We start from the raw sequence: 225,242 nt of genomic DNA, 5'->3' as shown, positions 1-225,242 counted from the left end.
ATCGACTTCAGCGTCGATTATTTGCGCTCTGGTTTGCCGCGGGACGCCTATGCACGCGCGCGGGTCTGGCGGTCCGGGCGTCGATTTGCCTCGGTTCATGTGGAAGCCTGGCAGGACAACAAGGACAAGCTGCTGGCGCAGGCAACCGGTCATTTTCTGATGGCCGCTCCGGACAGCGATTGAACATGCGCCCCCTGCATCGCGCAACCGCGGTCCAACCTGTGACCCACCGTCGGGTGCTGAAAATCGCGCTGCCCGTGGTTGTGTCAAATGCCACGGTGCCGTTGCTTGGGGTGGTGGACACCGGTGTTGTCGGGCAACTTGGCGAGGCGGCACCGCTTGGCGCGGTTGCCGTTGGCTCGATCATTCTGACGTCCCTCTATTGGGTGTTCGGATTTCTGAGAATGGGTACGGTTGGTCTGGCCAGCCAAGCCATCGGGCGCGGGAACCAGGACGAGGTCACGGCCATCCTCACCCGGAGCCTTCTGATCGGTTTCGGGGCCGGGCTTGCCATATTGCTTGTGCAGATCCCTCTGTTTTCTACGGCACTGTCACTTGCCCGACCTTCGCAGGAGGTTGGTGCGTTGGCAGAAGGCTATCTTGGAATTCGGGTCTGGTCCGCACCTGCAATGATTGCGATTTATGGGCTGTCGGGCTGGTTAATTGCGCAGGAACGCACCTATGCGTTTTTTGCCGTTCAGGTTGTCATGAACCTATTGAACATGCTTTTGGACATTTGGTTTGTCTGGGGACTGGGATGGGGTGTGAGCGGCGTGGCCTTTGCAACCTTTATCGCAGAATGGTCCGGTCTTGCTCTTGGGTTCTGGTTCTGTCGGCATGCATTTTCGACCTCGAGCTGGCGGGATTGGAACCGGGTGCTGGATCTGTCACGGCTGAAACATATGGCGTCAGTCAACCGGGACATTCTGATCCGGTCGTTGTTGCTGCAAGCGATTTTTACCTCATTCACGTTTCTGGCAGCGCGACAGGGAGATATCATTCTGGCGGCAAACCAGGTGTTGGCCCAGCTGATGTTTGTAACGGCCTATGGGATGGATGGGTTCGCATTTGCTGCGGAAACTCTGGTTGGACAGGCGATGGGCGCCCGGAAACGGGCAGAGCTTCGTCGAAGTGTCAAAATCACCGCGCTTTGGGGGGCGGTGGTTGTCGTCATCATGGCATTGGTTTTCTCGGCCCTTGGTCCGTGGATCATTGACAGAATGACGACGTCTGACGATGTCCGTGTCGCGGCGCGGATTTATCTGCCCTACATTGTGGCGGGGCCGCTTTTGGGCTGCGCCAGCTGGATACTGGACGGGATTTTTATTGGTGCGACCGCGGGTCGTGATATGCGCAACATGATGATCCTGAGCGCAGGCGTCTATCTGATTGCTGTGCTGACATTGATCCCGGTTTTCGGAAATCACGGTTTGTGGGCGGCGCTGCTGATTTCTTTTGTCGCCCGCGGGATCACGTTGGGGATGCGCTACCCGGCGCTTGAAGCGCGCGCCGGGCCGTAAACATTACAGCAGGTCTTCAAAAGCCTCGGTGGGGCGGCCAATGCGGGCTTTTTGCGCGGTAAAGGCGATGGGGCGTTCAATCAGGGCCGGATGTTGCGCCATCGCATTCAGAAGGGTTTCGTCATCCGAGCCCTCGCTCAACCCGAGCTCCTTGAATGCTGCGTCCTTGCTGCGCATCATTGAGATTGCCGAAACATCCAAGAGGGCGCGCACTTGGGTGAGTTCTTCCAGTGTCGGCGCGTCCTTTTGATAGAGCCGGACCACAAGCTCGGCTCCATTCTCTTCAAAAAACGCGAGGCCCGCACGGGATTTGGAGCATCGCGGGTTATGCCAGTAGGTGATCACAGCCAGTCTCCCTTTTTGCTGCCAACTGCATCAGAGACGCTGGCAAACCCATCCTTGACCAAAAGCGCGTCCAGCCCGGTTGCAATCTCGCCTGCAAGGCTCAGCCCGCCGTAAACCATCGCAGTGTAAAACTGCACTGCTGATGCCCCGGCGCAGATCTTGGCATAGGCCTGTTCGGCAGTGCTGATGCCACCAACCCCGATCAGGGGAACCGCACCGTCCAGGCGATCTGCAAGCTGGGCCAGAACCCGGGTGGATTTCTCAAAGAGCGGCGCACCGGACAACCCGCCGGCCTCATCGCCATGTGCGCTTTTCAAGCCATCGCGTGACAGGGTCGTATTGGTGGTAATCACCGCGTCGATCCCGGTTTCCAGGGCAACGGCAGCGATGTCATCCAGCTCAGCCAGAGTCAAATCTGGGGCGATCTTCAGGAACACCGGTACCCGACGGTCCAAACCGTCTCGAACCGTAATCACACCGTTTAACAATGCGCTCAGTGCGGCCTTACCCTGAAGATCCCGCAGCTTTTCTGTATTCGGCGACGAGACGTTTACAGTGGCAAAATCAAGATACGCGCCGCAGTGCTGCAAGACGGTTGCAAAATCCGCAGCGCGATCACTGCTGTCCTTGTTTGCACCCAGGTTCAGGCCAATCACCGCATCTTTGGGACGTTTGGCAAGGCGCGCACCAATGGCATGCATGCCTTCATTGTTAAAACCAAACCGGTTGATTGCGGCGCGGTCTTCGGTCAGGCGAAACAATCGTGGTTTCGGGTTGCCGGGCTGCGGGCGCGGCGTCGCCGCACCAACCTCGATAAATCCAAATCCAGCCCGGCTGAGCGGCGCAAGCGCCTCGGCGTTCTTGTCAAACCCGGCAGCCAGACCCACAGGATTGGGAAGATCCAGCCCGGCAAGCTTTGTGCGCAACCGTGCTGAACTCACTGGTCCGGGGGCAGGTGCCAGCCCGGACTTCAGAGCCTGAATGGAGAGCCCATGTGCAGCTTCGGGATCCATACGGTGCAGTGCCGCCAGCGCGAGTTTTTCAGAGAGTTTCATGGCGCGTCCTATGCTCCGCTCATCTCAGCCGGAAACTGATGCGCTCCGTCGATCAATGGCAGGGGTTTGCTCCACAGAATATCCGTCATGTGGAGCTCTCGATACAGATGGGGAAACAATGCGCCCCCGCGGGAAGGCTCCCATTTCAGGGCCTCTCCCAAGGTTTCGGCATTCAGCGCAAGAAGGAACAGGTTCGCTTCACCCGCAAAATGTTTGGCTGCAGTTTCAGCCGCTTGGGCGGCTGTGGAGAAATGGACAAAGCCATCTGCCAGATCAACCGGCGCGCCAAGGGTTTCCCCTGCGGCTTGGAAGGCCTCCCACTCATCTTGGCGGAAAATCTTGTAAATCAGCATGCGCGTCTGATGCACGTCCTGCCAGATCTGGTCAAGTGCTGCGATGTTCTTTGCTGTTTCTTGCACTGTCAGGGACCCTTTTTGTGCGGTTACGCAACGGCAGTCTTGCCAATTTCGCTCTGGTTTCGGTCATCTATGGGCGATTTTGACCAAACGGGCAGAATTCTCGCGGGAGCGCCTTGTCGTGAATTCCCCTTTGGACAAGGATCTATCGGATCTAGTCTCATCAACTAGATGCATACCAGAACAGGGAGTTCACATATGATGATGTCTCGTTTCCTGACCAGTGTCGCCGCGTTGGGGCTTACGTCCGGCATGGCTTCTGCTGAATTCAATTTGACGATTTTACACACCAACGACATTCACAGCCGCATCGAGTCGATCAACAAATACGATTCCACCTGTGGCGCTGATGATGAGGCCGAAGGCAAGTGTTTCGGTGGCGTGGCCCGTATTAAAACCATGATTGATACCAAGCGCGCTGAACTGGCGGATAAAAACCTGCTGGTGATGGATGCGGGCGATCCGTTTCAGGGGTCGTTGTTTTACACCACATACAAGGGCGCTGCAGAGGCAGAGTTCATGGAGGCTATCGGGTATGACGTGATGGCTGTGGGCAACCATGAATTTGATGACGGTCCGGAAGGCCTGTCCAAGTTCATTGATGCCGTGTCCTTCCCGGTGATTTCCGGAAACCTGGATCTGACGGCAGAAGACAGCCTGAACGGCAAGGTGGCCAATCACGTCGTTCTTGAGGTCGGTGGTGAGAAAATCGGCGTGATTTCTGTTCTTGCAACGGACACGGTCGACACCTCGTCGCCGGGCCCGAATGTGATCTTCCAGGATGAGATCGAGAGCCTGAAGGCAGATGTCGCCGCGCTGGAAGCTGAAGGTGTCAACAAGATCATTGCCTTGACCCATGTGGGCCTTGCCAAGGATCTTGAGATTGCGGCGAAAGTACCTGGGTTGGATCTTGTGGTGGGCGGGCATTCCCACACACTGTTGTCCAACACCAATGACCGTGCGGCGGGCGCTTATCCGATGATGGTGGGTGATGTTCCGGTGGTACAGGCCTATGCCTATTCCAAATATGTCGGGGAGCTGAGCGTTACGTTTGACGATGCGGGCAAGGTAACGGCAGCGGCAGGTGAGCCGATCCTGTTGGATGCATCCGTGACGCCGGATGCGGCCATTGCGGCCCGTGTTGCGGAAATGGGTGCGCCGATCGAAGAGGTGAAAGCCCGGGTGGTGGCGGAGACCTCCGCGCCGGTGGAAGGCGCCCGAGATTTCTGTCGAACCGGTGAGTGCGCGATGGGCAATCTGGTTGCAGATGCAATGCTGGACCGGGTCAAGGATCAGGGTATCCAGATTGCCATTCAGAACGGCGGTGGCCTGCGCGCGTCGATTGACGCGGGAGAGATCACCATGGGCGAGGTCCTGACGGTCCTGCCGTTTCAGAACACGCTGTCGACCTTTGAAGTGTCAGGCCAAACGGTGATCGATGCCCTTGAAAACGGTGTAAGCCAGGTGGAAGAGGTCAAAGGCCGTTTCCCCCAGGTTGCCGGGCTGAAGTTCACCTGGGATCCTTCTGTTGCAGCTGGCGAAGGGCGGATCTCTGACGTGCTGGTCCAGGAGGGTGATGCCTGGGTGCCGATCGACCCGGCCAAAATGTACGGTATGGTGTCCAACAACTATGTGCGTGGCGGTGGTGACGGCTACAAGATGTTCATAGATGCCGCCAAAGCCTATGACTTTGGGCCCGATCTGGCAGACGTCACAGCGGAATACCTGGCCAAAGTTGGGCCTTACGTTCCCTACACCGACGGGCGTATCACCAAGAAATAAGCAAACACTGGCTTGGAAAAGTCCCGTCGCAGCTCCCACTGCGGCGGGGCTTTTTCTTTTGGGTGTGATCTGGCACATTTGCCATATGGACCACCCGCTGATTGACCTCATAAACCAGAAAATTGCCGCCGCTGAGGCTGACGGTGCCTTTGACAACCTCGCCGGGGCCGGGAAACCTCTGCCTGAATGTGATGACCCGGAAAACCAGCTGGTCAACCGTCTGATCAGGGAAAGCGGAGGTGTGCCGGAGTTTGTGTCTCTGTCGCGGGAATTGGAGCGTTTGCGGGAAGAGCTACGTGAGACGGGCGACAGGTCCAAGCGCCAGGATATCCTCAAAGACATGTCGATGATGGAAGCGCGCATCGACCTCGCACGCAAAGCGCATCTTAGGTAGGGTATGTGTGGACGGTTTGCCCTTACGCTGCCAAGCGATGCCATGGCGCAGTTGTTTGCGGCACAACCGGCCAATAGTTTGCTAAACCTTCCCAATTATAACATCTGCCCTACAAACCAGATTGCCGTGGTCAGGGCCGTTGAACTGGGGCGCCAGCTTGTCTCCATGCGCTGGGGGTTTTTGCCCCATTGGTACAAAAGTGAAACAGATGGCCCCCTGCTGATCAATGCCCGCGCTGAAACGCTGGCTGATAAGCCTGCATTTGCCAAAGCCTGCCGAAGCAGGCGATGCCTCATTCCGGCTGATGGCTTTTACGAGTGGACAAAGGATAGCGCTGGCAACCGGTTGCCTTGGTATTTTCAAAGGGCAGACCGCGCGCCAATTGCATTTGGCGGGATCTGGCAACACTGGGGCGATGCCCAAAGCACCTGCGCCATTGTCACAACGGTTTCGAACCAGAGTATCCAGCATCTGCATCACCGAATGCCGCTGGTTCTAGAGGCTGAAGACTGGGCACTTTGGCTTGGGGAAAGCGGACAAGGAGCCGCGCGATTGATGCAGCCCGCAGCAGAAGATCTTCTACATTTTCAACGTGTTCACCCGAGGGTTAACTCCAACCGGGCGGACGGGCCAGAGCTTATTGAACCTTTTTACGAACCCGAGGGCGCAGACGGTTCAGCATTGCCGGACGAACTGACACCCGGAAATGGCGAAACGAATCCGCAAGGGAAGCTGTTCTGAGATGGCCGCGATTTTCGGGCCCTTCGTTGACAGGCCGCGTCTTCAGTTGTCCGGTTTCATTGGAGAGAAAACAGGCGCATTCGTGTTGGCATTTGCAGCTTCGGCAACACGTATCAACAGATTGATGAGCAGCGCTCGTTCATCGGCGTCTATTCCGGGCAACATCTTTTCCTGGCTTGCCAAGACCACGGGATGTGCCTCTTTTAACAAGTCAGTGCCTGCTTGGGACAGGTGGATTTCACGGGCCCGCCTGTCTGTTTCACTGATCGTGCGTGTCAGAAACCCCTTGAACTCCAACCGGTCCACCACCTTACCCAGGGTGGCCCGGTCATAGCCGATGTGTTTGGCAACAGAGGCCTGATCGACGCCGGGGTACGTTTCGACAGCCCATAGGACTGAGTATTGCACGGGTGTCAGGTCAATATCCGCGTCCGACATGGCAGTTGAAAACTCCGCCACGCAAATCTGGTTCAAGCGGCGTATCAGATGGGAGGGTAGTGCATACATCTCCAAAGCAGGAGAGCCCATGTATTCGTTTCCTGTTCCGTAAAGTGGCAGATTTTGCTTTGAGTTAACTTTTGGCGCACTTTACCGATACTTTTTATTTAAAACGTGAAGCAAGCGGGTTTTAAGGTTTTCTGTCAAAAGCGGCCGGTTTTTGCCATTTGCCCGGAAAAATTTTTTGGCCAATTCTGAAGTGATGCACATATTTGGCCGAGATTCTGGAACTGTATCGTTCTGGACCTGCAGAGAGCACGAGCCAACAGACGCGATGAGGAAAGCTGCTTCTGCAATCGGTGTTGATCCGGTAATGGCAGGGAGAACTGAGGAGGCTGACGCCCGATCTGCGGTTTTGTGGTTTCGCATAATCGGATATGGCAGCCCGCACTTAATTTTATAATTAAGAACAGCTGCTTGGTTGGGGGTATTCAATCTCCGAAGACGCGCTGGTCTGGTCTCCGAACAGGTGACTTAACGCTTTTTTTGCCAAGAACGATCGCCACCACTCAGCCCCCCATGTTTCTCCCTCTTGCGACCTATATCAGCCTTATTCCCCTTAAATGCCCTATCAGGCCGAAACCCGTGGCGTAGCGCAGCCGCATATCACCCAGCTCTTCTACCACACCTTCTGCCTATTCGGCTGGTAGTGGGGAGTGGCTGTCTTACATCAGATCCCGGAATTTACCCATAAAGCTCTGATCAATCTGATTCTTCCATTGCCATATGGCAGGGCCGGAAAACGGCATGCCGAACTTCTCTCCCATTGCAGATTTTCCGCCGAGGGAAATGAGCTTCAAATAGTCCTTTTGGGCTTTGTAAGGGCGCAGGGCCTCCCCGGTCAGCAGTGCGCGGATATTGCCAAACAACACAGGCGCCTGACGCACAGCATAGACACCGGCCTTGGGCCGAGGCGATGCGCTCAGATGGGCGCAGTCGCCGGTCGCAAAGATCTTCGGGTCCGAGGACTGCAGGCACGCGTTGACGTCAACAAACCCGTTCGTCAGCAAAAGACCGGTGTTCTGCAGCCAGTCATAGGGGCGGGCCCCGGCGGCACCGGTGGTGAATTCAGAGAGAATCTTTCGTCCGTCAGCCAATGTGATTGTGTCATCTGAGATCTGCGTGATGCTGGCGTTTTCAATCAGGGAAACACCAAGCGCCGACATCTGGTTCCGCACGATCTGCCCGGCCTTTGCGGGAATAGCGGTTAAGGCAGTGGAGCTGTCGATCAAGGTTGCACTGCCCAAGCGCCCCCGTTCCCTCAGGGCAAAGGCCATTGCAAGGATCAGCTCTGATCCTGCAACTCCGCCGCCAATCACTGCGATATGTGCCGGACCATTGCCGTTTCGAAAAGCGTCCCATTTGGCAGCAAAGGGTCCAAGGGGTTTGGCCGGAACGGCGTATTCAGCAAAGCCCGGCATCTGGGGCATATCCGAGGTGATACCCACATCAATGGAGGCCACGTCATAGGCAATGGGCGGCTGGCCGGGCACGTGAATGCGCTGATTTTCCCGGTCAATCCCCTCGGCACGGCCGATTATGATACGGGCTTGGGCGAAACGGGCCAGTTGCACAAGATCAATGTCGAGTGAGGCGCGATCATAGTGACCGGCAACAAACCCGGGCAACATACCGGAATAAGGTGCAGTTGCGCCCGGATTAATAACTGTCAGCCGGGCGCCCGGCAGCGGCTTCATACCCCATGATTTCAGCACCAGCGCATGTGCATGTCCCCCTCCGATCAAAACGACATCTTTGGTCTGTGGAACGGCAGGGGGGTGCATCATGTACTATGCCTCATAAATTTTGGCGGGATCAGCCCTCTTTTTCGTCAGAGACGGCGTGGGTGGCCCAGACTGTATCGCTGCCGGCCTTGGGCAGAGACTTGGGCGTTTCATGCCGGTGGATATGAACTTTCGCAATGAAATTTGCTGTGATGGGTGCCGTGATAAAGAGGAACAGAACAATCATGATTTCATGAACTGAGCCGTGATGTTCCACCACAATGGCATGCAGGATCGACGCGATCAGAACCCCGCCCATACCAAGGGTTGTTGCCTTAGTCGGGGCATGCAGGCGGGACATCGGATCATTCAGTTTCAGCAGCCCGAACGAGCCGACAAAGCCAAAAAGCCCACCAACGATAAGGAAAAAGCTGACTGCGAATTCAAGTAACGTTTCCATGGGGCTGACCTCACTCGATAATATTGCCGCGCAGGATAAACCGCGCATAGGCCACAGTGGACACAAAGCCCAGCATTGCGATGATCATGGCGGCCTCGAAATAGATCTCGGTTCCGTTGGCCAGCCCATAAAGAACCATCATAACGATGGCGTTTATGAACATGGTATCCAGCGCAAGGATGCGGTCGGCGACCAGATCGGCAAAGACAACCTTCCAAAGGTTCATCAACATTGCCGCAGCAAAACACGTAAATGCGAAGTAGATGGCAAATGTCATCATTCGAAAATCTCCTTCAGGCGCGCCTCATATCTGGATTTGATTTCGGCACAGACGGCCTCAGGGTCTTCGGCGTCCAAGCAATGAACCAGAAGCGCGTGCCCGTGGTCCGAAACATCGGCCGATACCGTACCGGGGGTCAGGGTGATGGTGCCCGCCAGTACGGTGATAGCCTCCGGGGTGCGCAGATCAAGCGGTACAGTCACCCAGGCAGGTTTGCGCTGTGCATTGGGTTTGAACAGTACGATCTTGGCCACCACAATATTGGCGAGGATAATGTCCCAGAAAACGACGCCGACATATCCCAGCACCTTGAGAGGCGCGCGCATTTTGGGCTGATCGGGCCAGTAGGCCGCCGTCACAAAGGGGATCAACCATCCCATAAGGAAGCCGAACACCAATGAGTTCAGCGACCAGCCGTTGACAAGCAGCAACCATGTCCCGGTCAACAGCAGGGTCAGAAGCGGATGCGGGAGGGCGCGGTGCAAGAGCTTCATTTCGTGTCCCCCAATACCGTTTGGATATATGTTTCAGGTGCAAACAGCTGCTGAGCCGTTGCATCAGCATAGCGTGTCATCGGGCCTGCAAAAACCGTAAGCAGAACCAGCCCGGTGACCAGTCCGAAGATCGCCACAAAGGGCAGGCTGGCCGGGCGTTCGGCAACGTTTTCCTCCCCTTCGGTCTCTTCCACGGTAGGAACTTCGGTGCTTGCGTCGTAGGACTTCCAGAAAATAATCGTCCCGGTCCGGGCAAGCCCCAGGATGGTCACCAGGGATCCGACCAGAATTACCGCCCAGATTGTCCAGACCATGTCATGGCCTCGGGCGGCGTCCATCACCAGAAGTTTGCCGAGGAAGCCGGAAATCGGCGGCATGCCGGCCAGTGCAATTGCGCCAACAAAGAACAAAGCCGCAATCAGACCGTTTTGCGCCATTGGTGCTTTGGGTGTAATCTCGGCTCCGCGCCGTTCAATCACCAGGTCGGCGACAAGAAACAGCAGGGCCGCGGCAAAGGTCGAATGCACCGTGTAATACAGCGCTGCCGCCGCTGCCTGTGGAGTAAACAGCGCAACCGCCGTCAGAAGTGTGCCCATCGAGGCAATAGCGCCAAAGGCGATCACCCGGCCCAGATCTCGCGCACCCAGCACACCGATTGCGCCGGCCGCCAGGGTGAACAATGCCGCAGGCAGCAGCCAGTCTCCACCAAGCCCCGCCGTGGCTTCCAGTTCCGGCCCAAAGATCAAGGTGTAAAAGCGGATGATTGCATAGGCACCGATCTTGGTCATGATCGCAAAGAGAGCAGCAACCGGCGCCGGAGCTTCGGCATAGGAAGCAGGCAACCAGAAATGCAGCGGCAAGAGTGCGGCTTTGATACAGAAGACCAACAAAAGCATGATCGCGCCAACCCGAATAAGCGCGGTGTTATCGGGTGAAATCTCGGCCACTTTAACAGCCAGATCCGCCATGTTCAGCGTGCCTGTCACAGCGTAGATGGTGCCTAGCGCAAAAAGAAACAGGCTCGACCCGATCAGGTTGTAGACCACATATTGCACGCCAGCGCGGAACCTTCGCGCGCCGCCTGCGTGGATGGTCAGCCCGTAAGAGGCGATCAGCAGGACCTCAAAGAAAACAAACAGATTGAAGGCATCACCGGTCAGGAATGCGCCCAGGATGCCCATCAGCTGAAACTGGAACAGAGCATGAAAGTTGCTGCCACGTGTGTCCCAGTCAGTTCCAACCGCATAAAGGTTCACAACCAGCGCCAGTATCGCGGTGAGGATACACATCATCGCCGAAAGCCGGTCGAGGACCAGAACGATGCCAAAAGGGGCTTGCCAGTTGCCCAGTTCGTAAACCTGAACGGTGCCATCCATCGCCTGAACTCCAAGGGCGAGGGTCACGATAACCACTGCCACGGATGTCGCGAGAGAGAATATCCGGGTCAGGTCAATATGGTGCCGGGTCACCATTGCAATCAGCGGAGCCACGATGGCCGGCATCAAAACGGGCGCAATCAACAGGTGGTTCATGCGTCTTCTCCTGCCTCAGAGGCATCGTCCATATTGATGTCGTCGGTTTTGGAGGACAGATATGCCCCCAACGCGACCATCACCACCACCGCTGTCATCCCGAAGGAGATCACAATTGCGGTCAGCACCAGGGCCTGAGGCAACGGATCGGTATAGGCGACCTCTTTGTATTTGTTCAGGATCGGCGGAGCGCCAACCATCAACCGGCCGGTTGCAAACAGGAAGACATTCACTGCGTAGGTCAACAATGAAAGTCCCAGGATCACCGGGAAGGTCCGGCGGCGCAGGATCAGGTAAATGCCCGCCGCCGTCAGCACGCCAACGGCGGATGCTACAAGGATTTCCATCGGTTAAACCTCACTCTCGATCTTGGGCTCGTCATCGCGAGCGGGGTTGATGTCCATTGCATGTTCGCTGGTCATGCCGGGTTGCCATGCAAATCGTGACAGGCTCTCCAGCGCCAGAAGCACCGCGCCAACCACGGCAAGGAAGACACCAAGGTCAAAGAGCGCGGCGGTCGCCCATTCGAATTCTTCCAGGGGTTCCCAATGAATGTATCCAAAGGCTGAGGTCAGGAACGGCAGCTCGTTGAACCAGGCTCCCATGCCGGTTGCGGCGGCAATCAGCACACCTGCGCCAATGATCCCGTGATAAAAGAACCGCTGGCGCTCGGCGGCCCAGCCAAAGCCCGAGGCCATGTACTGCATGATGATTGCAATTGCTGCGATCAACCCCGCAATAAACCCGCCGCCCGGCTGGTTGTGACCACGGAAGAAGATGTAGGCTGCAACCAACAAGGCCAGCGGCATCAGCACCCGTGTTGCCACCACCATCATCAACGGGTGTGGGTCGCCATCCTGCGGCAGGTCCGGCTTGCGGTTCAACAGATAGGCGCGCACCTTGCTGCCCAGGACTGCTTCGGTCAGGGCAAAGATCACCATGGCGGCAATTCCAAGCACTATGATCTCTCCAAAGGTGTCAAACCCGCGGAAGTCGACAAGGATGACGTTTACAACATTGGTTCCGCCACCGCCTTTATAGGAATTGGCGAGATGAAAGCCGGAAATCGTCTCAGCCGCGAAATCGCGTGTCATCAGCGCATAGATCAGGCCACCCACGCCCAGCCCTGCGACAGATGCAATTGCCCCATCGCGGATCTTGGTTGGAACGGGGATCTCATTTGGTGTTTCCTTCGGCAGGAAGTTCAAAGCCAACAACATCAGGATAATCGTAACCACCTCCACCGAGATCTGGGTCAGTGCGAGGTCCGGCGCCGAGAGGTAGTTGAATGACAAAGACACAACCAGCCCAACAACACCGATCAGAACCAGCGCCAGAAGGCGGTTATGGTGGTGATACAGGATAAACCCAGTGGCGACGATCAGCGCAAACCACCCCAGTATCGGCAGAGGACCAACAGGCTGAACCGTGCGTGTCGCGTCTGGCAATGTACCGGTTTGGAACGCGACAAAGCAAACTGCTGTGGTGAAGATGATCATCACCAATGCGTAGCGGGTCATCGACCCATTATGCATCCCGGCTGTGAAGCGATCCGACAAGAACGTCACGGCTGCGATCACGCGGTCAAAGATAACCTTGGCCTCCGGGCGGGGCAGGGCGTTCCAGATGGCTTCCAGCCTCTTATGTGACAGCAACAACAGGAGGCCGCCAACAACCGCCGCAATCGACATATAAAGCGCTGGCGTCACACCGTGCCAAAGCTTCAAATGAACATGCGGGTGCTGTTGCGTTACTGCGTCGGCAACAACCTGAACCAGCGGCTCTGCGATCTTGCCCGAAAACAGTCCAATAAGGACAACCAGCACAACCAGAAACGCAGGCGCGGCCCACATGCCAAAACCCGGATCATGCGGATGGCCAGGGTAGTCATCACGCTTCTCTCCCAGAAAGACGTGGCCGATATACCGGAAGCTATAAGCCGCAGAGAACAGCGCCGCCAGAACTGCAAGTCCCGGAATGACATAGTGGTTCCCGAGCCAAAGCGTATGGGAGGCTTCTTCCAGCATCATCTCCTTGGAGATAAACCCGTTCAACGGGGCGATACCGGCCATGGAAAGCGCCGCGACACATGCGATTGTAAAGGTCACAGGCATCAGATGTCGCAGCCCGCCCAGACGTTTGATGTCACGTGTATGAGCTTCGTGGTCGACAATTCCTGCGGACATAAACAAGGCGGCCTTGAACGTCGCATGGTTGATAATGTGGAAGATGGCCGCGATCGCAGCAGCTTTGGTGCCAAACCCCAGAAGCATCGTGATCAGCCCCAGATGGGAGACCGTCGAAAACGCCAACAGTGCTTTCAAGTCGTCCTTGAACAGGGCAATGACCGCGCCGATGACCATGGTCACCAGACCGGCAGTGGAGACGATATAGAACCATTCGGGCGTACCAGACAGAACCGGCCACATGCGCGCCATCAGGAAGATGCCCGCTTTTACCATCGTGGCAGAGTGCAGATAAGCCGACACCGGGGTTGGTGCCGCCATGGCGTGGGGCAGCCAGAAGTGGAATGGGAACTGGGCTGATTTGGTAAAACACCCCGCCAGGATCAGCAAAAGAGCCGGCAGGTATATGGGCGATGCCTGAATGGCGTCCTTGTTCTGCAAGATCACGGTCAGATCATAGGACCCCGCGATGTTGCCAAGGATCAGCATCCCCCCGATCATTGCAAGTCCGCCCATGCCAGTGACGGTCAGCGCCATCCGTGCGCCCTGGCGACCTTCGGGCAGGTGCTTCCAATAGCCGATCAACAGGAACGAGCTGAGCGACGTTAGCTCCCAGAAGATAAGCAAAAGCAATATGTTGTCAGAGGTAACGATGCCAACCATTGCGCCTTGGAACAGCAGCAAATAGGTGTAGAACTGGCCCATCGGGTCCTGCCGAGAAAGGTAGAACCGCGCATAAAGGATGATCAGCAAACCGATGCCAAGGATCATCCCGGCAAACATGAAGCCAAGCCCGTCCAGGAAGAAATTCGCGTTCAACCCCAATCCGGGAATCCAGTCGAATTTGGCAGTAATAACCTCACCCCGCAAAATGGCCGGGGCATGTAGCATCAATCCGATAAATGCCAATAGCGTGGTCAACCCGGCTGATGAGGCCGAGGCATTTCGTCCGGCGCGGATCAAGAGTGCGGGGAAGATCGCTCCCAAAAATGGAAGCGCCGCTATCAGAAACAGGGACACGTGGTACTTCTCCTGGTTGGGCGAGTGAAAAAGTCACAATTGACTAAGCTTTTTTTCGTTTTGGTTCCAGTCTTTCGGTTCCTGCACCGTCAATTAACTCCATGCGAAACTGTGACACACGCTAACACATGCTGTGCTGTTTTGAAGATACAGGAGGATATCGAAGGCTTAAAACCGGGCGATGACGCGAACTTGATTATTTGATGTCTCTTTTCCAATGTGGCTGTGCTGTTTTGTCGCTCAAGAGATGGTATTTTTCTCTGCAACTTCCATGGGTTTCGAAGGACGAGATGCAAAAAAATCACATAGATCAGCAAGGCGTATCGCCGCAGCGCCGCTTGGGCGGTTTGACGCGCCGCAAAGCTCTGTTCGGCGGAGGCGTTGTTGCGGTGGGGATTTTGGCCGGGCGCTGGCTGTATCTTACCCCTCCATCGCATGAACAACTCAGAATGAGTGTAGAACAGGCGCATGATCAGGCGTTGAGCGGCGCCCTGACGCTGGTTGACATCCGAACCCCACGTGAATGGCGCAGCACGGGCGTTCCTGAAGGCGCTCATCTGATTGATATGCGTGACAACGATTTCAATGAGCAATTGCAAAAGATTGTCGGCAGCCAAACCGATGCACCCATTGCTCTGATTTGCGCGCGTGGTGTTCGTTCGGCGCGCATGACGCTGCGTCTGAGCGAAGCAGGATTTACCAATATCATTGACGTGCCGGAAGGCATGCTTGGATCGAAGGCGGGACCAGGATGGATCAGATCAAATTTGCCGGTATTGAAGTGGAACGGTTAGGTTTAACGCTGTTGGGGGCGGCCTGCGCCGCGACGCTTTATGCGGGACCTGCCACGGCTGGCTGCGGCACCGCCGAGGCGGCCTGCCAGATTGACAGCGGTGACTATGAAATTGTCATGCCTGAGGGCGCGACTTCGTCTCATTCCGCTGTTGTGTTCTTGCATGGCTATGGCGGCACGGGAAATGGCGTGTTGAAGAACACGGGTATGGTCGATGCACTGCTCGAACGGGGCTATGCGGTGATTGCGCCAAATGGGTTGCGCCGGTCCAACAACCGAGGTCCGTCCTGGAATTTCTATCCGGGCTGGGAGGGGCGCGATGAGGTCGCGTATTTCCAGGACCTGCTGGACGATGCCCAGGCTCGGTTTGGTATTGATCCGAAGCAGACCATTATGGCGGGCTTCTCTGCTGGGGCTTTCATGGTCAACTATCTGGCGTGCCAAGAGCCCGAGATGTTTGCAGCCTATGCACCGGTGGCAGGCGGCTTCTGGCGTCCGCAGCCGGAAGCGTGCAAAGGTCCGATCCGATTGCACCATACACACGGGTGGAGCGACACAGTGGTCCCGCTTGAGGGACGGTATCTGCGCAACCGGACGCTGCAACAAGGCGATATTTACGCAGGTCTCGAATTGTGGCGCGATACCTTGGGCTGCGCCACCCATGCGCCGGGTCGAGCCTGGACGAAAGCGGGTAATTTTGTGCGACGCTGGGATTGCGGAGAAGAGGCCGAGATCACCTTTACGCTCCATCCAGGCGGTCACACGATCCCAAAAGGGTGGTCGGAGAGTGTTACCACCTGGTATGAAAAAGCAGAACCCAGCCAATAAGGCTGGGCTCTCTTTTTGACACTTGCAGTCGGGGTCTATTCCGCTGCGGTTGCCTGCGGCGGATTTTCCAGAAACTGGCGCATCTGGTTTCGATAGGCGCGCGCGGCCTGGGTAATCTGTGGTTCCTTGAAGTGATCATGGGTGCCCATCCAGCGGCCAATCCGTTCCCGAATAGGCATGCCCGACAGGGCCGACAGCGGAATGGCAAGAACCAGAGATAGGGCAATAGGCACCAACCAGATTGAAACCATGCCAGCCAGGATCCCGATCCACAGTGCGGTTCCGCTGATAGTTTCCAGCGCGTGGCAAATTGCGATGGTGCGCCAGGAGTATTGTCCACCTTCGCGCGCCTGCGGGGCCCAACCGCGTTGTATGCCCAGCAAGGTTCGGAACACTGCGATCATCTGTTGCACCATCAGGATCGGCGCATAAAGGATTGCAAGGATCACCTCTGACAGCACCGACAGTGCAAATTGGCCCGCACCGCCATATTCCGCAAAACGCTTGCCGCTGAGGGGCAGGGCGATCGCCGCCAGCAGTTTAGGGGCCAGAAGCATCGCATAGATCAACAAGATAACCAGCACATGCCGTGGCTCGCTCATATCCGGCCAAGACGGCATGGTTGGGTTCGCCTCAGAGAAATAGGTTAGGACCGAGGCCTCTTCGCCACGTCCGATAACCGCCCAGATCACCAAAAGTGCAAACCAGATCGGGGCCATCAAATACCCCACCGCGCCATGGAACAGGTGAAACCGGGAGATGGCCCGAAAGCCCCGCGCATTGAGCAGGTTGATATGCTGCAAGTTGCCCTGGCACCAGCGGCGGTCACGTTGAATGTGGTCAATCAGGGTCTGCGGGGTTTCCTCATAGGAACCCTTGATCCGGGGCAGAAACTGAACGCTCCATCCAGCCCGGCGCAACAGCCCGGCCTCGACAAAGTCGTGGCTCATGATCAGGCTTTCCTTGCCCGTCAGGCTGCGCAAAGAAGGCAGTCCAGCACAGGCTGCAAAGGCGCGGGTGCGGATAATGGCATTGTGGCCCCAATAATTGCCTTCATGACCAGCCCAACGCGCCAGACCTTCGGCCAACGCCAGACCGTATACAGTATTTGCGAACTGCTGCATGCGGCCGAAAACAGATTGCGCACCAATGAGTTGCGGGAAGCTTTGAATGAGGCCAGCGCCAGGATCACGGGCCAGTGCACCGGTCAACTGGGCAATTGCACGGCCGGTCATAAGACTGTCCGCGTCCAAAACCAGCATCGCATCATAGGCGCCGCCCCAGCGGCGGATCCAATCAGCAATATTTCCGACTTTACGTCCGACATTGTCGTCGCGGCGACGGTAATACAGCGGCATCGACGGGGGCAGCATGGCCTGAAGGGCCTCGACGCTGCGGCGTTCCTGATCGGCAATGACATCGTCTCGCGTATCAGAGAGGATAAACATCGCGTATTCGTGGCTGCCTCCCTGTGCGTTCAGCTCTTCCAGCATGGATTGCGCGTTGCCAAGGACATACCAAGGGATTTCGTTATAGACCGGAACCAGCAGAGCCACCTTTTGCGTCGGCACCGGGCCGCGCTTGCGGACAACAGTACGTCGGGCAAGGGAGTAAAGCCCCAAAAGAACGGTGGAGACCGAAAAGCTGATCCAGAAGAAGTTGAAGATGATCAACGTCAGCAAGATGCCTTCAAGGACGGTGACGCCACCATCTGCAAACCAACCCAGCATGACCCAGCCAAGCGCGGCTGTCATGATCATCGCAGGCGAAAAACTCAGGATGCGCCAGAGAGCCGCCTGTTGTTTGGGCTCAGCCTCGGGGGCTTGGTCATCCCGGAACGGAGCTGCAAAATCCTGTTCCGGCATGTCCAGCGGATGTTCGGGGGGCAGCAGACGATTTTGGGTCATATGGTCCACCTGTAAAGCCAAACCTCGGATGCCGGTTGGCTGTCCTTGCGCAGCTGCGCGCGCAGCTCCACATGCGTACGGCTGCCGGGATCAAAGGAGAAGGCAAGCCGGAGGCCGCCGGTTTCGGGATTGCGTTGCAGGATGCCTTCGGTTGTCTCTACATGTGGAGAAGAGATGTAGATATCAAAATCCTCCGGGTCGCCGTCCAACAGCGGATGGGCATCAAAATCGATCGTGAAGATCCGGCCCGGATCGCCAAAAATCTTGGCTCCGGAGGCGGTGTTCTTGACCGGTGCCAGTCCCATGTCGGGCTCATGACCCCAAGTGAGCCGATAGTTCAGATCAATCTGTTCGCCGACGGCATAGGGTGTTTGTGGCCGCCAATAGGCGACGATATTGTCATAGATCTCTTTGTCTGCCGGGATCTCGACCAGCGTGACCGCACCTTTGCCCCAGTTTTCCTTGGGCTCGACCCAGAGGGAGGGGCGGCTGTGGTAATGGGCTTCGAGATCCGCAAAATCGGACAGCTCGCGGGACCGTTGCATCAGGCCAAACCCTTGCGGGCCGTCGTCGACAAAGGAGGACACCTGCAAATGGATCGGGTTCGCCAGCGCCCGCCACAGGATCTCTCCGTTGCCGTTTTTGATCAGCAGCCCTTCGCTGTCATGAACAGCAGGGCGGAAGTCATCAAAGCGGGCGCGGTTCGTGTCATCATACAGGAACATGGATGTGAGCGGAGCCAGACCAACATGGGTCAGCTCTTCGCGCGCAAAAAGCACAGCATGGATATCCATGATGCAGTTTTCACCCGGCGTGATGTCAAAACGATAGGCACCTGACACAGAGGGGCTGTCCAGGAGCGCGTGTACAACCATGTTCTTTTGGTCCGCCTCCGGCGCTTCCAGCCAGAACTCGATGAACTCGGGGAACTCCTCGCCTTCGCTGTCGCCGGTTTTCAGGGCGAGCCCGCGTGCCGACAGGCCATAGGCGCACCAATCCGCAATCGCACGGAAGTAGCTGGCCCCCTGGAAAACGCAGAATTCTGTTTTCTTCAGATTTTGCTTGAAAGGCGCGCCAGGCTGTTCTGTGCGAAGTCGCAGACCCGAATACCCCAGGTGTCCGGTTGTGCTCAGATCTGGAGCAATCTCGCCCCGTTCAAACAGCGAAAGATCAAAAGGGACGGGGGCGGCAAAGCCGTCGACAACCTCATTGATCTGGATCGCACGTGGGAAATAGAGACCCGGCAAGAAGAAATCGACGTTATAACTGCGCTCTGTATCTGCCCAAAGCGCATCCTCAACCCGGAACCAGCGATTGCGGTATTCGTCATAGCTGATATCCAGCCAATCCTTGGGAACCATCGGACGCAGCTGATAGCTACGGGAGGCCAGATCACGGGCCCGTTCCGTGAGGCTTTCAAAAGAAAAGGGCGATGCAAGATGCGCCAAGGACGCATTTGGGAACGCCAAGGCAGATGTGCTGGCCAGCGCAGCAGAGAGGAAGGAGCGACGTGTCAGGCGGCTCATTTCTTTTGTCTCCACGGTTGGGATTTAAACCATGCGGCGCCATAGGCGCAGCCGATGATCAAAACAAAACCCAAAAGGTTTGCGAATGCGGTTGTGGTAATGGCGCGGTCAGTTTGGTCCAACGCAACGCCAATCAGACGGGCCAGCGCCATGGAGAAGACAAAGACCGCCAATGACTGCTGACCTACCTTGGTGATGACACCCAGGAAGAAGGACCAAACCCGCGCGCCCAGAGATTGACCACGCGCAATCAGGTTCTGGCCACCTTCGCCCGCAATGACCCATCCCAGATAGGCGAGGGACAGGAAATGGGCATATCTGAGCAAGCCGAAATCCGTTTTTTCGCGCCATTGCTCCGTCCAATCCCAGGTTGGGCGGATCAACGCTGCAACATCTGCATCGGCGGCTTTAACCCAGGTGAATACCTTCCACGATCCAAAGGGCATTGAAAGGACCACGAATGCCGCCGCTACCCAAATCAGCGCTTTTGACACCGGCGGCTTTGGCAGCCAGCCTTTCATGAAGGCAAAGCCCGTAAAAAACAGAAGCTGCCAGCCAAAAGGGTTGAAGAACCATTCACGCTCAGACCATGGTTCCGCAGGCAGGCTGACTCCGTTGGGGCCAAGACCGATGATATAGGGGTTTGCGCTCAGCCAGACCAAAACCGAAAAAGCGGCAACCGCCCAGAGACTGATTTTCTCAAGCCCGATCATCACCGGCATGAGCGCCAGAACGACCAGATACATTGGGAGAATGTCGAAATAGTTCGGCACATATGTCAGCGTGAAGAGACCAACCAGCTGTGTCGCCGGATCGCTGAAGAAACGACCAAGGTTCAACGAATTTATGTAGCTTTTCTCAAAGCCCCCAAAGGTGTCCAGCGCGGCCATGGCCATGGCGACAAAGAAGAACAGGCCGATATGCGCCCAAAACACCTGCCAGCAGCGAAATGCAACCCGCGCGGTCCCAAGCCACCAGCCTTTGCGCGCGAAGGATCCGCCAAAGGCAATGGCTGACGCCATGCCTGAGCAGAACACAAAGATCTCGGTCGCGTCTGAGAACCCAAAGCGCGCGGGAATCCACCCCGTCCAGCGGTTGTTTGGAATATGCGCAGCCAGGATGATGAACATCGCGATTCCCCGGTAGAAATCCAAACGCGGATCGCGCCGACGTTGTGTCGATTTCTGCGGGGCCATCTGGCTGTTGGCGGCATCCGGAACCGGATGCGCTATGGGCAGGGGCGTGATTGTTGCCATTATTTGAGTCTAATTCGTTACAAAAGGTACCGGTTATTCCGCCGGGACACTGTGATCAGTATTGGCACTCCGTGCGTCTGCAATCAGAGCACGGCGGGCCAGGGCATAGTTGTCTTCGCCACCGGCACGTTTGGCGCGGCGGTCATCCAGGATCGCTTCGACAGCGTCAAATGCGCCGGACCGCAAACCTGAATCGATTGTCATCCGTTCAAAAATATCTCGTTGTGCATGGCTTCCGCCGGCAAGCTGCATTGTGTCCCGCGCCGCACGCAGGTGGTTGAAAGCCTTGCCATAATCCGCCTCGCCAAAGGCTTCAAGGCCCAGAGAAGCCTCTCGGCCAGGTGTTGCCATACGTTCCTGGGCTTCAGTGGCGCGTTTTTGCCCATCTGCATGAATACGAGCGACCATCCGCTTGGTTTCTGCTTCCCGATCATGACCAGCCAACGCCAGAAGATAGTGGAGGTCCGCAAAGATCAGGCTGCCATCGTCAGTCCGGTTGGCGCAGAGCTCTGAAAGTTCTTCCCAGCGGTTGCCAACATTCACGCCTTCCAATTCGAGCCGCATCAGAAGCGAAGTTGCATTGGAGATGTCACGATAGTCGTCTGTTTTGTCTTTGCGGACTTCGGTATCGTAAAGGTTGATCGCCAGATCCACCTGGCCCAGGTCAAGATGCATCAGGGCCTTGTGCCACCAGACGTGGTAGCGGAAGTTGTTGCAATGGGCCCAGGCATCTTCGCGACCGGTCAACCATTCCAGACCCGTTTTGGCGTTACCGGTCATCTCGTGCACATGCGCGACCGAATGCAATCCCCATGCATCATCGGGAGCCATCCACAGGGCTTGACGCCCGGTGTTCTCGGCCTTTTCATAGGCGCCGGTTTCTTCGAGGGCGAAGGAATGGCACCCCAGCAGATAGCCACGTCCGGCGTGGTCCGGTGCATAGGCCGGCATCACCCGCTCAACAGAGGTGCGCATGCCATGATTGTCGCCCATGATAAATCGGATCCCGTGGCTGAGCTTCATGGCCAGCGTGTCACAGGGGTGAGAGTCCAAAATGGTTTCTACGATCTGGATGGATTGTGTCGGACGTCCGTTCACCCAGGCTTCCAGCGCATCCACGTATTTGCGTTCACGCGGCAGCGCCCCTTCGTAACAGGTCTTGGCGGCCTGCAAGGCATCAACGGCCATCTGGTTCAGCTCGGAGCGGCCCAGCATCAGGATGGCCAAGCCTTTCAGGGCATGACCCAGTGCAAATTCCGGAGTGCTGGTCAGAACTGCGCCAAGGTGGTCGGCGGTATTCGCCGCGTGGGCAAGCACACCCAGCTGTGCAGCATTCCAATCCTTCAGAGCCGCAGCGGAAGAAAGGCTGGTCTCTTGTCCGAAAATGTCTTGCGTCATGGGTTCGTTATCCTTGCGATCTAAAAACAGCATCTCTGTTGTAGTGAGAGTAATAGAAGGTCACCGACCGGGCGACGGCTGCTCGCGCTTTGGTGAAGGCCTGTGTACGTTTTCTGTAAATTCCCGCCGATAGGGCGGGTGAATGCGGCAAAATCCCGCGAAAATCGGATGCTTATGCAGCAAACCTTTCAATGGCCAGGCAGAACCCGGCCGTTTTTTGTAACACTTGGCAAAGAGTGCCTCATTCCTGCGGGTTTTCCGGAGGCAAAAAGCCGGAATCCTGTTGTAAAACCTCGGTCGTTTCTTGTCCGCAGTGCGGCGGCGCGTGTCGATAAGTGACCGGTGTGCGGGAAAACTTCAGGGGGTTTCCGATGAGGTCAACCGGTCCTGCCGCACTGTCCATGGTGATCCGCATTTCTCGTGCCGCAACCTGCTCGGAATTGAAAACTTGATCCAGCGTCTGCACGGGACCAGCTGGCACCTTCAGGTCCTCCAATCCGGCAATGACTTCATCTGTGGTTCGGGCTTTTACGGCCGGGATCAGAATTTCGTCCAGCGAGTCGCGGTTTTCAAGTCGCGCCGGGTTGGTGGCAAACAGGGGGTCCGATGAGAGTTCAGGCAGTCCGAGGAAGGCGGCACACCGCTCAAATTGACTGTCGTTGCCGACCGCCAAAATCACATGACCATCAGCGGTTTCATAAACGCCATAAGGTTTGATATTGGGATGCCCGTTCCCTCGTCTTTGCGGCAGGGTACCAGAGGTCAGATAGTTGACACCCTCGTTGATCAACCAGGCAATCTGGCTATCTACCAGCGCCAGTTCGACCCATTGGCCTTCTCCGGTCAGATCACGGTGCCGCAGTGCCGACAGAACGCCGACACAGGCGTACATGCCGCACATAACATCCGCGATTCCAACGCCCACTTTCATCGGGGCGCCATCGGGTTCACCGGTCACCGACATGATCCCGCCATAGCCTTGGGCCATCAGATCATAGCCGGGTTTGGATGCGTTGGGACCGGTCTGGCCGTACCCGGAAATCGAGCAGTATACGAGCTTCGGCAGATCATCTTTGAGGCTGTTGTAATCAAGCCCGTATTTGGCCAGACCACCGGGTTTGAAGTTCTCGATCAGGATGTCCGCTTCGGCTGCCAGCGCGCGGATTTCGGCCTGTCCTTCCGATGTTGCAATGTCGATCGCCACCGACCGTTTGTTACGGTTTGCGCACATGTAATACGCCGAGAGATCTGTCGGATTCCCGTCGGAATCCGTCACATAGGGAGGTCCCCATTGACGGGTGTCATCGCCGCCGGTCTTGGGGTTTTCGATCTTGATCACATCGGCGCCAAGGTCTCCAAGAAGCTGGGTGCAGGTGGGGCCTGCCAAGATGCGGGAAAGGTCCAGCACCTTCACCCCTTTCAAAGCACCATGGGGCAACATATCAGATCCTACCATCATATCCTCCGCGTTCGATAATAGCTGCAATCACCGTAAACTTATCAGAGGCTTGAGCGGCCGTCAGTGCGTCACGAAGTTCCGCGCGATTGGTTGCGGTAAAGCCGTTGCCTCCAAAGGCGCGGCCCATGGCGGCAAAGTCATGTTGTGCAAAGTCGACGCCGGTATTGGTCAGCTGCCTCTGGCGCTGTTTCAACTCGATTAGGGCAAGGGAGGCATCAACAAAGACCAGGAAGATCGGGGCAACTTCGAATTCAACAGCGGTTGCCAACTCGCCTGCAACCATCAGAAAGCCGGCGTCGCCCGAGAAACTGACAACGGGTCGGTCCGGCTGTGCCAGCTTGCGGCCGATGGCCATCGGCACCGCGCATCCCATCGTACAGAGGCCAGAAGACTGGATCAGCCCGCGGGGTTCATGGCAGGTCCACATCTGGCTGAGGAGAATGCGGTGTGCGCCGCTGTCAGCAGTGGCCAGTGTGGAGCTGGGCATCACTGCACGGGTTTCAGCGATGACTCCGGCCGGGCCCCAGCTTTCGTCCGTCGGAAAGGCGGCTGCCAGCCCTTCTTTTGCGGCGGTGAGGGCACCATTGGTCCATGTGTCATGGCCTGTGATCCCCTCCGACAGAGCTGCAAGACTCGGTGCAAGTGGCGCGACAATAGACAGGCCGGATTGGTGCATATAATGCGTGTTCGGCTCGGCTGCGATTTCCAAAACCTGTGTCTGGCCTACAGTCCAGGCATCTCTCCAGCCGGTGCGCATTTCAATCGGGTCATAGCCCAACGACAGAATCAGATCCGCGTCTTCGATGAGGGGCATCAGATGTTTGTCGGCTAGCGGGGAGAGGCCTGCTCCGCCAAGGCACAGGGGGTGGTCCTCATCAATAAGCCCTTTGGCTTTGTAGGTTGTGATAAAAGGAATGTTGTGGGTCTCGATAAAGGATTTCAGCGCCGGGCCTGCGGCTTCCTGCATGGCGTCAATGCCGATAATGGCCAGGGGGCGCTCTGCCTTTGAAAGCCAGGAACGCGCCTGCGCCAGTGTCTCTCCCGTGGCTGCGGTTGCCCCGGCAGGCGCTCGGCGGATGCCGCGTTCCCTGGCAGCCGTATTGGCAACGGTTATGGGCACATCCAGATGTACCGGTCCCTGGCGCGGCTCCATTGCGATCGACACGGCTTTGTCGGCGATCACTTCAGCCGCGTCCGCGTCGAGCCGGAAGGTGGCTTTGGTTATTGGGCGGAAGACGGACTGCTGATCCAGAACCTGATGGGTATAGGTCTGTTCTTCGGCGGCATCGACACAGCCTGTCAGCACCAGCATAGGCACCCGATCCTGATGTGCATTGGCAACCACATTGATCCCGTTCAGCGCCCCTGGTCCGAGAGTGGCCACCAAAATAGCAGGCGCGCCGTCCGCATGATGGACGGCTTCACCCATAAACCCCGCGCAGTTCTCATGCTTGGCCAGATGGAAGGTAATCCCAGCTTTTTCCAGCGCATCCACCAATGTGAGAACTTCGCCGCCGGGCATGCCAAAGGCATGACGGCACCCGGCATCATAAAGGCGGCGGGCAAGCACATCCGCCGCGCGTAGGGTCGTGGTCATCGGGTCTATCCTGACGTTAGATTTGTTGCGCCCAGATTGCGGTCTGGCGCGCATGGCGCAAGGGGTCTCACGTCAGTGTGAGAACCATTACATCCGTGTTAACGTATTGCTATTTCGGCGATTTCGTCAAATCTATTGGTGAGTTCTTCGGCAATTTCTTGCAAGCCTGCCCCGGCTGTTTGCACATAAGGTGCAAAAACGAAGTTGGGTGTTTTGTAAGACAGGGTTCCGCTGCCATCCGTGTTTTCGGTAACATAGAATCGGATCGGGGCCTCGATCATGGCTGCGGTGGACAGGTTCAACACCCGCACCGCATAGTCGTTGTTGAACACGCCCATGACGCGATTGCCGGGGATGGTGATTCCGCGCGCCGCCGCTGCTTTGGTTGGGCCTGCCTGGGTCACCACTATCAGCCCATTTGATTTGACCGCAGCGGCGAGGTCTTTGACCAGCTCAGCATAGGGTTTGTCCGTCGCGTGTACGGCCCAGCCCGTCTGCGCTGACAGGTCGTTGGCCTGTGCCGCGGCGGGCATAGTCAGGAGCAAGATCAGGACACGGGCAAAACGGGGGAGGCTATCAAACATGGGAAATCCTGTGCGTATACAATTTTCAGGCAAACCCTATTCCTTTTGGCCTGAAAGAGTTGTCACGTTCCCGTGCTTGGCAAATACCTGCGTCTACGACCAGCCTTTGCGGAAAAAATGTGGACTTGCGCCAAAGCGTCGTTTGAACTGGCGGGAGAAATGCGTCGCACTGTTGAACCCCGAAGCCAGCGCGATTTCGGTCACGGACATTGAGGTTTCGTTCATCAGCCCATAGGCGTGATGGAGGCGCATGTCGAAATAGACCTGCATGGGGCTTTGGTGCAGGTATCGCGTAAAAAGGCGCTCTAGCTGACGGCGGGAAATATCCAGCCGCTCGCAGATATCGTGGATGCTCAGCGGTGTTTCGATCGCCTCCTGCATCATTTGCAGGGCATTGAGAAGCCGTTGGTTGCGGCTGCCCACAGCAACAGCAAAATTGGACCGTTGTGGCTCACTGCCTCTGCGGGAGCGTAAGTGCAGGCACATGTCAGCACAGACGATGGCCAGCTGCTCTCCATGGCGTTCCTCGATCAGCGTCAGAATCATATCGGTGGCTGCATGGCCACCGCCGCAGGAGATGAGTTTTGGGGTGATTTCAAATATATTTGAAGACGGGGTCAGATCGGGGAATTCTTCAAGGAACGCAGGCTGATCTTCCCAGTGAAGAGTAAAGGTCCTGTCCGTCAGAACTCCGGCCTGTGCCAAGGCAAATGCCCCTGTGTTGATGCTGCCTAAGGGGCGCCCAAACCGCGCGGCTTTGCGAATCCAGTTCAGCGCTTTCTCACCCGCTGCTTGCTGCGGTTCTCCGCCGGCACTGACAAACGTCAGCGCCCCGTCGGGGCAGTTGTTCAAAGCCATGTCCGGGGTGACCAGCATTCCGTTGGAGCATCGAACCTGATCACCATTTTCGGTCAGGATGTACCAGCGGTAGAGTTCTTTGCCGGTCACCTGATTGGCCACGCGAAGCGGTTCAATTGCAGCGGCAACACCCAGCATCATGCTACGGGGGAGCACAAGAAAGTAGAAATCCTGGGGGGCGCCGTTGAACGAAATGTCGAAATGAGCGGATGAGGCCCGCGGTACAAAACTGTCTTGGGTCATGGCACCTCCTCTGCTGGTGCGGGGCAGTCGTGAACCGAGCGCCAAAAGAAAACGCCTCCGCTTGTAACAGTCCGCGCAATTATTAATGTAAAGTTTGCGACCTGCGCGTTTGGGATTGCGACCTAGCCAAGAGTGGTGGCGTTTGCGACATTTGTACAATTAAAATCAACCGCTCCCTCTTGCAGCAGTATTTGGCCGCCACTAAGACTCAAGTAACCACCGCGCGTTTATGATCGCGCTTACAAGTGAAATGAAGGCAGGTTCCAATGATTGATCCCCGCGAAACATACATGAATACCCTTGTGCCGATGGTCGTTGAGCAGACCAGCCGGGGCGAGCGGGCATACGACATCTTCTCGCGCCTGCTGAAAGAGCGCATTATCTTCCTGAATGGCCCGGTCCATGACGGTATGAGCTCGCTGATCGTGGCTCAGCTTCTGCACCTTGAGGCGGAAAACCCGTCCAAGGAGATATCCATGTACATCAACAGCCCTGGTGGTGTTGTGACGTCTGGCCTGTCGATCTATGACACGATGCAGTATATCAAGCCCAAGGTCTCGACCCTGGTGATTGGTCAAGCCGCGTCCATGGGGTCGCTTCTGTTGACCGCTGGCGAAGCCGGGATGCGTTTCTCGCTGCCCAATTCGCGCGTTATGGTGCACCAGCCTTCTGGCGGTTTCCAAGGTCAGGCAACTGATATCATGATTCACGCCGAAGAAACGCTGAAGCTGAAAAAACGCCTGAACGAGATTTATGTGAAGCATACAGGGCGCGAATACGAAGAGATCGTAAACGCTCTGGAGCGCGATAACTTTATGTCGCCGGACGAAGCGAAGGAATTTGGTTTGATCGACGAAATCGTCGAAAACCGCTCGAAAGGTGATGAAGAGGCGAGCGAATAACGCCCTTTGTCGCAATTGTGCGTGGCGATGCGCTGATGCACAGTTTTTATTCATTGTGGCCGTTTGGGACCTGTCCTAAGCTGCCCAAATGGCGAAGGTTCCCCCGACATACGGTCGGGGTGACATCATAGCCGAGCGTACTGAAAGGTAGAACATGGCAACGAACTCAGGCGGTGACAGCAAAAACACCCTCTACTGTAGCTTCTGCGGAAAGAGCCAGCACGAGGTGCGTAAGCTGATTGCAGGCCCAACAGTGTTCATCTGCGATGAATGCGTCGAGTTGTGCATGGATATCATCCGCGAAGAGACAAAAGCCTCGGGGTTGAAAGCCACCGATGGTGTGCCGACGCCTCAGGATATCTGCAACGTTCTGGACGATTATGTGATCGGACAGGCGACCGCGAAACGCGTTTTGTCCGTGGCGGTTCACAACCACTACAAACGTCTGAACCACGCCCAAAAGGCCGGTAACGATATTGAACTAGCCAAGTCCAATATTCTTCTGATTGGCCCAACAGGTTGCGGTAAGACACTTTTGGCGCAGACACTTGCGCGCATTCTGGATGTGCCCTTCACGATGGCGGATGCCACTACCCTGACCGAAGCCGGTTATGTGGGTGAAGACGTTGAGAACATCATTCTGAAGCTTCTGCAGGCGTCTGAATATAACGTAGAGCGTGCGCAGCGCGGCATTGTCTATATCGATGAGGTCGACAAGATCACGCGGAAGTCTGAAAACCCCTCGATCACCCGCGATGTGTCGGGGGAGGGTGTTCAGCAGGCGCTTTTGAAGCTGATGGAAGGCACCGTCGCATCGGTTCCGCCGCAGGGTGGCCGGAAGCATCCGCAGCAGGAATTCCTGCAGGTGGACACAACCAACATACTGTTCATCTGTGGTGGCGCATTTGCAGGCCTGGACAAGATCATCGCGCAGCGCGGAAAAGGCTCTGCGATGGGTTTTGGCGCAGATGTACGTGACAATGATGATCGCGGCGTAGGGGACCTTTTCAAGGAGCTGGAGCCGGAAGATCTGTTGAAATTCGGTCTGATCCCGGAATTCGTGGGGCGTCTGCCGGTGCTGGCCACTCTGGAAGATCTGGACGAAGACGCTCTGGTTACCATTCTTACCAAACCAAAGAACGCGCTGGTCAAACAGTATCAACGCCTCTTTGAACTGGAAGAAACCGAGCTGGACTTTACCGACGAAGCGCTCAAATCCATTGCCCGCAGAGCGATTGAGCGCAAGACCGGCGCCCGTGGCCTACGGTCTATCTTGGAAGACATCCTGCTGGATACCATGTTCGATCTGCCGGGTATGGAGAGCGTCGAAAAGGTTGTTGTGAACGAGGAAGCTGTGAATTCCGAGAAGCAGCCGCTGATGATCCACGCCGAAGGTGAAAAAGGCGAAGCCTCAGCGGGGTAAACCTGATCTTGAATTTGAATGTGCAAAGGCCGATGTTCAGTAACATCGGCCTTTTGTTTGTTTTGTGCCTTCTTTTCTGATTTTGCTTGGAGCCCTCATGACAGTTCAACGATTTGAATACAGCGACGGTATTGATCCCCTGGTGGGAGAACTGTGTTTGCCGATGGCGAAAGAAAAAGCAGCAGGGATCCTTGTTGCGCCTGCTTTTGGCGGCGTGGGAGAGGTGGAATTGGACACTGCAAGGGCTCTGGCCGATCTGGGGTATGTTGCCTTGGCCGTTGATTACTATGGCCATGGAAAACGTGCGCAGGGTCCCGAAGAAGCGCAGCAATGGATGGCAGAGTTGAACGCGGATCGCTCGGTTCTGATCCGTCGCATGCATGCGGCCCTGGAAGCAGTAAAAGCGCTGACGCAGGTGGACGAGAACCGGATCGGGGCCATGGGTTTCTGTCTGGGGGGCAAGGCAGTCTTGGATCTGGCCCGCAGCGGTGCGGATTTTCAAGCCGCGGTGTCAGTGCATGGGGTCTTTGACCGACCCGCAGGTGTCGAGGGGGAGATTAAGCCTGCTGTTCTGGTGCTGCACGGTTGGGATGATCCGCTTGCACCCCCGGCCGCAGTGACTGGCCTGGCTGAGGAGTTGACCACGTTCTGCGAAGACTGGCAGATCCTCGCCTTGGGTCACACGGGGCATGCTTTCACCAACCCAAAGGCCCAGAACGCGGCCGGCGGGATGATGTATAGCCCCCGCGCCACAAAGCGAAGCTGGCGCGCAATCACCTCGCATTTTGCGGATCATTTATCGGGCTGACAGCGGTGCCAGCCCTGCCTAAAGATTGCGTATCAGAACCAGAGATAAATGAAGGTAGTACAAGATGACGATCAAACGTATTTCGTCTGGCGGTGAATTCGAGGCCAAGATCGGATATTGCCGGGCCGTGGTTGCAGGTGGGTTCGTTCATGTGGCGGGCACCGTCGGGGCAGGGGACGATGTGGTGGCTCAGTGTAAATCCGCGCTTGAAACCATTGGGGCAGCTTTGGAAAAGGCGGGGGCGAGCTTTGCTGATGCGGTTCGTGTGAACTACTATTTGCCTGACGCGGCCGAATTCGAACCCTGTTGGCCGCTTCTGGCCGAAACTTTTGGCGACAACCCTCCGGCTGCGACTATGATTGAGTGCAATCTGATTGATCCCAAGTTCCGGATCGAGATTGAGCTAACCGCGCTTGCTCCGTCCGTGTAATGCGGTCCTGAGCTCGTATGGCGTGGGGATTGCCCGTTCGGACAGGACACCGGCATAGTTCAACTTTTCTTCACGCCATTCGTCATAAAGCCCGACCAGATGCTCCAGTGTTTTTTTGTCGTTCTCACGCAACTCTGCGATCATAAAGCGGGCATCATCTACCAGGTTGCACATGATCCCACGGATGGACTTGTTCAACAGGTCCTTGTCCAGATCCCCCTGGGCCATGCCAACGGCGAGGAACTCATAATAATTCAAGAGCTGCTGTAGCGCTTCTGCCCCTTCACGTGACTTGCCTTCGCGCGCACGGGCAGCCTTCCAGTCATCCAGGAAAATATCCTGATCGGTTGGGAAGGTCTCTTTACGCAGGCTGTTGGTTTTCTGGAAGTATTCAGACAGGCGACTTTGAAACAGGATGTTGATTGTATGCTGTTTCCGTTGCGCGGCCTCGGCCCGTTTGGCATTTCGGAAATAGGAGTAAACCGCAAACAGGATACCACCAACGGCAGTCAGGGCAGAGACTGCGATCCCATACAGGCTGACAAGGATGCGGAATTCACCGTCCGGCTGATCCGGGATCAGTTTCAACAGTGCTTTGAATTCATTGGTCAGCAAGAATGTGGCCAAACCTGCCGAGATCAGAATCAAAAATACAAGAAAGCCCAAGGCTCCCACGGCCAGAAGCCCAGCCATCAATCTATTCATCAGGGCTGTAATCTCTTGTTTAAAAACGTGCTTTTAAAAAGGGGCGGGTTTTACCCGTTGCCAAAACCTTCAAGGGTCATTGTCATCTCTCCTTGTGATCTGAAGGAACCATACAGCACTATGGGCAAAAACGGAAGTTTTCTGCTGTGTTCCCAGTCTGACGCCACGCTCTTAATATGGGATTAAGGCAGCGCACTGCAAGATTGCGCCGGATTATAGGTTAGGCGCGTTCTGCATCTGGACCTTACTGCGTTTTTAGGCCATATCAAGAACGGATTATGCGGAGGCACCCATGGGAATCCTGAACACACTTTTGCAAGCTGTCACCTGGTGGAATGGCGCCACTCTGAATACGGCGATCTATACCCGTCGCAACGGCACCAAAGTGGGTGAAGATGATCAGGGCAATGTGTTTTACCGCAATGCAGATGACAGTAAGCGTTGGGTGATCTTCAACGGTGAAGCCGAAGCCTCCCGCGTGAGCGCGGATTGGCATGGGTGGTTGCACTGGACATATAACGACGTACCAAGCGAGAAACCGCTGAAGCACAAGTCCTGGGAACAGCCGCATCAGGAAAACCTTACCGGTACGGCGCTGGCCTATGCCCCTGCAGGTTCGATTCGCGCTGGCGGTGAGCCCAAGGCGCGCAGCGACTATGACGCTTGGGTCCCGGAATAAGCCAAAGGCGCTCTCATCATGTCTCAGAACCCAACCGAAGTCGTCGTAGGCGGCGTTGTTTTGGCTGCCGCTCTTGGTTTTGCGATCTATGCAGGACAGGCGGCCGGTCTGTCGCGCGGTGGGTCTGATTACCCGCTGACGGCCTCTTTCCGATCAATCGAGGGGGTGAATGTCGGCACAGACGTGCGCCTCGCCGGTGTGAAGGTGGGAACCGTGAGCGCAGTCGGCCTGAACGCAGAGACTTTTCGCGCCGACACCACCATCAGCATTCGGGACGGGATCGAAATTCCCGATGACAGCGCAGCTGTTATTGCGTCCGAAGGGCTCTTGGGCGGGAATTTTGTTGAGATCGTTCCTGGCGGCTCCCCTTATGGATTTGCGCCCGGAGACGAGATCCTCGACACGCAGGGCTCTGTCAGTCTGATTTCGCTGCTGCTGAAATTTGTGTCGGGCGGAGACGAATCGTGATCTTGCGGGCCGCAACATGTGTGCTGACCCTGTGGGGCATGTCGCAAGCCGCCATGGCGCAGGGTGTTGTTGCAGCTGAGGGCGTAAGTGCCGTATTGCGCAGTCTCGACAAGGTGAACGGACGCGTGGAAGACGTGGAAGTCCCGGTGGGGGGCAGCGCCAAAACACAAGGTCTGATGGTCACGGTCAGTGATTGCCGCTATCCGGCGGACAACCCGACCGGGGAAGCCTATGCCTATCTGCGGATTCGAAATCCACAGGATGGGGTCGATTATTTCCAGGGTTGGATGATCGCTTCCAGCCCGGCGCTGAACGCACTGGACCACAACCGCTATGATGTCTGGGTTCTGCGCTGCAAGACGTCCTGAGCGCTTGGGAGAGGGCGTGCGGTGAAGTCAGCGTCAATCTCTAAAGCATCTTTCAGCAAGCTCTGATAGGCAGCGCGGGAAATTTCAGTCCCGCCAAGGGATGCCAGATGTGACGTTATGAATTGCGTATCACATAGGGTAAATCCACAGGCCTCAAGATGGGTCGTCAGATAGGCCAGCGCAACTTTGCTGGCATCGGTCCTGCGTGAAAACATACTTTCGCCAAAGAACGCTCCCCCCAGCGACACGCCATAGGTTCCGCCGACCAGCGTTTCCTGATCCCAGACCTCGATCGAATGGGCGTTTCCACGGTCATGGAGTTCGATATAGCGGTCACGGATCTCATCGTTGATCCAGGTTTGGGGTCGGTCCGCGCAACCATCAACCACAGCTGCAAAGTCCTGATTATACGTCAGCCGAAATGCGTCACGGCGAATGGTTTTGGCGAGGGAGCGGGACATGCGAAACTGATCCAGAGGCAGAATGCCACGCCGCTTTGGGTCGACCCAGAAGATTTCGGGGTCGTCGCGGTCGTCGGCCATCGGAAAAATCCCGATAGAATAGGCGTGCAGTAAAAGTTCTGCGGTCAGGTCCATAAAATGCCAAGTCCAATAAACAAAAAAAGGCGCGCCGGAGCGCGCCTCGCTTGAGCCCAAATCCTATCAGGCTTGCAGGTTTGTTTCCAGCCAACGTTCCAGCCAGTGGATATTGTACTCACCGGAATGAATGTCCGGCTCCTGCAGAAGCGCGTGGAACAGTGGCACAGTGGTGTCGATACCATCCACGATCAGCTCTCCCAGGGCGCGCTGAAGACGTGCCAGTGCTTCCTGACGGTCGCGACCATGCACGATCAGCTTGCCAATCAAACTGTCGTAGTAAGGCGGGATCGAATAGCCATCATAAAGCGCCGAATCCATCCGCACGCCCAGACCACCCGGCGCGTGGAACGCGGTGATTTTACCTGGGCAGGGGGCAAAGTTCGGCAAACGTTCGGCGTTGATGCGCACTTCGATCGAGTGGCCGTTGATCTCAAGCTCATCCTGAGTAAACGACAGCGGCAGACCTTCGGCCACGCGGATCTGTTCCCGAACAAGGTCGACACCAAAGATCGTTTCGGTCACAGGGTGTTCCACTTGAAGGCGGGTGTTCATCTCGATGAAATAGAACTCGCCATCCTCATAGAGGAATTCGATGGTGCCAGCGCCGGAATAGCCCATCTTTCCAATGGCATCCGCACAGATCTTGCCAATTCGGGCACGCTCTTCAGGGGCGATGCAGGGGCCGGGGGCCTCTTCGAAGACCTTCTGGTGGCGGCGCTGCAGCGAACAATCACGCTCCCCCAGATGTACGCCATTGCCCTGGCCATCGCCAAACACCTGAATCTCGATGTGACGCGGCTTCTGGAGGTATTTCTCCATATAGACCTCGTCATTGCCAAAGGCTGCTTTGGCCTCTGAACGTGCGGTGGAAAAGGCAACTTCCAGATCCGCTTCGGTTGCGGCCACTTTCATGCCGCGCCCGCCACCGCCGGCGGTGGCCTTGATGATCACCGGGTAGCCCATGTCAGCCGCGACCTGCTTGGCCTCGGCAACCGTGGCAACACCGCCGTCCGAACCGGGCACACAGGGGATGCCAAGCGCTTTTGCGGTATCTTTCGCCGTGATCTTATCGCCCATTTGCCGGATGTGCATGGCGGAGGGGCCGATGAATTTCAGCCCGTGATCTTCGACGATCTGTACGAAATTGGCGTTTTCGGACAGGAAGCCATACCCCGGATGGATCGCCTGCGCGCCAGTGATTTCACAGGCCGAGATGATCGCTGGGATCGACAGGTAGCTTTGCGCGCCCGAGGGCGGGCCAATGCAGACGGATTCGTCTGCCATACGGACATGCATCGCGTCCGAATCTGCGGTGGAATGCACAGCAACGGATTTGATGCCCATTTCCCGGCAGGCACGGATCACGCGCAGCGCGATCTCCCCCCGGTTGGCAATCAGGATTTTGTCAAACATGGGTCCGTCCTTACTCGACGATGACCAGCGGAGACCCGAATTCGACGGCTGCGCCATCTTCGACCAGGATGCGTTTCACAGTGCCGCCTTTGGGAGCCGGAATGTGGTTCATGGTTTTCATCGCTTCGACGATCAGCAGTGTGTCGCCTTCGCTGACCTTGTCGCCCACTTTGACGAAGGCCGGTGCACCGGGTTCTGCCTGCAGGTAAACAGTGCCCACCATAGGTGAGGTCACCGCGCCTGGATGGCTGGCCGGATCCTCGCTGGCCTCTGCGACGGCAGGCGCTGCTGCGGCCACTGGGGCAGGCGCAGGGGCTGCTGCCGGTACCTGCATCTGCACAGGAGCTGCAACTGCCGTCTGGCGAGAGACGCGCACGTTCAGGCTGTCATCTTCACCATAATCCCGTTTCACTTGCAGTTCAGTCAGATCGTTGTCCCGCAGCAGTTCAGCCAGTGCCTTGATGAATGCTACGTCTGCGTCATGATTTTTGTTTGTCATTTTGTCCTCAGCCGGTTCCGACAGGCCCGCCATGCGGGGCGGGTTGGAAATCAGGGCGCTTATAAGCGAAGCTTTGCCCTATGGAAAGCACCCTTGGTTTGAGCGATAAATGGCCGTTCAGTGGACGGATTGCAAGACGCCACGCATCAAAGTGGCATGCCTGACAATTTAGCCACCAGTTCTGGCAATTTGCGGGCGCCGAATTTGCTGAGCAGATGGGCCCGATGGGTTTCGATGGTACGATAGGAAAGATCCAGCGCCTTGCCGATTTCCTTGGCCGATAGACCTCGACATGTCAGGATCGCAACTTCGCGTTCTCGCGGGGTGAGGGATACAACCGGTCGATCCTGCGAGATATCAACAAACGACCAGACGCCGGTCTCAAAGGGATTTTCGGGCGAGGTTGACCTGCCGCGCACACGACACCAGAACAGATCGCCGTCGCTGCGCCGCATAATGCGTTCATCTGTATAGGTATCTTTGGGCGCGCCAAGCTGCTGCAACACAGTGCCAATCCGCTGGAAGTCTTCCTGACTTGGGTAGAGCTCAGCAATGGTGCAATCGATAAAGTCGTGCGGCGTGCCGCAGAAAGTTGTGGCAAACTGCCGGTTGCAGGCCCTGATCACCCGGTTTTCCAGGACCGCAAGGCCGACAGGCGCGTGGTCAAAAGCAAATTCTGTCATGCCGCGTATTTACCCCAGCGCGGCCAGATAAGAAAGCGCTTCGGTTCCTGCACAACGTCTCCTGCGAAACACCTTATGTAGTGGCTTCTTGACGCCCCATCAAAGTGTCGATCAACTGGCTCATGACTTCCGCACGGTTCGCGCATCCGGCTTTGCGGTAGATCGCATTTAACTGCGCTTTTATGGTGCCCTCCTTGCTACCGCGCATTTCCGCGATCTCAGCCGTGCTGAGCCCTTTGACAAGGAACGTGGCCACATCCCGCTCGGCGGGAGATAGTTCCCAAAGATCAAACTGCGCGTCGATTACCTCAAAGATGGCTGTTTGCGTGTTTGCCAAGGCGGTTTCCAACCGGGCCTTCTGCTGCGTCAGCCGTCGTAGGATACGTACCTCCAGAAAGATTGCAGCAATCAGACCAAAGGTCGCCATAAGCTCGATAATGGCATGGGGGCCTTCTTCGTCATCCAGCTCCGGCAAGAATAAATCGCCGATGATATCTCCCAGAAAGAAAATGGAACACAAGCTTTGGACCACAATCAGGGTTATAAGGATGGCGGGTCTTGCCGGATCAGACGTCATCAGCTCTGAGGGTCCTGTGAATTGGATAAGGGCAACTCTTTGTAGCCCGTGACCATGGATCCTGCCAGATCCACTTTGGTGCGGTGGCTCTCAAAAATGACCGCAATTACATGCAGCGCGACCGAGATTTCTGCCCAGGTTACAAGCGCTTCATGTAACTCCTCCGGCCAGGCAATACCCCAAAGCGCATCGGTGGTCATCAGATACCCTGTTGTGCCAATGGCCAGCAGCGTTGCGAACAGGTTGTAAATCATCAATACACCCAAAGGGGAATGGCCTGCATGCGGGGTGCGGCGGCCTGCCACCATGTCTTTGATCTGTTCACAAGCATGTCGCGCATCCGGAGGGAAGTTTGAAAACCGGGCGTGTTTGCTGCCGATAAAACCCCAGAGCAGGCGAAACAGCACAAGTGACATGATACAATAGCCGATCCAGTGGTGTAGGGCTGCGTCGGGGTCAACCAAAATCGCATTGGATAGAAACAGGCCCGCCAAGGACCAGTGAAAGATACGGACGAACACGTCCCAGACATAAAGGCTGTGCACGGGGGGCTCCTGTTGTCGGATACTACGGAAAAGGGTGGTGGGCGCCGCAAGGGCGCCCGCTGATTTGCAGGACCAACAATCAGTCTTCTTCTACCTTCATGATCTCAAGGTCAGCATTCATGTAGATTTCCAGCTTTTTGCCATCCTTGATGGCATAGGCTTCATACAACCCGTCTTCTTCTTCGATCTTGCGTACTTCATATCCTTTGGCGGTCAGGTCTTCGCGGATCTTTGTTTCCAGTTCCGCTGTGAGCGGCGCGCCTTCGGACGCCAATACGGCAAGGGGCAGGGCGATGGCGGTTGCCAGAACACAGGCGGCGGCACGGATCGGGGTAAAGGTCATGATATGTCACTCCATTCAGACGAGGGCGTTTTGAAGGTTACACGGGGCGAGCAGTTGCGCTCCGTGGCAATGACATCGCTGTTGGAGTTCAAATCGAAAATAGGCGGCGGGTTCTATAACCCACTGATTTGGCGGGTTTATAACTCTGGTTTATGGAGGCTGTGCCAAGGCTGGGCAAAAAAGGCCGCCCTTTGTCAGGGCGGCGGAAAAACCTCTTTTGAAAGGCCTGTGACAGACCGTCAGTTTGGCAGTTCAGATCGCTAGATATTCGGCTCTTAGGTCGTGATTTTCCAGCACTTCAGACGCGGTGCCGTCGAAAACGATGCCGCCGGTATCCAGAATGACCGCACGGTCCGCGAGTTCAAGCGCACGCACGGCGTTCTGCTCTACGATGATCGTGGTCATACCTTGCTCCTTAACGTGAATAAGCGTCTTCTCAATCTCATCCACGATGACGGGCGCAAGCCCTTCGTATGGCTCGTCCAAAAGCAAGACTTTGATATCACGGGCCAGAGCCCGGGCGATCGCAAGCATCTGCTGCTCCCCTCCAGAGAGCGTGACCCCCTCCTGCTTGCGACGCTCGCCCAGACGCGGGAAGAGATCATAGAGCCGTTCAATCGACCACCCGATGGGCGGCGCAATCTGCGCCAGCTGCAAGTTTTCTTCAACAGTAAGACCCGGAATGATACGCCGGTCTTCGGGCACAAGTCCCAGGCCTGCGGTGGCTGCCTCGTATGAGGTCATCAGGTGTAACGGTTTGTGATCAAGCCAAATCTCACCCTGTGTCACCATGGGGGATCCCGTACGTGCGATGGAGCGCAGGGTGGAGGTTTTCCCCGCCCCATTGCGGCCCAAAAGTGCCAGGATTTCGCCCTCATGAACATTAAAGTTGATGCCCTGAACGATATAGCTTTCGCCGTAGTAGGCATGCATATCCCAAACCGACAGAAAGGCCGGAGCGGTGGTGGCCTGATTGGCATTTTTGGAAAAGTCGGGTTTGACGTTCATCTGGTTATCCTTTCCTTACGCCGACTCACCCAGATACGCTTCGCGCACCTTGGGATTGCCGCGAATGTTTTCGGGATCGTCTTCGACCAGGGGCGTGCCCTGCGCCAGTACCGTAATCCGGTCGGCAAGGGAGAACACCACATGCATGTCATGCTCGATAATGGCGATGGTAATGTCGCGCTTGGATGCAATTTCTTTCAACAGGTCGATGGTGTTGTTTGTGTCCGCACGTGCCATGCCGGCGGTGGGTTCATCCAGCAGCAACAACCGCGGGTCCTGGCTGAGGCACATTCCGATCTCGAGCCGTCGTTTGTCGCCGCGTGACAGGGAAGCCGCATGCATATGGCATTTGTCGGCCATATTCATCTCTTCCAGCATATGTTCAGCGCGTTCGAGCACCTCTATTTGGTTTGCAACCATTGGCAAGGCATTCAAAGTGAAAGCACCATCGCGTTTGGCAAAACAGGGGATCATCATGTTTTCCAGAACCGTGAGATCTCCAAATATTTCAGGGGTTTGAAAGACGCGGCTGATGCCCATTTGGTTGATCTCAAACGGCGCGCGCCCCAGCACGGACTGCCCGTCGAACATCACTGACCCCGTATCTGGGATCAGCTTCCCCACCAGGCAGTTCAGAAGGGTGGATTTACCGGCCCCATTGGGGCCGATGATGGCATGAACCGTATTCTCTTTTACCGAGAGGTTCACATCCGAGAGCGCCTGCAAGCCGCCAAAGCGTTTGCCTACGTTTTTGACTTCAAGAATTCCCATCTGTCTGTCTCCTTATTCCGCAGGCTCGGTCTTGCCGGGTTTGGTTTCTGTTTTGGCGCCGCGGTTGCGGACCCAGAGCAGCAAACGTTGTCCGCCTTCGACCAAACCACCCGGCAGGTAGATGACCACCAGCATGAAGAGGATACCCAGGGTCAGGTGCCAGCCTTTGCCGATAAAGGGATGGACAATGAAGACCATGAAATCCTCAAGCCCGTCTGGCAGGAAGCTGAACCAGCTGTGCAGCACGTTGTCGTTGATTTTGGAGAAGATGTTCTCGAAGTATTTGATGAAACCGGCCCCCAGTACCGGACCGATCAGAGTCCCGGTGCCGCCAAGGATGGTCATCAGAACAACTTCACCCGAGGCGGTCCACTGCATCCGTTCGGCCCCTGCCAGCGGATCCACCGCCGACAGCAGACCACCAGCAAGACCAGCATACATGCCCGAGATCACAAAGGCCGCCAGCGTATAGGGGCGGGAATTCAGACCCGTATAGTTCATCCGTTGCTGGTTGGATTTCACCGCGCGCAGCATCATCCCAAACGGTGAGCGGAAGATACGGATAGCCAGGTAGAAACAGGCCAGCATGATCAGCGCACAGAGGTAGTAACCGGCGTTGAACTGGAACTCCCATGCGCCGACCTGGATCTTCTGCGTGGCCCGCATGCTCAGCCCAAAGAGATGGGGCAGATCCGGCAGGCCTTCGCGGTGGAACCATTGCGGGTCATTGGAATAGACCTGCAAGCCAGTTTCCCCGTTGGTCAGGTTGAACTTGGGGTTGGACAGAACCGAATAGGCCAGTGAGAAACACATCTGTGCAAAGGCCAAGGTCAGGATCGAGAAGTAGATGCCGGAGCGTCGCAGGCTGACAAAGCCGATCAGCAGTGCAAACAGGCCAGAGACCAGGATCGACAGGAAGATACCGGGGATGACATTGTAGCCCAGGAGCTTAAACATCCACACGCATGAGTAAGAGCCAATGCCAAGGAAGGCCGCGTGGCCAAATGACAGATAGCCAGTCAGACCGAAGAGAATATTGAAACCAATGGCAAAGATGCCAAAGATCACAAATTTCTGCATCAGGTCGGGATAGCCCGCATTGAACTGCGCCATCGCAGAGTCAGCTGGGAACGGGTTCAGAATGATCGGCGCAAAAAGTGCCAGGAGGGTCACGATGATCAATACGCCTGTGTCGCGTTTATCTAGTCCAAACATTATCTTAGTCCTCCATCACGCCTTTGAGACCCATCAGCCCGCGTGGACGCGTCAAAAGCACGACGATGGCAACGAGGTAGATAATGATCTGGTTGATGCCGGGCAGGGTGGTGGTGGCCCAAGTGGTGGAGGCAAAGCTCTCGAGAATACCCAAGAGGAACCCAGCAAGCACCGCACCGGGCAGGGATCCCATGCCTCCTACGACGACAACCACAAAGCTCAGTACCAGAAAATCCATACCCATGTGGTAGTTGGGCGGATTGATCGGGGTATACATGACACCGGCCAGGCCCGCGACTGCGGCCGCAATGCCAAACATGATGGTAAAGCGGCGGTCGATATTGATCCCCAACAAACCAACAGTCTCGCGGTCGGCCATGCCAGCACGGACAACCATTCCAAAGGTTGTGAACTGCAGGAAACTGAAGATCCCGCCGATGATGATCACCGAAAAGAAGAAATACACGATGCGCCAGACTGGATAGACGATGTCCATCCCAAGGAACGCGCCCACATTGGCAACACCGTTTAGCGCATCGGGTGCAGGGGTCTGGATCGGGTTTGCGCCATAGAAGTATTTCACCACTTCCTGCAGAACAATCGCCAGGCCAAAGGTCACCAGGATCTGATCGGCATGAGGGCGTTTGTAAAAGTATTTGATCAGCCCGCGCTCCATGATGAAGCCAACCGCGATCATGATCGGAATGGCAAACAGGATTGCCAGAGGCACCGACCAGTCGATGATCAGGCTCCCGGTCTCGGGTCCGAACCAGCTTTCGACATAAGGCGTCTTGACCTTCATCGGATTGCCCAGGAAATCCTTGCGGCTTGGGTCGATGGTTTCGAAGCTAAAGCCAAGAATACGTTGCAGGGTGACGGCTACGAATGCGCCAATCATGAACAATGCACCATGGGCAAAATTCACAACGCCAAGCGTGCCGAAGATAAGCGTAAGCCCGAGCGCAATCAGCGCATAGGCCGAGCCCTTGTCGAGCCCGTTTAAGATTTGCAGTAGGAATGCGTCCATCGTCCCTTCCCTTTTTGGTCAGAACGTATTTGCGGGAACAGAGGTACCTGCGCCGGGGAGTGGAGTCCGAACGCGATACGCAGTCTGAATGAGATGAGTTGGACGGGAGCAAAAGGGCGCTCCCGTCCGATCCGTGGCACGAGCCGTTATGCGCCCGGGTTACAGCTGCCCAGCGAGCCACCTGCAAACATCGGATGGTCGACGTCATAGGTAACCTGCGCCGCCGGAGTGACCTCGACCACTTCCAGCAGGTCAAATTCCGAGGTCGGGTTTTCCTTACCACGCACCACCAGAACGTCTTTGAAACACTGGTGATCTTCGGCGCGATAGAGCGTCTTTCCGTTGCCCAGACCGTCGAATTCGAACCCTTCAAGGGCTTCGGCAACCGCACATGGGTTGAACGAACCCGCACGCTGCACCGCATCTGCATAAAGCAGGGTCTGACAGTAGACCGTATGTGCAGCCTGACTTGGTGGGAAGCCGTATTTGGTACCGAAGGAGCGGACAAAGGCCTGGCTGCCTTCATCCTGCAGGGACCAGTGCCAGTTGGTGGAGCCGTGAATGCCTTTTACGTTTTCACCGGCACCTTTGGCCATCAGCCGGGAGTAAAGGGGAACGACGATTTCAAAGTTCTTACCGTTCACCTGCTTCTCGCGCAGGCCGAATTGAACCGCGTTGGTGAGCGAGTTCACCATATTGCCGCCATAGTGGTTCAGAACCAGAACGTCCGCACCCGAGTTCAGAACCGGCGCAATGTAGGACGAGAAATCTGTTGCCGCCAAAGGTGTTTTAACGGTGGTGACGGTTTCCCATCCCAATGCTTCGGTTGCCGCCTTGATCGACTCTTCCTGTGTCCATCCCCAGGTGTAGTCAGCGGTCAGATGGTAGGCGCGGCGGTTTTCGCCATACAGGCTTTTGAGAACCGGGGCCAATGCAGCGCCGGACATATACGCGTTGAAGAAATGACGGAAACCGTTGGCTTTTTTGTCTTTGCCAGTGGTGTCGTTTGAGTGGGTCAGTCCCGCCATGAAGATGACGCCCGCCTCCTGGCAGAGCCCCTGAACAGCGATAGCAACGCCCGACGACGAGCCGCCGGTGATCATCACCGCGCCGTCTTTTTCGATCATGGATTTGGCCGATGCACGGGCCGCGTCTGATTTGGTCTGGGTGTCACCGGTGACGTATTTGACTTCCTTGCCCAGAATGCCGGTACCTTTCAGGGCTTTGGAGCTGAAGGTGTTCATCATACCGCCGTCACCACCACCGTTGAGGTGTTCTACGGCCAGTTGATACGCGCGCAGTTCGTCAGCCCCTTCATCTGCATAGGGACCGGTCTGAGGCACATTGAAGCCCAAGGTGACGGTGCCGCCGGTGGGTTCATTGGTAAACGCCGCTGCGGATTGCGCTGTGAAAATCGTCGGCAACGCCAGTCCAGCGCTCGTCAATGCACCCGACTTCAGCACGCCGCGGCGCGATAGATTGGATTTATCCATATTTTCCTCCCATAAATCGGCCGACGCAGCTCCTCACTTCCGCGTTGGCCTGCACTTTTTGTGCAAATTTACTATGCGGGGGGCTTGTAAAATTGCGCAATAAAACCTTTGCCTGAAAGGATTATTATGTAAACAAATACACTGTGAACTTTCGCATACTGTAAATTAACTTATGCGGCGGTGCAGAAAGTGTTTGAAATTACTGATTTTGTCCGGGGGAGGGTCGATGCCACGACATATGTTAACGGGAAGTCGAATCCGTGAACGCCGTCTGGTGCTTGGTCTGCGCCAAGCGGATCTTGCCCGTCAAGTTGGTATTTCCGCGTCATATCTGAACTTGATTGAACACAATCGGCGCAGAATCGGCGGTAAACTTTTGGTGAAACTGGCCCGGGTTCTTGAGGTGGAACCGTCCATGCTGACCGAAGGCGCACAGGAAACCCTGTTGAGCGCGTTGCGGGAAGCTGGATCGGAGGGGGCTTCTCCGGTTGCGGAACTGGACCGGACCGAAGAATTTGCCAGTCGGTTCCCCGGTTGGGCCGAGGTCTTGGCGGCCTCACATCAAAGGATCAGTGCGCTGGAACGCACAATCGAAGTTCTTTCGGACCGTCTGACCCATGACCCCCAACTGGCCGCTTCGCTTCACGAAATGTTGTCCACGGCTGCGGCAATTCGGTCGACCGCCGGTATTCTTGCGGAAAATGACGATCTGGAACCGGAATGGCTGGACCGGTTTCACCAGAACTTGAACCAGGATGCCCAGCGTTTGGCGGACAGTAGTCGGACATTGGTGTCATTCCTGGATGAGGAAAACACGGTTGCGGATAAACAGGGTATGCCACAGGACGAAGTCGACCGGTTCCTGGCTGATCACTCCTATCACTTTCCGGCTCTGGAAGACGGTTCTGAAACGCCCGCAACCATGGTTGCGGCTGCGCAACAACTCAAGAGCCAGGCAGCCAGGATGATCGCGGAACGGCTGCTGGAACGATACGCTGAAAACTTGCAGCGCCTTCCTCTGCAGTCGCTTTTGGCCGCTATTGCCGAGGTCGGTGCGGATCCCGGAGCCTTGGCACGAAAATTTGATGTCCAATTGCAGAATGTTCTGCACCGGTTGGCTTTGATGTCCGAAGAACATCTCGGAAGCGAGGTCGGCTGCGTTATTTGTGATGCATCGGGGGCCGCATTGTTGCGCCGCCCGATCGGTAGTTTTTCCATACCACAATATGGCGCGGCATGCCCCTTGTGGCCTCTGTACCAAGCGTTAAGCCAGCCTCACATTCCGCTGCGCCGCGTCATTCAGCAGCAGGGACGCGGGGCGCAAAACTATTTATGTTATGCTTATGGATGGCATGCAGGTGCTGCAAATTTCGGGTCGGATCCAACCGTGCAGGCTGCTATGCTGATCTTTCCACTGACGGAAGACACAGAGCGTGCTATTCCTGTTGGTGTCAGCTGTCGCGTCTGTACGCGCGAGGGTTGCGAAGCGCGGCGTGAGCCGACAATCCTGAAGGATGGGTTTTGACAGTGACTTACAGGCCAGCTTATTGTGTTGGTTATCAAAAGCACCGTGACGGACACGTCTGGGAGGCGGTGCATGGGAGGAATTGCTGCTGATGAGCAGACATGTAGTGCTGATCGAGGATGAACCAAATATCACCGAGGCGATCCGCTTTCTTTTGCAGCGCGACGGCTGGACAGTCGAAGCGCATGCTGATGGGGCATCCGCCACGGATTTCATCCACAAATCCAATGCAAATATCGTGATCCTGGATTTGATGTTGCCAGGCAAAAGCGGTCTGGACATCGTACGTGAGCTGAGAGAGCTGGACGGGTTGGAAGATCTTCCTGTGCTGATGCTGACGGCACGTGGCCAGTTGAAAGACCGTGAAATGGCTGAAAAGGCCGGTGTGACGCGGTTTATGACCAAACCCTTTTCCAACGCAGAGGTTCTGACCGCTGTGCGTGATCTATGCGCTCAGGCCGAACAGCGATAATCGCCTCGGACGGGGCAGAGCGAAAAGGAGAGGTCAAAAGCTCCTTTGTTGATCGCCGTACCTATCGACGCCGACGGTTGATGGACCTGTCGCGGATGATGCCGGTTCTTGGCGCCTTGCTGTTTGCCTTACCCCTGATGTGGGCGCAGGGCGATGAAGCTGAACAAGCCTGGTCGATGTCCTCTGTGCTTGTTTATGTTTTTTCCGTTTGGATAGGATTGGTTCTTCTGTCCTTTTTCTTTGGCATGGCGGTGCGTCGCTGGGCCTACCATTGGATTGATGCGCCACATGAACCGACAAATGATCTTGAGGGGCACTGATGGGGTCCCTCAATACGCTGGTTCTGGTCTGTCTGGCCTATGTTGCGCTTCTCTTTTTTGTGGCATTTGTCGCAGATCATCTTGCGGCGCGCGGCAAAAGTGCCAGCTGGATGCGGTCTCCGCTGATTTATACGCTGTCGCTTTCGATCTATTGCACCGCCTGGACTTTTTATGGGGCCGTGGGAAATGCCGCGCGGTCGGGGCTGGAGTTCATAACCATCTATCTGGGGCCGACGCTTGTCATGATCGGCTGGTGGTGGGGGCTGCGCAAACTGGTTCGGATTGGGCGCAGTCAGAGGATCACATCCATCGCTGATCTATTATCGGCGCGCTATGGCAAGTCCCATACTTTGGCGATTGGCGTAACCATTCTCGCCGTGATCAGTGTGACACCCTATATTGCACTGCAACTGCAGTCGATTACGCTATCATTCGCAATCTTTGCTGACGTGGATCCCGACAGCAACTTCAGTGATACTAACACTGTTTTTGGCGTGGCGGCTGGTCTTGCGGCCTTTGCCATTCTGTTTGGTACCCGAAACCTGAATGCCAATGAACGTCACCATGGCGTCGTAACAGCCGTTGCGCTGGAGGCCATTGTCAAGCTGGTGGCTTTGCTGGCTGTTGGCATCTTTGTTGTCTGGGGTATCGGAGGCGGTGTAGGCCCGACGCTGGACAAGATCGATGCCTCTCCCATCGGGACATGGCGGATTGATGCCGGACGGTGGAGTACTTTGATTTTCCTCTCGGCTGCCGCATTTGTCTGCCTTCCCCGGATGTTTCAGGTCATCGTTGTGGAAAACGAGGACGAACGGCACCTGCGAACGGCCTCCTGGGCGTTTCCCCTGTACCTTATGCTGATCTCGCTGTTTGTCCTGCCGATTGCGGCCATCGGGCTGCAAATCATGCCGGAAAGCGCCAATCCTGACCTTTTTGTTCTGGCCATCCCGCTGAGCCTGGGACAGGAGGGGCTGGCCATGCTGTCCTTTCTGGGTGGGTTCTCATCCGCGACCTCCATGGTGATTGTCGCGGCGATGGCGCTTTCGACCATGGTGTCGAACCATATTGTAATGCCAATCTGGTTGCGGCACCAATCTCGCGGGGCTTCGGTCTCCGGGGATGTGCGCAACGTGGTTCTCTATTCGCGCCGACTATGTATCGGTGTGATTATGGTTCTGGGCTATCTCTATTACCGATTGACCGGCGGCGGAACCGCGCTTTCAACCATCGGTCTTGTGGCCTTTGCGGGCATTTCCCAAATCCTGCCCGCCCTGGTTGGTGGGCTATTCTGGCGCGGAGCGACCCGCAACGGCGCGCTTGCCGGGGTTGCCGTTGGCTTCACCATCTGGCTGTACTGCATGTTGTTGCCCGCTTTGGGGCAGGGATTGTTGAGCGACGGTGTCATGCAGAGCGGTCCCTGGGGCCAGCAGTGGCTGAGGCCTCATGCGATGTTCGGATTGGTTGGATTGGATCCCACTGTCCACGCGGTCTTTTGGTCGCTGAGCTTTAACACACTCGTGTTCTGCGCAGTGTCCCTTGTCGGGTTCCCAAGCCCCCTTGAACGGTTACAAGGGGCGCAATTCGTTCACGTCTTTGAGCATTCTGCGGGTCCGCGCGGGTGGAGCGGTTCGTTTGCCCAGTCCGAAGACCTCATGGTGATGTCTCAACGTATTCTCGGCGCACGAGAAGCGCAGGCTTTTTTTGACAGAGAACGCATACGCCAGGGAGGCCGGGCGGGATTGCCTGAACCCACCCCCGGTTTTCTTGAACGGCTGGAACGTGAGCTGAGCGGGTCAATCGGTGCGGCGGCGTCTCATGCGATGATTGGTCAGATCGTTGGAGGATCCTCCGTCTCTGTCGAGGATCTAATGGCTGTGGCGGATGAGACAGCACAGATGTTGGAATATTCCAGCCAGTTGGAAATTCAATCCGCCAAACTGGAAGATACGGCGCGCAAGCTGCGGGAATCGAACGAGAAGCTCACCCAGATCTCAGCCCAGAAGGACTCGTTTCTGAGCCAGGTGAGCCATGAGCTGCGGACTCCGATGACGTCGATCCGAGCGTTTTCCGAAATTTTGCGCGATGCCGACAACATGGAGGAGCCGGATAAGAAACGATATGCCGGGATCATCCATGACGAGGCACGTCGTTTGACGCGGTTGCTTGACGATCTTTTGGATTTGAGTGTTCTGGAAAACGGTCAGGTCTCTTTGAACCATGAAACCGGTAACCTGTCTGCAGTTTTGGATCGTGCTGTCTCCACCGCGCTGACGGGGGCGGAACACCCGCTAAACGTTATTCGCGATGCAGGGCTTGAATCCGTTAGGGTTGTGTCCGACCTGGATCGGCTCGCGCAGGTCTTCATTAACTTGATTGCCAACGCTCAGAAGTATTGTGATGCCGAAAAGCCGAGATTGATCATCCGTGTTCAACAATTTGGCACTGGTGTTTACGTGGATTTTGTCGATAACGGCAGCGGCATTCCCGTCGAGCATCAGCAGACGATTTTTGAAAAATTTTCGAGGGTTAGCCCAGAAAAAGCGGGTGGCGCCGGGCTTGGACTGGCTATCTGTCGTGAAATTATGGAGCGTCTTGGCGGCGATATTGTCTACTTGCGCGACAAAGGTGGTGCGGCATTTCGGGTTTCTCTGCCGATTGCGGTGGAAAACCCGGATTAGCTGTGTCGTGTAAAGACCTTGGTAACCACATCGCTTTAGACAATATGGAAAAGGGGCACGAACGGGTGCAGGCTGATCTCTATGGCTGATAAACACAACGCAGATCCTTCTGGCGACTTGATGAACGTTCTCGCCAAGAAGCTCGCAGCGACGAAAGAGGGGACAAAGACGCTTGGCAGCTCTTTGACCTTGAAGGCGCTGCGCCGTTCTCTTGCGCGGGCGGCGGCTGACCTGTGTGAATTGCCGCTTGGGGTGATTGCGGCTCGCCAAGCCAACTCTACTCCCGAAGACCTTGTTGGGCATCTCTCTGACAGGGATTTGCTGATCGTTCTTGATGGTCCAAACGGGCGGATCGGTGCTGCCTCTCTGGATGCGGCTCTGGTGACCGCATTGATTCAGCAGCAAACAATGGGGCAGGTTCTGGGCCTTGGTTCTGAAGGGCGCAATTACACCCCAACAGATGCCGCAATGATGGCTGAATTTCTTGAGCGGACCTTTGAAAAGGTCACGTCCCTGCTGGAAGGTGAAGGTGACAGAAAGACCTTTGCCGGTTATTCCTTTGGTGCGCAAATCGACGATGTTCGTAACCTTATCCTTGGGCTTGAGGGGGACGATTACCGCGTGATCCGGGTCACAGCCGATCTGGCAGGTGGCATGATGCAGGGCGAGCTGGTTCTTGTTTTGCCAGAACCCAAGGTCAAGGACGATTCTGGCGACCAATCCGTTGGACGTTCTCTTGGCGCCAATGTGAGCTCTATGCGGGCTGAGTTGAGCGCGGTTCTGTGCAAGGTCAAAGTTCCGCTGAGCCAATTTGCGTCATTAAAGGTGGGAGACAGCATCCCGCTTGATCATGCGTTCCTTTATGAAACAGATCTCTTGGCGATCAACGGGCAAGCGGTCGCACAGGGGCGTCTTGGCCAAATGAACGGAGCGCGGGCTGTGCGCCTGAATGCGCCTGGGCACAAGTCCGAGATCAACGCGTCCGATGCTGCTGGGTTCGGTTCTGTTGTCGGCCCTGCTCAGGATGAGATGGGGCCGCCGACGCTCGACCTCGAGATCGCAGCTGATGGTCTGCAGGATCCGGGTGATCTTGGTGGACTTGGCGGCGATCTCGGTGGGGATCTGGGCGGTTTCGACGGCGGTGGCGACCTTGGCGACCTCGGTGGAGATTTGCCGCCGCTCGGCGATTTCGGCGGTGATTTAGGAGGCGACCTGGGGGGCGATCTTGGCGACCTTCCACCTCTCGGGGGCGATATCGGAGATTTTGACCCTGACGAGGCTGCAGCCGAGATTTCTGAGCTTGCCGGTCTTCAAGATAACAACTGATCCAGAACTTCAGCTGGTCGATACCAGAAATTTCAATCTTTCGGGCGGTGTTCTAAGGGCGTCTCTAAAACAGAAAAACGCGCAGTCGTGTTTGTGACCGCGCGTCGAAGTCCGATATCGGGAAAAACGGACGCCGTGCGTCCGGGCGGAGCAGAGGTTACAGCGCCGCTTCCAGTCGCGGACGCAACGTTGACAAATCATACCCGGCTTGGGCCGCTGTTGTCAGAACCGTGTCGACTCCTAGATCTGCGGCTTGCCCCAGAGCCCATATGACCGAACACCGGGTGCCTGACGCGCAATAGGCCAGTACAGGACCGGGGTTGTTCTCATACATCTGTCGTTGAACCGACACATTTTCCGGTGTCATGGTCTGATGCGTCAGTGGCAGCACCTCAAACTTCAGTCCGGCCGCTTCTGCAGCCGCGCGAAGCGCCGCAGCCTGATGGCTGGGGGGAACCTCTTCGTCTGGGCGGTTGCAGATGACGGTTTTGAACCCGGCCTCTACGATTGCGGGAATATCTTCGACCGCAATCTGCGGCGAGACCGAATAGCGGGGTGTAAGCATACGTGCATCCATGGGATACTCTTTAAGCCTTTGCTGTGGTTCGGTCCAGCCGGATTGACAGCCTTGGCGCCAGGATCATGCCACACAACATCGCGATGAAGAATGTCAGCCCACTTGTCCCCTGGTAGCTGAGCGAGGCGATCGCTGGACCCGGACAGAGGCCGGCCAAACCCCAGCCGGCTCCAAACAGCACGGAACCCAGGATCAGCTTCCGGTCAAGCTCCGCCCGCGGTGGGGCAGGGAATGCACCACCTGAAATCGGCGCGCGCCCAGAGGTCATACGCCAGGCAATGGCCATCGGGATCAAAGCCCCGCCCATGACAAAGATAAGGGTTGGATCCCAGGCTAGGGACAGGTCGAGAAATCCCTGAACCTTGGCTGGGTTGGTCATGCCTGACAGAAACAGGCCAGCGCCGAATAGCCCGCCGGACAGTGCGGCAATCAAAAAGCGGATCATGAGAAGGCTCCAAAGATATGGCGCATGACAGCAACGGTCAGTGCGCCAGCGCCGATGTAGACGCAGGTTGCCGCAATGCCGCGCAGAGAGAAGCGCGAGATGCCACATACGCCGTGTCCGGATGTGCAGCCGTTTGCGGTTCTTGTCCCGATTCCGACCAGTAGACCGGCACACAGCAAAAGAAGGGTGTTTTGGGTCACTGTTGTCTCAATGTGAATATGAGCGACGCGAACCATCAAAAGGGGCACGCCCGCCAAAGCCAGAATAAAAACAGCACGTTCCAGAAGAAGCTGACGGTCACCTTCACGGTTGATCAGCCCGCCCAGAATGCCGCTTGCCCCCATGATGCGACCGTTCCCCAACAGCAGCACCGCGCCGCCCAATCCAATGAGCCCGCCTCCCAGCAGACCCCATATCCAATCCTGTTGCATGTTACTGGCTCCTGTATGTGTTCGGCGCGTCAGAGCTTGTTCACGGGCACTTTGAGGTAAACGGATCCGTCGTCCTCGGGCTCGGGCATATGGCCTGCGCGCATGTTGACCTGAAGCGACGGTAGGATCAGCCGGGGCATCCCCAGCGTTGCATCGCGGCTGTCGCGCATTTCGACGAATTCTTCGATGCTTCTTCCTGCGCCGATATGGATGTTCAATTCTTTCTGCTCAGCCACGGTTGTTTCCCAGGCATAATCATCCCGTCCGGGCGCCAAATAATCGTGCCCGACAAAAATCCGGGTCTCATCCGGGAGGGAGAGGATCTTTTGAATGGATTTGAACAATGTCTCAGAGCTGCCACCGGGGAAGTCGCAGCGTGCGGTTCCGAAATCGGGCATGAACAGCGTGTCGCCGACAAAGGCGGCATTGCCGATAACATAAGTCATACAGGCCGGCGTGTGCCCCGGCGTGTGTAAAACATCGCCGGTCAGGTTTCCGACGGTAAAAGTATCACCTTCGTCAAACAGCTTGTCGAACTGGCTGCCGTCGCGCTGGAAGGCCGTGCCTTCGTTGAAGATCTTACCGAATGTATCCTGCACCGTTGTGATATTGCGACCGATGCCAATTTTTCCGCCCAGCTGATCTTGTAGATAGGGGGCTGCGGAGAGGTGATCCGCATGGACATGACTTTCAAGGATCCAATCTACAGAGAGATTTTGAACGCGAATCCAATCGACGATTTTATCTGCGGAGGCTGTGCTGGTCCGCCCTGCAGCCGGATCATAATCCAGGACCGAGTCGATGACAGCGCAGCGCAGTGTGTCCGGATCGCTGACAACATATGAGATTGTGTTTGTTGCTTTGTCAAAAAAAGCCTGAACAGATGGCCGCATAGTGTTCCCCAGAAGTTGGGCCTTAACATATTGAAAGCTGAATGCGTTTCAAGCCCGTTGCCTATACTTTGACATTTTAATCGAAAAAAATCTGCAAAACGAGCAACCAAGGGTTGTGTTGCGGGTATTTGCGTATGATTTAATCGAACCGTACCGACTGAAAACCTGCAAACAAATTGATAACTTTGAATTTTGAATTTGTAGGGTATGATGAAGCTACATGAGTGTAGGGAGGACACATCATGACCACAAGCGAACTACTGACTTATGCCGCAGAGTTGGAAAAGCAGATACTGTCTGCATCCGATACAAGCCGCCTGAGTTTACAGCCTAAGTTACGTGCTGTGATACGCGACATACGTCAAAGCGGGGCCGAAATCCCGTCGCGCCTGCGTCGTCTGGATGTTCTGCTCGAAGAGCAGGCCGCCGAACAAATGTTCGACAATATGCCGATCTGATACAGGCCATTTGGACGAACCTGGTTCGCCCATCCTCCTAACGTGACCTTCCACCAAAGGTCAGGACAGGAACAGGCCAACCATCACAAGGATCAGACCTAACACTGACAGCAGCAATGCACCCAGATTGTAAGGAATGACTTTCTGAACTTCAGCGCGAAGCTCTTCGTCGCTGAGGTTCTTTTTTTTCGCCAGGGCAACTTTTGCGATGCACCACAAAAGACCCAGAAGGCCCGTCAGAGACACGCCAGCGCCAATCCATACAAGATATTCCATGCGTTTGGTTCCTTTAAAAACGTCTCTGGTGGTTGCGGTGCGCGGCAGTGGCATAAGCGGTCTTTGGCAAAAGTGCAACGGGCTCGGAGCGGGTATGGCATTTGCGCGTTGCGAATAGGATGCGGGCAGCTTCCAGTCTTGCGGCAGGCGGTTGAGCCTTGTATCCAGTGCAAAACCGTTTCTTACAGCACATGCATCGAGCAGGATGCGCATGGAGCCAAAATGGATATCACCGAAGACGAAAAAATCGAAAACTACCGTGTTACTGCGGGCGAGCTGCGCCAGTTCATAGAGCAGTTTGAGCGTCTGGACGAGGAAAAGAAGTCTATTGCCGAACAGCAAAAAGAGGTGATGGCAGAAGCGAAGGCCCGCGGTTACGACACCAAGGTCATGCGCAAAGTGATTGCTCTGCGAAAGCGTGACAAGGACGATATCGCCGAAGAAGAAGCCGTTCTTGAGATGTATAAAGAAGCTTTGGGAATGGCCTAAAAGGCCGTTTCTCGCCGCGTTCTTTGACGGATGGAATGACGTGGAAAAGACTGTTTGCGGGGTGAGCAAACAGTCTTTTTTCGTTTCTGGAGTGAGGTGCCCAAATATCTGGCATCTAGTTTTGTTGCATAAAAACAAATGGGTGGGTGGGGAACCTAGCCGGTTTGGTGGAAAATATTGTTCACTCCAAAATTTTACCAGTTGATAAAAAAATGAAACCTGTCACTCTTTATTCAAAGATAAAGAGACAGGGAGACACCCAATGGCACAGCGCCATCAGGCATCGGGTATCCAGGCGGGCCGTTTGCCCGCAGAGGATATCGCCACGAATTTCGAGGACCTGCATGCACCCTTTGACGCACATGAAGCGGCAGTGGCAGCGGATCGTTGTTACTTCTGCTATGATGCACCATGTATGCAGGCTTGTCCGACATCCATCGACATCCCCCAGTTCATTCGCGAAATCCAAGGGGGGCATCCAACGGCCGCAGCCAAGACCATTTTGGAGCAAAACATCCTGGGTGGAATGTGCGCAAGGGTTTGCCCGACCGAGACGCTTTGCGAAGAGGTCTGCGTGCGGGAAACTGCCGAAGGGAAACCCGTCGAAATTGGCCGCCTGCAACGGTATGCAACCGATGCGCTGATGGTAAAGGGCGCGCAGCCCTTTACCCGTGCTGCGGTCACCGGCAAGAAAGTCGCGGTTGTGGGAGCAGGTCCCGCGGGCCTATCTGCAGCACACCGTTTGGCGATGCTGGGCCATGATGTGGTTCTGTTCGAAGCCAAACCCAAAGCAGGCGGTTTGAACGAATTCGGCATCGCGGCCTATAAATCCACCAATGATTTTGCGGCGCGCGAAGTTGAGTGGCTGCTGCAGCTCGGTGGCATCACTGTGGAATATGGAAAAACGCTGGGCAGTGAACTGTCTTTGGACGGTCTGACCTCGGATTACGACGCGGTGTTCCTGTCCATTGGTCTTGGCGGTGTGAATGCGCTACGGGCAGAAGGTGAGGATAAAGACGGCGTGCGCGATGCGGTGGATTTCATTGCAGAGCTGCGTCAGGCCGACGATCTGACGGAGCTGCCAGTGGGCCGCAATGTCTTGGTGATTGGCGGTGGCATGACGGCGGTGGATGCTGCTGTGCAGTCCAAGCTGTTGGGCGCAGAAAACGTCACCATTGCCTATCGTCGCGGACGAGATGCGATGGGGGCCAGCCGCTTTGAACAGGACCTGGCCGCCTCCAAAGGTGTGAAGCTGATGTTCAACGTGATGCCAAAGGCCATTCACGGAAACGGTGCCGCCCAGGAAATCGAGCTGGAATATACAGAGATCGTGGAGGGCCGGGTCTCAGGTACAGGTGAAACGCTACGCCTGACGGCGGACCAAGTCTTTAAGGCAATTGGTCAAACGCTTGAAGGGCAGCCAGAGACGCTGGATCTGGAAGGCGGGAAGATCAAGGTCGACGCGACGGGACGGACCTCCAAGGCCGGGGTTTGGGCCGGGGGCGACTGCGCCTCGGGGGGCGAAGACCTGACCGTAACCGCCGTGGCCGAAGGCCGCGACGCCGCAATGGATATTCACGCGAGCCTCATGGGCTGAGCCAGCCGGGCCATTCGTTATGGTCCAGGCAAGCATGAAAAGGAGCTTCTAAATGGCTGACCTTACATCAAACTTTCTGGGTATTAAGTCTCCCAACCCGTTCTGGCTGGCGTCCGCGCCGCCGACCGACAAGGAATACAACGTCCGCCGTGCGTTCGAGGCTGGCTGGGGAGGCGTAGTCTGGAAGACCCTCGGAGCCGAGGGCCCGCCGGTTGTCAATGTAAATGGCCCGCGCTACGGCGCGATCTGGGGCGCAGATCGTCGCCTGCTTGGTCTGAACAATATTGAGCTGATCACGGACCGCCCGTTAGAGGTCAATCTTGAAGAGATGACCCGTGTCAAAAAGGACTATCCAGACCGGGCGTTGATCGCTTCGATCATGGTGCCTTGCGAGGAAGAGGCGTGGAAGAAAATCCTGCCCCGTGTTGCTGAAACCAACGCCGACGGGATTGAGCTGAACTTTGGCTGCCCGCATGGGATGGCGGAACGTGGAATGGGCTCTGCTGTGGGGCAGGTGCCGGAATACATTCAGATGGTCACCGAATGGTGCAAGAAATACTATGATCGTCCGGTCATCGTGAAGCTGACGCCAAACATCACCGATATCCGCTATCCGGCGCGGGCTGCGAATGCAGGCAATGCGGATGCGGTTAGCCTGATCAACACCATTAACTCGATCACCTCAGTCAATCTTGACATGATGGCGCCGGAGCCCACCATCGGTGGCAAGGGGACCCATGGTGGGTATTGCGGCCCGGCGGTGAAGCCGATTGCGATGAACATGGTGGCTGAGATTTCACGTGATCCTGAAACCGCCGGTCTGCCGATTTCCGCAATCGGCGGTGTTACCACCTGGCGCGATGCTGCAGAATTCATTGCTCTCGGGGCGGGCAATGTACAGGTTTGTACGGCTGCGATGACCTTTGGTTTTGATGTGGTCAAGGAAATGATCACGGGCCTGTCTGAATGGATGGACGAGAAAGGCTATTCCTCCATCGATGATTTTAAAGGCATGGCCAGCCCAAATGTCACCGACTGGCAATATCTTGACCTGAACTATGTGACCAAGGCCAAGATCAGCGAAGCAGACTGCATTAAATGTGGCCGGTGCTATGCTGCCTGCGAAGACACATCCCACCAGGCGATTGCCATGTCCGAAGACCGTGTTTTCTCGGTCAAGGATGAGGAATGCGTGGCGTGTAATCTGTGTGTGAATGTCTGCCCGGTTGAAGGCTGTATTACCATGGAAGAGGTGCCCGTCGGGGAAGTGGACCAGCGGACCGGCAAGGTTGTCAGCGGCGAATACGGGAATTGGACCACACATCCGAACAATCCGATGGCTGCGGCTGAGTAGGACACAGAAGGGGCGCTGTTGCGCCCCTCCGATCACCAGGCAGCTTTATAGGGATACACGAAAGGGGTCACCCGACCGGGGTCAGAAGACGCTCATACAGGGTTTTCAAAAAATCAGGTGCAGCGTCAAACGGATCTTCTTCTCCCATAAGGGTGCGAACCTGAACATCAAAGTCAGCGTAATGCTGCGTCAGAGACCAGATAGAGAAAAGCAGATGTTTGGAATGCGTGCGGTTCAGTTTGCCCTCGTCCATCCAACGATCAATCACAACCGATTTTTCGTCCACAAGCGCTTTCAAATCGGTCGAAAGCGTTTCCAGCATGCGGGGGGCACCTTGGACAATCTCATTGGCAAACAGGCGGCTTTCGCGCGGAAAATCGCGGCTCATCTCCAGCTTGCGCGCAACATAGGCCTGAATCTCTGCAATCGGTTCGCCGTCAGGGTCCAGCGTGCGCAACGGATCCAGCCAAGTGTCCAGGAGGTCCGAAAGAACGGCTTTGAAGATCGCCTCCTTGGTCGGATAATAGTAAAGCAGGTTCGGCTTGCTCAGCCCGGCAGCTTTGGCAATTTGGTCAACGGTGGATCCTCGAAATCCGTTTTGGGAAAATACGTCCAAAGCCGCGTCAAGGATGGCCGCACGGTTTCGTTTCTGGATCCGGGTGGTGTTCTGGCTGGTGGCCATTTTGGGCAATCCGCTCCTGCTGTCTCGCGCTTTGGACAAGCGCTGTTTTTTTCGTCAGTCACCGGGCCTGGCTGATGTTGGTTTGGGCAAAATGCAGGCATAATCTTGACTAAGGGTTACTCCGTGATAGCGTGAGTTTGACCATGTGGTCAAATAACGGTTTGTTTTGCCGCACCACTACCCCAGCCCGACGCATGAATTTCGGGCATAATCATAATAACGACCCCGGCCACCAAAGTGTCACCGCAAGAGGCCCAGACAATTTGGGGTGCGAGACAGGAAGGAAGCTAAGAATGACCGCGCCAGGAGAAAATTTCAAGATCAATGGCGACAGGCTGTGGGACAGTCTGATGGAGATGGCCCAGATCGGCCCCGGCGTTGCAGGCGGCAATAACCGTCAGACGCTGACCGATGAAGATGCTGAAGGGCGGGCTCTATTCCGGAAATGGTGCGAAGACGCGGGCTGTACCATGGGTGTGGATACAATGGGCAATATGTTTGCCACACGCCCGGGATCGGACCCGGAGGCATTACCGGTCTATGTTGGGTCGCACCTGGATACACAACCAACGGGCGGGAAATACGATGGTGTGCTGGGCGTCTTGGGCGGGCTGGAGCTGATCCGGTCGCTGAATGACCTGAACGTCAAAACGAAGCACCCGATTGTGGTCACCAACTGGACCAATGAAGAGGGCACGCGATTTGCACCTGCCATGCTGGCGTCAGGGGTATTCATCGGCACGCATTCTCAGGAATGGGCCTATGACCGTGAGGATAGCGAAGGAAAGAAATTCGGGGATGAACTGGCCCGGATCGGCTGGAAAGGTGACGAAGAGGTTGGCGCACGCAAGATGCATGCCTTCTTTGAACTTCATATCGAACAGGGCCCCATTCTGGAAGCCGAGGGCAAGGACATCGGCGTTGTCACCCATGGCCAGGGGCTGTGGTGGCTGGAATGCACCGTTACAGGCAAGGATGCCCACACAGGGTCCACCCCAATGAATATGCGTGTCAACGCGGGTCTTGGCATGGCACGGATGACAGAAGCCGCGCACCAGATTGCCATGGCACATCAACCCCATGCGGTTGGTGCGGTGGGACATTGCGATGTCTTCCCGAACTCTCGCAACGTTATTCCGGGCAAGGTTGTCTTTACCGTTGATTTCCGCTCTCCGGATCTGGGCAAGCTGACCTCCATGCGCGACCAGTATGAGGCGAAGGCAAGGGAAATTGCGGATGAGCTGGGTCTTGGGCTGACCATCGAACCCTCGGGGCATTTTGATCCGGTGACGTTTGACGAAGGCTGTGTCACGGCCGTGCGCAATGCAGCGCAACGGTTGGGGCTGAGCCATATGGATCTGGTGTCTGGGGCTGGACATGACGCCTGCTGGATTAACCAGGTTGCGCCGACAGCGATGGTTATGTGCCCGTGTGTGGACGGGCTTTCGCACAATGAAGCGGAAGAGATTACCAAGGACTGGGCTGCAGCGGGCGCCAATGTGTTGTTGCATGCTGTTGCCGAGACGGCAGAGATCCTTGGCTGAATTGGCTAAAACGGGGGCGCTGCCCCCGTACCCCCGAAGTATTTCTGAAAAGATGAAAGCCCGGGTGTTTCAAAAAACGCGTGTCAGAAAACTGGCAGCGACAGGGAGATAGAGATGACAACTGTTATCAAGAACGGCACCGTTGTAACCGCCGATCTGTCCTATAAGGCAGATGTGCTGATCGAAGGCGGCGTGATCATCGAAATTGGCGAAAACCTCAAAGGCGACGAGGTGCTGGATGCCACGGGCTGTTATGTGATGCCGGGCGGGATTGATCCGCACACCCATTTGGAAATGCCTTTTATGGGCACCTATTCCTCGGATGATTTCGAAAGCGGAACCCGTGCTGGTCTGGCGGGGGGAACCACTATGGTGGTGGATTTTGCACTTCCCAATCCAGGTGAAAGCCTGCTGGACGCGCTCAAGCGTTGGGACAATAAATCCACACGCGCGAATTGTGACTATTCGTTCCACATGGCGGTGACCTGGTGGGGAGAGCAGGTCTTTGAGGATATGAAGACCGTTGTCGAACAACGCGGTATCAACACCTTCAAGCATTTCATGGCCTATAAAGGCGCATTGATGGTGAATGATGATGAGATGTATGCCTCGTTCCAGCGGTTGGCGGAGCTGGGTGGTATTGCGATGGTGCATGCCGAGAACGGGGATGTTGTGGCGGAACTGTCGGCCAAATTACTGGCAGAGGGCAATGTAGGCCCCGAAGCCCATGCCTATTCCCGCCCGCCGCAGGTGGAAGGCGAGGCAACCAATCGTGCGATCATGATTGCCGATATGGCAGGCGTGCCGCTTTATGTGGTCCATACCTCCTGTGAAGAGGCGCATGAGGCCATTCGCAGGGCTCGCATGCAGGGCAAACGGGTGTGGGGGGAGCCGCTGATCCAGCACCTGACGCTGGATGACAGTGAATATATGAACGCGGATTGGGACCATGCCGCACGTCGGGTGATGTCGCCCCCGTTCCGCAATAAGCAGCACCAGGATAGCCTTTGGGCGGGCCTTCAATCGGGCTCTCTTTCTGTTGTGGCAACGGATCACTGTGCCTTTACCACGGAACAGAAACGATATGGGGTTGGGGATTTCACCAAGATTCCAAACGGGACTGGCGGATTGGAAGATCGCATGCCGATGCTGTGGACCCATGGGGTGGGCACCGGCCGTCTGACGCCAAATGAATTTGTTGCAGTTACATCCACCAATATCGCCAAGATCCTGAACTGTTATCCCAAAAAAGGTGCGGTCTTGGTCGGGGCAGATGCGGATCTGGTGGTTTGGGATCCGGAAAAGTCGAAGACCATCTCGGCGGGCAGTCAGCAATCGGCTATTGATTACAACGTTTTTGAAGGGCATGAGGTCAAAGGCCTGCCGCGGTTTACACTGACACGCGGCCAGGTGGCCGTTGCCGACGGCGAAATCAAAACCCAGGAAGGCCATGGCAAATTTGTCGAACGCGCGCCAAACACAACTGTGAACAAGGCGCTGTCAACCTGGAAAGAGCTCACAGCGCCGCGCCGGGTTGAGCGCAGCGGAATTCCGGCGACTGGGGTATGAGGGACGTGTTGAGCCAAGCCGAAATCGAGGGTTTTGCAGACGCAAACATCGCCGCTGCTGAACCTGTTGTGCAAGCCCGGGATCTGAACCTAGTGTTCGGATCCGGTGACAGTTCTGTTCATGCGCTAAAGGACGTGAACCTGACGATCAACAAAGGAGATTTTGTCTCGTTCATTGGACCGTCAGGCTGTGGGAAAACCACATTCCTGCGCTGTATCGCAGCACTGGAGCAGCCCACGGGGGGCACGCTGACTGTGAATGGCATGACGCCGGATGAGGCACGCCAGGCGCGTGCTTATGGCTATGTCTTCCAGCACGCGGGGCTTTACCCCTGGCGTACGATTGCCAAGAATACCAAACTCCCGCTTGAGATCATGGGCTATGACAGGGCCGAACAGGAGCGCCGTGTTGCTGAGGTTCTGAAGCTGGTTGAGCTGGACCAGTTTGGGAAAAAGTTCCCCTGGCAGCTGTCCGGCGGCATGCAGCAGCGGGCGTCGATTGCGCGCGCGCTTGCCTTTGATGCGGATATCCTGTTGATGGATGAACCCTTTGGGGCGCTGGATGAAATTGTCCGCGACCATCTGAATGAGCAGCTTTTGCAGCTGTGGGCGCGGACCGATAAGACCATTGGCTTTGTCACCCACTCGATCCCCGAGGCGGTGTATCTGTCGACCAAGATCGTGGTCATGTCGCCCCGACCGGGCCGCATTCACGAGATCATCGACAGCCCGCTGCCCAAAGAGCGTCCCCTGGATATTCGCGACAGTGCGGAATTCATTGAGGTCTCGCACCGTGTCCGTGAAGGGCTGCGGGCCGGGCACGAGGTATGATTATGGTCGCCGAGAATGACGCTGCCGCACGTTTTGTGGCGGCTGCGAATTTAAAGGAAGCGGCCCGCGTCGCACGCCGGGACGGACCTATAAAACCAAGACGAAAGACGCCCACTTTTCGGCAGAAAGTCTTTGGCTTTGTTTTGTTTGCCGCGGCATTTTTGTTGGGGCAGGCAATTGACGGTGCTGTTGAGTTTGAAATCCTGATTGGGGCCAGCGTTTTCGCCGTCCCTTACCTGGTGATTTCTTTCCTTCAGGAGAAGAAGGCAAAGAATGGCGGGGGAACAGGCGTATGAAAACGTTATTCGCTGTTCTTACCGTCGTCGCAGGGATTATTGGGCTCTGGTATCTGGCCTGTGTGCCGATGAACATCAAAGGCGTTCTGGACGCGGCTGAACGGGCAGGGGCGGTGGTGGAACCCGCAACGCCCAAGGCGCGCCGCGATCTTGGCGCGATGGGGCTGGTGGTAAACAACAGCTTTGTCATTGACGAGGTTTGGTCGGTGGACCGTCCGCGCCTGCCTGCGCCGCATCAGGTGGCGATTGAATTGTGGGAGACCACGGTTGAAAAGAAGATCACCTCCAAACGTAGCCTGATCTACCATGGACAGGTGACGTTGTCGGCGACGCTTTTGGGATTTGCCATTGGCACGGGGCTTGGCATCTTGCTGGCTGTTGGGATTGTGCATTCGAAAGTCATGGATATGTCCGTGATGCCCTGGGCCATTGTCAGCCAGACCATTCCGATTATTGCGCTGGCACCGATGATTATTGTTGTGCTTTATTCCATCGGCGTGCAGGGCTTGCTGCCCAAGGCGATCATCGCCGCCTACCTCAGCTTCTTTCCTGTTGTGGTGGGGATGGTCAAAGGGCTACGCAGCCCGGATCATATGCAGTTGGACCTGTTGAAGACCTATAATGCAAATACGGCGCAAGGGTTTTGGAAACTGCGCTTGCCCTCGTCGATGCCTTATCTATTTGCCTCCCTCAAGATCGGGATAGCCGCATCGTTGGTTGGTGCTATCGTGGGCGAGTTGCCAACTGGAGCGGTTGCGGGCTTTGGTGCGCGTCTTCTCGCAGGCAGTTACTACGGCCAGACCGTACAGATCTGGTCCGCTCTCTTTGCAGCGGCCATTCTTGCAGCGGGACTTGTGGCTCTGTTGGGTCTGATGGAGCGGCTGATCCTCAATCGCATGGGGGTAAAGCCATGATCCTGGTTATACTTGCTGTTTTTGTCTGGCTTGCCGGCTGGTGGATCAATGCCAAACTGGCAAATGGGCCGCGCGCTGAGACACGTCTGGTCCAACTGGCGGTCCCTGCGATTTTTGGGGCAACCATTCTGGGCGTATGGGAGCTTTTGGTTCACGGGTTGTCCGTGCCCCTGGTTATTCTGCCGCCCCCCAGCCAGATCGTCACGCGGTTTGCCGATAGCCTGCCGATCCTGTGGGCCGATTTTACCCAAACTATCCTGAAAGGGGCATTGGGCGGGTATATCATGGGCTGTTTGGCTGCGGTTCTGACTGCGATCTTAATAGACCGCAGCGATTTCCTGCGCCGGGGCCTGCTGCCGGTTGGTAACTTTGTCGCCGCGCTGCCGATCGTTGGCACCGCTCCCATTCTGGTGATGTGGTACGGGTTTGATTGGCAGTCCAAGGCCGCCGTCGTTGTGGTGATGATCTTCTTTCCGATGCTGGTCAACACAGTGGCCGGCCTGCGTGAAACCGATGAAATGCAGCGCGACCTGATGCAGACCTATGCGGCGAGCTACTGGCAGAGCTTCTTCAAGCTGCGCTTGCCGGTCGCGCTGCCGTTCATCTTCAATGGCTTGAAAATCTCAACCACATTGGCTCTGATCGGAGCAATTGTTGCGGAGTTTTTTGGCTCGCCGACTGTGGGTATGGGGTTTCGGATCTCGACCAGTGTCGGGCAATTGGCGCTTGATATGGTCTGGGCCGAGATCGTTGTCGCGGCGCTTGCCGGATCGGCGTTTTATGGATTGGTGGCTTCTTTGGAGCGCATGTTCACATTTTGGCATCCGTCCCAGCGCAGCCGCAGTTAAACACCGGGGCAGGCACCTTCACGGCGTGCCTGTTTTTTGGGCGCGTGGCAGAAATAAAGCGACAAAACAATATAATAGCTTTTGCATGTCGATGGCGTCTTGAACCAAGATCTGATCAAAACAATAGGGAGCTAGATCGATGAAGAAATTCCTTGCAGCCACTGCCATAAGCGCGCTGATGGCGGGAACCGCACAGGCCTCGGATGAGGTGACGCTGCAGTTGAAATGGGTGACGCAGGCGCAGTTTGCGGGCTACTACGTGGCGCTCGACAAAGGGTTCTATGAAGAAGAAGACCTGGATGTCACCATTTTGCCCGGCGGCCCGGATATTGCCCCGACACAGGTGATCGCCGGTGGCGGTGCAGATGTGACCGTAGAGTGGATGCCCGCCGCTTTGGCGGCGCGGGAAAAGGGGCTGCCGCTCGTGAATATCGCGCAGCCGTTTAAATCCTCTGGCATGATGCTGACCTGCTGGAAAGACACAGGTATCGCCGAACCGACAGATCTGGCAGACCGCACATTGGGTGTCTGGTTTTTCGGCAATGAATTCCCCTTCATGAGCTGGATGAGCAAGCTGGACATCTCCACCGAAGGCAAATCTGAAACAGGGGTCGAAGTGCTGAAGCAGGGCTTTAACGTCGACCCGCTGCTGCAACGCCAGGCGGATTGCATCTCGACCATGACCTATAATGAGTACTGGCAGGTAATTGATGCCGGTGTTGGAGCGGATGAGCTGGTGACCTTCAAATACGAAGACCAGGGCGTTGCAACGCTGGAAGACGGTCTTTATGTGCTTGAAGAAAAACTGGAAGACCCGGAATTCGTTGGTAAAATGGAGCGTTTTGTCCGCGCCTCGATGAAAGGCTGGAAATATGCCGAAGCCAATCCGGATGAGGCCGCGGAGATCGTTCTGGACAATGATGCATCCGGTGCACAGACCGAAGAACATCAGAAACGGATGATGGGTGAAATTGCAAAACTTACCGCTGGCAGCAATGGCGCGCTGGATGTGGCGGATTATGAACGTACCGTGCAGACGCTGTTGGGCGGTGGATCTGACCCTGTGATCACCAAGGCACCAGAGGGCGCTTGGACCCATGCGATTACAGATGCTGCGTTGAAATAATACTTTTGAAAGTGCTTAATCCAAAACGGCCCCGCTTTTGCGGGGCCGTTTCTTTTTCTTGCTCAGATATTACGTATTGCTACGGTTTTTGATGAGGTCGTCGACGACGGAAGGGTCTGCGAGTGTTGATGTGTCGCCGAGGGATCCGAAGTCGTTTTCGGCGATTTTGCGCAAGATGCGGCGCATGATTTTGCCGGAGCGGGTTTTGGGCAGGCCCGGCGCCCATTGGATCACATCCGGGCTGGCAATCGGGCCGATTTCGGTGCGCACCCAGGTGCGGAGTTCCTTGTAGAGCTCCTCGGAGGGTTCGCGGTCATTCATCAGCGTGACATAGCAGTAAATGCCCTGACCCTTGATCTCATGCGGGTAGCCGACCACGGCGGCCTCGGCCACGGCGGCGTGCGCAACCAGCGCGCTTTCGACCTCGGCCGTGCCCATGCGGTGGCCCGAGACATTGATCACATCATCCACACGGCCCGTGATCCAGTAATCGCCATCCGCGTCGCGGCGGCAGCCGTCACCGGTGAAGTAGTAGTTTTTGTAATCCGAAAAGTAGGTCTTCTCAAACCGGTCGTGATCGCCCCAGACGGTGCGCATCTGACCGGGCCAGCTGTCTTTCATGCATAGAACGCCCTCGACATCATTGCCGGAGATTTCTTCACCCGATTGCGGATCCAGAACCACCGGCTGCACGCCGAAAAACGGCTTCATCGCAGCGCCGGGTTTGGTGGCATGGGCGCCGGGCAGCGGTGTCATCAGATGGCCGCCGGTCTCGGTCTGCCACCAGGTGTCGACAATCGGGCAGCGGCCTTTGCCAACCACATCATTGTACCAGTTCCAGGCCTCGGGATTGATCGGCTCTCCCACGGTGCCCAGGACCTTGAGATCGGAAAGGTCGTATTTCTCAACAAATTCCGTGCCTTGCCCCATCAGCGCGCGAATGGCGGTGGGCGCGGTATAGAATTGGTTGACCTTGTGCTTTTCACACACCGCCCAGAAACGACCCGCATCCGGGTAGGTGGGCACCCCTTCGAACATCAGCGTGGTGGCCCCATTGGCGAGCGGCCCATAGACGATATAGCTGTGGCCGGTCACCCAGCCCACATCCGCCGTACACCAGTAAACGTCGCCGTCGTGGTAATCAAAGGTCACCTCATGGGTCAGTGCGGCATAGACCAGATAGCCGCCGGTGGTGTGCACAACCCCCTTGGGCTGGCCGGTGGAGCCAGAGGTATAGAGGATGAACAGCGGGTCTTCGGCGTTCATTTCTGCAGGTTTGCAGTAGTCATTCGCCTCCAGCGCCATTTCATTATAATCAAAGTCACGATCGTCGACCCAGGTGGTCTGACCACCGGTGCGTTTGACCACCAGACATTTGACGTCTTCCTTGCAATGCAGCAAAGCGGCATCGGCATTGGACTTCAGCGGCGTCTTGCGCCCGCCGCGTGGGGCTTCATCGGCGGTGATGATCAGCTTGGCATCGGATCCGTTGACACGCGCGGCCAGCGCATCGGGGGAGAAGCCGGCAAACACAATCGAATGGATCGCGCCGATGCGCGCACAGGCCAGCATCGCATAGGCGGCTTCGGGGATCATCGGAAGATAGAGCACCACGCGCTCGCCTTTGCGCACGCCCAGGGTCTCCAGCACATTGGCCATGCGGCAGACGCTGGTGTGCAGCTGCTTATAGGTGATATGCTGGGCGGCCTCGTTTGGATCATCGGGTTCAAAGATGATCGCAGTCTGATCGCCGCGGGTTTCAAGATGGCGGTCGATGCAGTTGGCCGCTACATTCAGCGTGCCATCGGCAAACCAGTTGATCGACACATTGCCCGGCGCAAAGCTCACATCCTTGACCTGAGTAAACGGCTTGATCCAATCCACCCGCTTCGCCTGCTCGCCCCAGAACCCTTCAGGGTCAGAAACAGAGGCCGTGTACAGGTCTTGGTATTTTTCCGCGTTCACATGTGCGTTGGCCACAATGTCCTGAGCGGGTGCAAATGTTTTTCCCGGGTCCATCGTCATTAACTGTTCCTCCCAAACCTGTTCGCTTTGATCAACGCGGGACCTGCAGCTCTGAGGTGCGGTGCGTCGATGCATGAGTTCTCGCGGTGCAGCATAGATAGAGCAGCATTTGGAAGGAACTACAATTTAAGTCGTACAAAATCCGGCCTCCTCGCCTTTTCAGCCGGTGGGACTATTGAAGTGGCGCAGAAACCTGACACACAGGCGGTCGACGCAGGCATGAAGCGCCATTGTAAAGGCCGCGAGTACCAGAAGGGCGGCAAACATCAGGTCAATCTTGGCGCGACCGTTGGCCAGAAGCATCAGGTAGCCAAGTCCTTTTGATGCGCCGACCCATTCTCCGATGATGGCGCCAATTGGCGCGTAAACGGCTGCGAGCCTTATGCCGGAGGCAAAGCCCGGAAGAGCCGCAGGGATGCGGATTTGGCGCATGATCTGCCATTTGCTGGCCCCCATGACCTGAGCCAGGCCCAACCAACCTTGGGGCGTCCGCATCAAGGCGTCAAAGAAGGCCGATGTGACAGGGAAGAAGATAATCAGCAGCGCCATCGAGATCTTGGACAACAGCCCATAACCAAGCCAAAGCGTCAGCAAGGGTGCAAGAGCAAAGACCGGAATCGTCTGCGAGAACACCAATAGCGGACGGACCAATGCCTGTGCCATATTGGAACTCGCCAGCCAGATTGCCGTTACGCCGCCGATCATCGCGCCGAGCACAAGACCCGCGAGAACTTCGAAAATGGTAATCAACGCATGTTCAAACAGCAAAGCGCGGCTCTTCCACAGGGTTTCGGCCACCAGAGCCGGGGCGGGCAGAATGAACCTGGGCAGGTCAAACAGGATGACCGCACCCTGCCATATGGCAAGACCAAGCAAGATGGAAAGGGATAGGCGCATTCCGCTGATCATGTTTTGGATGACTTTTCCGCCACAACAAACCCGGCCCAGGCCGCATCAAAGAACGCGCGCTCCAGTGTGACTGCTTCTGAAAACAGAGCCGTGACCTGGTCCTGTTCAACGGGGGCCAATGTTGCCCAAACGCCATCAAGCTGTTCACGTAAGTAGCTCACGACGCCTTCAAAGCCGGGCCCTGTGTGAAGGGTGATCCATTCGCCAAACCAAAACGGAAGATGCTCTGCTCTATCTTCCAAAGGAGAAGCCCAGCTGAGGTAAACCCATTCCGCCACGACAAGAACGGCGAGCATGTTTTGGTATTTCCCTGAAAGGCGCGCCTGTTTCATCAGGTCGAGAAAGGCCAAAGTCTGTGGCGCCGCTGGGGCCGATTCTGGAGCGCCAAGTGCGGCTAGACTGCGCTGAAAATACGTGTTCTCGGGACCGGTGACCACCGCAAGGAACTGCGCCGCAGGCACAGCATCGGCAAGGCTTGGAGCGTTTGATATTGCAGCGGCGAGTAGGCGGACGAATTCCTCAACAAACAGGTAATCCTGTTGGAGATAACCGCGCATTTTATCGAGGTCCAATGTGCCTTTGCCCAACGCCGCCGTGAAAGGGTGGCATGTCGCCGCTTGCCAATCGCCATTGCATTTGTCTCTGAGGTGGTCCGTTGCGCGCATCAGCTTTCCTGTCTGAGTAGGTTCAAAAGCTCGGCCTGGAGCTGAAAAACGTCGTTGCTGTCTACAGGCCGTGGAGTTGAAAGGTCGGGGGTGGGGATGTGTTTCAATCCCTTGGAGGTCAGAACCAGGATTTGGTGGCCAAGCCGGGCGGCTTCCGCAGGGTCATGGGTCACATGTAAAACGGTTCGTCCGGTTAAAACCTCAGCTGCCAGATCCTGCATATCGGCACGGGTGCGGGCGTCCAGTGCAGAAAAGGGTTCATCCAAAAGAACGATGGGGCGGTCTTCCATCAGCGTGCGGGCCAGGGCCACCCGCTGGCGTTGACCGCCTGACAGCTCTGCCGGGCGTTTTCCAAGGTGTGCGGCCAATCCGACCTCTGTTAACAGCAATTTTGCGCGGCTCAGGTCGCGTGCTTCTCCGCGCAGACCAGCCCCAAGCGAGACATTGCGTGGGAGATCAAGCCAGGGCAGCAACAGATCTTCCTGCGCCATCAGGGCAATGCGGCCATCGAGCGTTTCACTGTCTGATGCGCCAAAATAGCCGTCAAAATCCACACCAGTGGCCAGTCCCGCCAGAAGGTTCACAATGGTGCTTTTGCCAACGCCGGACGGCCCCAACAAGCAGGTCCAGCGTCCGGCGGGGATGGTAATCTCTACCGGGCCGAACAAACGGGCCTGCCCGATTGATGAGCTGCCGTGCACATAGAGGTCCGGCGCGGGGGTCAAGGGGCCAGCCCCATATCCCAGAACCCAACCTCCAGCCGCGTCGCCACAGTGAAGCGATGACACAGGGTATTCCATCGGGGGCTTTTTTCCGGTGTGTTTCCCAAACGGCGGGAAACCGCAGTATCAAGCAATTCACCAACCGTCGCGCAAACCCCCTGATAGGCGTCACTGGCGTAGGTGTCGATCCAGTCCTGATAGGGGGTTGTTTCGGCTTCCGCCTTGAGACGCCGACCGATCTCTCCATAGCCCATCACGCAGGGTGCCAAAGCAGCTAGAAGATCAAGGAAATCCCCGGAATGGCCTGCATCCAGAACATAGCGTGTATAGGCGAGGTTTTCGGTGCGCTCTTCGGCCTTGGCCAGATCCGCTTCGGAAATGCCTGCTTCGGCGCAGATGCCGATATGCAGCTTCATTTCCTCATCAATCAGCGCGTTGACCGTTGCCGCACACAGGCGCATTTCGTCAATCGTCTCCGCTTTGGTGACGGCCAAAGCCCAGGCACGGGAGAAATGGATCAAGAAGATGTAGTCCTGCACCAGATAGTGCAGGAAGGCTGCGCGGGGCAGGGTGCCGTCGCGCATGGTTTCGACAAAGCTGTGGCGGGTGTAGGCAGACCAGGTGTCCCCGGCCGCCGTACGCCATTTGCCAAAAGTGGTGCCGTAGTCAGGCATCATTCGCCCAGATCCACAGCCAGATCGCCAACCGCCTTGATTTCGTCAATCAGGCCAGCGTCGTGCAGAAAGGCTTCGAAACGCGCATAACGCCCTTCGTCCAGTGCTTCGGGACGCAGAGCAAAACGGGGCAGGGTGTCAACCCAGGCTTTTGCGTTCAGCTCATCCTGCAGTTCGGTCGACGTCGCGGCAAAGATCTCCCAACTTTCTTCCGGGTGGTTCACGATATACTGCGTTGCCTTTTCGGTCGCAGCCATAAACCGGCGCAGCATGTCTTTGTCCATCAGCTCGGGATTGGCGACATAGATCAGCTCGTCATAGGACGGCAGGCCTTCTTCTTCGATATAGAAACAGCGCCCTTCTACACCTTCGATCTCCATCTGGTTCAGTTCAAAGTTGCGATATGCACCAATAACCGCATCGACCTGACCAGACATCAAGGACGGGGACAGGGACCAGTTCACGTTGACAAGTTCAACATCCTCATAGGCCACCCCATGGGTGCCCAGAACCGTTCCCAAAAGCGCTTCTTCGACACCAGCAACGGAGAAGCCGATTTTCTTGCCTTTGAGATCGGAAATTTCCTGGATCGGTCCGTCTTTCAGAACCAGAAGACAGTTCAAAGGGGTTGCAACCAGAGTGCCGACGCGTTTCAGAGGCAGGCCCTCCGCAACTTGCAAGTGCAGTTGAGGCTGGTAGGAAATCGCAAGTTCGGCCTTTCCCGCAGCGGCCAGTTTCGGAGGATCTGCCGGGTCCGCGGGAGCGATGATTTCGACCTCAAGATCCTGATCGGCAAAGTAGCCATTCTCCTGTGCGATAATGATCGGGCCGTGGTCGGGATTGATGAACCAATCCAGCAACAGCGTCATCTTGTCGGTGGCAAAGGCAGGGCTGGCCACCATCAGGGCGAGGGCGGCTGTCAGGGTTGTTTTCATGAGGTTTCCTCCGAAGTCTGGCTTTGGTCTCCCAAAGCGATCATGGCAATGGGGCCCGTGTGGTGCCGGGCCATATGTTCAGCCGCGGCCCAGGCACGAAGGCCGGACCGGCAGCACAGAAGCAGACGCTGATCCGCTGCGGGTTGGGGGGGCATCTGCGCGAGTTCTTCAACAGACAGGCGCAGCGCGTCCGGATGCGCCAGGGGTCCTTCCTCTGGGCTGCGCAGGTCGATGACAAAATCCGCGTCCGTGATGTCAGATGGTGCGACAAATTCCGGGCGATGATCCGGTTCAGGGGCGGTGTCGAACCGAAACCCGCCAAACCGGAAATCGCGCGCATCAAAGGTCACCAACTGGCCCAAGGGACTGGGGTCCTGACCCGTCAGAACCGCAATTGCCATCTGGGCCTGAAGCGTTGCAATCACACCCACCACAGGGCCCAGAACGCCCAAGGTCGCACATGTGCCCGCCGCACGCGGCAGATCAGGAAAAAGGGCGCGCAACGACGGGGCTGTGTCACAGAACCCGCCGACATAGCCGTCCATGCCCACCACAGAGGCGCTGATAAGTGGTAGATGCATCTTTTGACAAACGTCAGACGCGACATAACTGGCGGCGAAACTGTCGGCGCAATCCAAAACCAGATCCATGCCATCACACAAAGTCTGTGCCGTATCCGGTGCAAAGCGCGCTAGATGGGGAATGGCGCGGCATGTCGCATTCAGCGCCTTGAGATGTGCGGCGGCAGCTTGTGCTTTGGGGGTTCCAACATCGCTTTCACGAAACAGAGTTTGGCGGTGCAGGTTCGAGAGTTCCACTGTATCCGGGTCAACAATATTAATCTCTCCGACGCCTGCGCCGACCAGATAAGGAAGCAACGGTGCTGCCAACCCGCCGACGCCAATCACCAGCACTCGCGCGTTTTCCAGCGCGGTTTGTCCAGCCCGGCCAAATTCAGGCACAGCGATCTGGCGGGCATAGCGGGTCATCCGCAGGTCTCCAGCCATTGGCGCACGCGCGCCTCTGGATCAGCATTCAAGGTAATATCTGTCACGGCTGACACCACATCAGCCCCCGCATCAAACGCACCGGCCGCGCGTTCAACACTCATGCCGCCGATGGCGATCAGGGGCGTATCTGCGATCCGCTCCTTCCATTCTGTCAGCTTTTCAACACCTTGTTGGTGCCACTTCATCTTTTTGAGAATTGTCGGATAAACGGGACCAAGCGCCACATAGTCGGGCGAACAGGCCATGGCGCGATCCAGTTCAGGTATGTCATGGGTGGACAGGCCCAATTTCAGCCCAGCCGCCTTGATTGCAGCAATGTTGGCGGTGTCCAGATCTTCCTGACCCAGATGCAGCCAGTCGCAGTCCAATTCGATCGCCAGTTTCCAGTAATCATTCACAACCATGATCGCATCATGCGCGCGACACAGATCCCGACCGGCGATCAATTGCGCGCGCACTTCCGCTTCGGGCTGGTCCTTGATCCTGAGTTGCACCAGCTTGATCCCCAGAGGGACCAGACGTTCCAGCCAGTCGACATGATCAAAAATTGGATAAAATCGGGGCAGCGACATCACAGGAACGCCTTTCCGATCAGGGGGGTGGAGGGGGCCGCCATATCGCGGGGTTCCATCGGATCCGCCTCATAAGCCATGCGGCCCGACACGACGGCCTGTGCAAAGCCTTCGGCCATCAAAGCAGGATCGCCTGCCTTGGCCACAGCGGTATTCAGCAGGACCGCGTCAAACCCCATTTCCATAGCGGCTGCAGCCTGGCTTGGCAGACCAAGGCCTGCATCAATCACCATCGGCACATCCGGGAATTGCGCCCGGATGGTGCGCAGACCGTAAATGTTTGAAAGCCCCAGTCCCGATCCAATTGGCGCGCCCCAGGGCATCAGAACTTCACATCCCGCGTGCAGCAGCTTTTCCCCCAAGATCAGATCCTCGGTGGTGTAAGGAAAGACTTTAAACCCATCATCAGACAGGATTTTTGCGGCCTCTACCAAGGCAAACGGATCGGGTTGCAACGTATCCATGTGGCCGATGACTTCCAGTTTGATCCAATCCGTATCAAACAGTTCGCGCGCCATATGGGCTGTTGTCACGGCCTCGCGGACAGAATGGCAGCCTGCGGTATTGGGTAAAACAGCGACACCCAGATCCTTGATAAGATCCCAAAACGCATTGCCGGCTTTGTCGGCACCAGCCTCGCGCCGCACCGACACCGTGGCAATCCCGGCACCGGAACGTCTGAACGCATCTGCCAGAATGGCCGGAGAGGGATACTGCGCAGTGCCCAGCATCAAGCGGGATGAGATTTCGGTTCCATAAAACGTTGTCATCTTGGTTCTCCTCAACCGCCCTGACGGGGCGCGACAACTTCCAGCCGATCACCATCGGACAGCTGTGTCGCTCTGCGCAGCCCAACCGGTACAAACTCTTCGTTGACGGCAGTGGCCACTTTGGCCTCGCCATACCCGAGTTCAAGCAACGCATCGGCCAAACTGCCGGCCGCAAGCGTTTTCAGCTCACCATTCACCGTGATCTTCATCCATCATCTCCGGTTTGATGTCGTCGCAGATCAGATCTGCAACCTGGCGCGCCATCGCAGGCGCAAGGAGGTAGCCGTGGCGGAACATGCCGTTGACAAAAATCCGCTGCCCTCGACGGCGGATACGGGGCAGGTTGTTTGCAAAGGCAGGGCGCGCGTCGACGCCGATTTCCAGAATCTCGGCCTCGCCAAAGGCCGGGTGCAGGGCAAAAGCCGCCGTCAAAAGCTCTAGGGTCGACCGAACAGTCGGCCGCGTGCGCTCACCGCTTTCGATCTGAGTCGCCCCCAGCATGAACACCCCATCGCCGCGCGGCACCACATACAGCGGGAAGCGCGGGTGAAGCAGGCGCACAGGTCGGTGCAGTTTCACTTCAGGGCTGCGCAGGATGACCATTTCACCTTTGACACCGCGCAAATCGGTCAACTCGTTCTGGGCGGCAAGGCCGCGACAGTCGATAATGCGGCCTTCGGAGGGCTGTTCAGACGTGAATTCCACATCGCGGGCTACCAAACCGTCCCACAGCTCCGCCAAGGCGGCGCGCGGCGTAATATGGGCCTCTTGTTCAAAGACCAGCGCTTCGGAAAACCGTCCGGCCAGATCCGGTTCCAGCTCGGCAATGGCATGGCTATCAACGGACCTATGGCCATCGGTGCGGCGCGCAAACCGGTCAAGCTCGCGCCGGTCACGCCCCAGGGCCACCACAAGCGAGCCATTGCGGATCACCCGCACGCCTTGCCGTTCCCACCAGTCAGCGGCCTCCTGGCCCAGGCGGACCACCGGCTCTTCGGCGCTTTCGCCCTCGCAAAACGGGGCAAGCATACCAGCAGCCCACCAGGAACAGGCCTGCGGGCCCGGCGCTTCGCCTTTTTCACAGACCCGCACAGGCACCCCGCGCGCAGTCAACTCAGTTGCCACACACAGGCCAACAATGCCCCCGCCCAGGATTGTGATCGGGGCGGTCATGTCCAGACCTCGTGGAAGTGGTGTACGGGGCCGTGCCCGTGACCGATGTTGATTTGATCAGCGGCTTTAATCGCCGTATGAAGCCAGCTGTGAGCCCTTTGAACGGCTACGGGCAGAGGCTGTCCCTTGGCAAGTTCAGCTGCAATTGCGGAGGACAAGGTACAGCCGGTGCCATGGGTATTGGGCGTATCAATGCGCGGCGCGGAAAATTCCAAAACGTCTCCTGCGGTAACCAGCCGGTCAATACAGGTTCTCCCTGCTGCGTGACCGCCTTTCATCAGAACCGCCTTGGCGCCCATTTCACACAGGCTGCGTCCCTGAGCCAGCGTGACCTTTTCGTCGCCCGCGTCTTCGGTTCCCAGGAGACTCGCTGCTTCGGGAAGGTTCGGTGTCAGAACCGTAGCCCGTGGCAGCAGATATGTCCGAAGCGCTGCCACGGCGTCTTCGGCCAGCAATGCATCGCCGGATTTTGCCACCATGACCGGGTCCAGAACAATTGGCCCATCATAGGACTTAAGCGCGTCGGCAACCTCTTGAATGACGGCAACAGTGGCCAGCATTCCGATCTTGATCGCGCCGATTTCGATGTCGTCCAAAACCGCAGCGATCTGCGCTGCAATCATCCCCGGAGCGGTGGCTTCGACCCGTGTCACGGTCTGCGTGTTCTGGGCCGTCAGTGCGGTTATGGCGGAACAGCCAAAGACGCCAAGGGCTGAAAAGGTTTTGAGGTCGGCTTGAATTCCTGCACCACCACCGCTGTCTGATCCTGCGATGGTCAGTGCTGCCACTGCCTGCCTTGTGTGCTGCAATGTGTCATGCCCCATTAAGGCGCCTTTCTTTCATGCAGCGCGGCGACTTTTGGGGAAACGAAAGGGGGTGAACGTCCACAAACTGTGGTTTGGTTCAATCTCCGTTCCCTACGCCGGCACTGCCCGGATCAGGTTCGATGGGTTGGTCACGACCTCTCAGCCCACAATGAAGGGGCACCCCAACGGATGTGGGGGCGACCCTAGGGGAGAACCTGTAAGTTTGGCAAGGGCGAAATGTCCTGTAGGAGAAGTTACGTTAACCCAACGTGATACGGGTCAGCGGGGAACTGGCAGTGGGTGGGTTGGTTAGTGTTGGGGATTCGTTGGGGGAAGTGCTCCCCAAAGCATGTGTTTTTGCCGGTCTGAAATCCCAAACGCGCCCTGGTTATGGCGCTTTTGCTTGGAGGCGAGCGTTTCTTTTTTAACTGTGGAGGCGTTCGAAGTCCTTTCGGGGTTCGTCTGTTCTGGCTTCAAGGTGGTGGGCTGGGTCTTCAATGTGAACGCCCTTTGGGCTTCTGGCTGGGTTCCATGTTGACCAGTGGCAATGCTATTTCTCCATTGCCACATTTCCTTAGGAACGTCTTGCGGCTTAGGTTTGGGAAGTCGTCCGATGGATCCCTGTCGACAGGGATGAGAGGGCGCTGTTACTGAGCCATCAAAAAGAATGTCATGTTCATGGTTCTAACGTGCGTTCGGGTGTCAGGACGCAGGGGAGCCGAGGAAGAGTGGCAGGCGGGTTTCCGGTTCGGCTGCTCTGCGCGGAAGTCCCGGTTCATCAGGTTCGGCACGATATTGAAGGCGTGGTTGCTGTCGGTCGTTCTCTTGCATTTCATTGACCTTCCAACGCGGATGCCGTTCTTGTGCATCAGCCGACCTACGCGGCGGTTACCTATGTTCAGTCTCAGTTCTTTCAGTTCTTCGGTCATACGAGGCCGGCAGTAGCTTCCCAGGCTGAGACGAGACTGTTCGTTGATATGCGCCAGAACGACCATGTCGGTTCGCCGCCTTAGGCTGGCCGGGCGGCTGCGATAGGCGCGCGAACCACGTTCACTGACATCCAGCACAGCCCACATACGCTTGGTGCTGAAGGTATCAGTGTTCTCTTAGATGAACCGAAACCTCATTGCTTTTGGCCTGCGAAGAACTGCGTGGCGTTTGTCGGAGAAACGCCCCACTTGGGCCTTACCTGGCTCTCCTTACTGTAAGATTTCCCTCTTTCTGATCCTTGCCAGTCCTTCAGGATCCGTTTCGCGCGTCGAAGTCGTTCGTTCTCACGCGCAAGGTCAAGGTCCTTGTCATGCGCCACCTCAAGGTCACGATGTGGCGTCACCCATTTGTTGAGTATTGATAGGCCAACACCAAAGTCATCAGCCATCCGCTTACGCGTCAGCCCGCTGGTCGATGCTATCCGCACAGCATCTTGGCGAAATTGGTCCGTCCGTTTCAGTCCCGCTCGCCATCGCTCTCGAACCAGTGGCGCACAGTGCTCGCTTCGCCTCCTTTGCTGCAATAAATGGTAGCAAAGGAACGGCATCAAATCGCGACTGATCCAGCGCTAGACGACAAACCTCCAGCCATGATCGATTGGCTGAGAAAAGATCAAACCAAACCCGATCAGCAGGAGCAAAGAGTAACTGAAATTACGCCAAAACCTGTCCAAACAATGGGAATAGATCACAGTAGACGTCTCATTTGGTGAATGGATGCGGTTGACAGAGCAAGAATTTGAAGACCGCGATTTGAACCAGCCGGGGTTTCAAGTCGACCAAGGACTTTTGAAAATCCTTAGGGATGGCCGTGTGGAACCTGGCAAGGAAACGGGGTGGACCTGCTTTGACAAGGACGGGCCATTTCGGAATTCGCGCGATGAAATTTCGGGAAATCCTGGCGCGCACGTGCGGGCCTTTGGTCTAAATTCCCATTTTTTCGTGGTCGTTGTCGATTATGCGCCATCGTTTGCGAAGATTTAAGTTTTTGCTGGTAGGGTTTCTGTCGCGCCTTTGCCTGTTTTTAGAGCTGATATCTTTCCGCTGATACCAGGGTGGGGTGCTTCACATCGCCGCAAGTAAACCAAAGGTTTGCATTCGCCGCGATGACAAAGATGCGTTTCACTTTACAATTCGGGAGCCCTAACCCATGGCTACTATTTTCTACCGCGTTGGTGCCGGAGCTGAACAGTCAATTTTTGCAGATTACGGCCAAACTGTTAAAATTCAGGGAAGTGTCGGGCGGGACGTCACGTTTCGTGTCGCGATTGATCAGCAGACTGCGGTCTATGTCTCGCCTGTCAATGGTGGCACTTCTCTTGTTGTTCCTTTTTCCCCGCTGGGGCTTTCGCCGTTGTTATTGCTGGATGTGTCCAACCTCTCCACTCTATTTCAGGACGCCGCCGCCACCATTCCGGTGGTCGTGGATGGGGATCCGGTGGGCCATATTGCGGATCTGTCGGGCAACGGCTACCACCTGACCGCCAGCGGCGCGGACCGGCCCACATATCGCACCGATGGAACCCGTCATTGGCTGGAGGTTTCAGGCAGCAATATGTCTGTCGCGTCCCGGTTCGGTCTGGGAGCAAACCCGGCTCTTACTGTTGTTGCTGCGGTTACCACAAACGGGTCGTCCACAGATTATGAGGCCGTTTGGCAGATGGGGGATAACACCCCCATCGGTACGTTCATGGGGTCGGCTCGTGCGAGTGGTAACCTGATCGGCTTTCTGCACGCCAACGGCAACCTTCTCTTCAATCACAACGACCCGGGTGAGGACCGCGTGTTCGGGTGGCGCAGGCCAACCGGTGCGACGTATGACGAACAGGCTTTTTTTCAGGACGGCGTTCAGAAGTCACCGCAGTCGCGCACCAATGATTCAAATATCCCCGCTGATACTGGCGAGGCCTTTGAGCTATTCAGTAACTACAACGACGCGCAGCCCATGTCAGGGCGGCTTTACACGCTTGCCGTGTTCGGTAATGAACTGACGAATTCGCAGATGCTTGATATGGCTGTTTGGTCTGCAGAGCGCCAGGGGCGTACGCCAACGCAGCCGACACCGATCTACCCTGAACCCCGCATTCCCCGTGCTGTGGATTACGCAGCCACGACCGGTGTTATCTCGGATACCTTCCCGGCGCCTTGGGGGATGAAGGCTATCGACACCAGTGGCGACACAATCGTCGCTTTGTTTTCAATTGCAACGGTTTCCCCCGTATCTGAAATCCGTGTGCGTGGTGACGACGGTGTAGAATGGGAGACGTCCACAGTGTACACCGCAGCGGGTCGTAACTCTGTATTCTGGGCGCGGCGTATCGCTGGTGACACTTGGGCTGACAATGCATTCACGGTTTCAGGTGAGGTTGCGAGTGGCGATGCTCTGCCAGACACAAGCCAGATCGTAGTTATCCAGCAGTACTTTGTCGGTGACGTCGACGTGTACGAGTACGGATCGGCTACTGGCGGTGCGTCTACGCAGCTAACCATCCCCGCCACATCTTTGCCTTCCCCGCGAGACGCTACGCTTTTGGCGCTACACGGCAACGAGGCATCATCCAATCGGCAGACTGGCGTACCAGCTGGGTATTCGTACTACAGCTATGCAGAAACTGGGGCCACGGCATCTTCACAGACGCAAGCCACGCTCCACCTCATGGACGCCGCTGATATACTGGACGTGCCTGCGGTAACGTGGGGCGAAGCCGTCCCATATCCAGCGACCTTCGGGCTGGCTGTGTCTCGTAAGGACGTTCCGGTATCTCTGCATCAAGCGTCAGCAACAGACACTTACACGCAATTTTTGGCGCGCTCCCAGGAGCAGCCAACAGCGCAGATGTTCAAAGGCTATGGGCTGTCATATTCGATTGTGAGTGCTGATCAGGCGGGTGTGACCATCAACTCAGTCACGGGCGTCTTGACCATCCCGCTCTCCGATGTGGTCGAAGATCAGGACGTAGTTATCGCCGCAACTGATGGTGTGAACACGGTTCAAGCCACACGCACATACACAGTTCAGGAGGCAGGAGAGGGTACGTTTAATGTCGGTAACCCTGACACGTATCTGTCCCTGTCGTCCGCCTCGGAGATCGAAGTTCAGTATACCGCCGACGGTGTGGCGTTGGTGTCATCTGCCTCCCCGATCAGCGTGGTCGGGTCGTTCCCGGCTGAGACAACAGATGCAATCGGACGTTCCATGAATGGTACATCCCTGAATATTGGGAGAACGCCTGACCAACCCTGGGACCAGCGCGATACAGATCTTGCTCATGCCGATACTTTCAATGCTGGACTGCAGGTCACGTACCCTCAGTTGTTGGTGCCTAATGATGTATTGATCAAGGCGCGTCATGCTCCAGGTGTTTCGGCAAGCCGACAAGGCTTTGCACAGGAGTACGTGGGTGTACTTGTGGTTGACAGTCAACCAACATCGGTCAATGAGCTATTCGCTCCTGCACTGATCTTCTACACAGGTAAAACGGATTTCGTTTGTCCGGACGTAGATGTTTTCGGTATTGTGGCCGCTCTGCCTACGTACCCCAACGCCGGTCTGTCCCGACCGTCTGATAATTTCATAGCAAGCATGATCGAGTTTGGCCGGAGGTTGAACTTTGCAATTGGCAAGAACAGCCAGACGCGCGCGGACGGCTACTATGAAGCACAACAGCCTTACAGGTGGAACCCGCTGGCCAGCAGCAACTATGGGCGCTACATTCAGGAACTCATGAGTACCTATGCACTGTGCTTGCTGTCAGACGTCGTGACCACTGCGCAGAAGGAACAGATCGTTCGCAATATCCTGTCATTCGGGATCCAGATGGACCCGGTACAGGCATCGGGGTCGTATGTGTTCCCGGACGGAGGGCACCATCAGTTCCAGTTCATGGCGTCTACCTTGTCGCGGCACTGGCGCGGTCTGTCCATCGCAGACATCAGCACCTCAACCGCAGGCAATATATCTCAGGCGTTCCTGCACGATGCGACCACGCTCACTTGGTTTGAGAACCACACCAACGCAACGTTCCCATCATTTTCTCACAGACGGGCTGTTCATGGGATATCTGGCAACGTGATCACTCTTGAGCGCGTCGGCACGGATGGCAATAAGCTCCGATTTGAGGGGCTTCTTCTCACGGACGGTGTCAATGATGCTCGAATTGTGTCTCACAAGAACGACATTCCTTTAGGTGAGTTCGACGTGACCCTGGACGCCAATCCGTTCTCCCCCGGCGATACTGTCTGGATGAAGCCGGACGCCCTGCCGTCCATTGGCGATCCGGACTGGTGCATCGTGGCGGATCGCGAAGCTGGTGTGCGGAGCCTAAAGCCGACCCGATACTGCCCGTCACCCGAAACAAGTTATCGGGATCTCAACAAATGGGGCCCTCAGTTTGCGTTGTTGTTTGCTTTGGGTGCAGTACCTCCGAACTTTTCCGAGGCCGCTTCTTACCTGGAAGCTGTAAACGGAGCTGACGCGTATCCGTCTTGGCTTCCTGAGCAATACCGGTTCGCCAGCCACCACCCCTTGCTTGACGGCCAGCAATGGGCGCGCGATTTCTGGAATGCGCACTGGCCCACGATCAGCGTTTAAAGGGGGCTTTCTGAGAGGCAGTTTATGGATTCGGCCGCAAATGTATGGCCCCAGCGGAATCTGCTCAGGTTAAGCTGCTAATTTGAATGCCCCGACAGGCGTACGCATTGCAAGTGGCCTGCTGCCGATTTCGTGGACGGCAACTTGAGCTTTCATAGCTCACTCCTCGAATGTGATGGGGCTTAGATATCCGATGGTCGAGTGGCGGTTGTAGCAGCCTTCGATGTAGTCGAAGATATCTGCACGCGCCTGCTTTCTGGTTCGGGCCGCTTGCGTCGAACTCTCGCTCAAGCACGTTCGCAGCTATGATCGACCTCGTGCCTTGGTCTTTCAGTGGTTGTCGACGCTTGAGGCAGGCTCTGAAGTCCGCTTGCCGCATCAATTGCTCAACACAATACAGACCACAGGAATAGCCTTCTTCAAGAAGGTCACGCAAGACGCACCGGGCACCATAGGTTCGGCCTGATCGCAGAAAGCTTGCACGGATCGCCGCCGATAGTTCCTCATCGCGGAAAGGCCGGTCGCTTCGTGGTCTCCTCAGCCAGTCATTGAAGCCGCTTCTTGACACACCGAGCGCGTCACACATCCAACTTACCGGCCAGACCCCTCGGTGCTTCGCCACAAACACCCCGGCAGATATGTCATATTCGTCTCGGATGGTCTCCAGCACCTGGCGCTTGGTTGTGCCGATGATTGAAGCGTCTTCTTTGAGGTAGATGTCAATCGCGTCTTTGAGGGTCTTTCTTCGATTCTTTGAAACTGGTGGTCTGCCTTCTTTCAGCGCTTCCTCAATTTCCTTGATCCGCTTTTTCTTCCATGCTTGCGCAGTGGACTTTTTGTCGAAGGTGCGGTTGTCGCGAAAACGCTCGCCTTTTCTTTGTATGTCGATCTGTGCCAAATAGGCGGTGGTGCCGTCTGTGCGCGTTCGTTCGGTGATCGACATGTCCCAACATCTTTTTATGGAAGTCCCGACAATGTTGGGGTTGTGTCAGAATGAGCAGAACAGGCAAAAATAGGGCAAAAAAAACGAGATGCAACATATGCGTAACGAAGGTGATAACCACGAGATAACAACAGCTTGCAAGGCTAGTCGGTTAAGCGTGGCACCGATGATGGATTGGACTGACCGTTTTTGCCGCTACTTTCATCGTCTGCTAAGCCAGGAGGCGTTGCTCTATACGGAAATGGTGACGGCACCGGCTTTGGTGCGGGGCGGGGCATTGCATCTTTTGGATCATGCGCCCGAAGAACATCCGGTTGCCCTGCAACTGGGGGGCTCTGATCCGCAAGAGCTGGCAAAAGCTGCAAAACTGGGCGCGGACGCCGGGTATGATGAAATCAACCTGAACTGTGGTTGTCCCAGTGATCGCGTGCAATCCGGTGCGTTTGGGGCCGTTCTGATGCAAACCCCGGACTTGGTTGCGGATTGCGTTGCCTCAATGAAGGCCGAGGTTGGCGTCGAGGTTACGGTAAAATGCCGCATTGGTGTTGATGATCAGGAACCGCAGGAGGTTCTCCCGGAGTTTTTGGACAAGATCCGTGCGGCGGGGTGTACCCGCGTGACCATTCACGCACGCAAAGCCTGGTTGCAGGGTCTCAGCCCCAAGGAAAACCGTGATATTCCACCCTTGGACTATGATCTTGTGCACCAGATGAAGGTCGCGTTTTCGGACATGCATATCTCTCTGAACGGTGGGGTCGCAACATTGGGTGACGCCAGGACGCATCTGGATGCTGGGTTGGACGGTGTCATGGTCGGGCGTGCGGCCTACCACCAGCCCGGCGATATTCTCATGGGGGCGGATCAGGAGATTTTTGGCTCAGAAAGCGGGCGGACCGTTGAAGAAGCAGTTCTGGCCATGTTGCCGTTTATTGAGGATGAAATGTCCAGAGGGACCCGGCTCCATCAGATCACCCGCCATATGCTGGGCGCGTTTGCAGGACGTCCCGGCGCGCGCCAGTGGCGGCGTACTTTGTCCGAAGGGGCCCACCAAGCGGATGCGGGTCCCGATCTGGTTCTGAAGGCCCTTGATCACGTGCGGGCCCGCGCGGCCTGACGTTTCGTTACCAATACCGAATGGGTCCGCGTGGTGCTGGACTTTGCCGTCCAGAGGCGGGATGACTGTGCCAACAGGCAAGGAGAAACAGATGCCAGAGACGGGACTTTTGCTGGAAATGCTGGCGCTGCTGGTTGTGATTGGCGCATTGGGCGGCGTTCTGGCCGGCCTATTGGGCGTGGGCGGCGGTATCGTTCTGGTGCCCGCATTTTTCTATGCGTTTCAGACCCTTGGCTATGGTGGGGATCAGCTTATGCAGATCTGCCTCGCGACCTCGCTGGCAACGATTATTGTGACCTCCTTGCGGTCGGTCCATAGCCACAACAAAAAGGGGGCCGTCGACTGGCAGATCCTGCGCGGTTGGGGGCCGGGGATCGCAATTGGTGCTGTGGCAGGGGTTTTGGTGGCGACGTCGTTGCGGTCATCCACCTTGCAGTTGCTCTTTGGTGTGCTGGCTTTGGTGATCGGCCTTTACATGGCACTTGGACGCAGCCATTGGCGTCTGGGTGAGGAAATGCCAAAGGGAACCGGGCGCAGTGTCACGTCACCCGCCGTTGGGTTTCTATCGGTCCTTATGGGCATTGGCGGTGGCAGTTTTGGCGTGCCGCTTATGAGCCTGCATAATGTGCCCATTCACCGCGCCGTTGCAACGGCTGCGGGGTTCGGTGTTATCATTGCTCTGCCCTCGGCTTTTGGCTTTTTGCTGATGGACATTGCAGCCGAGAACCGGCCCCCCTTTACCGTGGGGGCGATCAACCTGCCGGCCTTTGGGGTTGTGATTGCAATGACATTACTGACAGCGCCATGGGGGGTCAAACTGGCCCATGCGATGGATCCCAAGCCGCTGAAACGCGTATTTGCGGTTTTTCTGATCCTTGTTGCCCTGAATATGCTGCGCAAGGCGATGGGGTTTTAATCCCTACCGTTTGAGCCGGGCAGCCCGTCCACCGCGCCGGTTTTTGGGCGCAGGTTCGCGCGACGGCAATTCAGCCATGATCCCACCGCGTTCTTCATTAGTCATCTTGGACCAGGCGGTAATTTCATCAATGGAGCGTGCGCAGCCCGTGCACAACCGCGTCTCAGGGTGGATCACACAGATATTGATACATGGGGACTGGATCTCGTCCCGCTTCCAAACCTGGTCACTCATCTTAGTTCCTATCCGGCTTTCAGGTGGCGCATCCGGTCCAGCGCCCCTTGCAGAATATAGGACGCCGCGACGTGGTCGATAACCTCCGCACGACGTCTGCGGCTTGTGTCCGCCTCCAACAGCGCTTTTTCCGCCGCCACAGTGGACAGGCGTTCATCCCAGAACCCGATTGGCAGTTCTGTGATCCGCGACAGATTGCGGGCAAAGGCGCGGGTGGATTGGCAGCGCGGCCCTTCGGTTCCGTCCATGTTGCGCGGCAGGCCCAGAAGGATGCCGCCCAGATCCCGATCCTTTACGATTTCCAGAAGGCGGGTACTGTCGATGCCGAATTTCTTGCGCCGAATGGTTTCCAGCGGCGTGGCAACTGCCCCAATTCGGTCGGAGACAGCAACGCCAATGGTTTTCTCTCCGAGATCCAATCCGGCAAGCCCGCTCATCGGGGGGAGGGCGGCAGCAAAGTCTTCAAAGGTGTCGTAGATCATTCGGAAATCAGCCCTGCTTGACGCGCCGCCTGGGTAATCATCGCAGCCTGCTCGGGCGCATCAGCAAAGCGCGATTGTGCCTCACCATAGATCTGATTGGCGCGCTCCACATCCCCCAAAACGGTCAGCGCTGTAATCAAGCGGGCCCATTCTCCGGCCGTGCCACCTTCGGTCGCCAAACGCTCGGACAGACCTTCAACCATGCCACGGATCATCTGTTGCTGCTCTTCGGGGGGCATCTCACTTGCGGCTTGCATCTGTTCAGCAGAAGGTCCGGGCAGGCTTGATGTCAGAAGGCTTGGATCCAGCTCCTGCCCGGCACGAAAGGCCATATCTGCGATCTGAGCGCGGATCGCTTCAATCCAGGGCGCGCCATCTGGGCCAGCAACCAAAGTGTCGCGCCAGACCTCAAATGCGATATCCGGCCGACCCGTCTGGCCCATCATCAGACCCCAGTAGTAGCGGGCGGTTCCATTGCGCGGATCCAGAGTCAGCGCCTGTTTCAAAACGTCTTCCGCCTCGGGTGAGACAAACCCGCTGGTTGCCAGGACCATCAGTTCGGCCTGTTCTGCATAATCCTCGGGCGTTACGTCGCCGTCTGAGAGTTCGATGAATTTTGCCTTTGCCTCATAGGCGGCTCGGAAATTGCCCAGCCGCGCTTCGTGTTGGGCCAGCAATGCCTGTCCGCGGCTGTCTGTTGGGCGGCTTGCCGCAGCTTCGCGCAGGCGTTCGACCAGATCAACATATTCCGGTTGCGGCTGCGGAAGATCAAAGGGTACGGCGGCTTCTTCCATTTCAGTTTGGGATGGCCGGTTTGCCGCAGTTTCCGCTGCCAGGGCAAGCCGGTTGTTCAAAGCAAGATCCGCATATCCCGGCGCGCCAAGTTTCAGGTACAACGCAAAAGTCCCCCCCAGAAGACCAACCGCTGTCAGCCCCGCAACAATTGTCGAACCAACCTTTGGCTGCGCAGACCCTTCCTTGTGTTTTTTCAACGCAGCATCTGCCGCCAGAATGCGACGTGACACTTCGGTGCGAATGCGCTCTGCGTCGTTGTCCTGGATGACGCCGCGCGCCAGGTCGCGGTCCACTTCTTTCAGTTGCTGACGATAAAGGCGCAGATCGTAGGCTGCCGCGGGTTCACCTGCGCTGCGGGCACGCAGGATGACCAGCAAGAATAAGACGCTGACAGACAGCGTAATGAGGGCGGTCACGATCCAAAAAGTCATAGGCTCTCCGATATTTGCGTCATGTCTACAGGGCAGAAGGTTCGGAAAAAACCCCTACGGCCTGCGGCGCGCTGTCATGTGTAGCAGTGAATGTCGCAAAGATGCACCAAAAGGACGAATAACGGCACAGACTTCGACCAAAGCATCGGCATACAGAGACCCAGTCACGAAGCACTGGATTCGCTCATGAAACGCTATTCAGCATTTGCCGTTGCGCGGGAAGCCCTGCGTTATCACTCCGGTTGGGAGCGCGCCTGGGCGTCCCCAGAACCCAAACGTCACTATGACGTGATCATCGTAGGCGCAGGCGGCCACGGCCTGGCCACAGCCTATTATCTTGGCAAGAACTTTGGAATCACCAATGTAGCGGTGATCGAAAAGGGCTGGCTCGGCGGTGGAAACACGGGCCGGAACACAACGATCATCCGTTCCAACTATCTGCAGGATCCCTCTGCCGCGATCTATGAAAAGGCGCGGTCCCTCTACGAGGACATGAGCCAGGATCTCAATTACAACGTGATGTTCTCGCCGCGCGGCGTCATTATGTTGGCCCAGACCGAGCATGAAGTAAGGGGCTACAAGCGTACGGCGCACGCCAATGCGCTGCAGGATGTGACCACCGAATGGATCAGCCCGGAACGGGTAAAAGAGCTGGTGCCGATCATCAACCTTGCGGGCCCGCGCTACCCGGTTCTTGGTGGCTTGTGGCAGGCCCGTGGCGGCACCGCGCGCCACGACGCAGTGGCCTGGGGCTATGCGCGCGCCTGTTCGGCAATGGGCATGGACATCATCCAGAAATGCGAAGTGACCGGTGTGCGCACCGAAGGCGGTCGCGTGGTTGGCGTCGACACCAGCAAAGGGGCGATCGACTGTGACAAGCTGGGCATGGTTGTCGCGGGCAATTGTTCCGACCTGTCGAACATGGCGGGGTTCCGCCTGCCGGTCGAAAGTGTTGCGCTTCAGGCCCTGGTGTCCGAGCCGATCAAACCCTGTATGGATGTGGTTGTGATGGCCAACACAGTCCACGGGTATATGTCGCAATCCGACAAAGGTGAGATGGTGATCGGCGGCGGAACCGACGGGTTCAACAATTACACCCAGCGCGGCTCTTTCCACCATATTGAAGAAACCGTCCGCGCGCTGATCGAAACCTTCCCAATGGTGTCCCGCCTTAAAATGCTGCGTCAATGGGGGGGGATTGTGGATGTCACCGGTGACCGTTCGCCGATTATCTCGTCGACGCCGGTCAAGAACTGTTTTGTGAACTGTGGTTGGGGTACTGGCGGCTTCAAGGCCATTCCAGGCTCTGGCTGGGCCATGGCACAGCTGATGGCCACAGGTCATTCCTATCTGGCGGAAGAGTTCACCATGACCCGCTTTAAAGAAGGCAAATTCATCGACGAAAGCGTCGCGGCAGGGGTGGCGCACTGATGACAACCTTCGCATTTCTCTTGTTGACGGAGCACGCGCCATGCTGATCCTTGAATGCCCTTATTGCGGCGTCAAAGCCGAAGAAACCGAACTCCATGCTGGCGGCGAAGCCCATCTGAAACGCTATGGCCCCGGCTCCTCGGATGAAGACTTCCATGACTACCTCTTTGTGCGTGAAAACCCAAAGGGTGTGCATTTCGAGCGCTGGCGGCATGTGAACGGCTGCGGCAAGTGGTTCCACGCGGCCCGCTGCACCACCACGCTGGAAGTCTTTGGAACGTATACCGCCCAGACCTCGGAACCGCCGCAAAAGATCCAGGACAAGATCTCGTCCAAACGGCCGGGTTGGGTCTGGCGGGAATTTTCCTGTGCCACGACCAAGGACGCGTCCTGATGTTTCACCTTTTCCCAAATACTTCCGCCGGAGGCTCCCGCGCTTTCGGTCTGCGAAAGGTCCGCTGACATGAGCTCCCGCATCGCAAAACAGGGTCGCCTGATCGACCGTTCCAAACAGATCGTCTTTACGTTCAATGGGCGCAGCATGCTGGGACACCCCGGCGACACGCTGGCCTCAGCCCTTTTGGCCAACGACCAGATGCTGGTCGGCCGCTCCTTCAAATATCACCGCCCGCGCGGCCTCGTGGCCTCTGGCTCCGAAGAGCCGAACGCGCTGGTGGGTTTGGGTTCCGGAGAACGGTTCGAGCCGAACCAGCGCGCCACCACCACTGAACTGTTCGAAGGTCTTGCGGCCCAGTCGCAAAACCACTGGCCAAGCCTCGAATTTGATGTGGGGATCCTGAACAGCAAACTGTTCTCGCGGTTCCTGACGGCCGGCTTCTATTACAAGATGTTCATCCATCCCAAACCGTTCTGGAAACACATCTACGAGCCATTCATCCGTCAATCCGCAGGTCTGGGCAAGGCGCCGGACAAGGAACTGGTGGACGCTGATACCTACGAACATTTCTACTTCTTTGCCGATGTCGTTATTGTCGGTGGCGGCGTGGCGGGTCTTCAGGCTGCAAAAACCGCAGCTGCGTCGGGCGCCAAGGTTCTCGTTATGGAACAAAACGCCCATTGGGGCGGTCGCGCTCCGGTGGACGGCGGTATCATCGACGGAATGGACGCCGAGGCCTGGGTCGCCAAAACCCTCGATGAGCTGCGCGCGATGGAAAACGTCACCCTGCGCGACCGGATGATGGGGGCAGGGGTCTATGACCACGGCTACCTTCTGGGGTACGAGCGCGTGGCAGATCATGACCCGTCCAAGGGGGGACCGCGTCACCGTCTGTGGCGGATCCGGACCAAACAGATTGTCACCGCAACCGGAGCCATTGAGCGGCCACTGTCCTTTGCTGGCAATGATGTTCCAGGTGTCATGCTCGCCTCGGCCATGCGCGATTATGTGGTGAACTGGGGAGTCACTCCGGGTAAGCGTGTGATTGTCGCAACCAATAACGATGACGCCTATCGCACCGCGTTGATCCTGCAACAGGCGGGTGTGGAGATTGCCTGTATCGTCGATGCACGCCGCCTTGGTGGCGGTGCCCTGGCCGAAGAGGCCCGTGCCGCAGGTATCCGCGTTGAAGATGGCCGCGCCATTGCCAAGGTGGCCGATGGCAAACGCGTCACCAAAGTTTCCATCTGTCTGCAGGATGGCGACGGTCAGTCGATCGAAGAGATCGAGGCAGATGCCGTTGCCATGTCCGGCGGCTGGTCTCCGGTTGTGCATCTGTGGTCCCATTGCGGAGGAAAGCTGACATGGGACAACACTCAGGCTCATTTCCGCCCAGATCCGGACCGTGCGCCCACGTCCCATGATGGCAAACCGTTTGTGATCACCGCAGGTTCGGCCTCGGGCCCGATGCGGCTGGCCTCGGTGCTGGAAAACGCTGCAGCCGCAGGGGCACAGGCGGCCGAAGGCGCAGGTCGTCCGGCGTGCACGCCTGAACCTTCTGTGGCAAATGATGTCGAAGAGACGCCGATGGAGCCTGTCTGGCTGATGCCAGCCAACGCCGACATCCAGCACCGGATGAAATCCTGGCTCGACTATCAAAACGATGTCAAAGTCTCGGATGTTCAGCTGGCCGCCCGCGAAGGTTTTGAAAGCGTGGAACATACCAAGCGGTACACAACCCTTGGCATGGCAACGGATCAAGGCAAACTGAGTAACATCAACGGTTTGGCGATCCTTGCTGACAGTCTTGGGGCGGAGATTCCGCAGGTGGGCACCACCACCTTCCGTCCGCCGTATCACCCGATTTCCATGGGGGCTATTGGTGGCGAAGCGCGTGGCGAAATCTTCCAGCCGCTGCGCAAAACTCCGATGTATGCCTGGCATGACAAGAACGGTGCCGATTGGGAACCTGTCGGGCATTGGCGTCGCCCCTTCACCTATATCCGGCCCGGTGAGAGCAAACATGACGCGGTGAACCGCGAGGTAAAGAACACCCGCGAGAACCTTGGCCTTCTGGACGCATCGACGCTGGGTAAGCTGGTCGTCAAAGGACCGGATGCGGGCAAATTCCTGGACCTGATGTATACCAACATGATGTCCAACCTGAAGATCGGCAAATGTCGATATGGTCTGATGTGTTCGGAAAACGGTTTTCTGTCGGACGATGGCGTTGTCGCCCGCATAGACGATGACACTTGGCTGTGCCACACAACCACCGGCGGCGCGGATCGCATCCACGCACATATGGAAGAATGGCTCCAGACCGAATGGTGGGACATGAAAGTGTTCGTGGCCAATGTCACCGAGCAATATGCCCAGATTGCGGTTGTTGGCCCCAACGCCCGCAAAGTGTTGGAAAAGCTCGGCGGCATGGATGTCTCCAAAGAAGCGCTGCCCTTTATGGAGTGGCGTGACGGAGAGATCGGTGGCTTTAAGGCACGGGCCTATCGCATCTCGTTCTCGGGTGAACTGTCATATGAAATCGCGGTTGCGGCCTCCGAAGGGCAAGCCTTCTGGGATGCTCTGATGGAGGCGGGCAAAGAATTCGGAGTGATGCCTTATGGCACCGAATGCCTGCATATCCTACGGGCCGAGAAGGGCTTTATCATGATCGGGGACGAAACCGATGGCACCGTGATCCCGCAGGATCTGGGGCTGCATTGGGCGCTGTCCAAGAAGAAAGAGGACTATATCGGCAAACGTGCCCATTCCCGTTCGCATATGGCTGATCCGGATCGCTGGCAGCTGGTAGGCCTTGAAACCGTGGATGGGTCCGTTCTGCCGGATGGGGCCTATGCCGTAGGGCAGGGTGTCAACGGCAATGGTCAGAAAAACACCATCGGTCGTGTGACCTCGACCTATTTCTCAGCCAACCTGAACCGCGGTATTGCGATGGGGCTTGTGAAGCACGGCCCCAAACGGATGGGAGAGGTGATCTCCTTCCCGGGAACCGATGGCAAAATTTACGAAGCGAAGATCGTCGATCCGGTATTCTACGATAAAGACGGGGAGAAGCAGAATGTCTAAGGCAGTCAGCGTGTTGAATGGCGCAACCTTTTCGGGTCTCGCTGAGGTCAAGGATGCAGGTCTGGTTGGTATGATGACGCTTCGGGGGGATCTGTCCTCCAAGCAGGTGATCAAAGCGGTACAGGACGCAACAGGCTGTGCGATCCCCGAGGTGCGCAAAACGTCAGTTTCAGAAGGGACCACGGTTGCGTGGATGTCCCCGGATGAGCTGCTGATTGTAACCGCATACGAAGGCATCGACGATAGGGTGGCCGAGCTGTCAGCTGCCCTCACCGGCGAACATGCTCTGGTGGTAAACGTCTCTGATGCACGTGCGTGTTTTTCCCTTTCAGGGGCAGGCGCACGTGAAGTTCTGGGCAAGGTCGCACCCGTAGATTTTGCAGCGGATCAGTTTGTTGCAGGCGATTTCCGTCGCACACGTCTTGCACAAGTTGCGGCTGCCTTTTGGTTGGACGGTGCGGGCGTGTTCCATATCGTCTGCTTCCGGTCGGTTGGACAGTATGTTTTTGACCTGTTGAAAGTCGCCGGCAACGCACAAGCCAAGGTTGGCGTGTATTGAGCCGTCGGGCACATCCGTAAAGGATGTGCCCAGCCAGACGCTGAAAATCATCCGTCCTGCGGCTTTTTGCCTTCACAAAAAAGAGAGAACGTCCTATTTTTACGGGCGTTTTTTTGTTTTAAACAGCGATAAGTTGATTGGAAGGATAGATTTGTGAAATTTCTAAGACCCCTTACGCTTGCTGCGTTCTGCACGATGTTTATGGCCGCTTCGCAGGCCTCCGCCCTTGAATATTTTTGTACTTTCAAGAACCCAAGCAGTCGGAAGTCAATTCCCGAACAGGTTCTGGTGAAGGTTTCCCCCGATGGCAAATCCGCCGAGATTGTTGATCCGTTTCTGTTGCACTTCAAACAAGCGCCACTGAAAGCAAAGTCGTTTTCTGACAATTCAAACCTGATGAAGGTGAAATGGCACCTCTCTGCAGATACGGGGGGGGCATGGATCAAATTCGACTATTTTCTTCTTTATCGCAAAGCGCGTGGAAAAGCGTCGATCAGTTTGACGCCGCACGGGTATGACAACACCGAAAGCGGTACAGGAAGCTGCGAGGTTCGCAGCTGAACACAATCAGGATCAGCCGGGTGAACTCTCCTCGGCCCCTTAGTTGGTCCTATGGTTGACCACGATGCAAACCTCGGCCTGTCTCAGCTTTTGGGCAGGCCGATTTTCGTTGTGTTAGCTTTGCCTGGATTGCAAACCTCTGGGGATTGAAAACAAAACGCTCGGGAAATCTGTAATTCATCTCAGCTCAGGCTTGACCTGCGGGGCGGCTGCGATCATCTATCATCCCAGAAACGCAACTTTTTTGACAGGGGGCCACCATGGCATTCGAACTTCCCGATCTTCCTTACGCTCACGACGCGCTGGCTGACAAAGGCATGTCCGCAGAGACGCTGGAATACCACCACGACCTGCACCACAAAGCCTATGTCGATAACGGCAACAAGCTGATCGCGGGCACCGAGTGGGACGGCAAGACCCTCGAAGAGATCATCGTGGGCACCTATGACAAAGCTGCTGTTGCGCAAAACGGTATCTTCAACAACATCTCCCAGCTGTGGAACCACAACCAGTTCTGGGAAATGATGGGCCCTGGCGCATCTGCAATGCCGGGTGAGCTGGAAAAAGCAATCGTTGAGAGCTTTGGTTCTGTTGACGAGTTCAAATCCCAGTTCTCTGCAGCGGGCGCTGGTCAGTTCGGCTCTGGCTGGGCGTGGCTGGTCAAAGACACCGATGGTGGCCTGAAAGTGACCAAGACCGAAAATGGCGTGAACCCGCTGTGCTTTGGTCAAACTGCACTGCTGGGCTGCGATGTTTGGGAGCACTCCTACTACATCGACTTCCGGAACAAGCGTCCGGCCTACCTGACCAACTTCCTGGACAATCTGGTCAACTGGGAGAACGTGGCATCTCGCCTGTAATCGGGAGAGCCGCGTGATCTCGCGACGCGCAGTATTGAAAGGTCTGCTGGGAACTGTCCTGGCGGGCCTTTTTTCCGCCGCCTATGGATTTTTTATTGAACCCGCCTTGCGGTTGAGGGTGAAACGATGGCGCGTGACGCGCAAGGACTGGTCTGCGGAACCGCTCAAGATAGCGATTCTCAGCGATTTGCATTTGGGCGAACCCTATGTTGGTCCCCGTCGGTTGCGCCAATTGGTGCGTCGCACAAATGCAATCAAGCCGGATCTGATTGTTCTGCTGGGAGATTATGCGCCTGCACACCGTTTCATTTCGAAACGGGTTCCTATTGAGGACGCGGCGGATATTCTTTCGGATCTGGAGGCCCCTCAGGGGGTGTTCGCAATTCTTGGGAATCATGATTGGTGGGATGATCACGCGGCCCAGCGCCGTCGGGGCGGTCCCAATATCTATGGCCAGGCGCTTGAGGCTGTGGGAATCCCGGTGCTTTCTAACAAGGCGCTGAAAAAAGAAGGGTATTGGCTAGCCGGGCTGGAGGACCAGATGGCATTTGGCTGGCGGGCCGGGCCGCGTCGGGGCCTGGACGACCTGCCTGGAACGCTTGCGCAGATGGAAGGCGATGATGCGCCCTGTATCCTGCTTGCGCATGAGCCGGATATCTTTCATGAGGTGCCGCCCCGTGTTGGATTGACACTGTCCGGGCATACCCATGGGGGGCAGGTCCGTATCTTTGGCTGGGCGCCCATTGTCCCCTCGCGCTACGGGAATACGCTGGCCTATGGGCATGTGCGCCAGGGCGGGCGAGATCTTGTTGTATCTGGGGGCATTGGGTGTTCCATACTTCCTGTCCGGTTCGGCGTTGTGCCTGAAATCACAGTTGTGGAGCTGTCCGGGGAAGACCTCGCGACCTGACCGTTTTATAAGGTTTCAAAGCGCGCGTTTTACGGTTTCCTTTAAACTGGTGTTCAGCCAAGGATCTCCGCCGCTGCCTTGCGCAATGTCTCTGTGACCAGCGACAGCCCTTGTATTTCTGTGGCGTCTCTGCGGGCAAGCAATGCGATATCACGGTCTGCATTTGCCGCATGCAGGGGGCGCAGGGTCACTTCGCTTCGATGCATCGCATGAAGGCGCGCGAACAGATCCGGCAGGATGGCCACACCCGCACCAGAGGCCGCCATAAGCAGGAGAGAATCCATACTTGTGCCCTCATATTCATCGGAGACCACGCCACCTGTTTCGGCGGCCAGAGCATATACGATGCGAGAGATCCTGTGGCTTTGGTCGAGGGTCAGCAGCAGTTTTTGGTGCAGATCTGATGCACAGGCCGGGGCTTGGGTGTCCGCAAGCGGGTCGTCGCTGGCCACGGCGATCCAAAGTCGCTCATTGAACAGACGGTTCTGCGCGGTGTTCGGGTGGTCCTCCGGGGTAGAAATTATGAGGTCAAACCGCCCGGATTTCAGTCCTTCTTCCAAGTCTTTGGTGTTTTCTTCGCGGACCAGAACGCGCAGCCCCGGTTCGAGCCTGTGTAATTCGCGCACAGCCTGTGGCAACAGATAGGGCCCGATGGACGGCAGAACGCCCAAACGCAACCGGCCCGCAAAGGGCAGATCAGATGCCATGGCGGTGCGCAGGTCCTGAACCTCTCGTAGGATTTTCTGCGCCCGTTCAACAAAATCCGCGCCTTTGGCCGTCAGCTGAACACCTCCGCGATTGCGCTCAAACAGGCGTACACCCAGCTCAGCCTCAACCGCAGCGATTTGGGACGAGAGGCTCGGCTGGCTGACGTTCAGGACCTCGGCCGCGATGTTGAAGCGTCCCAGACGGTGGACCGTCACAACATATTCCAACTGGCGTAATGTTGGCCGCATTTGCATAGCCTCAAACTGTCTAAATATTAGAAAGATAATATTGGGAATATGGATCAGGACAAGGCATCTCCGCTGAAAATCAAATTGTGGAGGCGAAATGCCCGGAATAATCGACACGCTTGCAGGCAACCTGCTGGTGCCAACTATCTTGTTCTTTGCTCTGGGGCTTGCGGCAGCGTTTCTGCGCAGTGATCTGTCCATCCCCGAGGGGGCAGCAAAGTTCATGTCTCTTTATCTGCTGCTTGCGATTGGATTTAAGGGAGGCAGCAACCTCGCGGATCAGGGTGTTGATCTTCATCTATTTCTGACATTGCTCGCCGGTGTCTGCTTGTCCTTTGCCATACCATTTGTCGCCTTTGGTTTGTTGCGTGTGATGACGCGGCTGGATCCGCTGAATGCGGCAGCGGTGGCCGGGCACTACGGATCCATTTCAATTGTGACCTTTGTCACGGCGACCAGCCTTCTGGAACTGGTTGGCCTGACCTATGACGGGTTTATGGTGGCCGTTGCCGCAGCGATGGAAGTTCCAGCAATCATATCGGCCCTTTGGCTGGCGTCGCGTGGCACCGGTTCTGCGCAATCTGATGGTGCGCTGTGGCGGGATCTGTTGGCCAATGGGTCAATTGTTCTCTTGACCGGGGCCTTTGCAATCGGCGCGGTCACTGGCGGAAAAGGCATGGAGATGATTGCGCCGTTCATCGTGACGCCCTTTACCGGGATCCTGTGTCTGTTCCTTTTGGACATGGGGCTAAATGCCGGTCGCAGCCTTCTGAAAAACCGCCATATGCTGTCCTGCGGCCTGTTTGCCTTTGGCCTGCTGATGCCAATTATCGGCGCACTTATGGCCTTTGGGGCGGGGCAGGCATTGGGGCTGATGCCAGGCAGCTTGTTCCTGTTGATGGTATTGTCGGCCTCGGCGTCATACATTGCGGTGCCTGCGGCGATGAAGATCGCTTTGCCTCAGGCTGAGGCCGGTATCTACCTGACGATGTCACTGGGGGTTTCGTTTCCGTTCAACATCACCGTGGGCCTTCCTCTTTACCTGTGGCTGGCCACTTTGTGAGGCTTTCTGGCGGCCTACGAGGTCAGGGCCGCCAATACGTCCTCTACGGTATCGGCCCAAATAAGGGCATCGCGCACATCTGAACCGGCAAATTCCTGATCGATCACATGGTCGATCAGGCTCCGCAATGGCTCCCAATACCCGTCCGTGTTCAACAGAAGAATGGGTTTGTTGTGCAGCCCAAGCTGACGCCAGGTGATCGCCTCGAACAGCTCGTCCAGTGATCCCATGCCACCGGGCAACACCACCACGGCATCGGCATTATACAGCATAACTTTTTTGCGCTCGTGCATGGTTTCGGTGACCACATAGGTGGTCAGATCCGATTTCCCGACCTCACGTTTGACCAGATGTTCAGGGATCACCCCAAACACATCGCCCCCGGCCTCCATGGCTGCGCGGGCCACGGTTCCCATCAAGCCGACGTCGCCTGCGCCATAAACAAGGCGCAGCCCCTGGGCAGCCAATCCGCGCCCAAGCGCCGTGGCTGCCGATTCGTAGCTTTTGCTTGCTCCAAAACGGGAGCCACAATACACACATACGGAATAAATTGTCATTCGGCGGATCTTTGCTGTTGGTGTTAGAAGAAAGACGGCGCGCTTGGATCACTGATAACGAGTCCCGGTCTGCTGCTCAATAAGAAGCGGGGGAATACCCCGTTTGAAGGAAGGAATACCATGGCGGGAACATCTGGTTTAGGGAGCGTGGGGGCGCTCACGATTGGAGGGGTTGCGGCAACTGTTGTGATTGTCGGTGGCGTTGTGCTGATGCAATTGGGTGTGTTTACGGGCAACGGCGCGCCGCAGCCACCGCAGGAGATCACGCAGCCCGCCAACGCGCCAGAGCCAACCGCCGATAGGGAAGCAGGAGCGGTTGAGGCTCAGGCCAAAGCTCCAGTGACAGACAAAACCGTCGAAGTGGTCGCCGCGGATCCCGAACCCAAACCGGATGCGGCCGAAGTGCCTCAGGTTTCCTCCGACAATGAGACTGTGGATGACGCAAGGTCTGTGGAAACGCCGGAACCACCAATCCCGGCCCCGGTCGAGGGGGCGCAGGAAGAGGCGTCGGTTATTCCCGAAGACGGTGTTGAAACCGCCAAACCGGATCCTGCCGACGTGGCCACTACCGCGCCGGTTGCCGCTCTGCCCGCGCCCGAGATTGACGTGATCCGATTTGATACCGATGGCGCCGGTTTGATTGCCGGTAAGGCACCCGCCGGCGCGCGGGTTCTTATCCTTTTGGATGGGGCGGTGATCGAGGATCTTTCGGTGCCGACCAGTGGGGAATTTGTCTCGTTTCCGGTTGTCGAACCTGCGGGTATCCCGCGTGTTGTGACGATTCAGGCGCTTGATGGTACGGAAACTGTGACGTCTGATGTCAGCTTTATTCTGGCGCCGACAACCGCGATTGCATCGGCAGAAGCTCCTGCGGACCTCGGTAAACCCGTGCAAGATACGCCTCCGGTCGCTGATAAAGACCTTGGTGAGATCGAATTGGCGGTACCAGAATTCCCAGCCCCTGCGGATGAACCTGTGTCGGAGGAGTTGGCCCAGGTTGTGCAGGCTGAACGCGATGCACAGCCGGAACCCCAAAATGTGCCAGTAACCCAAACAGAGGGTAGTTTGGCTGGTTCAACTGGATCCGAACCAGCTCAGGCCACCACTGCAGCCCCGTCGACGTCAGCGGCAGCTACGCCTCAAGCAGAAGGTGCAGCGAAGGATGTGGGAATAGAAACTGCAGGTGCAACAAATGATCAGCCCCAGCTCGCGAATACTCAACCTGCAGCAATTGTTCAAAGTCAGGTTGCCGCGCCTGTAGCACCTGTGCAGGATGTGCCGACCAAACCGCTTGCGGCTGTATCCGGTGCCGCGCAGACGGAAGCGGATCGGGTTGCGCTTTTGCAAACGAATCCCAAGGCCGATGCGCCCGTTTCCCCGCAGACAGAGGAGCCCGCTGCGACAGAGGTTGACCCCGCTCCCAAGCCAAGCCCAACTGGCATCGCAGTGTTGCGTGCGGGACCGGATGGGATCGAAGTTGTTCAGTCTGCTGTGCCAACGTCTCCCGAACTGGCGGACAAAGTGGCGCTGGACGCGATCAGCTATACTCAGAACGGTGATGTGGTGCTGGACGGGCGCGCACGACCTGCGGCATTGGTACGTGTCTATATCGACAACAGCCCGGTTGCGGACATCGGCGCGGATGTGAATGGCCGTTGGCGCATTCGGTTAGATGATGTTGCTCCTGGTATCTATACCCTTCGTCTGGATGAAATCGATCCGCTGGAAGGCAAAGTTCTGAGCCGACTGGAAACTCCGTTTAAACGCGAAGCACCAGACGTTTTGACCCAGCCAGCGGCGGAAGCGGGACAGCCTGAGTTTGACACGTCCGTAAGGGTGATCACCGTACAAAAAGGCGATTCCTTATGGGCGATTTCTCAGGATCGTTACGGAGACGGTTTCCTGTTCGTCAAAGTCTTTGAGGCCAACAGGAATTCGATTAGAAATCCGGACCTGATCTATCCGGGGCAGGTCTTTACCTTGCCTGAATAAATCAAATGCTTAGATAGGTTTAAGACGCGCTCAAAAGGGGCGCGTTTTACTTGTCTAATCCCTAGCCGCGACCCCGTCCCAAAGGGCAGAACCGAGTCCAGTCAGGAAATTGAATGCGAAGCATGAGCACGAGCACCGCAACGTCCTCTGTCGAAATGCGACAGTCTGGTTGGCGAACCATTCGCCGGGTTGCGCCTTATATCTGGCCAAAAGATCCCAAATGGGTGCGCATCCGGGTCTGTCTGGCGATGGCTGTTCTGGTCCTGTCAAAGCTGGTCGCCGTCTACACGCCCGTTCTTTACAAAGGTGCGGTGGACCAACTGGCCGGAGAGGGCGTTTCTCCACTGGCGCTTGGGGCAATTGGTCTGACGGTTGCCTATGGTCTGGCGCGGGTGGCAACCATCGGGTTCCAGCAGTTAAGGGACGCGATTTTTGCGCCTGTTGCACAGCGGGCTTTGCGTCAGCTGGCGCTTGAAACCTTTACGCATATTCACCGTCTGTCGATGCGGTATCATATCACCCGGAAGACCGGTGGCTTGTCACGGATTATCGAGCGCGGTGTAAAGGGCGTGGAATTTCTTCTGCGTTTTCTAGTCTTTTCCATTGGTCCGCTGTTCCTGGAGCTGATCCTTGTCGCCGTTGTGCTCGCGGTGCTGTTTGATATTCGTTATCTCGCAATCGTTGTTGGCACGATCGGGGCCTATGTCTGGTTCACCTTTGCCATCACCGAATGGCGTGTGAAGCTGCGTCAAAAGATGAACGAGCAGGACACAGATGCGAACCAAAAGGCCATTGATAGCCTGCTGAACTATGAAACCGTTAAGTATTTTGTGGCCGAAGACCGCGAGGCCGCACGTTATGACGTCGCGATGAAGGGCTATGCGCAGGCTGCGCTCAAGACGGCATATTCCTTGGCGTTTTTGAACTTTGGGCAAAGCGTTATTATTACAGCGGGGCTGATTGGTGTAATGGTTCTAGCGGCGGTTGGGGTGCAGAACGGCGCACTGACGGTGGGCGACTTTGTAATGGTCAATGCCTATATGATTCAGATCACCGTGCCGCTGAACTTCCTGGGCACGGTCTATCGGGAAATTCGTCAAAGCCTTGTTGATATGGGGGAGATGTTTGACCTGTTGGAACAGCCCGCAGATGTGACAGACAAGCCGGATGCCAAGGCGCTGGCGGTCACTGAGGGTGCCATTACCCTAAAGGATTTGCGATTTTCTTATGATCCGGAACGCGAGATCCTGAAAGGTGTCTCTATGGAGGTTCCAGGGGGGCAGACCGTGGCGATTGTGGGATCAACCGGGTCTGGGAAGTCCACCATCGGAAGATTGTTGTTTCGGTTCTACGACGTGACCGGAGGCGCGCTTTTGATTGATGGTCAGGATGTGCGGGACGTCACCCAGAAAAGCCTGCATCAATCCATCGGTGTGGTGCCGCAGGATACGGTCCTGTTTAATGACAGTATCCGCTATAACATCGCTTATGGCCGCGACGGCGCGACTCAGGAGCAAGTTGAACAGGCCGCGCGCGATGCACAGATCCACGACTTTATTGCCAGCCTGCCGGACGGCTATGACACTGCAGTCGGCGAACGCGGCCTAAAGCTCTCGGGGGGGGAAAAACAGCGTGTTGGCATTGCACGTACGCTTTTGAAGAACCCTCCGATTCTTCTTCTGGATGAGGCGACATCGGCGCTGGATACGGACACCGAGCAAGAGATCAAAGAAGCTCTGGCCCGGGCTGGGCAGGGGCGTACGGTGATCACCATTGCCCACCGGCTGTCGACCGTAGCCGAAGCAGACAGGATTGTTGTGCTGGAACAAGGAAACATTGCCGAAGTTGGCACGCATGATGAACTTTTGGAAAAGGGCGGGCGGTATGCGCACCTGTGGCAGCGTCAGCAATCAGAGCAGGACGCCGCCTGAACCAATCCGGTGACATAACGGACGGTCTCCACACTCAGATTCTCCCTATGGATGAGCCGGTCTTGGCCGGTTCCAACCAACAGCATCGGCACGACTTGGCCTGTTGCCTCCGAGACGATTTGGAGGGGCGCTTTGCCGCCGGTGAAAAGGGGCGGCGCGCGCGTTCTGATGCCGGAAAACGCACATGTGCAGCTCGGCTCTCGCCGAGTGATCCCGCGCCACACTAAGGTCTCCTCAGCCAAGGGGCACAGCGCCTCTGGTTGTTTAACTTTCTAGTTTTTTGGAGAACCCCAATGACACGTTCTTTCTCTTTCGCTCTTGTTGCCAGCACATTGATCGCGGGCCCTCTGTTTGCGGGAAGCATTCCTGCGGATATGGACATCGACGGTAGCGGTACGCTGTCTCTGGAAGAGATGCAGGTGGCCTTTCCAACCATGTCTGCCGAAACTTTTGGCCTGATCGACGTAAACAGCGACGGTGAGGCCGATGACAGTGAAGTCTCGGCTGCAGTTGAAGCCGGGTATCTCGTGATCAGCGGCTAAAATCTTAGGCGTCGGAAACTCCCCCTCTGACGCCGCTCGCCATGACACTACCCCCCAAGCCACTGCCGTCATGGCCCGGGCCCTGCACAGCGTGCAGGGCTTTTGGCGTCTATATCTCTGCGTTGAAACGGGTGATCCAGTCCGCGTTCACCTCATCCGTGAGCGGTGCTACCGGAATATCGATGTCAAAGGCCATTTCTGGCGCGCAGCCAAGCCTCCGCCAAAATATGATGGGGGGCCGTGCTCAACGCGTCGTATTGTATCTCATGTGGCGTTATCCCTTCACGCTGAAACCAGTTTTTCCAGTCCCGGTCGTATTGCTCCATCGTGTCCACCGTATCCGCAATGGCCACAGGGTCGAAAACCGGATCCGCTGGCGGGGCGATGCGTTCCAGTTCATCGCCATTTGCGGCTCGATGCCACAGACCTGTTTGCTGTGCCTTCACATAGGACACAGCCTGCGCAACCTTGTCTTTCCGCGTCAGATACACAAAAAGGGTCGGCCCAAAGATTTGCTCTATCTGCTCGGATGTGCGGACGTGTGTAGAAAAGAGCTGCGACATGTGGCGTTCAAATGCATCGAAACTGTGCCGTTGAAGCCTGATCCCAGCGATATCACTGCGCCCACGTGCGCGCTCCTGTATCTCGGACAAAACTTTCGAAAAGCGCTGAATGTCTGACTGCTCTTGTGGCTCCGATGTTAAGTTGAGATCTTGTTCCCAATCCGCGAGCGATGGACCGTGAAAGTAGGATTTTGGCGTCCCTGCAACACCGGTTGCAGCGAGCATTTTGCAAAGCAATGTGCTGCCGCTGCGTGGCGACGTACAAATGAAATAGCTTTTGAAACGCAGCATTGGGCCTACCAATTAAGTTTTTTGCAAACGCAAAATGCGTTTAAGTTAAGGTGAGGTTAACCATCTAACTTAATGAATTTAAGACGATTTGTATAATTCGACCTGAGTGTCTTCCCTGATAGGGTATACCAGAAGCCGCTGATCTCCGCGATAACTTTGTTGACGCTTACACGTTCTGCTTGTTACCCAGAGCGCACGCAGGGGAGTCCCGCCGAGGGGACTGAGAGGCTGACAGGTGTTGAAACGCACCGGTGACGCGACCCTTTGAACCTGACCCAGTTGAGACTGGCGTAGGAAGCTAAAAGGGATCGTGAAACGGGGATTGTACGGCCTCGGACCGCGCGCTCTTTGACCCGCCGGGCCCCTGTACAGCCCGGATGCCTCCCGCCCAAAATCGCTGGTGACCTTTGTAGCCGCATCTTGCGGTTTTTGCTGGAGGAGCACCACATGAATGTCCCCAATCCCAAAATCACGACAGGTGGTTTACCTGCCTCGCGCAAGATCTATGTACCGGGCGAGATACATCCCGAAATCCGCGTTCCCATGCGCGAGATTTCAACCCATCCGACCGCAGGGGAGGCACCCCTTCCGGTCTATGACAGCTCTGGCCCTTATACAGACCCCGAGATCTTGACGGATATTCGCGAAGGGCTAAAGCCGCTGCGTGCAGACTGGATCCGCACGCGAGGTGATGTGGAAGAGTACCAGGGCCGCGCGGTCAAGCCCGAGGATAACGGCTTTGTCGAAGGGGTTCGTCTGGTTGCTGAATTTCCACGCGTTCCCAATCCTTTGCGCGGATCTTCTGATGTAGCGCCAACACAGCTTGCCTATGCCCGCGCCGGTATTATCACTCCCGAGATGGAGTTTGTTGCGATCCGCGAAAACCAGTTGCGGGAGACCTCGCCTTGCCACGCAGTGCGCGATGGCAATGATTTCGGGGCCAATATCCCCGACTATGTGACGCCGGAATTCGTCCGTCAGGAAATTGCAGCGGGGCGCGCCATTATCCCGGCCAATATCAATCATCCTGAGCTGGAGCCGATGATCATCGGGCGCAACTTCCTTGTGAAGATCAACGCCAATATGGGAACTTCGGCCGTTACCTCGTCAATGGAGGAGGAGGTCGACAAGCTCGTCTGGGCGATCCGCTGGGGCGCTGATACGGTGATGGATCTGTCGACCGGCCGCAACATCCACAACACCCGCGAATGGATCATCCGCAATTCCCCGGTGCCCATCGGCACTGTTCCGATCTATCAGGCGCTTGAAAAGGTGAACGGCATAGCCGAGGACCTGACGTGGGAGGTGTTCCGCGACACGCTGATCGAACAGGCAGAGCAGGGGGTGGATTACTTTACCATCCATGCAGGTGTGCGACTGCATATGGTGCCGATGACAGCCGAGCGGGTTACAGGCATTGTTTCGCGCGGCGGTTCGATCATGGCCAAGTGGTGTTTGCACCATCACAAGGAGAGCTTCCTGTATGAGCATTTTGCGGAGATCTGCGACCTCTGCCGACAATATGATGTCTCCTTCTCATTGGGGGACGGGCTGCGCCCGGGATCAATTGCTGACGCCAATGACGCGGCACAGTTTGCAGAGTTGGAAACGCTTGGGGAACTGACCAAGATCGCCTGGGCCAAGGATTGTCAGGTGATGATCGAAGGGCCCGGCCATGTGGCCATGCACAAGATCAAGGAGAATATGGATAAGCAATTGGAGTGCTGTCACGAGGCTCCGTTCTATACGCTTGGGCCGCTCACCACGGATATTGCGCCGGGCTATGACCATATCACATCCGGCATTGGCGCGGCCATGATCGGTTGGTTCGGCTGTGCTATGCTATGTTACGTGACGCCCAAGGAGCATCTGGGCCTGCCGGACCGCGATGATGTGAAGACGGGTGTGATCACCTACAAAATTGCGGCTCATGCGGCTGATCTGGCCAAAGGGCTGCCAGGTGCGCAACGTCGTGATGATGCCCTGTCACGGGCGCGGTTTGAATTCCGCTGGGAGGATCAGTTCAACCTGTCTCTGGATCCGGATACAGCCCGAGAGTACCACGATCAGACCTTACCCAAAGAGGCGCATAAGGTGGCCCATTTCTGCTCCATGTGCGGCCCCAAGTTCTGCTCTATGCGGATCAGCCATGACATTCGCGCTGAAGCCCAGAAGGAAGGCATGGAGGCAATGGCCGCGAAATTCCGCGAGGGTGGCGAACTTTATGTGCCGCTGCACGCAGAAGACGCCTAGGGGCGGGGTGGCTCGTGCCGGAATAAGCCGGCCTTTGAGCAGCTCAGGTTTTGGCCTTTAAGGTTTGGCCAGTAGTTCTGGTGCGTCACAGCCGGAAAAGTGAAAGCCCCACCAGGATCTCTGGCGGGGCTTTCTTTTTGCGAGTGCGAGTGTTTGGGGGCGTTACTCAGCAGCGCGCAAAGGCTGGCTGGGGTTTGTCGGATCTGACGGCTTCTCCGCTTGGGACTTGCGAAGAGTGCCGTCCTCCCAAAGGATTTCAGTCTCCGCCAGCGCCTTGGTGTTCAGAGCTGTTTCGCGCTCCGAAGAGGGGGACGCACTCGACAGGCGTGCAAGGACACGTCCAAGGGCGGCCGCATAAGTGGTGATCCAGATGCGGATTGCCAGAAGCGATGGCGTCACAATCAATGTCAGGACCGTTGCGATACCCAATCCAAAGACCACCGCCGTGGCCAGCTGTTTCCACCACAGCGCGGTTGGGCTGTCGATGGTGTAGCCGCCATTGATGAAGTCAAGGCTGAGGCCAAACATCATCGGTGCCAGACCGGCCATTGTGGTAATGGTGGTCAGCAGAACAGGGCGGATCCGCTGTTGTGTGGTGCGAATGATCGCCTCGATCCGCGGCATCTGCTGGCTGTATTCCTGATAGGTGTCGATCAGAACAATATTGTTGTTCACCACGATCCCCGCCAGAGCAACGATCCCGGTCCCGGTCATAATGATCGAGAAGGGCTGCTGCATGACCATCATGCCGATCAACACCCCGGTGGTGGACAGGATAACCGCCAAAAGCACCAGGATCGAGTTATAGAAACTGTTGAACTGCGCCAGCAGGATCACGAACATCAGCGCCAAAGCACCTGCGAAGGCTTTGGACAGGAAGGCACCGGATTCCTCTTGCTCTTCCTGGTCGCCGGTCCATTCCCATGCGATGGATTTGTCAAAAGGACCTGTTTCCAGCCACTTTGTCAGGGCGGCAATACGCTCGTTGGCATTAACGGCCTCCAGGCGCCCACCGTTTTCCAGCGCGTCTTTGACCTCTTCGGCATTTTGAGCGCCGGTCAAGGCGGCAATGTTGAACCGATTGCCGTTTGGAGCCGTCAACGTTGCGTCACCATTGCCTTCGACCAATTTCAACAGCGCCAGCTCATTTGCTTCATCGCCTTCTCCCAGAACAAGCGCGGTCAGTCCTGGTTCAAAATCGGCTTTCACATCATAGTACCGCTGTTGGTCAACGCGGTCGATCTGGGCGATTTTTGGAACCGGTTTCCGGGTGATGAAGTTGGACAGGGGGACCGGGCCGCCCGGGGTCGGCACCTTCAGCGTATCCAGCGTCGACAGGACACGATCTTCGGCAGGCAAACGTACGCGGATTTCGCTTTCTTCGTCCGAACTGTCGGTGCGCATCTCGTCCAGCAGAATACCACGTGTCACCAGCTGGACCATCGCGCCAACAGTTGCAACATCCGCGCCATAGCGTCCAGCGCGGGCCACATCCACGTCGATCTCCCAGTCGATACCGGGCAGGGGCAAGCTGTCTTCCTGCTGCATCAGGCCCGGGGTCTCGTCGAATTTTTCTCGAGCAATCCGGGTTGCTTCCCGCAATGGTCCCCAGTCGTCCCCTTTGATCCGAAGGTGCACAGGTTTACCGGAAGATGGACCATCTTCGAGGGCGCGCAGCTCGACAATAAAGCCGGGAATATCAGCGACCATTTCATTGAGCTGGTCCATGACAAAGTCACCGTCATATTCTGACGCCGTCACTTCGCGCGTGAACCAGCCGTTCAGGACGCTTTCCTTTTCTTTGGGGCGTTCGTTCCACGGGATAATTTCGAATTGAACCTGGCCCACTGTGTCAGGCGGAACGGAAGCGCCAGAGCTGTCGGTGTCAAGGCCGCCATCGCCCGCAAAGGAGAAGACGTTGACTACGGCCGGATGCTGGGAAATCACATTCTCCGCAATCCGGACCATCTCGTCCTTTTCAGTCAGCGACAGGTTCCCCCGAGCGCGCACATAGGCGGTGGCTTGCTCTGGCTCCGTCTCGACAAAGAACTCAACACCATAGTTGTTTTCGCCAAAGGCTGTGAACACTTTGGAAATGCCGAAGCCCACAATAAGGATCATGACAAGCGGCATAACAGGATTGCCGACGATCATTTTGATAATCCAGCCAAAGCCGTTCAGTCGGAAGCCCGATTGGGGCTTCTCTTCCGGTGCCTGACGCTCCACCGCGGACAAGGTTACGGATGCCGCAAAAGCCGAAATGGAAAACACGACGGCACCTAAAAGCATCGGACCGATGCCCGAAGACCCTTCCGGCATAAGGTAGGCCGGATTCAGCATCTGCATAGCACCGGCAAACATACCAAAGAGCGAAACGGGCACCAGCAGCGCACGGACGATCCACGGCAGCTTTGCCCGCAGGAAATCAGCCATAAAGCCAAAGCTGCGGCTCATACGGCCAGAGACGCCGCCCATAACCGGCAGGTAGATCAGCGCCACAATCAGCGAGGCCGACAGAACAAAGATCAGCGTCACAGGCAGCATACCCATGAACTCACCCGGAACGCCGGGCCAGAACAGCATCGGTAAGAAGGCGCAGAGCGTGGTCGCCGTAGAGGACACGATCGGCCAGAACATGCGTTTTGCGGCCTCTACATAGGCGTGCATGGGGCCCACGCCTTCTTTGATGCGTTTGTCGGCGTATTCCACCACAACAATCGCGCCGTCCACGAGCATGCCCACCGCAAGGATCAGGCCGAACATCACGATGTTTGAAATGGTGATCCCCATCAGTGCAAGGAAGGCAAAGCACAACAGGAATGACGTTGGGATGGCAAAACCGACCAGCAGGGCCGCGCGGCTGCCAAGCGCCGACAGAACCACAATCATAACCAGAGCGATTGCCGTCAGGACCGAGCCCTCCAGCTGGCTGACCATAGATCCGACCTTGTAGCTTTGGTCGTTAGATGTGCCGACGGTGATTGCGGTCTGCAACTCCTCCGGCCAGCGGGACTTTGACACCTCTATGGTTTCCTTGACCTTCGCAACGGTGTCGATCAGGTTGAACCCTTTGCGCTTTACAACCTGCAACGCGATGGTGTTTTCACCATCAAACCGTGCAGTGCCTTCGCGGTCTTCAAAGGTAAAGTTGATCTCTGCCAATTCTCCGAGGGTTACCACACGGTCGCCGTTGGTCTTGATCGGCAGCTCATAGATATCCTGCACCTCGTCAAAGGTCGACGGAATCTTGACGGAAAAGGCGCCTTGTTCTGTGTCCACTTCACCGGCCGCGATCAGCTGGTTGTTGTTCTGGACCACCTCGATCAGTTCAAGCGCGGTGACGTTATAGGCTTCCAGCCGCAGCGGGTCGATGATCACTTCCACCATCTCTTCGCGCTTGCCCGCGATGCCCGCTTCCAGAACGGCATCCAGGGATTCCAGATCGTCCTGCAGGTTATTGGCAATTCGTGTCATCGTCCGTTCCGGCACATCACCGGTCAGGTTCACAATCACGATCGGGAATTCAGAGAAGTTGATTTCGGTAATCGTGTACTTCTCGGCACCTTCCGGAAACTCGGCCTCGGCCGTATCCATGGCGTCGCGGATGTCGGCGATGATGGCCGTTTTATCCCAGCCAAAGTCAAACTCCAGTGCGACACCGGCATAGCCTTCCGCAGCGGTTGACGTCATCGTGTCCAAACCGTCCAGATCGGACAGCTCCGTTTCCATCACTTTAACCAGCAATGTCTCAGAATCTTCGGCAGAAATGCCGGGGAAGGGGACCGAGATAAAGATAGCCGGGATTTCAATATCCGGCTCACCTTCCTTGGGAAGCGCAGAATAGGCAAAGCCCCCCACCAGAAGGGAGATCACGATAAAGGCGATCACCATTCGGGCGCGATCAGCAGCCCAGTTTACAATGCCTGTCATCTCAGAACGCCTCTTTGTATGTGGCGACCACGGATACGCCGTGAGTTACAAAATCCTGACCAACAACAATTACGTCTGCCTTGTCCGGTAGACCGGCCAGCCATACCCCGTCGATTTCGTCCCGCAACAGCTTTACCGGTACAAATTCGACCTTGCTGTCCGCGCCAACGATGCGAACGCCCAGGCGACCGTCTTTGTTCAGGGTGAGTGACGATTGAGGCAGCTTGTGCGCCTGCGCGCCATCGGCGGCAATGACGATGTCTGCTGTCTGACCGTCGCGGATCTTCAGATCGGGGTTCGCGACAACGATGTCGATCTCAAACGTACGGGTTTCAGGGTCGGCTGAGCGGCTGACAAAGGTCACCTGACCCTGAACATCAGCGCCTGTGGCCAGTGTAGCCGTGGCAATGGCCCCAACTGCGACGCGGTCGACTTCCGCCTCCGGGACATAGCCAACCAGTTTGATTTCATCCAGCTGGATAACAGTGGCGCAAAGTTCGCCCGGTTGCATCAAGCTGCCAAGCTCTGCGGTGTCGCTTTCCAGCAGGCCGTCAAACGGGGCCTTGATGGTCAGGCGATCCATTTCCTTTTCGGCTTCGCTAACGGTTGCAGCGGCGGCTTCAACGCCGGCGGCAGATGTTTCCAGTCCGGATTGTGCGCTTGCAATGGCTGCGACCGCCGTGCGCTCGGCGGCTTCGGCTGCGGCCAAACGTGTTTCAGAGGCAAAACCGCCTTCGGACAGTTTCTGTGCCGCGACCAAGTTGATTTCAGCTTCCTTCAGCAAGGCATGCGCTTCTTCCAAACGCGCCTGCGCTTCCGGCTGTTTTGCCTTGGCTTCTGACAGGCGTGCGCGCGCTTCTGACAGCTGCGCCGGGCGTGTGCCGGGATCCAGAACGCAGAGCTCCTCTCCGGCCTTGACCTGCATGCCCTTGCGCAGCGGCGGGTTGATCACGGTCGCGGTTGTCTCGGCGCGCACCTCAACCTGGCGCTTTGCTTCGGTGCGCCCTCTTAGGACCACGGCGCTGTCGATCTCGCGGGCGGTGCTTTGAATTGCAACAACACGTACACGTTTTTCGCCGGCTTCTGGAACTGTCTCCGCGTCTGTTGCTTCTTCTGCTTGCGCCTCGGTTGCGGTCTCGTCGGTGTTGCGCGCAAAGGCGAGTAGAGAATCGCGCTCAATCACGAGCATGTAAAGGAACGCCGTAACAAGAATGGCGGTCAAAATGGGTATGAGACGCATAGTCGTGAGTCCTGTAAAAATGGGACAGCGCAACTTCGATAAGAAATGGGCTTTCCAGACAGTAGATTCGCGCGAATCGAAACTCGGCAGGTTCCGTATATGCACAGACCGTTCTAAACTAAGTAGTTTAGATCACATTTGAAACGCAAAGATACATTTTTCTTGCGGCCTGCACGACATCGCGCCACTTGGCTTAGACAAAAGGGCAGGGTAAGACGTCCCGACAGCTTGCAGACGTGCCGACCCGTTTCGGCAATCCGAAGGGAGTTCCGGATGAGCGATACCGACAGTTTCATCGACGAGGTGACCGAAGAGGTCCGCCGCGACCGGCTATATCAGGTTTTGCGCCGTTATGGTTGGATTGGTGCCGTATTGGTGGTCGCAATCGTTGGAGGAACCGCGTTCCGCGAGATTAACCGCGCCAAGGAAGAGGCTTCCGCGCAGGAGCTAGGCGATGCAATGATCAAAGCACTGGAACCCGCTGAAGCGGTTGAGCGTGCGGCGCTGCTGGCAAATGTTTCAGCAGAAGACGTGGCTCAGCAGATGCTGGTCGATATGGCTCGTGCAGGTGCTTTTGTCGAAGCTGGTTCCACCCAGGACGCAATTTCACTGTATCAGGGGATTGCTTCCAATGGTGATGTGGATGTGGTCTATCGTCACATCGCCTCCTTCAAAGCGCTGACATTGCAGGGAGATGCGCTCAGCATTGATGAACGTCGTCTGCAATTCAACGCATTGGCGGCGCCTGGTGCGCCGCTTGCGCATCTGGCTGCTGAGCAGCTGGCGCTTCTGGAAATAGAAGGGGGCAACACCGAAGCGGCGATTGCGCTTCTGCAGACTTTGCTGGATGACGCAACGACATCTGTGGACCTCCAGGACCGCGCGCGCCAGCTTATCGTGGCGCTTGGCGGTGTGCCTCAGTAAAAGACTGCTTTGGGCGGATGATTAACGAAGGTTGATTAACCGCCTCACTTTGTGTGAAAAAACCGCTGACGTTCGAAGACAAAGGGCCGGTAATGAAACAGGCGTTCTCGATTTCCCGATTGGGTCACATTCTATGTGGCACCGCTTTTGCGCTGGTCCTTGTTGGATGTACCGAAAAAGAAGCGGTTCTGCAGGGGGTCCGCGAACCCATCCGCCCGGATGAGGTGGTAAAGACTGAAAACCAGTCCCGCGCGATCAAGCTGGCGCAGCAGACAAATAACAAGTCCTGGCCGCAGTCGCATGGGACCGCGCAGTTCCGTACGGCTCATCCGGCTTTGTCTGCGGCTCCGTCCCAGATTTGGTCTGTCAGCATTGGAACGGGTGATGAACGTCGCCAGCGGATTACAGCGCAGCCCATTGTGGGCGATGGTCGTATCTACACGCTGGACAGTGGCGGCAAAGTGTCTGCGGTTGCGCCGTCGGGTCAGATCCTTTGGCAAACAGATATTATCCCGTCTACCGATGACGAAGGCCAGGCAACCGGCGGTGGCCTCGCTTTTGACAATGGCGTTGTTTACGTCTCCTCCGGCTTTGGGGTTCTGACCGCAATCAAGGCGTCCAGCGGTGAAGAAATTTGGCGTCAGGAGCTGGATGCAACCGGATCCGGTCAACCGCTGGTGCGGGATGGATTGGTGTATCTTGTGGCTGGCGACGACACCGGTTGGGCGATCCGCAGCAAGGACGGCCGCATTGCCTGGCAGATCAAGGCAACCCCAAGTCCCGCCAATGTCCTCGGGGCTCCGGCGCCGGTGTTGACCAAAGACCTGGCTGTATTTGCCTTTGGTTCTGGTGATTTGACGGCGACTTTCCGCAAAGGTGGGTTCCAGCGTTGGAATGCCTCTATCGGGGGCGAACGGACCGGCAGCACGGTTGGCACGATCAACGATGTCACCGGCGGTCCGGTTGTTGTAGGGAAACGGATCTTTGTGGGCAACCACGGCGGACGCACCGCGGCCTTTGACGCTGAAAGCGGCCTGCGTATCTGGACGGCGCGCGAAGGTGCGTTGGGTCCTGTCTGGCCGGCCGGGGGCAGCCTGTTCCAGGTAAGTGATACAAACCGTCTTCTGCGTCTTGACGCTGACACAGGAGAGGTCATCTGGTCCGTTCGACTGCCGGGTTTTGTCAAAGACAAACCGCGCAAACGGGGGGAAGTGGTTGCAAGCTACGGTCCGGTTTTGGCTGGCGGTCAGGTTATTGTTGCGTCCAATGACGGTTTTCTGCGATTTTACGACCCGACTGATGGCAGCCTGAAACGTCAGGTGGAAATCGACGGAGGAGCCACCACGGCACCTGTTGTTGCAGGCCAAACTCTATACGTTGTGTCGACCAAAGGCGAACTCCACGCTTTCCGTTGACGCAAAGATGCGCTATGGGGCGCGTCTGATACCGCTGAAAGTGTGAAACCATGTCCTTTACCCTGGCCATTGTGGGCCGCCCAAACGTGGGCAAATCAACCCTGTTCAACCGTTTGGTTGGAAAAAAGCTGGCTCTGGTCGATGATCAACCGGGGGTGACCCGTGACCTGCGCGAGGGGGAAGGCAAGCTTGGCGATCTGCGGTTCACCGTGATCGACACCGCCGGTTTGGAGGACGCCACCGACAATTCGCTGGAAGGGCGGATGCGCCGTCTGACCGAACGTGCGGTGGATATGGCCGATATCTGCCTGTTTATGATTGATGCCCGTACCGGTGTGACGCCAACAGATGAGCTCTTTGCCGATATTCTGCGCCGCAAGTCCGCTCATGTGATCCTCGCGGCAAACAAGGCTGAAGGCAATGCAGCCGAGGCTGGCGTGTTGGAAGCCTATGGGCTGGGTCTGGGAGAGCCGTTGCGCCTGTCTGGTGAACACGGTGAAGGCATGCCGGATCTGTATTCTGTCCTGATGCCGCTGGCGGAGAAATTTGAAGCCCAGGCCGTGGACAACAATCCTGTTGTCGATGTGGACCTGGAGGACGAAGACGACTGGGACGAAGAGACTGAATATGAAGTCCCGATGCCAACCGCAGAGAAACCATTGCAGGTTGCCGTCATCGGACGCCCTAATGCGGGCAAATCCACTCTGATCAACAAGATCCTTGGCGAAGATCGTCTGCTGACCGGCCCCGAAGCAGGGATTACCCGTGATGCCATCTCCCTGAAGGTCGAGTGGAACGACGTGCCAATGCGGATTTTTGACACCGCTGGTATGCGCAAAAAGGCAAAGGTCCAGGAAAAACTGGAAAAGCTGTCTGTCTCGGACGGTCTGCGTGCGGTCAAGTTTGCTGAGGTTGTGGTGGTCCTGCTCGACGCTGCGATCCCGTTCGAGCAACAAGACCTGCGCATTGCGGATCTGGCCGAACGGGAAGGGCGCGCCGTGATCATCGCCGTCAACAAATGGGACGTCGAGGATGAAAAGCAGGAGAAGCTGAAAACTCTGAAAGAGAGTTTTGAACGTCTCCTGCCGCAGCTGCGTGGCGCGCCTCTGATTACGGTTTCTGCCAAAACGGGTCGGGGTCTGGATCGTCTGAACGATGCCATCATCCGGGCGTATAAAGTCTGGAACCGCCGTATTCCCACTGCTGCACTCAATCGCTGGCTGACCGGGATGTTGGAACAGCACCCGCCGCCTGCACCGCAGGGCAAGCGGATCAAGATGCGTTACATAACCCAAGCCAAAACCCGCCCACCGGGATTTGTTGTGATGTGTTCGCATCCCGATAAGGTTCCGGCGGCATATTCCCGCTATTTGGTGAATGGGCTGCGGCAGGATTTTGAAATGCCGGGAACGCCGATCCGTCTGACACTGCGCGGTCAGGGCGATAAAAACCCCTATAAAGGGCGCAAAAAAGCTCCTCCATCAAAGCTGCGAAAGCACCTGGAAGGGCGCAGAAGCTAACCTACTTTCGGCAAGAACATTAATAATGTGCGGGCGCTCTAATCGGGCGCCCTCATTTGTTGTTTAGTCACCTCTCCAAAAGGGGGCACGCAAAACATCGCTCATCCAATTTGGTGGGGGTAACAAAATAGAGGGCCAGGTGTAGAAACTTGACTGGTGAAGGCCTATTTTATGTTTTGTTGATCGTGAGCAGGTGCTTGGATGGATTTGCGCGCACATACACGGAAATTTTGCGATAAAGACAATCGGCTGGCCGCTGCCAGTTATTTCGGAACTTTTGCCGTTTACTTCCTGTCGCTTTATGTTGCCATTACCCAAATGGAACATTGGTATCTGATGCTGCCAGCCGGAGTGGTCTTCTCCTTTGCAGCGGTGCGTCTTTATGTTTTGCAACATGATACCGGGCACCACTCGCTGTTCGAGACCCGGTTGCAGAACGAAATTGCGGGTCACGTTCTGTCCCCTTTTACTTTTGCGCCGTTTGAGGTGATGAAGCAGAACCACAACCTGCATCATTCATACGTTGGAAATCTTGAACATCGAGACTCCGGCGAAATTCACACTATGACGTTGGCAGAATGGGAAACCGCGAATTGGCAAAGCAGACTGCTTTATCGTCTGTATCGCAGCCCTTTCATTCTGGTACCGCTGGGGGCCGCCTTTATCTATTTTGTCCGGTATCGTTGGCCCAAGAACACGCTGCGGTTCGGTGTTGTAGGCGTTTTGGCGCATAACCTGGTCATCGTCTCTCTTCTTTACACCCTGTTTCGATTGGCGGGTGCAGAAGGGGTTTTGATCTGGCTGGCGTTCTCATTCCTGGGCGGGATGATCGGCGTTTTGCTTGTGTATCTGCAACATAACTTTGAAGATACTTATTGGGACCGACGCCCCGATCTGAACCCGGTTGAAGCCGCCTTGGAAGGATCTTCCTGTCTCGACTTTGGTTGGTTCTTTGACATGATGGTGGCCAATATCACGTTGCACGATATCCACCACTTCAATGCCCGTATACCGTCCTACAGGCTGCGCCGCTGTCACTACAGTCTGCCCGATGACGTCGCGCCCAGGCGTATAAAGTTCAGCGAAGCAATCCGCGCTTTGACCCTCAAACTTTGGGATGAAGAGAAAAAACGTCTTGTCCCCTTTCCAAAACACTTATGATAGATGATATTATGACGTCATTTCGTCAATAAAACTATCACGGTTGAAAGGAGCAGGGAGATGACAACGCTGTTGAAAATTGCAGGCGTCGGGCCGGCATTGGCAAAGGCGCTGACGGCTAACAAGCTGACATCGGCAGAGGCAATTGCAAGTCTGAGCATTGGGGAACTTTCGGAAATTCCCGGTATCGGCGCGCGTCGTGCCCCTAAGTTAAAAGAAGCCGCGGCGGCGGCTGTGGCGGCAGAAGGGGGCGGCGCAAAACCCGTTGCGGTTACAGCTGTGCCCCGTAAAACGGCTGCCAAACCAGCCAGCCAGAAAAAACCAGCCGCCCGCAAGACGGCCGCGCGTTCGGCTGCCAAGCCTGTGGCCAAACCTGTGGCCTCAAAACCCAAAACACCTTCATTGAGCGAAGCCCTGGCCGTTGCTGAGGCCGCCCGCGCCGCCGCTGAAGAAAAAGCGGCCAAGGCTGAACAGAAGGCAAAGAAGGCCCAAAAGAAGGCGGCCGCCCTGATGGCTGAATTTGCCCTAGCTAAAGAAACGGCGAAGAAAAAAGCCAAAAAGAAAAAGGGCAAAGCCAAGAAAGAGATCGCCAGTGAGAAGGCAAAGGGCGCGTCTATCCTCGCGGCCAAACGGTCCAGGAAAAGTCGGAAGGACAAAAAATAACCGGCCCCTTGCGGCGCCGGTTGCTTCGTTTTGGCTGTGGCTGGTCTGTTATCAGACCAGCTTGCCCTCGGCGCTGAGGGTCAGTTTGCCGCCCAGATAGGGGGACAGGGCTTCGGGCAGTTTGACAGAACCGTCTTCTTGCTGGCCGTTTTCAAGAACCGCAATCAGGCAGCGACCGACTGCAAGGCCAGAGCCGTTCAATGTATGTACGAACTCGGGCTTGCCACCCTCGGACGGTTTGAACCGCGCATTCATACGGCGGGCCTGGAAATCACCGGTGGTGGAGACCGAAGAGATCTCACGGTAGGTGTTCTGGCCCGGCACCCAGGCTTCGATGTCAAACGTACGACGCGCGCCAAAGCCCATGTCGCCGGTGCACAGGATCACAGTGCGATAGGGCACGCCCAGTTTCTCCAGAATGCCTTCGGCACAGCGCAACATGCGCTTTTGTTCTTCGTCAGACTTGTCCGGATGCACGATCGAGACCATCTCGACCTTTTCGAACTGGTGCTGGCGCAGCATGCCCGACGTGTCACGCCCGGCGCTGCCTGCTTCGGAGCGGAAACACAGGGTATGGGCGGTGTAGCGTTGCGGCAGGTCTGCTTCTTCCAGCATCTCATCAGCGACGGAATAGGTCAGCGGCACCTCGGAGGTGGGCACCAGCCACCAGCCGTTTGTGGTCTGATAGCTGTCCTCGCCAAATTTCGGCAGCTTATCGGTGCCGTACATGGCCTCATCGCGCACCAAGACGGGTGAGTTCACCTCAGTCAGGCCGTTTTCATCCACATGGGTGTCGACCATGAACTGAGCCAGGGCGCGGTGAATACGGGCAACCGCCCCTTTCAGCATCACAAAACGCGCGCCCGAAATTTTTGCAGCGGTTTCAAAATCCATCGACGCCGCAACGCCTTTGATCTCAAAGTGTTCTTTGGGGGTGAACGAAAACTCTGCAGGTTCGCTCCAACGGTTTACCTCAACGTTGTCGTCTTCATCTGCGCCATTTGGCACATCATCAGCAGGCGCGTTTGGGATGCGGGCCAGCATATCTGTCAGCTTGGCGTCCAGCTCTTTGGCCTCTGCCTGCATTGCAGCAACTTCGGCCTTTTTCTCGGACACAGCGGCGCGCAGGCGTTCAAATTCTTCGTTGTCGCCTTTGGCCTTGGCGGCACCAATGGCCTTGGCAGCCTTGTTCTGTTCCGCCTGTGCTTCTTCGGCAGCCTGAATTTTGCTGCGACGCTGTTCGTCCAGTGCCAGAATATCAGACGAGATCGACGCATCCCCACGCCGCGCCAAAGCGGCGTCGAAGGCGGTTGGATTTTCGCGGATTGCGCGAATGTCGTGCATGGTCTTGCTCCTGGCTAATTGAATCAATGCCTCATCCTATGCCGCACAGATGCGCAAAGGAAAAGGGGAGAGGCACGCAAAGCGCCAACTTGCTGCATTTGAACCAGAAGGCAGCGTTAACATCCGTTTATCAGTTGCGTTCTATCCGCCTTGCAAAGCCCAGAGCCAGAGCATAGGTTCCCGGAAAAATAATGGTGCGATTTGCGCACCTCTGACAGAAGGAATATCCCATGGAAGGCAGTGCGATCGCGCAATTTGTCCCCCTCATTCTGATTTTTGCCATTATGTACTTCCTGCTGATCCGTCCGCAGCAGAAGAAGATGAAAGAGCATCAGAAGATGGTTGAAGCACTGCGCCGGGGTGATCAGGTTGTGACCCAAGGTGGTGTGATCGGCAAAGTCGCCAAAGTAAAAGAAGACGGCGAAGTCGAAATCGAGATTGCGGAAGGTGTCAAAGTCCGCGTCGTGCAGTCCACGATTGCTCAGGTTCTGAACAAAACGGAACCGGCGGCGTAAGTCTTCTGTCCAACAAAACGAAAAGGCAGAGCTATGCTGCAAATTGATCTTTGGAAAAGGGTCATGATCGCGCTGGTTTGCGCGGTGGGCCTTTTGCTGGCTCTGCCGAATGCGTTTTATACGCAGGTAGAACAGTCAAATGACGCCGAGGCGGCGATTGTCGCTGCTGGCGAAACGCCGGAACGGTTGGAACAGGCGGCCCAGTGGCCGTCTTTTCTGCCGTCTGGTCTTGTAAATCTGGGTCTGGACTTGCGCGGCGGTGCGCATCTTCTGGCTGAGGTTCAGGTGGAAGACGTCTATGAGGCGCGTATGACGGCGCTTTGGCCCGAAGTGCGCAGCGCCCTGCGAGATGTGCGCGCTGAGGTGGGAACCTTCCGCCGTCAGCCGGGACCGGCGGATGAAATTCGGGTCAAACTGTCAAATCCGGAAGGCATGAGCACCGCGCTGAGCGTTCTGCGCGCGCTTGCAACTCCGGTTGTCACGCTGACCGGCGCTGGCGCCAATGATATCGAGGTCTCCGGGCAAGGTGACACTGTTACGATAACCCTTTCGGATGCGGAAAAGGTTGCCAGCGACGACCGTACCGTCCGCCAGGCGCTGGAAATTGTCCGTCGACGGATTGATGCCGTTGGCACCCGTGAACCGACGATCCAAAGGCAGGGTTCTGACCGGATACTGATACAAGTGCCGGGGCTCGGCTCAGCCTCTGAGCTAAAGATTATCATCGGTACTACTGCGCAACTGACCTTCAACCCGGTTGTCCGTCAGGGCACCGATGCAAATGCTGCGCCTGGTGTCGGCAACAAGGTTGTTCCCTCTCTGGACGAAGAGGGCGTTTATTACACCGTTGAAGCCGCACCTGTGGTGACGGGTGAGGAACTGGTGGATGCGCAGCCCTCGTTTGACGACTACGGCCGCCCTGCGGTGAGCTTCCGGTTCAACCCGGCAGGGGCCCGCAAGTTTGGCGACTACACGGCTGAAAACATCGGCTCGCCTTTTGCAATCCTGCTGGATGATGAGGTCGTATCGGCCCCTGTAATCCAATCCCATATTCCGAGTGGCAGCGGTATTATCACCGGCAACTTCTCCATCGAGGAAAGCACCAATTTGGCGGTCCTGCTGCGGGCTGGTGCCTTGCCAGCCGAGCTGACCTTTCTGGAAGAGCGCACCATCGGTCCCGAGCTTGGCCAGGACAGTATTGATGCGGGCAAGATCGCCACAATCGTGGCCTTTGTTGCGGTGCTGGTGTTTATGGCGCTGAGCTATGGTCTGTTTGGGATCTTTGCGAATATTGCGCTGTTGATCAACGTTGGCCTGATCTTTGGCGCGCTCAGCCTGATCGGCGGTACGCTGACATTGCCGGGGATTGCGGGCATCGTTCTGACCGTGGGTATGGCTGTGGACGCAAATGTTCTGATCTTCGAACGGATCCGCGAAGAGCTGAAAGCAGGCCGCGGCCCGGCGCGCTCTATTGACGAGGGCTACTCCAAAGCGCTCTCGGCCATTGTGGATGCAAACGTGACAACCTTTATAACAGCGGTGATCCTGTTTGTTATGGGCTCCGGTCCCGTGCGTGGTTTTGCCATCACCCTGGGTCTTGGCATTCTTACGTCGGTCTTCACCGCGATCTTTGTGACCCGCCTTCTGGTGGTCCTCTGGTTCGAGCGTCGCCGTCCCAAAACGATTGAGGTGTAACCCATGCGACTAAGACTTGTACCCGAGGAAACGTCGTTTAATTTCTTTGGCCGGTCCAAACTGTGGCTTGGTATCTCAGTCCTGTTGATCATTGTGGGTCTGACCTCCTTTGCGCTGCAGGGCCTTAACTTTGGCATCGATTTCCGAGGTGGGACGACAGTACGGACCGAATCCAGCCAAAGCGTGGATGTGGGGACTTACCGGACTGCAATGGCTCCGCTGGAACTGGGGGATGTCTCCATCACCGAGGTGTTCGATCCATCCTTTGCCGAAGACCAGCATGTGGCCATGATCCGCATCCAGGCGCAAGAGGGCGGCGAAGCCATCTCGGGCGACCAGATCCAAGCCCTTGAAACCGCACTGAGCGCTGTGGCCCCGGGCATCAAATTTGTGTCGGTCGAAAGCGTTGGTCCCAAGGTTTCGGGTGAGCTGATCTGGACCGCCGCACTGGCCGTCGGCCTCGCGATTGCGGCGGTTCTGGTCTATATCTGGCTGCGGTTCGAATGGCAGTTTGCCTTGGGCGCTGTTGCCGCACTTGTGCACGATGTGATCCTGACCATTGGCGTTTTCTCTGAATTGCAGATCAAATTCGACCTCGCAATCATCGCGGCGCTGCTGACCATCGTCGGTTATTCGCTAAACGATACAGTGGTTGTTTTTGACCGTGTGCGTGAAAATCTGCGCAAATACAAAAGCAAGGATCTGGCCGAAGTTCTGAACCTTTCGATCAATGAAACGCTCAGCCGGACAATGATGACCTCGGTCACAACTCTGATCGCGCTGATCTCTCTGTTTGTTCTGGGGGGGGATGTGATCCGCGGGTTTGTCTTTGCGATGATCTGGGGTGTTGTGGTCGGGACGTATTCTTCGATCTTTGTGGCGTCGATCATCCTCTTGCGTCTCGGCGTGAAGCGGGATTGGAATAAACCCTCGGCTCCCAGCGGCAACCAGTTTGCCAATATCGATGCCTGAGGCGTTTTTTAACGCCCTCGAAACACCAGGGTTTTGGTGGCTGATTGCCACTATCGGAGCCGCGGGTTTGATCCGCGGCTTCACTGGTTTTGGCACTGCGCTGATCTTTGTTCCGGTTGCCTCCCAATTTCTGAGTTTCACGGAAGTGATCCTTTTGATTACCCTGACCGGCATTGGCTCCATGGCGGCATTGGTGCCGCAGGCCTGGAAACAAGCTGACCGCAGCGAGGTGGGGGTGCTTGCCCTTGCGGCGGCTGTAACGGCGCCGGTTGGGGTATATCTTCTGGGGATCATAGACGTGCTGACCCTGCGTTGGATTGCGGCGGCGATCATCGCGGTTACGCTGGCGGCTGTCGTCTCGGGCTGGCGCTATCATGGCCGCCTGGGCGCGCCAGGGCGGCTGGGGGTCGGTGCTGCCTCCGGGCTGTTTGGCGGCATGACCGGGCTCACGGGGCCTGTGGTGATTGTCTTCTACCTCGCCAATGCACGCGACATCACCAAAGTGCGCGCCAATACGATCCTGTTTCTGGCGGCGCTGGATGTGGTTATCCTGGCCAACCTCATTCTGGGAGATCCCATCGCAGCACGCACGCTTTGGCTCGCGGTTTTGATCGGCGTCCCCTATGTCCTGGCCACAGTTCTGGGCAAAGCGGCTTTTGATCCGCGCTTTGAACGGGTTTACCGGCTGTCGGCCTATTCCGTGATTGCCCTGGCTGTGGTAACCAGTCTCCCAGTGTTTGACTGAAAGGACCCGCACATGCGCCTGAATGAGGTAAGCTATACCGACGCCGAACCGATTGACGGTTATGGTCCAGGCTTCTTCCGTATCGGCGGCAAAGTCCATCAGGGCGCAGTTCTGACCTCTCCGAAAGGCACGCAAAGCTGGGCCGGATATGAGGATCACGAAAACTTGTTGGCGCTCGCCGGGTCCGTTGACGTTCTTTTTGTCGGAACCGGGGCTGAGATCGCCCATTTGCCCGCTGAGCTGCGTCAGCAGCTTGAGGCCGCCGGAATAGGGGTGGAGACGATGAATTCACCCGCTGCCTGCCGGACCTATAACGTATTGTTGTCCGAAGGTCGCCGTATCGCACTGGCGGCCTTGCCTGTATGATTTGATCTGTCGCAAGGTGGCGCGGCCGTTCATCTGCTTTGAGCAGGTGAGAAGAATTTGAAGGCAGGGCATGAGCTTAACCGTAACAGATCTGACCGTGGCCCGGGGTGGGCTGCCGGTGCTTGAGGGGCTGTGTTTTGAGCTGCCTGCTGGCATGGCGCTGATCCTGCGCGGCCCGAATGGGATTGGGAAAACTACGCTGTTGCGCACTATTGCAGGGCTTCAGCCGCCGATGCGAGGATCGGTCTCCGGGGCCGAGGACCAGATTGCCTATGCGGCCCATGCAGATGGGATCAAGCCGACCCTGAGCGTTGCTGAAAACCTGACTTTCTGGGCCAGCGTTTTTGGTCATCGGGGGATCGAAGACGCTATTGAGGGGTTTAACCTCGGCAATCTGCGCGACCGGCCTGCCGGGGCGCTGTCGGCGGGGCAAAAGCGCCGGCTGGGCCTGGCGCGGATGCTGGTCACCGGTCGGCCAATCTGGATCATGGATGAACCCACTGTCAGTCTGGATACGGACCATGTGCGCCAGTTCGCCAATGTGGTCAGCGCGCATCTGGAGCAGGGGGGCAGCGCCTTGATTGCCACGCATATAGACCTGGGCCTGGACGCCACGGTTCTGAACGTCGGCCCCTATAAGGCCGCGCCTCCGCCCATTGACGATTTTGACGGAGGCTTTCTGTGATTGCGCTTCTGCTACGGGATCTGCAACTTGCCATGCGGGCAGGCGGCGGTTTTGGGCTGGGTTTGGCTTTCTTTCTGATTGTCACCGTAATGGTGCCCTTTGCAGTGGGGCCCGAAACCGAGCTTTTGTCGCGTATCGCGCCGGGGGTTCTGTGGATTGGTGCTCTGTTGGCCTGTCTTCTGTCGCTGGACCGGATTCTGGCCTTGGACTGGGAAGACGGCTCGCTGGACCTTTTGGCCACGGCACCATTGCCATTGGAGGCGATCGTTACAATGAAGTCGCTGGCCCATTGGATCACCACAGGCCTGCCGCTGGTTCTAATTGCGCCGGTTTTAGGGGTGCTGTTGCATCTGCCAGCGGGGTCTTATCAGTGGCTGTTTGTTTCACTGCTTCTTGGCACGCCTGCGCTGTCCGTCATTGGCACATTTGGCGCGGCTCTTACGGTCGGGCTGAAACGGGGCGGGCTTCTGCTGTCGCTTCTTGTGCTGCCCCTTTATGTGCCGACGCTGATCTTTGGCGCCGAAATGGCCCGACGCGGAGCATCCGGGCTGAGCGTGGAAACTCCGATGTTGTTGCTGGCCGGGATTTCAGCTGCGTCAGTTGCGCTCTTGCCTTTTGCCAGTGCGGCTGTGTTACGTATCAATCTGCGCTAAGCTCCAACGACGAGGAAAGGTAAAGGACACCGATGTCGATCTGGGAATATGCAAACCCAAAGAAATTCCTGGCCACCACCGAAAAGGTGATGCCAGCCCTGTGGGTCTTGTCCATCGCGCTGTGTTGTGTCGGGCTCTTCTGGGGGTTCTTTCTGACGCCGGAGGATTACCGCCAAGGCTCCACGGTGAAGATCATCTTTATTCACGTGCCGACCGCTCTGATGGCGATCAATGCCTGGTTCATGATGCTGGTGGCCTCGCTGATCTGGGTGATCCGCCGCCACCATGTCAGCGCCTTGGCGGCCAAGGCTGCGGCGCCGGTGGGTATTGTCATGACACTGATTGCGCTCATCACTGGAGCCATCTGGGGGCAACCGATGTGGGGCACCTGGTGGGCCTGGGATCCACGCCTCACATCCTTTTTGGTGCTCTTTCTGTTTTATCTCGGCTATATTGCCCTGTGGGAAGCGATCGAGGACCCCGACACCGCTGCTGACCTGACCGCGATTTTATGTCTGGTGGGATCCGTGTTTGCCGTGCTCAGCCGCTATGCCGTTTTGTTCTGGAATCAGGGATTGCATCAGGGCGCGTCAGTGATGCGGGCAGGGGCTATTGCTGGCGATACCGAGGAACGGGTGAGTAATGTTTTTGCTACGCCCCTGTTTGTCTGTATGGGGGGCTTTGCCTTGCTGTTCCTTACACTGGTCCTTTACCGCACGGGAACAGAAATTCGCGCACGCCGGATCAAGGCGCTGCTCGCTCGGGAACGGTTGGAGGCTGAAACGTGATGGTTGAACTCGGAAAATATGCCGGCACCGTTCTGTCTGCCTATGGTGTTTCGCTGCTGATGCTTGTGGCGTTGGTTGTGCTGTCCTTACGTCGGGGGCGCAAAATACGTGCTGAAATGGAACTGATCGAAGCGCGAGGACGTAAGAATGGCTAAGGTTTCTCCTTTGATGGCTGTGCCGATCTTGGTGTTTGGTGCCTTTGCCGGCCTGTCTTATTTTGGGCTTCAGCGAGAAGATCCCGATGGGCTGCCATCGGTTCTGGTGGGGCGTACGGCGCCCGAAGTGAAGTCAGCGCCCCTGCTCGACCATCCCGAGTTTACGTCTGAGGACCTGATGGGAGAAGGGGTCAAACTGGTGAATTTCTGGGCCAGCTGGTGCGCGCCTTGTCGCGCGGAACATCCCAACCTCATGGAGCTGGCCAAGGACTATCCGATCTATGGCATCAACCAGGATTATGGTCAGAAAGAAGCGCAGGGCTTCCTGGATGAGCTGGGTAACCCCTATGCGGGCCTGCTCTATGATGGGAACAAACGGCAGTCCATTGACTGGGGCGTTTACGGCCTGCCTGAGACATTTGTGGTCGATGGAGACGGGAAAATTCTTCTGCGGATCGCCGGGCCGTTGACCCAGCGAGTGATCGAAGAGAGCCTTAAACCTGTATTGGCGGACCAAAAGGGTTAAGGCTAGCAGAAGGGGGGCAAAAGGGGGCTGTGGTCCCCTTACTGTGTACTCTGCGAGTGGACGACCGTGGCTGAGATTTTGCCCATGCGGGAAGACTGGTGCGAAATACTGTCACCTGGTTGCAGAAACCGGCGGGATTGGCGCTCTTCGTTGATAAATGCCTCGATGACCGCGTCGAATGGGGAATTTTTCCGCAGCACATGACCTTCTGTCACGTAGCGAACACCACCTCGTAAAAGCTGTCGCAGACTGGGGGGCATAAAGATCACCCCTTCGGCGGTGCCAGACATCAAGACCTGTCCTTGGGCAATTCGGGCATCTTCAACGAGATGCCAATTCCGCGACTGATAGAGAAACCGTGCCTCTGTTGTATCTGCCAGGATTTTTTCCACCAGATCGCGAAACGAAAGGATCATGTCACCCGCGCGGGTATCTTGACGTGGCTCCCCGTTGACAGATGTCGTTAAGCGCTCGGTTTCAACAAACCTGCGCCAATCCCGTGGCACAACAAACACTCCCCCAGAGGGGAAATGGTCCGGGCCACTTTTGGCGTCGCTGAACCCTTTGCCTGAATCCAGATTGTCCGGGTCAATCAATCGCATCATTGCAGCCCGATCGGTGAAATCCCCGCACAAGAAGAACCCTTTGCGGGCTTGATCAAAATCCTCGACGCTTTTGATGTCGCGATCAAATCGCGCGCAAATCTCCACCTCGTAATCAAGCAGTTCGTGGTCGGTCACAGATACGGTTGTAACCGGCGGTGTAGCTGCACCGAATTTTGGAAAATTGAACACCGATTGGGCCTGAGTTTCCTCCTGGTGCTCGGGGAAATTGGTGCCGCTGGCAATGTGGCGGCTGGCTGTACCAGCGGCGGGCAAAAGGTCAGTGTATGGGTGGCTAACAAGGGGAAATGAAGCCTCTCCGGTGGAAGGCACCGTAGCCATTGTGCGGAGGCGGTCCGAGCCGATCTGCTCGATCACCTGAAAGAATTCGACCTCAGACGTGAGCCCCTGTGCGGTGAGGTCAAGGCCCGTAATGGACTGTGGCGTCACATCAGTCACCAACAGCACATGCGGTGAGGACGCAGGACCTTTGTCTATCAGCGCCAATGTGGCGCCGTCTTCCGGGGGCAATACCCCCATCTTGAGAGGCGCGGTCTCTTGCATAAACGCGTTGCGGCGTTCGGGGTCTTCGGGGTGCAAAAGAAAAAGACCCGTGGCCAGGCCGATACCCGCCGCCGTGAGAAGGATTGAAATTCGCATCGCTCACCCTGTTTTGTGAAATGTGAAGGCACAATCAGTTCAGAACCGGAACAGGACGCCAGCGGTCAGGCTGGTTTGCGTGTCTTCCAGGCTCACACTGCTGTCTTTTGCGTCCCCCGTGAGCGTCGAGACATCGAGGCTTGTAAACAGGATTGTACGCGGTCGTAACGCATAGCTTCCGGTCAGCACTATCCCTCCTTGAGCAACACCCGAATTGGCATCAAACGTTGCCAGACCTGATGCGGCGGATTGGGTCGGCGTGACCGAAAAATAGGTCTCCATCCAGGAGTCATCTGCCCAGATGAAGTATGGCGTCGCCGACAGCCGCATGCGGTTGTTGACCTGCGCGCTATAGGTGCCAAAAAGCTTTACTTGGGTGCCGTCGGAGCCTTCATCGGACAAGCCATGTTGGAGTTCGAGTCCATATGTCAGCGGTCCGGTTTCATACTCTACAAACAGGGTTGCAATGGCGCCGGATTCGATATCGGGCAAACCGCTCAGGTTTGGCTCATCCGCCGCGATCCGTTCGTCAAAATCATAGCCAAGTCCAAATCCATATTTCAGATCACCGCTGCCCAATCTGTTGGAGTTTTGCAGGCCCAAACCACGTTGGTTCAGAAAACCATACCGGCCGATCTCTAGATCAAGGATAGGGATCACATTGCTTTCTTGCTCGTCCGACCCAAGGAAGGTGGGCCCATAAGATACGCCCAAGCCAACAGCACCGCGCACGCTGCGATCTTGCGCGTGGGCCGTGGGTGCGATCAGCGAAACCAGAATTGCGAAACAGGTAGCCGCGCGGGCATGGGATGGAATATCCAAGTTCATTTTGTGACCTTTCAAACGCTTGCTCAGACCACGCAGCACCGCAGTGCGACAGATCGCACCATCCGGCCTACGCTTGCGATATCTGCGCAGTGCGCTTTCCGGCCTAAAAGCCAAACCACTTGAAACCACGGGTCTTTTTCGCCAACGGCAGGCCGCGTTTCGCGAACGGTAGATTTCAACCGTTCGCGAATTACCTGTGTTGCTCTGTGCCAACCGTGGCTAACGTCTCAGACGACTCCCATCCTATGTTCGGTGTTGTGGCCCCATGCCCTCTGATTTCAAACTCAGCAATCTAATGTCCTTTCTGGGCGGTGAAACCGCGTCACGGCGGCACCGGCTTTTGGTCGGCGCGACCCTCCTGTTGGCCTGCGCAACGGTGCTGGCCGGTCTGGAACCCGGTGCCACCAGAGAGCTTTCATTTCTCTGGGCGGTGATACATTGGATCACCCATCTTTTGGGGTCGGTGCTGATCCTGGCTTTGCTTACGATTGTAGCAATGCGCCTGGGAATTCCCGACCTCTGGGCAATGGGGGTTGCAGTTCTTGTGCTGCCGCTTTGCCTGGCGCTGCTCTCCTTGGGGATAGAGGCTGTCATCGCCAATGCTACGGGGGGGGCTGATCTGGACCCAGATGGGTATTGGGAAGAACTCAGCCATGTCGCATTACCCGCCATCGGCCTCACGACGTTGTCGGTTCTCGCTGTGTTCAAAGCGGCTGAATTCGCCATGGCGCATCGCGCGCCGCTGATGGCGCGCTTTGATAAAGAGCCGACCCTTCGGAGCCTGTTTGCGGATCTGCCCCATACCCTTGGTGACGATTTGGTCAGCGTCAGCGCCAATGATCATTATGTACATCTGCGGACCGCGGAAGGCAGCGTGATGCTGAACCTGAAATTCACTGATTGCGTGGAAAAACTTTCGCCGCTGAAGGGCGTTCAGGTACATCGATCCCATTGGGTGCGTCTGAAGCACATTGCCCAGCTGCGACCAAACGGCAGCAGCTACCTTTGCGTCATGCGGGACGGTTCCGAGATCTCAGTCAGCAGACGCAGATACGCGGGTCTCAAACAAGCGCTTGAAGGACACATCTCTGAATAGCCATCCCAAGGTCTTGGCGGACAACACTTACAAAGCGTGGGTCCAAGGGACAATCTGGTTCAGGGAATTTGAAAATGGATCTGGTTCAGGCTCACGAGCGGAGAAAACACAACACAGGAACAAGACACAAAAGCGTGCCGGACATTGGACCTGCTGTTCCTGAGACCCTCAGCTTGGGCGAAGAACAAAAGCCTGGCCGTTTCTGTCAACCCTGAGACGCGAGCTTCGGGTTCTGCTTTGATCGCGGTTTGGCCACCGGAACAGACGAGTACACGTCCGTCTCAATTTCATGGTCCATCAGAGAGGATTGGATTTCCATTAACTCTCCTTTTGCAACACAAGCATCCATATAATCTTCGAACGCCTCGCGACTGGCCCAGTATGAGATGGTGACGATCTTATGGCGCTCGTGACAGACAAAAAGCTGATGGTCCAGGCTGCCTTCCCGCTCTCCATTTGCGTCATGATACATGGCCCGGATAAGGTCGATGACCTCCTCCATCGCAGCGGGTTTGGGATAATATGTAGAAATAACTGATACCGGCATAATTCGTGGCTCCCAAAAGGTACAGAACATGATCTGAAACAGGTGATGTTATTTTAGCATAAAATAAAGTTAGCGCGGTAATTTTGATTTTATTGTATCAAGGCTTCAGAACCATTCCCGCAATTCCAATGAGGTGGTCACGGCGATTGCGCTTGTAAATGAGACTGCGCCGGGAGTGATATCTTGCGCTCTCACGGCCCTCAAGAATGATTGATTGGTCATGACACTGGGCAGGCGTTACTCCTTAAATACGATATTCTGGGGTACATCTTAATGCGAATCCTGTGTGCTGCTGCCGCATCTGTAGGACTTATCTGCCTCCCGTTCCTGTCCTTTGCGCAGGAGCAACCGGCGAAGATTGAGGTTCAGAATGCTCCTGTTGTTGTGGAGCTATATACATCGCAAGGCTGCTCATCCTGTCCGCCGGCCGATGAGTTGCTTATGATCCTTGCTCAACAAGACGACGTCTTGGCGCTTGCTCTTCATGTGGACTATTGGGATTACATCGGTTGGAAGGATGAATTCGCCTCACCTGCCCATACCCTGCGTCAGAAGGGGTTTGCGCATGAGGGGGGGCGGAGAATGATCTATACGCCGCAGATGGTTATCATGGGCCATGAGGACGTCGTTGGCGCAAATGCTCCGGCGGTTGCCGAGGTGATACAGAAATATCGCAAAACACCGCAACCGGTTGTTTTGAAAGCGCGACAACAAGGAACAGAGGTATCACTGTCGGCCATCGCCGTGCAGAACGTCAGCCACGACGCGCCTCTGGTTGTTCATCTGGCGCGGTATAACCCGATACAAACCGTTGATATCAAACGGGGAGAGCTGCGGGGGCATACATTGGATTATGCTAACGTCGTATCGAAGCTTGACGTCATTGGGCAATGGGACGGAACGGGAGAATTCAACGTGACCGTCCCGGTCGATGGGACAGAGAAGACGGCATTTTTTGTTCAGCAGGGTGCACATGGCCGGATTTTGGGTGCGCTGAAACTGGATTGAGGCCGGATGTCAGCTGGTTTTTGCGTAGGGCTTCCAGCGGCGGTGAATCCAGAACCATTGTCCCATGTTCTGGCGTACGATCCCCTCGAGATCCTGCGTGGTTTCCGTGGTCATCGTCAATGCATCGCTGTGTTCTATCGGGGCTTTCATGACCACTTCGAAATCCATCCCGTTATCCTTGCGGATGGCATAGACCGGGATCATTACCGCTTTGTATTTCAGCGCAAGCTCGGCGATAACCAGTGATGTGGAGGCGGGTTTGCCAAAGAACTCAATCGGTGTCCCCCCAATGGCGTGAAGGTCGGTGACAACCGCCAAAGTCCCACCTTGTTTCAAATACCGCACCATTTCGACCATGCCGCGTTTGCCCTGTTCGAACATTGGCTTACCTGTTGCCTGAATGGCTGCAACATAATGTTCGTTGAAATAGGGGTTGGCCATCCTGCGGTAGAGTGATCCCATCTTGTAGCCAAGGCTGATGAGTTTGACACGCGCCGCGTCGTAGTTACCAAAATGAGCGGTCACCAGAATTGCCGGACGTCCCTCTGCTTTTGCCGTCTTGAGCGCATCCAGTCCGGGACCGGAGATTTCCGCTGCGCGCGCACGCTCCCAAAAAGGCTCACCCGCATAAAGTTCGGCCAGAGTACGCCCCGCATTGTCGGCAACATCGCTGCAAATCTTCTTCACCTCGCGGTCGCTCAGGTGCGGGCAGACATAAGCCAAATTGCGGCGCACCCGCTTCGTCACACCCAATACCGGGGCCAATCCGCGCAAGACGGCCCCCATCATCCGAAGGCGCAGTTTATAGGGCAGGGTCCCCATCAGCCTGATGATGCCACGCAACACGATGTTGCTGGCAAAATACTGGGCTTTTTGCGCTTGCGTCAGTTCGGATATGGGTTGGGGCATATATCTGGGGCCTGCGGGGCTGGGACTTGCTCGAGTGAGCACTGTATATCTCAGCCACCGCAGGAACAAGCAACCCGAAACAGAAGGGGACAGTCGGGTGCTTGTCAGGGGTTATTCGTCGTCGTCCTCGTCTTCTTCCATTGACTTCAGTTCGATGTCGCCGTTCACAACCATCTCCCGCAGAGCGCTGACAATGTTGGACATCGCCGCTTCGCCCTGCTTGCGGTTGACCTTGCCGCGTTCTGCGACCTCTTCGCGGATGTTGGTGGCCATGCGGGTGGACATGTTGCCAAGCAGGAATTCGCTGGCGTCGACGTCTTCGTCGTTCTTGGCGAAACCAATTGCAGCAACAAGATCTTGTTGCGGCACCACGCGCGTGATTTTGGGCACATCGGTCGGGCTCAGACGTTTGCCGATCAATGCATAGGTGAACAGCGATTTGCGGACATCGGTTGCGAAATCCTGGTCTTCTTCGTCCAGCGCATCCATGACCTCGTCGCGTTTTGCGGCTGGCGATTCCGTAAGGATCGCGCCCACGCGTTCCCCCGGTGTCTGATTGAACGCCATCTCCGGGCGCGCATCCACCTGCGCGGCAAGCGACAGGCCAATCCGGTCCACGGTATCTGGTGTAACGGATTTAGTCTGACGTACCGCGTATGTGATCCGTCGCGCCAAAGGGCCGGGCAGGCATGCCAGCATTGCTGCTGCTTTACCGGTGTCCAGCATTGACAGCATGACAGCTGCAACTTCGATACTTTCCGCTTCGGCCAGGGTGGCCAGATCTTCGGCCGGCAGCTGTTTCAGCCGTTCCCAAGGGTTGCCGAACTGGCGCACGCCGGCTTCCTTGCGCAGACGGCTATAGGTCAGGCGGCTGATTTTGCCTTCCATCGCGGAGAGGGCACCAGCCAAACCGTTGGGAAAGGACAGGCCAACATTGTCAAGCATATCGGCAAATTCACCAGCCACGGCATTTAATGTGTCCCTGTCGACCAGACGCATCTTGCCCATCTGACGAGTGAGTTCCGTCTGCAATTCTTCGGGCAAGTCTTCGATCGGGATATCGGCTCCTTCGTTCAGAAGGAGCCGGACAACAATTGCGGCTTTTGCTTTACCGCTCAATTCGATTTTGGGAGCGGCGGCAGGTGCTGGATCCGAAAACGCCAGAGACGTGGGTTCCGGACCGGACATCGGCGCAAGGCTGGGGAAATCGCCAAATTCATCCCCCATACCAATTGCGGGGAGCGCCAAAGCTGTGTCTTGTTCCATTCTTGAGCCTCAACCAGAAAGATTCTTCTTCTGCAACAGGCTCAAGATAGAGGGAGAGCGGTAAAAAAAGCCTTAGCCTCAATAACTAAAGGTTCGCCCTTCTTCCAAAGAAGCCCGCAACGATACTTCGGCCCAGCTGTCCGCGCCGCCCCGTGTCCGAATTTCCTTCCACTGGGCAAAGGCTTCACCAAGCCGACCCTCTTGTACCAGCCCTTGCCCATAGTATGAGCGGGCCAAAAGGTTATCCGGGTCACTCTTCAGCGCAGCCTGATAATACTGGATTGCCAGGTCGAAATTGCCTTTTTTGCGGTGGGTAAAGCCCCAATAGGTCTGGACACGGCTTTCGGTTTGGTCGGACATGGCAGCCAGCACAGCCTGTGCATCGTCGATCCGACCCGCATATGCCAATGCGCGCACATCATCGAACAAGTCCTCGTCATTCAATGAGGACTCCTGCGGCTTTACGCAACGTCCCTTGTTTGGGTCAAAAACGCGTTTTCCCCAACATTTCTTAACGGTGTCGGTGGGTTTGGGAGGGGTGTCGGTATCTTCGCCAGCGGCGAAGGCGGGTACAGCAAGGGCGGCCTGAACAACAAAAGTCACAGCACAAAGGGAAAGGCGCACAACGAAGCTCCAAAAAAACATTATCTACGTTGATTGGAGATTAACGCGGTTTTTGCTTTCGGAAACCCCTGATCACGAAGCTGTCAGAAAAAAGCCCCGCCCGATGGGCGAGGCTCAGGATTTCAGCGATTATTCGCCAAACACGCGTTTGAAAATCGTGTCCACATGTTTGGTGTGATAATCCATATTGAATTTCTCGTTGATGCCGTCTTCGCCCAGAGCGGCAACCACGTCGGCGTCTGCCAGCAGTTCTTCGCGGAAATCAGTGCGGAATTCCCAGACTTTCAATGCGTTGCGCTGAACCATGACATAGGCGTCTTCACGCGACACACCCGCTTGGGTCAGGGCCAGCAGAACACGCTGAGACATCACCAGACCTGGGAATTTGTTCATATTGTCGAGCATGTTTTCGGGGAAAACCAGCATCTTGTCGATTACACCGGTCAGGCGCGCCAGCGCAAAGTCCAGTGTCACACAGGCATCGGGACCAATCGCGCGTTCAACGGAGGAATGCGAGATGTCACGCTCATGCCAGAGCGCCACGTTCTCCATCGCCGGGATCACGGCCGACCGTACCAGACGGGCCAGACCGGTCAGGTTTTCGGTCAGAACCGGGTTCTTCTTGTGTGGCATCGCCGAGGAGCCTTTTTGCCCCATGGAGAAAAACTCTGCGCCTTCCAGCACCTCGGTGCGCTGCATGTGGCGGATCTCAATTGCAACGTTTTCGATGGAGGATGCAATCACACCCAGAACGGCAAAAAACATGGCATGGCGGTCGCGCGGGATCACCTGGGTGGAGATCGGCTCGGCGATCAGGCCGAGCTTGTCACAGACATGCTGCTCAACGGCCGGGTCGATATTGGCAAATGTACCTACCGCACCCGAAATCGCGCCGGTTGCGATTTCTTCGCGGGCCAGTTTCAGACGCGCCAGGTTGCGGTCCATCTCGGCGTAGAAACGGGCAAAGGTCAGGCCCATTGTGGTGGGCTCTGCGTGGATGCCGTGGGAGCGGCCCACACGAACAGTGTCCTTATGTTCGATGGCGCGTTTCTTCAGGGCGGCCAGAAGGCCTTTCATGTCCTTGATCAGGATATCGGCAGAGCGCACCAGCTGCACGTTCAGGCAGGTGTCCAGAACGTCCGAGGAGGTCATGCCCTGATGGACAAAACGCGCCTCTTCCGACCCGACGTGTTCCGCCAGATGCGTGAGGAACGCAATGACGTCATGTTTGGTCACGGCTTCGATCTCGTCGATGCGGGCCACGTCGAATTCAACGTCCTTGGCTTTCCAGACCGCTTCGGCGTTTTCGCGCGGGATGACCCCCAGATCGGCCTGAGCATCGCAGGCGTGGGCTTCGATCTCGTACCAGATGCGGAACTTGGTCTCGGGCGACCAGATGGAAACCATTTCGGGGCGGGAATAGCGGGGGATCATGGGCGAAGGCACCTCTATCAGAATTCGGCAGCAGATGCGCGCGGTTTAGTCGAGGTGGCACAAAACAGCAAGAGCAGCCACTACCGCAGGTGCGCGCAGCAGAGGCTGGCTTGTATATTTGTGGCTTAAGCCCGGGGGGCGTCCGCCTGGTCCGCCAGTCGGGTGACAACCTTGGCGCCGTGTTCAAGGGTGCGATGGACCGGACATTTGTCCGCAATCTCCATCAGCTTGGCGCGTTGTTCGGCAACCAAAGTCCCTTTGAGGTGGATCACGCGGGTAAACTGATCGATCTTTGCAGCGGCTCCCGGCAGGGAATCCTGTGCGTGGACTTTGTCGTGGCACACTTCGACGCTCACCCCGTCCAGCGGCCAGTCCTTGCGACGCGCATACATCCGTATGGTCATCGAGGTGCAGGCCCCAAGACCGGCCGCCACAAACCCATAGGGCGACATACCCCGGTTTGTGCCGCCATAGGCCTTGGGCTCGTCCGCCAGCGCGTGATGATAAGGCCCGGATTGAATGTCCTGTAAGAACCCGCTCGGATCGGCCTCGGTGACACGCAGCACACCTTCAGGTGCGCCGGGGGGCGGTGCAGGAGGGGATAAATCCACATAGCGTTTGGCCCAGGCAGCGATGACATCTGCAGCGTATTCTGCGTCACGTGGTCTGGAGATCAGGTGATCCGCATCGTCCAGTGTGACAAAACTTTTGGGGTGCTTTGCCGCGCGGAAGATCTCGCCTGCATTGTTGATGCTGACCGTGTCGTCACGTGGCGCATGCATGACCAGCAAAGCGGCCTGCAATTTGCCAATGGCCTCTGCCAGATTGCTCTGGCGGATGTCGTCCACAAATCGTTTGCCGATCTTAAAGGGACGACCACCCAGGGAGACCTCGGCCACACCGGTCTGTTCAATCTCGGGCAGGGCGTCGTCAAAGTGATGTGCCACATGGGCCGGATCAAAGGGCGCGCCAAGCGTCACGACACCTTTGACCGACGGTATCCCGGCCCGTGCACGCAGGACCGCGGCACCGCCAAGGGAGTGCCCGATCAACAGGTCAGGTGGCATATCGCGATGCTTGAGAAATTGTGCGGCAGAAATCAGATCTTCCACATTGGAGGAAAAATCTGTGTTCTCGAACTCCCCGGCGGAATGGCCCAGACCGGTAAAGTCAAACCGCAGGATGGCAATGCCCATCGCTGACAGACGGGCCGCAATACGGCGTGCGGCAGGGATGTCCTTGGAACAGGTAAAACAATGGGCAAATAGAGCAGTGGCCAGAACCGGCCCGTCTGGCAGGTCAAGGCGCGCGGCCAAAGGGGTTCCGGCATGGCCGGCAAAAGAGATCCGTTCAGTATGCATGAGGCTTGGCTTTTCTGGCTGTGCCCTCCTATGGTGCGGCCTCAATCGGGGTAGGGCAAGGCACAGGTGCAAGCTGTCACAAAGAGGTGAAAGAAGATGAGCAAAATGACGTTGGAAGGGGCCGGTTGTTACAGTCCGCAGACGGATCGTGATCACGCTATGTGGTCGAATTTGCGCACTTTTTGCGAAGGCGAGCCCTGCGCCTTTGATCGTGATCCCACACGGGGCCATGTGACAGGCTCTGCCTTTGTGCTGTCGCCGGAACTGGACGCTGTTCTTCTGACCCATCACGCGAAACTCGACCGTTGGCTGCAATTGGGTGGCCATTGTGATGGAATTGCGGATGTGCCCTTTGTGGCATTGAAAGAGGCCTATGAGGAAAGTGGTTTGCGTCGAATTTCCCCCATAGGAGATGCGGTGTTTGATGTGGATGTTCATGAGATCCCGCAAAACCAGCGCGAACCGGCCCATCTGCACTACGACGTGCGCTATTTGTTTCGCGCAGCCGATACCAATGTTTCTGCAAGTGACGAGTCCCATGCGCTGGCCTGGGTGAAACTATCGGAGCTTGAGACGGTGACAGACGCTCCCTCCGTCCTGGTGCTGCGTGACAAACTTGATGGGTTTTTGCGCGAAGTGATGTAATTGGCTCGGGCGGTGACGCCAAGGACGCCCTTCAGCCAAAAAGCGACCAAAAGCCTATGGGGAAACTATTCGATTTTTTGGTCTGAGAGGCTAACAAGGCGAAATGATACTCCAAACGACCTTACCCTATGACCCGTTTCAATCAAAAGGCTTGCCCGGCATCTCTCCGCTGAAGCCTGAGGATTGGCTCCACCCGGACGAATGTGCAGCGGAGCAGATCAGGCTGCGCCGCCGTCTCATGGCAGAGCGGACGGAGGATGTCCTGCAGATGGATCCATCTGCATTGGGAGCGGCACAAGAGCTGTTGGAAACAGTCCGCGATCACCTGTTTCCAGCACAGGGGGACCGTGTCCGGACCGCAACCGGCAATGTGGTGACACTGGATTATGACCGACCATTGGAGAGCCTTGGCCTGATCACGCAGCAGGATTTCTGCATCCTGCAAAAGCCCGAAGGCCGAGAGGAGCATCTGCTCACAGCCGCCGTCCTCTGTTTCCCGGCGAGCTGGCGATTGGCGGAAAAGTTTATGCGCCCCTTGACCCAAATACATGCGCCGGTGGCAGTCTATGACGCGCAGATCGCAAAACGTGTTCAGCGCTTGTTTGATGGGGTTCAGGTCGATCGACCGCTCTGGCGGTTCAACGCGCTTTGGTATGACAGCGCGGATCTGTATCATCCGGACCGGGATCCCGTCGCGCCGCATCTGGATCGCGATCAAGCGGGGACATTTCTGCGCAGCGAATTGCAGACCGTCAAACGTCTTCCGCGCTCACGCGCTGTGATATTCTCGATCCACACGCGCCTTTTGACCCGTGCGAATGCATTGGCACAGTTCGCGCCAAGTCTTAGTTCAGAAGGTTGATTGCGGCGCGCACCATGCCCGCGCTGTGGAGGTAAAACGCGGCTGCGATCAGAAAAAGGAGCTGCAAGCTTTGGCGCAACTCTCTCTGACGTAGAAAGCTTAGCCCGTCGACAGCCTTGAGGACGGGAAGTGCGGCCAGAGCCCATAGTTGAGAGGGCAGGCGACGCAGGCGAGTACCGACTTGTGACTCAGGGCGTGTGTCCCGAAGAGACGGCTCCGGTTCCACATGATTTGCCATCAGGATTTCATCGCAATGGTCTACAAGCTCGCGTGCGGTCACGTCCACAGGCTTGAAAACCGCGCGCCCACGCGGACGCGACAAACTGTCAGGAAATGACACCGATGTGGGTTTGGGCTCAACCAACGCCAAAGGCGTGTCGGTTTCCCAATAGGTGAAATCATCCACGTCTGAATACAGGGCAGGTGACGTTTCCGTCACGGTATCCGGCACCTGTGCGTCCAGTTTGGCGTCAAGTGTGGTCAGATCCACCCCCTCAAACGCACTAAGGAATTGGTGGCGGGTCAATAGGGTCGGCGCATCCAGCCATTTGACACTGACCACGTCCAGCTCGTTCACCACATTATGCATAATCGCCGCGAGCAGCATTTCGGTGATTTCGCGGTCACAGACCTCCGGGAACAGGGGAAGAATACGCAGTTCAAGCATGTCGCCGTCACATTGCGGCGCCTTCCAGCCCCGCTTCATACGTGGACGATGGCGCAGCTCTACTGTGAATTGATCCAGATCCATGCTGACAGCAGAAGCGCTGCGCGACACAAAAGTGTGTACATCATGTCCGTGATCTTCGAATGTGTCGATTACGATGGGTGTCGCACGGGACAGCGCATTTGTAAGCGTGCCGTCAAAGCCGAGCTTACCTTTGTATACGTTGTTCTTTTCCATCACCTGGGTTCTCCCGTTGGCTGTACCGATGAGAGAAAGATAAAATTTGAAAGAGCAAAAAATGGGGCGCGGATTCAGGTTTTTAATGTTGAATTTGTTGTAACCTGAAGTGAAATGGGGCAGAGTGATTGTTTATAATTTTCAGATAATTAGCGTTGAATCTGCAAGTCTTTTCGACGAGAATGTGTTCAAAGAAGGGCGATATCCCTCCACATTTATGCCTTAGGTTGTCTCAAGCGCCCCTTGCGTCGGCGGGTTTTAGCCGTCGATACGACGTCCCATCAGAGCCAGAGACTTCTGATAAACCGAAGCTGCGTTCCACTCTTTGAGAACTTTGAAATTGGGCTCGCCTTCCTGGTATCCTTTACCCGGACGCCAGCCATTCTTGCGCAGGTAGTGTGCGGTGGAGGCCAGAGCATCCTGAAAATTGTAAAAGTCCACCGTCCCATTGCCATCCCAGTCCACACCAAAGCGCAAGGCATTTCCGGGGAGAAACTGGGTATGGCCAAGTTCTCCGTGTTTGGCTCCTTTGGTGTTGGAGGTGATTGCGCCCTGATCCACCAGCTTTAAAGCTCCGATGGCGTGGGGTTCGAAAAACGCGGACCGGCGGCAGTCGTAGGTCAGTGTCACAATGGCGGAAACCACATTGCTGTCGCCCATGTAATTGCCAAAGGCAGTCTCCATCCCGTGAATTGCGATCAGAACGCCCGCAGGCACACCGAATTCCTGTTCGAGTGCGGCGTAAAAGGCGGCGTTGCGGGCCTTGTGTTTACGACCCTGAGCAACGATTGTGTTTGCCCCGCGGATTTCCATGAATTTTTCGAGTGAATAGCGGAAGCTCTTTTGGTTACGGTCCGCAGCGATCGTTCGGCTCGCATAGCGTGCCTGGGATAGGGCCGCGAGGCCTCGGTCCTTGACGCCTGCACGTTGGGCCGTGCGGGCAAATTCCTGCTTCCAGCTGTCAAAACCTGCAGACGTATTGCCGCAGCTTGCTGCCAGTACCGGTGATGCTAGGGAAACTGTGGCACAGGTTACCGCGGCTAAAAGAAATCTCGTGTTCATAAAATTCATCTCTCCCAAATTGTTCGATATAACGAAGCTTTTTCGCCATTAGGGCAGAGTTTGTCGGTTAGTGCAAATCGGGTTTAAGCAAAGGCTTGCCCGGCAGCCAGCGCAAGTCCGTCAGCAACTGCAGTCAGGGCATTTTCCTTTTCGACCTTTGCCGCCGGACACAGATCCAGCACAGCGCCTTCGACTGCGCTCAGCAGAGAGGAACCGCCCACCATGACCAATCGGGTCACATCTTTCGGATTTGCGCCGGCCTGCGTCAGCGTCTCCTGCGCGGCTGCTTTGATACTTTGCATCGCCTCGCTCAGCGACTGATCCATCGCAGATGGGCCCAAAGGGGACGACAAACCGCGTTCAATAAGGCGCAAGTCAATGACGGCTGAGCCTTCTGGCGTATTGGCTGCAATTTTTCCGGCCTCGACCGCAAACGCCAGATCATGGCCAAGCTCCTCCTCCAGAACAGAGACCAGGCGGTCCAGCTTTTCAGGCTCTTCTGCGTGACGACGCAGATCCTCGGCCATGCGCAGGGTGTCGCGTGTATAAAGGAACGGGATCATCTGCCAGGTTGCCAGATCGTTGAACAGGCGGGCAGGGGCCATCAGGCTGCCGCCGCCCAGGCTGTTACGGATCTGAGTGCCGCGTCCCAGCAAAGGCATAACGTGATCAATGCTGATCTGACGGTCAAAATCGGTCCCGCCAAGGCGGACGCCATAACTGGCCAGGATCTGCGGTTGGTGCCCGTCTTCTTGGACAAAGGCTGTGAAGTCCGAGGTACCACCGCCGATGTCGACCACCAGACCAAGTCCCGGACGCTCGGGAGCGGCCCGCAAGGCGGCTTCGGGTTCATACATAAACTTAACATCTTCGAACCCGGCTTCTGTGTAGCAGGCGCGCAGATCTTCTTCGGCCTTTGCGTTGCGGGCCTCGTCTGAACTGTGAAACCGAACGGGACGCCCGGACAAAGCATGGGTGAATTCCATCCGGGTCTGGGCCTCGGCCCGTTTCTTCACCTCGGCCAGGAAGCGGGCGATGATGGTCACAAAGGTCAGCCGCTCGCCGCCCAGACGGCGCTGTTCGTGCAAGAGAGGTGTGCCCAGCAGGCTTTTAAGCGCGCGCAGAAACCGGCCCTCGTCGCCATTGATCAGACCGCGCGTGGCGCTGCGGCCGATTTTCATCCGGGTGGGGTTCACCGCAAAGAACACAGCCGTCGGCAGGGTGTTTTCGCCGGGTTCCAGTTCAACCAGCCACGGCCGCCCATTTGCCGCAATCCCTGCGGCCGAGTTCGACGTTCCAAAGTCAATACCAAGCGTTCTGGGGGGCATGATGGGTCTCCGGGCTGTAGGGGAAACTGCTGGCTAATGCGGCGGGACAGACGATGCAAGGCGAAAGAGGGCGATGTCATCAAAACATCACCTTTTGGACGAAGGCTTGCCTTGAGCGCTTGCCGTACACAGGTCGCAAATGTGCCCAGAAACCGCGTTACAGATCGCTTCGGTTCTTGGGGGAAGAGTAGTTGGCCGAACAGTGCCCGCTAAGCGAGACAAAGCGCTAATTCGCTGCAACTGCGCTAAGGTCTTCTTTTTAACCGTCGCCACCTGTGACACCGGATCAGTGTGTTTAGTGCGTTTCAAAGTTCAAAATGGCCACTTCGGGAACCGGCGGTTTAATGTTGCCGTGGTCGAACAATCCGGTCTGGGTCGACCTCTTGGCAATTGATAGAGGCGCAGCGCCAACCTTCGAGAAGGGCTTCGACTTCGCGCTGTCTTTTCCGTATGGCCTGCAGGTCAAACGGCACATTTTCAGTATCTAAACGAACATGTCCTTGTTCTCGATTGGCAATGACAGTGCACCAGTTCCAACGGCATTCACGCCAGACTTGCAACCTCGCATTCTCGTCTGTGTAGAATTCTCGCTGATGGAGTTTGTAACCATGCAACCCTTGCCTCGGATCGATCTTCATCCAGTACTTTTCCCGGATCGGGCCGATTGTTTCGCCTTCGAATGTGATATTGCTCATTCTTTCGAGGGTACGTCTTACGTACCAATTGCTGGTTATCGGACGATGGGAAAGTCGCAAAGCGACTTGCCGCGGCGTTCCTTTTACATGTTTGCAACGCCCGGAATAAAAGGCCCTACCGGTTTGAAAGCATATGGTCAGTGAAAGCCCCAGCTCTTCCGGCGGGTCAACATCGCTTCTGTAGGCAACCTGCGGTGCATAGTGCCGGGGAATGGCATAGCCTTCGTTATTGAAGTTCAAAACGATCAGGTCCGGAGCGGGAACAACCAATTTGGCAGCTTCAAAAAGCGCGGGCCAGATCAGAAAACAGATCCCCAACTCGGCAACAAACCGCAGTGGACTGATTTGTCTGGCTTTGACCAAATGACGCGTTGCGACAAACCCGAAAGCAACAACCATGGCAAGACCCGACCCCAGAAAATAGGGGAGATAATGGGCGACATCAGAGTGCGGGTGATAGGACGACGTAAGCCCCCCTAACACTCCCTTGTATACAAAATAAATAATTGAAAACAGGAAAAGTAGGACCGACAAACCGCCATGCACAATCTTTTGCCAAGACGACATTTTTTGATTTAGATCTGAACTCATTCCGACATCTGGACCTTTTTGCTGGTGTTCTCATCTCTCATATCAACCAATCGGTGAGATGGCGCGGGCTGTTTTTCCTTACCTCAAGCCGGGAATTCGAGCAGCTTCCTCAAAAGATCTTGTTCCTGAAACGTACGACAGTTTGGCCGATAGGGGGCTGAGTTAACCCTGTAACCCCATGGCAAACGCAAAACGGGCGCCCAAATGGACGCCTGTTTCGATTTTGGATCCGAACCGCGAATTAGCAGCTGTAGTACATGCCGAATTCAACCGGGTGCGGGGTGTGTTCGTAGGTTTCGACCTCTTCCATCTTCAGCTCGATATAGCCTTCGATCTGGTCTTTGGTGAACACGTCGCCCTGCAGCAGGAAGTCATGGTCATCTGCCAGGCATTCCAGCGCTTCGCGCAGGCTGCCGCATACGGTCGGGATGCCGGCCAGCTCTTCTGCTGGCAGGTCATAGAGGTTTTTGTCCATGGCTTCGCCGGGATCAATCTTGTTCTTGATACCGTCCAGGCCAGCCATCAGCAGAGCTGCAAACGCCAGGTAAGGGTTCGCGCTTGGGTCAGGGAAGCGTGCTTCAACGCGTTTTGCTTTCGGGCTTTCGGTCCACGGAATACGGACACAACCGGAACGGTTACGTGCAGAATAGGCGCGCAGAACAGGTGCTTCAAAGCCCGGGATCAGACGCTTGTACGAGTTGGTCGACGGGTTGGTGAAGGCGTTCAGGGTCTTGGCGTGCTTCAGGATACCACCAATGAAGTACAGAGCCTCATCCGACAGATCTGCGTATTTGTCGCCAGCGAACAGCGGCTTGCCGTCTTTCCAGATCGACATGTTCACGTGCATGCCGGTGCCGTTGTCGCCATAGATCGGCTTGGGCATGAAGGTCGCCGATTTACCATATGCGTCTGCCACATTGTGGATCACATATTTGTACTTCTGCAGCTCGTCCGCTTGTTTGGTCAGGCTGTCAAAGATCAGACCCAGCTCGTGCTGACAAGACGCAACCTCGTGGTGGTGCTTGTCAACTTTCATGCCGATGCGCTTCATGGTCGACAGCATTTCAGACCGCAGGTCTTGTGCTTCGTCGGTGGGGTTCACCGGGAAGTAACCGCCCTTGACACCTGGACGATGGCCTTTGTTGCCCATCTCATATTCGGTGTCGGTGTTCCAGGACGCGTCGGTTGCGTCAACTTCATAGGAAACCTTGTTGATCGAGTTCGAGAAACGAACGTCGTCAAACAGGAAGAATTCTGCTTCCGGTCCCATATAGGCGGCGTCGCCCAGGCCGGAGGATTTCAGATAGGCTTCCGCTTTCATTGCGGTGCCGCGCGGGTCACGCTCGTAGGCTTCGCCGGTGTCGGGTTCAACAACTGAGCAGTGAATGCAGATGGTTTTTTCCGCATAAAACGGATCAACATAGACAGATTCGGTGTCCGGGATCAGTTTCATGTCGGATGCTTCGATCGACTTCCAGCCAGCGATCGAAGAACCGTCGAACATAAAGCCTTCTTCAAGAAAGTCTTCGTCGACCATGTCCACGTCCACAGTGACGTGCTGAAGCTTGCCGCGAACGTCCGTAAAACGGATGTCCACATAGGCCGCTTCTTCCTCCTTGATCAGCTTCAGAACTGCTTCTGCGCTCATTCCCTAGTTCCTTCCAATAATGTGATTTGGATGCGATTACAGCGCGTCCGAACCGGTTTCGCCGGTGCGGATACGAATGGCTTGTTCAACGCTGCTGACAAAGATCTTGCCGTCGCCGATCTTGTCTGTTTTGGCAGCTTCAACAATGGCGTCGATGGCCGCGTCGACCTGGTCGTCATCCAGCACGACCTCGACTTTTACCTTGGGGAGAAAATCCACCACGTATTCGGCGCCACGGTAGAGTTCTGTATGGCCTTTTTGGCGACCGAACCCTTTGACTTCAATGACCGAAAGCCCCTGAACGCCCACGTCCTGGAGAGCCTCTTTTACCTCATCCAGTTTGAACGGTTTGATGATGGCTTCGATTTTTTTCATGGGTTGGCGCTCCTCTCAACCTTGTCGACACATCACAGATCATTTCTAAATGGTAGCTACAATGGATTGGATGCGTGATATTTGAAATCCACCTGCATGCCAAAGGTCAAGTGATTAAAAAGTAATCTGCAAGGTTAAAAAATAGGCATAGTGAAAACATGAAGTATGTACAATGACTGAATTGCTGACCGCAGCCCAGATGCGAGCGATTGAAAAAGCAGCAATTGACAGCGGAGAGGTCACCGGGCTTGAGCTGATGGAGCGCGCAGGTCAGGGCGTGGTCGAGGCGATTTTTGAGGAATGGCCTGAGTTGTCTCTTGATGAGAACGCGGAGCGGGGGCCAGCCCCCACACCCCCGAAGTATTTCGGAAAAGATGAAAGCCCAGATCGTAAGGTTCGTAAGGCAGCGGTTATGTGTGGCCCTGGCAACAATGGCGGCGATGGGTTTGTGGTTGCGCGGCTTTTACTCCAGCGCGGATGGGCGGTGGAGGTGTTTCTTTATGGCGTCGTCGAGAAATTGCCCCCCGATGCGCGGGTGAATTATGATCGGTGGTTGGAGTTGGGCGCGGTTAATCAGTTAACTAGCGACGTTGATTATGCGCCTGAAGGTACGAACATTTTGGTGGATGCGGTGTTTGGGATCGGCATGTCGCGCCCGATTGCATCGGAAGCTGTTCAAGGAATAGGTATTGTACCCCCAAAACCATTGGGTGAAGTCTTCCGGCATTTTTGTGACTGCGTCGATGTTGGTGAGGGCATGACCGTTCTTGAGCGTTCCCACTCCTGGCCAATTGTCGTTGCGGTCGATTTTCCTTCAGGAATTTCAAGCGATACTGGCGAGATAGTTATGATGGAAGATGGAGAGACCTATCTCGGAAGTCGTGCGTGGTGTGCCGCGGCAGATCTGACGGTCACGTTTCATTCTAAGAAGGTGGGTCATGCCAATGCACGAGGTCCTGAACACTGTGGACGCGTAGTTGTTGTTGATATCGGGTTGGTGAATTCTGAATATGAATGACGACGTGACGATGGTTGCTAAGGAAAATTTTCAGGCTCTTCGCAAATCGGACGGCCATAAATTTTCACATGGTCACGCGCTGATCCTGTCTGGCCCTTCGGGCAAGACTGGTGCCGCACGACTTGCAGCACGCGGGGCGTTAAGGATTGGGGCAGGGCTGGTAACATTGGGTGTGCCGTCTGAGGCCTGGCAGGAGGTGGCCAGTCAGATTACCGCTGTGATGATGATCAAAGTTGAGGATGCAGGGTCTTTGACCGAAGGTCTTGAGGATCGGCGTATCAATGCGCTGTGTTTGGGGCCGGGACTGGGCGTGGACCGGGCAGGGGTGTTGGTATCCGTGGCGCTGGCGGAACAGAAACGCAGCGTGCTTCTGGACGCAGACGCGCTGACTGCATTTACGGATGATCCCGAAGCGCTGTTTGCCATGCTCCATGATCAGTGCGTTCTGACTCCCCATGGTGGTGAATTTGCGCGCCTGTTCCCTGATATCGCCGAGAACCTCGCCGCATCTGCCACAAAAAGTCCGGTCTATTCCAAGGTTAAGGCCACGCGTGACGCCGCAAAGCGTGCTGGCTGTACGGTCCTGTTCAAAGGTCCGGATACGGTGATTGCCTCGCCCAACGGAGCCTGTGCGGTGAACGCGGCCCTATACGAGCGCAGTGCACCATGGCTGGCTACGGCTGGATCCGGTGATGTTCTGGCCGGTTTTATCACCGGCCTTCTGGCGCGTGGGTTCAGTCCGCAGTCTGCGGCAGAAACAGCGGCCTGGCTCCATGTGGAATGTGCGCGGTCCTTTGGTCCGGGGCTGATCGCAGAAGATCTGCCAGAAGAATTGCCACGCGTCCTTCAGAGGCTGGACGATATCCATTAGCAATTGGTTGGTCGGCCTAACCTTTATCGTGCTTCTCCTGAGCCGGTGACTTGGTTACCTGTGATCCATGTCCTTTTGCTTCCTCTCTCCAGGTGCGTTCACCGGCGGCCCATTGGCCCTTCATCAGGCGGCAGCGTCCTTGCGCCAGATGGGGGTGGATGCGTCAATTCTCTACATCAACGGGTTTGAAATCAACCAGGGCGAGACTGCATTTGTGCGGAAGAATGGGCAGATCGCCTTACGCAAATTCAAGCCAAAGAAACTTTTGAAATTTTGGAAAAAGCGAGCAAAGCCCGAGGTGGTCGATCCGCGCCTCAAAAAGTTCAATGTCCCAGGCGTTGAGGCCGTTGATCTGGAGACACATTTCGTGCTGCCGGAAGTCTGGCCGGATCTGGCGGCGGCATTGCTCGGCCACGGCTGTCCCAATGTGCACCTCTGGTGGCTGAGCGTTGACAACTTCCCTCTGAGCTCGATCAAGTATCTTTCCAATCAACAGCTTCTCCGAAGGTGCCATAACCTGTGCCAATCCGAATATGCTGTGGATTTTGTCCGGTCCAACGGAGGCAAACGGGTAACCCGTTTAACGGATTTTATCGATATGGAGCCAGTAGATAATCCACGGCCCTTGGCAGAGCGGAATTACGACATTTGCTACCTTCCGAACAAAGCGCGCGGAAGCGAAGATCTTTGGCAGGTTTTGCAAAAAGACTTTAAAGTCATACAGCTGCAGAACATGAGCCGTGCTGAGATCCAGGCAACCCTGTCAGATTGCAAGATCTTCCTCGACTGCGGCTTTCACCCGGGTAAAGACCGCGTCCCGCGTGAGGCTGCCCTGTGTGGCTGCCTTCCTGTTGTGCGCCAAGAAGGGGCCGCGAAATACCCGAAGGATGTCCCACTTACGCAGGATCTGCTTGTGCCCACGGATATGTTTTTCTCTCCTGAAGATCTGCGCAAAAAGCTGCACAACATTCTGCGCACCCCGGAAGCATTTGAACCGGCATTGGCGCAGTATCGCGAAGCGATCAAACAGGAACGGCAGGTTTTTGAGGCAGAGCTGAGGGTCTTGGCCGCCATGGCGAGCCCTCAAAGACCCCTTGCGACATCAGCCTCCTGAGGCACTTGGAACAAAACAATGCACCCCGTGCATTTTTCTCTCGCATCCCTCGCAGGCCTTTGATAGAGAGCGCCGGTACAGCCACTTGCTATCTGATTTGAGTGGCTTGCGTGCGGGTGTGGCGGAATTGGTAGACGCACCAGATTTAGGTTCTGGCGCCGCAAGGTGTGGGAGTTCGAGTCTCCCCACCCGCACCATTATTAAGATTTAGCTCTCCAAGCGCATCTAACGCCTTGAATGGAAAGGCTATTTCTGGAGTTCTAGCCCCCTCATTTCGGCAGTATTTCACGTGGTCTGTGAAGGCCAGTTTGAGGACGATACGCCGTAGGGTGATGTCACCGCTTTCCCAGAGTTTCCACGGGCTTGATAGGAATTTCAGCGAGAGTTCTAGTTTTTCGTCGAACGCTCCCTTGGGTTCCACCTGTTTTGCAAGCTGTTCAGCCAGAATTGCCTTTTGTTTCTGCAGTTCCGTTAGCTTTGCCTCGCACATGCTGATCATGGCGGCGTTGTCTGTTTCCAGACTGCGGGTCAGCAGTGTTTCCATTTTTTTGTCGACGTCGCGCAGCCGGGCTTGCCCCTCTTTGCGGATTGCGCTGGCCTGAGCCCGGCGTGCGTCCCAAGCGCTGCGGAACATGGCGCGTAGCAAAGCCACCAGACCTTTACTGGGTTGGAGCGACTTGATGATTGCGCCAACCTCACCCTCTGCCTTTTCACGCGGGATCGATTTGCCGTATGAGACGCAGTCTTTGGTTTGGCACAGGTGGTAGGCGTAGTGCTTGTACTTGCCCTTCGACCAACTTGAGCGCAGCGGCGTATTGCAGTCGGCGCAGCAGGCAACACCACGTAGGGCAAAGTCACATTACCGATGTTTTTGCGTTGAGGCGCATAGCGCGACCCTTGCTTGCGCTCCTGCACCTTTTCATATGTCTCTAGGGTCTGGACCCATTGATTTCCGCTTGGCTACGTGATTCACGGGTCGAAAATCGAGCGGTGAACATGTCTGATCTATTCTGGCTGACGGATGCGCAGATGGCGCGTCTTGAGCCCTTCTTTCCTAAGTCCCACGGCAAGCCACGTGTTGATGATAGGCGCGTGCTGAGCGGTATTATCTTTATTAATCGCAATGGCTTGCGTTGGCGCGACGCCCCCACTGTCTATGGGCCGCACAAGACGTTGTACAACCGCTGGAAGCGGTGGAGTGATAAGGGTGTTTTTGCCCGGATGATGGCGGGTCTGGCTGCCGAGCACGTCGAAGAAAAGACCGTCATGATCGACGCCACGTACTTGAAGGCCCACCGAACGGCGACCAGTATGGCCGCGAAAAAGGGGGGCGTGGACGCCTGATCGGCCGGACCAAGGGCGGCATGAATACCAAACTGCACGCCATCTGCGACAGTCAAGGACGCCCTCTCAATCTGTTCGTCACGGCAGGACAGGTCAGCGATTATATCGGCGCGCGGGCATTGCTCAGCAGCCTTCCGAAGGTTAATTGGCTGCTTGGGGATCGCGGTTATGACGCCGACTGGTTCCGAGAAGCGTTGCAAGACAAAGGGATACGAGCTTGCATCCCTGGCCGGAAGCAGCGGAAGAAACCGGTGAAATACGACAAGCGTCGCTACAAACGGCGCAACCGGATCGAGATCATGTTCGGAAGGTTGAAGGATTGGCGGCGTGTGGCAATCCGATACGACAGGTGCCCGAAGGTCTTCCTGTCCGCAATCGCCCTCGCAGCACTCGTTATCTATTGGCTATGAGTCCTGACCCTAGTTTAGATGGCAGCTGTTCTTCTCCGTGAGAATAGTAACTTTGAGCAAGAATTGATCCGGTCTCTGCATCACGTTCGATCTCAGCAGGCCCTTCATTTCGGTGTAAGAGATCTGCATCATGGTACTGTTCTAATGTCACGACGCCAGTCGCCGGATCAAATTCTAACAGGGTCGGGGCGTCATTTTCTCGGCCCAATAGCCCGTTTAAGTACCATCTTTGGGCAACAACATTGCCTGTTTTAGGGTCGTATTCGATGTCAGCAGGGCCATTCTCACGCCATCTTTTATGGTGTCTGAAGAATCGCTCCCGTATCTTGTTGCTCGTTCCCGGATCCCAGCGGGTCTCCGCAGGCAGATCATTGTCTCGATGACGTTTTCCGTCCTGGTACCAGCATTCTTGTAGTTTGTTGCCGGTGTCGGGATCAAAAAGAACATATGACGGTGCTCCATCTCGATGGCGACGCCCTGCAACCCATCAGCTCTCGGAAATTAAGTTTCCAGTGTCTGCGTCTCTTTCTATAGTCAGGTAGTATTCTTCGGTTTTTATTCGTCTCACTTTTTGAATGTATCATGCGTCAGTCACTTAGGTCAATAATTATGACCTAAGTGGCCTTGTGGTGGCATTCTACATTTTAGATCGGTGTTGCTAGGTCACCAATGGTTCAAACTAATTTCAGGCCAGTTACGAGATTTACGGCCCGGAGGGACCGTGTCACGATATACAAGAATTCAAGGTTTATACTCCTGCCAATGCCAGTTTTTTTGCGACCAATGAGTTGGCCAGAACGACAAGTTTTTCATGATGGCTGTGAGCGCGGCTTTTGGTGATTTCTCGCGCTGGATTAGTTGCTTGTCAGTCACTCCAAACGCGCCTCGCTTGCTGATCGCTGAGACCGCAGGCATGTCGTGCGCTTTTCGAATATAGGGGCGGCCACCGTGCGTAACGCGGGTGCCTCGCTTTGTGTCTCTGGCCCAATTCATGGGCGCGACCTCAAGCAATGCCGAGATCTGGCGGCGGTTCATGCAGCAAAGCTCGGATTGGTCAGCGAGCAAAAGCGTAGCCATTGTTACGTCGATGTTGGAAATGGGCGTCAATATTTGGAATTTAGTTTTCAAGTCAAGCTCTGACGTGATGAGCTCTTGCATCGCGTCATCGACCACCGTTTTTGTGCTTTCGCTAATTTGAGGCGAGCCTTAAATTGCCGGATGACCAAGCCATGACCCAAGAGTTGCAAAGAATTGGGCTAAGTAGAATATACGCAAGCTGTGTTTTTGGTAATACCAAAAACAACTTGTGAAGGGGGCATAGCCCCCGTTCAATCCCCCGGTGTGCGTCTCAATTGACCCGTTGTGTGCATGCGAGAGTAATCCGTATCCGCCTCAAATTTGCGCCTCGTAGGCGACCTAAGGTATACTTATAGGCGAGGGTTTATGCAGAAGACGGATTGGCCAGAGATACAACGCAAAGAAGACCTAGATGATTTGCAACGCGAATTGTCGGGTCAGGACGGCGCGCGGGTGCAGCGGTTCTTGCGTGACGATGATCCCCGATCCCGGGAAGGGCGGCGTAAGAAAGCTGAGCGGCGGTTTCGTGATCTGTTGGAACGATTGCTAGACGATCCTGAATATCGCGCGCTCTATGAACAGCTTGGAAATGAACTGTCTTCAGCAGAATATGACGCGGATCAGGCGATCTTAGACCTCGAACAACAACTAGCCGATTTGCAAATACAGATTGAAGCATTGGAAAATGCCGCCGCCCGTGGCCCGGATGGCCAGCCTGTATTCAAAACAGCGGATGGGCGGGTTGTGTCAGCGGCTGGAGCGGAGTTGCCTCCTGAGATCGCAGACGGGATCATCTGGCCTGCAAACGTACCAACGGCGGAAGAGTATTTTGCATTGCAGCAGAGCCAGCGTGGTCTCACAGACCAGCTCAATCAATGGCACATCTATCGGTTTGATGTGCTCGGCGATATTCGCGACCGCTATGACGACCGCGACAACCCGATGAGCAAAGATGATCTGCGCGCGGCGATTGAGAACATTCAAAACGCCGTGCCAAATGCGCGTGCTCTTGAGACACCGCAGCATATTGCGACCGAGATCGAAAGCGTCAGCCGCCCGAGCCACACACTGCCATCGCTTGGCCAATGATCATTTGAAATCACCGCATTCTTTTTGCAGCATTGCGGCGACCACAGCGCTTGGATGATATTCTGAAAACGTCTGAATTTCTTCACGCAGTTCTGCGTTCCGTCGCTCTATTGTTTCTTGATCTCCAAAGTACCAGTCGTCGATACATGCACCTGTTGCGCCGTTCGTTTGTGCGAGGATCATGGACGCCATGGTCAAAGAGGTTCTGAGATAACTATCCTGTGAGTCTTTCGGCCACATAAGAAACTTGCTGCCCGTAAATCCTTCCGCATAAGAAACCTGTGGACAGATTGCGAGGGATGCAACGATTGCCGTTGCCTTGGTCATCTTGCCTATGCTGTTCATATTCCATGATTTTTGAACAGGGTGAGACTTTACTGGAGCGACCATACAGCCTAACGTCGCAACTAGCAAAAACGGGGATTTCCGCCGCACATACGGTCGTGTGCGATGCGCGGTCTCAGGTGATCGGAAAGGATCGTTTTCGATCACATCTGATGCAGACACCCCGCCGGATCGGCTATATCCGCGTCTCGACCCGGGCGCAGGCGACGGACCGCCAGACCGCCGCGCTGGAAGCTGAATGCGACAAGCTTTATGTCGAGTATGTCTCTGCCGTTGCGGATGAGCGTCCGGTGTTTGAGGCTGCATTGGCGACCCTGTCCCAGGGCGATACCTTTGTGGTCTTGGATTTGGACCGCGCGTTTCGCAGCTCCATTGACGCCATGCTGACGGCAGAAGCGCTACGTGAGCGGGGTATCAAAATGCGTATCTTGTCTTTGCCGATTGATACCGCCACGGCTGAGGGCGAGCTGTTTTACACAATGGTTGCCGCCTTCGCGAACTTTGAGCGCCGCATCATCAGCCGCCGCACCCGCGAGGGTTTGGACATCGCCCGTAAACGTGGAAAACGCCTAGGCCGCCCACCATGCCTCAATCCAGAAACCATTCAAGACGCATACGATTGGATGGCCGAAGAAGGCTTGCCATGCCGGTATGTAGCCTGGTTGCTGGGCGTCTCTCGCCTCACACTACAGCGTAACTTCAAGCGGTTGGGGCTGCCATATCCCATTCACCACGACAAAGGAGACCCTGAATGAGAAATACCGTTTACCAGTTAAGCGAAGCAGAATTATTCCGGCTTACGTCTGCCTACACAGCCATCAGAGATCCAAAGATCCGTGCTGAATTCTTGCACACCGTCGAAGCCTGGGCGATTGATCAGTGGCAATGCTGCGACGACGCATAGGTTGAATTGGATCAATTGCGCAAGCTACATTTCCGGCCCAAAGGGGCCGTTTGACAGAAAAGTTTACGCTGCGGCGCAGCTCTCCGAAGCGGACATCAGCTCATCCACACTTTTGATCCTGGCAGTAGAAGAAATGGACCTGTCGCGGTTTGATGCCGCTCCTTTGATAGCATTTACTGCACCAAAGGGTGAGCGAACGATTGAGCAAAAGCGCGGCTCAGAACCACATGAATTTGATACAGAGCTCGGTGAGGTCAAAACAGAAAATTATCGGTGTCGATCAATTCGTCTACTGTGACCCCATCGACAACGATGACAGTACTTCCAAAGCTAATCACAGCGTCGTTGCCTAGCGCAGCGATAGAGAGGTCATTCAGGCTATCTGCTCCATCTTGGATGTGGATTCGATCGGTGCCAATTCGAAAGTCAGTAATTCTGTCTTTACTAGCAATATCTCTAAATACGAACGTATCTGCGCCAGCACCACCGGCGAGGGTGTTGCTTCCAAGGCCGCCGAACAACCTGTCCTTGTGGCTTCCTCCGCTCAAGCTATCGTCTCCCAATCCACCAAGAAGAGTATCGCCACCGCGCCCGCCGTACAACGTGTCGTTACCCCAATTCCCGCGCATAACATCTTTTCCCAAACTGCCATAAAGAGCATCGCCGCCACGCCCGCCGTACAACGTGTCGCCGCCACGCCCGCCGTACAACGTGTCGCTGCCACGCCCGCCGTACAACGTGTCGCTGCCACGCCCGCCGTACAACGTGTCGCTGCCTCGATTGCCATACAACTCGTCAGCACCTCCCCCTCCATGCAGTGTGTCTGACCTTGCGCCCCCAAAGAGCGTGTCATTTCCTGAGTTGCCCTCAATACTATCTTTGCCCGAACGACCATGGACCCAATCGTCCCCATCTCCTGCGCGCAACAAATCCTGCCCTCCACCACCAATTATTGTGTCATCGCCTTCTATTGCTATTATTGTGTCATTGGTGGCATCGCCCGAGACTAGGTCGCTGCCCTCAGTCCCATAAATAATTGGTTCCGGAATCGAAACGTCGCCCGTGACGATTTCAACAAATGCGATTTCCCATGGTTGCAGGTCTATTTCCAACTCCGCTCCCGAAACCTTGACCTCATATTCCGTGATTTTTGGCTCGGCACGGGATTCATTTCCCTCTCCTGTTCCATCCCACAATTTGACGATACGTCCGGTGAATTGTTGGGCACCCACATAGTCGCTGAGATCCAGAATTATAGAACGATCACCTGAGCCGGACCTCTCGGACACCACAAGTACGAGTTCTTCGACAGAAGAAAAGCCATGGATGTCCAAATCCCCTTCCAGTGACCAATCAAAAATGGGGCTTGTCCCCGGAATGAACTCGGACATCAAACGAAAGGTTTCCCCAGCGATTGTTAGATCGCTCTGATCATTGTTAACGAGCGTCACAGATTGCGACTGATCAAATGTTAAAGGCCATGCATTCGCGCTGTCGACACCATGCGTCGCAAATTCGTACAATATTTCGACAAGCATTGCCGATTGATGTAATCCTCTATTTTCAAGAGCCCATTCCTGCGAGCGAGTATTCCATTCAGTAACGTGAAATTCGAGCGCATAGGTGCCATCAGAGTTTTTCCGCGCGCTTTCGGTCAAATCCAATTGATCAGCTAAGGCATTAAATTGATTGAAAAAAAACTCGTATTCGTTATCGATTCCTGAAAAACCTTTTGTGGGATAAAAATGGTCAAGAATACCATCGACTAATTGTGGGGAGCCGTCATAGCTGTTTATTGTGGAAGCCAGCGCTCTGACTTGTTCGACGGCACTTCCTTGGGCTTGAACTGTATACGCACCCTCACTTTGGGCGCTCTCGATAAAGCCAAGATTCACAGCTTCTTCGATTGAAAGAACGGTTTCTACGCCATCAATGTAGCCTACAAACACATCTACATCAGACCGAGGAGAATACACTTGCGAAACCGCGTGTGTAGTTTGGATAAGAAGTTTTGTGTCAGGCAATCCGTAGTTGTCAAAGAACTCATCCAAAACAGGGAGAAGTTGCCCCACTAGGTGGCCGTATTCGGTGGCCGTCATTTCACCGGACCCCCAGAATTCATTGCCGATTTCAACTGCAGTTACTTCCACACCACGCGATTTTGCGGCATCGAGACTGTACCGAAGAAAACTCTTAACTTCTAGAATGTATTCGTCTGATAGTTCTTGTCGCGCCCCAAATGAACCCGAGGCAATTGAACTTGCCGCCGTTTCTGTGAAGGCCCGTTTTGTAGGGATGACTAATGCTACATCTGCGCTAACATTCGCGGCGGCGTCAAGGAAATCGGACAGAGGCAGAAGCGTTTGAGATTTTTCATAGTTCGAAACAGCGGCTTCTGGATCCGCCATATCGAAGTAGTGCTCAGTCGCAGAACCACCAGGAAATCGAAGGTGACTCGCGCCCGTTTTGTTTAGCGTCTCGACGATCGAATTGCCATCATTTGCGATTTCCTCATCGTAGATCGTAACAACGTTAACTCCGAAGAAGTCCTCAGTTACCTCACCGTCATTACCTTTACTTTCTTGGACTTCTAACTTGTAGGAATTCATAGCCGCCCCCGGACAAAACATGAACACCATCATTGATTTGCACTACAGCGGTTGGAAATCAAACAGTCGGAATTTACAATGCAATTTAATTTCAATCATTTAACCCGCTCAAGGGGGCACACCTCTAATGCGCACCGAAAACAAGACCATCGTTAAATTTTGACAAATTCCACTCTCTGCTGATCGGGCTTGTTAATTTACATCAAAGACGCACCGGATCTTATCTGCATGAAGGCCTCAAATTTCGTTGATTGCCTACATCTGGTAGTGAAGCCTAAATGAAGGTTAGTAAATTCTTTACTACACGACCCTCTTCATAGAACAACAGGTGAACGAAAAAAGAAAAAATATTGGCGATGTATCGAGCTCAATTTTGTGAAAACTTTCACCACCGAAGAACGAGAAAATTCGGTTTAGTCAGGAGAAGTCGAATGTGTCCAATGTTTGTTTACAAATCAGCACCAAACGTATTTGGAATTAGTCAATCGAAAGCTCGTCCAAGATTGCCCAATCTAGCTGAAGAATGGTGCTTACAAGAAGGATTGCGCGGCCAAACGCGGAAATGCTCTGAAGGCGGTAGCGACGAAGAGTTGCTCTTGGAAATCATGAAGAACATAGACAATGAAATGTTCTTTCAAATAATGGAATTTCTGGAAGCAGCGGGGTACACAGTGAGCCTCCCAAACAACTCGAAAAATTCGTCGGACGAAAGGTAAGCCGCTTTTAGCTGATATACTTCTAGGCGCAGGGTTGCGCTTCGAAGTAAGCGTAATCCAATCGGGATTATCCAAAACTTTCCACCAAACCTTAAGAACGGCCATTTCCAAAGTTTCGCTGCTTTGCAATGGCCGCTTTGGCCAGGGCGAGGCTCTGGATTTGCAACCGCAGAGAACGGCAGCTCTCCGCCCATCCTGCAGAGCGACGGCTTTGATGTACGAGCGCGCTTTCGATGTTTATATGTGGGTGCGAGAGACGAACAAAATGCCTGTTCGCCGTCATGTGTTTCCACACATGTGTATGCAAATAGGACTATTTTCTTGTAGGTTTGCGGTTATTTGTTCTATTTATGTTCTCATTTGTTAACTGCAATTGATTGGAGGAAATATGAATGATGAGCAGAACAAAGATCAAAACCGCAAGGTAACCGGGGGTAAAACACCCTATATGCTGGGCTATACCGTGCGCCCGATGGGAGATGGTCAGAAATCCCACTGGAGCAAAGTGGCCGTGGCCTGGGCGCATAAGGATGGTCAGGGCTTTAACGTGCAGATGGATGCCTTGCCTGTTGATGGGCGATTGGTACTGCGTGCGGTCAATGATGATGGGGATGAGGCTGTTGAACTATTGGAAGACACGCCACCTGGCTTGACCTGAGACATTGTCGATCTGTGAGAAAGGCGGGCGTTTTGTCCGCCTTTTTGTTGTGCGCCTATTCGGGCTCGCGTGTACCAAGCCCGCATGCGGTCGTGGCCCTGCGGGCGTTGATCCCGGGCGCGTCTGGTGAGGCGGCGGGGCCGCCACGTTTTTCTCGCGTGTGCCACGCTTGGGAACCTGATCCTTCAGCTTGTGTCACCAAAAGCCACTTTCCCAATAGATCAAATGCGTCTGCCCGCTCCATTCGGGCGGGAAACCCGCCCTCCCGTGTGGCCGCATTTGACCTTTGGGGCGTCTTTCTTGTGACCGATCGTCCAACAGCTGTCGCCCCAGCAGGCTGGGGCGGCGTTACGGCTGATCTGTCTTGGACGCTCGCCGCTGGGCAGAGGTTCAAGCGCGGGGTGATGGTTGATCTCCGGGCTTTTGAACCCACCAAAAGCGAGGAGAGAACTATGATTACCCTTTATGCCCAACCCTATAATATTGATGCGATTGGCTTTTCCTTTCAAAGCGTCGAGGAGTTTTTTGACAAGAGCCACCGTCATCAGGATCGTTTCGGCCAACCCGTGGAAGAGTTCGAAATCCAGTTCATTGATGGTGAGGAATTGGACGCGGAACTGGCCAAGGCCATTGGTTTAAACCAAGCGAATTTCGCCGAGTTTCTAACCTGCGCCGAGGACTGGGACGGGGATCAAAAGACCCGCGTGATCATCGCTGTGGGCGAAGGGGGATATAGCTTTGACCCCAAGGTCGACCCCGATAGCTATGACATCGATCTGTACCACTTGGACAGCCTGCGCGAGCTGGCCGAGCTGTTCATTGACGAAGGCCTGTTTGGAGACATTCCCGAACGGTTGAGCGGTTACCTCGACTATGACGCCATCACGCGGGATCTGTCCTTTGACTACTGCGAGATCACCCTTGGCGGCACCAACCTGATCTATCGCCTGTCCTGATCCAACTGCACCCGCAAGCCCCTGCAAACAGGGCGGGGGCTTCGGGGTGCAGTTGGGCACCAAACCCATTTTCAACATAGGAGACATCGTAATTGCTTTGAAAACTTCGCGCATGTAAGCCGTACAGTCGGCGATTGGAGGCGGTTTTACAATCACAGGCCCCCATCGGGACGCTTGCGATGTTCATGCCAAACGTGTAGTGGCTTACCCCAAGCAGATTTCGCGGGCTAGTCACGCTTATTTGAAAAATTATTTTCGATTTATGATTGATTTGCGTGGCCGTTGACTCTACCAGAGGGGATAGCTGGCTGGCCGGAGTTACTCATGCGAAATATTGTTGTGTTTTTTGCAATTGTAACGGTTGTGGTATTTTCTTGGTTCCTATCCGCAGCCTTTCGAGATGAGGGCATAAGGGACTATTGCTTCGACCGCCGCCCGCCTCAGTACAGCCTTGAAGTCATTCTGGATAAATGCAGCTATTTAATTTCTACTGAAGATAAAAACATTAAGAAAGCTATACTTACGAGGGCGGATCTTCATTTCCGGAATGGGTACACTCTTGAAGCTATTTCGGATTACGATTTATTTATCCAAAAATTTCCGGATTTTAAAGAGATCAAAAGAATAGAAGCGCTTGCGATTGAGATGAATTTGGAACTTGCAAAGCATAGCAGGGAAGTAGAGTTTCGCGTCGGGCGCGTAATTAATGATCCCGAAAATAGAGAGAGAGTTTACGAGCTTATTGCGTCTTTGCGAACAGCGGGCGATCGAAATTTATATGCAAATTCCATGCGGCTATTGGGGGAAGCCCCCGACTTGTTTGTTGCCGTAAGGTTGATCGGCTTCTTTGAGATTTTGGATTTTGAGAGTGACGAATTGGCAGTCAGTTACCTCAGGGGGGAGCTCAACACCCAGTCGGAAAAGCAAAACAATTATAAGATTTCGTTACAAGAAGAGATGCGCTGGATCTGTAGGGAGGTCGTTTCAAACTGTGTTGCTTACTAGGATTCATTTCGCAAATTGAAATTTAACAAAGAATATAGTTAATAAAGTCATCGGAGAAAAACAATGGGCAGCTCAGGGCTTCCTCCACACGTTCAAGAACAAATAGACGCTGTAAATCGCGCTACAAGTGGCGGCATTACAGATGAGCCTCTTGCCAATGCTCAAGAATTTGTCAATAATCAAGCCAGGGATTCATTTTTAGCTCCCTTCGCCCCAGCTAAGGGTTACGCCGGGGCTCTAGCTGACGGTAAAAAAGGTGCTACGGCCAAAGAGCTCATTGGCAATGCAAGGGGCGATGTAGCTAGAGGGCGCTTGGAAGATGCGATCAAGGATGTTGCCGACAGCATTCCAAGGGAAAAAAACGTCGTTGATCGTCTTGTTGACCGTTTGAAAGATTTTTTCAACCCTCCACCTATTGATCCGATAATCATTGACTTGGACGGTGACGGCATTGAACTAGTCTCGTTGGATGATTCAGTCGCGCGTTTCGATTTGGATGGTGATGGGTTTCGCGAACAGACGGGCTGGGTTGCCGCAGATGATGCGTTGCTGGCAATTGATCGGAACGGAAACGGATCAATTGACGGTATAGAAGAATTGTTTGGTTCCGTGGATGCTTTTGGTTACCAAGAGCTCGCTGCTCTAGATCAGAACCAGGATGGAGTGATAGACACCAATGATGCTGAATTTTCAGACCTGGTTCTTTGGCAGGACCTGAACGGGGATGGAATTAGTGACGAAGGTGAAATCGTTTCGGTCAAAAGTGCGGGAATTGCTTCATTCGATTTGAACACTATACAAGAGTCGTATGAAGTCGCTGGAAACGAGATTGTCCAAAGCGCTACAACGACCTTTGTCGACGGGCGCATAACTCAGTCTGTTGAAGTGCTCTTTGAGCTCGACCAAGCTAGAACATCATTCACGATACCCTCTGATTTCGAGTTCGACGACGACGCACACACCATTCCTATACTGCAAGGGTTTGGGGAATTCGCCGATCTGCGCGTGGCCACCAGCCTCGACGACGACCTCAAACAAACAACAACATCGCTTATTGCGACACTCAGGAGCGGCGATCTCGATCAATTTGATGTCGGCTTTGAGAACTTTTTGTTCGAATGGGCCGGTGTTCGTGATGCTGTCTGGTTGGATGATGCACCGGACGTAACAGTCTATTTCCTTGAGGATGCAAACGAAGTGACCCAAGGTTTCTTCTTCGTGGAGGGGGCGCTGGCGTCTTTTGAAAGCTTGCCGGGATGGGAAGAATATCTCACCGCTAATCAATTGTCCGTTGTCAGAAGCTCAGGAGAATTTTTGACGACAAGTGAATTTGCGCGCGCCTGGCTTCAATTCGGAGATAGAGTTCCTGGATTTACAACTGGAACCAGCTCGGGCCCTGGTTCAATACCTCTACCGTCCGATCAGGAAGAACCTCTCGGATTTGGAGTTTCTGCTCAGGAGTTTGCATTTTTGCAAAAACTGTCTGGAGATCAATTCGACAATGATGCCAACTATCTAGCTAGCGGAAACTTGTTGCCATTTTCTCTGGATGAAACGGAGGCTGATGAAGCTCAAGGGTTTTTTAATGAGATCAGAGATTATTACAAGTCCCGATTTTATGTGGAAGCTGCCTACAATATTGCCTTGACGGAAGGCTCTGACGCCGATTACGGGTTTTTAGCCCCTTTCCTGAACTTGTACTATAACGTATTTGATGATGAAATCGATGGTGATTGGCAATCATTTACCGTTGAACTAATTGAGATGTTTCGATCCGAGGGCTACGGGACAGACGCCGATGCATTAGGCTTCTTGTCTATATTTTTGACCGACGCAAGCTTTCTGCCAAGTGTCGTCACCTCAAATTTCCCTGAAATAGAAGCTTCCGATATATCGCGAATTTTCGATGTCGCAATTGATAGCGTGGGTACGCAGGTTAGTGATGATATCGTTGGAGCTGGTGTTTTGAATGGTTACCTTGGTAACGATACTGTTGCCGGTAGCGCAGGGGAAGATGTACTTTCCGGTGACGAGGGGGATGACTTATTATCCGGAGCTGGAGGTAGCGATGTCTATCTGTACCGGTTGGGAGATGGGAACGACACGATTGATGAAGGGCGTAACTTCGGCACTTCTGACAGTCTTATTTTCCTTAACCTCCAATCTACGGATGTTGAGTTTGAGAACAATGGAGAGGGTGATTTACTTATCCATTTACCAGACCAAAGCACGGTTACAGTAAATAGCCAATTTTCTAACTCGGAGTTCGAAGGTCTTGAGGATATCCGGTTCACTAACATTAATTTAAATACTCAATTAATAAGAAACAAGACGGTTGAAGATATGAAGTCGTCTGGGCTTGTTTTTGGGTCAGCATTTTCAGAATTTTATTATCATACGCTCGGCGATGGATCTTACACGATCACCGACTCTACCGCTGCCAGTGTAGATGACCGACTGGTCTTCACGGATGTGAATGCTGATGACGTGACCTTCTCGCAAAACGCGGGCCAGGATCTTGTCATTACCCTCAGCAATGGTGAGACCATCACTGTTACCGACCACTTCCGGGGTGCCCTCGATGATCTGGAGCTGATCGAATTCGCCGACGGCACCGTGCTGAACGGGCAGGCGATCCGGGACAAATCGGTAGCGGATCAAAAGGCCAGCGGTGTGGTTCTTGGGTCTGGCAGAGTGGAGAACTACGTCCATACGCTCGGCGATGGATCTTACACGATCACAGACGCGACCGCTTCACCTGTGGACGACCGTCTGATCTTTACCGACGTCAATGTTGATGATGTGACTTTCACGCAGAATGCGGGCCAGGATCTTGTCATTACCCTCAGCAATGGTGAGACCATCACTGTTACCGACCACTTCCGGGGTGCCCTCGATGATCTGGAGCTGATCGAATTCGCCGACGGCACCGTGCTGAACGGGCAGGCGATCCGGGACAAATCGGTAGCGGATCAAAAGGCCAGCGGTGTGGTTCTTGGGTCTGGCAGAGTGGAGAACTACGTCCATACGCTCGGCGATGGATCTTACACGATCACAGACGCGACCGCTTCACCTGTGGACGACCGTCTGATCTTTACCGACGTCAATGTCGATGATGTGACCTTCACGCAGAATGCGGGCCAGGATCTTGTCATTACCCTCAGCAATGGCGAAACCGTCACTGTTACCGACCACTTCCGGGGTGCTGTCGATGATCTGGAGCTGATCGAATTCGCCAATGGCACCGTGCTGAACGGGCAGGCGATCCGGGACAAATCGGTGGCGGATCAAAAGGCCAGCGGTGTGGTTCTTGGGTCAGGCGGAGCGGAGACTTATGTTCATACGCTTGGCGATGGATCTTACACGATCACCGACTCTACCGCTTCACCTGTGAACGACCGGCTGATCTTCACCGACGTCAATGTCGATGATGTGACCTTCACGCAGAATGCGGGCCAGGATCTTGTCATTACCCTCAGCAATGGCGAAACCGTCACTGTTACCGACCACTTCCGGGGTGCTGTCGATGATCTGGAGCTGATCGAATTCGCCAATGGCACCGTGCTGAACGGGCAGGCGATCCGGGACAAATCGGTGGCGGATCAAAAGGCCAGCGGTGTGGTTCTTGGGTCAGGCGGAGCGGAGACTTATGTTCATACGCTTGGCGATGGATCTTACACGATCACCGACTCTACCGCTTCACCTGTGAACGACCGGCTGATCTTCACCGACGTCAATGTCGATGATGTGACCTTCACGCAGAATGCGGGCCAGGATCTTGTCATTACCCTCAGCAATGGCGAAACCGTCACTGTTACCGACCACTTCCGGGGTGCTGTCGATGATCTGGAGCTGATCGAATTCGCCAATGGCACCGTGCTGAACGGGCAGGCGATCCGGGACAAATCGGTGGCGGATCAAAAGGCCAGCGGTGTGGTTCTTGGGTCAGGCGGAGCGGAGACTTATGTTCATACGCTTGGCGATGGATCTTACACGATCACCGACTCTACCGCTTCACCTGTGAACGACCGGCTGATCTTCACCGACGTCAATGTCGATGATGTGACCTTCACGCAGAATGCGGGCCAGGATCTTGTCATTACCCTCAGCAATGGCGAAACCGTCACTGTTACCGACCACTTCCGGGGTGCTGTCGATGATCTGGAGCTGATCGAATTCGCCAATGGCACCGTGCTGAACGGGCAGGCGATCCGGGACAAATCGGTGGCGGATCAAAAGGCCAGCGGTGTGGTTCTTGGGTCAGGCGGAGCGGAGACTTATGTTCATACGCTTGGCGATGGATCTTACACGATCACCGACTCTACCGCTTCACCTGTGAACGACCGGCTGATCTTCACCGACGTCAATGTCGATGATGTGACCTTCACGCAGAATGCGGGCCAGGATCTTGTCATTACCCTCAGCAATGGCGAAACCGTCACTGTTACCGACCACTTCCGGGGTGCTGTCGATGATCTGGAGCTGATCGAATTCGCCAATGGCACCGTGCTGAACGGGCAGGCGATCCGGGACAAATCGGTGGCGGATCAAAAGGCCAGCGGTGTGGTTCTTGGGTCAGGCGGAGCGGAGACTTATGTTCATACGCTTGGCGATGGATCTTACACGATCACCGACTCTACCGCTGCGGCTGTGAACGACCGGCTGATCTTTACCGATGTCAATGCTGATGATGTGACCTTCACGCAGAATGCGGGCCAGGATCTTGTCATTACCCTCAGCAACGGCGAGACCATCACTGTAATCGACCACTTCCGAGGTGCTCTTGATGATCTTGAGCTGATCGAGTTCGCGGATGGCACAGTCTTCACCTTGGCGGATACCCGTGCGAAAACCTTTGAAGGTGGCTCTGGCGCTGATCAGTTGAACGGCACTGCTGGAAATGATCGAATTTTCGGAGGCGCCGGTTCCGACACACTCTTAGGAGGTCAAGGCAACGACACTTTGAACGGCGATGACGGTGACGATAGAATAGACGGTGGCAACGGTGATGACGACCACTTTGGCGGTGCCGGTGACGATTACATTTTTGGCAGTGTCGGAGATGATTATTTCGACGGGGGCGAAGGGAACGACACATTAGACTTTTCTTATTTCGCAGGCAATTTTGAGATTAACCTTTCCCAATCGCAGGTAACGTTTGAAAGCGGGTTTGTCGAACAACTCTCCAGTATCGAGAATGTGGTTGGCGGGTCTGGCCAAAACAGTTTGATCGGTTCAGATGAGAGCAATGAGATCAATGGAGCGTCGGGGCATGATACCCTTTCCGGCGGCGGCGGAGCGGATACGCTCATTGGCGGCGAAGGAAATGATACCCTAAGAGGTGATGATGGAAACGATAGAATAGACGGTGGCAACGGTGATGACGACCACTTTGGCGGTGCCGGTGACGATTACATTTTTGGCAGTGTCGGAGATGATTATTTCGACGGGGGCGAAGGGAACGACACATTAGACTTTTCTTATTTCGCAGGCAATTTTGAGATTAACCTTTCCCAATCGCAGGTAACGTTTGAAAGCGGGTTTATCGAACAACTCTCCAGTATCGAGAATGTGGTTGGCGGGTCTGGCCAAAACAGTTTGATCGGTTCAGATGAGAGCAATGAGATCAATGGAGCGTCGGGGCATGATACCCTGACCGGAGGGTTAGGTGATGATACCTTCGTGTTTGGCGAAAGCTTTGGAAATGATGTGATTTCAGATTTCGAAATTGATGCCGATCAAATAAAAATAGAGATCGAAAACACAGATTTGGAAGATTTGGTAATCTCAACTTCAGCGGGCGGTGCCCAAGTTAGTATAGAAGGACACGGGACTATCCTTCTGCTCGGCGTTGAAGCCTCAAGCTTGCAGGACGACGTCTTCGTGTTCTGATGCGGCACACGAACCGTCATGGAAATCCGGGAATTTTTCCCGAGCTTCTTCCTCTATTGGCCAACAGTGTTGATTTTCACTGAGGGCTGACCGCCCGTATTGATCGGTCAGCCCAGGCTGGGGCCAGCGCGGGCTCTGTGGTGCTGGTTTTCTTGCGTGCGGTCTCGGTGATCTCTGTCCTGCGCCCATTTGGGCATATCGCTTTGATCCAGATACAGCTGCAGATCTGACTTGTGCCGGGTCATGGCGACATAGGCCAGGTGATGGTCCATGCTGCGCGAGGTGAGCACATAGGCCTGATCCACGGTTGACCCTTGTGATTTATGGATTGTGACCGCGTAGCCATGGTCGAAATGCTGATACTTTTGAGTATTCACCCGCAGATCACGCTTTGGATCATCATCCAGCGTGACCTTTAGCTCCCCCTGGCTGACCTCTGTCACCGTGCCCAACATGCCGTTTTTGACGCCCAGATCCTTGTCATTCTTACCAAAGACCAGCCGATCCCCGGCAGCAAAGGCGCGCGGTCCGGTTTCCGTGTGATAGAGATGTTCAATGTCTGGCGGTTGTCCTTCACGCAATTGGGCGCGGATAGCTTGGTTCAACGCGTGCACGTCCTTGCGTTTATGCGCCAAAGCAAGCCGTGATTTCTGCGAACCATGCGCGGCCACGTCCATCACGTAAGACGCCGCGAGGTGATCAATGGCCTCTTCCTTGGAGGTGTTCGTCGACACGGCTTGTTTCTCAGCGTAGCGCGCTAGGGCTTGATGACTGCGCCCCTCAGACAGATCTTTGGAGGCCTGTTTTTGCCAGTCCGCTTCTTGTCGGTGGATTTCCGTGAGGCGTGCTGCGCCGTGTTTCGCAACCAGATCCCGGAAGGGCGTGCCTGCCTCAATCGGTTGCAGTTGTTCTGGATCACCAACCAAGACCAGCTTGGCCCCAATCTCATCGGTCTGTTTTGTAATCCGCGCCAATTGACGCGTGCCGATCATCCCGGCTTCATCCACCACCAGTACATCCCCCTTGGAAATAGGGCTGTGACCGTTCTTCCAAGAGAGTTCCAGTGAGGCCAGCGTGCGGCTGGGGATGCCGGATGCGCCTTCCAGACCTTCGGCAGCTTTCCCAGCCAGTGCGGCCCCGTGGACACGCAATCCTTGTTGCTCCCAAGCCATACGCGCGGTGTCCAGCAGGGTGCTTTTGCCCGCACCCGCGAGGCCGACAACAGAAGCCATGCGATTGTCACCCAGAACATGATGCAGCGCGCTTCGTTGTTCGTGGCTCAGCGTGCCTCCAAAATCCTGCATCATACGCCTGTCCTGATCATCCATGGCGCGGGTAATATGCTGGTCTTGAACCTGGAAACCGCCTTGCTGTTCCAGCTTGGTAGCTGAGGCATGCAGTTGCGCTTTGGCCTTTTGATAATCCTTGGTGGTGAAACGCAGCTGCAATGCACTGGTGCTTTGCAGAGGTACCAATTCACTTGAGGCCATCGCCGTGCGTGTTGCGGCCTGCAATTCCATAGGGTCCGGTAAGGCCTGTGCCAATCCCCGCAACACATCGGTGCGGGTGAACGCGGCTTTTTTCTGCGAGATATGATCCAATACCAGTGCCGGATCTTTGCGCAACTGTTTAGCGGTATACGGCAGCGCCTCTGGGCGGATCTGGAGGCTCTGTTCGGGATCTGTGCTGCGGCCAAAGATCGGCTGCAGGGATCGCTCGTGTGCACGCTGATCCAAAGCGCGGCGTTCTGCCAAATGGCGTGTGATCAAAGCCTGTTGTTCGGCGTGATCCGCAATCTGGGCGGCCTTCGCCTCAGACAGGACCTTGTCTCTTTTGACCACATCTTGCCCGGTCATCCGATCAAACAGGGCGCGCAATCCTTTGCCAGCACTCTGTCGTTGGGCCAGAAGACGGTCACGTTGCCGCTGGACCTGTTGTTCAATCAATGCCTCACGTTCCTGCCGTTGCCGTATCACCAGCTCATCCCGCCGCCTTTGAAACAGGGGCGTGGGCTGCTGCTTCTTTGGCGCTGGCAGGTCTTTGGTTTGCGACTGAACATCTTCCACCGAGGGCAGTCTGTCTTCTGCTCCCAGACGCTGGCGCAGATCTTTGGGGCGCACGCCGCACCAACGCGACAGCGACCAGATCTTACCATCGCCATCCACGGCCACAAAACCACGCCGCGATCCACGCGCCAGCAGAAAGCCTTCCTCCTGCAGGGCAGCGGCAAAGCTGTTCAGGTCATCCGATTGCGTCCAGCAAGTTTGGAACTTGGCTTTTAGCGCTTTGGGATCACGGTCCGCGCGTTGTGCTTGTCCGGCTTCTTGGCGGGAATAGTTCAGGGGATCGCGATCTTCAAACCGCTTGAACCCATCGGGCATGTCCCAGCCCTGATCTCTATATATCTCACGCGACAAGGTCATCAGCTTGCGTTTGAAATGTGGCAGCTGGATTGCGGTCATGCTCTTGGGATCAATACGCGACCACACACAATGGGCGTGGCGACGTCCGTTTTTCTCATGAAAGACAATCGCGCGGGGCTGGCCTGAGAGGCCAAGGCGCGCCTCAGCATCAGAAATGGCCTGCTCAAACACCTCAACCGGCACCTCCGCCTCAAGGGGCGGATTGAAGGACATGGAAAACAGATATTTACGGCAGCGGGTGCCGGAGGCAATTGCTTCAACTTCAGCAAAAGCGCTGGCCAGATCATGGCTCAAGAAACCCTCTGCACGGTGCAGGGTCACATGGTCATTGTCGCGCGGGTTCATCAAATGCCGCGCTAGCTCCGCCCCATACCCGCGTGTGTTGGCCTCCAGGATCATCCAGACCTCCGCGCCTTGCCAAGCGCCGCCATCAAGGCCGTGCGGATCGCCAAGAGATGCTGATTGGCCTCCGCGATCTGCGCTTTGGCGCGATCATCCTCAATCATCAGGCCAAGGTTTGCATGATGCGCCAATTGGTTCAGATTGCTGGCGATGCGAGAATGACCGAGCAGACCCATGACCTCCGCCAATGCTTTCTTCTCCGCTATGGCATCCGCAGGGCGCGAGGCCCGCAGGCGTTCTTCCTCAGCGAAGACACAAGCCCGCACATAGGCACTGAGCGTCATCCCTGCCGCCAGTTCTTCCAGCCGCGCCCGTTCCTCAACCGTCAGGCGCAGTGTCAAAGGCGACAACTCCCGGCGCTTTGAAGCTTTGGTTTTTGTATGTACACCTGCGGCTGCCCGATGCGCAGCCGTCAGCGTCGCCTTGGTTTCGACCTTGCCCTTTCTCATGGGCTTGGCTCGGGCGGGGGAGGCAGAACGTCCGTGTCACCCACTGAAGTATCTTCAGCAGCCTCAGAAAACGCCGCAAGCTTGCGCGAGACCTCTGGATCAGCCTGCAAAACCTCAGACCAATCCTCAAGCGCAGACAACACTTTATCCGCTTCAAAAGGTTCTAGGTTGCTCCTCCCCGGTGCACCAGCTATGAGCGCTAATGATTGTGCTTGATAAAATTGCCCTTTAAGAACAATGTATCCATGGCGTTTGATGAACATGTGCCTACTGGTGGCGCGTAAATTCGTGTATCGCATTACGCATATTTTCTGCAGCAATTCCGCAAGGTGGAGCCTGCGCGGTCTTGGGGACTTTGATAGAGTTCTGAACTCTGCCTGCGTAGGAACTTTGGCTCTTGGCTGATTGACCATGTGCGGTACGCGCGTTTGTTCAAAGGCTAGGCTGAGCCAGCAAACATCTGGTTTTGAAGCCCTAGTTTCCGAAGCAAATGTTAAAGGGTGCCAGTTTGAGTAATCCGACCCCTGCAACGCAGGTAAAAGACCTCATACGCGCCGTGCGTGACGTTGTTCGCGTTTGCCCTGAGAAGATCTTTTTGAATGCACATCGGTGCTTTGGCAGCGGCTAGAATAAAATCGCGCGAACCAAAAGAAGCCAGAATGCGGCGCCCGCGACAATTGAGGGCAGGATCCACCATCCGGGAAGAACGGTTTTCTGAGGGGGGGGGTGATAAGGCCGGGGCGGCATTTCCTGCAAAAATGGCATTTCGGCCGCCTTTACGTTCGCCGCTGCGGAATGGCGATGCGCGTTTTGGGCCTGCGCCTTTGAGCTTTTGAACTGCGTCATTTCTTCCTCCTCCTGGCACAGTTTAAATTTGAAAAAGAAAAAAGATGGTTAACGTTTGGTGAATCGTGAGAATTTAAGGTGAGATAAGACAAGTCGCCTGTCGCTCTTCATACTACCCCCCCCCCCCCCCTCCCGAAAGGTGTGTCCTTGGTTTTCAAAACAACTAAAGCGAGATTATTCTCATTCGTATACTTAAATCAGACGTATTTGAGACGATCCCACACTGTGACGCTGGGACAGTTCTAGGTTTGGTGCGATCCGGGGGCTGTGCAGCCCGAAAGGCGCGGGAGAAGGATCGATCCGTTTCTGAATTTGAAAGAACGCCGCGGGGCAAAGCGCTGGTTTTCAGGCGTGGACGCCAGAGATTGATCCGTATCGGATGTGTTGCTTCCAGACCAAAAACAATAAACTCGCAACCTTGTGAATTGTTGCTCTAAGGACTGACTCGACGCTGAAATTACCAACTGATTTATAAAAATTCTGCAAAAATCTTGGAATTCAGTTAGAGAAGAGGGCCATGTTTCTCCGCACTTCGTCCTTAACTTGCCTACAGATTGATTAGAGACGCGCATGAAAAAGACCCATTCAAGCCTGCCTGTCTCAGCCATGCAGTTGGCGATGATTTATGAGAGTAATGGCTGCAAACGTCCTTGGATTAATCTCGAACAGATCGTTCTGAAGTTTCATGCAAGCTTTCCATCAACGCATGAGATCGGGGCGGGCTGGGCGGCGGTGGTCGCGAGACATGCCGCTCTGCGTAGTGTTTTCCAGTGGCAGAATGTTGAGCAGCCAAGGCAACGCATTCTGGATGCGGTTTCAGTCACGGTTGATGAGCAGGATTGGTCAGGCCAAAGCGCAGATGCGCGTAAGGGGTGCCTTCAGCACACTTTGGAAGAGGATAGAAAACGCGGGGTCTCTCTGGACGGTCGACCTGGCTGGCGTGTGATGGCTGCGCGAACCAGCGAAAACAGCGGCTTTGTTATTGTGACCATCCATCACGCTCTTGTGGATGGGCGCAGCATGGCCCAGATCCTGACTGAATTTCTGCAGTATCTCGAAACCGGGGCGATTACGGCGAAGATTGGCACCGATTATCAGCGTGTCCTATCGGAGATAACCCGTTCCGACAGTCAGGGTGAGGCTGAAGAGTTCTTTGCGCAGTATCTCGACGGGTTTGACACGATTGGAGATTTGTCGCTGCCCGTATCGGATGACCTGCGCGCACTGCCCGAGCCGTCGAGCAGTCGAAAGGCGCTTTTGACCGCGCGGATAGACAGGGATCTGACATCAAATCTGGAGCAGCGCTGTCAGGAAAGCGGTACAACACTCGCCAATTTCGTTCAGGCCGCCTGGGGAGTTGTGTTGGCGCGTTGGCAAGGGCAGGCAGAGGTTGCCTTTGGTGCCGCGCGCTCTGGCCGGTTTGCCGTTCCGGACAGCCAAAACACAGTCGGCTGCCTGATCAACACACTTCCAATGCGGGTCAAGCTGACACGGGACAGAACCTTGGCTGATCTGGTCCAAGGCCTGCGGCGGGACACCTGCGCCATGCATGGGTTTGAACAAACGCAGCCACGTGATCTGCGCCAATGGGGCGGATTGGACGGGCATCAGCCTTTGTTCAGTTCCGTTGTGATGTTTGAACGCGGCACGCTGGAAGATCTTGTTTATGCAGGTTACCAAGGCTCGCTGCGCCCTGAGATCAGATTGCACGAAGAAGGCGGCCTGCCGTTATCCTTGGCCGTTTATGGCACGCAGGCGCTTGATGTTGTGCTGGAGTATGCGCCTGATGTGGTTGGCGCCTCAGTTGCCCGGTTGTTGCTGGACCACTTTCAGAACCTTCTTGCGGCCATGTCTTCGGCGTCTCTGGATACTCCGATTGGCGCATTGGATATGATGACCCCGCAGGAACGCACACAGCTCCTGTCTTTGGCAAAACCACAGACGCCTGTGACGACGACACCGAAGGATATCATGGCCCGCTTCCAGGATCAGGTCGCGCGGCGGGGGGATCAGGTCGCGGTTGTGCCGCTTAACCAGCCAGGGCAGGCACCGGCGGTTTCGCAGGCACATGGCCCATTGGGGGGGCTGAGCTTCAAACAGCTCGACCAACAGGCGAACGGTCTGGCGCATGTCCTGAAGGGGCAGGGGGTGGGTCCAGGGGGTATGGTGGCGATTTCATTGGAGCGCTCGCCCGAGTTCGTTGTGGCAATGCTGGCTGTTTTGAAACTGGGTGCGTCCTTTGTTCCGGTTGATCCAACCTATCCGGACGCGCAGCAGCTCCATATGATCCGCGACAGTGGCGCATGTTTGATTGTCGCGCGCCAGAACGGGGGTGAAGCCCATAAGGGTGTGGCACGCATTCATCCGGTGGCCGCGCCCGCTGAACATCCTCCGCAGGTCGACCCTGTTGCGCAGGATGCTGTGGCCTATGTCATCTATACCTCAGGTTCGACTGGCACGCCCAAAGGGGTCGCGGTTACGCGCAACAACTTTGCGGCCTATGTTGAGGCTTTGATCCCTGCCTATAGGCTCACGCCGGAAGATCGGGTTCTTCAATTTGCAAGCCTGTCCTTTGATGTGGCGCTGGAAGAGGTGTTTCCCACCTTGCTGAGCGGGGCAACCCTGGTTCTGCGCGACATTGAAATGGCGCAGTCGCCTGCCATCTTTATGGACCGGTTGGAGGCGGAAAAGATCTCGGTTGCCAATCTACCAACAGCCTTCTGGACTGTTCTTACGGATTATCTGGCAGAGCATCACCGGCAGGTGCCGGAGAGCCTGCGTCTGATGATTGTCGGGGGGGAGTTGGTCAAACCCACGGCGCTTCAGAAATGGCAGCATGTTGCACCTAAGACCCGGTGGATGAACGGATATGGCCCGACAGAGGCGACAATTACCTGCACCCTCTATGAAGCAAGGTCTGTGAACACCGGGACAGAGGTTCCAATTGGGCGCCCCACCGGCCACGCTCTGACCTATGTGCTGGCCGAGGACGGAAGCCTTGCCCCACAGGGGGGCGAAGGGGAATTGGCCATTGGCGGCCCGGCTGTTGCACAGGGATACATCGGCCTGTCCGACCAAACTGGCGCTGTGTTTCGCAAGGATCCCTTTCAGGGGCAGGGGCGGATATATTTCACCGGCGATCGGGTAAAATGGGCGGAAGATCGCAACCTGATGTTTCATGGCCGCAAGGACCGTCAGGTCAAGCTGCGCGGCTTTCGCATTGACCTGCGCCATATCGAACGCGCGGTTGAAAACCTTCTGCCCGCAGCGCAAGCGGTGGTCCAGGTTCTGGATCAGGATCAGCCCACGGCCTTTTTGGTGGCTTGGGTCAAAATGGCAGAAGGGCTGGATCGGGATGCGCTGTCAGAGGCGCTCAGTCAGGTCTTGCCTGGGTACATGCTGCCCAAACTGGTCATGGTTGATGACTTTCCCACCACGGCAGGGGGGAAAATTGACCTGAAGTCTCTGCCGCGACCATCCAATGACGGCACGTCCCCAAAGAAGACCAAGACAGCTTTGCCGGAAACCGATCTGGAACGTCAGGTTCGGGCTGTGATGGCACGTGTTCTGGGGCGCCCATCTGTGTCCGTGACAGATGATTTTTTCGACCTTGGGGGGCATTCCCTGATGGCGTTTGAACTTCTGGGACGTCTGGGCGCTTTGACCGGACAACAGCTTGGAGTGATCGAGCTGCAGGAGAACCCGACCCCGCGGGGCTTGGCACGTATTTTGGAAACGGGCAGCAGCAGACCTAAACATATCATCCCAATCCAGCCGTTGGGAAATCGCCCACCTTTGTTTGCCGTTCATATCCTTGGTGCCCGCAAAGGCTTCTTTGGACCATTGTCGAAATACCTTGGAACCGATCAGCCCATTATGGGGGTTTCGGTTGGGGCGCTGGACGAAAATACGCCAACCGGTATTGAATTCACCGCAAAACGCTATTGCGCTGATATTATGCAATATTACCCGGACGGACCGATCAACTTGATGGCGGTGTCCTTGGGGAGCTATATGGCGTTTGAACTGGCCCGGCAGCTGCAGGCTGCTGGACGGGAGGTTGCCTTGCTCGCTCTTTTTGATGCGGCCGGTCCAGAAGGACGGGATGAATATCAGGGCCTGCGGCGGATCTGGGCCCATGTGAAACGCGCGCGCTATTTGGGGTGGACCTTCCCGGCGCAGGTTATTCACAACCGTTTGCATGATCTGCGCAATCATTTTGCCCGCAAGCAGCTGCAAGAGGCTGCGGCGCAGGGTGAAGGTCAAGCGCCGATGTCGGTGTTTGAATTCATCGCGTCAAACGAATTGGCTGTGCAGGCCTATTCCCCCAGCGCGCTCAAGGTTCCGTTGACAATCTTTCGGGCTGAAAGCCATTTCTATGACACTCCGAAAAGCATCGAAACCGGGCTGGGTTGGGCATCGGTGGCGGACAGCGGCTTTGAGGTGCATGATGTGCCGGGTGGCCACCTGTCCATGTTGGAAGAGCCAAATGTCGCCGTGTTGGCCTTGCATTTGATGGATGCTCTGGAGGCGCAACAGCGCTCCAGACTTTCGCTTGCCACCCAAGGGCTGCACAGTGGGCAGGAGACAACCAGAACACCAGGGGTGAAGAAACTCTAAAGCGCAAAGTCGCCCCACTTAGGGCCGTGCCTTCGTATCGGCTTGTTCTCCTAAAAATAGCGGCTTATGGACCGCTTATGAAGTTTCTTGCGATTTCCGGCAGTGCGCGCCAATTGTCCACGAATACAGCCTTGTTGAAGGCTGTGGCCGAGATTGGCAAACCTCAGCATGACATCACGGTATTCTCTGAAGTGGCTGATTTGCCAGTCTTTTCGCCGGACAATGAACGGCATTGCCCCGCGAATGTGGAACGTTTTGCGCGACAGATCCGGGACAGTGACGGTCTTTTGATCGCAAGCCCGGAATATGTACGCGCCATTCCGGGCGGCCTGAAAAACGCATTGGACTGGCTGGTGTCACGGGACGAGATTATCGCAAAACCGATTGCCTTGCTTCATGCCTCGCACCGTGGTGACGATGTGCTGAAACAGCTGCGACTGGTTCTGTCCACGGTCAGTGAATGCTTTTGCACCGAGATCTTCCTGCGTGTCCCGCTGTTGAAACACGCACCCAAAGAGGTCCGCGCAGCGGTTCTGGAACCAGACACCGCCGCGCAGGTACGGTCATACCTATCTGATTTTGCGCAATATTGCGCGAATAAAAGCCGCTAATACGTAGGCGAACTGCGGGGATTGCGCGACCTATTCAGTTTCGCACGCGCCCGTCAGACAGGTGTGAATTCTGGCGTTTTCATCCAGTCCGGGACCACATCGGAAATCGATTCATTCCGTGCGACCGGCGCGTCAAAGTCAAAACCGCGCAGCAGGCGGAACAGCATACGGCGGCGCAGTATCAGTTCCTGGATCTCCAAAGCGGTTTCCAGCGTGGTTTGCGTGAAACCATTCAGTGCGCGTTTTGTGGCAGTTTGCATGTCTCATCTCCCCGGATGGTGGTCTCAGAGGGGAGCCTATGAACAGAAAATGGCAAAAATCGGGTACAGATCGGTCAAGAAGGAGCATTGTGAATAAATGGTTAATACCCCACGCGGCACGTAAAAACGCGAAAAACCGCGGATTTCCCGTTTGAGTGGCTTGGATTTTGGCAATGCCTCTTGCGCAGGCGCGTCTGGCCCAATAGAAGGCCACAAATTGTCTGAGGGCTGCGTCTGCGCGCATGCCCCGAATCTCTTGTGGGGAGCACGATGCAGGTCACCGAGACACTAAACGAAGGTTTGAAACGCGGCTACGCAATCACCATTCCAGCCACTGATCTGGAAGCCAAGGTGAATGAAAAGCTGGTTGAAGCGCAGCCCGAAATCGAAATGAAGGGTTTCCGCAAAGGTAAAGTGCCGATGGCACTGCTGAAAAAGCAGTTCGGTCAGCGCCTGATGGGCGAGGCCATGCAGGAAACAATCGACGGTGCGATGACTGCGCACTTCGAAGAAAGCGGCGACCGTCCTGCGCTGCAGCCCGACGTCAAAATGACCAATGAAGATTGGAAAGAAGGCGACGACGTCAATGTCGAAATGACCTATGAAGCCCTGCCGGCGATCCCGGATGTGGACTTCTCTGGCGTTGAGCTGGAAAAACTGGTTGTCAAAGCTGACGATGCAGCCGTGACCGAAGCGCTGGAAAACCTGGCGTCAACCGCGACCGATTTCGAGGCGCGCGAAGAGGGTGCAGCAGCAGAAGATGGCGATCAGGTTGTGATCGACTTCCTGGGTAAAGTTGACGGCGAAGCCTTTGATGGCGGTGCAGGCGACGATTACCCGCTGACACTGGGGTCGAACTCCTTTATCCCGGGTTTCGAAGCGCAGCTGGTTGGCACCAAAGCCGGTGAAGAAAAAGACGTAAACGTTACATTCCCCGAAGAATACGGTGCAGAGCACCTGGCGGGCAAAGACGCGGTCTTTACCTGCAAGGTCAAGGAAGTCAAAGCGCCCAAAGCCGCTAAGATTGACGACGAGCTGGCAAAAAAATTCGGTGCCGAAGATCTGGATGCGCTGAAGGGTCAGATCTCTGAGCGCCTGGAAGCAGAATACGCAGGTGCCTCGCGCGCTGTGATGAAGCGTGGCCTCTTGGACGCGCTGGACGGTCTCGTGTCGTTCGAGCTGCCGCCGAGCCTGGTTGACGCAGAAGCCAAGCAAATCGCACACCAGCTGTGGCACGAAGAAAACCCGGACGTGCAAGGCCACGATCACCCGGAAATCGAAGCAACCGACGAGCACAACACCCTGGCCGAACGCCGTGTGCGTCTGGGCCTGTTGCTGGCTGAAATTGGCCAGAAGGCCGAGGTTGAAATCACTGATGCCGAGATGACCCAAGCGATCATGGCGCAGGCGCGTCAGTATCCGGGCCAAGAGCGTCAGTTCTTTGAATTCATCCAGCAGAACCCGCAGATGCAGCAACAGCTGCGCGCGCCGCTGTTTGAAGACAAAGTGGTTGATCACATTCTTGAGCAAGCAAAAGTCTCTGAGAAAGAAGTTTCCAAAGACGATCTGCAAAAAGCAGTTGAGGCGCTGGACGAAGAGTGATCTTTGCCAGGTTTTAAAATAGGAAGGCCGCCCCAAGGGGCGGTCTTTTTTTGTGGATCCGGTGGCTCCCGCCAACCGCGCGACCCCTGCGGGGGCTGCGGCTGTTGGGCGTGGCAGCGCGCCTGCGGCGCGCTGCAGGTTGCGCTATTGCATCGCGCGCCATTCTGATTTGGTGAGGGCAGGGCGGGCAAGCGGGATCGCAGGCGCTGTGCCGGCATTGTAAAAACCAGGGAACAAGCGGGCAAATTCCCTTTGTGTATCAGAGGGAAGGGCCTGATATCCCAGACCGGAGGGAAAGAAACTCTCGGTCAAGGCGCCTTCGGACCAAATGAGTTCATGGTGGTCAAAAAGAAGGTGATAATAGCGCACCCATGGGCGAGGCGTTTGGCAGATACTGTCGTCGTTTACCATATGCAGCGCGGGAACAAGGCCCTCGTCTGTGCCGGCGCAAAGCGCCACATGAGGGCCTCGCACCAGGATCCGGTGCTGCGGCGAAACGGCGAGAGGGCGCCGATTTCCAATAGCGCCGGGAGCAAAGACAATGGGCGCAGCCTTGCCATGGCCTGCCACGGTGGAACAGCCGATCCAGCGCAGAGGTTGCACTCCGTGATCGACGGTGACAATCTGATCTCCAACCGATAGAGCCTCTATCGGGATGTCACCGTGGGTCGCGCGTATGCGGGTTCCTTCGGCAAAACATGTCACAAGATCCCATGGGTTGCGCGTGGTTGTAAGCCCGTCGTATGAATTGGATTCCAGCCCATCGAGAGAAATCGACTTGATGATACCAGCTTCCAGAGTTGTCTGGTCTTCGTTTTCCGGAAATTCAGGCATGAGGTAGGCATTGCCATCCGTGTCCTGAGCGATGACAGCGGTGATGGAGGCCGTTGTGCCATCCATATAGGTCAGCGTGGCGTAATAGGTGGCGGTGCCATCAAAGGTCTGCGGCGGTCCACCGTTGATGGTAAACTGATCCGTATCGGTAAAGCTATTGGTGTTATAATAGGGGCCTGGTTGGCCGTAGGCTGACCAGGTTGCCGCACTGTCCACCAGGGGATTGTTCGCGTCACCGAATTCGAGCCCAACAAGCGCGCTTGCATTTTCTGAGACTATATTTCCCTCAGTCGTGTCGATATCCGCGACATTTCCCAGATAGAGGACTGTATATGTACTCGGCATAAATTTAGTTCCCAAAGGAGTGCAAGGAGCGCTCCGTCGAAATCGTGACTTTTAGATAAATGCACGCAAAACGTTAGGAAAAGGTAAGCAAGATCCGAAATTTGTCATTATTTGGCAAACGTTTAGAAGGTGTTATGGAGCAGCGTTCTTGTTCGAATGTACATTGGTTGCCCTAAACAAGAGGACAGATTGCGGGCCAAATGCCGGGCGGAATTTCACTGCGCACAAGGGGGCCATAGACGCCTTGGTTCAGTGATGGCATTTCCAGGTCAGCCAGGACGGCTTCTAGGTTTTGGCGTGCTGCTGGCGGCAGGGCTGACAGGCTTAACTCACTTGGATAGAAGCTCTCAGCCGGGGTGCCTTCTGCCCAAATCAGTTCATGCTGATCAAACAGAATATGGTAGTATGTGACAGAGCCCCCCGGACGGCGCGTCACGCCTTTGCTGTGGAGCATATGATGCGCAGCAACCAGCGCCTCTGTTGTGCCATGGCACAGCTCGATCTTGGCGCCCCGGACCAAAAGGCGATGCTGAGGCGAAACCAACAAAGGACGGGTGTTCTGCAGGGTTCCCGCCTCAAACCGGATTGGCGCGCGCGCCCCTTGTGCGGAAACGGTTACGCAGCCAATCCAGCGGATCGGTTGGAGGCCGCGATCAAATGTTCTGACAAGATCGCCGATCCGCAAATGCTCCACAGGGACTTCACCCTGAGCCGCGCGTATCCGCGTTCCAGCGGAAAAACAGGTTACCATCTGCATATCCTGGCGAGCGGCAATCAAGCCGACCAGATCGTTTTCTGCAACCGAATCCAGTGAGATTGATTTGATCATGTCATGTTCAAGCGCCGCATGGTCAGCGTTGTCAGAGAATTCAGGCGTCAGATAGGTTTCACCGGTGACGTCCTGCGCCACAGTCGCTGTTATATTGGCGGTAGTCCCATCCATATAGGTGATCGTGGCGTGATAGACTGCAACGCCGTCAAAGGTTTGATCAGGACCGCCATTTATGGAAAACAGATCCGTGTCGCTGATGTTGTCCATGTCATAGGTGTTGTCAGCGCCACCAACCTGGCTCCATGTGGCTGTGCTTTCAGCAAGCGGTGAGCTGGCATCCCCGAATTCCAGCCCGACCAGATCGCTCGCGTTCTCAGAGATCCAATTCCCTTCGGTGCCGTCGATATCAGGCAGGTTTCCCAGGTAAATAACCTGGAACGTGGTTGTCGTGGTCATGGCGCATCGTCAATAGTCAAACGGTCAAAGGGGGTGCTCTTCACGCAAGCCTCGCGCATCCCCCCTAAGGAACAGTTTATAGCCGCCTCACTTTTCTGCGAGCATATCCGGTCCGTCTATCTTCGCATTGTCCAAATCACATGTCGCGCCAAAGGGCAGGCCTAGGGTCTGAGCCCCGTTTCCTGCAACAAACCGCGCCGCTTGGCCTCATAATAATATCCTCGGGAGTAGTGTTTGACGGCGGTGTCCTGACTGCCATCTGACAAAATCCAGGCACCGCGCAGATATTTGACGGCGAATTCCAGATTGGTGTCAGCATCCAGAAGATCCTGGGGTGCTCCCTTGAACCCCATTGATCGTGCGGTGGCAGGCAAGATCTGCAGCAGGCCGTAATAGGGACGGTTTACAGCCCAGGGACGGTGGGTGCTTTCACGGACGGCAAGGCGATGCACAAGGCTGCGCGGCACCTCATAATGATCGGCCCAGAAGTTGATTTTCTGGCGCAGTTCCGGTGTCTCATTCGGAAAAAGAGGCGGATCATAGGTCGGCTGGGCAGGGGGTTCAGCGGCGCTGCAGGCTGCAACCAGGGCCATCCAACCAAATGATAGGATAAAAGATCGTCGGTTCATGGCTGGGTCCTCTTCTTTCTTGTGCGAGCATGGCGTCCACTGTGCAGCTTGTTTCTTAAAGGCCAAGGTCTGAAAACCGGATGCGCAGAGAATTGCCCAGTGGTTGTGAACTGTGGAAAATTTTACAGACTAAGAATTTGTTAAGAGAGGGGAATTTGGGCAATTTGACGTCGAAGACAGAGGCGCTTCCCCCCAAGGTATGGTCGTGCTTATCGCCTCTTGCCCGACCAAGTTTGAGAGAGAGCCGGATCTGTTTCCCTCATGTCCTGGCTCTCTCATCATACCAGCGGCGCACATTCCTGCGGCGCAAGGGTTAGCCGATCACCGGATGGCCTTTGTTTTGCATACAGCGCACGGTCATATCGCGGCGGCTGTCCTGTTTGTCACTTTCACCTTCCAGCGCGCCAAGACCTGCACCAATTGCCGTCCCGGCCAGTGCGCCTTCGAGGTCATCATCCGCCTCAGTTGCGCCGGCGACGGCACCGAGCAACGCACCAACCGCAGCGCCTTGGCCAACCAGTTCCTGATCATACTGCGCCGCAGCCCTGCGGCATTCAGCCAGGTCCGAGGTATAATAGGCATTCGTCGGACCGGTGGCGCGCAGAGGGGCCTTCTCTGCTGATTGGGTGCAAGCGGCCAGTTGAGCCAGGAAAACCGCAGCGGCGGTCAGATAGAATTTTATGGGCATGTCAGCTCCTAATGCATTGAAAAACAACGAAACCCATTTGCAAATGTTCGCCGAATTTCTAATAGACGAATGCTTGGGCGGCGTAACTCATCAAATTTGCATATGGCTGATACGAGGCGGGAGGCACTAAAAGCAAACAGGCCTGCGAGTGGGCGCAGGCCTGTCTCCATCTCCTTTCTGGAGTGGTCTTCGCGACGGTGGGGTCCGTGTTGAAGAACAAACACCCAGACGGAAAAGCTTTTCTGAGTCAGAGTGTTCCTAAACCAAAGGTATCGCCTCTTGGCTGGTTCTTCATCTTAGACATTAGGTTAAGATCCGCGCGCTTTTTTGCGCAGGGGGGCGTGGTGGCATACTTTAGATAAGGTTTAGGACTGTTTGCGCTGCCAAAGGGCAGCAACCCCGCAAAATTCTGCGAACGACCTAAGTCCAGCGGAGGTCCAACTGGGGGAAGCGCAGTGGTTCCGTCGCAACGCTATGGGTATTTGAAAGCCGGAACGCTGATTATGCGATCCGAATTTGTTTTGCCTATTCTGAAAACATAAAGGGCTGAGAACCCACGCGTGAGTGAGTCCTCAATGTTTTTTCATTTATGACGCAACACGTTTTTTACGACGGCGCACCGCTGCCAAACCTGCGAGGCCCGCAAGCATCATCCCGCCAGCCGCAGGAAGGGGAACGGGCGCGACACCTGTGGCCTCGGAAACCGTGATTTCACCCAAGGTAAAGGCATCGCCAAAGAAGACCTGATCCGTGACAAATCCGGACAGAGTCAGCCGGTCCGTTTCCAATGTGCTGAGAAAACTGCCTTCGAGGTCAACCAGATCGTTGACCAATCGACCGACGCGGTTCTCAAGCCCGAAACCGATGGTTTCAAAGCTTTCACGAAAGTCGCCAATTGTGACCAGGACGTTCGTGATCGCACCGCCAAAGCCATTGGCTTGTCTCTCTAGCCCAAAAAGCTCAATGCTGCCGACTTGGATAAAGCTGTCAAAGTACAACGTGATCGCGGCATTGGGGGAACTGGAGCTGTCAAATGGATTGAGGCCCGTGAGTGTTGTCGGGATGACGCCATCAGTCAGTGATCCTGTACCACCAAGCAGATCGACAGTACCCGGAACACCTTCGGCAGAGGGTGTGACTGTGCCGGTATAGTCGAACCTTTGGCTGAGTGTGTTTTGAGGTGACGCATTGCGGATGTCATAACCGACGATAGTCACAGCCTGCGCTGCTGTCGCGCTGAGGGCGATGCAAACGGCAGATAAAATATTAAATTTAAAGGACATATTTTTCTCCTGGAAAAGCAACGCGCTATAAGTCGACCAATACTTTCTCGAGCTCAATCCAAGAACGACACGCTCCAATAAACGTGATCACCCCGTGAAAACTGGCAGGGGACAGGCTGTTAATTAAAGGGTTGAAACGCAAGACAAAGGCCGCCCCAAGGGACGGCCTTTGCCAAACAATACGGAGGCGAAAACCTTAGTTTTCGGTCTCTTCCGCCGGTGCTGCGTCTGCAACCGGTGCGTCGTCGTCATCAGATGCCGCGGCACCGATCTCGTCGAACAGCTCAGAGATTTCGAATTCCGCAGCGGCTTCCTCTTCGGCGGCCAGCTCTTGGATCGATTTGCCCGATGCTTGCAGTTCAGCTTCTTCTGCCGAACGCGCAACGTTCATTTGAACCTGAACAGCAACTTCCGGGTGCAGGTTCACTGCGACAGCGTGCAGACCCAGCTCTTTGATCGGGTTGATCAGAGCGATCTGTTTCTTGTCTACGGTGAAACCAGCTGCGGTTGCGGCTTCGGCAACGTCACGGGGAGTGACAGAACCATAAAGCGCGCCCGCGTCGGAAGCGGAGCGAATCACGATGAACTGTTCGCCGTCCAGTTTCTCACCCAGAGCTTCTGCTTCTTTCTTGGTTTCCAGGTTGCGCGCTTCCAGCTGCGCTTTCTGGGCCTCGAATGCAGCCAGGTTCGCTTCAGAAGCGGTCTTGGCCTTGCCTTGCGGCAGAAGGAAGTTGCGAGCGTAGCCTGGCTTGACGTCTACGACTTCACCCATCTGGCCCAGTTTGGCCACACGTTCCATAAGGATAACTTGCATATCAGTATCTCCTTATTTCACAGCGTAGGGCAGCAGAGCCAGGAAGCGGGCACGTTTGATAGCACGGGCCAGCTCACGCTGTTTCTTTGCGGAAACGGCGGTGATGCGGGACGGTACGATCTTGCCACGCTCAGAGATGTAGCGCTGCAGAAGACGGGTGTCTTTATAGTCGATTTTCGGCGCGTTGTCGCCCGAGAACGGGCATACTTTGCGACGGCGGAAAAACGGTTTGGCTGCCATGGTTTAGCGTCCTTTTCTCAAGCTAAGATCAGCGGCGCTCGCGACGGGTGTCGCGTTCGTCACGTTTCTGCATTTGAACGGAGGGGCCTTCGGCGTGCTCGTCGACCTTGATGGTCAGAACGCGCATCACGTCATCATGCAGGCGCATCAGGCGTTCCATTTCCTGAACCGCAGCAGAAGGTGCGTCGGTTTTCAGAAAGGCATAGTGGCCTTTGCGGTTTTTGTTGATCTTATAGGCCATGGTCTTAACGCCCCAGTACTCCTGCTCAACCAGCTTACCGCCGTTGTCGGACAGAACAGCACCGAAGTGTTCAATAAGGCCTTCAGCTTGCGAGTTGGACAGGTCCTGACGCGCAATCATTACATGCTCATAAAGGGGCATGCGAACTCCTGTTTCTTTCAAGGCGCATTTCAAAGATAGGGCAAATGACCTTCCGCTGCCCCACCACGAGAGTCTGCGCGGATCGAAATAAGTTGCGGAAGGAGTGCTCCGTATACAGGTTGCGGCCAGAATGGCAAGCGTTGAAGGCGCAAAGCTGCGATCTGCCTTTGTCTGGGATTCTGAGGGGGCGGAAAATGACCTGACAATTTCTAGGTCTCTCCTTTTCTCCGCCGCATTTGGACCGCAATTCCAATGGATGAGTGAGTTAACGAAGCGTTAAGTTGTCTGCCGTTCGACGCAGGCGCGATCTTTCAGCAGCTCACAGGAGGGAGTGAGATATGGCAATGTTGGATGCACCGGTTGGAGATTTCCAGAAGGTCAATCAGACCGTCAAACAAAGTCCCCTGACGACGGAGTATCAACCGTCGCTGCCGCATGGTAGCTCGGCAATAGCAGACGAAGGGCCGGTCTCTTCCCGCACGTGGTTTTCAACTGTGCAAAGCCTGTCTCTGGCACAGCGTGTTCTGCAAACTGTGGGACTGCTGTCCTGCTGCTTCGGTGGTGCGCTGCTGGCCTATGGTCTTTTGACACGGACTGATCTGCTTGTGACTTTGATCGGCGTCAGCACGGGGATGATGGCGATGGGATGTTTTGTGTTCCTGCGTGCAGAATTCTGGTTTGGTCCGGACATCTGTTTTGATCGGGAGGCGCAAGAACTGCGGTTGGTGCGCCGTCTGCGCAACGGACAGGAAGTGGTGTTATTGCGACGCCAATTTGAAAGCCTCGGCGGTGTCCGGTTGGAAGCGCGTAAATTTCATGTGCTCGAACGCGATGGCAGCCCCCTTATGCAAATGCCCATTCCAAATCGCGAAATGCGCGCCTTTCTGCGTGAAGGGCTTTCTGGTGAACTGCCGATCCTGTCCTGAAGAGGGCGTCGGCAGCAGAAACTGATCCCTTTTTTACGATCCGTGTGACGATGGGCCTCCATCAGTGGTGAAACGTGACACTTGTGCAAAATGGTATGAGCTTACTGTGTGTCAAAGCACAGTGAGTGTTGGAAAAAACCGGCTTCATTTATCGACGCAATCGGGCAACTTGCGTCCATGATTTACAACAAATTACGGAGCCTTACCATGAAACGCATCCTGACCGCAGCCGCCCTGGTTGCCGCTGGCGCAACCGCTGCTGTCGCAGCTCCCGAGAAATACAACTTGGATCCTGGTCACTCCAACGTTCTGTTCTCGTTCGACCACCTGGGCTTTTCGACAATTTACGGCATGTTCTCCGGCTTTGAAGGCGAGATCATGTTCGACCAGGAAGACCCGGCCAATTCTTCTGTCAAGGTCGAGTTCCCTGTCAAAACCATGCTGACCGGTTGGGAAGCGCGTTTTGAACACTTTATGTCTGCAGACTTCTTTGACGCCTCTGAAGAAGAAATGGTCAGCTTTGTTTCTACCGGTATCGAAATCACCGGCGATGACACTGCCAAAATCACCGGCGATCTGACCCTGAACGGCGTGACCAAATCCGTTGTTCTGGACGCCAAGATGAACAGCGTTACCGACTCTCACCCGATGAGCAAGAAGCCTTGGGTTGGTTTCAACGCAACCACAACTCTGCTGCGGACCGACTACAACGTTGGCGCATTTGTTCCGTTTGTAGCTGACGAAATCCCGGTTGTGATTTCCATCGAGGCCGGCAAAGCCGAGTAATCGCGCCCTCCTTTCAAAAATTAGACCGCCGCTTCTTTTGGGAGCGGCGGTTTTTTGTTTGCCCGTTTCAGCTTCAGACGGGGCCTCTTAAAGAGCGGTGCCTTTGGAACGGAACAGGTGCTGAAGGTTTTGATAGGCCGCGCGAACCGCATTCGGGTGACACTTTAGACAGGGTGACAGCTTAGACGGAAAAGACCTGTTTCCTGAGTGGGAAAGTAATGATTATGGGTTTTGATCTGTGTTTCTGAACCCGTTCTCAACTGATCCAGCGCAGACGCGGCACACTGCCATCCTGCACGCTTGCAAATCTTGTGACCCTCAAAAGCCGATCTCTCCATACAAAAAGAGCAGCACTTGCGGCGCTGCTCTTCTGAATTCCAACCGGGGTGGCTAAATCAGCTGTCCGCCGCCCGCTTTGCCGTCAGATCGACCGAAATCTCCACAGTAAAGCCAACAGTGCTTTCATCCTTTTGGGACAGGCCCACGTCATAATCCAACCGCTGCAGATTGGAGCCGCCGACCATTGAGGCCGTGTCACCGTCGATGTTGAGATCAAAGGGCAGGGTGAAAGGTTGGGTCTTGTCGCGGATGGTGAGCGTGCCGACAGCCTGATAGCCGCTGGCCAGCTTTTCAATTTCAGCGTCAAAAACCGCAGTGGGGAAAGCATCGGCGTTGAAGTAATCAGCCCCCAGAGCCTGTGTTGTCACCGAGCCGAGCGACAGGGAAGCAATGCCCACTGTCACCTTGACCGACCCTGCTGGGCCGGGCTCTTCAGGATTGGTGAACCGGATGTCCGCAGCCCAATCCGCAAACGAGCCGTCCACGGCAGCTCCGCCCTGGATCACCTGGATGCCAAGAGTTCCGGCCTGCACAATCCAAGCGTCTTTCACGTCCGCCCCAGAGGGTTCAATGGCGGCAACAGCCTCGGTGCTTGTGGTCGCGTGGTCGTGGTCGTCATGATCATGATCATGGTCATGGCCGGAAAACACGCCGATGCCACTGCCCACTGCCAGAACCGCGACCAGCGCAACCACAGCCACGCCAAGGGGTTTGGCGTCATGGCTCTGCACCGGAGGCTGGGGAGAGGTTCCGCCAAATGGGAGCATCCGCAACAGGGTTGTATCCTTGTCGATTACATGGTGTTTCAAGGCACCGGCCACATGCAAACCCACAACGCCGAACAAGGTCCAGACAAAGAGCCAGTGCACACCGCCGGCCACGGCCGCGACCGCCTCGGATTTCGGTACAAATGGCAGATCCTGACCAAAGGGCCACCAGATCGGCGCATAGCCCACCTCGGAGGCATGCATCACCCATCCGGACAGTGGCACCAGCACCATCAAGAGGTAAAGAAGCCAGTGAACCGCTTCACCAACCAGCGCCTCTGGTTTGTTGTCCGGGTGCAGCAGGCCCGGTTTTTCCTGAGTTACGGCCCAGAGGATCCGGGCCAACGCCGTGAAGAAGGCTGCAACGCCCAACGTCTTGTGGATCGAAAACAGAAACACGGCGCGGGCGATCACATCTGCGTTGCCGTCAAAATTTGCAGAACCGATTTCATGGGCCAGTTCATTGGCGAAGTAACCGATTGGAAAGGCGGAAAAGATCAGAAGGACCGTGGCCCAGTGAAAACTCTTGGCGACGGTTCCGTAGCTGGAGAATGTGTTCTTCAGTGACACGAGGAGGGTCCTTGTAGCTGTGCAGTGACGGGCATAGGCGCGCGTGGCGTCTACTATCAAACATTCACGACTGCACAGTGAAGTGAATTACGTAAATGCGCACAAGACACCTGCATCAGGTCGTGCTTTGCTTGTGCCCGGAGGGAAGCGCATGTAAATCAGGCAAAATGGCGAAATTAGACGAGGTCATGATGACAATCGCATTTGTGTTCCCGGGGCAGGGTGCCCAAACCATCGGCATGGGTAAAGCGCTCGCAGAGGCCTATCCCGCAGCCAAGGCTGTGTTCGATGAGGTGGATGAGGCGCTTGGGGAAAGCCTGAGCCAACTGATCTGGGACGGCGAGATTGAAACTCTGACCCTGACCCAAAATGCGCAGCCTGCGCTGATGGCGACGTCGCTTGCGGCCATGCGCGCGCTTGAGGCGGAAGGGGTGACCATCGAAACGGCCTCATTTGTGGCGGGTCACTCTTTGGGTGAATATTCCGCATTGGCCGCAGCCGGTGCGATTTCGGTTGCGGATACTGCGCGCCTGTTGCGCACCCGCGGGCTGGCGATGCAAAGCGCCGTGCCGGTGGGGGAAGGTGCGATGGCTGCGATCCTCGGCCTCGATCTTGACGCGGTACGCGGCGTGGCCGAAGCGGCTGCACAGGGCGAGGTCTGTCAGGCCGCCAATGACAATGATCCGACCCAGGTTGTGGTTTCGGGCTCCAAGGCAGCCGTCGAACGTGCAGCTGAAATCGCCAAGGAAAAAGGCGCCAAACGCGCAGTGATGCTTCCGGTGTCGGCACCTTTCCACTGCGCGCTGATGCAGCCCGCCGCAGATGCGATGGCTGAGGCACTTGCCGGTGTTGAGATCAAATCTCCCGTGGTGCCTCTGATTGCCAATGTTCGGGCCGATGCAGTAAGCGACCCGGCCCTGATCCGCGAGTTGCTGGTAGAACAGGTGACCGGATCCGTGCGCTGGCGTGAAAGCGTCCAGGCGATGGCTGAAAAAGGGGTGACCGAGTTCTGGGAAATCGGCGCGGGCAAGGCGCTGTCGGGCATGATCCGCAAGATCGACCGCAGCCTGGGGTCGAAACAGGTGGGAACACCGGAAAACGTGGCCGCCGTGGTCGGCGCATAACCCAGCGCTTAACAAGGATTCCAAAAGGGTGTGGACCGAGTTCCGATCCCTATCTGATACAGAGGAAATGACATGTTTGATCTGACTGGCAAGAATGCCCTCATCACGGGCGCATCCGGTGGCATCGGCGGCGACATTGCGCGCGCGCTCCATGCAGCGGGTGCGACTGTTGCGCTTTCCGGCACCCGGCCGGACCCGCTGCACGCGCTGGCCGCCGAACTTGGTGACCGTGCCCACGTCCTGACCTGCAACCTGAGCGACGCGGAAGCCGTGGAAGCCCTTCCGAAACAGGCTGCTGAGGCCATGGGCTCGGTTGATATTCTGGTCAACAATGCAGGCATCACCCGTGACAATCTTTTTATGCGTATGAAGGATGAGGAATGGCAGAGCGTTCTCGACGTGAACCTTACCTCCACCATGCGCCTGTGCCGGGGGGTTCTGCGCGGCATGATGAAAGCGCGCTGGGGGCGCATCATCAATATTTCCTCTATTGTGGGCGCAACCGGCAACCCCGGCCAGGGCAATTATGCCGCCGCCAAAGCGGGCATGGTGGGCATGTCAAAATCCCTGGCCTATGAAGTGGCCAACCGCGGGATCACCGTAAATGCTGTTGCTCCGGGCTTTATCGCCACTGCGATGACCGATAAGCTGAACGACAAACAGAAAGAAGGCATCCTGACCCAGATCCCGGCGGGCCGCATGGGGTCAAGCCAGGAAATCGCTTCTGCTGTTCTGTATCTGGCGTCCAACGAGGCTGGTTACACCACCGGAGCGACACTGCACGTCAACGGCGGTATGGCCATGCTGTAAAGGATTTGGCGGACAGGGCTTGTTTCCTGCGTCCGCCATCTCCATCTAGGGCCGAACGTCGCGTCTTCGGGATTGCTGTTCGATTAACGATGTGAAAACGTTTGCGTCGGCAGCAGTCTATGTTATAGGGCGGCGCATATTCGCGCCCGCGCGTGCAACTGTACGATGCGGGACTTCTCCCATCCGGGAGAGCCAACTGCCCAGATCGGGCAACCATACGCCATCCCGATCGGGCAACGGCAAAACCGGGCATCATGCCCTGAAAAAACGAGGAAAAGACATGAGCGACGTCGCAGATCGCGTTAAAAAGATCGTTGTAGAGCACCTGGGTGTTGAAGAAGATAAAGTGACCGAAAATGCGTCCTTTATCGACGATCTGGGCGCAGACAGCCTGGACACCGTTGAGCTGGTTATGGCCTTCGAAGAAGAGTTCGGCATCGAGATCCCGGACGACGCAGCCGAAACAATCCAGACTTTTGGCGACGCAGTAAAGTTCATCACCGAAGCGTCCTAAGCTTTGGTCTGACGACTGTTATATCTGTTTCAAAGCGCGGCTCGAAAGGGTCGCGCTTTTTCTGTTGGAGGTGGGCGAACGAAGGGGCGTAAGTGGAAACAAGCGCCTACTTTTTACGAAGAGCATTTCCGCAGAGTGGCGGGTTTCCAGCGTGAATAATCGGTGTCCAGCGGATGCGGTTGTTCGCGCAGGCTTCGGTTCAGGTCTCTGGGGGTTGCGTGCGTCAGAAACATTCCCGGGAAAACCGGAACTGGCATAACAGGCTAGCGCAATTGCGCCTTGCCCAAATGAGGCGGGTCATACAGCCCAAGGTTACATTTGATCCGTCTGATGAGCCAACCCTCACGAGAAGCCCCATCAGTTTAAGGCAGACCTTCCGGGACAGTCCTTCCTTGCCCCAAACGCCCTTGTTCCAGGGCGTCGATTTCTTCGAGAATGGACAAAAAAGTGCGCGGGCTGAGGCAGGGGATCCTCACCCCGCGCGTTTGCACCCTTGGAACCAAAAAAGGGTGTTTGTGGTGGGGGTCTTCCAACGACACCCACAACTTGCACGGGAAATCATTACCAAAGCCTTAATTACAGGGTAACTTTATCAGAAAAAGTCAATTTGATCGCTGAACTGCCTTATGCTTCAGCGCCACTTGCACCCGTGCGTCATTCCAAGCTATTTGGTGTCCGGTATTGCCGAGGCAAAGGAGAGCAAGGAATGCGTCGAGTAGTTGTGACAGGTCTGGGACTGGTAACGCCGCTGGCAAGTGGCGTCGAGGACTCATGGTCTCGTCTGTTGGATGGTCAGTCCGGAGCTGGCCCAATCACGCTCTTTGATGCAGAGGCCAGCGGTGTCACCACCACCTACGCCTGCGAAGTTCCGCGCGGAGACGGAACCAATGGCACATTCAATCCCGACGATTGGGTGATCAAGAAAGACCAGAAAAAAATCGAAGACTTTATCCTGTACGGGATCGCCGCTGCGGAGATGGCCGTCAGGGATGCGGGTTGGACACCAGAAGACGAAGAAAGCCGTCTGCGTACTGGCGTCATGATTGGGTCAGGTATTGGCGGCCTCTCATCCATTGCGAATACTGCCGGGCTGATCCGAGACAAAGGCCCGCGCCGGGTATCGCCGTTCTTTATTCCCGGCGCATTAATCAACTTGATCTCTGGTCAGGTGTCGATTCGTCACGGTTTCAAAGGGCCGAACCATTCTGTTGTGACAGCCTGTTCGACCGGTGCGCATGCCATCGGGGATGCGGCCCGTATTATCCGCGCCGGCGAGGCCGAGGTGATGGTAGCCGGCGGCGCCGAATCTGCAATCTGTGAGATCGGCATTGCCGGATTTAACGCGTGCAAGGCGCTGTCCACCAAACATGGGGACAATCCCAAAGCCGCCAGCCGTCCTTATGATGAAGACCGCGATGGCTTTGTGATGGGCGAAGGCGCGGGGGTTGTGATTCTGGAAGACTATGATCACGCCAAGGCACGCGGCGCCAAGATCTATGCCGAGGTTCTGGGCTATGGTATGTCCGGCGATGCCTATCACATCACTGCGCCGTCCGAGGATGGCGACGGGGCCGAGCGGTCGATGAATGCGGCGCTGGCCAGTGCCAAGCTCAAGCCGGAAGACATTGATTATATCAACGCGCATGGGACCTCGACGATGGCAGACACCATCGAGCTGGGTGCTGTTGAGCGGTTGCTGGGTGATCACGCAGCCAATGTGACAATGTCGTCGACCAAATCCTGCACCGGCCACCTTTTGGGCGCGGCTGGCGCGATTGAGGCGATCTTCTCGATCCTGGCGATTCGGGATCAGGTGGCGCCGGGAACCATGAATCTGGACAATCCAGCCGTGGAAACTCCGGTTGATCTGGCCCCCAACGCCAAACGAGAGCGCAAGATTGACATCGCCCTGTCGAACTCTTTCGGCTTTGGCGGCACCAACGCCTCTCTCATTTTCGGAAAGACCGAATAAATGTGGCGCAGCCTGGCCTCCAATATGCTGACCATCCTTGCGGCGATGCTGTTCCTTCTGGGCGGCGTCATCCTGTGGGGGCAGTCGCAATACACGTCTGATGGCCCGTTGGAGGCCGCGATCTGCCTGCGTGTAGAACGGGGCACCAATATCACCCGCGTCAGTGAGAAACTGGCCGAGGAAGGCGCGGTGACATCCGCGCCGATCTTCCGCATCGGTGCCAAATACGCGGATAAAACCAGCCAGCTGAAGGCCGGTAGCTATCTCGTACAGCCGGGCGCTTCGATGGCGGGGATCACCGATCAGATCACCCGTGGCGGAGCCTCCACCTGCGGCACCGAGGTCGTCTATCGTGTGGGCGTCACCCGCGTTCTGGCAGAGGTGCGTGAATTGGATCCTGCGACGAACCGCTTTGTCGAAAAAGCAGAGTTCCAGCCGGGTGTAGAAGAGGTTCCTGCCGATTACACCCGCGTGCGCAGTGAAAGTGATACCCGCTACAGGATCGCGCTGGCCGAAGGTGTGACCAGCTGGCAGGTGGTTGAGGCTCTGAAATCTCTGGACGTTCTGGATGGCGATGCAGGTGATTTGCCGCCCGAAGGGTCTCTGGCGCCTGACAGCTATGAGGTGCGTCCGGGGTCGGAACGCGCCGAGGTTCTGGCAGAGATGACCAGCCGTCAGCAGGAACGCGTCGCAGCCGCCTGGGCCACCCGCGCTCCGGATGCAGCCGTCACCACACCCGAAGAGATGCTGATCCTTGCTTCGATCATCGAAAAGGAAACCGGTGTCGCAGCCGAGCGTCGCCAGGTGGCATCTGTGTTCACCAACCGTCTCAACCGCGGTATGCGTCTGCAAACGGACCCGACCGTGATTTACGGCGTGACCGAAGGCAAGGGTGTCTTGGGCCGTGGCCTGCGACAAAGCGAGCTGCGTCGCGCGACCCCCTGGAACACCTATGTGATCGAGGGCCTGCCGCCGACCCCCATCGCCAACCCGGGCCTTGCTTCGCTTGAAGCGGCGGTAAACCCGGCGAATACGGATTTCATCTTCTTTGTTGCGGATGGCACCGGTGGCCACGCCTTTGCCGAGACCTTGGCCGAACATAACGCCAACGTCGCCAAATGGCGCGAGATCGAGGCCCAGCGGCAGAACAACTGATCGTTGCCACGCCCCAAAAACAAACCCCGCGCCCTATCGGTGCGGGGTTTTTGCTTTTCTTGGGGTGAGTTTGGTGGATCAGGAATTTACTTCGCCAAAGGCTTGCTGAGGTCCGGTTGTATAGGAAAACCCCTCCAAATCAGCCTCTTCGGTCCCATGGGTCGCGGCCCAACCGTATTCCCTGATATTGGCAACAAAGGTTTTTTCGGCCTCATCCAGCTCTTAGGGCGGTACATCGAGCATTGTCAGCAAATTATGATCTCTCAAAGGTCGCGTCCAACGGTAAAGCGACATTTAAAACACGTCCATTGCCAAAGGGGACGTGACGCCGGATGCGAACCACTGGACCTTCGCCGCTTGACTGGGTATCGACACGCGAAAGTCCTGACAGCCAGATGGAACCCCGCCCATGAGCACCCCAAAACGCATTGTCCTCTCCAGCGACCACGCCGCGATTGAGCTGCGGCAAGCCATTGCCAAACACGCCGAAAGCCTTGGTCACTCGGTCACCGACATCGGCCCGCAAACCCCGGAAAGCACCCATTACCCGATCCATGGCAAGGCTGCAGCTGAACATGTTGCCGCCGGTGAGGCTGATCTGGGCATTATCCTGTGTGGCACCGGCCAGGGCATCATGATGGCCGCCAACAAGGTTCCGGGGATCCGTTGCGGCGTGTGCTCTGATCCGTTTTCCGCGCGCATGATCCGCGAACACAACAACGCCCAGATCCTGTCAATCGGCGCGCGCGTGGTTGGCGAGAGCCTGGCGATGGAAATCGTCGATGCCTTCCTGGGGGCCGAGTTCGAAGGCGGCCGCCATGCCACTCGCGTGGATATGATCGAAGGCTAACCACGGATCTTCCTTCCGCCTTTTAGGCACTTGAAACCCGCGTCCTTTGGCGCGGGTTTTTGCGGTTTTCCACTTGACCTGAAGCTGCTCCACCCCCCTAGGGGTTCTTGCGTTATCTCCCAAACCTCCCTGGAAAGGACGCAATATGACTTTGGAAACGCAGCCTCAAACCCGGTTGGAACGTGGTCAGAAGGCTCTCGCGGAAATTGATGGTGCAGCGGGGCAGCGTGTCATTGACGCGCTTGCCGATATTGCACCGGATTTTGCCACATATCTATTCGAGTTCCCTTTTGGCGACATCTACTGCCGTCCGGGGTTGAACCATCGGGACCGCCAGATCGCCACAATCGCCGCGCTCTGTGCGATGGGAACCGCCGCGCCCCAGTTGAAGATCCATATCGAAGCCGGGCTGAATGTAGGCCTTACCCAGGAAGAGATCACCGAAGTCTTGATGCAGATGGCCGTCTATGCCGGGTTTCCGGCAGCGCTCAACGGTCTGTTTGCAGCCAAGGAGGTCTTTGGCCTGAACGTCACGGAAGGCGCGCAATAGGCCCGTGTCGCGCGTGGACGCCAAGGGCAGAGATCTCGGGCAAAGAATTGTATCCGAACACTCTGGTTGCGTTGACGCGCATGCAGCTTTTGCCAAAGCTGGGGTAGGTCAAAACAGGTCGTCCCATGGTTTCTGATATCAACATTCCCCTGATCCTGGTTGCCGCACTTTTGGCGGTGGCCAGTCCCGGTCCTGCTACGTTGGCCATTGCCGGAACGTCCATGGGCACAGGGCGGCGCGCCGGGCTTGCACTTGCGGCAGGTGTGACAACCGGTTCGCTTATGTGGTCCTGTGCTGCGGCTTTGGGGCTTGGGGCGGTGATGCTGGCCCATGCCTGGATGTTTGAACTGATGCGGTATTTTGGGGTCAGCTATCTGTTGTTTCTTGCCTATAAAGCGGCACGCGCGGCCCTTCGCCCCGATAAACTGGCGGCCGAACCCGTGCAAGGCGGTTCGGCCACGCTTTTTGTCAAAGGGCTCCTGCTTCATCTCACAAACCCCAAGGCGATCCTGTTTTTTGGCGCGCTTTATTCCCTTGGAGTGCCCGTGGGAACCACGATGGCAGATCTCTGGGGTGTCATTGGCGCCGTCGGCATCCAAAGCGCGCTGGTCTTTCACGGCTATGCGCTGCTCTTTTCAGCCCCTGCGGTCATGCGAGCCTATCTGAAACTGCGGCGCTGGTTTGAAGGGGCATTTGCCGTGGGATTTGGTCTGGCGGGTCTCAAAATCCTGACGGCGCGGCTGCAAAATCCCTGACAGTCCTGCCGCGGCTGGACTTTGGCAAAACCTTCAAACGCCTGTCACCTGACTGTTACGGCTCAGCCATAGTTTGAATTCATTCGAATGAATGGTGGACTATGCAGAAAGAAAAATGGCGTCTTGTGCGGGATGAAATTGCACATGACATCTCGATCGGAGAATTGCAACCCGGTGACCGGCTGCCGACGGAACCGGAGCTGGTGGCAAAATATGGGGCCGGGCGGCATTCGGTGCGCAGAGCGGTTGCGCAGCTGGCACGCGAAGGCACGTTGAGCGTGGAGCAGGGGCGCGGAACCTTTGTGGAATCTGGCCCGCTCTTGGAATATGCAATTGGCAAACGCACGCGCCTTCGCCGCAACCTCATGGGGCAGGGTGTTGAAGTCAAACGCGAGCTGCTGGAAGCCAATATCGTCCCAGCGCGCCGCCGTGTGGCCGAAGCGCTGAACCTGGTCGAAGGCGCGCCGGTCATCGAAAATCGCCGGATGAGCCTGGGGAACGGGCTGCCGATCAATTTTGGTACGGCCTATCACGACGCGGAACGGTTTCCCGATTTCACGGCCCGCAGTGATGTTCTGGGCTCGGTGACCGAAACCTACAAGACCTACGGGATTGACGACTACCTGCGCGGCGAAACCACGCTGCACAGCCGCATGGCCCGTTCCGAAGAAGCCAAGCTTTTGAAACAGCACCCGCAATCTCCGGTCATGGTGGTGCGCGCGGTGGACACGCTGCTGGACGGTACGCCGATCAGTTTCAAACAGGTGATCTGGTCCGCGGTGCGGGTCAAATTCACAATCGGGCTGGAGGATTAAGCGATGGATCACAGGACGCCAACGTTGGATCACTCCGAAATGCTTGGTGTCCTGGCCCGCAGCCAAGCCACCACGCTGAACCCTTTTGCCGAAACCCTTTTGCCGCTCCTTGGTGATGTAGACGTGCTGAAGAGCCGTACCGGCTTGGTGATGCTGCCCATGCGTGACACGGCGCAGGGCACGGCCTTTCATCTGGGCGAAGTTCTGGTGAGCGAGGCGCATGTGCGCCTGGGTGATTTTCAGGGTTACGGCATGCGCCGGGGCCGCGATCTGGAGGCTGCAATGGCGATGGCGCTGGTCGATCTGGCGCTGGACGCCGGTATCGCTGTTGCGCGGTGTCACGGGTTTCTGGCGGATCAGCAGGCCCAACAACAGGCCGAAGATCACGCAACGCTCTGCCGGATCGAAGCCACCCGCGTGGATATGGAGACCTTTTGATGCAATCCGTACCACAGCCATCCGCCGAAGATACACTGGCCAACACGAGTTTTGCTGCACTTCTCGGCGCGCTCAGCCGACCGGGGCAGATCCACCGCTTGCCTGAAGCGGGAACACCACCTGTAATCGCAGCGCTTCTGGATCGGGAATGTCGGGTCTATGCGGTCGATGGTGAGGTTCGGGACCAAATCCGCGCAACCGGCGCGCATCTGACAGAGCCTCAGGACGCTGACCACCTGTTTCTGGGAACGCCTGTGGATCTGGCCGTGTTCAACCTCGTGAATATGGGCAGCGACCTTTATCCCGACCAAGGGGCCACTGTAGTGGTTGACGCCACTTTCACCGAAGGGCAGGCCTTGCGCCTGTCGGGTCCCGGTATTGAAACCTCAATGACCGTTGAAATCGGCGGCCTTCCCAATGGGTTCTGGCAAATGCGTCATGACCTGATCCGCTATCCGATGGGGTTCGATCTGTTCCTTTTGGACGGGTGCGACGTTATGGGTCTGCCACGATCAACCAAGATAGAGGTGCTCTGATGGCTTATGTCGCAACCCGTGGCGGGGAACGCGCCATCGAACAGGCCGAACGGTTGTTTCGCGCTGAAATGGGCGAGATCGACGCCGCCCGCGTGGCTGAAATTCGCCGCGCTATGCCCTATCTGGTGGACCGGGTGATGGGCGAAGCCTCGCTTTACGATGAAGACATCGCAGCACTTGCACTCGCCCAGACCGGTGGAGAACTGTATGAGGCGGTGCTGTTACTGCGGGCCTGGCGCACCACCCAGCCACGTCTGCAGGTCGCGGAACCGGTCTCGCAGGACAGGCTGTTCACCCACCGTCGGATCTCTGCCGCGTTCAAGGATATTCCGGGCGGCCAGCTGCTCGGGCCGACGCTTGATTATGCGCACCGTTTGCTGGCCAGCGACGTTCTGACTGGCACGCCCTTCTTGCCACAGCCCGTGGAGCCAGCAGAAACACCGGCCCCGGCCAAACAGCCCTCGGTTGCGCATTGGCAAGCGGCCAATGGTCTGGTGGACCTGCCAAAGGTTGACCCAACCGCACCCGATGACATTCCCGACATTACCCGCGAACCGCTGCTGTTCCCCGCCAAACGCGCCCATTCCCTGCAAAGCCTCGCACGGTCCGAAACTGGCGGCACGCTGGCTCTGGGCTATGCAGCGATGCGCGGCTTTGGCAAGGCCCATCCCACCGTCAACGAACTGCGCCTGGCCGAGGCTGAAGTGATGGTCAAACACCCGAAAGGCACCGTATTTTCGGCAGGCCGGGTAAAGGTGTCACAGGCCGAGGTGGTGTCGAAATCCGGTGACAAGCTTACACTTGGCTTTGCTGCGACACTGGGGTGGAACGAAGTGAAATGCATCGCCGCCGCCACATTGGACCTGAACAGTGCTGGCGCGGCCAAAGGATCAGCGACCGAGGAGGAGTTCTACCTCTATCATACAGAAGGGGTCGAAAGCTCAGGCTTTTGTATCCACTTCAAACTGCCCCACTACGTCACCTTCCAGTCGTCGCTTGATGCGATGCGCGATTCCAATTCCAAGCAAGAGGAGCCAGCCACATGAGCCTGTCCTCACTCACCAAACCCTGGCAGCCGATGAGCTTTGGCTTTCTGGATCCATCGGCCAAACGCGAGTTGCGCCGCAAGATGCTGAAGGCGGTGGCGGTGCCCGGATGCCAGATGCCCTATGCCAGTCGTGAGGTGCCCATGGCGCGGGGCTGGGGCACGGGCGGCTTGCAGGTGTCGCTGACGCTGATCAACCCAAAAACGCGGGTCAAGGTCATCGATCAAGGGGCCGATGACAGCGTCAATGCCGCCTCGATCCGGCGGTTTCTGGCCCGTGTGTCCGGCGCGCCCACCACGCTGGATACGCTGGAGGCCGATCTGATCCAGTCCCGCCACCGCATCCCCGAGGAAAAACTGCGCGCCGATCAGATCCTGGTCTTGCAGGTCCCCAATCCGGAACCCCTGCGACCGGTTGAGCCCAATATGTCCATCGCCCGACAGATGCATGCAGATGCGGATTACGGTCGGATGTGGCTGCAACTTTATGAACAGATCGTGCGGTCAGGTCGGGTCATGCAGGGCGCCAGCTACCCGTCGATGGTCAATGGGCGCCACGTGATGACACCGTCACCAATCCCGCGCTGGGACGTGCCGAAACTTCATATGGCCAAACATCTGACCATCCTGTCAGCCGGGCGCGAAAAACGCATCTTTGCGGTGCCGCCTTTTACCCGCGTCGAACCGCTGGTCTTTGACGATGTGCCCTATAAAGTCGAAGAGCACGGGCAGCTGACCTGTTACCGCTCTGGGGCAGAGGGGTTTTTCATGAACGAAATCCCGCAACCCGATGGCAGCGCGCTGCATGAAATCTCGGACAGTGAACTTGGCGTCAAACACATCCGCACCGCACAGGGTGAACCGGATGCCAGGGGCGAGACCTGGTATCAGAATGGCCAGATGGAGGACACCCCATGACGCTGGCTCAAAACGCGCCGCAGCTGGTGACGGCGCAGCCTCTGTTGCAGATCCGGGGCGTCAACAAAACCTATGGTCCGGTGACCGCCGTTCAGGACGTCTCGGCCATGGTCTACCCCGGAGAGGTCCTGGGCATTGTCGGCGAGAGCGGGTCCGGCAAATCCACGCTATTGCGGATGATGAACCTGGAGGAGATCCCGGACAGCGGAACCTATACGCTGGATCTGCCCGAGGTCACCGGCAATCTGTTTGATCTGGACCGGTTTGAACGCCGGATGCTTTGTGCCAAACGGATTGGGATCGTCTATCAGAACCCGCATCTGGGGCTGCTGATGAGCCATTCCAGTTCCGGCAATGTGGCCGAACGTCTGCTGGTCGCAGGCGAGCGCAGCTTTGCCACTCTGCGGGCCAAGGCCTCGGACGCGCTGGCCGCATCTGAATTCCCTCTGGACCGGCTGGATGCACCGCCGCGCGAGCTTTCGGGTGGGATGCAGCAACGGGTTCAACTGGCCAAGGCGATCGCGCTGGAGCCTGCGCTGCTGCTGCTGGATGAGCCGACCACCGGATTGGACGTCAGCGTCCAGGCCTTGGTGCTGGACACGCTCAAACGTCTGCAACAAGAGCGGCAGATCACCATGGTTCTGGTTTCCCATGATCTGGGCGTCATCCGCACATTGGCCGACCGCGTTATGGTGATGCGCCGGGGGAAGGTGGTGGAAGCCGGGCTGGTGGACCAGATTTTCCAGGATCCGCAACACCCCTATACGCAACAATTGGTGCACGCAAAGCTATGAGTGTCGTTCTTGAGGTCCAAAGCCTGTCCAAAGGCTTCACCATGCATCACCTGAACAGCCAGTTTGCGGCGTTTTCGGATGTGTCCTTTGACCTGCGTGCCGGTGAGTTTTTGCTGCTCAAAGGGCAGAACGGCGCGGGAAAATCCACTTTGCTGCGCACGCTATATCGCACCTATCTGGCGCAATCGGGGCAGGCGCTGTTTCATTCGGATCACGGGCCGATCGACCTGCTGCGCGCGGCGGATGTGGATCTGGCGCTCTTGCGGCGCACCGAAATTGGCTTTGTCACCCAGTTCCTGACAGCGCGCCCGCGTGTCTCGGCCGAGGCGTTGGTGGCCGAACCCTTGCGATTGGCTGGTCGTAATTCGCACGACGCATTGGACGAAGCCCGCCATTGGCTGGCCGCCTTTGGGGTCAAGGAAAGCCTGTGGCGCGCCTATCCCACCACATTTTCCGGCGGCGAACAGCAAAAGGTCAACCTGGCCCGCGCTTTGATCCTGCCGCAGAAGCTGCTCTTGCTGGATGAACCCACCGCATCGCTGGACGTCGGAGCGCGCGGGGCATTGGTGGCCCGACTGGCCGAGCTGAAAGCGAATGGAACCGCGATGATCGGGGTCTTTCACCACCCCGATGATGTGGCCCATTTGATTGATAGGGTGATCGACCTGACGCCTGAAACCCCAACCCGGAAGGAACGCCAAGATGTGGTTGTCTGATGTCTCTCTCGTGCTGCCCGACCGGGTGGTTGAAAACGGCGCGCTGGCCATCGAGCATGGGATCATTGCCGAGATACGAGAACAGCCCGTCGACGGTGGCCTGTCCTGCGGCGGTGCCTATCTGATGCCCGGTTTTATCGACATGCATGGTGACATGATCGAAATCGAACTGGAACCGCGCCCCGGCGTCGATTTCCCGATGGAGGTTGCACTGCCTCATCTGGATGCGCGTCTGGCCGCAGCCGGTGTCACCACGGCCTATGCCGCCGTCAGCTTCTCGCGCAGTGCAAAGGCCGGGCAACACCGCTCTTTTGAACACACCAGCCAGACAATCCGCCGCCTGTATGCGATGCGTGGCAGTTGCAGCATAGATCACAGGATCCACGCGCGGTTTGATATCACCTTTGACAATGCGGTGGGTGTACTTGCAGATCTGATCAGCGACCAGCTTGTGGATCTTGTTTCGGTCATGGATCACACGCCAGGGCAGGGGCAATACCGGGATGTGGAACGCTATATCCGCAATTACGCCAAGAACCAGAGCATGTCAGAGGTTGATGCCCGCCAGCAGGTGGCCACGCGTATCGCCCAGGGAACCCGCCCGCAAGAGGTCATTCTGTCCAATCTGCGGGCGGTTTCGGACCTGTGTCGCAATAACGGAGTGGCTTTGGCCAGCCATGACGATGATACCGCGGCCAAGGCCCATCTGATGGCCGATATAGGCGCAGTTATCAGCGAATTCCCCGTCACTTTTGAAGCCGCCGAAGTGGCGGCACAGCGCGGCCTACTGAACGCGATGGGCGCCCCCAATGCGATGCGCGGTCAAAGCTATTCCGGCAATCTGTCCGCGCGCGAAGCCCATGCCAAAGGTCTGTTGCATATCCTTGCCGCCGATTATCACCCGGCCGCCATGCTCGCCGCTGTCATGGCGCTGGCTGAGGTGGACCCCAAAGGGCTTCCCGGTGCCTTGGCCTTGATCACAGCAAACCCGGCCCGCGCGCTGGGGCTGATCGACCGCGGAGAAATTGCGGTCGGACTGCGCGCAGATTTGGCCCTTGTTGAACGCACGCCCGTTCACCGGGTCGCCGCAACCTTGAAGGGGGGAAGTCTGGTCCACACAACAGGCCAGTTGAAACCTGTCGAGAAACTGGCAACAGCCTTCGCCTGACCCCGTCCGCTGTCTCAAACCCGTTACAAAATCAATGCGGGATCGTCACGCAGCTGTCCGCAAGCTGTCACGCCGGGCGCTTACCTCTTGGTGAAACATTCGGATGAATCAGCCAGGAGCCCGCCAGATGTCCTCTGCACTGACCCTGACCAAAGTCTCGCGCCAATTCGGAGAGACCTACGCCGTCGACAACGTTTCCCTGTCTATCGAGCCCGGCCAGTTTGTCGGGGTCATCGGACGTTCGGGGGCTGGTAAATCCACCATGCTTAGGTTGCTGAACCGTTTGATTGACCCCACTTCGGGGTCGATTTCGTTTGGAGAGACCGAAGTCACCGCGCTCAAAGGCAAAGCGCTGCGCCAGTGGCGGCGTGACTGCGCCATGATCTTTCAACAGTTCAATCTGGTTGACCGGCTGGACGTGCTGACCAACGTCCTGATCGGACGTTTGGCCGAACACAGTTTTCTGTCCTCGATGACCATGAATTTCACCGATGAGGAACGTGCCATGGCGATCCGTGCGCTGGACCGGTTGGATCTGGTTCCGCAGGCTTTGCAGCGCGCAGGCACCCTGTCCGGAGGTCAGCAACAGCGCGTCGCGATTGCCAAGGCGCTGGTGCAACAGCCGCGCATCATGCTTGCGGATGAACCTATCGCCTCGCTCGATCCCGCCAATGCCACATTGGTGATGGACGGTCTAAAAACCATCAACCGCGAAGACGGGATCACCGTTCTGGTGAACCTGCACACGCTGGACACGGCCCGCGCCTATTGCGACCGCATTATCGCCATGCGTCAGGGGCGCGTCTTCTTTGACGGCACCGCCGCGCAGCTGACCGATGATGTGGTGCGCGACATTTACGGCATCGAAGGTCTGCGGGATTTCAACGCCGCCGTGACCTCCACCGCCGTGCGCAGCGCCGTTCCTGCTGAATAGCCCATAACCAAACGCAAACAGGGAGAGTTCCACATGCGTTTCCTCACTACTGCCGCTCTTGCGGCCCTCGTTGCAACCCCGGCTCTGGCCGAAGGTTGGAAAGACCAATATCAGGTTCTGAAATTCGGCGTTCTGTCGGGTGAGAACGAAAAAGACCGCATCGCGCGCTACACCCCGCTGGAAGAGTTCCTGGAAAAGGAACTGGGCATCCAAGTCGAGATCTTCACCGCTGGTAACTATGACGGTGTGATCCAGGCTCTGGCAGCGGATCAGATCGAAATCGCGCGTCTGGGTTCCTCGTCCTATGCGGCGGCGTATACGGCAACGGACGGCGGTGTGGTCCCAACCCTGACCGACGTCAAAAAAGATGGCACCACCGGCTATTACTCCATCGTTGTGACCCGTTGCGACAGCGGCATCAAATCGCTGGAAGACGCCAAGGGCAAGGTTCACGCCTTTGCCGACCCTGACTCCACATCCGGCTATGCGGTTCCTTACTGGAACATGGTCAACAAAGAAGGGTTCAAGCCAGAAGAGCATTTTGGCACCGTAACCTTTGGCGGCAGCCACGAGGCAGACGTGCAGGGTGTGTACAACGGCACCTTTGACACCGCATCGACTTATCAGAACAACGAAGTCAACGGCATCTATCAGCGTATGGAAGCCAAAGGCATGATCGAGCCGGGCCAAATCTGCAAGATCTGGCAGAGCCCTGAAATCACCACCGGTCCCTGGACCTTCCGCAAGAACCTGCCCGAAGGCATGATCGAAGACGTGACCGTTGCGCTGGAAAAATTCGCCGCCGAGGATGAGGAAGGCTTCAAGCTATATTCCTCTTTTGACCCCGAAGACGAAAACCCAAAGGTCGGCTTCCAGCGTGTTGACGCAGAGCGTTACCAGTGGATCGTCGACATGCGCGCCTGGATCAAGGAACAGCGTCGCGCGGGTTCCTGAATTCCCCTCGAACCAATCCGAAAGGGCGCGCGGGTCGCGCCCTTTCCCTTGCTGATCCTGTTCCGGTTTGACTGAGAGGCCCGACATGACACTCACGGCTGACCCTTCCATGACGGGGGCTGCGCTGGACGGCAGCTCACCCGTCAGCCAGTTTGAACGCGACTATGCTGCCAAACGCCGCGCTGCGCGCCGGTCGTGGTTGGTGGGCACAGTGATCTTTGCGCTGGCCTTTGCCGCAGCCTCCTGGATGGGCGATTTCTTCAAAGTCACCCAAGTAACCCTGCCGGACGGATCGCGAGACTGGCGCTGGATCATCCCGGCCGGCATTCCGCGCTTGGGCGATTACCTGTCACAGACGTTTCCCACGCTGCGCTGGGACAGCTTTGGTGCCGATTTTGGCGAATGGTTCTGGCGCTGGCAGATCTGGCTGAAACTGCTGCTGGAAACCATCCTGATCGCCTTTATGGCCACTGTTTTTGGCGTCATTGGCGGGTTCTTGCTGTCCTTCCCAGCGGCGCGTAACTTAGCACCCAATGGCTGGGTTCTGTGGATCAGCCGCCGCTATCTGGAGATTGCACGCACCGTACCGGATCTGGTCTGGGCGTTGATCTTTGTCTTTTGCTTCTCGGTTGGTCCTTTGGCCGGTGTACTGGCGATTGCGCTCCATTCCTGCGGCGCCTTGGGCAAGCTTTATTCCGAGGTGAATGAAAACATCGACATGCGCCCCCTGGAAGGGGTGAAGGCGGCAGGCGGCAGCTGGTTTGACCAGATCCGATACGGGGCCGTGCCGCAGGTGCTGCCCAACATCATCAGCTATACTCTGCTGCGGTTTGAAATCAACGTGCGCTCGTCTTCGATCATCGGCTACGTCGGCGCTGGTGGTCTGGGGCAGGAGTTTCGCACCGCCATGAGTTTTCAGGAATATACCGACCTGTCGGCTCTGTTCCTTATTATCCTTGTGACCGTGATCCTGATCGACTTTCTGTCCGAAAAGATCCGTCACAATGTCATCGGCCTGGAGGATAAATCATGACCACCCCCACAAGCCTGACAGCCGAAGAAATCGCCGCCGCCCGCACCCGTTTACCCGGAGCATTTTCACAACCGCTGAAACATCGCCTGACCCGCTATATCGGCTGGGGTATCTTTGCCGGGCTTATGGTCTATTGTCTCTGGTCGTTCAACTTCAGCCCCGTGCGGATCTGGATGGGTCTGGGCCGGTTGGGCGATGTCTTGTCCTTCATGTTCCCGCCCTATGTCTGGACCACATGGGAAGAGTTTGCCGAGATCCTCAAAGGGCTGGGCGAAACCCTGTCCATCGCCTTTATGGGCACGCTTCTGGGCGCAACCATCGCCTTTCCGCTGTCCTTTCTGGGGGCACGCAATATCAACCGGTTAAACGTCTTCCGCCTAGGGGTGCGCCGCGGTTATGACGTGATCCGCGCCTTTGAAACCCTGATCCTGGCGTTGATCTTCATCCGTGCCTTTGGCCTTGGCCCGCTTGCAGGCATCCTGGCGATTGCCGTGTCCGAGGTGGGAACCTTTGCCAAACTCTTCTCGGAAGCGATTGAAAACACCTCTCGCAAACCGGTCGAAGGGGTCAAGGCTTCGGGTGGCTCGCGCCTGCAGGAAATCCGATTTGGTATCGCGCCCCAGGTGAACCCGGTCATGCTGTCAATCCTGCTCTACCAGTTTGAATCCAACGTGCGGTCAGGCACCATCCTGGGCATCGTTGGCGCAGGGGGCATCGGGTTCCTGCTGTCCGACCGGATCGCCGCCTATAAATGGGATGAGGCCTGGTCCATCATCTTCCTGATTATTGCGATGGTCTACCTCATCGACTACCTCTCAGGTCTGATCCGCGCCCGGATCATAGGAACCTGGGATGGAGCGAAATGACAGACACCGATACCACACCACAACGCATCATGATCATCGGCGGGCCGGGCTCAGGCAAGAGCACCTTGGCCCGCCGTCTGGGCGCGGCGCTGGATCTGCCGGTCTTTCACATGGACCGCGAGGTTCACTGGCTGCCGGGCTGGCAGGAACGCGACAAGGCCGAAAAAATGCCCATTGTTGAGCGCATCATTGCCCAGCCCAAATGGGTGTTCGAAGGTGGGCACTCTACCAGCTATGCCAAACGGCTGGCGCGGGCGGATCTGTTGATCTGGGTGGATGCCCCTTTGGTGGTGCGTCTCTTGCGGGTTTTACGCAGGACGCTGACAGACCACGGAAAAACCCGCCCCGACATGCAGGACGGCTGCCCCGAGCGGCTTGCCAATCTACCGGGCTTTTTGTGGTTCATCATCCGCATTCATCGCCCCAGCCAAGGCAAGAAACGTGCACTGTTTGAACAGGCGCAGATCGCCAAACACCACCTGACCAGCTTCAAACAGATCAACCGTTTTGTCGCGGAGATCTCCCCGTAAATCCCAAGCAAAGGACAGACAGACATGAGCGGCGCCGGATCCAAAAACCACCTGAGCGAGACCCCCACCATCCATCCCGAGGCCAGTGTCACAGACTGCAAACTGGGCATCTGGACCGAGGTTGGGAAGGGCACGCAGATGAAGTCCTCTGAGATGGGGGATTACTCTTATATCACCCAAGACTGCCATGTGGTCTGGACCACGATCGGCAAGTTCTGCTCGATTGCCAATGCCACCCGTATCAACCCCGGCAACCACCCCACATGGCGCGCGGTGCAGCATCACTCGGTCTATCGGGCCGAGGCTTATGGTCTGGGTGAAGACGATCATGACTTCTTTGACTGGCGGCGGGAAAACTGGGTGACCATCGGCCATGATGTCTGGATCGGCCATGGGGTCACCGTGACCGCTGGCGTCACCATCGGCACGGGGGCGGTGATCGGGGCCGGGGCAGTAGTGACCAAAGACGTCGCGCCCTACACCGTGGTGGGCGGCGTGCCCGCGCGCGAGATCAAATGCCGTTTCACGGATGCGCAGGCGGATGCCCTGCAAGAGATCGCCGTCTGGGACTGGAGCCGGGAGCAATACAAGGCCGCGCTGCCAGACATCCGCGCGCTGGACATTGATGCGTTTATCGAAAAATACCGCTGAGCGGATGATCCCTTAGCAGGCAAGCCCAAGGGATTTCAGATAGGCAAACCCCTTGGGAATGTCATCCTTGCGGCGCAGTTCCAACACCAGATGCGGATCGCTGGGGCAATCTGCAAGCGCCCGGAACACCTCGGTCCAGTGGATCTCTCCTTCACCCGGCGCCCAGTGGCGGTCGGCGTGCCCATCCAGATCTTGAATGTGAACATGGGCCAGCTGTGCGCCTGCATCGCGGACAAAATAATCCACGGGCGGTGCACCAGACATGCGGCGTGCCAGATGCGCGTGGCCCGTGTCAATCGACAGGGCAATCGCAGGGGAGGCAAAGCTGTCCACCATCATCCGCCGCGTGGCGGGGTCGACGTCTTCGATGTTTTCAATCACCAGCATGATGCCCTCGACCACTGCCTGTTTGACCACGGGGCCCAGTACCTGATGAATGCGGCCCAGTTTGTCTTCGGCATAATCCGGCTGCGCCAGAATGTTATTCTGATACCATTTGCGATAGGGGGAATGCAGAACCATCTGGCGTGCGCCGATGGCCGCCGCGGCCTCCAGTGCGAGCAGAAACCGTTTGGTGATCAAGGGTCGCAGCTCCGCGTCCTTGTTGTCCAGATCAAGCCCTTCAAACGGGCCGTGAATGCCAATCCGACCTTCATGACCGCGCAGCGCCAGCTTGGCGGCCTCTATCCGGTCATGGCGTTCTTCGGTAAGCGCGGTGTGGGACATGAAATCCTGCAGTTCAATGTCCCGACCGGCGTCAAACAACCAATCTCGGTGCTGGGTGATTTCGCAGGTTTTGAGGCAGGCTCCGATTTTCAGCGGGCTCATGGATCTGTCCTTTGTGTGATTTTTCTCAACTCAGCCACGGGCAATACCGCGATAGGCGCAGCGCCCCGCCACCCAGGTTCCGGTGATGGCGGGGGCATGGCCCGCAGGCCAGTCGACCAATACAAGATCGCCGCGTTTGCCCAGCGCGATCTCTCCCCGATCTGTCAGCCCCATGGCACGGGCCGGACCGGATGAGACAAGCGACCAGAGCGCCAGACGGTCGGCCCGTTTTTCCTGATCCAACCGCGCCACCGCCGCCAGCATTGCAGGGTAGAAATAGTCGGACGCCAGCACGTCACACAGGCCGGCTTCGACCATGTCACCGGCTCCAAGGGATCCAATATGGCTGCCGCCGCGGGTGGCATTGGGCGCGCCAAAGATGATCAAATCGCCCGCGTTGCGCGCCGCTTCAGCAGCTTCCAGAACCATGGGAAATTCAGAGACGTCAGAGCCCAGCTCGCGAAAGAACGCGCGGGTTTCGGCGCGTGTATCATCATGGCTCAGCATCGCTGAACCGGCTTTGCGGCCCATCTCGGCCACCTGGCCGATCACCTTGGGCACCTCGCTGCGGCGCTCCCAGACCTTGCCCAACAGGGCGCGATAGTCTTCGTCCGAAATGCCCGCCCGCTGTGCCTTTTTTGCGGTGCGCGCTTTCATCCGGTCGTCATCCAGCGCGGCGATGGTGAAATCCGGCCCCAGCTCAAACGCCCGGTCCTGGATCGCCACATCATAGGCCCGCATGGTCATCGAGGTATGGTCATTAAAGGCAATGGATGGGTTTAGATCGGTGCCCAGCGCCCATTCGATGGTCTCCAGCGCCTCGAATGCAAAGGTTTCCCATCTAAGCTGCACGCGGTTTTCCACCGTCAGCCGTGGGGTCAGCGCCAGCATCGCCTCCATCAACTCACGCCCACGCGCAACATCGCGCAGCCCCGGTTCCCAGCTGAGGGTGATGGCATGGTATGCGGTGGCAATCCCATTGGTGGCCAACTGCCGGTCGGTGTCCAGAACGGCTGTTTCCAGCGGGAAGAACACACCCGGACGCGGCATCATCTGCCGCTCAAACGCGTCTCCATGTACGTCAATCAGCGCCGGAGCCAGAATGTGGCCACGGGCATCAATCACCTCACCGCGCGGCGCACCACCGATGTCAACAATCTTGCCGTCTGCGACGGTGACTGTTGTTTCAGCCATCTGGTCCGGCAAATATACCGTTGCGCCTTCAAAAGTGATCATGCTCAAACGCGCTCCATCCGCAGGTGCCAGTGATAGGAACCGGGTGTCTCATGTTCCCGGTCTTCCAGCCATTGGACCTCGAATCCTGAAAACAACGCCAGAAGTTCCGCAGCCGTACAATAGTAATGTGGATGTTTCTTGTCAGAACTCTCGGTTTCAAACACCCAGGTGTTTCGGCTGATCTCGCGGCCCACTGCGTTTGCCTGTTCAAAGGGCAGGCGGCGTTTTGACAGCATCGTGCCCAGGAAGGTTCCGCCTGGTTTCATCACACGGCGAATCTCATTCAGGGTGCGCAGGAGGATCTGTTCATCCGCGTGGTAGATTACATTCCAGCTGAGCACATGATCAAAGCTGTGATCCTCAAACGGCAGCTTATGCATTCGCGCTTCTATGGCTTTGACGCCCCCGGCCTTCTGGATCTCTGCCAGACCACCTGGGGCGGCGTCTACGGCAATCACCTCAAACCCCTGATGGGCCAGCCACAGGGCATGACGCCCAACACCGGCTCCCAGATCAAGAATGCGCGCGCCCGCTGGCAGGGTTGCGGCCCAGGCCATCACGTCTTCTTCGGGAGTGAGCCATTTTGTGTCCACAGCATCGCTGGACCAATGGGCATTCCAATGCTGATCGGCAGTATCCGTTTTCATCGCTGCTCTCCGATAATGGTTTTGCGCGCCAAAGTGCTGAGCGCCTCGATTGCGATGACAACAACGGCGATCATCAGGATCACGGTCATCGCGGTGGGATAATCAAACAGGTCAAAGCCCACCTTCAGTTCGATCCCGATGCCACCCGCGCCCACAAGGCCTAGGATGGTCGATGACCGCACCGCCTTCTCCAACGCATAAAGCGCGGTTGAGACAAAGGCCGGGGCAGAAGCGGGCAGGGTGGCGCAGGCGGCTATGTCCAGACGCCGCGCGCCGGTGGCGGTCAGAGCTTCTGATGGACCTTTGTCCGTCGCTTCCATATCGTCTGCAAAGAAACGTCCGCAGAAGCCGATGGTGTCGATCATAATCGCCAAAGTGCCCGCAAAGGGGCCAAGCCCGACAGCCACCACAAAGACCAGCGCCCAGGCGATATCCGGAACCGCCCGAATAAAGCCGAGGATATTGCGCACGATCCCGTTAACCCACGGTCCGGCAATCAATCCGCGCGCCGCCAGAAGGGCCACGGGCAGGGACAGGATCACCCCAAGAACCGCTCCGGCAAATGCGATCTGCAGGGTTTCCACCATCTTCCAGCCCAGGCGTTCCAGCACCTTGGGCTCCAGATTGGGCGGGAAGGCGCGCGACATGAAATCGGCAAAGCGCGGCGGAGACGTCAGGACCTTTTCGATGGAGAAGCCTGCGCCGTGAAAGGACCAGACCAGAAGGGCTACGGCCAGCGCATAGCCCAGAAAAGCGATCGCAGAGGGACGTTCGAACCGCGCGGGCAGGGTGTGGGACCGGTCAGTCATAAAGGCCTCTCAGATCCGAGGAAGTGAGCGAGGCAGCCGTGGCATCCAGCGCCAGTCTTCCCCCTGCCAGACCGATCACGCGATCCCCATAATCCAGCGCGTGGTCAAGGTGATGCGAGGTAAAGATCACCGTCACGCCCTGGTTGCGTACCAGTTTGAAAAACAGCGCCATCACCTCTTCGCCCGCTGCGGGATCAAGTGAGGCACAGGGTTCATCTGCAATCAGCACCTGCGGCCCCGCCACCAGGGCGCGCGCAATGGCCACGCGCTGGGATTGCCCGCCCGAAAGTCGATCGGCGCGCCGATCTGCCAGATGGGCCAGTCCCACTTGATCCAGCGCCGTCAATGCGGCGCGCCGGGCTTGGGTGGGGGCAAAGCTCTGTGACCAGTACCGTGGGCCACTGTGGGCCCCAAGAAGGCCGTGAATGACATTGGACAAAACCGACAATCGCGGCACCAGATTGTGTTTCTGGGCCACCAGTCCGGTGCGACACCGCAACGCGCGCAGATCCGAAGGCCGCGCTCCGGTGATCCGGCGACCCAGAACGTCTACCGTTCCGGTGCTGGCCGGGATCAGCCCCAACAGACAGCGTAGCAAGGTGGATTTACCCGTGCCATTTGCACCAACCAGCGCAACAGATTCCCCGCGCAGCAAGCGGAAGTTTACATCTGCAAAGATCGGCGTCTCTCCAAACTGCTTGCCGAGACCGCGCACGGTCACATCGTGCAGTGCAAGCGTGCCCTTTGGGGAGATGGGAGGGAACTTCCCATCCGGCAGCACAGAGGCTGCCGGACGGTCTTGGACCAGATCAGTCACCGATGAAATCATCGAACTGCGGATAGCCAGCGGTGGTGTACATGGAGCGCACATAATCATAGGCGCTGTCCTCGATCGCGACGAGATCCATACCGATGTATTTATCGTTCTCCTCATGGGCGGTGATGCCGGCGATCACGGCGTCCTTGTTGTCCAGAATTGCGGTTTTCACCAGCTCCTGCGCCGCGGCTGGAACATGTGCGCCAACCATAATCATGTCATTGGGCAGGTCGCCTGAACGCGCGATGATCTTGAACGCGCCATAGGGCAGTTCGGTCTCTTTCGAGCGCAGGCCGACCCATGTTCCGGCATTCATTCCAATGGCGTCGATGTCCTTGGCTTTCAATGCTTCAAAGGCGATGTTGCGGCTGGTGTGTGTCTTGTCCAGATCATTCACCGGATCAACACCGTGATCGGCCAGCGCCTGCATCGGACATAGCATGTTGGAGGTGGACCCAATGTCGCCAAAGGCAACTTTCTTGCCTTTCAGATCCGCAGGCAGGTTGATGCCGCTGTCTGCCCGGACGATGATTGCACAGTGATAATCCGGACGTCCCAGACCGATCAGCGGTGTGGCGTTGGTCAGCTTGTTGATCACCACATATTCCGCTGGGCCGGACACCACGAAATCCACGGTTTCAGCGCGAAGCGCTTCGGCTGCTGCTGTGCGGGAGTTCACGGCAAAGAACTCGAAGGTGTCGCCGGTGGCTGTCTCCAGCGCGTCCTTGAACGGGCCCCATTCCAGTTGCAGACGCTCCATACCTTCCACGTCAGTTACGGCCAGCTTCCAGGTCTCAGCCGCCGCACCAAAAGCGGACGCTGCCGCCAGGCCAAGGCCCAGCACTACAGATTTCAGGGTCATCGGTTTTCTCCAGATGAAGTCAGGGTGAAATTCATGCGAATGAATTTCAGTCCTTCGTGACGCTTGCGTAAACGGGCCTTTAAGGTTTTGTGAATTGCCTGTGGGGCGTTGCGCAGATTGCGGTCGCGGGCTTTACACATTATTCACTGTGAATGCTTCCCATCCTACTGAAAATATTGACTTTTGCATCGTTCTGGGATAGGCTGATCCAGCAGCGGCCATACTCTTTTGGGGTATGATGGACGGGTCATCCAGGCGTTTAGATGCGCCAGAATTGGACCCTGAATCTCTCATGAAACATCCTCCTGAAACGCTGATTGGTAAAACAGCTGACCTCCTGCGCTCGCTTCACGACTCCATTTTGAGTTTGCGAAACGAGGCCGAAACCCTGCGCGAACAGCTTCGTGCCGAGGACGGGATGAACCCCGAAACGGCCGGGGTCAAACCTCAGATCAACAAGCTCGAAACTCTGATCCGCGATTGCCAAAAGGTGGAGAAAACCCTTGTCGACCAAAGCACCCTCATCAGTGACGCCAGCAGCCAATCTCCCGCCTATGATTTCGAAGCGGTTCGGGCCGAGATCGACAGCCGACTGGCTCGCCTGCGGGCCACTTCACCGGGCAGCGCGTTTCCTGAATGATCTGTCTGACCCAACCCTTGCCGCGCTGCCTTATGAGTTCTCTTTCTGGGCGATGCACCATCAGTTTCCCCCGGATGGGGACTGGCGTGCCTGGGTGATCCTGGGCGGGCGTGGAGCCGGTAAAACCCGCGCCGGTGCTGAATGGGTTCGGGTCCAGGTTGAAGGGGCCACAGCGCTTGCACCGGGGCGCGCAGCGCGGGTGGCGTTGGTTGGGGAAACCTATGATCAGGTGCGCGATGTGATGATCCGGGGCGACAGCGGCATTCTGGCCTGTTCGCCCCCCGACCGCCGCCCGGTCTGGAAAGCCTCCGAACGGCGTCTGGTCTGGCCTAACGGCGCCGAGGCTCAGGCATTTTCCGCCCATGACCCCGAGGCCCTGCGCGGACCGCAGTTTGACGCCGCCTGGGCGGACGAACTGGCCAAGTGGAAACGTGGGGATGCCACCTGGGACATGTTGCAATTTGCCCTGCGCCTTGGGGAGAAGCCGCAGGTCTGTGTGACCACCACGCCGCGCAATGTGGAGATCCTGCGCCAGCTTCTGCAAAGCCCCTCGACTGTGACCACCCGCGCGCCCACCTCTGCCAATGCGGCCAACCTCGCGCCGTCCTTTCTGGCTGAGGTCGAGGCCCGCTATGGCGGCACGCGCCTTGGTCAGCAGGAACTGGAGGGGGCGTTGCTGGGCGAAGCTGACGGTGCTCTGTGGCGGTCGGCCCAGCTGATCGCGGCGCAGGTGAAATGTCCGCCGCCCCTCAGCCGGGTGGTTGTCGCGGTGGACCCCGCGGTATCCCATCACGACAGGTCTGACGCCTGTGGCATTCTTGTGGTGGGCGCCGTCACCGAAGGCCCGCCCAAGGATTGGCGTGGCTATGTTCTGGCCGACCACACCGTCACCGGAGCCAGCCCGTTGGAATGGGCCACCGCAGCCGTTTGCGCCTATGAGACGCATAACGCAGACCGCATCATCGCCGAGGTCAACCAGGGCGGTGCGCTGGTGGAAACGGTGCTGCGCCAGGTCGATGACCTTGTGCCCTTTAAACCCCGTCACGCACGCAAGGGAAAATCTGCCCGTGCCGAACCGGTGGCGGCGCTTTATGAGCAGGGCAAGGTGCGCCATCTGCCGGGCCTATCCGCACTGGAAGACCAGATGTGCCAGATGACTCCGCAGGGCTATCAGGGGCAGGGATCTCCGGATCGGCTGGATGCGCTGGTCTGGGCGCTGACAGAGCTGATGATTGACCCGGCACAATCCATCGCCATGCCGCGCGCGCGGGTGCTCTGATCACGCCCAAATGGCCAAATGCAACACCGGAAACGGCCCCTGATTTGGGGTCGTTTCTTTTTTAAACAGTGGCTTAGGTAAGATGGTTAACCAAGTGTTGCGCCCACGGCGCACGCCCCGGCATCACCTTGTTAGGACCGCTCGGGCAATCTGTTTCCCACGCTTCAACACCACCCCGTCACCCGCCCTAAAGGAGCCCGCCCATGCTGTTTGACCGCCTGCGCCGACCCCCAGCTGCCGCGCCGGAACCCGCCTCCCGGACCGCACCGGTGGAGACCAAGGCCAGCGCCGCTGCGCGGCTGGTGAATCTTGCGGCCAGCACTCAGGCAGCCTGGAGCCCACGCGACACGGCGACGCTGACGCGCTCTGGCTTTGCGGCCAATCCTGTTGGCTTCCGTGCCGTCCGCCTGATCTCCGAAGCCGCAGCCGCACTGCCGCTGACCCTTCAGGATGTCGGCCGTCGCTATGAAAGCCACCCGCTGTTGTCCCTGATCGCCCGGCCCAATGCCGCACAGGGGCGGGCGGAATTTCTGGAGGCGCTGTATGGGCATCTGCTCTTGTCGGGTAATGCTTATGTGGAAGCCGCAGGGGGAGAAGACCTGCCGGCAGAGCTCCATGTGTTGCGTTCTGACCGGGTGCGGGTGGTGCCTGGCAGCGATGGCTGGCCGGCGGCTTATGAATATACCGTTGGCGGACGCAAACACCGGTTTTCCGCGACCAATGGGACACTCAGCCCCATCTGTCACATCCGCAATTTCCATCCGCAGGACGACCACTATGGGTTTTCTCCCCTTCAGGCGGCCGCCATGGCGGTGGATGTGCATAATTCCGCCTCGCGCTGGTCGAAATCGCTGCTCGACAACGCCGCACGCCCATCCGGGGCGCTGGTCTGGAACGGAACGGACGCCCTTGGCACGCTGAGCGAAGAACAATTCCGCCGCCTGTCCGATGAGATCGCCGAGAGCTTCCAGGGCGCGCGAAATGCCGGTCGGCCCATGGTGCTGGAAGGGGGGCTGGATTGGAAACCCATGGGGTTCTCCCCCTCGGATATGGAGTTTCAGCAGACCAAGGACTCTGCCGCCCGTGAAATTGCGCTCGCCTTTGGGGTTCCGCCGATGCTGATCGGTATCAAGGGCGATGCGACCTATGCTAACTATCAGGAGGCCAACCGGGCGTTTTACCGCCTGACGGTGCTGCCCCTGGCGGCGCGCGTAACGGCGGATCTGTCGGATTGGCTGTCCCGCTATCTGGGCACGCCCCTGACGCTTGCACCCGATCTGGATCAGGTGCCGGCCCTGGCCGCAGAACGTGAGGCGCAATGGCGGCGCGTGGCGTCGGCGGATTTCCTGACCGAAGCAGAAAAGCGCAGCCTCTTGGGCCTGCCGCCAAAAATGCAGGAGCAGGCAGATGGCTGATGGTCCGTTTCCCTTTGACTGCTCTCCGGGGCTGCGGCTGTCCGCCCATGAACGGATCCATCAGATCCAGCAGGAGGCGTTGAACAAGCGCCTCGACCGGATCGAGATGATGATGGAACGGTTGGAAAAACGCCTGTGGCTCACGGTTTATGGTGTTGCAGCCGTGATCCTGGCCCAAGCCTTCCAGTCCTTCTTAATCACACCTTAACAGTTTCTTAACGGGAGAAGCTCATGCAGATTGCCCCGCAGTTGGAAATGAAATTTGCGCCCAATCCGGACCCTATTGTCCTCTCTGACGGAGCGCGTATCGAAGGCTATGCCTCCCGGTTCAAAGAGGTCGACCAAGGCGGCGATCAGGTTATGCCCGGCGCCTATCGCGCGGCTTTGGAGCGACTGGCAGCGCAGGGGCGTCGTGTCAAAATGCTGTGGCAGCACGATCCGGCACAGCCCATTGGCGTCTGGGATGACCTGCGGGAGGACGCAACCGGGCTTTATGTCTCGGGCCGGATCCTGACCGAGACGCGCCAGGGCGGGGAAGCGGCCGCGCTGATTGCCGCCGGGGCCATCGACGGGCTGTCGATCGGCTACCGCACCACCAAAAGCGCGCGCAGTGAAACCGGTGGGCGCCAGTTGCTGGAGCTTGATCTGTGGGAAGTGTCATTGGTCACCTTTCCCATGTTGCCCACCGCCCGTGTGACCCCGGCCCAGAAATCCGAACGGACCGAGGATCTGCACGCGCTGGCCCAGGTGCTGCGCCAGGCCACCGACCTTCTGAAACGCGAAACCATCTGAGGGAGACATGCTCCATGAGCCGCGAGACACCCCAAGACCTGCATCAGGCGCTGGAAGGGTTTGTAAATCAAATCAGCCAGTTGCACTGCGACGTGAAGACCAAACTGCAACAACAAGATGAGCGTATGACCATGTTGGACCGATCCACTCGCCAAACTGCTTCCCAATCAGCGCGCCCGCATCTGGCCACCGCCTGCGATGTCGAAGCGCCGCATCAAAAGGCCTTTGATACCTATCTGCGGACCGGCGATGACGCGCCGCTGCGCGGTTTGGAATTTGACACCAAGGCGCTGTCGACCGCCGTCAATACCGATGGCGGCTATCTGGTGGATCCGGTGACCTCTGAAAGCGTGAATGCGGTTCTGGCGTCCTCGGCCTCCATCCGCTCGATTGCGTCGGTGGTCCATGTGGAGGCGACCTCCTATGACGTTCTGGTGGACCACGCCGAACTGGGGTCTGGCTGGGCGTCCGAAACCTCATCAACCAGTGAGACCACAACCGGCACCATCGAACGGATCGCCATCCCGCTGCACGAGTTGTCGGCGCTGCCCAAGGTCTCTCAAAGGCTGCTGGATGACACCGCGTTTGAGATCGAGGGCTGGCTGGCCGGCCGTATTGCCACCACCTTTGCTCGTGCCGAGGCCGAGGCCTTTGTAAATGGGGATGGTATCGACAAGCCCACGGGGTTCCTGACCCATCCGGTCACCGAAAATGACAACTGGAGCTGGGGGAACCTAGGCTATGTTGTGACCGGGACCGATGGCTCTTTGGACAGCGGCGATCCGATCATTGATCTGGTCTATGCGCTGGGGGCGGAATATCGCGCCAATGGGGCCTTTGTGATGAATTCGAAAACCGCAGGACAGGTGCGCAAACTGAAGGACGGCGACGGACGCTTTTTGTGGAGCGATGGTCTGGCGGCGGGCGAACCGGCCATGCTGCTGGGCTATCCGGTGCTGATTGCCGAAGACATGCCCGATGTGGGGTCCAACAGCTATTCCATCGCATTTGGTGACTTTGCCAGCGGCTACACCATCGCCGAACGCCCGGATCTGCGTGTTTTGCGCGACCCGTTCAGCGCCAAACCTCATGTGCTGTTCTATGCCACCAAACGCGTGGGCGGAGACGTAAGTGACTTTGCCGCGATCAAACTGTTGAAATTCGGCACCTCGTAATCCGACTCCGAGGTCCGAATGACGGGGGCGGCAGCCCGCTTCCGTCGGTCGGCGTGCCTCATTTTTCTTGCTGGGCCCCGCTGCACCCAAACCGTCCAGGCCCTGTAACCGACGCACGCCGACCTAAACCCCACCCCGAAACGCCAACGCCCGCCTGCGGAGATGAACGCGATGATCGTGACAGAACGCACCACAATTCCCGACGCGGCCCTGCCGCTGGATGCCTTCAAAGCCCATTTGCGGCTGGGACGCGGTTTTGGCACCGAACATTTGCAGGATGCGCTGCTTTTGGGTTTTCTGCGCGCCAGCCTTGCGGCCATTGAAACCCGTACCGGTAAGGTGCTGATAACGCGTGAATACTCCTTTGCGTTGACCCGCTGGCGCGACCCGTCCGGCGAAGCGCTGCCGCTGCTGCCGGTGACCACAATCGACGCGGTTATCCTTGTGGACGCCACCGGAGCCGAGACCAGCCTGCCAACCACCAGCTATTATCTTGAACCAGAGGCCCAATCAGCTGTTCTGCGCCCTGCGGGCTCCTGCCTGCCTGCTGTGCCTGCGCGGGGCCATGTGCGGATCGACTTCACCGCCGGCCTTGCCCGCACGTTTGATGATTTGCCCGCGGATCTGGCGCAGGCGGTGATGCTGCTGGCCGCGCATTACTATGAACATCGCGAAGACACCGATTTGCACCGCGGCTGTATGCCCTTTGGCGTCACCAGCCTGATCGAACGTCACCGCGTCCTGCGTCTTGCACTGGGAGGTCGGCCATGAACCAGGTCAAACTGAACCGCCTGATGACCCTTGTCTCTGCTGTGCGTACGCCGGATGGCGCGGGCGGCTATAGCGAAGTCGAAACCACCCAGGGTGAGCTGTGGGCGGAGCTGCGCGCGCTGACCGGGCGCAATGCAGCGCAAAACGGCGCGGCCCTGTCTTTGCAACGCTATCGGATCACCGTGCGCGCCGCGCCCGAAGGCAGCCCGGACCGACCACGCCCAGATCAATATCTGGTCGAAGGCAGCCGTCGTTTTCTGATCCATGCGGTGGCGGATGCAGACAGCGCAGGTCGCTATCTGACCTGTTTCGCAGTAGAGGAGGTGGCGTTGTGAGCTACGCACCCTCGGCTGCACTTCAGGTTGCGATTTATGATGCATTGCAATCGGATAGCGCGGTTTCTGCATCCGTTGGAAGCCACATATACGACGCGCTTCCCAGTGGAAGCCTGCCACCGCTTTATGTGGTGATCGGGACCGAAGAAGCCCGCGACCGATCCGACAAAACCTCCCGCGCCGCGCTGTTCCTTCTGACCGTTACGGTGATCAGCGACAGCGCCGGATTTGCCACGGCCAAACAGGTCGGCGGAGAGATCTGCGACGTGCTGTTGGAGGCACCAATGATCCTGTCCCGTGGCGCCGTTACGGGTCGTTGGTTTGACCGGGCGGTGGCGCGGACGCTGAAGTCTGGCGGCCGTGAGGTCACGCTCAGGTTCCGACTGCATGTAGATGACATGAGCACCACGCTTTAACATTCTGTTAACCAGTATCTTTTCGCCCGATGGGGCGCAGTGCCAAGGAGATGAGACATGACAGCCCAAAATGGCAAGGATCTTCTGATCAAGGTGGACATGACTGGCAGCGGGAGTTTTGAAACCCTCGCTGGTCTGCGCGCCTCCCGCATCAGCTTTAACGCCGAAACCGTTGATATCACAAGCCTTGAAAGCCAGGGCGGCTGGCGGGAGTTGCTGGCTGGCGCCGGGGTTCGCTCGGCCTCGATTTCCGGGTCGGGTGTGTTTCGCGATGCGGATACGGATGCGCGCGCCCGTCAGCTGTTCTTTGACGGGGAAGTGCCTGCATTCCAGGTGGTGATCCCGGATTTCGGCACCGTCCAAGGGGCCTTTCAGGTGACAGCACTTGAATATGCGGGTTCCCATAACGGTGAGGCAACCTATGAGCTGAGCCTGTCCAGCGCCGGCGCGCTAACCTTTGAGGCCGCGTGATGACGGGTGTCAATCCGCATCGGGGCGAGGTGTCGCTGACCATCGACGGCACAGTTTATGTGATGCGCCTGACCCTTGGTGCATTGGCTGAGCTGGAGGACAGCCTGACCTCTGGGAGCTTGATATCCTTGGTCCAGAGGTTTGAAAATAATACGTTTTCCGCACGAGACCTGATGGCTTTGCTGCTGGCCGGACTGAAAGGCGGCGGCCATGTGATCCCGGCGCAAAGCCTGGCGCAGGCGGACATTGAGGGCGGTCCGTTGGCCGCCACACGTGCAGCTGCTGAGCTGTTGGCGCGCAGCTTTGCAGGTCCGGCATGATCGGTCCCAGCGCGGATAGGGACCCTTTTGACTGGCCGGGGCTGATGCGTGCGGGGATTGCCGGTCTGGGCCTCAAACCGGATGAGTTCTGGGCGCTGACCCCGGCTGAGCTGCGCTTGCTTTTGGGACCAGCCGCGCCGCCCCCGATGGACCGCGATCGCCTGTCGGATTTGATGCGTGCCTTCCCGGACACGCCACCGGCCAAAGACCAGACCCAAGGAGAGTGAGATGGCCGTCGAAGACATAACTGCATTGGAACTGAGCGCCGAAGCGCTGGAACAATCCCTTGGAGGGGCGGCCCAGATGGCAGCGGCTTTTGATGGTGAAATGTCACGGGTTCGCGCAGCCTTTGCCGCCACGGGCGAAGATGCCAAAACTTTGGAACGCGGCTTGTCCCGCGGCCTCAGACGGGCGTTCGACGGGTTGGTGTTTGATGGTAAAAACCTCTCGGAAGCGCTTGAAACCGTTGCGCGTTCTGCAATCCGCACCACGTATAACGCGGCCCTGAAACCCGTGACCAGTCAGGCGGGCAATTTCCTGACCGAGGGGCTGACCGGGCTGATTGGCAACCTCTTGCCCTTTGCCGATGGGGCGGCCTTCAGCCAGGGGCGTGTGACGCCTTTCGCCCGTGGCGGCGTGGTCTCAAGCCCGACCCATTTCCCGATGCGCGGTGGTCTGGGGTTGATGGGCGAAGCCGGCCCCGAAGCGATCCTGCCGTTGGCGCGGGGGGCGGATGGGTCTCTTGGGGTGCGCAGCGCGGGAGGCGGTGCCGGACCCACTATCGTGATGAATATCCAAACCCCGAATGCCCAGAGCTTTGAACGCAGCCAGGGTCAGATCGCCGCCCAGATGTCGCGCGCGCTGAGCCGTGCAAACCGCAACCGCTAAGGAGCCCGATCATGAGCTTTCACGATGTCAGATTTCCAGCCTCGCTCAGCTTTGGATCCGTAGGCGGGCCGGAACGGCGCACCGATGTGGTGACGCTGGCCAATGGGTATGAGGAACGCAACACTCCCTGGGCCCATTCGCGCCGCCGCTATGACGCGGGTCTGGGTCTGCGTTCGCTTGAGGATATCGAGGCGCTGATTGCCTTTTTCGAGGCGCGCCAGGGCCAGGTTAACGGGTTCCGCTGGAAGGATTGGTCCGATTACAAATCCGCGCAGGCCTTGCAGGAGGTGCACTTTCGCGATCAGGTGATCGGCCATGGTGACGGGATCACCAGCAGCTTCCAACTGGTCAAACACTACAGGTCCGGCGACCACAGCTATGCCCGGCCGATCACCAAACCGGTTGTCGGCACAGTGCGCGTGGGCATCAATCAGGACGAACAGCGCGAGGGGGTGGATTACACGTTGGATGCCACCACCGGCATGGTCCGGTTTGTCTTTGCGCCGGAAGTCGGGGCCGAAATCGTTGCGGGCTTTGAATTTGACGTGCCGGTGCGGTTTGACACCGACCGTATCCAGACCAGCGTTGCCTCCTTTCAGGCAGGAGAGGCCCCCAACGTGCCGGTGGTGGAGGTACGTGTGTGATGGCAGTTCCAGATGAAATGCGCGCCCATCTGGCCAGCGGCAGCACCACGCTTTGCCGGGCTTGGGCGATTACCCGTCCGGACGGCGTACAGTTTGGGTTTACGGATCATGATTGTGATCTGGTGTTTGATGGTCTGACCTTTCGCGCCGATACAGGCTTGACCGCTCGCCAGCTTGAACAAGCGACGGGGTTGTCGGTGGACAATACCGAGGCTCTGGGTGCGCTGACGGCGGCAGCGGTGACCGATGCGGATATCGAAGCCGGGCGTTTTGACAACGCCGAGGTGCAAAGCTGGCTGGTCAACTGGGCTGATCCCGCAATACGCTGGTTGCAGTTTCGCGGCTTCATCGGCGAGATCTCGCGTGAGGATGGCCAGTTCCGGGCTGAGCTGCGCGGGTTGACGGATCGGTTGAACCAACCGCTTGGGCGGATCTATCAAAAACCCTGTACAGCCGTGCTGGGCGATCTGGCCTGCGGCTTTGATCTCAGTACGCCGGGTTATACCGCTGAAGCCACTGTGGTGGCTGTCCATGATCATCAGACCGTAACGCTGGAACCCTTGCCGGGGTTTGAGCCAAACTGGTTTTCACGCGGGGTTCTTCGGGTTCTTTCTGGTGCGGCAGACGGGCTGTGGGGTGCGATCAAACGCGATCTGAGCCGCAGTCAAACTCGCGAGATCACCCTGTGGGAACCCATACGCGCGCAGATCGTGCCCGGAGATCTGATCCGGCTGGAAGCGGGCTGTGATAAACGTTCGCAAACCTGCCAGTTCAAATTCAACAACCTTCTGAACTATCAGGGGTTCCCTGACATTCCGGGTGAAGACTGGATGATCGCCGTGCCGCGCCGTGAGCATGCCAATACCGGGGGGAGCCGTCGATGAACGTGGTCAGCGAAGCCCGCCGGTGGCTGGGAACGCCCTATGTGCATCAGGGGGCCACTTGTGGTGCGGGCTGTGATTGCCTGGGGTTGGTCCGAGGGGTTTACCGCGCGGTTCTGGGTGCCGAGCCAGAGGTCCCGCCGGCCTATTCCCGGGACTGGTCCGAACCGAAGGGAGAGGAACGCCTGTGGCAGGCTGCGTTGCGTCATCTGATGTCCAAACCCGTGGCGCAGGCCGCGCCCGGCGATGTGATCCTGTTCCGGATGCGCAGCGGCGCGGTTGCAAAACATCTGGGGATCCAGACAATCTGTGGCCGCGATGCCCGGTTTATTCACGCATATCAAGGGTATGGCGTGGTGGAATGCGCGCTGAGCGCGCCGTGGAAGCGCCGTATCGTGGCGCGGTTTGCCTTTCCGGATGTCGAGATCCGACAGCAGATCAAACAGCAGACCAGACAGGAGTGACAGATGGCGACGATCCTTCTTTCGGCGGCGGGCGCGGCCCTTGGGGGTGCTGCGGGTGGCACGGTTCTGGGGCTGTCAACGGCAGTGGTGGGCCGCGCGGTGGGTGCCACTTTGGGGCGCGCCATTGATGAACGTCTTTTGGGACGTGGGGCGGCCTCGGTTGAAACCGGCCGTGTCGACCGTTTCAGGCTGAGCGAGGCCGTCGAAGGCGCGCCGGTGGCGCAGGTGCACGGGCGGATGCGCGTGGGCGGTCAGGTCATCTGGGCCTCGGATTTTCTGGAGACCAGCTCTACTTCGGGCGGAGGCAGCGGCAAAGGCGCGCCGAAACAGCCCACAGTGACCCAGTACAGCTACAGTGTGTCCTTGGCGGTGGCGCTCTGTGAAGGTGAGGTTCTGGACATTCCGCGTGTCTGGGCCGATGGCGAAGAGGTTGCGCCCAGGGATCTGAATATGCGCTGGTATCCGGGCAGCACCGACCAGCAGCCCGACCCGCTGATGGAGGCGGTGGAGGGCGCAGGCCAGGTGCCGGCCTATCGCGGCACGGCTTATGTGGTGATCGAGGATCTCCAACTGGACCGTTTTGGCAATCGGGTGCCGCAGTTCTCCTTTGAGGTGGTGCGCGCGGCCCAGCCCGGCAGCCCGGCGTTTGACATGGATCTGCCGCAGCTGGTGCAGGGGGTCGCACTGGTTCCGGGGACCGGTGAATATGCGTTGGCGACCTCTCCGGTGTGGCTGCAGCATTCGGCGGGACAAAACACCGCCGTGAACAGCCATTCCCACAGCGGGGAAACGGATCTGGTGACCTCTATTGCGACATTGGAAAATGAACTGCCGCGTTGTCAGGCGGTCTCGCTGGTGGTGAGCTGGTTCGGCGGTGATCTGCGGTGCGGCACGTGCCAGCTGCAGCCGAAGGTGGAACAAAATGAGGTCGACGGCTCTATGCCCTGGGCTGTTTCGGGGCTGTCGCGCGCCAATGCTCCGGTGATTGCGCAGGACGGAGGCCGTCCAATCTATGGCGGAACCCCTGCCGATGCTGCGGTGGTCGAGGCGATCCGGCATTTGAACGGGCAGGGCAAAGCGGTGATGTTCTACCCGTTTATCCTGATGGATCAGCAGGTTGGGAATGAACTTCCGGATCCCTGGAGTGAGGCCGAAACACAGGCGCATCTGCCCTGGCGCGGGCGCATTACCCTGTCCGTGGCCCCGGGACGCGCAGGATCGCCCGACCAAACCGCGACAGCCGATGCCGAGGTTGCGGCCTTTGTCGGAACCGTGCGGGCCAGCGATTTCACCATCGGCGACGGGGCGGTGACCTACACCGGACCCGTGGAATGGAGTTTCAGCCGGTTCATTCTCCATTACGCCGCGCTCTGCGCAGCAGCGGGTGGGGTGGACAGCTTCTGCATTGGCTCCGAACTGCGGGCTTTGACCCAGATCCGGGGCGCAGAGGGCTTTCCCTTTGTTGCGGCCTTGCAGGATCTTGTGGGGGAGGTGCGCACCCTGTTGGGGGCGGATGTCAAACTGGGCTATGCGGCGGATTGGAGCGAATACTGGGGATACCAAAGTCCGGAGGGCGACCGGTATTTCCACCTTGATCCGCTGTGGGCCGCCCCAGAGATCGACTTTATCGGGATCGACAATTACATGCCCCTGTCGGATTGGCGCGAGGGGCAGGATCATCTGGATGCGCAATCCGGCGTGCCGGCGATCTATGATCTTGATTACCTGCGAAAAAATGTGGCCGGCGGCGAAGGCTATGACTGGTTCTACCATTCAGATGAGGCCGAAGCGGCCCAAATCCGGACCCCGATTACCGATGGGGCCTATGATGAACCCTGGGTCTGGCGGTACAAGGACATTCGCGGCTGGTGGGAAAACACCCATCACAACCGCATTGGCGGGGTGCGTCAGGCCACGGCGACGGACTGGCTGCCGGGGTCAAAACCGATCTGGTTCACGGAGCTTGGCTGTGCGGCCATCGACAAGGGCACCAACCAGCCAAACAAGTTTCTGGATCCCAAAAGTTCAGAAAGCCAGCTGCCGAAATTCTCAAACGGGCAGCGCGATGATCTGATCCAGATCCAGTATCTGCGGGCAATGTACGGGTTTTGGCAGGAGGCTGAGAACAATCCCGTCTCACCCATCTATGGGGACCGGATGCTGGACCTGTCGCGCGGCTTTGTCTGGGCCTGGGATGCGCGGCCGTTTCCGGTGTTTCCCAATGCGGTGGATGTCTGGAGCGACGGTGAAAACTACGCCCGGGGCCATTGGTTGAACGGGCGTATTGGGCAACGTCCTTTGGCCGAAGTGGTCGAAGAGATCTGCGCGGACTCCGGTGTTACCGATCTGGACGTTGAGCGGCTTTACGGGGTGGTGCGCGGCTTTGGGATACGGGATCTGGGGCCTGCGCGTGCGGCGTTGCAACCCTTGATGTTGCGGCACGGGTTTGATGCCATCGAACGCGACGGAGTTTTGCAATTCCGCTTGCGCGACGGACGAAATGCAGAACCTGTTTTGCAGGATCAGATGGCCCTGGGCGAAAACGGAACTCCCGTTCGGGCTGACACCCGCGATGGCGCCGCAGAGCTGACGGGCCGTGTGCGCCTGCGTTTTGCCGAATGGGGCGGCGATCACGCGCTTCTCTCCGAGGAGGCCGTTTTACCGGATGAAACCACCCAGGCGGTCAGTCAGAATGAGCTGCCCTTGGCGCTGACACGGGCCGAAGCCCGTCAGACCGTGGAGCGTTGGCTGGCCGAGGCCCGGGTGGCCCGTGATGCGGTCACCCTCAGCCTGCCGCCGTCGCTATTGCATCTTGGGGCCGGGGATGTGGTGGATTTGGGCGGCGATAGCCCCGGGCTCTACCGGATTGACCGGGTTGCGATCGGGTCGTCTCAGGAGGTTGAAGCGGTGCGTATTGCACCCGAAGTCTATGCGCCGGCTCAGGTTGCCGAGGATCTGCCCGGTCTCAACCGCTTTCCGCCTCCGGTGCCTGTTCTGCCGATGTTTCTGGACCTGCCCTTGTTGCGCGGAGACGAGGTCCCCCATGCGCCGCATCTGGCGGTCACAGCCACGCCCTGGCCAGGATCTGTTGCCGTTTATGGCGCGGCTCAGGACAGTGATTACGCCCTGCAGGAGGTATTGGCAGCGGCCGCAACCGTTGGCGAAACCGAGAGCATCCTGCCGGCAGCGCGGCCCGGACGTTGGGATCTGGGACCGGCGTTGCAGGTGAAACTCTACTCCGGAAGCCTCCAGAGCATTTCCTCTGAGGCGGTTCTGGGCGGCGGAAATGTGCTGGCCATTGGGGATGGCACGCCCGGCGGCTGGGAGATTTTGCAGTTTGGTGAGGCTGAGCTGATCGCGCCGCAGACCTATTTGTTGCGGGGGCGCCTGCGGGGGCAGGCCGGTACAGAGGGTGAGATGTTGCCGGAATGGCCGACAGGTACCCGGGTGGTCCTGCTGAACGGGGTGCCACAGCAGATCGACCTGTCACCGGATCAGCGCAATGTGGCGCGTCACTACCGGATTGGCGCGGCGCGGCGGGGGTATGAGGATCCCTCTTATGTGCATCGGGTGGAGGCGTTCTGGGGGGTGGGCCTGCGCCCTCTGGCGCCGGTGCATCTGCGTCAACAGGGAGATCTTGGGGGGGCGATGGCGTTTAACTGGATCCGGCGCACCCGGATTGGGGGAGATGACTGGGATCTTCCAGAGGTTCCTCTGGCGGAAGAGCGCGAGGCCTATCGGGTGCGCATTCTGCGGGGCACAGAGATCCTGCGGGAAGAGGAGGTCACGTCGCCTAGCTGGTCCTACGGCGCGGTGGCGCAGAGCTCGGATGGGGTCCAGGCAGGGGATGTGATCGAAGTGGCGCAAATCTCGGCGCTTTGGGGGGCTGGCGCTCCGCTACGTGTGGTCCTTTCATGAAGCCGCGGTGTCCGATCCTGCCCGGCGACATCAGCGCGGTGGCGCGGGCGTTGCTGGCCGTGAAAGAGGAACAGAGAGCCGCGCTTTGTGAGGTGATTTTTGCAGGCGCAGCAGAGGCCTGTCGGTATGTGGATCAAAACAGGAGGCTGCATTCAACCTGGGGTGATGGAACGCTTAATTCTGCCGCGCGCCGATATGCTCTGGCGGAAGAGCCCAGTTATGATGAGCTTGCCTATCTGGACGCCACGCGTCTTGTTCTTGCCTGTCTTGCCGCTGCTTTGAGACGGGGGCCAGAGCCCATGGAAGTGCGTTCTTCAACGACGGCCTTCTTAAACGACGGAACGTCTCCCGCCTACAGACGTAGCAGCGAAGCTGCCCCGCCTGAGGTTGGGCCAAGCGTGGCGCGTGCTTCGCACGCGCCACGCCGGTCGCTTTGGGCGCAGCCCAAAGCGAAACACCTCTTTCAGGCGGATTTTACAAACCCGACACCGTGGTGTTTTTGGGAAAAAAGCACAGATGACATATCAAAATGTGAAATAGATCGCTTCACGGGATTGCGTTTGTTACTATGGAGGCTAGACCGCTAGGATCAGCGCATCAGTCAGGAGAGCAAGTCATGTCCCAACCGCGCACCGCCCTGAGCTCTGTCGACCCCGTATGGGAGCAGATCACGGCCGAGGCCGAGGAAGCCGTTCGGGCCCAGCCTCTTATGGGCGGGTTGATCCACGCTTGTATTCTGCACCACACAAGGCTCGACAAGGCGTTGTCCTATAGGATTGCGGCCAAGCTCTGCTCTAACGAAATGTCGATGGTCATTCTTCGGGAGATCGTGGATCAGGCCTATAAGGACGAACCGGCCCTGGTTGCAGCAGCGCGCGCGGATCTGAGCGCCGTTTATGAACGCGATCCGGCTTGCCATCGTCTGTTGCAACCGATCCTCTATTTCAAGGGCTATCAGGCGGTTCAGGCCTATCGTGTCGGACATCATCTGTGGACCAAAGGCGATTACGATCTGGCCTATTTCTTCCAGATGCGCGTCTCTGAGATCTTTGGCGTGGACATTCACCCGGCGGCCAAAATCGGTCGCGGGCTGATGATCGACCATGCGCATTCCATCGTCATCGGTGAAACTGCGGTTGTTGGCGACAATGTCTCTATGCTGCATTCCGTGACCCTTGGCGGCACCGGCAAGGAAGAAGAAGACCGCCACCCCAAGATTGGCGATGGTGTGCTGATCGGCGCGGGCGCCAAGGTGCTGGGCAATATCAAGGTCGGCCATTGTTCCCGCATCGCTGCCGGTTCGGTTGTTCTGGCGGAGGTGCCAGTCAACACAACGGTTGCCGGTGTCCCGGCCAAGATCGTGGGCGAAGCGGGTTGCAGCCAGCCGGCGGTCAGCATGAACCAGGTGCTGAACCAGGACTAATTGCGATAAGGCCGCTTGTTCATACAAGAATAGTCAAATCAAAAAGCCCCGTTTTGGCGGGGCTTTTTCTGTGTCTGGCATGCGTCCCGCCTATGCTGCGCGTGCTGTACCCGGCACTTTAGGGGCCAGGCCTGACTGATGGGGCTGGCTATTCAGCGGTCTGTTCGGCGCGCCGGGCAGGGTAAAAGCGCCGGCCAAAGTGTCAAGTCGCGCGGCTTCATCCCGCAGGGCCTCGACGGATTGGGTGTTGGTTGAGACAATTGCATCGTTTTGCTGGGTAATTGCCCCTAGTTCATTGATGCGGCCGGACATTGCCTGAAGCTCCGCGCTGTCCGTGACAAACCCTTCGGCCGAGGCGCTGACACGCTGTGAAATCTCGCTCATTCGGGTGACGATATGCTCCAGCACTTCACCGGTGTTGTTCACCTCGCTTACGCCGTTCTCGATATGAGCCGTGGCATCGCTGATCAGTGTCTTGATCTCGGTTGCGGCCTGAGAGGTGCGCAGGGCAAGGTTGCGCACCTCAGAGGCAACAACTGCAAACCCGGCACCGGCCTCACCGGCGCGGGCAGCCTCCACACCAGCGTTCAGAGCCAAAAGATTGGTCTGGAAAGCGATATCGTCAATAGTTCCGATAATTGTGGAAATCTGGCTTGCGCTGTTTTCGATCGCCTCCATGGCGCTGACCGCATGTTGGACAACTGCGGCATTGCTTTGCGCTTCGTCCACGGCTTCGCCAACAATGGCGTTTACATTGCGTGCGCCGTCTGCTGCGTTTTTGACAGAGCGGGTGAGAGTGCCCATGGCGTTTGCCACGTCGCTCAGCGAATCGGACTGCGCATGGATGCGTGAGGACAGATCGCCGGATCCTTGCCGGATCTCGGTGGTTCTGCTGAGAATGCCGGAGGCCGTGCCAAGAACCTGGGTCATCATGTCGCCAATGGCGGACAGCGCCGTGTTGAAATCCTGGCGCAGCGGTTCATAGGTTTCCGACAGAGGCTGGTCCATACGGTAAGCCAGATCCCGTTGGGCCAGCGCCGCAAGACCCTGGCGCAGCTCTTCCACCGCTTTGGTTTGCTGGTCCTGTTCGGCAGCACGGGCACGGGCAGCATTCTGCCCCTCTCTCAGGGTCACCTGAAGGCTTTCGATACGGCGGGCAATCTGGCCCAGCTCGTCACTGCGGCTGCGTGCGGTCAGCTGCGTATTGTAGTTGCCATCAGTGACTTTCTCCAGGCTTTGCGTGATTTCCAACAACGGACGCCCGAGAAGTCGGCGCAGCACCAGAAAGCACACAGCGCAGGACGCCAGCAGAAGCACGGCCCCGATCAGGGCTTCGCGGATCATACCGTCCAGCAGGGCGGCATAGGTGGCGTCCGGGCTCCAGATCATAATCAGAGTGCCGCGCAGTTTGCCCTTTTTCGACAGGACCGGATAGACCATCCGGAAACCGTCGTCAGAAATCCAGGGGGTGCGTTCGCGGGCAACCTGCTGTTCTGCGGTTTCAATCTCGGTCAAATCAAAACCGGTGGCTTCGCCTTGTTCACTCATCACGACGCCGTCGGTTTTGGTCACGCGTGCATATTGAAAGCTGTCACCGGCCCGTTCGACAACATAGTTTATCCGGTCGTCCACCGTACCGGAAAAGCCAAGCTGCACCGGCTGCGCCACCTCTTTGGCAACCATTTGGGTCAGCTCCCGTTCCATGTCACGGGTTGCAGCCATGGAAATGCGAGCCAATTCCATTTCCGCAAATATAACCACCGGGATGGTCACTACCAGCGTGAAGCTGGAGACCAGGATGGCAAGGCGAAAATTCATGGATTGGAAATATCGTCGCTTGGACGAGTTCAAGGGCTTGGGTTTCATGACGCGCTCTATCTGTGTGTTTCCCGCGCCCCTTGTAAAATTGGGAGATTTACTGATTTCTAAATCGAAAACTATAAAAACTATTCAATTTGAAAAGGTTGTCATCTACGCGTTACACGGGTGTTGCAATGGTAAGCGCTTTGTTTATGGCGATGCGCTTGACCGTCACAACAGCAAAAAGGGCCACGTTTTCACGCGGCCCACATTTGGTATTTCGAATATTTAACTGGTGTATTTACGCCAGCATGACCATCGGGTTTTCGAGGTTGTCGACGATGGCTTTCAGCAGGTCTGCGCCCACGGCCCCGTCGATCACGCGGTGATCAACGGACATGGTCACGCTCATGACAGTGGCCACGGTCAATTCCCCATCTGCGCCGACAACCGGCTTTTTGACACCGGCGCCCACAGCCAGGATGCCTGCATGGGGCGGGTTCACGATGGCGTCGAAATTGTCGATGCCGAACATGCCGAGGTTGGAGATCGCAAAGGAGCCGCCCTGATACTCATGAGGGGCCAGCTTGCGTTCGCGCGCGCGTTTGGCGAGGTCTTTCATCTCAACCGACAGGGCCGAGAGGGACTTCATGTCTGCGTCCTGAAGAACCGGGGTGAACAGCCCCCCTTCGATGGCAACCGCAACGGCCACATCGGACGGTTTCAACTGGAGAACCCGATCGCCTGCCCAGACTGCATTGGCTGCTGGAACAGCCTGCAGCGCATTGGCGAGCGCCTTGATGATGAAGTCATTGACCGAGAGTTTCACGCCGCGCCCCTCAAGCTGTTTGTTCAGCTGAGAGCGGAATTTCAGCAGCGCATCCAGCTGGATGTCACGGCGCAGGTAGAAATGCGGGATGGTCTGTTTGGCTTCTGACAGGCGCGCCGCGATGGTCTTGCGCATACCGTCGAGTTTGACCTCTTCGTATTCGCGACCTTCGTACATTTTGGCAACCATATCGGCCGTAGGACCAGAGGGTGCTGCAGCAGCGGCCGGGGCCGGAGCAGCAGCGGCGGGTGCGGCAGCAGGTTTCGGCGCGGCGGTTGCATTTTCAACATCCGCCTTGACGATACGACCGCGCGGGCCGGAGCCTGCGATGGTGCTGAGGTCCAGACCCTTGTCAGCCGCAATGCGACGCGCCAGAGGCGACGCAAAGATGCGGGTGCCATCGGCTGCTGCAGGTGCCGCTGGGGCAGGGGCTGCTGCAACCGGTGTGGCGGCTTTCTCGGCGGCCACAGGGGCCTCCTCGGCAGCCGCTGCGGCAGGGGCCGCGGTTCCGGCAGAGGCGATGTCATCCGCGCTTTCACCGTCTTCCAGGAGGACTGCGATCAGCGTGTTGACCTTTACCCCTTCGGAGCCCTCGGCCACCAGGATCTTCCCAACGACACCTTCGTCCACGGCTTCGAATTCCATGGTGGCTTTGTCGGTTTCAATCTCGGCCAACAGGTCGCCAGAGGCGACGGTGTCGCCTTCTTTTACGAGCCATTTCGCCAGGGTGCCTTCTTCCATGGTGGGAGAAAGGGCGGGCATGAGTACTTCAATTGGCATCCATTCGCTCCCTTAGCGATAGGTGACTTGTTTCACGGCCGCGACCACTTCGTCGGTGGTGATCAGCGCGTGTTTTTCGAGGTTCGCGGCATAGGGCATTGGCACGTCCTTGCCGGTGCAGGTCACAACAGGTGCATCCAGATAGTCAAACGCCTCGCGCTGGACTTCGGAGGCGATGTAGGAGCCTACGGAGCCCTGCGGCCAGCCTTCCTCAACAGTGACCAGACGGTTGGTCTTGCGCACGGACTGCAAGACTGTGGGCAGATCCATAGGGCGCAGGGTGCGCAGGTCGATAACCTCGGCCGAGATCCCTTCCGCTGCCAGCTTGTCAGCCGCTTCCAGCGCATAGGTCATGCCGATGCCAAAGGAGACGATGGTGACATCCGTGCCTTCGCGCCAGATGCGGGCCTTGCCAAAGGGAATGGTGAAATCATCCAGTTTCGGAACCTCGAAGGACTTGCCATAGAGGATCTCGTTCTCCAGGAAGATAACCGGGTTGTTGTCGCGGATCGCGGTTTTCATCAGACCTTTGGCGTCAGCGGCAGAGTAGGGCATGACAACTTTTAGACCGGGGATCTGCATGTACCATGCGGCATAGTCCTGGGAGTGCTGGGCCGCCACGCGGGCAGCAGCGCCGTTTGGACCGCGGAACACCATAGGTGCGCCCAT

General features: G+C 56.7%; 217 protein-coding genes, 1 tRNA gene, 5 pseudogenes and 1 riboswitch (2 of these 224 running past the window's edge). Of the genes and pseudogenes, 121 read left to right on the top strand and 102 right to left on the bottom strand.

Going from position 1 to position 225,242, the window contains the following annotated elements; genetic code table 11:
• Positions 1-183: the 3' end of a PaaI family thioesterase gene (locus tag ACXAEW_RS17240; RefSeq protein WP_474942498.1), read on the top strand. It extends 330 nt beyond the left edge of the window; the window shows 183 of its 513 coding nt (coding positions 331-513); its start codon lies beyond the left edge, outside the window; the stop codon is at positions 181-183.
• Positions 184-185: 2 nt separating this feature from the next.
• Entirely contained in the window at positions 186-1,520 is a 1,335-nt protein-coding gene (locus ACXAEW_RS17235; RefSeq protein WP_474943061.1) for an MATE family efflux transporter, read from the top strand.
• 3 nt (positions 1,521-1,523) lie between these two features.
• On the opposite strand, the gene arsC is transcribed toward ACXAEW_RS17235, so the two are convergent.
• Genes arsC through ACXAEW_RS17220 form a run of 3 tightly spaced genes read right to left on the bottom strand, consistent with a single transcriptional unit; the run spans position 1,524 to position 3,273 of the window.
• Positions 1,524-1,865: an arsenate reductase (glutaredoxin) gene (gene arsC, locus ACXAEW_RS17230; protein WP_474942497.1), complete on the bottom strand. Its 342-nt coding sequence runs from the start codon at positions 1,863-1,865 to the stop codon at positions 1,524-1,526.
• Complete coding sequence (locus ACXAEW_RS17225; protein ID WP_474942496.1) at positions 1,862-2,920, bottom strand: quinone-dependent dihydroorotate dehydrogenase; 1,059 nt, start codon at positions 2,918-2,920, stop codon at positions 1,862-1,864. Before ACXAEW_RS17225 ends, arsC begins: the two co-directional genes overlap by 4 nt.
• Before the next feature lie 8 nt (positions 2,921-2,928).
• Positions 2,929-3,273, bottom strand: coding sequence for a DUF952 domain-containing protein (locus ACXAEW_RS17220; RefSeq protein ID WP_474943060.1), 345 nt, complete (start codon positions 3,271-3,273; stop codon positions 2,929-2,931).
• A 264-nt stretch (positions 3,274-3,537) separates the two neighbouring features.
• Between ACXAEW_RS17220 and ACXAEW_RS17215 the strand changes: the two genes are divergently transcribed.
• The 3 genes from ACXAEW_RS17215 (at position 3,538) to ACXAEW_RS17205 (ending at position 6,253) form a co-directional block, all read left to right on the top strand.
• Positions 3,538-5,118 carry a bifunctional metallophosphatase/5'-nucleotidase gene (locus ACXAEW_RS17215; RefSeq protein WP_474943059.1) on the top strand — a complete coding sequence of 527 codons (1,581 nt, stop codon included), beginning with the start codon at positions 3,538-3,540 and terminating at the stop codon, positions 5,116-5,118.
• Between the two features lie 85 nt (positions 5,119-5,203).
• The gene (locus ACXAEW_RS17210; RefSeq protein WP_474942495.1) at positions 5,204-5,512 is read left to right on the top strand and encodes a DnaJ family domain-containing protein; all 309 of its coding nucleotides are present in this window, start codon (positions 5,204-5,206) and stop codon (positions 5,510-5,512) included.
• A 3-nt stretch (positions 5,513-5,515) separates the two neighbouring features.
• Complete coding sequence (locus ACXAEW_RS17205) at positions 5,516-6,253, top strand: SOS response-associated peptidase (protein WP_474942494.1); 738 nt, start codon at positions 5,516-5,518, stop codon at positions 6,251-6,253.
• A gap of 42 nt (positions 6,254-6,295) precedes the next feature.
• Here the strand turns inward: ACXAEW_RS17205 and ACXAEW_RS17200 are convergent, their stop codons facing one another.
• The 8 genes and pseudogenes from ACXAEW_RS17200 to ACXAEW_RS17165 form a co-directional block, all read right to left on the bottom strand.
• A complete protein-coding gene (locus ACXAEW_RS17200; protein WP_474942493.1) occupies positions 6,296-6,781 on the bottom strand; it encodes a MarR family winged helix-turn-helix transcriptional regulator in 486 nt (161 codons plus the stop codon).
• 641 nt (positions 6,782-7,422) lie between these two features.
• Positions 7,423-8,535 (bottom strand): annotated as a pseudogene (locus ACXAEW_RS17195) (FAD-dependent oxidoreductase); the annotation flags it as partial.
• A 31-nt stretch (positions 8,536-8,566) separates the two neighbouring features.
• Positions 8,567-8,935 (bottom strand): Na+/H+ antiporter subunit G, encoded by a 369-nt coding sequence (locus ACXAEW_RS17190; protein ID WP_474942492.1) that lies wholly within the window; start codon positions 8,933-8,935, stop codon positions 8,567-8,569.
• 10 nt (positions 8,936-8,945) lie between these two features.
• Entirely contained in the window at positions 8,946-9,215 is a 270-nt protein-coding gene (locus ACXAEW_RS17185) for a K+/H+ antiporter subunit F (RefSeq protein WP_474942491.1), read from the bottom strand.
• Positions 9,212-9,709 carry a Na+/H+ antiporter subunit E gene (locus ACXAEW_RS17180; protein WP_474942490.1) on the bottom strand — a complete coding sequence of 166 codons (498 nt, stop codon included), beginning with the start codon at positions 9,707-9,709 and terminating at the stop codon, positions 9,212-9,214. The genes ACXAEW_RS17185 and ACXAEW_RS17180 overlap by 4 nt, the downstream gene beginning before the upstream one ends.
• Entirely contained in the window at positions 9,706-11,241 is a 1,536-nt protein-coding gene (locus ACXAEW_RS17175; protein ID WP_474942489.1) for a monovalent cation/H+ antiporter subunit D, read from the bottom strand. The genes ACXAEW_RS17180 and ACXAEW_RS17175 overlap by 4 nt, the downstream gene beginning before the upstream one ends.
• Positions 11,238-11,588 (bottom strand): Na+/H+ antiporter subunit C, encoded by a 351-nt coding sequence (locus ACXAEW_RS17170; protein WP_474942488.1) that lies wholly within the window; start codon positions 11,586-11,588, stop codon positions 11,238-11,240. The genes ACXAEW_RS17175 and ACXAEW_RS17170 overlap by 4 nt, the downstream gene beginning before the upstream one ends.
• 3 nt (positions 11,589-11,591) lie before the next feature.
• The gene (locus ACXAEW_RS17165; protein ID WP_474942487.1) at positions 11,592-14,447 is read right to left on the bottom strand and encodes a monovalent cation/H+ antiporter subunit A; all 2,856 of its coding nucleotides are present in this window, start codon (positions 14,445-14,447) and stop codon (positions 11,592-11,594) included.
• Positions 14,448-14,680: 233 nt separating this feature from the next.
• Between ACXAEW_RS17165 and ACXAEW_RS17160 the strand changes: the two genes are divergently transcribed.
• Together ACXAEW_RS17160 and ACXAEW_RS17155 are read left to right on the top strand one after the other, a co-directional pair.
• On the top strand, positions 14,681-15,241 hold the full coding sequence (locus ACXAEW_RS17160) for a rhodanese-like domain-containing protein (RefSeq protein ID WP_474942486.1): 561 nt from the start codon (positions 14,681-14,683) through the stop codon (positions 15,239-15,241).
• Positions 15,199-16,068: a CE1 family esterase gene (locus tag ACXAEW_RS17155; protein WP_474942485.1), complete on the top strand. Its 870-nt coding sequence runs from the start codon at positions 15,199-15,201 to the stop codon at positions 16,066-16,068. The genes ACXAEW_RS17160 and ACXAEW_RS17155 overlap by 43 nt, the downstream gene beginning before the upstream one ends.
• 35 nt (positions 16,069-16,103) lie before the next feature.
• On the opposite strand, the gene mdoH is transcribed toward ACXAEW_RS17155, so the two are convergent.
• From mdoH to ACXAEW_RS17115, 8 genes are all read right to left on the bottom strand, one after another.
• Entirely contained in the window at positions 16,104-17,975 is a 1,872-nt protein-coding gene (mdoH, locus tag ACXAEW_RS17150; protein WP_474942484.1) for a glucans biosynthesis glucosyltransferase MdoH, read from the bottom strand.
• Positions 17,972-19,501 carry an OpgD/OpgG family glucan biosynthesis protein gene (locus ACXAEW_RS17145; RefSeq protein WP_474942483.1) on the bottom strand — a complete coding sequence of 510 codons (1,530 nt, stop codon included), beginning with the start codon at positions 19,499-19,501 and terminating at the stop codon, positions 17,972-17,974. The genes mdoH and ACXAEW_RS17145 overlap by 4 nt, the downstream gene beginning before the upstream one ends.
• Entirely contained in the window at positions 19,498-20,757 is a 1,260-nt protein-coding gene (locus ACXAEW_RS17140) for an OpgC family protein (protein ID WP_474942482.1), read from the bottom strand. The genes ACXAEW_RS17145 and ACXAEW_RS17140 overlap by 4 nt, the downstream gene beginning before the upstream one ends.
• Before the next feature lie 33 nt (positions 20,758-20,790).
• Positions 20,791-22,155, bottom strand: a complete 1,365-nt coding sequence (locus tag ACXAEW_RS17135; RefSeq protein WP_474942481.1) for a tetratricopeptide repeat protein — start codon at positions 22,153-22,155, stop codon at positions 20,791-20,793.
• 241 nt (positions 22,156-22,396) lie between these two features.
• Complete coding sequence (locus tag ACXAEW_RS17130; protein ID WP_474942480.1) at positions 22,397-23,611, bottom strand: CaiB/BaiF CoA transferase family protein; 1,215 nt, start codon at positions 23,609-23,611, stop codon at positions 22,397-22,399.
• Positions 23,598-25,211 carry a thiamine pyrophosphate-binding protein gene (locus tag ACXAEW_RS17125; protein ID WP_474942479.1) on the bottom strand — a complete coding sequence of 538 codons (1,614 nt, stop codon included), beginning with the start codon at positions 25,209-25,211 and terminating at the stop codon, positions 23,598-23,600. The genes ACXAEW_RS17130 and ACXAEW_RS17125 overlap by 14 nt, the downstream gene beginning before the upstream one ends.
• 98 nt (positions 25,212-25,309) lie before the next feature.
• On the bottom strand, positions 25,310-25,795 hold the full coding sequence (locus ACXAEW_RS17120) for a DUF302 domain-containing protein (RefSeq protein WP_474942478.1): 486 nt from the start codon (positions 25,793-25,795) through the stop codon (positions 25,310-25,312).
• Positions 25,796-25,888: 93 nt separating this feature from the next.
• Positions 25,889-26,896 (bottom strand): GlxA family transcriptional regulator, encoded by a 1,008-nt coding sequence (locus ACXAEW_RS17115; protein ID WP_474942477.1) that lies wholly within the window; start codon positions 26,894-26,896, stop codon positions 25,889-25,891.
• A 266-nt stretch (positions 26,897-27,162) separates the two neighbouring features.
• On the opposite strand from ACXAEW_RS17115, the gene ACXAEW_RS17110 reads away from it, so the two are divergent.
• From ACXAEW_RS17110 to ACXAEW_RS17095, 4 genes are all read left to right on the top strand, one after another.
• Entirely contained in the window at positions 27,163-27,798 is a 636-nt protein-coding gene (locus ACXAEW_RS17110; RefSeq protein WP_474942476.1) for an ATP-dependent Clp protease proteolytic subunit, read from the top strand.
• Positions 27,799-27,952: 154 nt separating this feature from the next.
• Entirely contained in the window at positions 27,953-29,221 is a 1,269-nt protein-coding gene (gene clpX, locus ACXAEW_RS17105; protein WP_474942475.1) for an ATP-dependent Clp protease ATP-binding subunit ClpX, read from the top strand.
• A gap of 97 nt (positions 29,222-29,318) precedes the next feature.
• A complete protein-coding gene (locus ACXAEW_RS17100; protein ID WP_474942474.1) occupies positions 29,319-30,029 on the top strand; it encodes a dienelactone hydrolase family protein in 711 nt (236 codons plus the stop codon).
• Positions 30,030-30,093: 64 nt separating this feature from the next.
• Positions 30,094-30,459, top strand: a complete 366-nt coding sequence (locus ACXAEW_RS17095; RefSeq protein ID WP_474942473.1) for a RidA family protein — start codon at positions 30,094-30,096, stop codon at positions 30,457-30,459.
• Here ACXAEW_RS17095 and ACXAEW_RS17090 read toward each other — a convergent pair.
• A complete protein-coding gene (locus ACXAEW_RS17090; protein WP_474942472.1) occupies positions 30,433-31,164 on the bottom strand; it encodes a DUF4760 domain-containing protein in 732 nt (243 codons plus the stop codon). The genes ACXAEW_RS17095 and ACXAEW_RS17090 overlap by 27 nt on opposite strands.
• A gap of 292 nt (positions 31,165-31,456) precedes the next feature.
• Here ACXAEW_RS17090 and ACXAEW_RS17085 point away from each other — a divergent pair, with 292 nt between their 5' ends.
• Genes ACXAEW_RS17085 through ACXAEW_RS17075 form a run of 3 tightly spaced genes read left to right on the top strand, consistent with a single transcriptional unit; the run spans position 31,457 to position 32,679 of the window.
• Positions 31,457-31,843 carry an NADH:ubiquinone oxidoreductase subunit NDUFA12 gene (locus tag ACXAEW_RS17085; RefSeq protein ID WP_474942471.1) on the top strand — a complete coding sequence of 129 codons (387 nt, stop codon included), beginning with the start codon at positions 31,457-31,459 and terminating at the stop codon, positions 31,841-31,843.
• Between the two features lie 18 nt (positions 31,844-31,861).
• Positions 31,862-32,311 carry an outer membrane lipid asymmetry maintenance protein MlaD gene (mlaD, locus tag ACXAEW_RS17080; RefSeq protein WP_474942470.1) on the top strand — a complete coding sequence of 150 codons (450 nt, stop codon included), beginning with the start codon at positions 31,862-31,864 and terminating at the stop codon, positions 32,309-32,311.
• Positions 32,312-32,349: 38 nt separating this feature from the next.
• Positions 32,350-32,679 carry a DUF2155 domain-containing protein gene (locus ACXAEW_RS17075; protein ID WP_474943058.1) on the top strand — a complete coding sequence of 110 codons (330 nt, stop codon included), beginning with the start codon at positions 32,350-32,352 and terminating at the stop codon, positions 32,677-32,679.
• On the opposite strand, the gene aat is transcribed toward ACXAEW_RS17075, so the two are convergent.
• From aat to ACXAEW_RS17015, 12 genes are all read right to left on the bottom strand, one after another.
• A complete protein-coding gene (gene aat, locus ACXAEW_RS17070; protein ID WP_474942469.1) occupies positions 32,643-33,275 on the bottom strand; it encodes a leucyl/phenylalanyl-tRNA--protein transferase in 633 nt (210 codons plus the stop codon). The genes ACXAEW_RS17075 and aat overlap by 37 nt on opposite strands.
• Positions 33,276-33,341: 66 nt before the next feature.
• Positions 33,342-34,691 carry an acetyl-CoA carboxylase biotin carboxylase subunit gene (gene accC, locus ACXAEW_RS17065; RefSeq protein ID WP_474942468.1) on the bottom strand — a complete coding sequence of 450 codons (1,350 nt, stop codon included), beginning with the start codon at positions 34,689-34,691 and terminating at the stop codon, positions 33,342-33,344.
• A gap of 10 nt (positions 34,692-34,701) precedes the next feature.
• Entirely contained in the window at positions 34,702-35,190 is a 489-nt protein-coding gene (gene accB, locus ACXAEW_RS17060; protein WP_474942467.1) for an acetyl-CoA carboxylase biotin carboxyl carrier protein, read from the bottom strand.
• 146 nt (positions 35,191-35,336) lie between these two features.
• On the bottom strand, positions 35,337-35,873 hold the full coding sequence (locus tag ACXAEW_RS17055) for a PAS domain-containing protein (RefSeq protein ID WP_474942466.1): 537 nt from the start codon (positions 35,871-35,873) through the stop codon (positions 35,337-35,339).
• 73 nt (positions 35,874-35,946) lie between these two features.
• Entirely contained in the window at positions 35,947-36,450 is a 504-nt protein-coding gene (locus ACXAEW_RS17050) for a helix-turn-helix transcriptional regulator (protein WP_474942465.1), read from the bottom strand.
• Positions 36,450-36,995, bottom strand: a complete 546-nt coding sequence (locus ACXAEW_RS17045; RefSeq protein WP_474942464.1) for a cytochrome b/b6 domain-containing protein — start codon at positions 36,993-36,995, stop codon at positions 36,450-36,452. The genes ACXAEW_RS17050 and ACXAEW_RS17045 overlap by 1 nt, the downstream gene beginning before the upstream one ends.
• Positions 36,996-37,074: 79 nt before the next feature.
• Positions 37,075-37,338 (bottom strand): PepSY domain-containing protein, encoded by a 264-nt coding sequence (locus ACXAEW_RS17040; RefSeq protein WP_474942463.1) that lies wholly within the window; start codon positions 37,336-37,338, stop codon positions 37,075-37,077.
• 252 nt (positions 37,339-37,590) lie between these two features.
• Complete coding sequence (locus ACXAEW_RS17035) at positions 37,591-38,346, bottom strand: ABC transporter ATP-binding protein (RefSeq protein ID WP_474942462.1); 756 nt, start codon at positions 38,344-38,346, stop codon at positions 37,591-37,593.
• A gap of 15 nt (positions 38,347-38,361) precedes the next feature.
• On the bottom strand, positions 38,362-39,117 hold the full coding sequence (locus tag ACXAEW_RS17030) for an ABC transporter ATP-binding protein (protein ID WP_474942461.1): 756 nt from the start codon (positions 39,115-39,117) through the stop codon (positions 38,362-38,364).
• 12 nt (positions 39,118-39,129) lie between these two features.
• Positions 39,130-40,332, bottom strand: coding sequence for a branched-chain amino acid ABC transporter permease (locus ACXAEW_RS17025; protein WP_474942460.1), 1,203 nt, complete (start codon positions 40,330-40,332; stop codon positions 39,130-39,132).
• 4 nt (positions 40,333-40,336) lie between these two features.
• A complete protein-coding gene (locus tag ACXAEW_RS17020) occupies positions 40,337-41,359 on the bottom strand; it encodes a branched-chain amino acid ABC transporter permease (protein WP_474942459.1) in 1,023 nt (340 codons plus the stop codon).
• 146 nt (positions 41,360-41,505) lie between these two features.
• Positions 41,506-42,852 (bottom strand): substrate-binding protein, encoded by a 1,347-nt coding sequence (locus ACXAEW_RS17015; protein WP_474942458.1) that lies wholly within the window; start codon positions 42,850-42,852, stop codon positions 41,506-41,508.
• Positions 42,853-43,078: 226 nt separating this feature from the next.
• Here ACXAEW_RS17015 and ACXAEW_RS17010 point away from each other — a divergent pair, with 226 nt between their 5' ends.
• From ACXAEW_RS17010 to ACXAEW_RS16990, 5 genes are all read left to right on the top strand, one after another.
• Complete coding sequence (locus ACXAEW_RS17010; RefSeq protein WP_474942457.1) at positions 43,079-44,377, top strand: short-chain fatty acyl-CoA regulator family protein; 1,299 nt, start codon at positions 43,079-43,081, stop codon at positions 44,375-44,377.
• A gap of 91 nt (positions 44,378-44,468) precedes the next feature.
• Positions 44,469-44,849, top strand: a complete 381-nt coding sequence (locus ACXAEW_RS17005; RefSeq protein WP_474942456.1) for a response regulator transcription factor — start codon at positions 44,469-44,471, stop codon at positions 44,847-44,849.
• Positions 44,825-45,169 (top strand): hypothetical protein, encoded by a 345-nt coding sequence (locus ACXAEW_RS17000; RefSeq protein WP_474942455.1) that lies wholly within the window; start codon positions 44,825-44,827, stop codon positions 45,167-45,169. The genes ACXAEW_RS17005 and ACXAEW_RS17000 overlap by 25 nt, the downstream gene beginning before the upstream one ends.
• Entirely contained in the window at positions 45,169-47,847 is a 2,679-nt protein-coding gene (locus ACXAEW_RS16995) for an ATP-binding protein (RefSeq protein WP_474942454.1), read from the top strand. Before ACXAEW_RS17000 ends, ACXAEW_RS16995 begins: the two co-directional genes overlap by 1 nt.
• An 81-nt stretch (positions 47,848-47,928) precedes the next feature.
• Positions 47,929-49,173, top strand: coding sequence for a FliM/FliN family flagellar motor C-terminal domain-containing protein (locus tag ACXAEW_RS16990; RefSeq protein WP_474942453.1), 1,245 nt, complete (start codon positions 47,929-47,931; stop codon positions 49,171-49,173).
• Positions 49,174-49,330: 157 nt separating this feature from the next.
• On the opposite strand, the gene ACXAEW_RS16985 is transcribed toward ACXAEW_RS16990, so the two are convergent.
• The 4 genes from ACXAEW_RS16985 to ACXAEW_RS16970 are packed head-to-tail and all read right to left on the bottom strand — an operon-like array spanning position 49,331 to position 51,519.
• Positions 49,331-49,750, bottom strand: a complete 420-nt coding sequence (locus ACXAEW_RS16985) for a protein tyrosine phosphatase family protein (protein WP_474942452.1) — start codon at positions 49,748-49,750, stop codon at positions 49,331-49,333.
• Between the two features lie 10 nt (positions 49,751-49,760).
• Positions 49,761-50,195 carry a DUF6691 family protein gene (locus ACXAEW_RS16980; RefSeq protein WP_474942451.1) on the bottom strand — a complete coding sequence of 145 codons (435 nt, stop codon included), beginning with the start codon at positions 50,193-50,195 and terminating at the stop codon, positions 49,761-49,763.
• Positions 50,192-50,626, bottom strand: coding sequence for a YeeE/YedE family protein (locus ACXAEW_RS16975; protein ID WP_474942450.1), 435 nt, complete (start codon positions 50,624-50,626; stop codon positions 50,192-50,194). Before ACXAEW_RS16975 ends, ACXAEW_RS16980 begins: the two co-directional genes overlap by 4 nt.
• Positions 50,627-50,655: 29 nt before the next feature.
• On the bottom strand, positions 50,656-51,519 hold the full coding sequence (locus ACXAEW_RS16970) for an MBL fold metallo-hydrolase (protein WP_474942449.1): 864 nt from the start codon (positions 51,517-51,519) through the stop codon (positions 50,656-50,658).
• A 242-nt stretch (positions 51,520-51,761) separates the two neighbouring features.
• Here ACXAEW_RS16970 and ACXAEW_RS16965 point away from each other — a divergent pair, with 242 nt between their 5' ends.
• Positions 51,762-51,977 (top strand): hypothetical protein, encoded by a 216-nt coding sequence (locus tag ACXAEW_RS16965; protein WP_474942448.1) that lies wholly within the window; start codon positions 51,762-51,764, stop codon positions 51,975-51,977.
• Between the two features lie 60 nt (positions 51,978-52,037).
• Here the strand turns inward: ACXAEW_RS16965 and ACXAEW_RS16960 are convergent, their stop codons facing one another.
• On the bottom strand, positions 52,038-52,253 hold the full coding sequence (locus ACXAEW_RS16960; protein WP_474942447.1) for a hypothetical protein: 216 nt from the start codon (positions 52,251-52,253) through the stop codon (positions 52,038-52,040).
• A 222-nt stretch (positions 52,254-52,475) separates the two neighbouring features.
• Between ACXAEW_RS16960 and ACXAEW_RS16955 the strand changes: the two genes are divergently transcribed.
• The 3 genes from ACXAEW_RS16955 to preA all read left to right on the top strand — a co-directional run bounded on the left by ACXAEW_RS16955 (position 52,476) and on the right by preA (position 55,693).
• Positions 52,476-52,742 (top strand): DUF2312 domain-containing protein, encoded by a 267-nt coding sequence (locus ACXAEW_RS16955; protein ID WP_474942446.1) that lies wholly within the window; start codon positions 52,476-52,478, stop codon positions 52,740-52,742.
• Positions 52,743-53,004: 262 nt separating this feature from the next.
• On the top strand, positions 53,005-54,339 hold the full coding sequence (locus tag ACXAEW_RS16950) for an NAD(P)-dependent oxidoreductase (protein WP_474942445.1): 1,335 nt from the start codon (positions 53,005-53,007) through the stop codon (positions 54,337-54,339).
• A 52-nt stretch (positions 54,340-54,391) separates the two neighbouring features.
• A complete protein-coding gene (gene preA / locus ACXAEW_RS16945; RefSeq protein ID WP_474942444.1) occupies positions 54,392-55,693 on the top strand; it encodes an NAD-dependent dihydropyrimidine dehydrogenase subunit PreA in 1,302 nt (433 codons plus the stop codon).
• Between the two features lie 67 nt (positions 55,694-55,760).
• Here preA and ACXAEW_RS16940 read toward each other — a convergent pair whose 3' ends face one another.
• Positions 55,761-56,375: a TetR family transcriptional regulator C-terminal domain-containing protein gene (locus ACXAEW_RS16940; RefSeq protein ID WP_474942443.1), complete on the bottom strand. Its 615-nt coding sequence runs from the start codon at positions 56,373-56,375 to the stop codon at positions 55,761-55,763.
• 293 nt (positions 56,376-56,668) lie between these two features.
• Here ACXAEW_RS16940 and ACXAEW_RS16935 point away from each other — a divergent pair, with 293 nt between their 5' ends.
• The 7 genes from ACXAEW_RS16935 (at position 56,669) to ACXAEW_RS16905 (ending at position 63,502) form a co-directional block, all read left to right on the top strand.
• A complete protein-coding gene (locus ACXAEW_RS16935) occupies positions 56,669-57,919 on the top strand; it encodes a Zn-dependent hydrolase (protein WP_474942442.1) in 1,251 nt (416 codons plus the stop codon).
• Between the two features lie 114 nt (positions 57,920-58,033).
• Positions 58,034-59,488: a dihydropyrimidinase gene (gene hydA, locus ACXAEW_RS16930; RefSeq protein WP_474942441.1), complete on the top strand. Its 1,455-nt coding sequence runs from the start codon at positions 58,034-58,036 to the stop codon at positions 59,486-59,488.
• On the top strand, positions 59,485-60,318 hold the full coding sequence (locus tag ACXAEW_RS16925) for an ABC transporter ATP-binding protein (protein ID WP_474942440.1): 834 nt from the start codon (positions 59,485-59,487) through the stop codon (positions 60,316-60,318). Before hydA ends, ACXAEW_RS16925 begins: the two co-directional genes overlap by 4 nt.
• Complete coding sequence (locus ACXAEW_RS16920; protein ID WP_474942439.1) at positions 60,315-60,614, top strand: hypothetical protein; 300 nt, start codon at positions 60,315-60,317, stop codon at positions 60,612-60,614. Before ACXAEW_RS16925 ends, ACXAEW_RS16920 begins: the two co-directional genes overlap by 4 nt.
• The gene (locus tag ACXAEW_RS16915; protein ID WP_474942438.1) at positions 60,611-61,528 is read left to right on the top strand and encodes an ABC transporter permease; all 918 of its coding nucleotides are present in this window, start codon (positions 60,611-60,613) and stop codon (positions 61,526-61,528) included. The genes ACXAEW_RS16920 and ACXAEW_RS16915 overlap by 4 nt, the downstream gene beginning before the upstream one ends.
• The gene (locus ACXAEW_RS16910) at positions 61,525-62,376 is read left to right on the top strand and encodes an ABC transporter permease (protein ID WP_474942437.1); all 852 of its coding nucleotides are present in this window, start codon (positions 61,525-61,527) and stop codon (positions 62,374-62,376) included. The genes ACXAEW_RS16915 and ACXAEW_RS16910 overlap by 4 nt, the downstream gene beginning before the upstream one ends.
• A 139-nt stretch (positions 62,377-62,515) precedes the next feature.
• Positions 62,516-63,502 (top strand): ABC transporter substrate-binding protein, encoded by a 987-nt coding sequence (locus ACXAEW_RS16905; protein WP_474942436.1) that lies wholly within the window; start codon positions 62,516-62,518, stop codon positions 63,500-63,502.
• Positions 63,503-63,571: 69 nt separating this feature from the next.
• Here the strand turns inward: ACXAEW_RS16905 and acs are convergent, their stop codons facing one another.
• The 14 genes and pseudogenes from acs to ACXAEW_RS16835 form a co-directional block, all read right to left on the bottom strand.
• Positions 63,572-65,527 (bottom strand): acetate--CoA ligase, encoded by a 1,956-nt coding sequence (gene acs, locus ACXAEW_RS16900; RefSeq protein WP_474942435.1) that lies wholly within the window; start codon positions 65,525-65,527, stop codon positions 63,572-63,574.
• A gap of 159 nt (positions 65,528-65,686) precedes the next feature.
• Positions 65,687-66,424, bottom strand: coding sequence for an ABC transporter permease (locus tag ACXAEW_RS16895; protein WP_474942434.1), 738 nt, complete (start codon positions 66,422-66,424; stop codon positions 65,687-65,689).
• A gap of 8 nt (positions 66,425-66,432) precedes the next feature.
• A complete protein-coding gene (locus ACXAEW_RS16890) occupies positions 66,433-67,101 on the bottom strand; it encodes a TenA family protein (RefSeq protein WP_474942433.1) in 669 nt (222 codons plus the stop codon).
• On the bottom strand, positions 67,101-67,826 hold the full coding sequence (locus ACXAEW_RS16885) for an ABC transporter ATP-binding protein (RefSeq protein ID WP_474943057.1): 726 nt from the start codon (positions 67,824-67,826) through the stop codon (positions 67,101-67,103). The genes ACXAEW_RS16890 and ACXAEW_RS16885 overlap by 1 nt, the downstream gene beginning before the upstream one ends.
• A complete protein-coding gene (gene tenA / locus ACXAEW_RS16880) occupies positions 67,823-68,500 on the bottom strand; it encodes a thiaminase II (RefSeq protein ID WP_474942432.1) in 678 nt (225 codons plus the stop codon). The genes ACXAEW_RS16885 and tenA overlap by 4 nt, the downstream gene beginning before the upstream one ends.
• Positions 68,497-69,432: an ABC transporter substrate-binding protein gene (locus ACXAEW_RS16875; protein WP_474942431.1), complete on the bottom strand. Its 936-nt coding sequence runs from the start codon at positions 69,430-69,432 to the stop codon at positions 68,497-68,499. Before ACXAEW_RS16875 ends, tenA begins: the two co-directional genes overlap by 4 nt.
• Positions 69,429-70,421 carry a ThiF family adenylyltransferase gene (locus tag ACXAEW_RS16870; protein WP_474942430.1) on the bottom strand — a complete coding sequence of 331 codons (993 nt, stop codon included), beginning with the start codon at positions 70,419-70,421 and terminating at the stop codon, positions 69,429-69,431. Before ACXAEW_RS16870 ends, ACXAEW_RS16875 begins: the two co-directional genes overlap by 4 nt.
• Complete coding sequence (locus ACXAEW_RS16865; RefSeq protein WP_474942429.1) at positions 70,418-71,014, bottom strand: thiamine phosphate synthase; 597 nt, start codon at positions 71,012-71,014, stop codon at positions 70,418-70,420. The genes ACXAEW_RS16870 and ACXAEW_RS16865 overlap by 4 nt, the downstream gene beginning before the upstream one ends.
• Positions 71,014-71,784 (bottom strand): thiazole synthase, encoded by a 771-nt coding sequence (locus ACXAEW_RS16860; protein ID WP_474942428.1) that lies wholly within the window; start codon positions 71,782-71,784, stop codon positions 71,014-71,016. The genes ACXAEW_RS16865 and ACXAEW_RS16860 overlap by 1 nt, the downstream gene beginning before the upstream one ends.
• A gap of 11 nt (positions 71,785-71,795) precedes the next feature.
• Complete coding sequence (gene thiS, locus ACXAEW_RS16855) at positions 71,796-71,993, bottom strand: sulfur carrier protein ThiS (protein ID WP_474942427.1); 198 nt, start codon at positions 71,991-71,993, stop codon at positions 71,796-71,798.
• Complete coding sequence (locus ACXAEW_RS16850) at positions 71,971-72,957, bottom strand: FAD-dependent oxidoreductase (protein ID WP_474942426.1); 987 nt, start codon at positions 72,955-72,957, stop codon at positions 71,971-71,973. The genes thiS and ACXAEW_RS16850 overlap by 23 nt, the downstream gene beginning before the upstream one ends.
• A complete protein-coding gene (thiD, locus tag ACXAEW_RS16845; protein WP_474942425.1) occupies positions 72,954-73,781 on the bottom strand; it encodes a bifunctional hydroxymethylpyrimidine kinase/phosphomethylpyrimidine kinase in 828 nt (275 codons plus the stop codon). The genes ACXAEW_RS16850 and thiD overlap by 4 nt, the downstream gene beginning before the upstream one ends.
• Before the next feature lie 73 nt (positions 73,782-73,854).
• A riboswitch (TPP riboswitch) is annotated at positions 73,855-73,958 on the bottom strand.
• Between the two features lie 299 nt (positions 73,959-74,257).
• Complete coding sequence (locus tag ACXAEW_RS16840; RefSeq protein ID WP_474943056.1) at positions 74,258-74,398, bottom strand: hypothetical protein; 141 nt, start codon at positions 74,396-74,398, stop codon at positions 74,258-74,260.
• A 105-nt stretch (positions 74,399-74,503) separates the two neighbouring features.
• Positions 74,504-75,240: pseudogene (locus ACXAEW_RS16835) on the bottom strand (transposase family protein); the annotation flags it as partial.
• A 662-nt stretch (positions 75,241-75,902) separates the two neighbouring features.
• Between ACXAEW_RS16835 and ACXAEW_RS16830 the strand changes: the two are divergent.
• Positions 75,903-79,343 (top strand): hypothetical protein, encoded by a 3,441-nt coding sequence (locus ACXAEW_RS16830; protein WP_474942424.1) that lies wholly within the window; start codon positions 75,903-75,905, stop codon positions 79,341-79,343.
• Positions 79,344-79,502: 159 nt separating this feature from the next.
• Here the strand turns inward: ACXAEW_RS16830 and ACXAEW_RS16825 are convergent.
• Both ACXAEW_RS16825 and ACXAEW_RS16820 read right to left on the bottom strand, forming a co-directional pair.
• A pseudogene (locus ACXAEW_RS16825) lies at positions 79,503-79,607 on the bottom strand (IS3 family transposase); the annotation flags it as partial.
• Positions 79,597-79,968, bottom strand: a pseudogene (locus tag ACXAEW_RS16820) (IS3 family transposase); the annotation flags it as partial. The pseudogenes ACXAEW_RS16820 and ACXAEW_RS16825, both read right to left, overlap by 11 nt.
• A 415-nt stretch (positions 79,969-80,383) precedes the next feature.
• Between ACXAEW_RS16820 and dusA the strand changes: the two are divergent.
• Together dusA and ACXAEW_RS16810 are read left to right on the top strand one after the other, a co-directional pair.
• Positions 80,384-81,400 (top strand): tRNA dihydrouridine(20/20a) synthase DusA, encoded by a 1,017-nt coding sequence (gene dusA / locus ACXAEW_RS16815; protein ID WP_474942423.1) that lies wholly within the window; start codon positions 80,384-80,386, stop codon positions 81,398-81,400.
• Positions 81,401-81,491: 91 nt separating this feature from the next.
• The gene (locus ACXAEW_RS16810; protein WP_474942422.1) at positions 81,492-82,316 is read left to right on the top strand and encodes a sulfite exporter TauE/SafE family protein; all 825 of its coding nucleotides are present in this window, start codon (positions 81,492-81,494) and stop codon (positions 82,314-82,316) included.
• Positions 82,317-82,319: 3 nt separating this feature from the next.
• Here the strand turns inward: ACXAEW_RS16810 and ACXAEW_RS16805 are convergent, their stop codons facing one another.
• From ACXAEW_RS16805 to ccmI, 3 genes are read right to left on the bottom strand one after another with little or no spacing between them, the layout of a single operon-like run.
• Positions 82,320-82,550, bottom strand: a complete 231-nt coding sequence (locus tag ACXAEW_RS16805; protein WP_474942421.1) for a DUF1289 domain-containing protein — start codon at positions 82,548-82,550, stop codon at positions 82,320-82,322.
• An 8-nt stretch (positions 82,551-82,558) separates the two neighbouring features.
• Positions 82,559-83,032: a Holliday junction resolvase RuvX gene (gene ruvX, locus ACXAEW_RS16800; RefSeq protein WP_474942420.1), complete on the bottom strand. Its 474-nt coding sequence runs from the start codon at positions 83,030-83,032 to the stop codon at positions 82,559-82,561.
• On the bottom strand, positions 83,029-84,258 hold the full coding sequence (gene ccmI, locus ACXAEW_RS16795; protein ID WP_474942419.1) for a c-type cytochrome biogenesis protein CcmI: 1,230 nt from the start codon (positions 84,256-84,258) through the stop codon (positions 83,029-83,031). Before ccmI ends, ruvX begins: the two co-directional genes overlap by 4 nt.
• Positions 84,259-84,444: 186 nt before the next feature.
• Here ccmI and ACXAEW_RS16790 point away from each other — a divergent pair, with 186 nt between their 5' ends.
• The 7 genes from ACXAEW_RS16790 to ACXAEW_RS16760 all read left to right on the top strand — a co-directional run bounded on the left by ACXAEW_RS16790 (position 84,445) and on the right by ACXAEW_RS16760 (position 92,063).
• A complete protein-coding gene (locus tag ACXAEW_RS16790) occupies positions 84,445-85,689 on the top strand; it encodes a sarcosine oxidase subunit beta family protein (protein WP_474942418.1) in 1,245 nt (414 codons plus the stop codon).
• Between the two features lie 40 nt (positions 85,690-85,729).
• Positions 85,730-86,083, top strand: a complete 354-nt coding sequence (locus ACXAEW_RS16785; protein WP_474942417.1) for a sarcosine oxidase subunit delta — start codon at positions 85,730-85,732, stop codon at positions 86,081-86,083.
• Positions 86,084-86,152: 69 nt separating this feature from the next.
• The gene (locus ACXAEW_RS16780) at positions 86,153-89,173 is read left to right on the top strand and encodes a sarcosine oxidase subunit alpha family protein (RefSeq protein WP_474942416.1); all 3,021 of its coding nucleotides are present in this window, start codon (positions 86,153-86,155) and stop codon (positions 89,171-89,173) included.
• Entirely contained in the window at positions 89,166-89,732 is a 567-nt protein-coding gene (locus ACXAEW_RS16775; protein ID WP_474942415.1) for a sarcosine oxidase subunit gamma, read from the top strand. The genes ACXAEW_RS16780 and ACXAEW_RS16775 overlap by 8 nt, the downstream gene beginning before the upstream one ends.
• Positions 89,733-89,885: 153 nt before the next feature.
• Positions 89,886-90,293, top strand: a complete 408-nt coding sequence (locus ACXAEW_RS16770) for a hypothetical protein (RefSeq protein ID WP_474942414.1) — start codon at positions 89,886-89,888, stop codon at positions 90,291-90,293.
• A 260-nt stretch (positions 90,294-90,553) separates the two neighbouring features.
• Entirely contained in the window at positions 90,554-91,153 is a 600-nt protein-coding gene (locus ACXAEW_RS16765) for a superoxide dismutase (RefSeq protein ID WP_474942413.1), read from the top strand.
• Between the two features lie 13 nt (positions 91,154-91,166).
• On the top strand, positions 91,167-92,063 hold the full coding sequence (locus tag ACXAEW_RS16760) for a metallophosphoesterase (RefSeq protein ID WP_474942412.1): 897 nt from the start codon (positions 91,167-91,169) through the stop codon (positions 92,061-92,063).
• Positions 92,064-92,116: 53 nt separating this feature from the next.
• On the opposite strand, the gene ACXAEW_RS16755 is transcribed toward ACXAEW_RS16760, so the two are convergent.
• Complete coding sequence (locus ACXAEW_RS16755; RefSeq protein WP_474942411.1) at positions 92,117-93,019, bottom strand: LysR family transcriptional regulator; 903 nt, start codon at positions 93,017-93,019, stop codon at positions 92,117-92,119.
• Between the two features lie 97 nt (positions 93,020-93,116).
• Between ACXAEW_RS16755 and ACXAEW_RS16750 the strand changes: the two genes are divergently transcribed.
• Positions 93,117-94,082 carry a sodium-dependent bicarbonate transport family permease gene (locus ACXAEW_RS16750; protein ID WP_474942410.1) on the top strand — a complete coding sequence of 322 codons (966 nt, stop codon included), beginning with the start codon at positions 93,117-93,119 and terminating at the stop codon, positions 94,080-94,082.
• 14 nt (positions 94,083-94,096) lie between these two features.
• On the opposite strand, the gene ACXAEW_RS16745 is transcribed toward ACXAEW_RS16750, so the two are convergent.
• Positions 94,097-94,639, bottom strand: a complete 543-nt coding sequence (locus ACXAEW_RS16745; RefSeq protein ID WP_474942409.1) for an LOG family protein — start codon at positions 94,637-94,639, stop codon at positions 94,097-94,099.
• Positions 94,640-94,759: 120 nt separating this feature from the next.
• Between ACXAEW_RS16745 and ACXAEW_RS16740 the strand changes: the two genes are divergently transcribed.
• From ACXAEW_RS16740 to ACXAEW_RS16730, 3 genes are all read left to right on the top strand, one after another.
• On the top strand, positions 94,760-96,631 hold the full coding sequence (locus ACXAEW_RS16740; protein WP_474942408.1) for a LysM peptidoglycan-binding domain-containing protein: 1,872 nt from the start codon (positions 94,760-94,762) through the stop codon (positions 96,629-96,631).
• A 122-nt stretch (positions 96,632-96,753) separates the two neighbouring features.
• Positions 96,754-98,562, top strand: a complete 1,809-nt coding sequence (locus ACXAEW_RS16735) for an ABCB family ABC transporter ATP-binding protein/permease (RefSeq protein ID WP_474942407.1) — start codon at positions 96,754-96,756, stop codon at positions 98,560-98,562.
• A gap of 293 nt (positions 98,563-98,855) precedes the next feature.
• Entirely contained in the window at positions 98,856-99,104 is a 249-nt protein-coding gene (locus ACXAEW_RS16730; protein WP_474942406.1) for an EF-hand domain-containing protein, read from the top strand.
• A 185-nt stretch (positions 99,105-99,289) separates the two neighbouring features.
• On the opposite strand, the gene ACXAEW_RS16725 is transcribed toward ACXAEW_RS16730, so the two are convergent.
• Positions 99,290-99,958 carry a Stf0 family sulfotransferase gene (locus tag ACXAEW_RS16725; RefSeq protein ID WP_474942405.1) on the bottom strand — a complete coding sequence of 223 codons (669 nt, stop codon included), beginning with the start codon at positions 99,956-99,958 and terminating at the stop codon, positions 99,290-99,292.
• Positions 99,959-100,405: 447 nt separating this feature from the next.
• On the opposite strand from ACXAEW_RS16725, the gene thiC reads away from it, so the two are divergent.
• Positions 100,406-102,211: a phosphomethylpyrimidine synthase ThiC gene (thiC, locus tag ACXAEW_RS16720; RefSeq protein WP_474942404.1), complete on the top strand. Its 1,806-nt coding sequence runs from the start codon at positions 100,406-100,408 to the stop codon at positions 102,209-102,211.
• 162 nt (positions 102,212-102,373) lie between these two features.
• On the opposite strand, the gene ACXAEW_RS16715 is transcribed toward thiC, so the two are convergent.
• Positions 102,374-106,141 (bottom strand): efflux RND transporter permease subunit, encoded by a 3,768-nt coding sequence (locus tag ACXAEW_RS16715; protein ID WP_474942403.1) that lies wholly within the window; start codon positions 106,139-106,141, stop codon positions 102,374-102,376.
• 1 nt (position 106,142) lies between these two features.
• Positions 106,143-107,381 carry an efflux RND transporter periplasmic adaptor subunit gene (locus ACXAEW_RS16710; protein WP_474942402.1) on the bottom strand — a complete coding sequence of 413 codons (1,239 nt, stop codon included), beginning with the start codon at positions 107,379-107,381 and terminating at the stop codon, positions 106,143-106,145.
• Positions 107,382-107,654: 273 nt separating this feature from the next.
• On the opposite strand from ACXAEW_RS16710, the gene ACXAEW_RS16705 reads away from it, so the two are divergent.
• The 5 genes from ACXAEW_RS16705 (at position 107,655) to ACXAEW_RS16685 (ending at position 113,064) form a co-directional block, all read left to right on the top strand.
• Complete coding sequence (locus tag ACXAEW_RS16705) at positions 107,655-108,305, top strand: hypothetical protein (protein WP_474942401.1); 651 nt, start codon at positions 107,655-107,657, stop codon at positions 108,303-108,305.
• 92 nt (positions 108,306-108,397) lie between these two features.
• Entirely contained in the window at positions 108,398-109,720 is a 1,323-nt protein-coding gene (locus ACXAEW_RS16700) for a PQQ-like beta-propeller repeat protein (RefSeq protein WP_474942400.1), read from the top strand.
• 50 nt (positions 109,721-109,770) lie between these two features.
• Positions 109,771-111,240, top strand: a complete 1,470-nt coding sequence (gene der / locus ACXAEW_RS16695) for a ribosome biogenesis GTPase Der (RefSeq protein WP_474942399.1) — start codon at positions 109,771-109,773, stop codon at positions 111,238-111,240.
• Positions 111,241-111,441: 201 nt separating this feature from the next.
• Positions 111,442-112,401: a fatty acid desaturase gene (locus ACXAEW_RS16690; RefSeq protein WP_474942398.1), complete on the top strand. Its 960-nt coding sequence runs from the start codon at positions 111,442-111,444 to the stop codon at positions 112,399-112,401.
• Between the two features lie 60 nt (positions 112,402-112,461).
• Entirely contained in the window at positions 112,462-113,064 is a 603-nt protein-coding gene (locus ACXAEW_RS16685; RefSeq protein ID WP_474942397.1) for a helix-hairpin-helix domain-containing protein, read from the top strand.
• Positions 113,065-113,115: 51 nt separating this feature from the next.
• On the opposite strand, the gene serS is transcribed toward ACXAEW_RS16685, so the two are convergent.
• On the bottom strand, positions 113,116-114,408 hold the full coding sequence (gene serS / locus ACXAEW_RS16680; RefSeq protein WP_474942396.1) for a serine--tRNA ligase: 1,293 nt from the start codon (positions 114,406-114,408) through the stop codon (positions 113,116-113,118).
• Between the two features lie 230 nt (positions 114,409-114,638).
• Here serS and yajC point away from each other — a divergent pair, with 230 nt between their 5' ends.
• From yajC to ACXAEW_RS16630, 10 genes are all read left to right on the top strand, one after another.
• A complete protein-coding gene (yajC, locus tag ACXAEW_RS16675) occupies positions 114,639-114,923 on the top strand; it encodes a preprotein translocase subunit YajC (protein WP_474942395.1) in 285 nt (94 codons plus the stop codon).
• A gap of 33 nt (positions 114,924-114,956) precedes the next feature.
• Positions 114,957-116,618 carry a protein translocase subunit SecD gene (gene secD, locus ACXAEW_RS16670; RefSeq protein WP_474942394.1) on the top strand — a complete coding sequence of 554 codons (1,662 nt, stop codon included), beginning with the start codon at positions 114,957-114,959 and terminating at the stop codon, positions 116,616-116,618.
• Positions 116,619-116,621: 3 nt separating this feature from the next.
• Entirely contained in the window at positions 116,622-117,590 is a 969-nt protein-coding gene (gene secF, locus ACXAEW_RS16665; protein WP_474942393.1) for a protein translocase subunit SecF, read from the top strand.
• A complete protein-coding gene (locus ACXAEW_RS16660; protein WP_474942392.1) occupies positions 117,583-118,335 on the top strand; it encodes a TSUP family transporter in 753 nt (250 codons plus the stop codon). The genes secF and ACXAEW_RS16660 overlap by 8 nt, the downstream gene beginning before the upstream one ends.
• A gap of 12 nt (positions 118,336-118,347) precedes the next feature.
• Positions 118,348-118,701 carry an Mth938-like domain-containing protein gene (locus ACXAEW_RS16655; RefSeq protein WP_474942391.1) on the top strand — a complete coding sequence of 118 codons (354 nt, stop codon included), beginning with the start codon at positions 118,348-118,350 and terminating at the stop codon, positions 118,699-118,701.
• 70 nt (positions 118,702-118,771) lie between these two features.
• Positions 118,772-119,386, top strand: coding sequence for a heme ABC exporter ATP-binding protein CcmA (gene ccmA, locus ACXAEW_RS16650; protein ID WP_474942390.1), 615 nt, complete (start codon positions 118,772-118,774; stop codon positions 119,384-119,386).
• On the top strand, positions 119,383-120,039 hold the full coding sequence (gene ccmB / locus ACXAEW_RS16645; RefSeq protein WP_474942389.1) for a heme exporter protein CcmB: 657 nt from the start codon (positions 119,383-119,385) through the stop codon (positions 120,037-120,039). The genes ccmA and ccmB overlap by 4 nt, the downstream gene beginning before the upstream one ends.
• Before the next feature lie 32 nt (positions 120,040-120,071).
• Positions 120,072-120,827 carry a heme ABC transporter permease gene (locus ACXAEW_RS16640; RefSeq protein ID WP_474942388.1) on the top strand — a complete coding sequence of 252 codons (756 nt, stop codon included), beginning with the start codon at positions 120,072-120,074 and terminating at the stop codon, positions 120,825-120,827.
• Positions 120,827-120,982, top strand: coding sequence for a heme exporter protein CcmD (gene ccmD / locus ACXAEW_RS16635; RefSeq protein ID WP_474943055.1), 156 nt, complete (start codon positions 120,827-120,829; stop codon positions 120,980-120,982). Before ACXAEW_RS16640 ends, ccmD begins: the two co-directional genes overlap by 1 nt.
• Positions 120,975-121,508: a DsbE family thiol:disulfide interchange protein gene (locus tag ACXAEW_RS16630; protein WP_474942387.1), complete on the top strand. Its 534-nt coding sequence runs from the start codon at positions 120,975-120,977 to the stop codon at positions 121,506-121,508. The genes ccmD and ACXAEW_RS16630 overlap by 8 nt, the downstream gene beginning before the upstream one ends.
• A 38-nt stretch (positions 121,509-121,546) precedes the next feature.
• On the opposite strand, the gene ACXAEW_RS16625 is transcribed toward ACXAEW_RS16630, so the two are convergent.
• A complete protein-coding gene (locus ACXAEW_RS16625; RefSeq protein ID WP_474942386.1) occupies positions 121,547-122,770 on the bottom strand; it encodes a fumarylacetoacetate hydrolase family protein in 1,224 nt (407 codons plus the stop codon).
• A gap of 39 nt (positions 122,771-122,809) precedes the next feature.
• A complete protein-coding gene (locus tag ACXAEW_RS16620; protein WP_474942385.1) occupies positions 122,810-123,598 on the bottom strand; it encodes a MipA/OmpV family protein in 789 nt (262 codons plus the stop codon).
• Between the two features lie 265 nt (positions 123,599-123,863).
• On the opposite strand from ACXAEW_RS16620, the gene ACXAEW_RS16615 reads away from it, so the two are divergent.
• The gene (locus ACXAEW_RS16615; RefSeq protein WP_474942384.1) at positions 123,864-124,694 is read left to right on the top strand and encodes a LytTR family DNA-binding domain-containing protein; all 831 of its coding nucleotides are present in this window, start codon (positions 123,864-123,866) and stop codon (positions 124,692-124,694) included.
• 205 nt (positions 124,695-124,899) lie between these two features.
• Here the strand turns inward: ACXAEW_RS16615 and ACXAEW_RS16610 are convergent, their stop codons facing one another.
• Positions 124,900-125,241 (bottom strand): antibiotic biosynthesis monooxygenase, encoded by a 342-nt coding sequence (locus ACXAEW_RS16610; RefSeq protein ID WP_474942383.1) that lies wholly within the window; start codon positions 125,239-125,241, stop codon positions 124,900-124,902.
• Positions 125,242-125,514: 273 nt separating this feature from the next.
• On the opposite strand from ACXAEW_RS16610, the gene ACXAEW_RS16605 reads away from it, so the two are divergent.
• Positions 125,515-126,249: a DUF1223 domain-containing protein gene (locus ACXAEW_RS16605; RefSeq protein ID WP_474942382.1), complete on the top strand. Its 735-nt coding sequence runs from the start codon at positions 125,515-125,517 to the stop codon at positions 126,247-126,249.
• 9 nt (positions 126,250-126,258) lie between these two features.
• Here the strand turns inward: ACXAEW_RS16605 and ACXAEW_RS16600 are convergent, their stop codons facing one another.
• The 5 genes from ACXAEW_RS16600 to ACXAEW_RS16580 form a co-directional block, all read right to left on the bottom strand.
• Positions 126,259-127,158: a lysophospholipid acyltransferase family protein gene (locus ACXAEW_RS16600; RefSeq protein WP_474942381.1), complete on the bottom strand. Its 900-nt coding sequence runs from the start codon at positions 127,156-127,158 to the stop codon at positions 126,259-126,261.
• A 111-nt stretch (positions 127,159-127,269) separates the two neighbouring features.
• Entirely contained in the window at positions 127,270-128,424 is a 1,155-nt protein-coding gene (locus ACXAEW_RS16595) for a flagellar motor switch protein FliG (RefSeq protein WP_474942380.1), read from the bottom strand.
• Positions 128,425-128,502: 78 nt separating this feature from the next.
• On the bottom strand, positions 128,503-129,048 hold the full coding sequence (locus tag ACXAEW_RS16590) for a tetratricopeptide repeat protein (RefSeq protein WP_474942379.1): 546 nt from the start codon (positions 129,046-129,048) through the stop codon (positions 128,503-128,505).
• Positions 129,049-129,177: 129 nt separating this feature from the next.
• Positions 129,178-130,482, bottom strand: coding sequence for an adenylosuccinate lyase (purB, locus tag ACXAEW_RS16585; RefSeq protein ID WP_474942378.1), 1,305 nt, complete (start codon positions 130,480-130,482; stop codon positions 129,178-129,180).
• Between the two features lie 125 nt (positions 130,483-130,607).
• Entirely contained in the window at positions 130,608-131,843 is a 1,236-nt protein-coding gene (locus ACXAEW_RS16580; RefSeq protein ID WP_474942377.1) for a bifunctional alpha/beta hydrolase/OsmC family protein, read from the bottom strand.
• 96 nt (positions 131,844-131,939) lie between these two features.
• Between ACXAEW_RS16580 and ACXAEW_RS16575 the strand changes: the two genes are divergently transcribed.
• Positions 131,940-132,488, top strand: a complete 549-nt coding sequence (locus ACXAEW_RS16575; RefSeq protein ID WP_474942376.1) for an NUDIX hydrolase — start codon at positions 131,940-131,942, stop codon at positions 132,486-132,488.
• A 103-nt stretch (positions 132,489-132,591) separates the two neighbouring features.
• Positions 132,592-133,350, top strand: a complete 759-nt coding sequence (locus ACXAEW_RS16570; RefSeq protein WP_474942375.1) for a heme-dependent oxidative N-demethylase family protein — start codon at positions 132,592-132,594, stop codon at positions 133,348-133,350.
• On the opposite strand, the gene ACXAEW_RS16565 is transcribed toward ACXAEW_RS16570, so the two are convergent.
• From ACXAEW_RS16565 to ACXAEW_RS16540, 6 genes are all read right to left on the bottom strand, one after another.
• Positions 133,334-134,254 carry a hypothetical protein gene (locus ACXAEW_RS16565; protein WP_474942374.1) on the bottom strand — a complete coding sequence of 307 codons (921 nt, stop codon included), beginning with the start codon at positions 134,252-134,254 and terminating at the stop codon, positions 133,334-133,336. The two genes, ACXAEW_RS16570 and ACXAEW_RS16565, sit on opposite strands and share 17 nt — an antisense overlap.
• 258 nt (positions 134,255-134,512) lie before the next feature.
• Positions 134,513-135,316, bottom strand: coding sequence for a lytic murein transglycosylase (locus ACXAEW_RS16560; RefSeq protein WP_474942373.1), 804 nt, complete (start codon positions 135,314-135,316; stop codon positions 134,513-134,515).
• 83 nt (positions 135,317-135,399) lie between these two features.
• The gene (locus tag ACXAEW_RS16555) at positions 135,400-136,647 is read right to left on the bottom strand and encodes an Hsp70 family protein (RefSeq protein WP_474943054.1); all 1,248 of its coding nucleotides are present in this window, start codon (positions 136,645-136,647) and stop codon (positions 135,400-135,402) included.
• A gap of 338 nt (positions 136,648-136,985) precedes the next feature.
• Positions 136,986-137,930, bottom strand: a complete 945-nt coding sequence (locus tag ACXAEW_RS16550; RefSeq protein WP_474942372.1) for a hypothetical protein — start codon at positions 137,928-137,930, stop codon at positions 136,986-136,988.
• A gap of 241 nt (positions 137,931-138,171) precedes the next feature.
• Complete coding sequence (gene glnA, locus ACXAEW_RS16545) at positions 138,172-139,578, bottom strand: type I glutamate--ammonia ligase (RefSeq protein WP_474942371.1); 1,407 nt, start codon at positions 139,576-139,578, stop codon at positions 138,172-138,174.
• 36 nt (positions 139,579-139,614) lie between these two features.
• Entirely contained in the window at positions 139,615-139,953 is a 339-nt protein-coding gene (locus ACXAEW_RS16540; protein WP_474942370.1) for a P-II family nitrogen regulator, read from the bottom strand.
• A gap of 172 nt (positions 139,954-140,125) precedes the next feature.
• On the opposite strand from ACXAEW_RS16540, the pseudogene ACXAEW_RS16535 reads away from it, so the two are divergent.
• The 4 genes and pseudogenes from ACXAEW_RS16535 to ACXAEW_RS16520 all read left to right on the top strand — a co-directional run bounded on the left by ACXAEW_RS16535 (position 140,126) and on the right by ACXAEW_RS16520 (position 144,710).
• A pseudogene (locus ACXAEW_RS16535) lies at positions 140,126-141,842 on the top strand (NAD(P)H-hydrate dehydratase).
• Positions 141,843-141,909: 67 nt separating this feature from the next.
• The gene (locus tag ACXAEW_RS16530; RefSeq protein WP_474942369.1) at positions 141,910-142,956 is read left to right on the top strand and encodes a hypothetical protein; all 1,047 of its coding nucleotides are present in this window, start codon (positions 141,910-141,912) and stop codon (positions 142,954-142,956) included.
• Between the two features lie 112 nt (positions 142,957-143,068).
• Positions 143,069-143,153: transfer RNA gene (locus ACXAEW_RS16525), tRNA-Leu, on the top strand.
• A gap of 799 nt (positions 143,154-143,952) precedes the next feature.
• Positions 143,953-144,710 (top strand): IS5 family transposase gene (locus ACXAEW_RS16520; protein WP_474940988.1). Its coding sequence is split into 2 segments (ribosomal slippage): positions 143,953-144,277 and positions 144,277-144,710, totalling 759 coding nucleotides; the frame shifts between segments, so codons are not numbered across the junction.
• Positions 144,711-145,451: 741 nt separating this feature from the next.
• Here ACXAEW_RS16520 and ACXAEW_RS16515 read toward each other — a convergent pair.
• Positions 145,452-145,868: a hypothetical protein gene (locus ACXAEW_RS16515; RefSeq protein WP_474942368.1), complete on the bottom strand. Its 417-nt coding sequence runs from the start codon at positions 145,866-145,868 to the stop codon at positions 145,452-145,454.
• A 285-nt stretch (positions 145,869-146,153) separates the two neighbouring features.
• Here ACXAEW_RS16515 and ACXAEW_RS16510 point away from each other — a divergent pair, with 285 nt between their 5' ends.
• Entirely contained in the window at positions 146,154-146,876 is a 723-nt protein-coding gene (locus ACXAEW_RS16510) for a hypothetical protein (protein ID WP_474942367.1), read from the top strand.
• Here ACXAEW_RS16510 and ACXAEW_RS16505 read toward each other — a convergent pair whose 3' ends face one another.
• Positions 146,877-147,203, bottom strand: a complete 327-nt coding sequence (locus ACXAEW_RS16505; protein ID WP_474942366.1) for a hypothetical protein — start codon at positions 147,201-147,203, stop codon at positions 146,877-146,879.
• A 170-nt stretch (positions 147,204-147,373) separates the two neighbouring features.
• Here ACXAEW_RS16505 and ACXAEW_RS16500 point away from each other — a divergent pair, with 170 nt between their 5' ends.
• Positions 147,374-147,976, top strand: a complete 603-nt coding sequence (locus ACXAEW_RS16500) for a recombinase family protein (RefSeq protein ID WP_474942365.1) — start codon at positions 147,374-147,376, stop codon at positions 147,974-147,976.
• Positions 147,973-148,125: a hypothetical protein gene (locus tag ACXAEW_RS16495; protein WP_474942364.1), complete on the top strand. Its 153-nt coding sequence runs from the start codon at positions 147,973-147,975 to the stop codon at positions 148,123-148,125. The genes ACXAEW_RS16500 and ACXAEW_RS16495 overlap by 4 nt, the downstream gene beginning before the upstream one ends.
• A gap of 254 nt (positions 148,126-148,379) precedes the next feature.
• On the opposite strand, the gene ACXAEW_RS16490 is transcribed toward ACXAEW_RS16495, so the two are convergent.
• Positions 148,380-150,734, bottom strand: a complete 2,355-nt coding sequence (locus ACXAEW_RS16490; protein WP_474942363.1) for a calcium-binding protein — start codon at positions 150,732-150,734, stop codon at positions 148,380-148,382.
• Between the two features lie 1,104 nt (positions 150,735-151,838).
• Between ACXAEW_RS16490 and ACXAEW_RS16485 the strand changes: the two genes are divergently transcribed.
• The 4 genes from ACXAEW_RS16485 to ACXAEW_RS16470 all read left to right on the top strand — a co-directional run bounded on the left by ACXAEW_RS16485 (position 151,839) and on the right by ACXAEW_RS16470 (position 159,961).
• Entirely contained in the window at positions 151,839-152,108 is a 270-nt protein-coding gene (locus ACXAEW_RS16485; protein WP_474942362.1) for a hypothetical protein, read from the top strand.
• Positions 152,109-152,560: 452 nt separating this feature from the next.
• Positions 152,561-153,064, top strand: coding sequence for an antirestriction protein ArdA (locus ACXAEW_RS16480; RefSeq protein WP_474942361.1), 504 nt, complete (start codon positions 152,561-152,563; stop codon positions 153,062-153,064).
• Positions 153,065-153,388: 324 nt separating this feature from the next.
• Positions 153,389-154,069 (top strand): hypothetical protein, encoded by a 681-nt coding sequence (locus tag ACXAEW_RS16475; protein WP_474942360.1) that lies wholly within the window; start codon positions 153,389-153,391, stop codon positions 154,067-154,069.
• Positions 154,070-154,381: 312 nt separating this feature from the next.
• A complete protein-coding gene (locus ACXAEW_RS16470; protein WP_474942359.1) occupies positions 154,382-159,961 on the top strand; it encodes a calcium-binding protein in 5,580 nt (1,859 codons plus the stop codon).
• Positions 159,962-160,068: 107 nt separating this feature from the next.
• On the opposite strand, the gene ACXAEW_RS16465 is transcribed toward ACXAEW_RS16470, so the two are convergent.
• From ACXAEW_RS16465 to ACXAEW_RS16455, 3 genes are read right to left on the bottom strand one after another with little or no spacing between them, the layout of a single operon-like run.
• A complete protein-coding gene (locus tag ACXAEW_RS16465) occupies positions 160,069-162,783 on the bottom strand; it encodes an AAA family ATPase (RefSeq protein ID WP_474942358.1) in 2,715 nt (904 codons plus the stop codon).
• Positions 162,780-163,235 carry a plasmid mobilization protein gene (locus tag ACXAEW_RS16460; protein ID WP_474942357.1) on the bottom strand — a complete coding sequence of 152 codons (456 nt, stop codon included), beginning with the start codon at positions 163,233-163,235 and terminating at the stop codon, positions 162,780-162,782. The genes ACXAEW_RS16465 and ACXAEW_RS16460 overlap by 4 nt, the downstream gene beginning before the upstream one ends.
• Positions 163,232-163,498 (bottom strand): hypothetical protein, encoded by a 267-nt coding sequence (locus ACXAEW_RS16455; RefSeq protein WP_474942356.1) that lies wholly within the window; start codon positions 163,496-163,498, stop codon positions 163,232-163,234. Before ACXAEW_RS16455 ends, ACXAEW_RS16460 begins: the two co-directional genes overlap by 4 nt.
• Before the next feature lie 1,153 nt (positions 163,499-164,651).
• Between ACXAEW_RS16455 and ACXAEW_RS16450 the strand changes: the two genes are divergently transcribed.
• Both ACXAEW_RS16450 and ACXAEW_RS16445 read left to right on the top strand, forming a co-directional pair.
• Positions 164,652-168,701, top strand: a complete 4,050-nt coding sequence (locus ACXAEW_RS16450; RefSeq protein ID WP_474942355.1) for a non-ribosomal peptide synthetase — start codon at positions 164,652-164,654, stop codon at positions 168,699-168,701.
• A 77-nt stretch (positions 168,702-168,778) separates the two neighbouring features.
• A complete protein-coding gene (locus tag ACXAEW_RS16445; protein WP_474942354.1) occupies positions 168,779-169,312 on the top strand; it encodes an NADPH-dependent FMN reductase in 534 nt (177 codons plus the stop codon).
• 53 nt (positions 169,313-169,365) lie between these two features.
• Here the strand turns inward: ACXAEW_RS16445 and ACXAEW_RS16440 are convergent, their stop codons facing one another.
• Positions 169,366-169,572 carry a peptidyl-tRNA hydrolase gene (locus tag ACXAEW_RS16440; RefSeq protein WP_474942353.1) on the bottom strand — a complete coding sequence of 69 codons (207 nt, stop codon included), beginning with the start codon at positions 169,570-169,572 and terminating at the stop codon, positions 169,366-169,368.
• A gap of 270 nt (positions 169,573-169,842) precedes the next feature.
• On the opposite strand from ACXAEW_RS16440, the gene tig reads away from it, so the two are divergent.
• Positions 169,843-171,174 (top strand): trigger factor, encoded by a 1,332-nt coding sequence (gene tig, locus ACXAEW_RS16435; RefSeq protein ID WP_474942352.1) that lies wholly within the window; start codon positions 169,843-169,845, stop codon positions 171,172-171,174.
• A gap of 144 nt (positions 171,175-171,318) precedes the next feature.
• Here tig and ACXAEW_RS16430 read toward each other — a convergent pair whose 3' ends face one another.
• The 8 genes from ACXAEW_RS16430 to rpsF form a co-directional block, all read right to left on the bottom strand.
• A complete protein-coding gene (locus ACXAEW_RS16430; RefSeq protein ID WP_474942351.1) occupies positions 171,319-172,353 on the bottom strand; it encodes a Hint domain-containing protein in 1,035 nt (344 codons plus the stop codon).
• 172 nt (positions 172,354-172,525) lie between these two features.
• Positions 172,526-173,581, bottom strand: coding sequence for a Hint domain-containing protein (locus tag ACXAEW_RS16425; protein WP_474942350.1), 1,056 nt, complete (start codon positions 173,579-173,581; stop codon positions 172,526-172,528).
• A gap of 161 nt (positions 173,582-173,742) precedes the next feature.
• Positions 173,743-174,174 carry a transglycosylase SLT domain-containing protein gene (locus tag ACXAEW_RS16420; RefSeq protein ID WP_474943053.1) on the bottom strand — a complete coding sequence of 144 codons (432 nt, stop codon included), beginning with the start codon at positions 174,172-174,174 and terminating at the stop codon, positions 173,743-173,745.
• Between the two features lie 349 nt (positions 174,175-174,523).
• The gene (locus ACXAEW_RS16415; RefSeq protein ID WP_474942349.1) at positions 174,524-174,898 is read right to left on the bottom strand and encodes a hypothetical protein; all 375 of its coding nucleotides are present in this window, start codon (positions 174,896-174,898) and stop codon (positions 174,524-174,526) included.
• Positions 174,899-175,485: 587 nt separating this feature from the next.
• Positions 175,486-176,181 (bottom strand): VPLPA-CTERM sorting domain-containing protein, encoded by a 696-nt coding sequence (locus tag ACXAEW_RS16410; RefSeq protein WP_474942348.1) that lies wholly within the window; start codon positions 176,179-176,181, stop codon positions 175,486-175,488.
• Between the two features lie 196 nt (positions 176,182-176,377).
• Positions 176,378-176,995 carry a 50S ribosomal protein L9 gene (gene rplI, locus ACXAEW_RS16405; protein ID WP_474942347.1) on the bottom strand — a complete coding sequence of 206 codons (618 nt, stop codon included), beginning with the start codon at positions 176,993-176,995 and terminating at the stop codon, positions 176,378-176,380.
• Between the two features lie 12 nt (positions 176,996-177,007).
• Complete coding sequence (rpsR, locus tag ACXAEW_RS16400; protein ID WP_005982441.1) at positions 177,008-177,235, bottom strand: 30S ribosomal protein S18; 228 nt, start codon at positions 177,233-177,235, stop codon at positions 177,008-177,010.
• 28 nt (positions 177,236-177,263) lie between these two features.
• The gene (rpsF, locus tag ACXAEW_RS16395) at positions 177,264-177,617 is read right to left on the bottom strand and encodes a 30S ribosomal protein S6 (RefSeq protein WP_474942346.1); all 354 of its coding nucleotides are present in this window, start codon (positions 177,615-177,617) and stop codon (positions 177,264-177,266) included.
• A gap of 338 nt (positions 177,618-177,955) precedes the next feature.
• Between rpsF and ACXAEW_RS16390 the strand changes: the two genes are divergently transcribed.
• Together ACXAEW_RS16390 and ACXAEW_RS16385 are read left to right on the top strand one after the other, a co-directional pair.
• Complete coding sequence (locus ACXAEW_RS16390) at positions 177,956-178,543, top strand: hypothetical protein (protein ID WP_474942345.1); 588 nt, start codon at positions 177,956-177,958, stop codon at positions 178,541-178,543.
• A 207-nt stretch (positions 178,544-178,750) separates the two neighbouring features.
• Complete coding sequence (locus tag ACXAEW_RS16385) at positions 178,751-179,329, top strand: YceI family protein (RefSeq protein WP_474942344.1); 579 nt, start codon at positions 178,751-178,753, stop codon at positions 179,327-179,329.
• Positions 179,330-179,724: 395 nt separating this feature from the next.
• Here the strand turns inward: ACXAEW_RS16385 and ACXAEW_RS16380 are convergent, their stop codons facing one another.
• Positions 179,725-181,005 (bottom strand): cytochrome b/b6 domain-containing protein, encoded by a 1,281-nt coding sequence (locus ACXAEW_RS16380; protein WP_474942343.1) that lies wholly within the window; start codon positions 181,003-181,005, stop codon positions 179,725-179,727.
• A 191-nt stretch (positions 181,006-181,196) separates the two neighbouring features.
• On the opposite strand from ACXAEW_RS16380, the gene fabD reads away from it, so the two are divergent.
• The 22 genes from fabD (at position 181,197) to ACXAEW_RS16270 (ending at position 200,133) form a co-directional block, all read left to right on the top strand.
• On the top strand, positions 181,197-182,129 hold the full coding sequence (gene fabD, locus ACXAEW_RS16375) for an ACP S-malonyltransferase (protein ID WP_474942342.1): 933 nt from the start codon (positions 181,197-181,199) through the stop codon (positions 182,127-182,129).
• 72 nt (positions 182,130-182,201) lie between these two features.
• Entirely contained in the window at positions 182,202-182,939 is a 738-nt protein-coding gene (gene fabG, locus ACXAEW_RS16370) for a 3-oxoacyl-[acyl-carrier-protein] reductase (RefSeq protein ID WP_474942341.1), read from the top strand.
• A gap of 280 nt (positions 182,940-183,219) precedes the next feature.
• Positions 183,220-183,453, top strand: coding sequence for an acyl carrier protein (locus ACXAEW_RS16365; RefSeq protein ID WP_028091986.1), 234 nt, complete (start codon positions 183,220-183,222; stop codon positions 183,451-183,453).
• Positions 183,454-184,159: 706 nt separating this feature from the next.
• On the top strand, positions 184,160-185,425 hold the full coding sequence (gene fabF / locus ACXAEW_RS16360; protein WP_474942340.1) for a beta-ketoacyl-ACP synthase II: 1,266 nt from the start codon (positions 184,160-184,162) through the stop codon (positions 185,423-185,425).
• The gene (mltG, locus tag ACXAEW_RS16355) at positions 185,426-186,580 is read left to right on the top strand and encodes an endolytic transglycosylase MltG (RefSeq protein ID WP_474942339.1); all 1,155 of its coding nucleotides are present in this window, start codon (positions 185,426-185,428) and stop codon (positions 186,578-186,580) included. It begins immediately after the preceding gene.
• Positions 186,581-186,989: 409 nt separating this feature from the next.
• Entirely contained in the window at positions 186,990-187,430 is a 441-nt protein-coding gene (gene rpiB, locus ACXAEW_RS16350) for a ribose 5-phosphate isomerase B (RefSeq protein ID WP_474942338.1), read from the top strand.
• Between the two features lie 145 nt (positions 187,431-187,575).
• Positions 187,576-187,980, top strand: a complete 405-nt coding sequence (locus ACXAEW_RS16345; protein ID WP_474942337.1) for a carboxymuconolactone decarboxylase family protein — start codon at positions 187,576-187,578, stop codon at positions 187,978-187,980.
• A 125-nt stretch (positions 187,981-188,105) separates the two neighbouring features.
• Complete coding sequence (locus ACXAEW_RS16340) at positions 188,106-188,735, top strand: LysE family translocator (protein WP_474942336.1); 630 nt, start codon at positions 188,106-188,108, stop codon at positions 188,733-188,735.
• A 101-nt stretch (positions 188,736-188,836) separates the two neighbouring features.
• On the top strand, positions 188,837-189,550 hold the full coding sequence (phnF, locus tag ACXAEW_RS16335; protein ID WP_474942335.1) for a phosphonate metabolism transcriptional regulator PhnF: 714 nt from the start codon (positions 188,837-188,839) through the stop codon (positions 189,548-189,550).
• A gap of 3 nt (positions 189,551-189,553) precedes the next feature.
• On the top strand, positions 189,554-189,988 hold the full coding sequence (locus ACXAEW_RS16330) for a phosphonate C-P lyase system protein PhnG (RefSeq protein ID WP_474942334.1): 435 nt from the start codon (positions 189,554-189,556) through the stop codon (positions 189,986-189,988).
• Positions 189,988-190,524 (top strand): phosphonate C-P lyase system protein PhnH, encoded by a 537-nt coding sequence (gene phnH, locus ACXAEW_RS16325; protein ID WP_474942333.1) that lies wholly within the window; start codon positions 189,988-189,990, stop codon positions 190,522-190,524. Before ACXAEW_RS16330 ends, phnH begins: the two co-directional genes overlap by 1 nt.
• Positions 190,524-191,570 carry a carbon-phosphorus lyase complex subunit PhnI gene (locus ACXAEW_RS16320; RefSeq protein ID WP_474942332.1) on the top strand — a complete coding sequence of 349 codons (1,047 nt, stop codon included), beginning with the start codon at positions 190,524-190,526 and terminating at the stop codon, positions 191,568-191,570. Before phnH ends, ACXAEW_RS16320 begins: the two co-directional genes overlap by 1 nt.
• Positions 191,567-192,487 carry an alpha-D-ribose 1-methylphosphonate 5-phosphate C-P-lyase PhnJ gene (locus ACXAEW_RS16315; RefSeq protein ID WP_474942331.1) on the top strand — a complete coding sequence of 307 codons (921 nt, stop codon included), beginning with the start codon at positions 191,567-191,569 and terminating at the stop codon, positions 192,485-192,487. The genes ACXAEW_RS16320 and ACXAEW_RS16315 overlap by 4 nt, the downstream gene beginning before the upstream one ends.
• Positions 192,484-193,281: an ATP-binding cassette domain-containing protein gene (locus ACXAEW_RS16310; protein WP_474942330.1), complete on the top strand. Its 798-nt coding sequence runs from the start codon at positions 192,484-192,486 to the stop codon at positions 193,279-193,281. The genes ACXAEW_RS16315 and ACXAEW_RS16310 overlap by 4 nt, the downstream gene beginning before the upstream one ends.
• Complete coding sequence (locus ACXAEW_RS16305; RefSeq protein ID WP_474942329.1) at positions 193,278-193,997, top strand: phosphonate C-P lyase system protein PhnL; 720 nt, start codon at positions 193,278-193,280, stop codon at positions 193,995-193,997. Before ACXAEW_RS16310 ends, ACXAEW_RS16305 begins: the two co-directional genes overlap by 4 nt.
• Positions 193,984-195,165, top strand: a complete 1,182-nt coding sequence (locus ACXAEW_RS16300) for an alpha-D-ribose 1-methylphosphonate 5-triphosphate diphosphatase (RefSeq protein ID WP_474942328.1) — start codon at positions 193,984-193,986, stop codon at positions 195,163-195,165. The genes ACXAEW_RS16305 and ACXAEW_RS16300 overlap by 14 nt, the downstream gene beginning before the upstream one ends.
• Positions 195,166-195,292: 127 nt before the next feature.
• A complete protein-coding gene (phnC, locus tag ACXAEW_RS16295) occupies positions 195,293-196,099 on the top strand; it encodes a phosphonate ABC transporter ATP-binding protein (protein WP_474942327.1) in 807 nt (268 codons plus the stop codon).
• 33 nt (positions 196,100-196,132) lie between these two features.
• Positions 196,133-197,053 (top strand): phosphonate ABC transporter substrate-binding protein, encoded by a 921-nt coding sequence (gene phnD / locus ACXAEW_RS16290; RefSeq protein ID WP_474942326.1) that lies wholly within the window; start codon positions 196,133-196,135, stop codon positions 197,051-197,053.
• Positions 197,054-197,138: 85 nt separating this feature from the next.
• Positions 197,139-198,086: a phosphonate ABC transporter, permease protein PhnE gene (gene phnE / locus ACXAEW_RS16285; RefSeq protein ID WP_474942325.1), complete on the top strand. Its 948-nt coding sequence runs from the start codon at positions 197,139-197,141 to the stop codon at positions 198,084-198,086.
• A complete protein-coding gene (phnE, locus tag ACXAEW_RS16280) occupies positions 198,083-198,952 on the top strand; it encodes a phosphonate ABC transporter, permease protein PhnE (RefSeq protein WP_474942324.1) in 870 nt (289 codons plus the stop codon). Before phnE (ACXAEW_RS16285) ends, phnE (ACXAEW_RS16280) begins: the two co-directional genes overlap by 4 nt.
• A complete protein-coding gene (locus ACXAEW_RS16275; RefSeq protein ID WP_474942323.1) occupies positions 198,949-199,482 on the top strand; it encodes an AAA family ATPase in 534 nt (177 codons plus the stop codon). Before phnE (ACXAEW_RS16280) ends, ACXAEW_RS16275 begins: the two co-directional genes overlap by 4 nt.
• 24 nt (positions 199,483-199,506) lie before the next feature.
• A complete protein-coding gene (locus ACXAEW_RS16270) occupies positions 199,507-200,133 on the top strand; it encodes a DapH/DapD/GlmU-related protein (RefSeq protein ID WP_474942322.1) in 627 nt (208 codons plus the stop codon).
• Between the two features lie 12 nt (positions 200,134-200,145).
• Here the strand turns inward: ACXAEW_RS16270 and ACXAEW_RS16265 are convergent, their stop codons facing one another.
• The 6 genes from ACXAEW_RS16265 to ACXAEW_RS16240 are packed head-to-tail and all read right to left on the bottom strand — an operon-like array spanning position 200,146 to position 205,332.
• The gene (locus ACXAEW_RS16265; RefSeq protein WP_474942321.1) at positions 200,146-200,961 is read right to left on the bottom strand and encodes a sugar phosphate isomerase/epimerase family protein; all 816 of its coding nucleotides are present in this window, start codon (positions 200,959-200,961) and stop codon (positions 200,146-200,148) included.
• A 30-nt stretch (positions 200,962-200,991) separates the two neighbouring features.
• On the bottom strand, positions 200,992-202,197 hold the full coding sequence (locus ACXAEW_RS16260) for an alpha-D-ribose 1-methylphosphonate 5-triphosphate diphosphatase (protein ID WP_474942320.1): 1,206 nt from the start codon (positions 202,195-202,197) through the stop codon (positions 200,992-200,994).
• Between the two features lie 2 nt (positions 202,198-202,199).
• Complete coding sequence (locus ACXAEW_RS16255; protein WP_474942319.1) at positions 202,200-202,844, bottom strand: class I SAM-dependent methyltransferase; 645 nt, start codon at positions 202,842-202,844, stop codon at positions 202,200-202,202.
• Positions 202,841-203,653: a phosphonate ABC transporter, permease protein PhnE gene (gene phnE / locus ACXAEW_RS16250; RefSeq protein ID WP_474942318.1), complete on the bottom strand. Its 813-nt coding sequence runs from the start codon at positions 203,651-203,653 to the stop codon at positions 202,841-202,843. Before phnE (ACXAEW_RS16250) ends, ACXAEW_RS16255 begins: the two co-directional genes overlap by 4 nt.
• On the bottom strand, positions 203,646-204,470 hold the full coding sequence (locus ACXAEW_RS16245) for a phosphonate ABC transporter ATP-binding protein (RefSeq protein WP_474942317.1): 825 nt from the start codon (positions 204,468-204,470) through the stop codon (positions 203,646-203,648). The genes phnE (ACXAEW_RS16250) and ACXAEW_RS16245 overlap by 8 nt, the downstream gene beginning before the upstream one ends.
• Positions 204,463-205,332, bottom strand: coding sequence for a PhnD/SsuA/transferrin family substrate-binding protein (locus ACXAEW_RS16240; RefSeq protein WP_474942316.1), 870 nt, complete (start codon positions 205,330-205,332; stop codon positions 204,463-204,465). The genes ACXAEW_RS16245 and ACXAEW_RS16240 overlap by 8 nt, the downstream gene beginning before the upstream one ends.
• A gap of 292 nt (positions 205,333-205,624) precedes the next feature.
• On the opposite strand from ACXAEW_RS16240, the gene ACXAEW_RS16235 reads away from it, so the two are divergent.
• From ACXAEW_RS16235 to cysE, 19 genes are all read left to right on the top strand, one after another.
• Positions 205,625-205,972: a recombinase gene (locus tag ACXAEW_RS16235; protein WP_474942315.1), complete on the top strand. Its 348-nt coding sequence runs from the start codon at positions 205,625-205,627 to the stop codon at positions 205,970-205,972.
• Entirely contained in the window at positions 205,965-207,251 is a 1,287-nt protein-coding gene (locus ACXAEW_RS16230) for a DNA-packaging protein (protein WP_474943052.1), read from the top strand. The genes ACXAEW_RS16235 and ACXAEW_RS16230 overlap by 8 nt, the downstream gene beginning before the upstream one ends.
• A 203-nt stretch (positions 207,252-207,454) precedes the next feature.
• Positions 207,455-208,666 carry a phage portal protein gene (locus tag ACXAEW_RS16225; RefSeq protein WP_474942314.1) on the top strand — a complete coding sequence of 404 codons (1,212 nt, stop codon included), beginning with the start codon at positions 207,455-207,457 and terminating at the stop codon, positions 208,664-208,666.
• Positions 208,659-208,874, top strand: a complete 216-nt coding sequence (locus ACXAEW_RS16220) for a GTA head formation protein, RCAP_rcc01685 family (protein ID WP_474942313.1) — start codon at positions 208,659-208,661, stop codon at positions 208,872-208,874. Before ACXAEW_RS16225 ends, ACXAEW_RS16220 begins: the two co-directional genes overlap by 8 nt.
• A gap of 23 nt (positions 208,875-208,897) precedes the next feature.
• Entirely contained in the window at positions 208,898-209,458 is a 561-nt protein-coding gene (locus tag ACXAEW_RS16215) for an HK97 family phage prohead protease (RefSeq protein WP_474942312.1), read from the top strand.
• 14 nt (positions 209,459-209,472) lie between these two features.
• The gene (locus ACXAEW_RS16210) at positions 209,473-210,633 is read left to right on the top strand and encodes a phage major capsid protein (protein WP_474942311.1); all 1,161 of its coding nucleotides are present in this window, start codon (positions 209,473-209,475) and stop codon (positions 210,631-210,633) included.
• Between the two features lie 171 nt (positions 210,634-210,804).
• Positions 210,805-211,404: a head-tail connector protein gene (locus tag ACXAEW_RS16205; RefSeq protein ID WP_474942310.1), complete on the top strand. Its 600-nt coding sequence runs from the start codon at positions 210,805-210,807 to the stop codon at positions 211,402-211,404.
• Positions 211,401-211,739, top strand: coding sequence for a head-tail adaptor protein (locus ACXAEW_RS16200; protein ID WP_474942309.1), 339 nt, complete (start codon positions 211,401-211,403; stop codon positions 211,737-211,739). The genes ACXAEW_RS16205 and ACXAEW_RS16200 overlap by 4 nt, the downstream gene beginning before the upstream one ends.
• Positions 211,736-212,155, top strand: a complete 420-nt coding sequence (locus ACXAEW_RS16195) for a DUF3168 domain-containing protein (RefSeq protein WP_474942308.1) — start codon at positions 211,736-211,738, stop codon at positions 212,153-212,155. Before ACXAEW_RS16200 ends, ACXAEW_RS16195 begins: the two co-directional genes overlap by 4 nt.
• Before the next feature lie 57 nt (positions 212,156-212,212).
• The gene (locus tag ACXAEW_RS16190) at positions 212,213-212,626 is read left to right on the top strand and encodes a phage major tail protein, TP901-1 family (protein ID WP_474942307.1); all 414 of its coding nucleotides are present in this window, start codon (positions 212,213-212,215) and stop codon (positions 212,624-212,626) included.
• On the top strand, positions 212,626-212,946 hold the full coding sequence (locus tag ACXAEW_RS16185) for a gene transfer agent family protein (RefSeq protein WP_474942306.1): 321 nt from the start codon (positions 212,626-212,628) through the stop codon (positions 212,944-212,946). The genes ACXAEW_RS16190 and ACXAEW_RS16185 overlap by 1 nt, the downstream gene beginning before the upstream one ends.
• Positions 212,943-213,173: a rcc01693 family protein gene (locus ACXAEW_RS16180; protein WP_474942305.1), complete on the top strand. Its 231-nt coding sequence runs from the start codon at positions 212,943-212,945 to the stop codon at positions 213,171-213,173. The genes ACXAEW_RS16185 and ACXAEW_RS16180 overlap by 4 nt, the downstream gene beginning before the upstream one ends.
• 1 nt (position 213,174) lies before the next feature.
• The gene (locus ACXAEW_RS16175) at positions 213,175-213,834 is read left to right on the top strand and encodes a phage tail tape measure protein (RefSeq protein ID WP_474942304.1); all 660 of its coding nucleotides are present in this window, start codon (positions 213,175-213,177) and stop codon (positions 213,832-213,834) included.
• Positions 213,835-213,845: 11 nt separating this feature from the next.
• Positions 213,846-214,478, top strand: coding sequence for a phage distal tail protein, Rcc01695 family (locus ACXAEW_RS16170; RefSeq protein WP_474942303.1), 633 nt, complete (start codon positions 213,846-213,848; stop codon positions 214,476-214,478).
• Positions 214,478-215,362, top strand: coding sequence for a DUF2163 domain-containing protein (locus ACXAEW_RS16165; protein WP_474942302.1), 885 nt, complete (start codon positions 214,478-214,480; stop codon positions 215,360-215,362). The genes ACXAEW_RS16170 and ACXAEW_RS16165 overlap by 1 nt, the downstream gene beginning before the upstream one ends.
• A complete protein-coding gene (locus tag ACXAEW_RS16160) occupies positions 215,359-215,823 on the top strand; it encodes an NlpC/P60 family protein (protein ID WP_474942301.1) in 465 nt (154 codons plus the stop codon). The genes ACXAEW_RS16165 and ACXAEW_RS16160 overlap by 4 nt, the downstream gene beginning before the upstream one ends.
• A 3-nt stretch (positions 215,824-215,826) precedes the next feature.
• Positions 215,827-219,741 (top strand): baseplate multidomain protein megatron, encoded by a 3,915-nt coding sequence (locus ACXAEW_RS16155; protein WP_474942300.1) that lies wholly within the window; start codon positions 215,827-215,829, stop codon positions 219,739-219,741.
• The gene (locus tag ACXAEW_RS16150; protein WP_474942299.1) at positions 219,738-220,328 is read left to right on the top strand and encodes a DUF7742 family protein; all 591 of its coding nucleotides are present in this window, start codon (positions 219,738-219,740) and stop codon (positions 220,326-220,328) included. The genes ACXAEW_RS16155 and ACXAEW_RS16150 overlap by 4 nt, the downstream gene beginning before the upstream one ends.
• Before the next feature lie 29 nt (positions 220,329-220,357).
• A complete protein-coding gene (cysE, locus tag ACXAEW_RS16145; protein ID WP_474942298.1) occupies positions 220,358-221,164 on the top strand; it encodes a serine O-acetyltransferase in 807 nt (268 codons plus the stop codon).
• Between the two features lie 90 nt (positions 221,165-221,254).
• Here the strand turns inward: cysE and ACXAEW_RS16140 are convergent, their stop codons facing one another.
• The 3 genes from ACXAEW_RS16140 to ACXAEW_RS16130 form a co-directional block, all read right to left on the bottom strand.
• The gene (locus ACXAEW_RS16140; RefSeq protein ID WP_474942297.1) at positions 221,255-223,030 is read right to left on the bottom strand and encodes a methyl-accepting chemotaxis protein; all 1,776 of its coding nucleotides are present in this window, start codon (positions 223,028-223,030) and stop codon (positions 221,255-221,257) included.
• A gap of 235 nt (positions 223,031-223,265) precedes the next feature.
• Positions 223,266-224,573 carry a pyruvate dehydrogenase complex dihydrolipoamide acetyltransferase gene (locus ACXAEW_RS16135; RefSeq protein WP_474942296.1) on the bottom strand — a complete coding sequence of 436 codons (1,308 nt, stop codon included), beginning with the start codon at positions 224,571-224,573 and terminating at the stop codon, positions 223,266-223,268.
• 12 nt (positions 224,574-224,585) lie between these two features.
• Positions 224,586-225,242, bottom strand: the 3' portion of a protein-coding gene (locus ACXAEW_RS16130; RefSeq protein ID WP_474942295.1) for a pyruvate dehydrogenase complex E1 component subunit beta. The gene runs 720 nt beyond the window's last position; only the last 657 of its 1,377 coding nucleotides appear in the window; its start codon lies off the right edge, out of view; its stop codon occupies positions 224,586-224,588.

Source organism: Epibacterium sp. ABZ3_068 (assembly GCF_056159265.1).
Note: the sequence above shows the minus strand (reverse complement) of the source record. Positions and strands in the feature narration are given on the sequence as shown.

Coding starts and splice junctions, on each gene's coding strand:
- ACXAEW_RS17235 (WP_474943061.1), top strand. CDS start 186: ATGCGCCCCCTGCATCGCGCAACCGCGGTCCAACCTGTGACCCACCGT.
- ACXAEW_RS17225 (WP_474942496.1), bottom strand. CDS start 2,920: ATGAAACTCTCTGAAAAACTCGCGCTGGCGGCACTGCACCGTATGGAT.
- ACXAEW_RS17220 (WP_474943060.1), bottom strand. CDS start 3,273: ATGCTGATTTACAAGATTTTCCGCCAAGATGAGTGGGAGGCCTTCCAA.
- ACXAEW_RS17215 (WP_474943059.1), top strand. CDS start 3,538: ATGATGTCTCGTTTCCTGACCAGTGTCGCCGCGTTGGGGCTTACGTCC.
- ACXAEW_RS17210 (WP_474942495.1), top strand. CDS start 5,204: ATGGACCACCCGCTGATTGACCTCATAAACCAGAAAATTGCCGCCGCT.
- ACXAEW_RS17205 (WP_474942494.1), top strand. CDS start 5,516: ATGTGTGGACGGTTTGCCCTTACGCTGCCAAGCGATGCCATGGCGCAG.
- ACXAEW_RS17200 (WP_474942493.1), bottom strand. CDS start 6,781: ATGGGCTCTCCTGCTTTGGAGATGTATGCACTACCCTCCCATCTGATA.
- ACXAEW_RS17190 (WP_474942492.1), bottom strand. CDS start 8,935: ATGGAAACGTTACTTGAATTCGCAGTCAGCTTTTTCCTTATCGTTGGT.
- ACXAEW_RS17185 (WP_474942491.1), bottom strand. CDS start 9,215: ATGATGACATTTGCCATCTACTTCGCATTTACGTGTTTTGCTGCGGCA.
- ACXAEW_RS17180 (WP_474942490.1), bottom strand. CDS start 9,709: ATGAAGCTCTTGCACCGCGCCCTCCCGCATCCGCTTCTGACCCTGCTG.
- ACXAEW_RS17175 (WP_474942489.1), bottom strand. CDS start 11,241: ATGAACCACCTGTTGATTGCGCCCGTTTTGATGCCGGCCATCGTGGCT.
- ACXAEW_RS17170 (WP_474942488.1), bottom strand. CDS start 11,588: ATGGAAATCCTTGTAGCATCCGCCGTTGGCGTGCTGACGGCGGCGGGC.
- ACXAEW_RS17155 (WP_474942485.1), top strand. CDS start 15,199: ATGGATCAGATCAAATTTGCCGGTATTGAAGTGGAACGGTTAGGTTTA.
- mdoH (WP_474942484.1), bottom strand. CDS start 17,975: ATGACCCAAAATCGTCTGCTGCCCCCCGAACATCCGCTGGACATGCCG.
- ACXAEW_RS17145 (WP_474942483.1), bottom strand. CDS start 19,501: ATGAGCCGCCTGACACGTCGCTCCTTCCTCTCTGCTGCGCTGGCCAGC.
- ACXAEW_RS17140 (WP_474942482.1), bottom strand. CDS start 20,757: ATGGCAACAATCACGCCCCTGCCCATAGCGCATCCGGTTCCGGATGCC.
- ACXAEW_RS17135 (WP_474942481.1), bottom strand. CDS start 22,155: ATGACGCAAGACATTTTCGGACAAGAGACCAGCCTTTCTTCCGCTGCG.
- ACXAEW_RS17130 (WP_474942480.1), bottom strand. CDS start 23,611: ATGGTAGGATCTGATATGTTGCCCCATGGTGCTTTGAAAGGGGTGAAG.
- ACXAEW_RS17125 (WP_474942479.1), bottom strand. CDS start 25,211: ATGACCACGACCCTACGCGCGGCGGATGTGCTTGCCCGCCGCCTTTAT.
- ACXAEW_RS17120 (WP_474942478.1), bottom strand. CDS start 25,795: ATGTTTGATAGCCTCCCCCGTTTTGCCCGTGTCCTGATCTTGCTCCTG.
- ACXAEW_RS17115 (WP_474942477.1), bottom strand. CDS start 26,896: ATGACCCAAGACAGTTTTGTACCGCGGGCCTCATCCGCTCATTTCGAC.
- ACXAEW_RS17110 (WP_474942476.1), top strand. CDS start 27,163: ATGATTGATCCCCGCGAAACATACATGAATACCCTTGTGCCGATGGTC.
- clpX (WP_474942475.1), top strand. CDS start 27,953: ATGGCAACGAACTCAGGCGGTGACAGCAAAAACACCCTCTACTGTAGC.
- ACXAEW_RS17100 (WP_474942474.1), top strand. CDS start 29,319: ATGACAGTTCAACGATTTGAATACAGCGACGGTATTGATCCCCTGGTG.
- ACXAEW_RS17095 (WP_474942473.1), top strand. CDS start 30,094: ATGACGATCAAACGTATTTCGTCTGGCGGTGAATTCGAGGCCAAGATC.
- ACXAEW_RS17090 (WP_474942472.1), bottom strand. CDS start 31,164: ATGAATAGATTGATGGCTGGGCTTCTGGCCGTGGGAGCCTTGGGCTTT.
- ACXAEW_RS17085 (WP_474942471.1), top strand. CDS start 31,457: ATGGGAATCCTGAACACACTTTTGCAAGCTGTCACCTGGTGGAATGGC.
- mlaD (WP_474942470.1), top strand. CDS start 31,862: ATGTCTCAGAACCCAACCGAAGTCGTCGTAGGCGGCGTTGTTTTGGCT.
- ACXAEW_RS17075 (WP_474943058.1), top strand. CDS start 32,350: ATGTCGCAAGCCGCCATGGCGCAGGGTGTTGTTGCAGCTGAGGGCGTA.
- aat (WP_474942469.1), bottom strand. CDS start 33,275: ATGGACCTGACCGCAGAACTTTTACTGCACGCCTATTCTATCGGGATT.
- accC (WP_474942468.1), bottom strand. CDS start 34,691: ATGTTTGACAAAATCCTGATTGCCAACCGGGGGGAGATCGCGCTGCGC.
- accB (WP_474942467.1), bottom strand. CDS start 35,190: ATGACAAACAAAAATCATGACGCAGACGTAGCATTCATCAAGGCACTG.
- ACXAEW_RS17055 (WP_474942466.1), bottom strand. CDS start 35,873: ATGACAGAATTTGCTTTTGACCACGCGCCTGTCGGCCTTGCGGTCCTG.
- ACXAEW_RS17050 (WP_474942465.1), bottom strand. CDS start 36,450: ATGACGTCTGATCCGGCAAGACCCGCCATCCTTATAACCCTGATTGTG.
- ACXAEW_RS17040 (WP_474942463.1), bottom strand. CDS start 37,338: ATGACCTTTACCCCGATCCGTGCCGCCGCCTGTGTTCTGGCAACCGCC.
- ACXAEW_RS17035 (WP_474942462.1), bottom strand. CDS start 38,346: ATGAACGTCAAACCCGACTTTTCCAAAAATGCCAATCAGGCCACCACC.
- ACXAEW_RS17030 (WP_474942461.1), bottom strand. CDS start 39,117: ATGGGAATTCTTGAAGTCAAAAACGTAGGCAAACGCTTTGGCGGCTTG.
- ACXAEW_RS17025 (WP_474942460.1), bottom strand. CDS start 40,332: ATGTTTGGACTAGATAAACGCGACACAGGCGTATTGATCATCGTGACC.
- ACXAEW_RS17020 (WP_474942459.1), bottom strand. CDS start 41,359: ATGGACGCATTCCTACTGCAAATCTTAAACGGGCTCGACAAGGGCTCG.
- ACXAEW_RS17015 (WP_474942458.1), bottom strand. CDS start 42,852: ATGGATAAATCCAATCTATCGCGCCGCGGCGTGCTGAAGTCGGGTGCA.
- ACXAEW_RS17010 (WP_474942457.1), top strand. CDS start 43,079: ATGCCACGACATATGTTAACGGGAAGTCGAATCCGTGAACGCCGTCTG.
- ACXAEW_RS17005 (WP_474942456.1), top strand. CDS start 44,469: ATGAGCAGACATGTAGTGCTGATCGAGGATGAACCAAATATCACCGAG.
- ACXAEW_RS17000 (WP_474942455.1), top strand. CDS start 44,825: ATGCGCTCAGGCCGAACAGCGATAATCGCCTCGGACGGGGCAGAGCGA.
- ACXAEW_RS16995 (WP_474942454.1), top strand. CDS start 45,169: ATGGGGTCCCTCAATACGCTGGTTCTGGTCTGTCTGGCCTATGTTGCG.
- ACXAEW_RS16990 (WP_474942453.1), top strand. CDS start 47,929: ATGGCTGATAAACACAACGCAGATCCTTCTGGCGACTTGATGAACGTT.
- ACXAEW_RS16985 (WP_474942452.1), bottom strand. CDS start 49,750: ATGGATGCACGTATGCTTACACCCCGCTATTCGGTCTCGCCGCAGATT.
- ACXAEW_RS16980 (WP_474942451.1), bottom strand. CDS start 50,195: ATGATCCGCTTTTTGATTGCCGCACTGTCCGGCGGGCTATTCGGCGCT.
- ACXAEW_RS16975 (WP_474942450.1), bottom strand. CDS start 50,626: ATGCAACAGGATTGGATATGGGGTCTGCTGGGAGGCGGGCTCATTGGA.
- ACXAEW_RS16970 (WP_474942449.1), bottom strand. CDS start 51,519: ATGCGGCCATCTGTTCAGGCTTTTTTTGACAAAGCAACAAACACAATC.
- ACXAEW_RS16965 (WP_474942448.1), top strand. CDS start 51,762: ATGACCACAAGCGAACTACTGACTTATGCCGCAGAGTTGGAAAAGCAG.
- ACXAEW_RS16960 (WP_474942447.1), bottom strand. CDS start 52,253: ATGGAATATCTTGTATGGATTGGCGCTGGCGTGTCTCTGACGGGCCTT.
- ACXAEW_RS16955 (WP_474942446.1), top strand. CDS start 52,476: ATGGATATCACCGAAGACGAAAAAATCGAAAACTACCGTGTTACTGCG.
- ACXAEW_RS16950 (WP_474942445.1), top strand. CDS start 53,005: ATGGCACAGCGCCATCAGGCATCGGGTATCCAGGCGGGCCGTTTGCCC.
- preA (WP_474942444.1), top strand. CDS start 54,392: ATGGCTGACCTTACATCAAACTTTCTGGGTATTAAGTCTCCCAACCCG.
- ACXAEW_RS16940 (WP_474942443.1), bottom strand. CDS start 56,375: ATGGCCACCAGCCAGAACACCACCCGGATCCAGAAACGAAACCGTGCG.
- ACXAEW_RS16935 (WP_474942442.1), top strand. CDS start 56,669: ATGACCGCGCCAGGAGAAAATTTCAAGATCAATGGCGACAGGCTGTGG.
- hydA (WP_474942441.1), top strand. CDS start 58,034: ATGACAACTGTTATCAAGAACGGCACCGTTGTAACCGCCGATCTGTCC.
- ACXAEW_RS16925 (WP_474942440.1), top strand. CDS start 59,485: ATGAGGGACGTGTTGAGCCAAGCCGAAATCGAGGGTTTTGCAGACGCA.
- ACXAEW_RS16920 (WP_474942439.1), top strand. CDS start 60,315: ATGATTATGGTCGCCGAGAATGACGCTGCCGCACGTTTTGTGGCGGCT.
- ACXAEW_RS16915 (WP_474942438.1), top strand. CDS start 60,611: ATGAAAACGTTATTCGCTGTTCTTACCGTCGTCGCAGGGATTATTGGG.
- ACXAEW_RS16910 (WP_474942437.1), top strand. CDS start 61,525: ATGATCCTGGTTATACTTGCTGTTTTTGTCTGGCTTGCCGGCTGGTGG.
- ACXAEW_RS16905 (WP_474942436.1), top strand. CDS start 62,516: ATGAAGAAATTCCTTGCAGCCACTGCCATAAGCGCGCTGATGGCGGGA.
- acs (WP_474942435.1), bottom strand. CDS start 65,527: ATGACGATGGACCCGGGAAAAACATTTGCACCCGCTCAGGACATTGTG.
- ACXAEW_RS16895 (WP_474942434.1), bottom strand. CDS start 66,424: ATGCGCCTATCCCTTTCCATCTTGCTTGGTCTTGCCATATGGCAGGGT.
- ACXAEW_RS16890 (WP_474942433.1), bottom strand. CDS start 67,101: ATGCGCGCAACGGACCACCTCAGAGACAAATGCAATGGCGATTGGCAA.
- tenA (WP_474942432.1), bottom strand. CDS start 68,500: ATGATGCCTGACTACGGCACCACTTTTGGCAAATGGCGTACGGCGGCC.
- ACXAEW_RS16875 (WP_474942431.1), bottom strand. CDS start 69,432: ATGAAAACAACCCTGACAGCCGCCCTCGCCCTGATGGTGGCCAGCCCT.
- ACXAEW_RS16870 (WP_474942430.1), bottom strand. CDS start 70,421: ATGACCCGCTATGCCCGCCAGATCGCTGTGCCTGAATTTGGCCGGGCT.
- ACXAEW_RS16865 (WP_474942429.1), bottom strand. CDS start 71,014: ATGTCGCTGCCCCGATTTTATCCAATTTTTGATCATGTCGACTGGCTG.
- ACXAEW_RS16860 (WP_474942428.1), bottom strand. CDS start 71,784: ATGACAACGTTTTATGGAACCGAAATCTCATCCCGCTTGATGCTGGGC.
- thiS (WP_474942427.1), bottom strand. CDS start 71,993: ATGAAGATCACGGTGAATGGTGAGCTGAAAACGCTTGCGGCCGGCAGT.
- ACXAEW_RS16850 (WP_474942426.1), bottom strand. CDS start 72,957: ATGACCGCCCCGATCACAATCCTGGGCGGGGGCATTGTTGGCCTGTGT.
- thiD (WP_474942425.1), bottom strand. CDS start 73,781: ATGGGGCATGACACATTGCAGCACACAAGGCAGGCAGTGGCAGCACTG.
- ACXAEW_RS16830 (WP_474942424.1), top strand. CDS start 75,903: ATGGCTACTATTTTCTACCGCGTTGGTGCCGGAGCTGAACAGTCAATT.
- dusA (WP_474942423.1), top strand. CDS start 80,384: ATGCGTAACGAAGGTGATAACCACGAGATAACAACAGCTTGCAAGGCT.
- ACXAEW_RS16810 (WP_474942422.1), top strand. CDS start 81,492: ATGCCAGAGACGGGACTTTTGCTGGAAATGCTGGCGCTGCTGGTTGTG.
- ACXAEW_RS16805 (WP_474942421.1), bottom strand. CDS start 82,550: ATGAGTGACCAGGTTTGGAAGCGGGACGAGATCCAGTCCCCATGTATC.
- ruvX (WP_474942420.1), bottom strand. CDS start 83,032: ATGATCTACGACACCTTTGAAGACTTTGCTGCCGCCCTCCCCCCGATG.
- ccmI (WP_474942419.1), bottom strand. CDS start 84,258: ATGACTTTTTGGATCGTGACCGCCCTCATTACGCTGTCTGTCAGCGTC.
- ACXAEW_RS16790 (WP_474942418.1), top strand. CDS start 84,445: ATGAAACGCTATTCAGCATTTGCCGTTGCGCGGGAAGCCCTGCGTTAT.
- ACXAEW_RS16785 (WP_474942417.1), top strand. CDS start 85,730: ATGCTGATCCTTGAATGCCCTTATTGCGGCGTCAAAGCCGAAGAAACC.
- ACXAEW_RS16780 (WP_474942416.1), top strand. CDS start 86,153: ATGAGCTCCCGCATCGCAAAACAGGGTCGCCTGATCGACCGTTCCAAA.
- ACXAEW_RS16775 (WP_474942415.1), top strand. CDS start 89,166: ATGTCTAAGGCAGTCAGCGTGTTGAATGGCGCAACCTTTTCGGGTCTC.
- ACXAEW_RS16765 (WP_474942413.1), top strand. CDS start 90,554: ATGGCATTCGAACTTCCCGATCTTCCTTACGCTCACGACGCGCTGGCT.
- ACXAEW_RS16755 (WP_474942411.1), bottom strand. CDS start 93,019: ATGCGGCCAACATTACGCCAGTTGGAATATGTTGTGACGGTCCACCGT.
- ACXAEW_RS16750 (WP_474942410.1), top strand. CDS start 93,117: ATGCCCGGAATAATCGACACGCTTGCAGGCAACCTGCTGGTGCCAACT.
- ACXAEW_RS16745 (WP_474942409.1), bottom strand. CDS start 94,639: ATGACAATTTATTCCGTATGTGTGTATTGTGGCTCCCGTTTTGGAGCA.
- ACXAEW_RS16740 (WP_474942408.1), top strand. CDS start 94,760: ATGGCGGGAACATCTGGTTTAGGGAGCGTGGGGGCGCTCACGATTGGA.
- ACXAEW_RS16735 (WP_474942407.1), top strand. CDS start 96,754: ATGAGCACGAGCACCGCAACGTCCTCTGTCGAAATGCGACAGTCTGGT.
- ACXAEW_RS16730 (WP_474942406.1), top strand. CDS start 98,856: ATGACACGTTCTTTCTCTTTCGCTCTTGTTGCCAGCACATTGATCGCG.
- ACXAEW_RS16725 (WP_474942405.1), bottom strand. CDS start 99,958: ATGCTGCGTTTCAAAAGCTATTTCATTTGTACGTCGCCACGCAGCGGC.
- thiC (WP_474942404.1), top strand. CDS start 100,406: ATGAATGTCCCCAATCCCAAAATCACGACAGGTGGTTTACCTGCCTCG.
- ACXAEW_RS16715 (WP_474942403.1), bottom strand. CDS start 106,141: ATGACAGGCATTGTAAACTGGGCTGCTGATCGCGCCCGAATGGTGATC.
- ACXAEW_RS16710 (WP_474942402.1), bottom strand. CDS start 107,381: ATGCGTCTCATACCCATTTTGACCGCCATTCTTGTTACGGCGTTCCTT.
- ACXAEW_RS16705 (WP_474942401.1), top strand. CDS start 107,655: ATGAGCGATACCGACAGTTTCATCGACGAGGTGACCGAAGAGGTCCGC.
- ACXAEW_RS16700 (WP_474942400.1), top strand. CDS start 108,398: ATGAAACAGGCGTTCTCGATTTCCCGATTGGGTCACATTCTATGTGGC.
- der (WP_474942399.1), top strand. CDS start 109,771: ATGTCCTTTACCCTGGCCATTGTGGGCCGCCCAAACGTGGGCAAATCA.
- ACXAEW_RS16690 (WP_474942398.1), top strand. CDS start 111,442: ATGGATTTGCGCGCACATACACGGAAATTTTGCGATAAAGACAATCGG.
- ACXAEW_RS16685 (WP_474942397.1), top strand. CDS start 112,462: ATGACAACGCTGTTGAAAATTGCAGGCGTCGGGCCGGCATTGGCAAAG.
- serS (WP_474942396.1), bottom strand. CDS start 114,408: ATGCACGACATTCGCGCAATCCGCGAAAATCCAACCGCCTTCGACGCC.
- yajC (WP_474942395.1), top strand. CDS start 114,639: ATGGAAGGCAGTGCGATCGCGCAATTTGTCCCCCTCATTCTGATTTTT.
- secD (WP_474942394.1), top strand. CDS start 114,957: ATGCTGCAAATTGATCTTTGGAAAAGGGTCATGATCGCGCTGGTTTGC.
- secF (WP_474942393.1), top strand. CDS start 116,622: ATGCGACTAAGACTTGTACCCGAGGAAACGTCGTTTAATTTCTTTGGC.
- ACXAEW_RS16660 (WP_474942392.1), top strand. CDS start 117,583: ATGCCTGAGGCGTTTTTTAACGCCCTCGAAACACCAGGGTTTTGGTGG.
- ACXAEW_RS16655 (WP_474942391.1), top strand. CDS start 118,348: ATGCGCCTGAATGAGGTAAGCTATACCGACGCCGAACCGATTGACGGT.
- ccmA (WP_474942390.1), top strand. CDS start 118,772: ATGAGCTTAACCGTAACAGATCTGACCGTGGCCCGGGGTGGGCTGCCG.
- ACXAEW_RS16640 (WP_474942388.1), top strand. CDS start 120,072: ATGTCGATCTGGGAATATGCAAACCCAAAGAAATTCCTGGCCACCACC.
- ccmD (WP_474943055.1), top strand. CDS start 120,827: ATGGTTGAACTCGGAAAATATGCCGGCACCGTTCTGTCTGCCTATGGT.
- ACXAEW_RS16630 (WP_474942387.1), top strand. CDS start 120,975: ATGGCTAAGGTTTCTCCTTTGATGGCTGTGCCGATCTTGGTGTTTGGT.
- ACXAEW_RS16625 (WP_474942386.1), bottom strand. CDS start 122,770: ATGCGAATTTCAATCCTTCTCACGGCGGCGGGTATCGGCCTGGCCACG.
- ACXAEW_RS16620 (WP_474942385.1), bottom strand. CDS start 123,598: ATGAACTTGGATATTCCATCCCATGCCCGCGCGGCTACCTGTTTCGCA.
- ACXAEW_RS16615 (WP_474942384.1), top strand. CDS start 123,864: ATGCCCTCTGATTTCAAACTCAGCAATCTAATGTCCTTTCTGGGCGGT.
- ACXAEW_RS16610 (WP_474942383.1), bottom strand. CDS start 125,241: ATGCCGGTATCAGTTATTTCTACATATTATCCCAAACCCGCTGCGATG.
- ACXAEW_RS16605 (WP_474942382.1), top strand. CDS start 125,515: ATGCGAATCCTGTGTGCTGCTGCCGCATCTGTAGGACTTATCTGCCTC.
- ACXAEW_RS16600 (WP_474942381.1), bottom strand. CDS start 127,158: ATGCCCCAACCCATATCCGAACTGACGCAAGCGCAAAAAGCCCAGTAT.
- ACXAEW_RS16595 (WP_474942380.1), bottom strand. CDS start 128,424: ATGGAACAAGACACAGCTTTGGCGCTCCCCGCAATTGGTATGGGGGAT.
- purB (WP_474942378.1), bottom strand. CDS start 130,482: ATGATCCCCCGCTATTCCCGCCCCGAAATGGTTTCCATCTGGTCGCCC.
- ACXAEW_RS16580 (WP_474942377.1), bottom strand. CDS start 131,843: ATGCATACTGAACGGATCTCTTTTGCCGGCCATGCCGGAACCCCTTTG.
- ACXAEW_RS16575 (WP_474942376.1), top strand. CDS start 131,940: ATGAGCAAAATGACGTTGGAAGGGGCCGGTTGTTACAGTCCGCAGACG.
- ACXAEW_RS16570 (WP_474942375.1), top strand. CDS start 132,592: ATGATACTCCAAACGACCTTACCCTATGACCCGTTTCAATCAAAAGGC.
- ACXAEW_RS16565 (WP_474942374.1), bottom strand. CDS start 134,254: ATGGAAAAGAACAACGTATACAAAGGTAAGCTCGGCTTTGACGGCACG.
- ACXAEW_RS16560 (WP_474942373.1), bottom strand. CDS start 135,316: ATGAACACGAGATTTCTTTTAGCCGCGGTAACCTGTGCCACAGTTTCC.
- ACXAEW_RS16550 (WP_474942372.1), bottom strand. CDS start 137,930: ATGAGTTCAGATCTAAATCAAAAAATGTCGTCTTGGCAAAAGATTGTG.
- glnA (WP_474942371.1), bottom strand. CDS start 139,578: ATGAGCGCAGAAGCAGTTCTGAAGCTGATCAAGGAGGAAGAAGCGGCC.
- ACXAEW_RS16540 (WP_474942370.1), bottom strand. CDS start 139,953: ATGAAAAAAATCGAAGCCATCATCAAACCGTTCAAACTGGATGAGGTA.
- ACXAEW_RS16530 (WP_474942369.1), top strand. CDS start 141,910: ATGTCCTTTTGCTTCCTCTCTCCAGGTGCGTTCACCGGCGGCCCATTG.
- ACXAEW_RS16515 (WP_474942368.1), bottom strand. CDS start 145,868: ATGCAAGAGCTCATCACGTCAGAGCTTGACTTGAAAACTAAATTCCAA.
- ACXAEW_RS16510 (WP_474942367.1), top strand. CDS start 146,154: ATGCAGAAGACGGATTGGCCAGAGATACAACGCAAAGAAGACCTAGAT.
- ACXAEW_RS16505 (WP_474942366.1), bottom strand. CDS start 147,203: ATGACCAAGGCAACGGCAATCGTTGCATCCCTCGCAATCTGTCCACAG.
- ACXAEW_RS16500 (WP_474942365.1), top strand. CDS start 147,374: ATGCAGACACCCCGCCGGATCGGCTATATCCGCGTCTCGACCCGGGCG.
- ACXAEW_RS16495 (WP_474942364.1), top strand. CDS start 147,973: ATGAGAAATACCGTTTACCAGTTAAGCGAAGCAGAATTATTCCGGCTT.
- ACXAEW_RS16490 (WP_474942363.1), bottom strand. CDS start 150,734: ATGAATTCCTACAAGTTAGAAGTCCAAGAAAGTAAAGGTAATGACGGT.
- ACXAEW_RS16485 (WP_474942362.1), top strand. CDS start 151,839: ATGAATGATGAGCAGAACAAAGATCAAAACCGCAAGGTAACCGGGGGT.
- ACXAEW_RS16480 (WP_474942361.1), top strand. CDS start 152,561: ATGATTACCCTTTATGCCCAACCCTATAATATTGATGCGATTGGCTTT.
- ACXAEW_RS16475 (WP_474942360.1), top strand. CDS start 153,389: ATGCGAAATATTGTTGTGTTTTTTGCAATTGTAACGGTTGTGGTATTT.
- ACXAEW_RS16465 (WP_474942358.1), bottom strand. CDS start 162,783: ATGATCCTGGAGGCCAACACACGCGGGTATGGGGCGGAGCTAGCGCGG.
- ACXAEW_RS16460 (WP_474942357.1), bottom strand. CDS start 163,235: ATGAGAAAGGGCAAGGTCGAAACCAAGGCGACGCTGACGGCTGCGCAT.
- ACXAEW_RS16455 (WP_474942356.1), bottom strand. CDS start 163,498: ATGTTCATCAAACGCCATGGATACATTGTTCTTAAAGGGCAATTTTAT.
- ACXAEW_RS16450 (WP_474942355.1), top strand. CDS start 164,652: ATGAAAAAGACCCATTCAAGCCTGCCTGTCTCAGCCATGCAGTTGGCG.
- ACXAEW_RS16445 (WP_474942354.1), top strand. CDS start 168,779: ATGAAGTTTCTTGCGATTTCCGGCAGTGCGCGCCAATTGTCCACGAAT.
- ACXAEW_RS16440 (WP_474942353.1), bottom strand. CDS start 169,572: ATGCAAACTGCCACAAAACGCGCACTGAATGGTTTCACGCAAACCACG.
- tig (WP_474942352.1), top strand. CDS start 169,843: ATGCAGGTCACCGAGACACTAAACGAAGGTTTGAAACGCGGCTACGCA.
- ACXAEW_RS16430 (WP_474942351.1), bottom strand. CDS start 172,353: ATGCCGAGTACATATACAGTCCTCTATCTGGGAAATGTCGCGGATATC.
- ACXAEW_RS16425 (WP_474942350.1), bottom strand. CDS start 173,581: ATGACCACGACAACCACGTTCCAGGTTATTTACCTGGGAAACCTGCCT.
- ACXAEW_RS16420 (WP_474943053.1), bottom strand. CDS start 174,174: ATGGCCCTGGTTGCAGCCTGCAGCGCCGCTGAACCCCCTGCCCAGCCG.
- ACXAEW_RS16415 (WP_474942349.1), bottom strand. CDS start 174,898: ATGCCCATAAAATTCTATCTGACCGCCGCTGCGGTTTTCCTGGCTCAA.
- ACXAEW_RS16410 (WP_474942348.1), bottom strand. CDS start 176,181: ATGTCCTTTAAATTTAATATTTTATCTGCCGTTTGCATCGCCCTCAGC.
- rplI (WP_474942347.1), bottom strand. CDS start 176,995: ATGCAAGTTATCCTTATGGAACGTGTGGCCAAACTGGGCCAGATGGGT.
- rpsR (WP_005982441.1), bottom strand. CDS start 177,235: ATGGCAGCCAAACCGTTTTTCCGCCGTCGCAAAGTATGCCCGTTCTCG.
- rpsF (WP_474942346.1), bottom strand. CDS start 177,617: ATGCCCCTTTATGAGCATGTAATGATTGCGCGTCAGGACCTGTCCAAC.
- ACXAEW_RS16390 (WP_474942345.1), top strand. CDS start 177,956: ATGGCAATGTTGGATGCACCGGTTGGAGATTTCCAGAAGGTCAATCAG.
- ACXAEW_RS16385 (WP_474942344.1), top strand. CDS start 178,751: ATGAAACGCATCCTGACCGCAGCCGCCCTGGTTGCCGCTGGCGCAACC.
- fabD (WP_474942342.1), top strand. CDS start 181,197: ATGACAATCGCATTTGTGTTCCCGGGGCAGGGTGCCCAAACCATCGGC.
- fabG (WP_474942341.1), top strand. CDS start 182,202: ATGTTTGATCTGACTGGCAAGAATGCCCTCATCACGGGCGCATCCGGT.
- ACXAEW_RS16365 (WP_028091986.1), top strand. CDS start 183,220: ATGAGCGACGTCGCAGATCGCGTTAAAAAGATCGTTGTAGAGCACCTG.
- fabF (WP_474942340.1), top strand. CDS start 184,160: ATGCGTCGAGTAGTTGTGACAGGTCTGGGACTGGTAACGCCGCTGGCA.
- mltG (WP_474942339.1), top strand. CDS start 185,426: ATGTGGCGCAGCCTGGCCTCCAATATGCTGACCATCCTTGCGGCGATG.
- rpiB (WP_474942338.1), top strand. CDS start 186,990: ATGAGCACCCCAAAACGCATTGTCCTCTCCAGCGACCACGCCGCGATT.
- ACXAEW_RS16345 (WP_474942337.1), top strand. CDS start 187,576: ATGACTTTGGAAACGCAGCCTCAAACCCGGTTGGAACGTGGTCAGAAG.
- ACXAEW_RS16340 (WP_474942336.1), top strand. CDS start 188,106: ATGGTTTCTGATATCAACATTCCCCTGATCCTGGTTGCCGCACTTTTG.
- phnF (WP_474942335.1), top strand. CDS start 188,837: ATGCAGAAAGAAAAATGGCGTCTTGTGCGGGATGAAATTGCACATGAC.
- ACXAEW_RS16330 (WP_474942334.1), top strand. CDS start 189,554: ATGGATCACAGGACGCCAACGTTGGATCACTCCGAAATGCTTGGTGTC.
- phnH (WP_474942333.1), top strand. CDS start 189,988: ATGCAATCCGTACCACAGCCATCCGCCGAAGATACACTGGCCAACACG.
- ACXAEW_RS16320 (WP_474942332.1), top strand. CDS start 190,524: ATGGCTTATGTCGCAACCCGTGGCGGGGAACGCGCCATCGAACAGGCC.
- ACXAEW_RS16315 (WP_474942331.1), top strand. CDS start 191,567: ATGAGCCTGTCCTCACTCACCAAACCCTGGCAGCCGATGAGCTTTGGC.
- ACXAEW_RS16310 (WP_474942330.1), top strand. CDS start 192,484: ATGACGCTGGCTCAAAACGCGCCGCAGCTGGTGACGGCGCAGCCTCTG.
- ACXAEW_RS16305 (WP_474942329.1), top strand. CDS start 193,278: ATGAGTGTCGTTCTTGAGGTCCAAAGCCTGTCCAAAGGCTTCACCATG.
- ACXAEW_RS16300 (WP_474942328.1), top strand. CDS start 193,984: ATGTGGTTGTCTGATGTCTCTCTCGTGCTGCCCGACCGGGTGGTTGAA.
- phnC (WP_474942327.1), top strand. CDS start 195,293: ATGTCCTCTGCACTGACCCTGACCAAAGTCTCGCGCCAATTCGGAGAG.
- phnD (WP_474942326.1), top strand. CDS start 196,133: ATGCGTTTCCTCACTACTGCCGCTCTTGCGGCCCTCGTTGCAACCCCG.
- phnE (WP_474942325.1), top strand. CDS start 197,139: ATGACACTCACGGCTGACCCTTCCATGACGGGGGCTGCGCTGGACGGC.
- phnE (WP_474942324.1), top strand. CDS start 198,083: ATGACCACCCCCACAAGCCTGACAGCCGAAGAAATCGCCGCCGCCCGC.
- ACXAEW_RS16275 (WP_474942323.1), top strand. CDS start 198,949: ATGACAGACACCGATACCACACCACAACGCATCATGATCATCGGCGGG.
- ACXAEW_RS16270 (WP_474942322.1), top strand. CDS start 199,507: ATGAGCGGCGCCGGATCCAAAAACCACCTGAGCGAGACCCCCACCATC.
- ACXAEW_RS16265 (WP_474942321.1), bottom strand. CDS start 200,961: ATGAGCCCGCTGAAAATCGGAGCCTGCCTCAAAACCTGCGAAATCACC.
- ACXAEW_RS16260 (WP_474942320.1), bottom strand. CDS start 202,197: ATGATCACTTTTGAAGGCGCAACGGTATATTTGCCGGACCAGATGGCT.
- ACXAEW_RS16255 (WP_474942319.1), bottom strand. CDS start 202,844: ATGAAAACGGATACTGCCGATCAGCATTGGAATGCCCATTGGTCCAGC.
- phnE (WP_474942318.1), bottom strand. CDS start 203,653: ATGACTGACCGGTCCCACACCCTGCCCGCGCGGTTCGAACGTCCCTCT.
- ACXAEW_RS16240 (WP_474942316.1), bottom strand. CDS start 205,332: ATGACCCTGAAATCTGTAGTGCTGGGCCTTGGCCTGGCGGCAGCGTCC.
- ACXAEW_RS16235 (WP_474942315.1), top strand. CDS start 205,625: ATGAAACATCCTCCTGAAACGCTGATTGGTAAAACAGCTGACCTCCTG.
- ACXAEW_RS16225 (WP_474942314.1), top strand. CDS start 207,455: ATGCTGTTTGACCGCCTGCGCCGACCCCCAGCTGCCGCGCCGGAACCC.
- ACXAEW_RS16220 (WP_474942313.1), top strand. CDS start 208,659: ATGGCTGATGGTCCGTTTCCCTTTGACTGCTCTCCGGGGCTGCGGCTG.
- ACXAEW_RS16215 (WP_474942312.1), top strand. CDS start 208,898: ATGCAGATTGCCCCGCAGTTGGAAATGAAATTTGCGCCCAATCCGGAC.
- ACXAEW_RS16210 (WP_474942311.1), top strand. CDS start 209,473: ATGAGCCGCGAGACACCCCAAGACCTGCATCAGGCGCTGGAAGGGTTT.
- ACXAEW_RS16205 (WP_474942310.1), top strand. CDS start 210,805: ATGATCGTGACAGAACGCACCACAATTCCCGACGCGGCCCTGCCGCTG.
- ACXAEW_RS16200 (WP_474942309.1), top strand. CDS start 211,401: ATGAACCAGGTCAAACTGAACCGCCTGATGACCCTTGTCTCTGCTGTG.
- ACXAEW_RS16190 (WP_474942307.1), top strand. CDS start 212,213: ATGACAGCCCAAAATGGCAAGGATCTTCTGATCAAGGTGGACATGACT.
- ACXAEW_RS16185 (WP_474942306.1), top strand. CDS start 212,626: ATGACGGGTGTCAATCCGCATCGGGGCGAGGTGTCGCTGACCATCGAC.
- ACXAEW_RS16180 (WP_474942305.1), top strand. CDS start 212,943: ATGATCGGTCCCAGCGCGGATAGGGACCCTTTTGACTGGCCGGGGCTG.
- ACXAEW_RS16175 (WP_474942304.1), top strand. CDS start 213,175: ATGGCCGTCGAAGACATAACTGCATTGGAACTGAGCGCCGAAGCGCTG.
- ACXAEW_RS16170 (WP_474942303.1), top strand. CDS start 213,846: ATGAGCTTTCACGATGTCAGATTTCCAGCCTCGCTCAGCTTTGGATCC.
- ACXAEW_RS16165 (WP_474942302.1), top strand. CDS start 214,478: ATGGCAGTTCCAGATGAAATGCGCGCCCATCTGGCCAGCGGCAGCACC.
- ACXAEW_RS16160 (WP_474942301.1), top strand. CDS start 215,359: ATGAACGTGGTCAGCGAAGCCCGCCGGTGGCTGGGAACGCCCTATGTG.
- ACXAEW_RS16155 (WP_474942300.1), top strand. CDS start 215,827: ATGGCGACGATCCTTCTTTCGGCGGCGGGCGCGGCCCTTGGGGGTGCT.
- ACXAEW_RS16150 (WP_474942299.1), top strand. CDS start 219,738: ATGAAGCCGCGGTGTCCGATCCTGCCCGGCGACATCAGCGCGGTGGCG.
- cysE (WP_474942298.1), top strand. CDS start 220,358: ATGTCCCAACCGCGCACCGCCCTGAGCTCTGTCGACCCCGTATGGGAG.
- ACXAEW_RS16140 (WP_474942297.1), bottom strand. CDS start 223,030: ATGAAACCCAAGCCCTTGAACTCGTCCAAGCGACGATATTTCCAATCC.
- ACXAEW_RS16135 (WP_474942296.1), bottom strand. CDS start 224,573: ATGCCAATTGAAGTACTCATGCCCGCCCTTTCTCCCACCATGGAAGAA.